General features: G+C 73.1%; 199 protein-coding genes, 1 pseudogene and 1 riboswitch. Of the genes and pseudogenes, 95 read left to right on the forward strand and 105 right to left on the reverse strand.

Going from position 1 to position 222,972, the window contains the following annotated elements:
- Window positions 1-90: 90 nt before the first annotated feature.
- Complete coding sequence (locus tag ACFWJB_RS10060; RefSeq protein WP_385472395.1) at window positions 91-774, reverse strand: pyridoxamine 5'-phosphate oxidase family protein; 684 nt, start codon at window positions 772-774, stop codon at window positions 91-93.
- 35 nt (window positions 775-809) lie between these two features.
- Here ACFWJB_RS10060 and ACFWJB_RS10065 point away from each other — a divergent pair, with 35 nt between their 5' ends.
- Window positions 810-2,141 carry an aminotransferase class I/II-fold pyridoxal phosphate-dependent enzyme gene (locus ACFWJB_RS10065; RefSeq protein ID WP_386921484.1) on the forward strand — a complete coding sequence of 444 codons (1,332 nt, stop codon included), beginning with the start codon at window positions 810-812 and terminating at the stop codon, window positions 2,139-2,141.
- Between the two features lie 25 nt (window positions 2,142-2,166).
- On the opposite strand, the gene ACFWJB_RS10070 is transcribed toward ACFWJB_RS10065, so the two are convergent.
- The gene (locus ACFWJB_RS10070) at window positions 2,167-3,141 is read right to left on the reverse strand and encodes a DMT family transporter (protein ID WP_386921486.1); all 975 of its coding nucleotides are present in this window, start codon (window positions 3,139-3,141) and stop codon (window positions 2,167-2,169) included.
- A 74-nt stretch (window positions 3,142-3,215) separates the two neighbouring features.
- On the opposite strand from ACFWJB_RS10070, the gene ACFWJB_RS10075 reads away from it, so the two are divergent.
- The gene (locus tag ACFWJB_RS10075; protein ID WP_385472404.1) at window positions 3,216-4,118 is read left to right on the forward strand and encodes a LysR family transcriptional regulator; all 903 of its coding nucleotides are present in this window, start codon (window positions 3,216-3,218) and stop codon (window positions 4,116-4,118) included.
- Between the two features lie 10 nt (window positions 4,119-4,128).
- On the opposite strand, the gene ACFWJB_RS10080 is transcribed toward ACFWJB_RS10075, so the two are convergent.
- The 3 genes from ACFWJB_RS10080 to ACFWJB_RS10090 all read right to left on the reverse strand — a co-directional run bounded on the left by ACFWJB_RS10080 (window position 4,129) and on the right by ACFWJB_RS10090 (window position 6,824).
- Window positions 4,129-4,596 (reverse strand): pyridoxamine 5'-phosphate oxidase family protein, encoded by a 468-nt coding sequence (locus ACFWJB_RS10080; RefSeq protein WP_386921488.1) that lies wholly within the window; start codon window positions 4,594-4,596, stop codon window positions 4,129-4,131.
- A gap of 57 nt (window positions 4,597-4,653) precedes the next feature.
- On the reverse strand, window positions 4,654-5,103 hold the full coding sequence (locus ACFWJB_RS10085) for a Rieske (2Fe-2S) protein (RefSeq protein WP_386921490.1): 450 nt from the start codon (window positions 5,101-5,103) through the stop codon (window positions 4,654-4,656).
- A 101-nt stretch (window positions 5,104-5,204) separates the two neighbouring features.
- Window positions 5,205-6,824 (reverse strand): amidase family protein, encoded by a 1,620-nt coding sequence (locus ACFWJB_RS10090; RefSeq protein ID WP_386921492.1) that lies wholly within the window; start codon window positions 6,822-6,824, stop codon window positions 5,205-5,207.
- A gap of 125 nt (window positions 6,825-6,949) precedes the next feature.
- Between ACFWJB_RS10090 and ACFWJB_RS10095 the strand changes: the two genes are divergently transcribed.
- The 8 genes from ACFWJB_RS10095 (at window position 6,950) to ACFWJB_RS10130 (ending at window position 14,857) form a co-directional block, all read left to right on the forward strand.
- Complete coding sequence (locus tag ACFWJB_RS10095; protein ID WP_386921493.1) at window positions 6,950-8,494, forward strand: MFS transporter; 1,545 nt, start codon at window positions 6,950-6,952, stop codon at window positions 8,492-8,494.
- A 138-nt stretch (window positions 8,495-8,632) separates the two neighbouring features.
- Entirely contained in the window at window positions 8,633-9,388 is a 756-nt protein-coding gene (locus tag ACFWJB_RS10100) for a HipA family kinase (RefSeq protein WP_386921494.1), read from the forward strand.
- Window positions 9,385-9,768, forward strand: coding sequence for a DUF3037 domain-containing protein (locus tag ACFWJB_RS10105; RefSeq protein ID WP_385472421.1), 384 nt, complete (start codon window positions 9,385-9,387; stop codon window positions 9,766-9,768). Before ACFWJB_RS10100 ends, ACFWJB_RS10105 begins: the two co-directional genes overlap by 4 nt.
- Before the next feature lie 332 nt (window positions 9,769-10,100).
- A complete protein-coding gene (fabG, locus tag ACFWJB_RS10110) occupies window positions 10,101-10,862 on the forward strand; it encodes a 3-oxoacyl-ACP reductase FabG (protein ID WP_100044501.1) in 762 nt (253 codons plus the stop codon).
- A gap of 11 nt (window positions 10,863-10,873) precedes the next feature.
- Window positions 10,874-11,635: an SDR family oxidoreductase gene (locus tag ACFWJB_RS10115; protein WP_385460502.1), complete on the forward strand. Its 762-nt coding sequence runs from the start codon at window positions 10,874-10,876 to the stop codon at window positions 11,633-11,635.
- A 202-nt stretch (window positions 11,636-11,837) separates the two neighbouring features.
- Entirely contained in the window at window positions 11,838-13,424 is a 1,587-nt protein-coding gene (locus ACFWJB_RS10120; RefSeq protein WP_386921497.1) for an ABC transporter substrate-binding protein, read from the forward strand.
- A gap of 104 nt (window positions 13,425-13,528) precedes the next feature.
- On the forward strand, window positions 13,529-14,212 hold the full coding sequence (ung, locus tag ACFWJB_RS10125; protein ID WP_385460496.1) for a uracil-DNA glycosylase: 684 nt from the start codon (window positions 13,529-13,531) through the stop codon (window positions 14,210-14,212).
- A 120-nt stretch (window positions 14,213-14,332) separates the two neighbouring features.
- Window positions 14,333-14,857 carry a hypothetical protein gene (locus ACFWJB_RS10130; RefSeq protein WP_385460493.1) on the forward strand — a complete coding sequence of 175 codons (525 nt, stop codon included), beginning with the start codon at window positions 14,333-14,335 and terminating at the stop codon, window positions 14,855-14,857.
- Between the two features lie 54 nt (window positions 14,858-14,911).
- Here ACFWJB_RS10130 and ACFWJB_RS10135 read toward each other — a convergent pair whose 3' ends face one another.
- From ACFWJB_RS10135 to ACFWJB_RS10145, 3 genes are all read right to left on the reverse strand, one after another.
- The gene (locus ACFWJB_RS10135) at window positions 14,912-15,403 is read right to left on the reverse strand and encodes a hypothetical protein (protein WP_385460490.1); all 492 of its coding nucleotides are present in this window, start codon (window positions 15,401-15,403) and stop codon (window positions 14,912-14,914) included.
- Window positions 15,404-15,516: 113 nt separating this feature from the next.
- Window positions 15,517-16,029, reverse strand: coding sequence for a DinB family protein (locus ACFWJB_RS10140; RefSeq protein ID WP_385460487.1), 513 nt, complete (start codon window positions 16,027-16,029; stop codon window positions 15,517-15,519).
- Between the two features lie 47 nt (window positions 16,030-16,076).
- Window positions 16,077-16,676: a TetR/AcrR family transcriptional regulator gene (locus ACFWJB_RS10145; RefSeq protein ID WP_386921500.1), complete on the reverse strand. Its 600-nt coding sequence runs from the start codon at window positions 16,674-16,676 to the stop codon at window positions 16,077-16,079.
- 93 nt (window positions 16,677-16,769) lie between these two features.
- On the opposite strand from ACFWJB_RS10145, the gene ACFWJB_RS10150 reads away from it, so the two are divergent.
- Together ACFWJB_RS10150 and ACFWJB_RS10155 are read left to right on the forward strand one after the other, a co-directional pair.
- Window positions 16,770-17,993, forward strand: coding sequence for an FAD-dependent monooxygenase (locus ACFWJB_RS10150; protein ID WP_386921502.1), 1,224 nt, complete (start codon window positions 16,770-16,772; stop codon window positions 17,991-17,993).
- A complete protein-coding gene (locus tag ACFWJB_RS10155; RefSeq protein ID WP_385460478.1) occupies window positions 17,965-18,870 on the forward strand; it encodes a Gfo/Idh/MocA family protein in 906 nt (301 codons plus the stop codon). Before ACFWJB_RS10150 ends, ACFWJB_RS10155 begins: the two co-directional genes overlap by 29 nt.
- On the opposite strand, the gene lnt is transcribed toward ACFWJB_RS10155, so the two are convergent.
- On the reverse strand, window positions 18,794-20,368 hold the full coding sequence (lnt, locus tag ACFWJB_RS10160; RefSeq protein ID WP_386921504.1) for an apolipoprotein N-acyltransferase: 1,575 nt from the start codon (window positions 20,366-20,368) through the stop codon (window positions 18,794-18,796). The two genes, ACFWJB_RS10155 and lnt, sit on opposite strands and share 77 nt — an antisense overlap.
- A gap of 216 nt (window positions 20,369-20,584) precedes the next feature.
- On the opposite strand from lnt, the gene ACFWJB_RS10165 reads away from it, so the two are divergent.
- From ACFWJB_RS10165 to ACFWJB_RS10175, 3 genes are all read left to right on the forward strand, one after another.
- On the forward strand, window positions 20,585-20,869 hold the full coding sequence (locus ACFWJB_RS10165; protein ID WP_385460472.1) for a hypothetical protein: 285 nt from the start codon (window positions 20,585-20,587) through the stop codon (window positions 20,867-20,869).
- 187 nt (window positions 20,870-21,056) lie between these two features.
- The gene (locus tag ACFWJB_RS10170) at window positions 21,057-21,635 is read left to right on the forward strand and encodes a hypothetical protein (RefSeq protein WP_385460514.1); all 579 of its coding nucleotides are present in this window, start codon (window positions 21,057-21,059) and stop codon (window positions 21,633-21,635) included.
- 149 nt (window positions 21,636-21,784) lie between these two features.
- Window positions 21,785-22,525, forward strand: coding sequence for an SDR family oxidoreductase (locus ACFWJB_RS10175; RefSeq protein WP_385460469.1), 741 nt, complete (start codon window positions 21,785-21,787; stop codon window positions 22,523-22,525).
- A gap of 35 nt (window positions 22,526-22,560) precedes the next feature.
- Here ACFWJB_RS10175 and ACFWJB_RS10180 read toward each other — a convergent pair whose 3' ends face one another.
- From ACFWJB_RS10180 to ACFWJB_RS10190, 3 genes are all read right to left on the reverse strand, one after another.
- Window positions 22,561-22,740, reverse strand: coding sequence for a hypothetical protein (locus ACFWJB_RS10180; protein ID WP_385460465.1), 180 nt, complete (start codon window positions 22,738-22,740; stop codon window positions 22,561-22,563).
- Between the two features lie 64 nt (window positions 22,741-22,804).
- Window positions 22,805-23,680 carry an undecaprenyl-diphosphate phosphatase gene (locus ACFWJB_RS10185; RefSeq protein WP_385460462.1) on the reverse strand — a complete coding sequence of 292 codons (876 nt, stop codon included), beginning with the start codon at window positions 23,678-23,680 and terminating at the stop codon, window positions 22,805-22,807.
- A 189-nt stretch (window positions 23,681-23,869) separates the two neighbouring features.
- Window positions 23,870-24,649 (reverse strand): TVP38/TMEM64 family protein, encoded by a 780-nt coding sequence (locus tag ACFWJB_RS10190; RefSeq protein ID WP_385460459.1) that lies wholly within the window; start codon window positions 24,647-24,649, stop codon window positions 23,870-23,872.
- A gap of 49 nt (window positions 24,650-24,698) precedes the next feature.
- Between ACFWJB_RS10190 and ACFWJB_RS10195 the strand changes: the two genes are divergently transcribed.
- From ACFWJB_RS10195 to ACFWJB_RS10205, 3 genes are all read left to right on the forward strand, one after another.
- Window positions 24,699-25,421: a DNA alkylation repair protein gene (locus ACFWJB_RS10195; protein WP_385460456.1), complete on the forward strand. Its 723-nt coding sequence runs from the start codon at window positions 24,699-24,701 to the stop codon at window positions 25,419-25,421.
- A gap of 280 nt (window positions 25,422-25,701) precedes the next feature.
- A complete protein-coding gene (tuf, locus tag ACFWJB_RS10200) occupies window positions 25,702-26,871 on the forward strand; it encodes an elongation factor Tu (protein ID WP_385460454.1) in 1,170 nt (389 codons plus the stop codon).
- Between the two features lie 89 nt (window positions 26,872-26,960).
- Entirely contained in the window at window positions 26,961-27,806 is an 846-nt protein-coding gene (locus tag ACFWJB_RS10205) for a spermidine synthase (RefSeq protein WP_385460451.1), read from the forward strand.
- A 108-nt stretch (window positions 27,807-27,914) separates the two neighbouring features.
- Here ACFWJB_RS10205 and ACFWJB_RS10210 read toward each other — a convergent pair whose 3' ends face one another.
- Both ACFWJB_RS10210 and ACFWJB_RS10215 read right to left on the reverse strand, forming a co-directional pair.
- Complete coding sequence (locus tag ACFWJB_RS10210) at window positions 27,915-28,946, reverse strand: hypothetical protein (RefSeq protein ID WP_385460449.1); 1,032 nt, start codon at window positions 28,944-28,946, stop codon at window positions 27,915-27,917.
- A gap of 99 nt (window positions 28,947-29,045) precedes the next feature.
- Window positions 29,046-29,999, reverse strand: a complete 954-nt coding sequence (locus tag ACFWJB_RS10215) for a hypothetical protein (protein WP_386921509.1) — start codon at window positions 29,997-29,999, stop codon at window positions 29,046-29,048.
- A gap of 85 nt (window positions 30,000-30,084) precedes the next feature.
- On the opposite strand from ACFWJB_RS10215, the gene ACFWJB_RS10220 reads away from it, so the two are divergent.
- Window positions 30,085-30,522: a DUF4442 domain-containing protein gene (locus tag ACFWJB_RS10220; protein WP_386921696.1), complete on the forward strand. Its 438-nt coding sequence runs from the start codon at window positions 30,085-30,087 to the stop codon at window positions 30,520-30,522.
- A gap of 147 nt (window positions 30,523-30,669) precedes the next feature.
- Window positions 30,670-31,293 carry a DedA family protein gene (locus tag ACFWJB_RS10225; protein ID WP_385460444.1) on the forward strand — a complete coding sequence of 208 codons (624 nt, stop codon included), beginning with the start codon at window positions 30,670-30,672 and terminating at the stop codon, window positions 31,291-31,293.
- A gap of 47 nt (window positions 31,294-31,340) precedes the next feature.
- Here ACFWJB_RS10225 and ACFWJB_RS10230 read toward each other — a convergent pair whose 3' ends face one another.
- Window positions 31,341-31,877 (reverse strand): gamma carbonic anhydrase family protein, encoded by a 537-nt coding sequence (locus ACFWJB_RS10230; protein WP_385460442.1) that lies wholly within the window; start codon window positions 31,875-31,877, stop codon window positions 31,341-31,343.
- A 107-nt stretch (window positions 31,878-31,984) separates the two neighbouring features.
- Here ACFWJB_RS10230 and ACFWJB_RS10235 point away from each other — a divergent pair, with 107 nt between their 5' ends.
- The 3 genes from ACFWJB_RS10235 to ACFWJB_RS10245 all read left to right on the forward strand — a co-directional run bounded on the left by ACFWJB_RS10235 (window position 31,985) and on the right by ACFWJB_RS10245 (window position 34,067).
- Window positions 31,985-32,782, forward strand: coding sequence for a DapH/DapD/GlmU-related protein (locus ACFWJB_RS10235; RefSeq protein WP_385460439.1), 798 nt, complete (start codon window positions 31,985-31,987; stop codon window positions 32,780-32,782).
- A gap of 111 nt (window positions 32,783-32,893) precedes the next feature.
- Window positions 32,894-33,466: a helix-turn-helix domain-containing protein gene (locus ACFWJB_RS10240; protein ID WP_386921512.1), complete on the forward strand. Its 573-nt coding sequence runs from the start codon at window positions 32,894-32,896 to the stop codon at window positions 33,464-33,466.
- Window positions 33,467-33,509: 43 nt separating this feature from the next.
- Window positions 33,510-34,067, forward strand: a complete 558-nt coding sequence (locus tag ACFWJB_RS10245) for a YbaK/EbsC family protein (protein WP_385460433.1) — start codon at window positions 33,510-33,512, stop codon at window positions 34,065-34,067.
- A gap of 24 nt (window positions 34,068-34,091) precedes the next feature.
- Here the strand turns inward: ACFWJB_RS10245 and ACFWJB_RS10250 are convergent, their stop codons facing one another.
- Window positions 34,092-34,499, reverse strand: a complete 408-nt coding sequence (locus tag ACFWJB_RS10250) for a CoA-binding protein (protein WP_385460430.1) — start codon at window positions 34,497-34,499, stop codon at window positions 34,092-34,094.
- Window positions 34,500-34,632: 133 nt separating this feature from the next.
- Between ACFWJB_RS10250 and ACFWJB_RS10255 the strand changes: the two are divergent.
- The 5 genes and pseudogenes from ACFWJB_RS10255 (at window position 34,633) to ACFWJB_RS10275 (ending at window position 40,922) form a co-directional block, all read left to right on the forward strand.
- Window positions 34,633-35,314 (forward strand): annotated as a pseudogene (locus ACFWJB_RS10255) (hypothetical protein).
- 52 nt (window positions 35,315-35,366) lie between these two features.
- The gene (locus ACFWJB_RS10260) at window positions 35,367-35,993 is read left to right on the forward strand and encodes a YigZ family protein (RefSeq protein WP_385460424.1); all 627 of its coding nucleotides are present in this window, start codon (window positions 35,367-35,369) and stop codon (window positions 35,991-35,993) included.
- A 202-nt stretch (window positions 35,994-36,195) separates the two neighbouring features.
- A complete protein-coding gene (locus tag ACFWJB_RS10265; protein WP_385460421.1) occupies window positions 36,196-37,359 on the forward strand; it encodes an exonuclease SbcCD subunit D in 1,164 nt (387 codons plus the stop codon).
- A complete protein-coding gene (locus ACFWJB_RS10270; protein ID WP_386921515.1) occupies window positions 37,356-40,349 on the forward strand; it encodes an AAA family ATPase in 2,994 nt (997 codons plus the stop codon). Before ACFWJB_RS10265 ends, ACFWJB_RS10270 begins: the two co-directional genes overlap by 4 nt.
- A 54-nt stretch (window positions 40,350-40,403) precedes the next feature.
- The gene (locus ACFWJB_RS10275) at window positions 40,404-40,922 is read left to right on the forward strand and encodes an immunity 21 family protein (protein WP_386921517.1); all 519 of its coding nucleotides are present in this window, start codon (window positions 40,404-40,406) and stop codon (window positions 40,920-40,922) included.
- Between the two features lie 19 nt (window positions 40,923-40,941).
- Here ACFWJB_RS10275 and ACFWJB_RS10280 read toward each other — a convergent pair whose 3' ends face one another.
- Together ACFWJB_RS10280 and ACFWJB_RS10285 are read right to left on the reverse strand one after the other, a co-directional pair.
- A complete protein-coding gene (locus ACFWJB_RS10280) occupies window positions 40,942-42,630 on the reverse strand; it encodes a DUF885 domain-containing protein (protein WP_385460413.1) in 1,689 nt (562 codons plus the stop codon).
- Between the two features lie 77 nt (window positions 42,631-42,707).
- A complete protein-coding gene (locus ACFWJB_RS10285) occupies window positions 42,708-43,199 on the reverse strand; it encodes an Lrp/AsnC family transcriptional regulator (protein WP_385460410.1) in 492 nt (163 codons plus the stop codon).
- A 59-nt stretch (window positions 43,200-43,258) separates the two neighbouring features.
- On the opposite strand from ACFWJB_RS10285, the gene ACFWJB_RS10290 reads away from it, so the two are divergent.
- Entirely contained in the window at window positions 43,259-44,479 is a 1,221-nt protein-coding gene (locus ACFWJB_RS10290) for a trans-sulfuration enzyme family protein (protein WP_385460407.1), read from the forward strand.
- Window positions 44,480-44,503: 24 nt separating this feature from the next.
- Here the strand turns inward: ACFWJB_RS10290 and ACFWJB_RS10295 are convergent, their stop codons facing one another.
- The 4 genes from ACFWJB_RS10295 to ACFWJB_RS10310 form a co-directional block, all read right to left on the reverse strand.
- Window positions 44,504-45,832, reverse strand: a complete 1,329-nt coding sequence (locus tag ACFWJB_RS10295) for a GNAT family N-acetyltransferase (RefSeq protein WP_386921698.1) — start codon at window positions 45,830-45,832, stop codon at window positions 44,504-44,506.
- 184 nt (window positions 45,833-46,016) lie between these two features.
- Window positions 46,017-47,603: an alkaline phosphatase D family protein gene (locus ACFWJB_RS10300; protein ID WP_386921522.1), complete on the reverse strand. Its 1,587-nt coding sequence runs from the start codon at window positions 47,601-47,603 to the stop codon at window positions 46,017-46,019.
- 126 nt (window positions 47,604-47,729) lie between these two features.
- Window positions 47,730-49,184: a PLP-dependent aminotransferase family protein gene (locus ACFWJB_RS10305; protein WP_386921524.1), complete on the reverse strand. Its 1,455-nt coding sequence runs from the start codon at window positions 49,182-49,184 to the stop codon at window positions 47,730-47,732.
- Between the two features lie 116 nt (window positions 49,185-49,300).
- The gene (locus ACFWJB_RS10310) at window positions 49,301-50,179 is read right to left on the reverse strand and encodes an alpha/beta fold hydrolase (RefSeq protein WP_386921526.1); all 879 of its coding nucleotides are present in this window, start codon (window positions 50,177-50,179) and stop codon (window positions 49,301-49,303) included.
- Between the two features lie 179 nt (window positions 50,180-50,358).
- On the opposite strand from ACFWJB_RS10310, the gene sigJ reads away from it, so the two are divergent.
- Together sigJ and ACFWJB_RS10320 are read left to right on the forward strand one after the other, a co-directional pair.
- Window positions 50,359-51,243, forward strand: a complete 885-nt coding sequence (gene sigJ, locus ACFWJB_RS10315; RefSeq protein WP_386921528.1) for an RNA polymerase sigma factor SigJ — start codon at window positions 50,359-50,361, stop codon at window positions 51,241-51,243.
- A gap of 253 nt (window positions 51,244-51,496) precedes the next feature.
- Window positions 51,497-52,258, forward strand: a complete 762-nt coding sequence (locus tag ACFWJB_RS10320) for a GntR family transcriptional regulator (RefSeq protein WP_385460392.1) — start codon at window positions 51,497-51,499, stop codon at window positions 52,256-52,258.
- A 150-nt stretch (window positions 52,259-52,408) separates the two neighbouring features.
- On the opposite strand, the gene ACFWJB_RS10325 is transcribed toward ACFWJB_RS10320, so the two are convergent.
- The 3 genes from ACFWJB_RS10325 to ACFWJB_RS10335 form a co-directional block, all read right to left on the reverse strand.
- Complete coding sequence (locus ACFWJB_RS10325) at window positions 52,409-53,563, reverse strand: ROK family transcriptional regulator (RefSeq protein WP_386921530.1); 1,155 nt, start codon at window positions 53,561-53,563, stop codon at window positions 52,409-52,411.
- Window positions 53,564-53,663: 100 nt separating this feature from the next.
- On the reverse strand, window positions 53,664-54,326 hold the full coding sequence (locus ACFWJB_RS10330; RefSeq protein WP_385460386.1) for a response regulator: 663 nt from the start codon (window positions 54,324-54,326) through the stop codon (window positions 53,664-53,666).
- A 14-nt stretch (window positions 54,327-54,340) separates the two neighbouring features.
- The gene (locus ACFWJB_RS10335) at window positions 54,341-55,498 is read right to left on the reverse strand and encodes a sensor histidine kinase (protein WP_386921533.1); all 1,158 of its coding nucleotides are present in this window, start codon (window positions 55,496-55,498) and stop codon (window positions 54,341-54,343) included.
- Between the two features lie 107 nt (window positions 55,499-55,605).
- Here ACFWJB_RS10335 and ACFWJB_RS10340 point away from each other — a divergent pair, with 107 nt between their 5' ends.
- From ACFWJB_RS10340 to ACFWJB_RS10350, 3 genes are read left to right on the forward strand one after another with little or no spacing between them, the layout of a single operon-like run.
- On the forward strand, window positions 55,606-56,526 hold the full coding sequence (locus tag ACFWJB_RS10340) for an ABC transporter ATP-binding protein (protein WP_386921535.1): 921 nt from the start codon (window positions 55,606-55,608) through the stop codon (window positions 56,524-56,526).
- A 2-nt stretch (window positions 56,527-56,528) separates the two neighbouring features.
- Complete coding sequence (locus tag ACFWJB_RS10345) at window positions 56,529-57,251, forward strand: ABC transporter permease (protein ID WP_386921537.1); 723 nt, start codon at window positions 56,529-56,531, stop codon at window positions 57,249-57,251.
- 56 nt (window positions 57,252-57,307) lie between these two features.
- Window positions 57,308-57,748, forward strand: coding sequence for a hypothetical protein (locus ACFWJB_RS10350; protein WP_386921539.1), 441 nt, complete (start codon window positions 57,308-57,310; stop codon window positions 57,746-57,748).
- 7 nt (window positions 57,749-57,755) lie between these two features.
- Here the strand turns inward: ACFWJB_RS10350 and mug are convergent, their stop codons facing one another.
- The 11 genes from mug to bioB all read right to left on the reverse strand — a co-directional run bounded on the left by mug (window position 57,756) and on the right by bioB (window position 68,914).
- The gene (gene mug / locus ACFWJB_RS10355) at window positions 57,756-58,262 is read right to left on the reverse strand and encodes a G/U mismatch-specific DNA glycosylase (RefSeq protein ID WP_386921700.1); all 507 of its coding nucleotides are present in this window, start codon (window positions 58,260-58,262) and stop codon (window positions 57,756-57,758) included.
- 44 nt (window positions 58,263-58,306) lie between these two features.
- Complete coding sequence (gene purB, locus ACFWJB_RS10360; RefSeq protein ID WP_386921541.1) at window positions 58,307-59,749, reverse strand: adenylosuccinate lyase; 1,443 nt, start codon at window positions 59,747-59,749, stop codon at window positions 58,307-58,309.
- A gap of 88 nt (window positions 59,750-59,837) precedes the next feature.
- Complete coding sequence (locus ACFWJB_RS10365; RefSeq protein ID WP_385460368.1) at window positions 59,838-60,617, reverse strand: SGNH/GDSL hydrolase family protein; 780 nt, start codon at window positions 60,615-60,617, stop codon at window positions 59,838-59,840.
- Window positions 60,618-60,682: 65 nt separating this feature from the next.
- Window positions 60,683-61,705, reverse strand: a complete 1,023-nt coding sequence (locus tag ACFWJB_RS10370) for a hemolysin family protein (protein ID WP_386921543.1) — start codon at window positions 61,703-61,705, stop codon at window positions 60,683-60,685.
- On the reverse strand, window positions 61,702-63,051 hold the full coding sequence (locus ACFWJB_RS10375; protein ID WP_385460363.1) for a hemolysin family protein: 1,350 nt from the start codon (window positions 63,049-63,051) through the stop codon (window positions 61,702-61,704). The genes ACFWJB_RS10370 and ACFWJB_RS10375 overlap by 4 nt, the downstream gene beginning before the upstream one ends.
- Before the next feature lie 94 nt (window positions 63,052-63,145).
- The gene (locus ACFWJB_RS10380) at window positions 63,146-63,571 is read right to left on the reverse strand and encodes a GNAT family N-acetyltransferase (protein WP_386921545.1); all 426 of its coding nucleotides are present in this window, start codon (window positions 63,569-63,571) and stop codon (window positions 63,146-63,148) included.
- A gap of 68 nt (window positions 63,572-63,639) precedes the next feature.
- Window positions 63,640-64,527, reverse strand: coding sequence for an LLM class F420-dependent oxidoreductase (locus ACFWJB_RS10385; RefSeq protein ID WP_386921547.1), 888 nt, complete (start codon window positions 64,525-64,527; stop codon window positions 63,640-63,642).
- A gap of 122 nt (window positions 64,528-64,649) precedes the next feature.
- Window positions 64,650-65,339, reverse strand: a complete 690-nt coding sequence (locus tag ACFWJB_RS10390; RefSeq protein ID WP_386921549.1) for a class I SAM-dependent methyltransferase — start codon at window positions 65,337-65,339, stop codon at window positions 64,650-64,652.
- A 396-nt stretch (window positions 65,340-65,735) separates the two neighbouring features.
- Window positions 65,736-66,452, reverse strand: coding sequence for a dethiobiotin synthase (gene bioD / locus ACFWJB_RS10395; protein WP_386921551.1), 717 nt, complete (start codon window positions 66,450-66,452; stop codon window positions 65,736-65,738).
- Between the two features lies 1 nt (window position 66,453).
- A complete protein-coding gene (locus ACFWJB_RS10400) occupies window positions 66,454-67,740 on the reverse strand; it encodes an adenosylmethionine--8-amino-7-oxononanoate transaminase (protein ID WP_386921553.1) in 1,287 nt (428 codons plus the stop codon).
- A complete protein-coding gene (gene bioB / locus ACFWJB_RS10405; RefSeq protein WP_386921555.1) occupies window positions 67,733-68,914 on the reverse strand; it encodes a biotin synthase BioB in 1,182 nt (393 codons plus the stop codon). Before bioB ends, ACFWJB_RS10400 begins: the two co-directional genes overlap by 8 nt.
- Before the next feature lie 150 nt (window positions 68,915-69,064).
- Between bioB and ACFWJB_RS10410 the strand changes: the two genes are divergently transcribed.
- Window positions 69,065-70,192 carry an 8-amino-7-oxononanoate synthase gene (locus tag ACFWJB_RS10410; protein ID WP_386921557.1) on the forward strand — a complete coding sequence of 376 codons (1,128 nt, stop codon included), beginning with the start codon at window positions 69,065-69,067 and terminating at the stop codon, window positions 70,190-70,192.
- 42 nt (window positions 70,193-70,234) lie between these two features.
- On the opposite strand, the gene ACFWJB_RS10415 is transcribed toward ACFWJB_RS10410, so the two are convergent.
- Window positions 70,235-70,474 (reverse strand): DUF397 domain-containing protein, encoded by a 240-nt coding sequence (locus ACFWJB_RS10415; RefSeq protein ID WP_386921559.1) that lies wholly within the window; start codon window positions 70,472-70,474, stop codon window positions 70,235-70,237.
- A 9-nt stretch (window positions 70,475-70,483) separates the two neighbouring features.
- Window positions 70,484-71,344, reverse strand: coding sequence for a helix-turn-helix domain-containing protein (locus ACFWJB_RS10420; protein WP_386921561.1), 861 nt, complete (start codon window positions 71,342-71,344; stop codon window positions 70,484-70,486).
- A 213-nt stretch (window positions 71,345-71,557) separates the two neighbouring features.
- Here ACFWJB_RS10420 and ACFWJB_RS10425 point away from each other — a divergent pair, with 213 nt between their 5' ends.
- Window positions 71,558-72,061: an ATP-binding protein gene (locus tag ACFWJB_RS10425; protein WP_385459406.1), complete on the forward strand. Its 504-nt coding sequence runs from the start codon at window positions 71,558-71,560 to the stop codon at window positions 72,059-72,061.
- Between the two features lie 233 nt (window positions 72,062-72,294).
- Here ACFWJB_RS10425 and ACFWJB_RS10430 read toward each other — a convergent pair whose 3' ends face one another.
- Window positions 72,295-72,768 carry a C40 family peptidase gene (locus ACFWJB_RS10430; protein WP_385459408.1) on the reverse strand — a complete coding sequence of 158 codons (474 nt, stop codon included), beginning with the start codon at window positions 72,766-72,768 and terminating at the stop codon, window positions 72,295-72,297.
- Window positions 72,769-72,803: 35 nt separating this feature from the next.
- Window positions 72,804-72,865, reverse strand: a riboswitch (cyclic di-AMP (ydaO/yuaA leader).
- 725 nt (window positions 72,866-73,590) lie between these two features.
- Here ACFWJB_RS10430 and ACFWJB_RS10435 point away from each other — a divergent pair.
- The 7 genes from ACFWJB_RS10435 (at window position 73,591) to ACFWJB_RS10465 (ending at window position 79,931) form a co-directional block, all read left to right on the forward strand.
- Window positions 73,591-73,893 carry an urease subunit gamma gene (locus ACFWJB_RS10435; RefSeq protein WP_385459410.1) on the forward strand — a complete coding sequence of 101 codons (303 nt, stop codon included), beginning with the start codon at window positions 73,591-73,593 and terminating at the stop codon, window positions 73,891-73,893.
- 13 nt (window positions 73,894-73,906) lie between these two features.
- Window positions 73,907-74,218: an urease subunit beta gene (locus ACFWJB_RS10440; protein ID WP_386921564.1), complete on the forward strand. Its 312-nt coding sequence runs from the start codon at window positions 73,907-73,909 to the stop codon at window positions 74,216-74,218.
- Window positions 74,211-75,932, forward strand: coding sequence for an urease subunit alpha (locus ACFWJB_RS10445; RefSeq protein ID WP_385459414.1), 1,722 nt, complete (start codon window positions 74,211-74,213; stop codon window positions 75,930-75,932). Before ACFWJB_RS10440 ends, ACFWJB_RS10445 begins: the two co-directional genes overlap by 8 nt.
- Before the next feature lie 8 nt (window positions 75,933-75,940).
- Window positions 75,941-76,615 (forward strand): urease accessory protein UreF, encoded by a 675-nt coding sequence (locus ACFWJB_RS10450; RefSeq protein WP_386921566.1) that lies wholly within the window; start codon window positions 75,941-75,943, stop codon window positions 76,613-76,615.
- 135 nt (window positions 76,616-76,750) lie between these two features.
- Complete coding sequence (ureG, locus tag ACFWJB_RS10455; protein WP_385459418.1) at window positions 76,751-77,428, forward strand: urease accessory protein UreG; 678 nt, start codon at window positions 76,751-76,753, stop codon at window positions 77,426-77,428.
- Window positions 77,425-78,186 carry an urease accessory protein UreD gene (locus ACFWJB_RS10460; protein WP_386921702.1) on the forward strand — a complete coding sequence of 254 codons (762 nt, stop codon included), beginning with the start codon at window positions 77,425-77,427 and terminating at the stop codon, window positions 78,184-78,186. The genes ureG and ACFWJB_RS10460 overlap by 4 nt, the downstream gene beginning before the upstream one ends.
- Before the next feature lie 131 nt (window positions 78,187-78,317).
- Window positions 78,318-79,931, forward strand: coding sequence for an alpha/beta hydrolase (locus ACFWJB_RS10465; RefSeq protein WP_386921569.1), 1,614 nt, complete (start codon window positions 78,318-78,320; stop codon window positions 79,929-79,931).
- Window positions 79,932-80,001: 70 nt separating this feature from the next.
- On the opposite strand, the gene ACFWJB_RS10470 is transcribed toward ACFWJB_RS10465, so the two are convergent.
- Together ACFWJB_RS10470 and ACFWJB_RS10475 are read right to left on the reverse strand one after the other, a co-directional pair.
- Window positions 80,002-81,036: an NAD-dependent epimerase/dehydratase family protein gene (locus tag ACFWJB_RS10470; protein ID WP_386921571.1), complete on the reverse strand. Its 1,035-nt coding sequence runs from the start codon at window positions 81,034-81,036 to the stop codon at window positions 80,002-80,004.
- A gap of 67 nt (window positions 81,037-81,103) precedes the next feature.
- Window positions 81,104-81,826: a lysophospholipid acyltransferase family protein gene (locus ACFWJB_RS10475; protein WP_385459426.1), complete on the reverse strand. Its 723-nt coding sequence runs from the start codon at window positions 81,824-81,826 to the stop codon at window positions 81,104-81,106.
- A 284-nt stretch (window positions 81,827-82,110) separates the two neighbouring features.
- Between ACFWJB_RS10475 and ACFWJB_RS10480 the strand changes: the two genes are divergently transcribed.
- Window positions 82,111-84,231, forward strand: a complete 2,121-nt coding sequence (locus tag ACFWJB_RS10480) for a PQQ-dependent sugar dehydrogenase (RefSeq protein ID WP_386921574.1) — start codon at window positions 82,111-82,113, stop codon at window positions 84,229-84,231.
- Window positions 84,232-84,319: 88 nt separating this feature from the next.
- Here ACFWJB_RS10480 and ACFWJB_RS10485 read toward each other — a convergent pair whose 3' ends face one another.
- Window positions 84,320-85,834, reverse strand: coding sequence for an MFS transporter (locus ACFWJB_RS10485; protein WP_385466295.1), 1,515 nt, complete (start codon window positions 85,832-85,834; stop codon window positions 84,320-84,322).
- A gap of 142 nt (window positions 85,835-85,976) precedes the next feature.
- Here ACFWJB_RS10485 and ACFWJB_RS10490 point away from each other — a divergent pair, with 142 nt between their 5' ends.
- Window positions 85,977-86,432: an RpiB/LacA/LacB family sugar-phosphate isomerase gene (locus tag ACFWJB_RS10490; protein WP_386921576.1), complete on the forward strand. Its 456-nt coding sequence runs from the start codon at window positions 85,977-85,979 to the stop codon at window positions 86,430-86,432.
- A gap of 9 nt (window positions 86,433-86,441) precedes the next feature.
- Here the strand turns inward: ACFWJB_RS10490 and rocD are convergent, their stop codons facing one another.
- From rocD to ACFWJB_RS10505, 3 genes are all read right to left on the reverse strand, one after another.
- Window positions 86,442-87,662 carry an ornithine--oxo-acid transaminase gene (gene rocD / locus ACFWJB_RS10495; protein ID WP_386921578.1) on the reverse strand — a complete coding sequence of 407 codons (1,221 nt, stop codon included), beginning with the start codon at window positions 87,660-87,662 and terminating at the stop codon, window positions 86,442-86,444.
- On the reverse strand, window positions 87,659-88,498 hold the full coding sequence (gene ddaH, locus ACFWJB_RS10500) for a dimethylargininase (protein WP_385466204.1): 840 nt from the start codon (window positions 88,496-88,498) through the stop codon (window positions 87,659-87,661). The genes rocD and ddaH overlap by 4 nt, the downstream gene beginning before the upstream one ends.
- A 126-nt stretch (window positions 88,499-88,624) precedes the next feature.
- Window positions 88,625-89,128: an Lrp/AsnC family transcriptional regulator gene (locus ACFWJB_RS10505; RefSeq protein WP_385466207.1), complete on the reverse strand. Its 504-nt coding sequence runs from the start codon at window positions 89,126-89,128 to the stop codon at window positions 88,625-88,627.
- A 57-nt stretch (window positions 89,129-89,185) separates the two neighbouring features.
- Between ACFWJB_RS10505 and ACFWJB_RS10510 the strand changes: the two genes are divergently transcribed.
- The 4 genes from ACFWJB_RS10510 to ACFWJB_RS10525 are packed head-to-tail and all read left to right on the forward strand — an operon-like array spanning window position 89,186 to window position 93,286.
- Window positions 89,186-89,944 (forward strand): LytR/AlgR family response regulator transcription factor, encoded by a 759-nt coding sequence (locus ACFWJB_RS10510; RefSeq protein ID WP_385466210.1) that lies wholly within the window; start codon window positions 89,186-89,188, stop codon window positions 89,942-89,944.
- A 3-nt stretch (window positions 89,945-89,947) separates the two neighbouring features.
- A complete protein-coding gene (locus ACFWJB_RS10515) occupies window positions 89,948-90,307 on the forward strand; it encodes a hypothetical protein (RefSeq protein ID WP_385466213.1) in 360 nt (119 codons plus the stop codon).
- A gap of 7 nt (window positions 90,308-90,314) precedes the next feature.
- Window positions 90,315-92,075, forward strand: coding sequence for a cation acetate symporter (locus tag ACFWJB_RS10520; protein ID WP_386921581.1), 1,761 nt, complete (start codon window positions 90,315-90,317; stop codon window positions 92,073-92,075).
- On the forward strand, window positions 92,072-93,286 hold the full coding sequence (locus ACFWJB_RS10525) for a sensor histidine kinase (protein ID WP_385466219.1): 1,215 nt from the start codon (window positions 92,072-92,074) through the stop codon (window positions 93,284-93,286). Before ACFWJB_RS10520 ends, ACFWJB_RS10525 begins: the two co-directional genes overlap by 4 nt.
- Window positions 93,287-93,302: 16 nt before the next feature.
- Here ACFWJB_RS10525 and ACFWJB_RS10530 read toward each other — a convergent pair whose 3' ends face one another.
- From ACFWJB_RS10530 to ACFWJB_RS10550, 5 genes are all read right to left on the reverse strand, one after another.
- Entirely contained in the window at window positions 93,303-93,473 is a 171-nt protein-coding gene (locus ACFWJB_RS10530; RefSeq protein ID WP_386921584.1) for a hypothetical protein, read from the reverse strand.
- 135 nt (window positions 93,474-93,608) lie between these two features.
- Complete coding sequence (locus ACFWJB_RS10535) at window positions 93,609-94,556, reverse strand: cytochrome c oxidase assembly protein (RefSeq protein WP_386921586.1); 948 nt, start codon at window positions 94,554-94,556, stop codon at window positions 93,609-93,611.
- A 196-nt stretch (window positions 94,557-94,752) separates the two neighbouring features.
- The gene (locus ACFWJB_RS10540) at window positions 94,753-95,778 is read right to left on the reverse strand and encodes a 6-phosphofructokinase (RefSeq protein ID WP_385466228.1); all 1,026 of its coding nucleotides are present in this window, start codon (window positions 95,776-95,778) and stop codon (window positions 94,753-94,755) included.
- Between the two features lie 166 nt (window positions 95,779-95,944).
- Window positions 95,945-96,673: a type 1 glutamine amidotransferase gene (locus tag ACFWJB_RS10545; protein ID WP_385466231.1), complete on the reverse strand. Its 729-nt coding sequence runs from the start codon at window positions 96,671-96,673 to the stop codon at window positions 95,945-95,947.
- Window positions 96,674-96,696: 23 nt separating this feature from the next.
- Window positions 96,697-97,935 carry a MurT ligase domain-containing protein gene (locus ACFWJB_RS10550; RefSeq protein WP_385466234.1) on the reverse strand — a complete coding sequence of 413 codons (1,239 nt, stop codon included), beginning with the start codon at window positions 97,933-97,935 and terminating at the stop codon, window positions 96,697-96,699.
- Between the two features lie 179 nt (window positions 97,936-98,114).
- Here ACFWJB_RS10550 and def point away from each other — a divergent pair, with 179 nt between their 5' ends.
- A complete protein-coding gene (gene def / locus ACFWJB_RS10555) occupies window positions 98,115-98,654 on the forward strand; it encodes a peptide deformylase (RefSeq protein WP_386921589.1) in 540 nt (179 codons plus the stop codon).
- 38 nt (window positions 98,655-98,692) lie between these two features.
- Here the strand turns inward: def and ACFWJB_RS10560 are convergent, their stop codons facing one another.
- Complete coding sequence (locus tag ACFWJB_RS10560) at window positions 98,693-99,349, reverse strand: TetR family transcriptional regulator (protein WP_385466240.1); 657 nt, start codon at window positions 99,347-99,349, stop codon at window positions 98,693-98,695.
- A gap of 168 nt (window positions 99,350-99,517) precedes the next feature.
- On the opposite strand from ACFWJB_RS10560, the gene ACFWJB_RS10565 reads away from it, so the two are divergent.
- Window positions 99,518-100,744, forward strand: a complete 1,227-nt coding sequence (locus ACFWJB_RS10565; protein ID WP_386921591.1) for an acyl-CoA dehydrogenase family protein — start codon at window positions 99,518-99,520, stop codon at window positions 100,742-100,744.
- A gap of 10 nt (window positions 100,745-100,754) precedes the next feature.
- On the opposite strand, the gene ACFWJB_RS10570 is transcribed toward ACFWJB_RS10565, so the two are convergent.
- From ACFWJB_RS10570 to ACFWJB_RS10590, 5 genes are all read right to left on the reverse strand, one after another.
- On the reverse strand, window positions 100,755-100,991 hold the full coding sequence (locus ACFWJB_RS10570) for a DUF6213 family protein (protein ID WP_386921593.1): 237 nt from the start codon (window positions 100,989-100,991) through the stop codon (window positions 100,755-100,757).
- A 26-nt stretch (window positions 100,992-101,017) separates the two neighbouring features.
- Window positions 101,018-102,403, reverse strand: a complete 1,386-nt coding sequence (locus tag ACFWJB_RS10575; RefSeq protein WP_385466249.1) for an NADP-dependent succinic semialdehyde dehydrogenase — start codon at window positions 102,401-102,403, stop codon at window positions 101,018-101,020.
- 96 nt (window positions 102,404-102,499) lie between these two features.
- Entirely contained in the window at window positions 102,500-102,958 is a 459-nt protein-coding gene (locus ACFWJB_RS10580) for an NUDIX domain-containing protein (RefSeq protein ID WP_386921596.1), read from the reverse strand.
- Window positions 102,955-104,493: an ATP-dependent DNA ligase gene (locus ACFWJB_RS10585; protein WP_385466255.1), complete on the reverse strand. Its 1,539-nt coding sequence runs from the start codon at window positions 104,491-104,493 to the stop codon at window positions 102,955-102,957. Before ACFWJB_RS10585 ends, ACFWJB_RS10580 begins: the two co-directional genes overlap by 4 nt.
- Window positions 104,494-104,704: 211 nt before the next feature.
- A complete protein-coding gene (locus ACFWJB_RS10590; protein WP_385466258.1) occupies window positions 104,705-105,670 on the reverse strand; it encodes an NAD(P)/FAD-dependent oxidoreductase in 966 nt (321 codons plus the stop codon).
- An 80-nt stretch (window positions 105,671-105,750) separates the two neighbouring features.
- Between ACFWJB_RS10590 and ACFWJB_RS10595 the strand changes: the two genes are divergently transcribed.
- The 6 genes from ACFWJB_RS10595 (at window position 105,751) to ACFWJB_RS10620 (ending at window position 110,996) form a co-directional block, all read left to right on the forward strand.
- On the forward strand, window positions 105,751-106,323 hold the full coding sequence (locus ACFWJB_RS10595; RefSeq protein WP_385466261.1) for a helix-turn-helix domain-containing protein: 573 nt from the start codon (window positions 105,751-105,753) through the stop codon (window positions 106,321-106,323).
- Window positions 106,324-106,413: 90 nt separating this feature from the next.
- Window positions 106,414-107,385, forward strand: a complete 972-nt coding sequence (locus ACFWJB_RS10600) for an NADPH:quinone oxidoreductase family protein (protein ID WP_386921599.1) — start codon at window positions 106,414-106,416, stop codon at window positions 107,383-107,385.
- A complete protein-coding gene (locus ACFWJB_RS10605) occupies window positions 107,382-108,563 on the forward strand; it encodes an acyl-CoA dehydrogenase family protein (protein WP_385466267.1) in 1,182 nt (393 codons plus the stop codon). The genes ACFWJB_RS10600 and ACFWJB_RS10605 overlap by 4 nt, the downstream gene beginning before the upstream one ends.
- Entirely contained in the window at window positions 108,560-109,639 is a 1,080-nt protein-coding gene (locus ACFWJB_RS10610; RefSeq protein WP_386921601.1) for an acyl-CoA dehydrogenase family protein, read from the forward strand. Before ACFWJB_RS10605 ends, ACFWJB_RS10610 begins: the two co-directional genes overlap by 4 nt.
- A 184-nt stretch (window positions 109,640-109,823) precedes the next feature.
- On the forward strand, window positions 109,824-110,687 hold the full coding sequence (locus tag ACFWJB_RS10615; RefSeq protein ID WP_386921603.1) for a phosphatidylinositol-specific phospholipase C/glycerophosphodiester phosphodiesterase family protein: 864 nt from the start codon (window positions 109,824-109,826) through the stop codon (window positions 110,685-110,687).
- A 114-nt stretch (window positions 110,688-110,801) separates the two neighbouring features.
- A complete protein-coding gene (locus ACFWJB_RS10620) occupies window positions 110,802-110,996 on the forward strand; it encodes a hypothetical protein (RefSeq protein ID WP_385466275.1) in 195 nt (64 codons plus the stop codon).
- Window positions 110,997-111,047: 51 nt separating this feature from the next.
- On the opposite strand, the gene ACFWJB_RS10625 is transcribed toward ACFWJB_RS10620, so the two are convergent.
- The 11 genes from ACFWJB_RS10625 to ACFWJB_RS10675 all read right to left on the reverse strand — a co-directional run bounded on the left by ACFWJB_RS10625 (window position 111,048) and on the right by ACFWJB_RS10675 (window position 130,059).
- Window positions 111,048-111,416, reverse strand: a complete 369-nt coding sequence (locus ACFWJB_RS10625; RefSeq protein ID WP_385466278.1) for a DUF779 domain-containing protein — start codon at window positions 111,414-111,416, stop codon at window positions 111,048-111,050.
- Window positions 111,417-111,504: 88 nt separating this feature from the next.
- Entirely contained in the window at window positions 111,505-111,894 is a 390-nt protein-coding gene (locus ACFWJB_RS10630) for a luciferase family protein (RefSeq protein ID WP_386921606.1), read from the reverse strand.
- A 133-nt stretch (window positions 111,895-112,027) separates the two neighbouring features.
- Window positions 112,028-113,107: a lytic polysaccharide monooxygenase gene (locus ACFWJB_RS10635; RefSeq protein ID WP_386921608.1), complete on the reverse strand. Its 1,080-nt coding sequence runs from the start codon at window positions 113,105-113,107 to the stop codon at window positions 112,028-112,030.
- A 180-nt stretch (window positions 113,108-113,287) separates the two neighbouring features.
- Window positions 113,288-114,421, reverse strand: coding sequence for a cellulose binding domain-containing protein (locus ACFWJB_RS10640; RefSeq protein ID WP_386921610.1), 1,134 nt, complete (start codon window positions 114,419-114,421; stop codon window positions 113,288-113,290).
- Window positions 114,422-114,598: 177 nt separating this feature from the next.
- Complete coding sequence (locus tag ACFWJB_RS10645; RefSeq protein WP_386921612.1) at window positions 114,599-116,515, reverse strand: hypothetical protein; 1,917 nt, start codon at window positions 116,513-116,515, stop codon at window positions 114,599-114,601.
- Window positions 116,512-120,333, reverse strand: coding sequence for a DUF5682 family protein (locus ACFWJB_RS10650; protein ID WP_386921614.1), 3,822 nt, complete (start codon window positions 120,331-120,333; stop codon window positions 116,512-116,514). The genes ACFWJB_RS10645 and ACFWJB_RS10650 overlap by 4 nt, the downstream gene beginning before the upstream one ends.
- A gap of 5 nt (window positions 120,334-120,338) precedes the next feature.
- Complete coding sequence (locus ACFWJB_RS10655) at window positions 120,339-121,508, reverse strand: AAA family ATPase (protein ID WP_385470696.1); 1,170 nt, start codon at window positions 121,506-121,508, stop codon at window positions 120,339-120,341.
- Between the two features lie 32 nt (window positions 121,509-121,540).
- Window positions 121,541-126,757: a hypothetical protein gene (locus ACFWJB_RS10660; RefSeq protein WP_386921616.1), complete on the reverse strand. Its 5,217-nt coding sequence runs from the start codon at window positions 126,755-126,757 to the stop codon at window positions 121,541-121,543.
- Entirely contained in the window at window positions 126,754-127,608 is an 855-nt protein-coding gene (locus ACFWJB_RS10665; protein WP_386921618.1) for a DUF4132 domain-containing protein, read from the reverse strand. The genes ACFWJB_RS10660 and ACFWJB_RS10665 overlap by 4 nt, the downstream gene beginning before the upstream one ends.
- Window positions 127,609-127,682: 74 nt before the next feature.
- The gene (locus tag ACFWJB_RS10670) at window positions 127,683-128,765 is read right to left on the reverse strand and encodes a MerR family transcriptional regulator (protein ID WP_386921620.1); all 1,083 of its coding nucleotides are present in this window, start codon (window positions 128,763-128,765) and stop codon (window positions 127,683-127,685) included.
- Window positions 128,766-128,841: 76 nt separating this feature from the next.
- On the reverse strand, window positions 128,842-130,059 hold the full coding sequence (locus tag ACFWJB_RS10675; RefSeq protein WP_385470704.1) for a phosphatidylserine/phosphatidylglycerophosphate/cardiolipin synthase family protein: 1,218 nt from the start codon (window positions 130,057-130,059) through the stop codon (window positions 128,842-128,844).
- Between the two features lie 178 nt (window positions 130,060-130,237).
- Between ACFWJB_RS10675 and ACFWJB_RS10680 the strand changes: the two genes are divergently transcribed.
- On the forward strand, window positions 130,238-130,768 hold the full coding sequence (locus ACFWJB_RS10680; protein WP_386921622.1) for an SRPBCC family protein: 531 nt from the start codon (window positions 130,238-130,240) through the stop codon (window positions 130,766-130,768).
- Window positions 130,769-130,804: 36 nt separating this feature from the next.
- Here the strand turns inward: ACFWJB_RS10680 and ACFWJB_RS10685 are convergent, their stop codons facing one another.
- Together ACFWJB_RS10685 and ACFWJB_RS10690 are read right to left on the reverse strand one after the other, a co-directional pair.
- The gene (locus tag ACFWJB_RS10685; protein ID WP_386921624.1) at window positions 130,805-130,939 is read right to left on the reverse strand and encodes a hypothetical protein; all 135 of its coding nucleotides are present in this window, start codon (window positions 130,937-130,939) and stop codon (window positions 130,805-130,807) included.
- 340 nt (window positions 130,940-131,279) lie between these two features.
- The gene (locus tag ACFWJB_RS10690) at window positions 131,280-131,714 is read right to left on the reverse strand and encodes a MarR family transcriptional regulator (protein ID WP_386921704.1); all 435 of its coding nucleotides are present in this window, start codon (window positions 131,712-131,714) and stop codon (window positions 131,280-131,282) included.
- 184 nt (window positions 131,715-131,898) lie between these two features.
- Here ACFWJB_RS10690 and ACFWJB_RS10695 point away from each other — a divergent pair, with 184 nt between their 5' ends.
- The 4 genes from ACFWJB_RS10695 (at window position 131,899) to ACFWJB_RS10710 (ending at window position 134,932) form a co-directional block, all read left to right on the forward strand.
- Entirely contained in the window at window positions 131,899-133,062 is a 1,164-nt protein-coding gene (locus tag ACFWJB_RS10695; RefSeq protein ID WP_386921626.1) for a PP2C family protein-serine/threonine phosphatase, read from the forward strand.
- A gap of 138 nt (window positions 133,063-133,200) precedes the next feature.
- Entirely contained in the window at window positions 133,201-134,097 is an 897-nt protein-coding gene (locus ACFWJB_RS10700) for an STAS domain-containing protein (protein ID WP_386921628.1), read from the forward strand.
- On the forward strand, window positions 134,094-134,501 hold the full coding sequence (locus tag ACFWJB_RS10705; protein ID WP_385470711.1) for an STAS domain-containing protein: 408 nt from the start codon (window positions 134,094-134,096) through the stop codon (window positions 134,499-134,501). Before ACFWJB_RS10700 ends, ACFWJB_RS10705 begins: the two co-directional genes overlap by 4 nt.
- Window positions 134,501-134,932: an ATP-binding protein gene (locus ACFWJB_RS10710; protein ID WP_385470717.1), complete on the forward strand. Its 432-nt coding sequence runs from the start codon at window positions 134,501-134,503 to the stop codon at window positions 134,930-134,932. The genes ACFWJB_RS10705 and ACFWJB_RS10710 overlap by 1 nt, the downstream gene beginning before the upstream one ends.
- Before the next feature lie 70 nt (window positions 134,933-135,002).
- Here the strand turns inward: ACFWJB_RS10710 and ACFWJB_RS10715 are convergent, their stop codons facing one another.
- The 5 genes from ACFWJB_RS10715 to ACFWJB_RS10735 form a co-directional block, all read right to left on the reverse strand.
- Window positions 135,003-135,506 carry a MarR family winged helix-turn-helix transcriptional regulator gene (locus tag ACFWJB_RS10715; RefSeq protein WP_386921631.1) on the reverse strand — a complete coding sequence of 168 codons (504 nt, stop codon included), beginning with the start codon at window positions 135,504-135,506 and terminating at the stop codon, window positions 135,003-135,005.
- 207 nt (window positions 135,507-135,713) lie between these two features.
- On the reverse strand, window positions 135,714-136,922 hold the full coding sequence (locus tag ACFWJB_RS10720; protein ID WP_386921633.1) for a helix-turn-helix domain-containing protein: 1,209 nt from the start codon (window positions 136,920-136,922) through the stop codon (window positions 135,714-135,716).
- Between the two features lie 212 nt (window positions 136,923-137,134).
- Entirely contained in the window at window positions 137,135-138,085 is a 951-nt protein-coding gene (locus tag ACFWJB_RS10725; RefSeq protein WP_386921635.1) for a hypothetical protein, read from the reverse strand.
- A 44-nt stretch (window positions 138,086-138,129) separates the two neighbouring features.
- The gene (locus ACFWJB_RS10730; RefSeq protein ID WP_386921637.1) at window positions 138,130-139,716 is read right to left on the reverse strand and encodes a DUF6801 domain-containing protein; all 1,587 of its coding nucleotides are present in this window, start codon (window positions 139,714-139,716) and stop codon (window positions 138,130-138,132) included.
- A 116-nt stretch (window positions 139,717-139,832) separates the two neighbouring features.
- Window positions 139,833-140,465 (reverse strand): hypothetical protein, encoded by a 633-nt coding sequence (locus ACFWJB_RS10735; RefSeq protein WP_385466109.1) that lies wholly within the window; start codon window positions 140,463-140,465, stop codon window positions 139,833-139,835.
- Between the two features lie 737 nt (window positions 140,466-141,202).
- Here ACFWJB_RS10735 and ACFWJB_RS10740 point away from each other — a divergent pair.
- The 14 genes from ACFWJB_RS10740 to ACFWJB_RS10805 all read left to right on the forward strand — a co-directional run bounded on the left by ACFWJB_RS10740 (window position 141,203) and on the right by ACFWJB_RS10805 (window position 154,785).
- Window positions 141,203-142,249, forward strand: a complete 1,047-nt coding sequence (locus ACFWJB_RS10740; RefSeq protein WP_386921639.1) for an ABC transporter ATP-binding protein — start codon at window positions 141,203-141,205, stop codon at window positions 142,247-142,249.
- A complete protein-coding gene (locus ACFWJB_RS10745; RefSeq protein ID WP_385466115.1) occupies window positions 142,246-143,010 on the forward strand; it encodes an MlaE family ABC transporter permease in 765 nt (254 codons plus the stop codon). Before ACFWJB_RS10740 ends, ACFWJB_RS10745 begins: the two co-directional genes overlap by 4 nt.
- Window positions 143,011-143,015: 5 nt before the next feature.
- Entirely contained in the window at window positions 143,016-143,822 is an 807-nt protein-coding gene (locus ACFWJB_RS10750; RefSeq protein WP_386921641.1) for an MlaE family ABC transporter permease, read from the forward strand.
- Window position 143,823: 1 nt separating this feature from the next.
- On the forward strand, window positions 143,824-145,077 hold the full coding sequence (locus ACFWJB_RS10755) for an MCE family protein (protein ID WP_386921643.1): 1,254 nt from the start codon (window positions 143,824-143,826) through the stop codon (window positions 145,075-145,077).
- Window positions 145,074-146,132 (forward strand): MCE family protein, encoded by a 1,059-nt coding sequence (locus tag ACFWJB_RS10760; RefSeq protein ID WP_386921645.1) that lies wholly within the window; start codon window positions 145,074-145,076, stop codon window positions 146,130-146,132. The genes ACFWJB_RS10755 and ACFWJB_RS10760 overlap by 4 nt, the downstream gene beginning before the upstream one ends.
- Window positions 146,129-147,229: an MCE family protein gene (locus tag ACFWJB_RS10765; RefSeq protein WP_386921647.1), complete on the forward strand. Its 1,101-nt coding sequence runs from the start codon at window positions 146,129-146,131 to the stop codon at window positions 147,227-147,229. The genes ACFWJB_RS10760 and ACFWJB_RS10765 overlap by 4 nt, the downstream gene beginning before the upstream one ends.
- The gene (locus ACFWJB_RS10770) at window positions 147,229-148,260 is read left to right on the forward strand and encodes an MCE family protein (protein WP_386921649.1); all 1,032 of its coding nucleotides are present in this window, start codon (window positions 147,229-147,231) and stop codon (window positions 148,258-148,260) included. The genes ACFWJB_RS10765 and ACFWJB_RS10770 overlap by 1 nt, the downstream gene beginning before the upstream one ends.
- A gap of 107 nt (window positions 148,261-148,367) precedes the next feature.
- Complete coding sequence (locus ACFWJB_RS10775; protein ID WP_386921707.1) at window positions 148,368-149,603, forward strand: MCE family protein; 1,236 nt, start codon at window positions 148,368-148,370, stop codon at window positions 149,601-149,603.
- Window positions 149,600-150,889, forward strand: a complete 1,290-nt coding sequence (locus tag ACFWJB_RS10780) for an MlaD family protein (protein ID WP_386921651.1) — start codon at window positions 149,600-149,602, stop codon at window positions 150,887-150,889. Before ACFWJB_RS10775 ends, ACFWJB_RS10780 begins: the two co-directional genes overlap by 4 nt.
- Entirely contained in the window at window positions 150,886-151,404 is a 519-nt protein-coding gene (locus tag ACFWJB_RS10785) for a hypothetical protein (protein WP_386921653.1), read from the forward strand. Before ACFWJB_RS10780 ends, ACFWJB_RS10785 begins: the two co-directional genes overlap by 4 nt.
- Window positions 151,401-152,165 carry a hypothetical protein gene (locus ACFWJB_RS10790; protein ID WP_386921655.1) on the forward strand — a complete coding sequence of 255 codons (765 nt, stop codon included), beginning with the start codon at window positions 151,401-151,403 and terminating at the stop codon, window positions 152,163-152,165. Before ACFWJB_RS10785 ends, ACFWJB_RS10790 begins: the two co-directional genes overlap by 4 nt.
- 26 nt (window positions 152,166-152,191) lie before the next feature.
- Complete coding sequence (locus ACFWJB_RS10795; protein ID WP_385466142.1) at window positions 152,192-152,734, forward strand: nuclear transport factor 2 family protein; 543 nt, start codon at window positions 152,192-152,194, stop codon at window positions 152,732-152,734.
- A gap of 26 nt (window positions 152,735-152,760) precedes the next feature.
- Window positions 152,761-153,516, forward strand: a complete 756-nt coding sequence (locus ACFWJB_RS10800; protein WP_385466145.1) for a hypothetical protein — start codon at window positions 152,761-152,763, stop codon at window positions 153,514-153,516.
- 36 nt (window positions 153,517-153,552) lie between these two features.
- Window positions 153,553-154,785 carry a lytic transglycosylase domain-containing protein gene (locus tag ACFWJB_RS10805; RefSeq protein WP_386921658.1) on the forward strand — a complete coding sequence of 411 codons (1,233 nt, stop codon included), beginning with the start codon at window positions 153,553-153,555 and terminating at the stop codon, window positions 154,783-154,785.
- 85 nt (window positions 154,786-154,870) lie between these two features.
- On the opposite strand, the gene ACFWJB_RS10810 is transcribed toward ACFWJB_RS10805, so the two are convergent.
- A complete protein-coding gene (locus tag ACFWJB_RS10810) occupies window positions 154,871-155,758 on the reverse strand; it encodes a helix-turn-helix transcriptional regulator (protein WP_386921660.1) in 888 nt (295 codons plus the stop codon).
- A gap of 235 nt (window positions 155,759-155,993) precedes the next feature.
- On the opposite strand from ACFWJB_RS10810, the gene ACFWJB_RS10815 reads away from it, so the two are divergent.
- The 4 genes from ACFWJB_RS10815 (at window position 155,994) to ACFWJB_RS10830 (ending at window position 158,927) form a co-directional block, all read left to right on the forward strand.
- Window positions 155,994-157,010, forward strand: a complete 1,017-nt coding sequence (locus tag ACFWJB_RS10815; RefSeq protein ID WP_386921662.1) for a zinc-dependent alcohol dehydrogenase family protein — start codon at window positions 155,994-155,996, stop codon at window positions 157,008-157,010.
- Window positions 157,011-157,069: 59 nt separating this feature from the next.
- Window positions 157,070-157,837 carry an SDR family NAD(P)-dependent oxidoreductase gene (locus ACFWJB_RS10820; protein WP_386921664.1) on the forward strand — a complete coding sequence of 256 codons (768 nt, stop codon included), beginning with the start codon at window positions 157,070-157,072 and terminating at the stop codon, window positions 157,835-157,837.
- A 53-nt stretch (window positions 157,838-157,890) separates the two neighbouring features.
- On the forward strand, window positions 157,891-158,298 hold the full coding sequence (locus tag ACFWJB_RS10825) for a cupin domain-containing protein (protein WP_386921666.1): 408 nt from the start codon (window positions 157,891-157,893) through the stop codon (window positions 158,296-158,298).
- 140 nt (window positions 158,299-158,438) lie between these two features.
- Window positions 158,439-158,927, forward strand: a complete 489-nt coding sequence (locus ACFWJB_RS10830) for a GNAT family N-acetyltransferase (RefSeq protein ID WP_385466163.1) — start codon at window positions 158,439-158,441, stop codon at window positions 158,925-158,927.
- Window positions 158,928-159,082: 155 nt separating this feature from the next.
- On the opposite strand, the gene ACFWJB_RS10835 is transcribed toward ACFWJB_RS10830, so the two are convergent.
- Window positions 159,083-160,768 carry a ribonuclease J gene (locus ACFWJB_RS10835; protein ID WP_385466166.1) on the reverse strand — a complete coding sequence of 562 codons (1,686 nt, stop codon included), beginning with the start codon at window positions 160,766-160,768 and terminating at the stop codon, window positions 159,083-159,085.
- Between the two features lie 604 nt (window positions 160,769-161,372).
- On the opposite strand from ACFWJB_RS10835, the gene ACFWJB_RS10840 reads away from it, so the two are divergent.
- On the forward strand, window positions 161,373-161,897 hold the full coding sequence (locus ACFWJB_RS10840) for a peptidylprolyl isomerase (protein ID WP_386921669.1): 525 nt from the start codon (window positions 161,373-161,375) through the stop codon (window positions 161,895-161,897).
- A gap of 88 nt (window positions 161,898-161,985) precedes the next feature.
- On the opposite strand, the gene ACFWJB_RS10845 is transcribed toward ACFWJB_RS10840, so the two are convergent.
- Window positions 161,986-163,107: a fatty acid desaturase family protein gene (locus tag ACFWJB_RS10845; protein ID WP_385466172.1), complete on the reverse strand. Its 1,122-nt coding sequence runs from the start codon at window positions 163,105-163,107 to the stop codon at window positions 161,986-161,988.
- A gap of 7 nt (window positions 163,108-163,114) precedes the next feature.
- Window positions 163,115-164,170, reverse strand: coding sequence for a ferredoxin reductase (locus tag ACFWJB_RS10850; RefSeq protein WP_386921671.1), 1,056 nt, complete (start codon window positions 164,168-164,170; stop codon window positions 163,115-163,117).
- An 86-nt stretch (window positions 164,171-164,256) separates the two neighbouring features.
- Between ACFWJB_RS10850 and ACFWJB_RS10855 the strand changes: the two genes are divergently transcribed.
- Window positions 164,257-165,396: a PucR family transcriptional regulator gene (locus ACFWJB_RS10855; RefSeq protein WP_386921673.1), complete on the forward strand. Its 1,140-nt coding sequence runs from the start codon at window positions 164,257-164,259 to the stop codon at window positions 165,394-165,396.
- A 91-nt stretch (window positions 165,397-165,487) separates the two neighbouring features.
- On the opposite strand, the gene ACFWJB_RS10860 is transcribed toward ACFWJB_RS10855, so the two are convergent.
- The 6 genes from ACFWJB_RS10860 to xylB form a co-directional block, all read right to left on the reverse strand.
- Window positions 165,488-165,763: a DUF3253 domain-containing protein gene (locus ACFWJB_RS10860; RefSeq protein WP_386921675.1), complete on the reverse strand. Its 276-nt coding sequence runs from the start codon at window positions 165,761-165,763 to the stop codon at window positions 165,488-165,490.
- 215 nt (window positions 165,764-165,978) lie between these two features.
- Window positions 165,979-167,502: an aldehyde dehydrogenase gene (adh, locus tag ACFWJB_RS10865; protein ID WP_385466184.1), complete on the reverse strand. Its 1,524-nt coding sequence runs from the start codon at window positions 167,500-167,502 to the stop codon at window positions 165,979-165,981.
- Between the two features lie 120 nt (window positions 167,503-167,622).
- Window positions 167,623-168,894: a GAF domain-containing protein gene (locus ACFWJB_RS10870; RefSeq protein WP_385466187.1), complete on the reverse strand. Its 1,272-nt coding sequence runs from the start codon at window positions 168,892-168,894 to the stop codon at window positions 167,623-167,625.
- A gap of 108 nt (window positions 168,895-169,002) precedes the next feature.
- Window positions 169,003-169,611, reverse strand: a complete 609-nt coding sequence (locus ACFWJB_RS10875) for an N-acetylmuramoyl-L-alanine amidase (RefSeq protein ID WP_385466190.1) — start codon at window positions 169,609-169,611, stop codon at window positions 169,003-169,005.
- Window positions 169,612-169,953: 342 nt separating this feature from the next.
- Window positions 169,954-171,165, reverse strand: a complete 1,212-nt coding sequence (locus ACFWJB_RS10880; protein ID WP_385466192.1) for an ROK family protein — start codon at window positions 171,163-171,165, stop codon at window positions 169,954-169,956.
- A gap of 292 nt (window positions 171,166-171,457) precedes the next feature.
- Complete coding sequence (xylB, locus tag ACFWJB_RS10885; protein WP_385473560.1) at window positions 171,458-172,903, reverse strand: xylulokinase; 1,446 nt, start codon at window positions 172,901-172,903, stop codon at window positions 171,458-171,460.
- Window positions 172,904-173,100: 197 nt separating this feature from the next.
- On the opposite strand from xylB, the gene xylA reads away from it, so the two are divergent.
- On the forward strand, window positions 173,101-174,264 hold the full coding sequence (gene xylA, locus ACFWJB_RS10890) for a xylose isomerase (RefSeq protein ID WP_385473556.1): 1,164 nt from the start codon (window positions 173,101-173,103) through the stop codon (window positions 174,262-174,264).
- A gap of 135 nt (window positions 174,265-174,399) precedes the next feature.
- Here the strand turns inward: xylA and ACFWJB_RS10895 are convergent, their stop codons facing one another.
- A complete protein-coding gene (locus ACFWJB_RS10895; RefSeq protein WP_385465906.1) occupies window positions 174,400-175,689 on the reverse strand; it encodes an SWF or SNF family helicase in 1,290 nt (429 codons plus the stop codon).
- Entirely contained in the window at window positions 175,686-178,559 is a 2,874-nt protein-coding gene (locus ACFWJB_RS10900) for a DEAD/DEAH box helicase (RefSeq protein ID WP_386921709.1), read from the reverse strand. Before ACFWJB_RS10900 ends, ACFWJB_RS10895 begins: the two co-directional genes overlap by 4 nt.
- A 257-nt stretch (window positions 178,560-178,816) precedes the next feature.
- Here ACFWJB_RS10900 and ACFWJB_RS10905 point away from each other — a divergent pair, with 257 nt between their 5' ends.
- Window positions 178,817-178,999 carry a hypothetical protein gene (locus ACFWJB_RS10905; RefSeq protein ID WP_385465909.1) on the forward strand — a complete coding sequence of 61 codons (183 nt, stop codon included), beginning with the start codon at window positions 178,817-178,819 and terminating at the stop codon, window positions 178,997-178,999.
- A 4-nt stretch (window positions 179,000-179,003) separates the two neighbouring features.
- Here the strand turns inward: ACFWJB_RS10905 and ACFWJB_RS10910 are convergent, their stop codons facing one another.
- The 3 genes from ACFWJB_RS10910 to ACFWJB_RS10920 all read right to left on the reverse strand — a co-directional run bounded on the left by ACFWJB_RS10910 (window position 179,004) and on the right by ACFWJB_RS10920 (window position 181,868).
- On the reverse strand, window positions 179,004-180,392 hold the full coding sequence (locus ACFWJB_RS10910) for a tannase/feruloyl esterase family alpha/beta hydrolase (protein WP_385465912.1): 1,389 nt from the start codon (window positions 180,390-180,392) through the stop codon (window positions 179,004-179,006).
- A gap of 146 nt (window positions 180,393-180,538) precedes the next feature.
- A complete protein-coding gene (locus ACFWJB_RS10915) occupies window positions 180,539-181,432 on the reverse strand; it encodes a hypothetical protein (protein ID WP_385465915.1) in 894 nt (297 codons plus the stop codon).
- Between the two features lie 139 nt (window positions 181,433-181,571).
- The gene (locus ACFWJB_RS10920) at window positions 181,572-181,868 is read right to left on the reverse strand and encodes a hypothetical protein (protein ID WP_385465918.1); all 297 of its coding nucleotides are present in this window, start codon (window positions 181,866-181,868) and stop codon (window positions 181,572-181,574) included.
- Window positions 181,869-181,965: 97 nt separating this feature from the next.
- Here ACFWJB_RS10920 and ACFWJB_RS10925 point away from each other — a divergent pair, with 97 nt between their 5' ends.
- A complete protein-coding gene (locus ACFWJB_RS10925) occupies window positions 181,966-182,862 on the forward strand; it encodes an oxygenase MpaB family protein (RefSeq protein WP_385465921.1) in 897 nt (298 codons plus the stop codon).
- On the opposite strand, the gene ACFWJB_RS10930 is transcribed toward ACFWJB_RS10925, so the two are convergent.
- Entirely contained in the window at window positions 182,848-183,372 is a 525-nt protein-coding gene (locus tag ACFWJB_RS10930; RefSeq protein ID WP_385465924.1) for a PadR family transcriptional regulator, read from the reverse strand. The genes ACFWJB_RS10925 and ACFWJB_RS10930 overlap by 15 nt on opposite strands.
- A 161-nt stretch (window positions 183,373-183,533) precedes the next feature.
- On the opposite strand from ACFWJB_RS10930, the gene ACFWJB_RS10935 reads away from it, so the two are divergent.
- Entirely contained in the window at window positions 183,534-184,346 is an 813-nt protein-coding gene (locus tag ACFWJB_RS10935; RefSeq protein WP_385465927.1) for an alpha/beta fold hydrolase, read from the forward strand.
- Here the strand turns inward: ACFWJB_RS10935 and ACFWJB_RS10940 are convergent.
- Window positions 184,295-184,894, reverse strand: a complete 600-nt coding sequence (locus ACFWJB_RS10940; protein ID WP_386921682.1) for a class I SAM-dependent methyltransferase — start codon at window positions 184,892-184,894, stop codon at window positions 184,295-184,297. The genes ACFWJB_RS10935 and ACFWJB_RS10940 overlap by 52 nt on opposite strands.
- Before the next feature lie 314 nt (window positions 184,895-185,208).
- On the opposite strand from ACFWJB_RS10940, the gene ACFWJB_RS10945 reads away from it, so the two are divergent.
- Window positions 185,209-185,814, forward strand: a complete 606-nt coding sequence (locus ACFWJB_RS10945; protein ID WP_385465933.1) for an ATP/GTP-binding protein — start codon at window positions 185,209-185,211, stop codon at window positions 185,812-185,814.
- Window positions 185,815-185,882: 68 nt separating this feature from the next.
- Here ACFWJB_RS10945 and ACFWJB_RS10950 read toward each other — a convergent pair whose 3' ends face one another.
- Window positions 185,883-186,311 (reverse strand): PPOX class F420-dependent oxidoreductase, encoded by a 429-nt coding sequence (locus tag ACFWJB_RS10950; RefSeq protein WP_385465936.1) that lies wholly within the window; start codon window positions 186,309-186,311, stop codon window positions 185,883-185,885.
- Window positions 186,312-186,417: 106 nt separating this feature from the next.
- Between ACFWJB_RS10950 and ACFWJB_RS10955 the strand changes: the two genes are divergently transcribed.
- On the forward strand, window positions 186,418-186,831 hold the full coding sequence (locus ACFWJB_RS10955) for a roadblock/LC7 domain-containing protein (RefSeq protein WP_385465939.1): 414 nt from the start codon (window positions 186,418-186,420) through the stop codon (window positions 186,829-186,831).
- Window positions 186,832-186,968: 137 nt separating this feature from the next.
- Complete coding sequence (locus ACFWJB_RS10960) at window positions 186,969-187,994, forward strand: DUF6397 family protein (protein WP_386921685.1); 1,026 nt, start codon at window positions 186,969-186,971, stop codon at window positions 187,992-187,994.
- Between the two features lies 1 nt (window position 187,995).
- Here the strand turns inward: ACFWJB_RS10960 and ACFWJB_RS10965 are convergent, their stop codons facing one another.
- Both ACFWJB_RS10965 and ACFWJB_RS10970 read right to left on the reverse strand, forming a co-directional pair.
- Window positions 187,996-188,862, reverse strand: a complete 867-nt coding sequence (locus tag ACFWJB_RS10965; protein ID WP_385465945.1) for an acyl-CoA thioesterase — start codon at window positions 188,860-188,862, stop codon at window positions 187,996-187,998.
- A 19-nt stretch (window positions 188,863-188,881) separates the two neighbouring features.
- A complete protein-coding gene (locus tag ACFWJB_RS10970; RefSeq protein ID WP_385465948.1) occupies window positions 188,882-191,395 on the reverse strand; it encodes a DEAD/DEAH box helicase in 2,514 nt (837 codons plus the stop codon).
- Window positions 191,396-191,552: 157 nt separating this feature from the next.
- Between ACFWJB_RS10970 and ACFWJB_RS10975 the strand changes: the two genes are divergently transcribed.
- On the forward strand, window positions 191,553-192,347 hold the full coding sequence (locus ACFWJB_RS10975; RefSeq protein WP_385465951.1) for a metal-dependent hydrolase: 795 nt from the start codon (window positions 191,553-191,555) through the stop codon (window positions 192,345-192,347).
- 71 nt (window positions 192,348-192,418) lie between these two features.
- On the opposite strand, the gene ACFWJB_RS10980 is transcribed toward ACFWJB_RS10975, so the two are convergent.
- The 4 genes from ACFWJB_RS10980 to ACFWJB_RS10995 form a co-directional block, all read right to left on the reverse strand.
- The gene (locus ACFWJB_RS10980; protein ID WP_385465954.1) at window positions 192,419-192,685 is read right to left on the reverse strand and encodes a type B 50S ribosomal protein L31; all 267 of its coding nucleotides are present in this window, start codon (window positions 192,683-192,685) and stop codon (window positions 192,419-192,421) included.
- A gap of 63 nt (window positions 192,686-192,748) precedes the next feature.
- Entirely contained in the window at window positions 192,749-193,219 is a 471-nt protein-coding gene (locus tag ACFWJB_RS10985; RefSeq protein ID WP_385465957.1) for a DUF5709 domain-containing protein, read from the reverse strand.
- Window positions 193,220-193,495: 276 nt separating this feature from the next.
- Complete coding sequence (locus ACFWJB_RS10990; RefSeq protein WP_385465960.1) at window positions 193,496-195,277, reverse strand: ABC transporter ATP-binding protein; 1,782 nt, start codon at window positions 195,275-195,277, stop codon at window positions 193,496-193,498.
- Window positions 195,274-197,115, reverse strand: a complete 1,842-nt coding sequence (locus ACFWJB_RS10995) for an ABC transporter ATP-binding protein (RefSeq protein ID WP_385465963.1) — start codon at window positions 197,113-197,115, stop codon at window positions 195,274-195,276. Before ACFWJB_RS10995 ends, ACFWJB_RS10990 begins: the two co-directional genes overlap by 4 nt.
- A gap of 215 nt (window positions 197,116-197,330) precedes the next feature.
- On the opposite strand from ACFWJB_RS10995, the gene ACFWJB_RS11000 reads away from it, so the two are divergent.
- The gene (locus ACFWJB_RS11000) at window positions 197,331-198,077 is read left to right on the forward strand and encodes a hypothetical protein (RefSeq protein ID WP_385465966.1); all 747 of its coding nucleotides are present in this window, start codon (window positions 197,331-197,333) and stop codon (window positions 198,075-198,077) included.
- Between the two features lie 22 nt (window positions 198,078-198,099).
- On the opposite strand, the gene ACFWJB_RS11005 is transcribed toward ACFWJB_RS11000, so the two are convergent.
- Window positions 198,100-198,573, reverse strand: coding sequence for a MarR family winged helix-turn-helix transcriptional regulator (locus ACFWJB_RS11005; protein ID WP_385465969.1), 474 nt, complete (start codon window positions 198,571-198,573; stop codon window positions 198,100-198,102).
- Between the two features lie 128 nt (window positions 198,574-198,701).
- Here ACFWJB_RS11005 and ACFWJB_RS11010 point away from each other — a divergent pair, with 128 nt between their 5' ends.
- Together ACFWJB_RS11010 and mltG are read left to right on the forward strand one after the other, a co-directional pair.
- Window positions 198,702-200,504: an ABC transporter ATP-binding protein gene (locus ACFWJB_RS11010; protein ID WP_385465972.1), complete on the forward strand. Its 1,803-nt coding sequence runs from the start codon at window positions 198,702-198,704 to the stop codon at window positions 200,502-200,504.
- Window positions 200,505-200,709: 205 nt separating this feature from the next.
- Window positions 200,710-201,525 carry an endolytic transglycosylase MltG gene (gene mltG / locus ACFWJB_RS11015; RefSeq protein ID WP_385465996.1) on the forward strand — a complete coding sequence of 272 codons (816 nt, stop codon included), beginning with the start codon at window positions 200,710-200,712 and terminating at the stop codon, window positions 201,523-201,525.
- A gap of 12 nt (window positions 201,526-201,537) precedes the next feature.
- Here mltG and ACFWJB_RS11020 read toward each other — a convergent pair whose 3' ends face one another.
- Window positions 201,538-202,617, reverse strand: coding sequence for an NAD(P)-binding domain-containing protein (locus ACFWJB_RS11020; RefSeq protein ID WP_385465975.1), 1,080 nt, complete (start codon window positions 202,615-202,617; stop codon window positions 201,538-201,540).
- A gap of 98 nt (window positions 202,618-202,715) precedes the next feature.
- Between ACFWJB_RS11020 and ACFWJB_RS11025 the strand changes: the two genes are divergently transcribed.
- The gene (locus ACFWJB_RS11025) at window positions 202,716-203,138 is read left to right on the forward strand and encodes a YjbQ family protein (RefSeq protein WP_385465978.1); all 423 of its coding nucleotides are present in this window, start codon (window positions 202,716-202,718) and stop codon (window positions 203,136-203,138) included.
- Between the two features lie 41 nt (window positions 203,139-203,179).
- On the opposite strand, the gene ACFWJB_RS11030 is transcribed toward ACFWJB_RS11025, so the two are convergent.
- The 5 genes from ACFWJB_RS11030 to ACFWJB_RS11050 all read right to left on the reverse strand — a co-directional run bounded on the left by ACFWJB_RS11030 (window position 203,180) and on the right by ACFWJB_RS11050 (window position 214,240).
- Window positions 203,180-203,767 carry an acireductone dioxygenase gene (locus ACFWJB_RS11030; protein ID WP_385465981.1) on the reverse strand — a complete coding sequence of 196 codons (588 nt, stop codon included), beginning with the start codon at window positions 203,765-203,767 and terminating at the stop codon, window positions 203,180-203,182.
- A 97-nt stretch (window positions 203,768-203,864) separates the two neighbouring features.
- Window positions 203,865-204,902, reverse strand: coding sequence for an HAD-IIIC family phosphatase (locus tag ACFWJB_RS11035; RefSeq protein ID WP_385465984.1), 1,038 nt, complete (start codon window positions 204,900-204,902; stop codon window positions 203,865-203,867).
- Window positions 204,892-206,082, reverse strand: coding sequence for an acyl-CoA dehydrogenase family protein (locus tag ACFWJB_RS11040; RefSeq protein ID WP_385465987.1), 1,191 nt, complete (start codon window positions 206,080-206,082; stop codon window positions 204,892-204,894). Before ACFWJB_RS11040 ends, ACFWJB_RS11035 begins: the two co-directional genes overlap by 11 nt.
- Window positions 206,079-206,333, reverse strand: coding sequence for an acyl carrier protein (locus ACFWJB_RS11045; protein ID WP_385465990.1), 255 nt, complete (start codon window positions 206,331-206,333; stop codon window positions 206,079-206,081). The genes ACFWJB_RS11040 and ACFWJB_RS11045 overlap by 4 nt, the downstream gene beginning before the upstream one ends.
- Before the next feature lie 62 nt (window positions 206,334-206,395).
- Window positions 206,396-214,240 (reverse strand): amino acid adenylation domain-containing protein, encoded by a 7,845-nt coding sequence (locus tag ACFWJB_RS11050; protein ID WP_386921692.1) that lies wholly within the window; start codon window positions 214,238-214,240, stop codon window positions 206,396-206,398.
- Between the two features lie 639 nt (window positions 214,241-214,879).
- Between ACFWJB_RS11050 and ACFWJB_RS11055 the strand changes: the two genes are divergently transcribed.
- Window positions 214,880-222,972: amino acid adenylation domain-containing protein (locus ACFWJB_RS11055; RefSeq protein WP_386921694.1), on the forward strand; the 8,093-nt coding region annotated here is incomplete at its 3' end.

The raw sequence follows: 222,972 nt of genomic DNA on the forward strand, positions 1-222,972 counted from the left end.
CGGCGCCCGCCGGCGGGGCGGGCCCGCCGCGGGGGGGGCCGCCGCGATCCGGCGTCCCCCCGCGCGGGGCCTCCCGCCGACGGGCCGGTGTCACAGGGTGGTCAGGTAGCCGGGCAGCGGGGTGCCCGCGTGCAGGCCCGGGTCCGCGACCGGGGCGTCGTAGCCCTTGCGCAGCGGGACCAGGCCGGCCCAGTGCGGGAGGGACAGGTCCTCGGGTTCGTCGTTCACGCCGCCGGTGCGGAGCTTGGCGGAGACCTCGTCCAGGTCGAGGCGGAGCACGGCGGTGGCGGCCAGCTCCTTCTTGTCGGCCGGCCGGGAGTCCTGCGAGCGGCCGGGGACGACGTGGTCGACCAGGGCGTCCAGGGCCGTGCGCTTCTCCTGGGGGTCCGTCACGTCGTACGCGGTGCCGTGCACCACGACCGACCGGTAGTTGATCGAGTGGTGGAAGGCCGAGCGGGCCAGCACCAGCGCGTCCACATGAGTCACCGTCAGGCACACCGGCAGCCCCGGGTCCGTCCGGCCGGCCATCCGCAGCGGGCGTGAGCCCGTGGAGCCGTGCACGTAGAGGCGCTCGCCGACCCGGCCGTAGAGCGTCGGCAGCACGACGGGGGCGCCGTCGCGGACGAAACCGAGGTGGCAGACGTAGCCCTCGTCGAGTATCGCGTGCACCAGCTCCTTGTCGTAGGACGCCCGGTCGGGGGAGCGGGTGGGGACGGTGCGGTCCGTGGGCGAGTAGGCGGCGGGCTGCGACGGTGTCTGCCTGGTCCCCTGCATGGCGATCTCCATTGCACTAGTGCATAATCATGTTTGTGCTAGGAGAGTATCGGATCACGGGACGTGGTGCCGCGGAGATTTCCGCGAGCGTCGAACGCGCGGTGGGCGCGGGCGAGCTGGAGCCGGGGCAGCCGCTGCCCCCGATGCGGGAGCTGGCCGAGCGGCTCGGGGTGAATCCCAACACCGTCGCCGCCGCCTACCGCACGCTGCGCGAGCGCGGGGTCATCGAGACCGCGGGGCGCCGGGGCAGCCGGGTGCGCGCGAAGCCGGCCACCACGGGGCGCGAGTTCATCCGCGTCGAGGTGCCCGAGGGTGTGCGCGACGTGTCCGGCGGCAATCCGGATCCTGCGCTGCTGCCGGCGCTCGGCCCGGTGTTCGCCGCCGCCGCCGGGCAGGGCGACCGGGAGCCGGTCCTGTACGGGCACGCGCCCGTGGAACCGGAGCTGGAGCGCCTGGCGCGGGCCGAACTGGACGCCGACGGAGTGCCGGCCGGCCCCGTGGCCGTCACCTCCGGCTCGCTGGACGCCATGGAGCGGGTGCTCGCGGCGCACCTGCGGCCCGGCGACGCCGTCGCCGTCGAGGATCCGGGCTGGGGCAGCCTGCTCGACCTCGTGCCCGCGCTGGGCCTGCGCACCACCGCCGTCCGCCTCGACGATGAGGGCCCGCTGCCCGACGACGTGCGCCGTGCCCTGGCCGCCGGCGCCCGCGCCCTGGTCGTCACGGACCGCGCGCAGAACCCGACGGGCGCGGCCCTGAGCGCCGCCCGCTCGCGCGCCCTGCGCTCCGTCCTGCGGGAGCACCCGGAGACGCTGCTGATCGAGGACGACCACGGCCACCGCATCGTCGACCTGCCCCTGCACCCGCTCGCCGGTACGACGCACAGCTGGGCCTTCGTCCGCTCGGCGGCCAAGGCCTACGGGCCCGACCTGCGGCTCGCCGTGCTCACCGGCGACGCCGTCACGCTCGACCGGGTGCGCGGCCGGCAGCGGCTCGGCCCCGGCTGGGTCAGCCGGATCACCCAGCGCGCCGTGGCGCGGCTGTGGGCCGAGGGCGCGGTGGACGCGCGGGCGGTGGCGGCGGTGTACGGCAGGCGCCGGGACGCCCTGCTCGGGGCGCTCGGACGGCGCGGTGTCGCGGCGCACGGGCGCAGCGGCATGAACGTGTGGATTCCCGTGCCGGACGAGACCGGCGCCGTCGCCCGGCTGCTGCACGCCGGCTGGGCCGTGGCCCCCGGGGCCCGCTTCCGGATCGGTGCCCCGCCGGGGATCCGGATCACCGTCTCGACCCTCGCCGACGGGGAGGAGGGGCCCCTGGCGGACGCGGTGGCGGCGGCGCTGGGACCGGGACCGGCGCGGAGCTACGTCTGACGCGTCCGCGGCGGCCGGCGCGCGGTCAGACCGTCGCCTCGCGGCGCTCCGGGGCCGGGCGCACCGGCTCGGCGGGACGGGGTGCCGCCGGCCGTGCCTGGGTCAGGGCCGCACCGGCGAGGACGACGGCCGCGCCGACGGGGGTCGACCAGGACAGCGACTCGCCCAGCAGGGCGACGCCGGCGGCGGTCGCGATGACCGGGGTGAAGTAGGTGACCATCTGGGCCGTCGTCGGACCCACCTCGGCGACCAGGTCGTACTGGATCAGGAAGGCGAGCCCGGTGCCGACCGCGCCCAGCGCCGCGACCGCCAACACGGGGAGTACCGGAAAGTGCGTCGGCACCGAGGTGAACAGCGGTGTGACGACGGCCAGTTGCAGCGTCGCGAGCAGCAGCTGCGCGCCGGTCAGGGACAGGTGCGAGTGGCTGGAGCCGGCCAGGGTGCGGCGGACGTAGATCCAGCCGACCGGATAGCTGAGCGAGGCGAGCAGAGCCAGCGCCGTGCCCGTGACGTCCATGCCCTGGAAGCCCTGCCAGACGCCCAGCACCGTCAGGACGCCCAGGAAGCCGATGCCGAGGCCGGCCACCCGCAGCCGGGTCGGCCGGTCCTCCGACAGGGCGACCAGGGACAGGGCCATGCCCCACAGCGGCGAGGTCGCGTTGCAGATGCCCGCCAGCGACGACGGGATCGTCAGCTCGGAGTAGGCGAAGAGGGAGAACGGCAGCGCGTTGAGCAGGAACGCGGCGACCGCCAGGTGCGCCCACGTCCGTGCCCCGCGCGGCAGCCGCTCCCGCTTCACCGCCATCACCACGGCGAGCACCGCCGTGCCGAACACCAGCCGGCCCAGCGTGACCTGGAACGGGGCGAAGCTCTCCGTTCCCACCTTCATGAAGAGGAAGCTGAAGCCCCAGACGAGGGCGAGGACCCCGAAGCGCAGCCTCCAGTCGAGGGCACGGCGGACGCGGCGGGACGCGGGGGAGGAGGAGGTGACACTGCTCATGACGCACACGATGCTGCACCTCTTCTCGTAGCACAATCGAGATTTCGCACCCGGTATCTCGTAGCATCGCTTACATGTTGAACCTGGAGCGCCTGCGCACCCTCGACGCCCTCGCCCGGCACGGATCGGTCAGCGGCGCCGCCGAGAGCCTGCACATCACCACCTCGGCCGTCTCCCAGCAGCTGTCCAAGCTCGAGCGCGAGGCCGGCCAGCGGCTCCTGGCCAAGAACGGCCGGGGCGTGCGGCTGACGGACGCGGGCCGGCTGCTCGCCGAGCACGCGGCGCGCATCCTCTCCCAGGTCGAGCTCGCGCAGTCCGACCTCGAGGCCCACCGCGGGCAGGTGGTGGGCGAGCTGCGGCTGTCGGCGTTCCCGACGGCCGCCCGGGGGCTGTTCCCCGCCGCGCTGTCCGCGCTGCGCGCCGAGCACCCCGCGCTGCGCGTCCGCTCCAGCGAACTGGAGCCGGAACGCGGCATCCGGGGGGTGGTGCGCGGCGACCTCGACCTGGCCGTCGTGCTCGACTGGTACAACAAGCCGATGCCGCTGCCCGACGGCCTGGTCAAGGCACCGCTCCTGGACGACCCCGCGGACGTGGCCATGCCCTCCGGTCACCGGCTCGCCGGCCGGGACGAGGTGGACCTCACCGAGTTCGCCGAGGACGAGTGGATCACGTGGGCCGAGGGCGAGTTCTGCCACGAGTGGCTGATGTTCACGCTGCGCTCGAAGGGCATCGAACCGATCATCGGCCACCGCGCCGCCGAGACCCACACCCAGCTCGGCCTGGTGGCCGCCGGGCTCGGTGTGTGCATCGCCCCGCTGCTCGGCCGCCATCCGATGCCCGCCGGCGTCGTCACCGTGCCGCTGCGGCAGAGGGCCTGCCGGCACGTGTACGTCGTCTGGCGTGCGGACGCCGACCGCCGCCCGTCGATCCGGGCGGCGGTGGAGGCGCTGCGGGCGACCGCGGGACGGCTCGGCTGACCGTGCCGTCCTACGGCGACGGCAGTTTGCGGAAGTCCCAGGAGACGATCTTCTCGGGCGTCAGCCGCAGCCAGGCATGGCGGCCGTCGTGCGGCATCTCGTCCAGGCCGAAGTTCTTCCGGGCGAACAGCGTCTCGGGCAGGTCCAGTTCGGCGCAGAGCTCGCCGGTGCGCGGTGTCTCGCCCACGAACTCGACGCGGCCGGACAGCTCCGCGCCCCGCAGCTCGCCGTACTCCTCCCCGGTGTCGACCACGATCGCCACCCGCGCGTCGCGCCGCAGGTCCGCCCAGCGCCTGCTGCGTACGACCGAGTACAGCCACATCGAGGAGCCGTCCCAGGCGAACCAGAGCGTGCTCACGTGCGGGGCGCCGTCCGCCGAGACCGTGGCGACCCGGCAGGTGCGCTGGGCGGTGAGGAACGCGTCCAGCTCGCCGGGCGTCATCATGATCTTCCGGCCCCTGCGTTGCGCGACGGTCATGCGGTCGGTCCCTTCCTCACACTTCGGGTCGGTCGATCCTGCACCCCCCGCCCGCCGTCACGCCAGCTCGATCGAGTCGCCGCTGACCGTGATCGGCACGGCGGGCAGCGGCTTGGTGGCCGGACCGCCCCGCACGCTGCCGTCGGTGATCGAGAAGGTGCTGTTGTGGCAGGGGCAGTGGATGACGCCGTCGGCGACGTCCTTCACGGCGCACCCCTGGTGCGTGCAGGTGGCCGAGAAGGCCTTGAACTCGCCCGCCGTGGGCTGGGTGACCACGATCTTCCGGTCGGCGAGGACCTTACCGCCCCCCTCGGGGATGTCCGCGGTCGCCGCGACCGCGGCCCCGGCCTTCTCGCCGCCGCCGGCCGCCGTGCCGGATGCGTCCGACGCGTCGTCGTCCGAACCTCCGCACGCGGTCAGGGCGACGGCGAGCCCGGCCGCTCCGGCCGCCGCCACGACCGTACGACGAGCCGGTCCCGACGCGGGGTGAAACGATGCGCTGGTCATGCTGATGACGTTCCCTTCCGGGGCTGGGTGCCTGGTCTGCCGAGAGGTACGTCCGCGGGGCGCGTGCCGTTCAGTCCGCTTCGTGTCGTCCCGGCCCGCCGTCACCGGCCGTTCGGCCGGGCACCGCCGGCCGGTGCCGAGGGCAGGTACCGGGGAGCCCGCCACGCGTCCAGCCGGTGCTCCACCGCCGCGCCCAGTGACAGCAGTTCGGCGTCCCGGTGGCCGCCGGCCATCAGCAGCAGCCCGACCGGCAGCTCGTTCACGAACCCGGCGGGCACGGACAGCGAGGGGTATCCGGCGACGGCCGCCGGGGTCGAGGACGGGATCACGTCGTTGTCGCCCCGCGCGCAGTCCGTCGTCCAGGCGGGCGGGTTCGCCGGGGACGCGATGGCGTCCAGGCGGTGAGCGGCCATCGTCTCGTCGATGGACCGGCGCGACAGGTCCCGCAGTTCGGCGCGCATGGCCCGGTACTCCGGGTCGGTGGTCGGCGGCGCGGCCAGGGCCTGCTCGAACAGTTCCTGCCCGGCGAAGCAGGTCCGCTCGGCCGGGTGCGCGCGGTTGAACTCGATCAGCCCGGCCAGGTCCCGGGGCCCGCCGCGGGTGGCGAGGTAGGCGTCGATGTCCCGGTGGAACTCGCTCAGCAGCGCCGGGAACTCGAGTTCGGCGAGTCTGTCCTGGTACGGCGGCGTCACCTCGACGACCCGGGCCCCGGCGGCACGCAGATCCGCCGCGGTACGGGTCATCAGGGCGTCCACCTCGGTGCCGAGGGACGGAAGCCGCCACAGGCCGATCCGCTTGCCGCGCAGGGCACCCGGGCGCGTGGCCGCCTCCGCGAAGCCGGTGCCGCCGGTGCCGCCCGTGACGCCTTGGCCGCTGAGCACCGAGAGGGTGAGCGCGGTGTCGACCACGTTGCGCGCCATCGGCCCCGCCGTGTCCTGCTCCGCGGAGATCGGGACGACTCCCGACCGGCTGACCAGCCCGAGGCTCGGCTTGTGACCGACCACTCCGTTCATCCCGGCCGGGCACACGATGGAGCCGTCCGTCTCGGTGCCGATCGCCACCTGCGCCAGCGACGCGGCCAGGGCGGCGGCCGAGCCGGAGGAGGAACCGCACGGATTCCGGTCCAGGACGTACGGGTTGTTCGTCTGGCCGCCCACCGCCGACCAGCCCGAGGTCGGCTTCGCCGCGCGGAAGTTGGCCCATTCGGACAGGTTGGTCTTGCCGAGGATCACCGCGCCCGCCGCCCGCAGCCTCCCGACCAGGTCCGCGTCCCGGTCCGGCGGGCTCCCGGCCAGCGCCGTCGACCCGGCCGTCGTCGGCATGTCGCGGGTGTCCACGTTGTCCTTCAGCAGCACGGGGATGCCGTCGAGCGGGCCACGGGTCCGCCCGAGCCGGTGCCGGACGTCGCTGGCGGCCGCTTGGCGCAGCGCCGTGGGGCTGGTGCGCAGCACCGCGTGGATCCTCGGGTCGACGGCCTCGATCCGCCGGAGGTACTCCAGGGTCAGGGCCGACGAGGTCAGCGAACCGCGCTTCATCCGCGCCTGTAACTCGGGGATGGTGACCGTGTCGAGGTCCACTCCCCGGACCAGGGCCGAGGGGGACGGGGCCGGGGAGCCGCCGGCCTCCGGTCCGGCTGCCTCGGCGCGGTGACCGGGCGCACCGGCCAGAAGAGTGGGCACCACCAGGGCGGCGGTCAGCACCGCGATGCGTCGTCTCGTCATGGGGGACAGCCCACCTGCACGGGCCCGTCCGGCGCAAGAGGGCCCCCGCCCGGCCCCCGTGGGCCCGGTGACGCCCCTGCCGCCTTCCGCGCGCGCCCGGTGGCCGTCACCGGCAGGCTGGAGGCGTGAGCGGAGACGGAGACGACGCGGACGGTCTGCGGCTGGCATCGGCGCGCGGGCGCTGGGTGCTGGCCTGTGTCGTGCTCGCGTCCGGCATGGCCATGCTGGACGGCACGGTCGTCAACGTGGCCCTGCCCAGGATGGGGCGCGACCTGGGCGCCTCCCTCTCGGTGCTCCAGTGGGTCGTCAACGCGTACATGCTGACGCTCTCCGCGCTGATCCTGTGGGGCGGCGCGCTCGGCGACCGGCTGGGCAGACGGCGCACGCTGGTGCTGGGCGTCGCCTGGTTCGCCGGTGCCTCGGCGCTGTGCGGCCTGGCACCGGACGAGTACGTGCTCATCGGCGCGCGTGCGCTCCAGGGCGTGGGCGGCGCGCTGCTCACCCCCGGCTCGCTGGCCCTGGTGCGGGCGTCCTTCCATCCGGACGACCAGTCGCGGGCGGTGGGGGCCTGGTCCGGCCTGACCGGTGTGGCCGGGGCCCTCGGTCCGTTCCTCGGGGGCTGGCTGATCGACGGTCCGGGATGGCGGTGGATCTTCCTCATCAACGTGCCCGTCGCGGTCGTCGTCCTGCTGCTGGCGGTCGCCTTCGTACCGGAGAGCCGTGACCCCGCCGCGGCCGGGCGCCCCTTCGACACGCTCGGCGCGTGTCTCGCGGCCGTGGCCCTGGGGGGCGTGAGCTACGCGCTGATCAGTGCCTCGTCGGGCGGCCCCGTCGCGCGCGTCGCGCTTCCCGCGGTGGTCGCCGTGGCCGCGGGGGCGGCCTTCCTCGGGGTCGAACGCCGGGCCCGGAACCCGATGATGCCGCTCTCCCTGTTCTCCTCCAGGCTGTTCTCGGCGACCAACGGGATGACGGTGTACCTGTACGCGGCCATCGGCGGCATCCTGTTCCTGCTGCCCGTCCAGCTGCAGACGGCACTCGGGTACGACGCGTTGCAGGCCGGGCTCGCGACGATGCCCATCACGGTGCTGATGCTCCTGCTCTCCGCCCGGGCGGGCGCGCTGGCCAAGCGCATCGGGCCCGCGGTGCCCCTGATCACCGGGCCCCTGGTGGCCGCGGCCGGAGCGCTGCTGCTGCTGAGGGTCGGGCCCGACTCCGCCTACGCACCGGACATCCTCCCTCCGGTACTGGTGATGGGCCTGGGCATGAGCCTGTTCGTGGCACCGCTCACGGCGACCGTCCTGGCCTCCGTCGACGCCGAGCACGCGGGACTGGCCAGCGGGGTGAACAACACCGCGGCACGGGTGGCCCAACTGCTGATCGTCGCCGCGCTGCCCCTCCTGGTGGGCCTCTCCGGCGACGCCTACACCTCCGGTGCCGCGGTGAACCGCGCCTTCCACCGCGCCGCCCTCGTGACCGTCGTGCTCTTCCTCGCGGCCTCGGCGACGGCCGCCCTGTTCGTCCGGCCGCGGCGTGTCCGCCGGCGGCTCCGGACGGCCCCGCGCCCCGTGTGCCGCTCCCACCTCTCCCTCAACTGCCCGCCGCTCGAACCCGGGCCGGACGCTCCCCGGCAGCGGGCGGACGGACGGCATGGGACGGAGGCGGGCCGGTGAGCCGGCCCGGCGCCCCCGGGACGCCGTCCGCGTCGGCGATCACCCCCGGTTACTATGCTCACTTCATGCCCGGGGCCGGAAGCGAGGGGCCGACGGCCTGGACGGGTGCACGGCTGAAGAGACGGATGGCCCGGGGAAATGCTGAAAGAGGTCGCCGCGACCCGCTACATCACGCCCTTGCGTGAGGGGGGTTCGCTTCCGGGACTCGTCGAGGCCGACGACCTCGGGACGTACGTCCTGAAGTTCACCGGCGCGGGCCAGGGCCGCAAGACGCTCGTCGCCGAGGTGGTCTGCGGCGAACTCGCCCGCCGGCTCGGCTTCCGGGTGCCGCGGCTGGTGACGGTCGATCTCGATCCGGTGCTGGGGCTCGGCGAGCCGGACCAACAGGTGCAGGAACTCCTCAAGTCCAGTGGCGGCACCAACCTCGGCATGGAGTTCCTCTCCGGCGCGCTCGGGTTCGACCCGCTGGCCTTCGAGGTGAGCCGCGAGGAGGCCGGGCGGATCGTCTGGTTCGACGCGCTGGTGAACAACGTCGACCGGTCCTGGCGCAACCCGAACCTGCTGCGGTGGCGGGGCGACGTGTGGCTGGTCGACCACGGAGCCACCATGATCTGGCACCACAACTGGCCCGGCGCCGAGACCTCGGCCGCCCGCCCGTACGACGCCCGCGACCACGCCCTCGCGCCGTTCGCGCCCGACGTCCGCTCGGCCGCCGCGGCGCTCGCGCCCCTCGTCACCGAGGAACTCCTCGCCGAGGTCACGGCCGGGATCCCGGACGTCTGGCTGGCGGACGAGCCCGGCTTCGCGACGCCCGACGACCTGAGGCGGGCCTACGCCCGGCCGCTGCTCGCGCGGGCCGCGACCGTCCACGACCGCGTCGAGGGGGCCCGGTGAACGACCGTCACGTCTACGAGTACGCCCTGCTGCGCGTCGTGCCGCGCGTCGAGCGCGGGGAGTGCGTCAACGCGGGGGTGCTCGTGTACTGCAGGGGCGCCTCATACGTCGGTGCCCGCACCCACCTCGACGAGGCACGGCTGCTGGCCCTCGACCCGGAGGTGGACCTGCCCGGGGTGCGTGCCGCGCTGCGCGCCGTCGAGGGCGTGTGCACCGGCGGGAACGCGGCGGGGCAAGCCGCGTCCGACGACCCCGGCCGCCGGTTCCGCTGGCTGATCGCCCCCCGCTCCACGATCGTCCAGCCGGGCCCGGTGCACACCGGCCTCACGACCGACCCGGCCGCCGAGACGGAACGGCTCCTCGACCTGCTGGTGCGGTAGGACGACCTCGCCGGCGGAGGCCCGGAGCGGGACGCGTGGACGCGCGCCCCGCTCCGGGCCTCCGCCCATGTGTGGGCGGAGCCGCGCGCTCCGGGCCCTCGCCGCGGGCCCCGGTGCCGCGCCGGCCCGTGGCGCTGGGCCGTCCGGGGGAGCCGGCGTGGCCCGCCCGCCCGCTGTGCCAGGTAATGGATCACACCGGCCCGGTGTCCCGTTGACACCGGGTGCCAGGGCTTCTAGCGTCACGTCTGCGGAAGGTACTAAGCGGTCGCTCACCCATGGGCGTGCCGAGGGGCCCCGCACGGGCCGCATCCCCAGGACGAGGAGAAGCAGCAATGTCCACCAATGAGCAGCGGGTCGCCGTCGTCACCGGAGCCGCGCGCGGCATCGGTGCCGCCACCGCCGTACGACTGGCCGCCGAAGGCCGCGCCGTCGCCGTGATCGACCTCGACGAGGCCGCCTGCAAGGACACCGTGGAGAAGATCACCGCGGCCGGCGGCAAGGCGATCGCGGTCGGCTGCGACGTCTCCGACGAGGCGCAGGTCGAGGCGGCCGTGGCGCGGATCGCCGAGGAGCTGGGCGCACCCACGATCCTGGTCAACAACGCGGGCGTGCTGCGTGACAACCTGCTGTTCAAGATGAGCGTCTCCGACTGGGACACCGTCATGAACGTGCACCTGCGCGGCGCCTTCCTGATGTCGAAGGCCTGCCAGAAGCACATGGTGGACGCCGGCTTCGGCCGCATCGTCAACCTGTCCTCCTCCTCCGCCCTCGGCAACCGCGGTCAGGTCAACTACTCCGCCGCCAAGGCCGGTCTGCAGGGCTTCACCAAGACCCTCGCCAAGGAACTGGGCAAGTTCGGTGTCACCGCCAACGCCGTCGCCCCCGGCTTCATCGCCACCGAGATGACCAAGGCCACCGCCGACCGCGTCGGCATGGGCTTCGACGACTTCAAGGCCGCCGCCGCCACGCAGATCCCGGTCGCGCGCGTCGGCGAGCCCGACGACATCGCCAACGCCATCGCCTTCTTCACCGGCGAGGCCGCCGGCTTCGTCTCCGGCCAGGTGCTGTACGTGGCCGGCGGACCGCTCGACTAGGGAACACGGACATGACTGAACGCCCCGCACTCTCCGGCAAGGTCGCGCTCGTCACGGGCGCCAGCCGCGGCATCGGCTACGGCGTCGCCGAGGCGCTCGTCGCGCGCGGCGACCGCGTCTGCATCACCGGCCGCAACGAGGACGCCCTGAAGGAGGCCGTCGAGAAGCTCGGCGCCGACCGGGTCATCGGCGTCGCCGGCAAGGCGCACGACGAGGCTCACCAGGCCGTCGCCGTCGAGCGCACGATGGAGGCCTTCGGCCGGGTCGACCACCTGGTCAACAACGCCGGTACCAACCCGGTGTTCGGGCCGATCGCCGACCTCGACCTCAACGTGGCACGCAAGGTCTTCGAGACCAACGTGCTCTCGGCACTCGGCTTCGCCCAGCGCACCTGGCACGCCTGGCAGAAGGACAACGGCGGCACGATCGTCAACATCGCCTCCGTCGCGGGCCTGTCGCCCTCGCCCTTCATCGCCGCCTACGGCGTCAGCAAGGCCGCGCTGATCAACCTCACCGTCCAGCTGGCGCACGAGTTCGCGCCGGTGGTTCGGGTCAACGCGATCGCCCCGGCCGTCGTGAAGACGAAGTTCGCCGCGGCGCTGTACGAGGGCCGCGAGGAGGAGGCGGCCGCGGCCTACCCGCTGGGTCGGCTCGGGGTGCCCTCCGACATCGGCGGCGCCACCGCGTTCCTCACCTCGGAGCAGTCCGCCTGGGTCACCGGCCAGACCCTCGTGGTCGACGGCGGCGTCTTCCTGAACGCCGGCGTGGGCTGACGCACCGCCTTTCGCACGCCCCCTCGGCACGGGCGCCCTCGGACGACGAGGGCGCCCGTGCCCGTCCGCCAAGATCATCCGGGTCATGACAACGTAGTCATCGCGAAAATGATCAAAAGCCCTGCTCACAAGGGAGTTCAGGGGGCCCGGTGCTGCGGTATGGTCTGCCGACCCTTGGTACGGCGGATCGAGGAGCGTGCGCGTGTTCAACCGGTACCGGTGCCTGCGGAGTGTCGCGGCCATCGCGTCCATATCTTCACTGGCCACCGGATGCGGCATCCTGTCGTCCGACAGCTCGGAGGACAAGGGACCGATCGTCGTGGGGACCACCAGCGCGCCCAGCACGCTGGATCCGGCGGCCTCCTGGGACGGCTCCTGGGAGTTGTTCCGCAACGTCTACCAGACGCTGCTCAGCTACCCCAACGGCGCGACCGCGCCCCAGCCCGACGCGGCCAAGAACTGCGCGTTCACCGACGCGGCGAACCAGGTGTACCGCTGCGAGCTGCGCGACGGCCTCACCTTCTCCGACGGGCACCCGCTGGACGCCCAGGCGGTCAAGCACTCCATCGACCGGATCAAGCAGATCAACGTCAACGGCGGTCCCGCCGGTCTGCTGGGCAGCCTCGACCGGGTCCAGGCCCCCACCGGGCACGAGGTGGTCTTCCACCTCAACAAGCCGGACGCCACCTTCCCGTTCGTGCTCGCCACGCCGGCGATGTCCATCGTCGACCCCGCCGAGTACCCGGCGGACGCGCTGCGCAAGGGCGACGGCATCGTCGGCTCGGGTCCGTACGCGCTCCAGTCGTACCGGGACGGGGAGCGGGCCGAACTCGTCCGCAACGACCGCTACAAGGGTTTCGCGGAGCGCCACAACGACGCCGTGACCATCCGGTACTTCAAGGACTCCGCCGGCATGGTGAAGGCACTGCGCGACCACCAGATCCAGGCCACCTACCGGGGTCTCGCGGCCGACGACATCGTCACGCTCCAGGGCAAGGCCGCCAAGGAGGAGGAGCTCCAGCTGGTCGAGGGCACCGGAGCGGAGATCAGCTACCTGGTGTTCAACCCGAAGGACCCGTGGGCGAGCCGCAAGGCCGTGCGCCAGGCGGTCGCCCAGGTGGTCGACCGGGCGGCGATCGCGCACGAGGTCTACCAGGACACCGTCGACCCGCTGTACTCGATGGTCCCCAAGGGGCTCACGGGCCACACCACGGGCTTCTTCGACGACTACGGCGACCCCAGCGTCTCCAAGGCACGCGAGATCCTCACCGACGCGGGCATCACCGAGCCAGTCCCGCTCACCTTCTGGTACACCACCGACCGCTACGGCTCGGAGACCGAGGCGGAGTTCAAGGCGCTCAAGGGGCAGCTCGACGAGTCCGGCCTGTTCACGGTGACCCTCAAGAGCCGGCCCTGGAAGACCTACGTCGAGGGGTACCAGAAGGGCGAGTACCCGGTGTTCGGCCGCGGCTGGTCCCCGGACTTCCCGGACGCGGAGAACTTCATCGCCCCCTTCGTCGGCGAGCAGAACGCGCTCGGCACGCCGTACCCGGCCCCCGAGATCACCGGCAAGCTGCTGCCCCGGTCCCGGCGCGAGAGCGACCGCGCCAACGTGGAGAAGGACTTCGAGCGCGCCCAGCAGATCCTCGTGAACGACGCCCGGCTGCTGCCGCTGTGGCAGGGCAAGCAGTACGTGGCCGCGAGCAACGAGATCTCGGGCGCGGAGCGGGCGCTGGACCCCTCGACGATCATGATGATGTGGCAGCTGTCCCGGAAGACCAGCTGGTAGGCGGCCCGCTCCCGGCCCGGCCGGACGCCCCCGGGAGCGGACTGTCAGTGGTCGCCGGTAGGTTCTGAGGACTGCAAGCGACCGCACACCGTAAGGAAGTTGACGTGACCGACATCGCCGTGCTGCCCGAGTCCTGGCGCGAGGTGCTGGGCGAAGAACTGCAGAAGCCCTACTTCAAGGAGCTGATGGAGTTCGTCGAGGAGGAGCGGGCGAACGGCCCCGTCTACCCGCCGCGCGAGGAGGTCTTCGCCGCGCTGGAGGCCACGCCGTACGACCAGGTGAAGGTGCTGGTCCTCGGGCAGGACCCGTACCACGGCGAGGGTCAGGGCCACGGGCTGTGCTTCTCGGTCCGGCCGGGGGTGAAGGTCCCGCCGTCCCTGCGCAACATCTACAAGGAGATGCACGCGGAGCTGGACGTCCCGATCCCGGACAACGGCTACCTCATGCCCTGGGCGAAGCAGGGCGTCCTGCTGCTCAACGCGGTGCTCACGGTCCGGGCCGGCGAGGCGAACTCGCACAAGTCCCGCGGCTGGGAGCTGTTCACCGACGCGGTGATCCGCGCGGTGGCCGGCCGGCCCGACCCGGCGGTGTTCGTGCTGTGGGGCAACTACGCGCAGAAGAAGCTGCCGCTGATCGACGAGACGCGGCACGCGGTGGTCAAGGGTGCGCACCCCTCGCCGCTGTCGGCGAAGAAGTTCTTCGGGTCCCGCCCGTTCACGCAGATCAACGAGGCGGTCGCCGAGCAGGGCCACGAGCCGATCGACTGGACGATCCCCGACCTGGGCTGACCCGGCGGACGGGGCCGGCCGTCCGCCGGCCGGCCCGCGCGTCACGGGCCGCCTGACCTGGAAGACAGGCGCCTGCCGTTAGCGTCGTCGGGGACAGCGGACGAGGGCACGGAGGACGTGGTGGCCAAGGGACATGAGCGGACCGCGCCGGACGCCGTGCCGACGCGGATCGGGCAGGTCGTCATGCTCCACCACGCCGGCGACCGCGAGGAGGCCCGGCACCGGTTCCTCGTCCTGTGGGCGGAGCTCGGCGAGCACGGCGACCCGCTGCTCCGCTGCACCCTGGCCCACTACCTGGCCGACACCCAGGACGACCCGGGGGACGAACTGGCATGGGACCTCAGGGCCTTGTCCGCCGCCGAGGAACTCACCCGGGACCGTGCCGCCGGGCCGCACGAGGACACGCTCGCCGCACGTGCCCTGTATCCCTCGCTCCACCTGAACCTGGCCGCCGACTACGACAGGCTCGGCCAACACGAGGCCGCCCGGTTGCATCTGCGGCGGGCCCGCGGCGCGGCCGAGGCGCTGGCCCACGACCGCTACGGCGAGGGCGTGCGTGCGGCGATCCGCCGGCTGGAGTCGCGGCTCGGCGACGGCGGACCCGCTCCGGACGGACCGTGGGGGCCGCCGCGGCGGCGGCCGTAGACGGCCCGGGCGCCGTACGTCCGTCGTGGCCGTGCGGCCGGGGGCGGTACCGGCTCAGCGGCCGTACGTCTGCTCGCAGATGACCGCCTCCGGGCTGCCCGGCCGCCAGCCGCCGTACTGGCTGCCCAGGGAGCACACGCCCGTGCCCGTGCCGGTGCCTCCGCCGCCCGTCCCCGGCAGGTCGGGTACGGCGACGCGTGGCTCCCGACCGGTCCCGCCGGGCAGCCGGGGCGCCGCGGGGCGTGCGGGCCGAGGCTGCGGCTCCGTGCGGGCGACCGGAGCCTCGCGCCGCGCCGGTGCCGTCGGGCGAGCCGTGCGGCGCGGCGCGTCCGAGGCGCGGCCGGGGGACGGGGAGGGGCCGGTCTTCTCCAGCGCCTCACGGGCGGGGCCCTGCACCGCCCGGGGCGCGGCCGGCCCGTCCGGGCGGAGTGCGGACGGATGGGCGCCGGTCGCCGGGCCGGACACGGGCCGGACCGTCGTACAGCCGGACAGGGCCGTGACAGCCACGGTCACCAGAAGCGCTGCGGTGGTCGTCGTTCGATGCACCGCGCCACTCTGGCGGGTCGGGCCCCGCCTTGGCGACGGCGGAGCGGCGGAGATTGACCCGCACGGGTGATCTCCGGCCCCGTACGGAGGCCCCGGGGCCGCGCCGGGTGACGTCAGTCGCCGGTGACGCCGTCCAGGCACTCTCGGATCAGGTCGGCATGGCCGTTGTGCCGCGCGTACTCCTCGATCAGGTGCGTGTGGATCCAGCGCAGGCTGTACCGCTCGCCGGTGCGCCGGTGCTTGCCCCGGGACATCTCGTCGAGGCGGAAGGCGGCCGCGTGGCGCCGGGCGGCGTCCATCTCCGCCTGCCAGGTGGCGTACGCCTCCTGCCAGGTGTCCGCCTCGGTCAGGTGGAACTCCCCGTCCGGGTCCTCGTCGCTGTAGTAGATCGGCTCGGCCTCCTCGCCCGCCAGCACCCTGCGGTACCAGCTCCGCTCCACCTCGGCCATGTGCCGCACCAGTCCCATCAGGGACAGCGCGGAGGGGGGCACGGCGGCGGTCCTGAGCTGAGCGTCGGTCAGACCCTCGCACTTCCAGGCGAGGGTCTGCCGGTGGTAGTCCAGCCACCCCTCCGTCATGGCGCGTTCGCCGGCGTCGGTCGCGGGTTCACTGCGGTCGGTACTCATGTCCGCATCCTGGCCCACGCCCGGGTGATCCACCAGGGAATTGCGCGTCAGCGGCCCAGCATCCCGTGGATCAGCTCCCGCAGACCCGCCCGCACCTCGTCCGGCCCGGGCACCTCGGCACCGAACGACCCGGCCACGCAGGAGAACATCAGCCCGTCCGCCCAGGCGACGAGCGACAGCACGTGACGGGCCGGATCGGCCGAGCCCATCGCCGTGACGAGGGTGCCGAGCTGCTCGCGGAAGCGGGCGCCGGTGGCGTCGAAGTAGGCCCGCAGCTCCGGCCGGCGCGTGGCCTCCAGGGCCAGTTCGTAGCGCGCCAGGGTGAGTTCGCGGTTGCGGGTCAGGGCACGGTGCGTCGCCAGCGCCAGCGCGTCCACCAGGGCGTCGAGGCCGCCGCGCGGGTCCGGCATCTCGTGCAGGGCCAGCACCCGGGCCTCCCGCTCGGCCAGCCGGCGCACCGCCAGCTCCAGCAGGGCCTGCCGGGTCCGCGCGAGGTTCGAGGTGGAGCCCTGGGGGAGTCCCGCCGCCTCGTCCACCGCGCGGTGCGTGAGCCCGCGCATCCCGCGCTCGGCGAGCAGGGCGAGCGCGGTGTCGGCGACGAGTCCGGCGCGGGCGGCGCCGGTGGCGGGTGCGGTTCGGGCGGGCATGCGGCCAACCTACCCGGGTCACTACGGGTGTAGTACAGTCGAGGCAGCGGCTCACTACATCTGTAGTGAGCGAGGTGGACGCGAGGAGGAGCCATGGCGGGCATCGAGCGGGCCGTCGTGATCGGCGGCGGAATCGGCGGGCTCACCGCGGCGGCGGCCCTGCACGGCGCCGGCGTCCGGGTCACCGTGCTGGAGCGCTCCCCGGCACTGGAGCCCGTCGGCGCGGCCATCTCCCTGTCGCCCAACGCCCTGCGCGCCCTGGACGTCATCGGTCTCGGCGACGAGATCCGCGCCGTCGCCGCCTGGCAGGGCGACGGCGGACTGCGCACCCCGGGCGGGCGCTGGCTCTCCCGGTCCAGCGCCGAGGCCGCCGCCGCCCGCTTCGGCGGCCCGCTCGTGCTGCTGCACCGGGCCACCCTCGTCGGCCTCCTCGCCGCCCGGCTCCCGCCGGGCGCCGTCCGCACCGGCGCCGCCGCGACCCTCGTCGACCCCGGCGGCGGCGACCGGCCGGCCCGCGTGCTCGCACCCGACGGCGAACTGGAGGCCGACCTGGTCGTGGCCGCCGACGGCATCCGCTCCGCCGTGCGCCGCACGCTGTTCCCGGACCACCCCGGGCCCGTCTACTCCGGCTTCACCACCTGGCGGATCGTCGTGCCGCTGCCCGGTGTCGGGTTCGCCTCGCACGAGACCTGGGGCCGGGGCCGTATCTGGGGCACGCACCCCCTCAAGGACGGCCGGGTCTACGCCTACGCCGCCGCCGTCACCGCGGCGGGCGGACGCGCCGCGGACGAGAGGGCGGAACTGCTGCGCCGGTACGGCGACTGGCACGACCCGATCCCCGCCGTCCTCGCCGCCGCCCGCCCCGAGGACGTCCTGCGCCACGACGTGCACCACATCGCCGAGCCGCTGCCCGCGTACCACCGCGGCCGGGTCGCCCTCCTCGGGGACGCGGCCCACGCCATGCCGCCGACCCTCGGCCAGGGCGGCAACCAGGCCGTCGAGGACGCGATCGTGCTCGCCCACCACCGGGACGACCTCACCGCCTACACGGCGGCCCGGCTGCCCCGTACGACCGCCGTCGCCCGGCAGGCCGTCCGGGTCGCCCGGCTCAACATGGCGAACCACCGCGCCGTGACCGCCGCACGCGACGCCGCGATCGCCGCGCTGTCGAGGACCGGCCCCGCGCTGCTCCTGCGGAGCTTCGACGGCATCGCCGACTGGCGGCCTCCGCAGGCGCCGTATGCTTCGCAGCGGACCCGGGCCGGCGAGCGACAGAGGAGTACACCCCGTGAAGGTCGGTTGCATCGGACTCGGTGACATCGCACAGAAGGCATACCTGCCGGTGCTCGCCGTCCTGCCCGGTGCCGAGCTGCACCTGCAGACGCGTACCCCCGCGACCCTCGAGCGCGTCGCCGACGGACTGCGCGTCCCGACGCGGCAGCGCCACACCGACCTCGACTCCCTCCTCGCCGCGGACCTCGACGCCGCCTTCGTGCACGCGCCGACGGCGGTCCACCCCGAGATCGTGACGAGGCTGCTCGAAGCGGGCGTGCCGACCTACGTCGACAAGCCGCTCGCCTATGAACTCGCCGACTCCCAGCGGCTGGTGGAGCTCGCCGAGCAGCGCGGCACCAGCCTCGCCGTCGGCTTCAACCGGCGCCACGCCCCCGGGTACGCGCAGTGCGCCGAGCATCCGCGCGAGCTCATCCTCATGCAGAAGAACCGCACGGGGCTCCCGGAGGAGCCGCGCACGATGATCCTCGACGACTTCATCCACGTCGTCGACACCCTGCGGTTCCTGGTGCCCGGCCCGGTCGACGACGTCACCGTGCGCTTCCGTGCCGAGAACGGCCTGCTCCACCACGTGGTGCTCCAGCTCGCCGGGAACGGCTTCACCGCGCTCGGCGTCATGAACCGGCTCAGCGGCTCGGCCGAGGAGATCCTGGAGGTCTCCGGCCAGGACACCAAGCGCCAGGTGATCAACCTGGCCGAGGTGATCGACCACAAGGGCCAGCCGACCGTGCGGCGGCGCGGCGACTGGGTGCCGGTGGCCCGGCAGCGCGGCATCGAGCAGGCGGTGCTCGGCTTCCTCGACGCCGTGCGGTCGGGAACGGTGCTCAGTGCCCGGGACGCGCTGGAGACCCATGAGCTGTGCGAGCGGGTGGTACGCGCGGTGCTGGATCCCGCCGCCTGAGCCGCAGCGTCCGCACCCCGTCGGTGGCGGCCCAGGCCGCGAGGACCAGCAGGGCCGCGTGCACCGTCCAGTCGCCGAAGCGGACGTACGGGGTGGTGCCGTGCGCGAGCGGCACGTCGTACACCCGCGCCTCGCTCGCGCCGGTGCCGAGCCAGGGGCCGATGCGCGCGCCCGTCGCGCCGTACACCGCGGAGACACCGGTCAGCGTCGCGTGGACCATCGGGCGGCCGGTCTCGGCGGCGCGCAGCGCGGCGAGCGAGGCGTGCTGCGCGGGTGCCCAGGTGTCCTGGAACGTCGACGTCGACGACTGGGCGAGCAGCACCTCGGCGCCGTCGGCGGCCAGATGCCGGCTCATGTCGGGGAAGGCGCTCTCGAAGCACACCATCGGGCCGATCCGCAGCCCGTGCCCCACGTCCATGACGACCTGCCCCGAACCACGCCTGCGGTCCTCGCCCGCCGCCTTGCCGACCGAGGTGGCCCAGCCGAGCAGCGAGCGTGCCGGCACGTACTCCCCGAAGGGAACCAGCCGCATCTTGTCGTACCGGTCGCCGGTCGGGCCGTCCGCGCCGACGAGCACCGAGCTCTTGTAGATGCCGGGCTTGTCCGAGCGCCGCGCGTCCACGTTGACCAGGATGTCCGCACCGGTCTCCCGGGACAGCGCCGCCAGCCGCCGCGCCAGGTCGGGCCGGTCGTCCAGGTCGAAGCCGACGCTGCTCTCGCCCCAGACGACGAGGTCGACGCCCCGGCCGGCCAGCCCGCGGGTCAGCTGTTCCTCCCGGTCGAAGCGCCGGTCGGCACTGTCACGGCCGGCGACGACACCGGGCTGCACTACGGCGACGGCGACCCGCTCCCCGGTGCCGGGGCGCGGCGACCACACCCAGGCGGCCGAGGTGGCGGCGGCGGTGGCGACGAGCCCGGCCAGGGCGGCCACCCGGGCCCGGCGCACGGCGACCAGGACGGCGACGGCCACGTTGACGGTCACCACCAGGAAGCTGAGCAGCCACACCCCGCCGACCGAGGCGAGCCGCAGCGCCGGGGCGACCTGCCACTGACTCGAGCCGATCATGCCCCAGGGTCCGCCGAGACCCTGCCAGGACCGGACCAGCTCGACCGCCAGCCAGCCCGACGGCAGCACCAGGAGCGCCGCCGCGGCCCGGCGGACCGAAGGGGACCCGCCCAGCAGCCGCCGCACCAGCCATCCCCAGGGCGCCCACAGCGCGCCGAGCAGCGCGGCGATGACGAACGTGAACACGTGCAGGCTGGGCAGCAGCCAGTGGTGCATGGCCAGCATGAACCCGAACCCGGCGCACCAGCCGTCGTACGCGGCCCGCCTGCCGGTCGGCGCGCTCCGGGCCAGCAGCAGCCACGGGACCAATGCCGCCCAGGCCCACCACCACAGCGCGGGGGCGGGGAAGGCGAGGACGGGCAGCGCGCCGGCGAGCACGGCGACGGCCGAGCGCCGCCAGGGAGAGATGAGCCAGTGGCCGTACGTCGTCATGGGCGGCTCCCTACCCCGTGGTTCCTTCAGTGTGCGCTCCCGGTACGCATCCGTTCAGTTGATCACACCGGCGGCGCGCCGACCCGTCGGCCGCCGTTCGGATCACCCGGGGTGGCCCTTCAGGTGATCGCCGGACGCCGCACGAGCCGGACGGGCGTCGCAGGGGTACGACGGCTCAGCGAAGGACGAACCCGGAACGCGGTGAGGAGCCCGGAGATGTACGCAGCAGTGCGGCGGTACGAAGGAGTGACCGACACGGCCGAGGCGGCGCGTCTCGTGAACGAGGGGTTCCTGCCGCTCCTGCGCCAGGTCTCGGGCTTCGTGGCCTACTACTGGATCGACGCCGGGAACGGGGTGATGGTCTCGACCAGCGTCTTCCAGGACCGGGCGGGTGCCGACGAATCGGTCTCGAAGGCCGCGGACTTCGTGCGGGACAACCTCGTGTCGGTGCTGCCCCACCCTCCGGAGGTCCTGGCCGGCGAGGTGGTGGCCTCCGTGTGACGGCGTCCGGACCGGCCAGGTGGGAGGTCACCGGGGCCGCCCGGCCCGGTGGTCCGGTCCGGGACGATTCGATTCCGTGGGGCGGCCCGCCGAAGCGTGGATCATGGGGGACGTGAAGCAGCGGACGAAGAACGTGGCCCCCGGGCCGTCGGAGCACGAGCCGGAACTCTCGGCGTACCAGAAGGAGATGCGGGACCGGCTCCTCGCGGCGCCGGTGGTACCCGCGCCCGAGCCCTGGCGGCCCGTCTTCCCGTACACGTACGGCGTTCCGGTCGGCGGGCTGCTCGGGATCGGCTTCGCGTCGGATCCCGGTACCGGGCACGACCTGGTCATGGTCGTGTCGCACGACGGGCACGGGCTCTTCGACGCCGTCACCGGCGAGAAGATCGCCCGGGACCGCGACCCCGAGGGCAGCACGCCCGACGAGGCACCCGACCTGTCCTGCCCCGGACTGGGACCGGTCGCCGGGAGCCGCGTGCACATCGCCGGGCTCTTCGGCGGAGGGCTGCACAGCACCACCGGGGACGGCTGGTGCCTGGAGGTCGTCACCCCGGCCTGGCCGAACGAGCGTGTCCTGCTGTCCCGCGGCGGCCGGGTGCCCCACGCGGGTCCGCACGGGGAGCGGTGGTGGCACATCGTCCACGCCAACTACTCCACGTTCCGCGCCGCGGGTTTCTCCCCCTCGGGTCGCACCCTCGCCGTCGCGACGAGCAGCGACCTCGCCCTGTGGACCCGGTCGGCGCCGCCCCCCGCCCGCTCCCGGTGACCGGCACAGCGGTAGGGACACGGCGGCCCGCCTTTGCCGGGCGCCGGCTGCCGCGCACCCTGGTCCACGCGTCCGCGCACCTGGGCAGGGGGACGCTCCGCGTCTAGCATGATCGATGATCGATCAAAACGCGTCCGCTGGAGGTTCTCATGAAGCGTCCCGTCACCGTGGTCACCGGAGGCAGCCGGGGCATCGGCGCGGCGACCTGTCTGCGGCTCGCCTCCGACGGGCACGACGTCGTCGTCGGCTACGTCCGCGACCAGGCGGCCGCCGGATCGGTCGCCGCCGGGGTGCGGGAGGCGGGCGGCCGTGCCCTCACCGTACGGGCGGACACGTCGGTCGAGGCCGACGTCGATCACCTCTTCGAGGCGGCGGAGCGGGAGTTCGGCCCGGTGACGGGCCTGGTGAACAACGCGGCGGTGACCGGCCCGCTGGGACGCCTCGCCGACACCGCCACCGCGGACCTGCGCCGGGTCCTCGACGTCAACCTGCTCGGCCCCCTGCTGTGCGCACGCCGCGCCGCGCAGCTGATGACCGCGCGGGGGAGCGGCGTGATCGTCAACGTGTCGTCGGGTGCCGCGACCCTCGGCAGCCCGGGGGAGTACGTCCACTACGCGGCCACCAAGGCGGGCGTCGACACCCTGACCGTGGGTCTGGCCAAGGAGCTCGGCCCGGCCGGCATCCGCGTCAACGCCGTCGCGCCGGGCGTCACCGACACCGACATGCACGCCGCCATGGGCGACCCCGGCCGGGCCCGGCGGATGGGGGCGGCCGTCCCGCTGGGGCGCGCGGGCCGGGCCGAGGAGGTCGCCGCGGCCATCGCCTGGCTGATGTCGCCGGACGCTTCCTACACGACGGGGACGGTGCTGCGGGTGGCGGGCGGACGCTGAGGCGCCCACGCGGCGCGGCGTCGTCCACGGGCCGCTCAGGCGGCCTCGATGATCTCGCAGCGGATCGCGGCGGCCCACTCGACCACCAGCAACTCGTACTCCACACGATCCTGAGCCGACAGGGACCCGCCCGCGCGCCGCCACAGGGCGCGGATCCGGTCGTTCAGCTCCGCGGCGGAACGCACGGAACCAGGGGTCACGTATTCGGGGGACATGCGGACAAGCCTAGGGGCAAGCACTGACACTGCGCTACCGGACGGCTACGCAGGCATATGCCCGTCAGCCGGAGGACTCGGCGGCGTGCGGGCTGAGCACACCGGCGGCGACCAGGGCGATGATGAGGACGCCCAGCGCGATGCGGTACCAGACGAACGGCATGAAGCTCTTGGTCGAGATGAACTTCATGAACCAGGCGATGACCACGTAGCCGCTGCCGAAGGCGATCACCGTCGCGAACAGCGTCGGGCCCCAGGAGACGTGGTCGCTCTCCATCGCGTCCTTGAGCTCGAACAGGCCGGAGGCGAGCACGGCGGGGATCGCGAGCAGGAACGAGTACCGGGCCGCGGCCTCGCGCCGGTACCCCATGAAGAGGCCGCCGCTGATGGTCGCGCCGGAGCGGGAGACACCGGGGATGAGCGCCATGGCCTGGCACAGCCCGTAGATCAGGCCGTCCCGGACGCCCAGGTCGTCCAGTTCCTTGCGCCGCCTCGGCGCGCGGTGCCGGCCGCCCTTCTCGTCGCGCGCCGCCAGCCGGTCCGCGATGCCTATGACCACGCCGACGACGATCAGCATGGTCGCGGTGATGCGCAGGTCGCGGAAGGGGCCCTCGATCTGGTCCTTCAGCGTCAGGCCGAGCACGCCGATCGGGACCGAGCCGATGATCACCAGCCAGCCCATGCGGGCGTCCGGGTCGCGGCGCATCTCCTTGCTGGTGAGCGAGCGGGTCCACGCCGCGAGGATCCGCCCGATGTCCTTGCGGAAGTAGATGAGGACGGCTGCCTCCGTGCCGATCTGGGTGATCGCGGTGAAGGCCGCGCCCGGGTCGTGCCAGCCGGAGAAGGCCGCGGTCAGCCGCAGGTGCGCGCTGGAGGACACGGGGAGGAACTCGGTCAGCCCCTGGACGAGTCCGAGGATGAGGGATTCAAACCAAGACATGAAGTTACGGAGTCCAAGTGCCGATCGAGGAACGGTCATGGACACACCGAGCCACCGTCCGCGGTGAGCAGGATCAGGCGTGTCGAGGGGCAGCGTAGCGCCCCGAAATGAAGGCCCGGCGCCAGGGGTGACGGGGCCCGCGACCAGGCAGGCCCCGTCGCGCCCCGGCACCCGGGCGGCGGGAGGCCGTCAGCGCCCGCGCAACTGGTGGCGCTTGCGCCAGGCCACCACCGCGCCCGCCAGCCCCGGCAGGGCGATGCAGGCCAGGGCGATCAGGAAGGCCGGTGACGTCGGCGTCGAGGCGCGGGCGCCGGCGACGACGTAGGCGGCGGTGTTCGGGATCGAGCCGAGCGCCGTCGCCAGCAGGAACGGCAGCAGGCCCATGCGGGAGACGGCCGCGCAGTAGTTGGCGGCGGCGAACGGCACCCCCGGGAACAGCCGCGCCGCCAGCATCGAGCGGAAGCCGTGCCGGCTGAGCTGCCCGTCCGCCGCCTTCAGCCACTTGCCGCGCAGCAGCGGGCGCAGCGCCTCCTGGCCCAGCACCCGGCCCAGGCAGAAGGCCACCCCGGCACCCAGCACCGTTCCGGCCAGGGCGGCGGCGAGGCCCAGCTGCGAACCGAACAGGGCGCCCGCGGCCAGATTCAGCAGCGGTCGCGGTACGAAGGCGACGGTGCACAGTCCGTACGCCACGGCGTAGGCCAGCGCCGCCGCGGCGCCGCCGAGCTGTGGCGGCCAGCCGTTCGTCAGCAACCGCTGCGGCTGGAACAGCACCACCGCCGTCCCGGCCGACGCGAGCAGGGCGACGAGCAGGGAGAAGCGGGACCACGGGGAGAGCAGGGCTCTCGTCACGCGGGCGGTGAGACGGGTCGGTGCGACGGGCCCGGCGGCCGCGGCGACGGCGAGCTCCGTCGCGGCGGCCCGGGGAGAGGCCGTGATGGTGCCCCCAGAGCGGGTGGTGGCATCGAGCATCCGGTGACACTAACCGACATATGTGTGTGATCGCCGTAGGGTGCGTCTCATGAGCGTCACAGACACGGGACTTCCGGACGTGCCGCACAGCCCGCCGGCCGACACCGTGATGGAGCGGCTCACCGCCGTGTACCCCGCCGCCGCCGACCCCGCGCGGGCCGTGGCGATGCGCGCGTACATGAGGGACGTCGCCCCTTTCCTGGGCCTGACCTCGCCTGTTCGCCGTGCCCTGTCCCGTACGGTCCTCGACGGCCTGCCCCGCCCCGGCGAACCGGACTGCGCCGCCGTCGCGTTGCGCTGCTGGCGGCTGCCCGAGCGCGAGTACCACTACTTCGCCGTCGACCTCCTGCGCCGTCATGTGACGCATTGCTCCTCGGACCTGCTGCCCGTGGTCCGGCATCTGCTCACCACCGTGCCCTGGTGGGACACCGTCGACCCGCTCGCCGCGCACGTCGTCGGAGGGCTGGTCGCGGCCGACCGCCGTCTCGCGGCCGACATGGACGCCTGGATCGCCGACGAGAACCTCTGGCTGGTCCGCACCGCCCTGCTCCACCAACTGCGCTACAAGGAACGCACCGACACCGACCGCCTCTTCGGCTACTGCCTGCGCCGGTCGGACCACCCCGACTTCTTCGTCCGCAAGGCCGTCGGCTGGTGCCTGCGCGAGTACGCGAAGACCGATCCCGACGCCGTACGCGCCTTCGTGTCCGCGAACGGGCGGGCCCTCGCCCCGCTGTCGGTGCGGGAGGCGCTGCGGAACATCGGTCCGTAGCGCCGGGACGGGACGCACGTCACTCGAACTCCCGTGCCACTGAAAAGCATTCGACGTGGGACAAAGCGTCGGCGATGATCGGCGTCATGTTCCGGTACGCCTTCCCTCTCGCAGCATCCGCGGTCGCGGTTGCCCTGAAGGCTGCCGTCCCCTTCTTCTTCTCCGCCGCCGACGGCGCCCGAAGCTGACCCTCCCCGGATCGTCCGGCGGACCCCGCAGGGGGAGGGTCGGCCGGGCCGCCGGGGTCCCCACCACCGCCACGAGGCTTCGAGGTACCGCCATGCCCAAGACGGCGTACGTCCGCACCAAACCGCATCTGAACATCGGCACGATGGGCCACGTCGACCACGGCAAGACCACCCTGACCGCCGCCATCACCAAGGTCCTCGCCCGGCGCGGGGCCGGCACGTTCGTGCCGTTGGACCGCATCGACCGCACCCCGGAGGAGGCGGCCCGCGGCATCACCATCGACATCGCGCACGTCGAGTACGAGACGGACACCCGGCACTACGCGCACGTCGACATGCCGGGGCACGCCGACTACGTCAAGAACATGGTCACCGGCGCCGCCCAGCTCGACGGGGCGATCCTCGTCGTCTCCGCGCCGGACGGGATCATGCCGCAGACCGCCGAACACGTCCTGCTCGCCCGCCAGGTGGGCGTCGACCACATCGTGGTCGCGCTCAACAAGGCCGACGCGGGCGACGACGAGCTGACCGACCTCGTCGAGCTCGAGGTCCGCGAACTGCTCACCGCGCACGGGTACGGCGGGGACGCCGTGCCCGTCGTACGGGTCTCGGGGCTGCGGGCCCTGGAGGGCGACCCGCGCTGGACGGCGTCCGTCGAGGCGCTGCTCGACGCGGTGGACACCTACGTGCCCGTGCCCGAGCGGTATCTGGACGCGCCGTTCCTGCTGTCCGTGGAGAACGTGCTCACCATCACGGGCCGCGGCACGGTCGTCACCGGCGCGGTCGAGCGAGGGACCGTCCGCGTCGGCGACCGGGTCCAGGTGCTCGGGGCGTCGGCCGACACGGTCGTCACCGGCCTGGAGACCTTCGGCAGGCCGATGGCGGAGGCACAGGCCGGGGACAGCGTGGCGCTGCTGCTGCGCGGAGTCGCGCGGGACACGGTGCGCCGCGGCCACGTGGTCGCCGCGCCCGGCAGCGTCGTGCCCGCCCGGCGCTTCTCGGCGCGGGTGTACGTGCTGTCGGCGCGCGAGGGCGGGCGCTCGACACCGCTCACCACCGGGTACCGGCCGCAGTTCCACATCCGGACCGCGGACGTCGTGGGCGACGTGGACCTGGGGGAGACCGCCGTCGCACGCCCCGGTGACACGGTCACGATGACGGTCGAACTCGGACGCGAGGTGCCGTTGGAGCCGGGGCTCGGCTTCGCCGTCCGCGAGGGCGGGCGGACCGTGGGCGCGGGGACCGTGACGTCCGTGGGATGAGCGTGCCCGGCCGCGCGCGGGGGCCGCGGGACCGTGACGGCGAAGCGGTCCCGCGGCCTCCGGGCGCCGTCGCCCGGCACAATGGGCAGGTGAACGAAGCCATACCCGTCACCCGGGTCACCGACCACGGCACCGTCAAGCTCATGCCCGACGTCGACCGGCGGCGGGCCTGGCTGCTCACCGTCGACGGGGCGCCGCAGTCGTACGTCGACCTGGACGAGCCCGCGCACCTGGAGTTCGAGTACGCACGCCGGCTCGGGCACGCCCTGGACACCGTGGCGGAGCCGGGCCGTCCGCTGGACGTGCTGCACCTGGGCGGGGGCGCGTTCACCCTGCCCCGGTACGTCGCCGCGACCCGGCCCGGCTCGAGGCAGGACGTCGTGGAGGCCGACCTCGGTCTGCTGGACCTGGTCGCCGAGCACCTGCCGCTGCCGGAGGACGCCGGCATCACCGCGCACGGCGCGGACGCCCGTGCCTGGCTCGAGGCGGCGCCCGCGGACTCGTTCGACGTCCTGGTCGCCGACGTCTTCGGCGGCTCACGCGTGCCCGCGCACCTGACGTCCCTCACCTGGGCCCGCGAGGCGGAGCGGGTCCTGCGCGGCGACGGCGTCTACCTGGCGAACCTCGCCGACGCCGCGCCCTTCGCGTTCCTGCGCTCGCAACTCGCCGCCTTCGCCGCGCTCTTCGGGGAGCTGGCGCTCGTCGCCGAACCGGGAGTGCTGCGCGGGCGCCGCTTCGGCAACGCCGTTCTCCTCGCCGCCCACCGGCCCCTCGACACGGCGGCGCTGGCCCGGCGCACCGCCGCCGACGCCTTCCCGGCCCGCGTCGAACACGGTCCCGCCCTGCGGGACTTCATCGGCGACGCGCGGCCGGTGCGGGACGAGGACGCCCTGCCGTCGCCCGAGCCTCCCGCCGGAGCGTTCGGCATCGGCTGACCGGCGGGCGGGAGGCGCCGGGCGCCCTAGGGGGTGTCGTTTGGATCAGGCCGATTCCAGGCAATGGTGCCGTGCAGACCGACCCCGGCAAGATCCAAACGACACCCCTTAGCTCTCCGTCGGCGGGGCGTCGGTCAGGCGGACGGTGCTGAGGATCTTCTGGATCGTCGCCTCCGGGATCTCGTCCTTGACGCCCTTGGCGCCGTAGAGGTTCCAGGTGACGAAGTTGCCCGCGCCGTTCTTGAACGCGAAGGTGATCGCCTTGCCCTCGCTGTCGCACTTGCCCTTCTGCGGAGTGCCCTCCGAGTGGGCGGTGGCGACGCTGCCCTTGATGCCGGAGGCCGTGGTGTAGTCCTTCGGCTTGTCGTACTTGACGCTCTTGCGGTCCGGCTCGGTGTAGCCGCCGTAGATCCACCACGGCACCCGGGTCTCGGCCGCCATGGCGGTGTCCTTGGCGCCGTCCTCACCGCGGGTGCCGGCGGTGGCGAGGGCGGTGCTCTCCTTGCGGCCGTCCTTGTTGGAGTCCTCGGTGCACCATTCGGACTTGAGGTAGGCGGGAGCGGTGACCGTGGTGCGGTCCGTCTTCCCGTCCTCCTCCCACTCGAAGCCGACGCTCGTGTCGGTGCTGTCGATCTCCCAGTCGGCGGGCACGTCGAACATGGTGCCGAAGCGCGGGTTGGCGACGACCTTCCAGCCCTCGACGGTCGGCTTCAGCTCGCCGCCGCCGCGCTGATCCTCGTCGCCGGACGCGCTCGGATCGGCCGTCGGCGTCCCGGACTTGGACGCGGACGCGCTCGCGGACGGCTTCTTGTCCTTGCCGTCGTCCGCCGTGTCGTCCTTGTCGCCGCCCAGCACCAGGAACCCGGTCACGCCGGCGGCCACCACCACGGCGAGCGCCGCGACGATCGCGACGACCTTCGTCCGGTTGCCGCCGCCACCGCCGCCGCCCCCGCCGACGACGGTCGCGGGCTGAGGCCCGCCGGGGGCCTGGCTGGCGCCCCACTGCGGCTGCTGCCCGTACGGTCCGGGCTGCTGGTAGCCGGGCTGCTGGTACGGATTCGGCTGCTGGTACCCCGGCTGCTGGTACGGGTTGTTCTGCGGATTCTGCTCGCCCCCGGGCGGCTGCTGTCCTGGCCACATGTGCAGTCACCCTAGTGCGGTGCAGGACACGATTCGGTCACTGCCCCTTGTCAGGGACGTACCGAAGCGGGTGCGGCACGGACGCCGGGCCGCGGTCCCTCAGGAGTCCGAGGGCGTGAACTCCCGTACGGTGCCCGCGATCCGGCGGACCACGGCGTCCGGCACCTCGTCCCCGACCCCCGCGGGGCCGACGAACGACCAGGACACGAGGTCGCCGTCGGCGGACTTGAAGGCGAACGTCGTGGCCTTGCCGTCCACGTCGCACCTGCCCTTCTTCACCACCCCGGCCGACCGGGAGGTGGTCAGGCTGCCCGTGATGCCGGAGGCGGTGGTGAAGGAGACCACCGGCTCCGTCGTGATCTTCTTCCGGTCGGGCTGGGTGAACGCCCCGTAGACCCACTCCGCCGAGTCGGACCGGGCGATCTCCTCGGTGTTCCGTGCGCCGTTGTTCCCCCGGGTCCCGGCGGAGGCCAGGGGGGTGTGGTCGGCCGAGCCGTCCCGGTCGTCGTCCGAGGTGCACCACCGCTCCTGGAGAACGGCCGGGGCCTTCATGCCGATCAGCGGCTTGTCGTCGGGGTCCCGGTCGTCCGTGACGAAGCTGACCCAGTCGGCCGACTGCCGCTGCCAGGAGGCCGGTACGTCGAAGGCGACACCGAGGTCCGGGTTGACCACGGCGTTCCAGCCGGAGACGGTCGGCAGGGGGCCGCCGTCCGCGTTCCGCGCGTCGCCGGAGGCCGGTGAGGCGGAGACGGAGGCGGACGAGTCGGCCGGATCCGGCCGCGCCCCGTCGTCCTCGCCGCCGCCCAGGAGGACGGCCCCGGTCACGGCGGCGGCCACCACGACGGCCGCGGCGGCGACGACCGCCACCGTCTTCGTGCGGCGTCCGCCCGGCCCGCCGCCGGGCGGCGGGCCCGCCGTGACCGTGGGGGCGTTCCACGGAGCGGGCGGCTGATGACCGGCATGGGGGGTGTGCTGCCGGTGGCCCGGCTGCTGGTACGGGTTCGGCTGCCCGGAGTGCGGGCTCCCGGTGGGCGACTGCTCTCCTGGCCACATGGGCGGCAAGCATACGGCGATCACCGGAAGCGTCTGGCCCACGGATGCTACTCGTGGGTAACCTGCTGCCATGAGCGCAGATCAGATGTCGATCGGCGAGTTGCTCGCCGCCACGGTGCCGATGGTCCGGACCCTGAACCTCGAGTACCTGGAGACCACCCCCGAGAAAGCGGTCCTGGCCCTGCCGGACCAGAGTGAGTACCGCAACCACGTCGGCGGACCGCACGCCGGAGCCATGTTCACGCTGGCCGAGTCCGCCAGCGGGGCGATCGTCCTGGCCGCCTTCGGCGACCAGCTCTCCCGCGCCGTGCCGCTGCCGGTCACCGCCGAGATCGCGTTCAAGAAGATCGCCCTGGGCCCGGTGACCGCCACCGCGACCCTCGGCCGCCCGATCGCCGAGGTCGTCGCGGAGCTGGACGAGGGCAAGCGCCCCGAGTTCCCGGTGACCGTCGCCATCCAGCGCGCGGACGGGGCGGTGACCGGAGAGGTGACCGTGGTGTGGACCCTGCGGCCCAACGGCTAGCCGCGGGCCGGCGGTGAGGACCCGGACCGGGCACCGCCGCGCGGACCGGTAGGCTTCCCGGGTGCGCCTCGGGCGAGGCGCACCCGGGAAGCGGCGGGCGCACACACACCCGCGCACGGCAGGGACGCGAATCGGGAGGATGTGGCGTTGCACGTCACGGAGTGGCTCGACACGGTGCCCGCGGCGGCGGTCTACGCGGTCGTCGGACTGGTCATCGGTCTGGAGAGCCTCGGCATCCCGTTGCCCGGCGAGATCATCCTCGTCTCGGCGGCTCTGCTCTCCTCCCAGCACGGCGGCGTCGACCCGGTGATCCTCGGTGCCTGCGCCAGCGCGGGCGCGGTGATCGGCGACTCCATCGGGTACGCCATCGGCCGCAGGGGCGGCCGGCCCCTGCTGGCCTGGCTGGGCAAGAAGTTCCCGAAGCACTTCGGCGAGGGGCACATCGCCACCGCCGAGCGGTCCTTCCAGAAGTGGGGCATGTGGGCCGTGTTCTTCGGCCGCTTCGTCGCCCTGCTGCGCATCTTCGCCGGCCCGCTGGCCGGCGTGCTGCGGATGCCCTACTGGAAGTTCCTGATCGCCAACGTCCTGGGCGGCATCGTCTGGGCGGGCGGCACCACCGCCGTCATCTACTACGTCGGTGTCGTCGCCGAGTCCTGGCTCAAGCGCTTCTCGTGGCTGGGCCTGGTGATCGCGGTCCTGATCGGCGTGACCTCGATGCTGGTGCTCAAGCGCAAGGCGAAGAAGGCCCAGGCCGTCCCCGCCGCCGAGTAGCGGCGCGCCCCGGAGGGGTACGGGGCGCTGCGCCCGCGGACGGTCTCCTACCGGGGTTCGGCCAGCGCCTCCCGGTGCCGCGAGGCCAGTGCGGCGTACATCGTCCCGTTCAGCGTGACGCCCTGCCGCTCCTCCTCCGTCAGCTCACGCTTCACCTTCGCCGGCACCCCGGCGACCAGGGAGCCCGGCGGCACCCGCATGCCCTGCGGGACGAGCGCCTGCGCGGCCACCAGTGAACCGGCGCCGATCACCGCGCCGTTGAGGACGGTGGCGCCCATGCCGATCAGGCAGTCGTCCTCGACCGTCGCCCCGTGGACGACCGCGTTGTGCCCGATGGAGACGCGCTCGCCGACCGTGACGGGGAAGCCGGGATCGGCGTGGAGCGTGCAGTTGTCCTGGACGTTGCTGTCGGCTCCGACGGTGATCCGCTCGACGTCGCCGCGCAGCACCGCGCCGTACCAGACGCTCGCCCCCGCGTGCAGCGTCACCTCGCCGACGACCGAGGACGTCGGCGCCACGAAGGCCTCCGCGTCCACCTTCGGGTCCTTGCCGCCGATGCCCGTGATCAGCGCCTTCTGCGTCATCTCCGCCTCCTGGTCGGGTGCTGCAGTGCACCGTACGCCACCCGGTGGGGTGAAGATCACAGGCCTCCGGCGGCTTCCCCGCGCCGCGTGCTGAGTACCGTGAGCGGGTGCCGAAGCGCAAGAACACGTTCTCGTCCTGGTCCAGCCGGCTCGCGCAGCGCGCCGTCCACGCGGGCTGGGCCTGGGTGCAGCGCACCGGCTCCGTCACCGCCGCGCACCCCGGGCGCTTCCGCTTCGGCGCGCTGGGCACGGGCACCCGGCTCGCCTTCCCGCTCGGCACGGTCTTCGGCGAGCCCTGGATACACGTCGGCGCCCACTGCATCATCGGTGAGCAGGTCACGCTGACCGCCGGGCTGATGCCCGACCTCGACCTGGGCCCCGAGCCGATCCTGCGCATCGGCGACGGAGTGGTCCTCGGCCGCGGCAGCCACGTCATCGCGGACACCACCGTCACCATCGGCAGCGACTGCTACTTCGGCCCGTACGTCTACGTCACCTCCACCAACCACTCCTACGACGACCCGCACCAGCCCATCGGCAAGCAGTGGCCCCGGATGGAGACGGTGGAGATCGGTTCCGGCTGCTGGGTCGGCACCGGCGCGGTGATCCTGCCCGGTGCGCGGATCGGACGGAACGTGGTGGTCGCCGCAGGCGCCGTGGTCCGGGGCACCGTTCCCGACCACGCCGTGGTGGCGGGCGCGCCCGCCCGGGTCGTACGACGCTGGACGCCCGCGGAGGGCTGGCAGCCGCCGATGCGGACCCCGGCCCCCGTGCCGGTGCCCGAGGGGGTCACGCCGGAGCAGCTGCGGGCCCTGGCCCGGCTGGACGAGGAGGCCGTGGCCCGGCTGGCGGAGCTGGACGAGGCGCCCGCGGGCAAGCTGGCGGAGCCGGCCGCCGAGGGCTGAACGCGGGCGCGGCCCCGCGTCGCCTCGAAGTACAGTGAAGTGAACGATCGGGTGCAATGCGCCGCAGTTCACTGCACTGAACCGCGCATAAATCAAAATGATGGACGGAATGTGTCGGACCTCGACCTGCTGACCCAGTCCCTGGCGCGGAACGTCAAACGCTGGCGCACCGAGCGCGGTTTCACGCTGGACGCGCTGGCCGCGCGGGCCGGCGTCAGCCGCGGCATGCTCATCCAGATCGAACAGGCGCGGACCAACCCCAGCCTCGGCACGGTCGTCAAGATCGGCGACGCACTGGGCGTCAGCATCACCACCCTGCTCGACTACGAACAGGGCCCGGCGGTCCGCGTCGTCCCCGCCGAGCAGGCCGTGCGGCTCTGGCACACCGACGCCGGCAGCTACAACCGGCTCCTCGCCGGCACCGAGGCCCCGGGCCCGCTGGAGATGTGGGACTGGCGGCTGATGCCGGGCGAGAGCAGCCCCTCCGACCCGCACCCCGCCGGCACGGTGGAGCTGGTGCACGTCACGTCCGGGGAACTCACCCTCACCGTGGACGGCGTGGCCCATCGCGTGCCCCGGGGCGCGAGCGCCTCCTTCGAGGCCGCCACGCCCCACACGTACGCCAACGAGGGCGCGGAACCGATGGAGATGATCATGGCGGTGTCGGTGCCGCCCGTCCGCTGAGACGGCCGGCCACGGGTTGGGACAACCTTGTTAGCGTGCGGCCATGCACGCACCCATCGGACACTTCGACAGCGCCGCTCCCGCTCCGGACCGCCTCGACCAGCTGACCGCCCCGGTCGCCGACGCCGTGCGCCACTGGCGCGGCAGCGTCCCCGCCGAGCAGATCGTCTACGTCGACACCGATCCGGAATGGGCCGACACCGCCGTCTTCGTCGAGCACTACGGCCGCGAGCTGCTGGAGCGGTCCGCGAACTGCGTGGTGGTCTCCGGCAAGCGGGGCGGCGAGAGCACGCTCGCCGCGTGCGTGGTGCTCTCCACGACCCGGGTCGACGTCAACGGGGCCGTGCGCCGTCATCTCGGAGCCCGCAAGGCGTCGTTCGCCCCGATGGACACGGCCACGGGCGAGAGCGGCATGGAGTACGGCGGGATCACACCGCTCGGCCTGCCCGCCGACTGGCCGGTCCTGGTCGACCCGGCCGTCGTCGACCTGCCCTACGTCCTCGTCGGCAGCGGACGCCGGCGCGGGAAACTGCTCGTCCCCGGCAAGGCACTCGCGGAGCTGCCCGGTGCCGTGGTGCTGGAGGGGCTGGGCATCGCCTGAGGCCCGCCGGCCGGGAGCGCCCGGCTAGCCGAGCCGCGGGATCTCGATCGCCGGGCAGCGGTCCATCACCATCTCGGTGCCCGCCGCCCGGGTCCGCTCGTACGCGGCCTCGTCCACCACCCCGAGCTGGAACCAGACCGCCGCGGCCCCCTTGGCGACCGCCTCGTCGGCCACCGCCCCCGCGAGGTCGCTGTTGACGAACACGTCGACCACGTCCACGTCGAACGGAATGTCCTCGAGGGAGGCGTACCCCCGCTCGCCGTGCACCGTCTCCGCCTTGGGGTGCACCGGCACAACCCGCTTGCCGAATCGCCGGAGGACCTCGGCGACGCCGTACGCGGCGCGCCGCCGGTTCGACGACAGGCCCACCACGGCCCAGGTGTCACCCAGCTCGGTGAGAATCTTGCGGACGGTTGCGTCGTCGCCGTACACCGGCGGCCTCCTCGGCTTGTCGAACGGACGGTCGTCACCGACAACCGGGGACGGCGGGCGGAGATTCCCCCGAGGCACCCTCTCGGCGCGCGCCCACGGTGCGCCGGGGGCACGGCCCGCCTACGCTCGGCCCGTGCTGCGCATCATCGACGCCCGGACCGGCGAACCGGTCCCCGCCGCCCCCGTCCGGCGGGGCTTCACCCGTGTAGAGGCGCACGCGACGGGCCGGGACACCACCGGCCTGCGCGTGCTGCTCGTCACCGACGTCCTCGTCCGTGCCCTGGAGATCGGCGGCACGCCCGTGTGGGCCGTGCTGGACGGCGGGGAGGAAGGGGACGGACTGCGGCGGGACGCCGCCGCCCTCGGTGTCCGGCCCTTCGAGAACGGCCCGTACGGGCCGGACGCCTCCCAGGCCCTCCACGTCGTGCACGAGGGGGCGGCGTACCCCGGCGCGGCCGGACGCCCTGGCCGGCGCCGACCCCTACGCGCTGCGCCTGGCGCTGCTGGAACGGCACCGGAGCACGTCCGTGCGGCTCGACGCGGCCGTGCTGGACGAGGCCGGCGCCACCCTCGCGCGCCTGCGCCGTGCGGTCGCCGGCTGGGCCCGGCAGCCCTCCCGACCCGTCCCCGGCGAGGTGCGCGACCGGCTCCGCGCGGCCTGGGAGGACGACCTGGACACCCCCGCGCTGCTCCGGGTGCTGCGCGAGGCGGAGACCGACCCGGCCGTCCCCGACGGTGCCCGCTTCGAGACCTTCGCCTACGCGGACCGTCTGCTCGGCCTCGACCTGACCCGTGACGTGGGATCCCCGGACTGAGCTCGCGCCGGGCGGCTCCGGAACGCTCCCGGCCACGGATTAGGCTGGCCGGATGCAGGACGAGTACCGCACGGTGCCCCGCGCGGGCGTGCACGAGACCGAGATCAACCGCTCGCGCTTCCTGTGCGCCCTCGCCCCGGCGGCCACCGAGGAGGAGGCCCAGGCGTTCGTCGCGTCCGTGCGCAGGGAGCACGCCGACGCCAACCACAACTGCTGGGCCTACGTCATCGGCGCCGACGCCGCCGTGCAGAAGGCCAGTGACGACGGGGAGCCCGGCGGCACCGCGGGCGTTCCGATGCTCCAGATGCTGCTGCGCCGCGACATGCGGTACGTCGTCGCCGTCGTCACCCGCTACTTCGGCGGCGTCAAGCTCGGTGCGGGCGGACTCATCCGCGCCTACGGCGGAGCGGTGGGCGAGGCCCTGGACGACCTCGGTACGCTCACCCGCCGCCGGTTCCGCCTGGCCACGGTGACCGTCGACCACCAGCGGGCCGGCAAGCTCCAGAACGAGCTGCGCGCGACCGGGCGGGAGGTGCGCGACGTGCGGTACGCCGAAGCGGTCACCATCGAGATCGGCCTGCCGGACGCCGAGGTGGACGCCTTCCGGGGCTGGCTGGCGGACGCGACGGCGGGAACGGCCGGCTTCGAGCTGGGCGGAGAGGCGTACGGGGACGCGTGAGCCGGACATCACCCGGCCCGCACACCGGAGGAAAAGGTTCGTTCCGGGGCAATCCGGGCGCCGCTGCGCGGGATGCGAGGCCATTCGCGGGAGGAGTGGTGCGCCGACGTACTAGCGTGGTCCGGGCCGACCACGCTCAGGTGGTCGTGGGTACCGGCTGTGAGTTTGCGGTGGGAGTGGGCGTGCGGGGCGGAGCGGACCGGTGAGACTGCTGCACACGTCCGACTGGCATCTGGGCCGGGCGTTCCACCGGGTGAACATGCTCGACGCCCAGTCCGCGTTCATCGGCCACCTCGTCGAGACCGTCCGCGAGCACCACGTCGACGCCGTGGTCGTGTCGGGGGACGTGTACGACCGGGCGGTGCCGCCGCTCGCCGCGGTCGAGCTGTTCGACGACGCCCTCCACCGCCTCGCCCGCCTCGGGGTGCCGACGGTGATGATCTCCGGCAACCACGACTCGGCCCGCCGCCTCGGCGTCGGCGCCGGACTCATCGACCGCGCCGGCATCCACCTGCGCACCGACCCGGCGGGATGCGGCACCCCGGTGGTGCTGCCCGACGCGCACGGGGACGTGGCCTTCTACGGGCTTCCCTACCTCGAACCCGCCCTGGTGAGGACCGAGTTCGCGGTGGAGAAGGCCGGACACGAGAGCGTGCTCGCCGCCGCCATGGACCGGGTCCGCGCCGACCTCGCCACGCGCGCGCGGGGCACCCGCTCCGTCGTCCTCGCGCACGCCTTCGTCACCGGCGGCGAGCCGAGCGACAGCGAGCGGGACATCACCGTCGGCGGAGTCGCCGCCGTGCCCAGCGGTGTCTTCGACGGCGTGGACTACGTGGCGCTGGGGCACCTGCACGGCTGCCAGACCATCACCGGGCGCGTCCGCTACTCGGGCTCCCCGCTGCCGTACTCCTTCTCCGAGGCCGCCCACCGCAAGAGCATGTGGCTCGTCGACCTGGACGCCGGCGGCACGGTCACGGCCGAACGCGTCGACTGCCCGGTGCCGCGTCCGCTGGCCCGCCTGCGGGGCACCCTGGAGGAACTGCTCGCCGACCCCCGGCTGGCCCGGCACGAGGACGCCTGGGTCGAGGCGACCCTCACCGACCCGGTGCGGCCGGCCGACCCCATGGCCCGGCTCACCGAGCGCTTCCCGCACACCCTCAGCCTCGTCTTCGACCCCGACCGCGCCCCGGACGACCCGGCGGTGTCCTACGCCCGGCGCCTCGCGGGCCGCGGTGACCAGCAGATCGCCGAGGACTTCGTGGCCCACGTGCGCGGCGTCGGCCCCGACGGCCGCGAACAGGCCGTACTGCGGGACGCCTTCGACGCCGTGCGCACGGACGAGACCGTCCGGGAGGTGGCCCGGTGAGGCTGCACCGGCTCGACATCACGGCCTTCGGGCCCTTCGGCGGAGCGCAGAGCGTCGACTTCGACGACCTGTCGGCCGCCGGGCTGTTCCTGCTGCACGGACCGACGGGCGCCGGAAAGACGTCCGTCCTCGACGCCGTCTGCTACGCGCTGTACGGCTCCGTCCCCGGCGCCCGGCAGAGCGGCCAGGGCATGACCCTGCGCAGCGACCACGCCGCCGCCGGCACCCGCACCGAGGTGTGCCTCGAACTCACCGTCGCCGGACGGCGGCTGGAGGTCACCCGGCAGCCGCCCTGGGAACGCCCCAAGAAGAGGGGCGTCGGCACCACCGTCGACAAGGCCCAGACCTGGCTGCGCGAGTACGACGCCACCGCCGGGGCCTGGAAGGACCTCAGCCGCTCCCACCAGGAGATCGGCGAGGAGATCACCCAGCTGCTCGGCATGAGCCGCGAGCAGTTCTGCCAGGTCGTGCTGCTGCCCCAGGGCGACTTCGCCCGCTTCCTGCGCGCCGACGCCGAGGCACGCGGCAAGCTGCTCGGCCGGCTCTTCGACACCCGCCGCTTCGCCGAGGTCGAGAAGCGCCTCGCCGAGCGGCGCCGCACGACCGAGGCCCAGGTGCGGGAGGGGGACGCCTCGCTGCTCGCGGACGCCCACCGGATGCAGCAGGCCGCCGGCGACGCCATGGTCCTGCCGGAGCTGGCGCCGGGCGATCCGGGCCTCGCCGAGGCCGTGCTGAGCGCCGCCGCCGTCGCCCGCAGCACCGCCCAGGAGCTGCTCACCGTGGCCGACTGCCGGCTCACCGCCGCCGAGTCCGCCCAGGCCGCCGCCGAGCGCGGCCTCGCCGCCGCGCGCGAACGGCACCGGCTGCAACAGCGCTACACCGAGGCACGGGAACGGGCCGCGCGGCTGGAGGAACGCGCCGGAGCCCACCGGGCCGCCCGGCAGCGCATGGAGCGGGCCCGGAAGGCCGGGACCGTCGCCCCCGCCCTGGAGCTGCGCGACGCGGCCGACGCCGAGCACCGGCGGGCGGCCGACGCGGAGACGCGGGCGCGTGCCCTGCTCCCCGAGGCCCTCGTCGACGCCGGTGCCGCCGGACTGGCCGCCGCCGCCCGCCGGGCCGCCGAGGAGCTCGGCTCGCTGGAGTCGGCCCGGCGGGCGGAGGGACGCCTCGCCGGACTCGCCGCGGAACGCGCGGGCCTCGACCGGCAGGAACGGGCCGACGAGGACGTCCTGCACGAGGCGGAGACCTGGCTGGCCGACTGGGCGGAACGCCGGGGCACGCTCCAGGCCCGTGTCGACTCCGCCCAGGAGGCCGCGACCCACGCCGAACAGCTCGCCGTGCAGCGCGATCCGGCGCACCGGCGCCTCACCGCCGCCCGGGAACGGGACCGGCTCGCCGCCGCGGCGGAGGCCGCCCACCGACAGGCACTGGCCTCGGCCGAGGAGGCGGTCGAGGCCCGCGCCCACTGGCTCGACCTCAAGGAACAGCGGCTGAACGGCATCGCCGCCGAACTCGCCGCGCACCTCACCGACGGCGAACCCTGCGCCGTCTGCGGGGCCACCGAACACCCCGCCCCCGCACGCCGGATCGCCGGGCACGTCGACCGGGAGGCCGAGGAGCGGGCCCTCGCCGGACACCAGCGGGCGGAGGAGAGGCGCGCCGCCGCCGAACGGCACTCCGGCTCCGTACGGGAGGCGCTCGCCGCCGCCACGGCCGAGGCCGGCGACACACCAGCGGAGCAACTGGCCGCGGAGGCCGGGGAACTGGAGTCCCGGTACGCGCGGGCACGGGCCCTCGCCTCCGGACTCCACGCCGCCCAGGAGGAGCTGCGCAGGGCGGAGCACGAGCGGGAGCGGCGCGTCACGGCCCAGCAGGAGGCCGCCGTCCGGGCCGCCTCCCGCGTCGCCCACCGGGAACGGCTGCAACGCGAACAGGCCGCCCTGGAGGGGGAGCTGGCCCAGGCGCGCGGCACGGCCGGCAGCGTCGCCGAACGGTCGGCCCAGCTGGAACGGCGGGCCGCCCTGCTCACCGAGGCCGCCGAGGCCGTACGCGTCGCCGAGGACACCGCCCAGCGGCTCAAGGACGCCGACGCACGCCTCGCGGACGCCGCCTTCCGGGCCGGGTTCGACACCCCTCGGGAGGCTGCCGACGCACTCCTCGACGACGCCGCCCACCGCGACCTCCAGCGACGGCTCGACGCCTGGCAGACCGAGGAGACCGCCGTCCGCGCGGTCCTGGCCGAGGCCGACACCGCCGACGCCGCCCGGCAGCCGCCCGCCGACCTCGCCGCCGCGGAACGCGACGCGGCCGACGCGGGCCGACGGCTGCGCGACGCCTCCTCCGCGCGCGACGCCGCCGCCCGGCGCTGCGCCGAGCTCGCCCGGCTGTCGCAGCACGCCACCACCTCGGTGCGCCGGCTCGCCCCCCTGCGCGACGAGTACGAGCGCGTCGCCCGCCTCGCGTCCCTCGCCGCGGGCACCTCCGCGGACAACGAACGCCGGATGCGCCTGGAGTCGTACGTGCTGGCGGCGCGACTGGAACAGGTCGCCGCCGCCGCGACCGCGCGCCTGCAGCGGATGTCCTCGGGCCGCTACACCCTCGTCCACTCCGACGACCGCACCGGGCGCGGACGCAGCGGCCTCGGACTGCACGTCGTCGACGCCTGGACCGGCCGGGAGCGGGACACGGCGACGCTGTCCGGCGGCGAGACCTTCTTCGCCTCCCTCGCCCTGGCGCTGGGGCTCGCCGACGTCGTCACCGACGAGGCCGGCGGGGTCCGCCTGGACACCCTCTTCATCGACGAGGGGTTCGGCAGCCTCGACGACCAGACCCTCGACGAGGTCCTCGACGTCCTCGACTCACTGCGCGAGCGGGACCGCAGCGTCGGCATCGTCAGCCACGTCGCCGACCTGCGCCGCCGGGTCCACGCCCAACTGGAGGTCGTCAAGGGCCGGTCGGGCTCCGCGGTGCGGCAGCGGAGCCTGGGCTGAACAGCCCCGTGGGCGGCCGACAGCGGCTGTCGGCGGACGTGTAGGTTCTGCCGCATGGTGCGATACGCGGAGCCGGGCGCGGTGGAGTGGGTGGAGTCGGGCGGCGGTCCGCTCATAGCGGTGCCGGAGACGGTCCTGCCGTTCTGGACCGGCGCCGACGGCGAGGAGACGGCCTCCGACTACGACCGGGCCTGCGAGGTCGACGGCCAGGTCGGCCTCCTGCCGGTCGGCGACTCGGCGGCCCTGGTCCTCGGCGACGAACCCGCCTCCACCGCCTACCTGCCGGGCCACCGGGCCTTCGTCCGCTGGTGTGCGGCCGACTCCGAGGACGAGGTGCTGGCCGGGCTGCCCGCCGCCCTCGACACGGCCGACTGGGAGCCCGAGGTGACCTGGCGGGTGCCCGGCCCGGTGTTCCTCTTCGACGCGGCCTGGCCCGGCGCCGCCTGCGACCGGGCCGACCACGTGCGAGTGGCCCTGGAACCGGGCCGGTACGCGGTACGCGCGGCCGCCGTCCGGCCCGGTCCGGAGACATGGCTGAACGTCGTGCAACTGCGGCCGCTCACCGACCGGTAGACCCGGCGCCGGACCCTTCTCAGAGCCGGGACAGCTCGTCCACCAGGTCGTCCAGACCCAGCGAGCCCTGGGAGAGCGCCGCCATGTGCCACGCCTTCGCGTCGAAGGCGTCGCCGTGCCGCTCACGGGCCTTCTCCCGGCCCAGCAGCCACGCCCGCTCACCGAGCTTGTAGCCGATCGCCTGGCCCGGGATCGTCAGGTACCGGGTGAGCTCGCTCTCCACGAAGTCCGCCGGGCGGCTGCTGTGCGCACCGAAGAACTCCTGCGCCAGCTCCGGCGTCCACCGCTCGCCCGGGTGGAAGGGCGAGTCCGCCGGGATCTCCAGCTCCAGGTGCATGCCGATGTCCACGATGACCCGGGCGGCCCGCATCATCTGCGCGTCCAGATAGCCGAGCCGCTGCTCCGCGTCCGTCAGGAAGCCCAGCTCGTCCATCAACCGCTCCGCGTACAGCGCCCAGCCCTCGGCGTTGGCGCTGACCATGCCGACCGAGGCCTGGTAGCGGGAGAGGTTCTCGGCGACGTGCGCCCACTGGGCGAGCTGGAGGTGGTGACCCGGGACGCCCTCGTGGTACCAGGTGGAGACCAGGTCGTAGACCGGGAAACGGGTCATGCCCATGGTCGGCAGCCAGGTCCGCCCGGGGCGCGAGAAGTCCTCCGACGGGGGCGTGTAGTAGGGGGCCGCCGCGCTGCCGGGCGGGGCGATGCGCGACTCCACCCTCCGCACCCGCTCGGCGAGTTCGAAGTGGGTGCCGTCCAGCGCCTCGATCGCCCGGTCCATCAGGCCCTGGAGCCAGTCGCGGACCTCGTCCACGCCCTCGATGTGCCGGCCGTGCTCGTCCAGGTGGGCCAGCGCCACCCAGGGCGTCCCGGCGCCCGGCAGGATCTTCTCCGCCTCGCGCTTCATCTCGGCGAGCAGCCGGTGGTACTCGGCCCAGCCGTACGCGTACGCCTCGTCCAGGTCGAGGTCGGTGCCGTTGTAGTAGCGCGACCAGCGGGCGTAGCGCTCGCGGCCCACCGTGTTCGGGGCGCCCTCGATCGCCGGCGCGTACACGTCGCGCATCCAGTCCCGCAGCTCCGTCACGGCGGCGGTCGCGGCCCGCGCGGCCTCGTCCAGCTCCGTGCGCAGCGCCTCGGGGCCGGCGGCGGCGAAGTCCTCGAACCAGCCGCGTCCCTCGCCCGTGTCCGCCCACTCGCCGAGCTGCTCGACGAAGGTCGCGGTCGGGCGCGGAGCGGCGTACAGCTTGCGTTCGAGACCCTGCGCGAGGGACTCGCGGTAACCCGCCAGCGCGGCCGGCACCGCGCGCAGCCGCTCGGCGATCCGCGACCAGTCCTCGTCGGTCTCCGTGGGCGTCACGGTGAAGACCTCGCGCACCGAGTGCGCGGCCGTGCCCATGTTGCCCACCGAGCGCAGGCCCTCGTCGGCCTCGTGCACCGCGAGTTCGGCGGTGAGACGCTCCCGCAGCAGCCGGGCGCAGCGCCGCTCCACGTCGCTGTCACCGCCGGGCCGGCGCTCCGCCTCGTCCAGCCGGGCGAGCGTCGTCCGCGCCAGCTCCGCCAGGGCCTCCTGCCCCGCCGGGGAGAAGTCGGGCAGGCGGCTGGAACTCTCGGCGACACCGAGGTACGTACCGGTGACCGGGTCGAGGGCGATGAGCTCGTCGACGTAGGCGTCGGCGACCTCGCGGGGCAGCGGGCTCTTGGTCTCTGACATGCGGACATCCTCGTACGGATACCGGTGCCGCGTCAGCCCGCTGCGCCCGGCCGGTGCCGCCGGCGGCCGGATTTCGCTCAGGGCGTGGTCCCCGGGGCGGCGGGCGGCAGCAGAGGTCCGCAGTCCCACTGCTGGAAGATCAGCCGCGTCTCGACGCGGGCCACCTCCTTGCGGGAGGTGAACCCGTCCAGGACCAGCCGCTGCAGGTCCGCCATGTCCGCGACCGCGACGTGCACGAGGTAGTCGTCGGGGCCGGTCAGGTGGAAGACGGTGCGCGACTCCGGCAGTGCCCGGATCCGCTCCACGAACGGCCCGACCAGTTCCCGCCGGTGCGGCCGCACCTGCACCGACAGCAGCGCCTGGAGACCCCGTCCCAGCTTCGCCGGGTCCAGCTCCAGCCGGTGGCCGAGGATCACCCCGGCCCGTCGCAGCCGGGTCACCCGGTCCAGGCAGGTCGACGGTGCGACCCCGACCTGGGCGGCGAGGTCGCGGTAGGTGGTCCGGGCGTCGTTCTGCAGCAGCCGCAGCAGATGGAGATCCACCGGATCGAGTACGACGGAGTCGGCCATGTGCCGAACGTAGCACGGCATCCGGCGCCGATCTTCCGTGCGGTGTTCAGTCTTCGCCCATGGACTCTGCGCGCATGCACACGTCACCCTCCGACGACGTACGCCCCACCGCATCCCGGAGCAGGGCACTGGCTACCGAGGCCGTGCACGCCGGCCGCGACGACCTCGCCCGCCAGGGACTGCACGCCCCGCCCATCGACCTGTCCACGACCTACCCGTCGTACGACAGCCGCGGCGAGGCCGCCCGCATCGACGCCTTCGCCGCCACCGGCGCCGAACCGGACGGCCCGCCGGTCTACGGCCGCCTCGGCAACCCGACCGTGGCCCGCTTCGAGACCGCGCTGGCCCGGCTGGAGGGGACCGGGGCCGCGGTCGCCTTCGCCAGCGGCATGGCCGCGCTGAGTGCCGTCCTGCTGGTGCGGGCATCCATGGGACTGCGGCACGTCGTCGCCGTACGGCCCCTGTACGGGTGCAGCGACCACCTCCTGACCGCCGGACTGCTCGGCTCGGAGGTCACCTGGACCGACCCGGCGGGCATCGCGGACGCCCTGCGCCCGGACACCGGCCTGGTGATCGTGGAGACCCCCGCCAACCCCACGCTCGCCGAGGTCGACCTGCGGGCCGTCGCCCACGCCTGCGGGTCCGTCCCGCTGCTCGTGGACAACACCTTCGCCACCCCCGTGCTCCAGCGGCCCGCCGAGCACGGCGCCCGGCTGGTGCTGCACAGCGCCACCAAGTACCTCGGCGGCCACGGGGACGTACTGGCCGGTGTGGTGGCCTGTGACGAGGAGTTCGCGGGACGGCTGCGCCAGGTCCGCTTCGCCACCGGCGGCGTCCTGCACCCGCTGGCCGGCTATCTGCTGCTGCGCGGCCTGTCCACCCTGCCGGTGCGGGTGCGGGCCGCTTCCGCCAACGCCGCCGAACTCGCCGGGCGCCTCGCCGCCGACCCGCGCGTGGCCCGCGTCCACTACCCGAGCATCGGCGGCGCGATGGTCTCCTTCGAGGTGCACGGCGACCCGCACGACGTCATCGCACGCGTCCGCCTGGTCACCCCGGCGGTGAGCCTCGGCAGCGTCGACACGCTCATCCAGCACCCGGCGTCCATCAGCCACCGCATCGTGGACGCCGACGACCGCCGCGGCGCCGGGGTGAGCGACCGGCTGCTGCGGCTGTCGGCCGGCCTGGAGGACGTCGAGGACCTGTGGGCCGACCTGGACGCGGCGCTGGGGGAGCGGGTGGAGGCGGTCCCGCTGCGGGAGGCGCTGTCGCGGACCGAGTGACGGCGCCCCGCGCGGCCCGTACGGCTACTCCGTGCCGATCCGCTCCCCGTGCGGCCACCGCACCGCCGCACGGGCCGCGGTGTCCAGGCGGGCGGTGACGACCAGGGTCCCCTCCTCGATCTGGTAGTCGAGGGGGAGGCCCAGGCCGCGCATCGCGGCGACCATGCCGGTGTTCGACGCCTGCGTGACGGCGTACACGCTCGCGCAGCCCGTCTCCGCCGCCATCGCCACGAGCCGCCCGAGCAGTTCGCCGCCGATGCCCCGGCGCTGCCAGGCGTCCTCGACGATCAGGGCGACCTCCGTCTCGTCCCCGTCCCACAGCAGATGACCGAGCGCGACGATCCGGCCCGAGGCGCTCTGCACGGCGAGGGTCCGGCCGTAGCGCGGGCTGAGCAGGTGGTTCAGATAGCGGTCGGTGTCCCCGACCGGGCCGTGGTACCGCATCCGCAGGGTCCCGTCCGAGCACCGCTCGTGCATCTCCCTCGCCGCCCGCAGGTCACGGACGTCGGCGCGGCGGACCGTGATGTCGTGGCCCTCGGGCAGCGTCAGCACGTCCCGGCCGCGCGGAAGGCGCGGGCCGAGCCGGGCGTCCAGCTCGACCAGCGCCCGCGCCCGGGCGAACTCGGCGGGTGTGAACGGCAGGTACGGCCGCTCCACGCTGATCACGCCGCCCTCCGGGGCGCGCAGCCGCAGCACGGTGTCCTCCAGGGCGCCCTCCGCCGGCACCCCGGCGTCCGCGCGCGCTCCGGCGGGCAGCGACCGGATCGTGCACCGGCCCAGCAGCTGACGCAGCGCCAGGGGCAGTTCCGCCGCGTCCAGGGCCGTGCGGGCGGCCAGCCCGAGGACCCGGGTCGGCGCGTCGACCAGGTCGTGGGCGTCGGCCCGCTCCGTCCAGGTGTCGGCGCCGCCCGCCGCGGACACCACCGAGGCCAGCCCGGAACCGCTCAGCCCGCCGGGGGCGCGGAGCAGGAACTCGTCCACCGTGCCGTCGGCCAGCGGATGCGTCTGGAGACTCAGGATGTCCACCTTCCGTTCGGCGAGGGCAGCGCACAGGGCGGCCAGCGACCCCGGCGCGTCCCGCACCGTCGTCCGCATCCGCCACAGCGCGCTGTCCCCGGAGCCGGCCTCCGCCGCCCCTTCCCGCCCGGACGCGGCCGCGGCCCGGCCGGAGGGCCCGGCGGACGGCGGCCGGGCGCCGGTATCCTCCGCCGGCGGGGCGTGCCCGTGACGCCGTACCCACCAGGTGTGGAAGCCCGCCGTGGCGAGCAGGGCGGCCATCGAGGCCAGAACCATGAGGCCCGGTGTTCCGAGGTCGTGCCCCGCCTGCGTCAGGGCTCCGGTCAGTTCGGACATGTCTCGACTCATGCGACCACTGTGGAGGAAGTGTGTTGCGTGATCACGAACGCCCTGTGACCGATGGGTAAAGAGCGCTTCCGGGACATTCGGGGCCCGGGGGCGGAGTGCCGCCGCGGCCCAACACCGGGCCGCGCACCGGGGGATGACGCCGGTGCGCGGCACATCGGACAGGTTACGTGAGCTACTGGCCGACCAGTCCGGGCCGGAGCACCTTGGTGAACAGCACCGTGCCGTCCTGCTCGCGCAGCCGCACCGTCAGCTCGGCGCTGTCACCGTCGATGTCGACCTCGCCGAAGAACTGGTAGCCGCCCGCGGGCGAGACGTTCGAGGCGGTCGGCGCCTTCACGAACACCCGCTCCGGGCCGAAGGTGCCGTCGAGGGCACTGGCCGGGAACGCGCCCGCGTTGAGCGGCCCGGACACGAACTCCCAGAACGGCTCGAAGTCGGTGAACGCGGCCCGCGAGGGCTGGTAATGCTGGGCCGAGGTGTGGTGCACGTCGGCCGTCAGCCACACCGTGCCGGTGATCCGCCGGTGCTTGACGAAGCGCAGCAGCTCGGCGATCTGCAGTTCGCGGCCCAGCGGCGCGCCGGGGTCGCCCTGCGCCACCGCCTCGATGTTCGCCTTCCCCTCGGTGGCGTCGGGCACGACCAGGCCGATCGGCATGTCGGCGGCGATCACCTTCCACACCGCACGCGAGCGCGACAGCTCCCGCTTGAGCCACTCCAGCTGTTCGCGGCCCAGGATGCCCTGCGGGTCCACGGCCTGGTCGTCGGGCGAGTTGGCGTTGCGGTACGTGCACATGTCCAGCACGAACACGTCCAGCAGCGGTCCCTGGCGCAGCACGCGGTGCACACGCCCCTCGCGCGCGCCGGGTCGCAGGGTGGAGACCGGGAAGTACTCGGCGAACGCGCGCCGGGCCCGGGCGGCCAGCACGTCCACGCTCTTCTCGGTGTAGCGGCTGTCGGTGTCCGCGACGACCTGACCGGGGTACCAGTTGTTGCGGACCTCGTGGTCGTCCCACTGGACGATCGACGGCACCCGGGCGTTGAAGCGCCGCAGGTTCTCGTCGAGCAGGTTGTAGCGGAAGTTGCCGCGGAACTCGGCGAGGGTCTCGGCGACCTTCGACTTCTCCTCGGTGGTGACGTTGCGCCAGGTCGTGCCGTCGGGCAGGGCGGCCGTCGCCGGGATGGGACCGTCGGCGTAGATGTTGTCGCCGCTGCACAGGAAGAAGTCCGGGTCCAGGGCGCCCATCGCGTCGTAGATGCGGTAGCCGCCGAGGTCCGGATTGATGCCCCAGCCCTGGCCCGCCAGGTCGCCGGACCACACGAAGCGGACGCCGTCGCGGCGCCGGACCGGCACGGTGCGGAAGGTGCCGGTGACCGGTTCGCCGGTGCGGCGGGGGTCGTCCGGGTCGGCGAGCAGCACGCGGTAGTGGATCTGCTCGCCCGGCGGCAGTCCACGCAGCCGGGTGGTGCCGGTGAAGTCGGTGTCCTGGCCGAGCAACGGCCCCTGCCACCGGTGCGGGTTGCGGAACGACTCGGTGGCGGACGTCTCGACGATCATCCGGGCCGGCCGGTCGGAGCGCACCCACACCAGCCCGGAGTGCGCGCTCACGTCACCCGTCTGCACGCCCCACCCGGCGGCCGGCCGGCCGGAGCGGGCGAAGGCCGGTGCCGCCCCGAGGACGGTGGGGAGGGTCAGGGCCGCCGACGCGGCGAGGGAGCCGCGCAGCACGCTGCGGCGCCCGGGGAACGGACGGTGGGACATGGATGCGCCTCCAGGGACGAGATCCGGCCGGTGTGCGCAGCAAGACCTACTGGGCCGGCGCGGCGCGCACGCGAACCCCGGGTGAACAGCCGGCCGCGGGGGCCGCGGTGGCGGCGTCCCGCGGCGTCATCTGCCGGACCGCACCGCCCGGGCCATCAGCCGCACGCCCTCGCGGATCCGGGCCGGCGGCAGATGCGCGTACCCCAGCACCAGACGCACCCCCGGCTCCGTCACGTCACCGCCGTCCGCGTGCCCGTACGCCGACAGGGGCCGCACCGCGACGCCGGCCGCGGCGACGGCCGCGAGGAAGCGCTCCCGCGGGCCGTGCCGGCCGGGCAGCGCGGCGATGGCGTGGAGTCCGGCGGCGATCCCGGAGACCCGTGTGCCGGGGAAGTGCTCCTCCAGCGCGGTCACCAGCGCGTCGCGCCGCTCACGGTAGGCGCGCTGGCACAGGCGCAGCTGACGGTCGTAGTCGCCGCGCTCCAGGAACCGGGCGAACACCGCCTGGTCGAGGGCCGGATGCCCGAGGTCGGTGGTGCGCTTGCGCTCGGTCACCTCGTCCGCCAGCGACCGGGGCACCAGCAGCCAGCCCAGCCGCAGCCCCGGGGCCAGCGACTTGCTCACCGAGCCCGTGTAGGCGACGTGCTCCGGGTCGAGCCCCTGGAGCGCGCCGACGGGGGCGCGGTCGTAGCGGAAGTCGCCGTCGTAGTCGTCCTCCAGGACGAGCCCGTCCACGGACCGTGCCCAGTCCAGCAGTTCGGCCCGCCGCCGCGCCGAGTAGGCGATCCCGGTGGGGAACTGGTGGGCCGGCGTCGTCACGACCGCGCGGACGCCGGAGCCGCGCAGCGGGCCGACGGCGAGCCCCTCCTCGTCCAGGGGCAGCGGCACGGTCCGTACGCCCGCCGACGCGTACAGGGCGGAGTGCTGGGGGCTGCCGGGGTCCTCCACGCCGACGGTGCGCGTCCCGCGCGCGTGGAGCACGCCGCCGAGCAGGGCCGACGCCTGCGCCACCCCGGAGACCACCACGATCCGCTCCGGGTCGGCCACCACGCCGCGGCGCCGCGTGAGCAGTTCGGCCAGCGCGGTCCGCAGCCGCGGCAGTCCGCGCGGGTCCGGGTAGCCGAGGCCCTCGTGCGGCAGCTCCGTCAGCGCGCTGCGCTGCGCGGCCGCCCATGCCGAGCGCGGGAAGAGCGACAGGTCCGGCGTCCCCGCCACGAAGTCGACCCGGGCGCCGGGGGAGCGCGGGGCGAGGTCGCGCGCGCTCGGGCGGGCGGCCCGTACGGCGTCGCCCACCCAGGTCCCCGCGCCCCGCCCGCTGCGCAGGTAGCCCTCGGCGGTGAGCTGCTCGTACGCCTCCGTGACCAGTCCCCGCGACACCCCGAGGTCGGACGCGAGGTCACGGCTCGACGGGAGGCGGGTGCCCTGGGCGAGCCGGCCGGAGCGCACCGCGTCCCGCAGGGCCGCCTGGAGGGCGCGGCCACGCGCGCGTGCCGGTGCGGAGGCGGCGGGCAGCAGCAGCTCCCAGGCGGCGCTGCGGTCGGCGGAACCGGGCCGGCCGCCCGGGCCGGTCGACGGCGTCATGGAAGCGGCCCCCCGAACATCGCGTCCCCCTCGATCGCCCCCACTGTACGAGGGGCCGGACGCATGCCGGCGCCGGACGCCGACCCGGACGGGCGTGCGCCGCACCGGGACGACGGCTACGCCCCGACCGTGCCGGACGAGGTCCGCGGGGCGCTCGCCTCCCGGGCGCGGCTGCCGTCCAGGATCACCCGGGCGACCAGCGCCGGGTCGTCGTTCATCGGGACGTGACCGCAGCCGGGCAGCCGCACCAGCCGGGCCCGGGGCATGGTGTGCTTGGCGCGCACGCCCTGCCGGGGCAGCAGCAGCCGGTCGCGGGTGCCCCACGCCACGGTGACGGGGATGCCGGGGACGTCGTCGGTGAAGCGGACGCTCCGTCCGGCCCGGAGCGTCTCGGCGAACCCCTCGGCGCCGGCGAGCGCCAGCGTCTCGGCGACCACGGCCTCGGGGGAGCGGCGAGCGGGCCGGGCGTAGATCGTGCTGGTCAGGACGGTGCGTCCGGCCGCCGTGCGGGACAGCCGTTCGACCAGGGGGAGGGGCAGACTCCGGGCGGTCCGGCGCATCCCCGTCAGCACGGTGAAGGCGTAGCGCCGCTCGGCCCCCGACCAGAAGCCGGCCGGGGACAGGGCCGTCACCGACCGCACCAGGTTCCGCCGCCCGAGCTCCAGGGCCAGCAGACCGCCCAGGGAGTTGCCCGCCACGTGCGGCCGGTCGAGCCCCAGGGCCGCGCAGAAGGCGCCGAGCACCGCGTTCGTCGTCGCCAGGTCGTGCGGCACCCCGTGCGGCAGTGCGGGCGACTGCCCGAACCCCGGCAGGTCCACGGCTGTCACCTCGCGCTCGGTCGCGAGGATGTCGACCACCGGGTCCCAGGCCTGCCGGTGGTGGCCGATGCCGTGCAGCAGGAGCAGCGGCTCGCCCGCACCCACGCGCGCGTAGGCGAGGGTGACGTCCTGGGGACCGTGCTCGGTGGGGGCCGTGAGGGAGAGCGTTGCGGACATGGGGCTCCTTGTCGGGAACACGTGGTGCCGGGAACGCGCGAACGGTGCCGGCGTTGCGTAGACAGCGTGTCAGTAAGGGCTACCGACGGGTAGCCCCCGGCCGTCGCCGTTTCCGCGCGCGCCCGTGACGCCGGCGGTTCCGCCTGGACACGGCCGGACGCGTCCGCTGGGATGGGACGGTGACCACCGACACCGCGACCGACGTCTTCGAAGAGCACCGCCCCGTCCTGCTGGGCGTCGCCTACCGCATGCTGGGCCGCCTCGCCGACGCGGAGGACGTGGTCCAGGAGGCATGGCTGCGCTGGTCCCGGGCCGACCGGACCGCCGTCCGCGAGCCGCGCGGCTACCTGGTGCGCATCACCACCCGCCTCGCCATCGACCGGCTGCGCCAGATCACGTCGCGGGGCGAGACGTACGTGGGCCCCTGGCTGCCCGAACCCTGCGTCACCGACTTCGGCGACGTGGTGCCGGACACCGCCGAACGGGCCGTGCTCGCCGACTCCGTCTCGCTGGCCGTCCTCGTCGTCCTGGAGTCGCTGTCACCGCTGGAACGGGCGGTGTTCGTGCTGCGCGAGGCGTTCGGCTACCCGTACGCCGAGATCGCCGCCGTGCTGGAGCGCGAGGAGGCCGCCGTGCGCCAGCTCGCCGGACGGGCCCGCCGGCACGTCGACGAACGCCGGCCCCGCTACGACGTCGACCCCGCGCAGCGCCGCGACCTCACCGAGCGGTTCCTCGCCGCGGCGGCCGAGGGCGACCTCGAAGGGCTGATGGCGATGCTCGCCCCCGGCGTCCGGCTGGTGGGCGACAGCGGCGGCAAGTCGCGAGCACCGCTGCGCGTGCTGGAGAGCGCCGACAAGGTGGGGCGCTTCCTCGTCGGCGCCGCCCGCAAGACCGCCCCGGACGCCACCCTGCGCTTCCTGGAGCTCAACGGGGGCCCGGCCGCGCTGCTGCTGGCGGGCGGCAAGCCCGACTTCGTCCTCCAGTTGGACATCGCCGACGGGCGCGTCCAGTGCGTCTACGTCGTCCGCAACCCCGACAAGCTGCGGTCCCTGCCCACCGACTGACGGCGGCCCCGCCGACCGCCCGGGCCGAAGCCCTCGTCCGCGCGACGGGGGCTTCGCCGTCGTGTCACCCGTGCGACTCCGTACGAACACCCCGTGAACACGGTCCCGCTCCGTGCCCCCGTCCCCCGCACGGGACCGAGGATTGGTCTTGACCAAGGAGGTGGGCCGTCCTATCGTCGCAGAGAACTTCAACAACCTTTAATAAACAAGGGCGCCGAAACGCCGCCGGACCACGGCGATTGCGGAGGACAGGGTGGGGACCACGCAGTTGGAATCGGTACCGGAACCGAAGTACTGGCACCTGAGGACCAAGCTCACCGAGGCCCTGGACTCGGAGTTCTCCGTGGGGGAGGTCCTGCCCAACGAGCGCGACCTCGCCGCACGCTTCGGCGTCGCCCGCGCCACGCTCCGGCAGGCTTTGGAGCAGCTCGAACTGGAGGGCAGGCTCCAGCGCCGCCGCGGCGTGGGCACCACCGTCGCGCCGCCGCGCGTGGGCGTGGCCGTCGGGCCCCGGCAGCACGCCTGGCCCGGCGCGGCCGACGACGGCTGGCAGCCGGCCGACTGCGTGGCCGCGGCACCCCCCGCGGCCGTCGCCGACGCCCTCGGAACCGGCCGCGACGAGCCTGTGCACACCGTCCGCCGCTCGCGCGTGACGCACGGCCGGCCCGTCGCGGCGGAGCTGCTGTACATCCCGTCGGCATCGGTGCCCGACCTCTCCGCCATCGACGCCCCGTCCGGCGCCGCACGCGCGCGTGCCGTGCTGCGCGAGCTGCAGCGGCTGGAGCTGAACAGCCGGGAGAACGCCGTCGAGCTGGGCTCGGCCGGTGCGGAGGACGCCAAGGAGCTGGACCGTCTGCCCGGGGCGCCGGTCCTGGTCGTCACCACCCGCTACCTCGCCGGCGGCCGCACCGCGGCGCTCTCCGTCGCCACCTACCGAGCGGACACCTGCCGGCTGACCTTCGGCGACTCGGGCGACATGGAGATCCACCACGGCCCGCACACCCGGGCCTCCTGACCGTACGAGAACGGGCCCGTGCCGGGAGGCGGACGCTCCGCACGACGGCGGCCCGCCGGCCACCGGACCGGGACGGGCGGGCCGCCGGACGGCACACCGGCGGACGGCAGCGGCCGGCGGAGCGACGTGGACGGCCCCGCCGCGGGCGGATTAGCGGCGGGCCGTCGCACCCTCCACGGCGAACAGCTGCTCCTCCACGTGGTCGAGGGCCAGCCGCAGCGCGCCGGTCGCCACGGCGGCCTCGCCGAGCAACGACAGGGTCACCCGCGGCGGCCGCAGGCAGTAGCGCGCCAGTTCCCGCCGCAGCGGCTCCAGCACGCCGTCCAGTCCGGCCGCCCAGCCGCCGATGACGACCAGCTCCGGGTCCAGGGCCAGCACCAGCGCCGCCACGTCGTGCACCAGCCGCTGGATGAAACGCTCGACGGCGGCCCGGGCCCGCTGGTCGCCGTCCCGCGCCTCGGCGAAGACCTTGGCGACCGCCTGCTCGTCCAGCGGATGCAGCGGCTGGTCCGTCGTGGACAGCAGAGTCTCCGGCGTCACGTCCCGGCCCAGCAGGTGCAGCGCGCCGATCTCGCCCGCCGCCCCGCCGTACCCCCGGTGCAGCCGCCCGCCGATCAGCGCCCCGGCCCCGGGGCTCAGCCCGGCCAGCACGAACACCACGTCGTCGGACTCGGTGGCGGCACCCTTCCAGTGCTCGGCGACCGCCGCCGCGTTCGCGTCGTTCTCCACCAGCACCGGGCACTTGAAGCTGCGCCGCAGCCGCTCGCCCAGGGGCAGCCCCGTCCACCCGGGCAGCGCCGTGCCCAGCCGCACCGTGCCGTCCGCCTCGACGATCCCCGGCGTGGCCGCACCCACGGCCCGCAGCGAACCGCGCGCTACACCGGCCCGGCGCAGCAGCTCGGCGACCGCGGTGCGCAGCCGCTCCAGACGCTCGTCGGCCGGCGCCGTCTCCTCCACGTCCTTAGCCTGCGCCCCGATCACCCGCCCGTCCAGGTCGGCGAGGAGCGCGGCGACGCGGTGCGGCCCGATCTCGAGCCCCAGCAGATGCCCCGCCTCCGCCCTGAACCGGAACCGCCGCGCGGGCCGCCCCTGCCGCCGGGCCGCCCCGTCGTCGGCGGCCGTCTCGACGACCAGACCGGCCTCTATGAGCCCCTCGACGACGCCCTCGACGGTCGGCCGGGACAGCCCCGTGACCCGGGTGATCTCCGTCAGCGTCGCGCAGTCCGTGGCACGCAGCGCGTGCAGCACCACCGCGGAGTTGATCCTCCGCAGCAGCGACGGATCCCCGCCGGTCAGCCTGCCCAACGTCCGTCCTCCCAGCTCGTGCGCGTGTTGGCCGGATCGTACTCGGCCCGCTCCCCCCGGGCGAGCGCCGGTCCGCCCGGCCCCGGCCCGCGGGTGTCCCTCAACCCGGGGCGACGAACCCGGACTCGTAGGCCGTGATCACCGCCTGCGTGCGGTCCCGGGCACCCAGCTTGGCGAGCACCGCGCTCACGTGCGACTTGACCGTCTCCGTGCCGACGATCAGCCGGGCGGCGATCTCCGCGTTCGACAGCCCGCGCGCCATCAGCCGCAGCACCTCGCCCTCCCGCTCGGTCAGCCGCGCCCGCTCCAGCTCGGCGCGGGCGGCGCGGTTCCCGCCGCCGTCGCCGTACTCGGCGGCCAGTTGGCGCACCGAGGCGGGGAAGAGCAGGGAATCGCCCTCGGCGACGAGCCGCACCGCGTGCACGATCTCGGCCGGCCGGGCCCGCTTCAGCAGGAACCCGTCGGCGCCCGCGCGCAGCGCCTCGTACACGTACTCGTCGTTCTCGAAGGTCGTCACCACGAGGATCTTGGGCGGTTCGGGCACCGTCCGCAGCAGGGCGCGCGTGGCCTCGATGCCGTCCATCAGTGGCATGCGGACGTCCATGGCGACCACGTCCGGCCGCAGTTGCCGCACGAGCGGGACGACGGCGGCCCCGTCGGCCGCCTCCCCGGCCACCTCGATGTCGGGCTGCGCCTCCAACACGGCGCGCAGACCCGCGCGTACGAGGGGCTCGTCGTCGACGAGGAGGACTCTGACCGGCATCCGCCCAGCGTAGATCAGCCCAGGGGCAGCTCGACGTGCACCTGCCAGTCACCGGCGTCGTCGGGACCCGTGTGCGCCCGCCCGCCCAGCAGCGCGGCACGCTCGTGTATGCCGCGCAGGCCGCTGCCGCGACCCGGTGCCGCCCTCCCGTCCGGCAGCGGGTTGCGCACGTCCAGACCGAGGCCGCCGGCCGCCGCCCGGACCTGGACCCTGACGGGGACCGCCCCGGCGTGCCGCAGCACGTTGGTCAGCGCCTCCTGCAGGATGCGGTAGCCCTCGCGCGAGACCGGACCGGGCAGGGCCTCCAGCGGGCCCGTCAGTTCGGCGTCGACCTTCGCCCCGGAGGCCCGGGCGGACTCCAGCAGCCGGTCGGCGTCCACGAGCGTCGGACGGCCGCCCACCGGCCGTCCCGTCTCCCGCAGGACGCCGAGCACCCGCTCCAGGTCCTCCAGGGCCGCCCGGCCGGTCTCCTCGATCGCGGTCAGGGCCCGGTCGGTGAACTCGGGACTGTTCGCCGCGCGGGCGGCCCCGGCCTGCACGACGGCGATGGTCAGGGCGTGGCCGATGGAGTCGTGCAGCTCGCGGGCGATGCGGGTGCGTTCCAGGAGCTGGTCGGTGCGCTCCTCGAGCGCCTCGAGACGCTCGGCGGCGGACGGGCCGAGCAGCCGCCGGGCGAGGATGGTGGCCAGCTCACCGAGACCGACCACCGTCGCGTACAGCAGCAGCAACGGGACGGGGACCAACAGGGCGTAGGCCCAGTGGGGTTCCGTGCCGGCCACCAGGGGAACGTCCCCGGGCACCGGGCCGACGACGCACGCGGCGGCCGTGTACGACAGGATCGGCAGCCAGACCGTGGCGACGGCCGTCACGGCCGCCAGTGCCACCCGCGCCTCCAGCCACAGCACGGTCCGCAGCCGGTCCCGCCAGGTCGTGGCGGGCCCCACGGAGAAGTCCGGTTCCGCCTCGCCCGGCGTCAGCATGTACCGCGCCTGCACGCCCTCGCCCACCCGCACGGCCGGGATCAGACCGACCGGGACCAGCACCAGCGCCGGCACCCACGGCATCCGGGGCTCCACCCACATCCACACGCTGAAGGCCGCCACCGGCACCCACAGGTGCAGCAGCCGTGTGTACGTCGCCCCGCGCAGCAGCGGGCGCAGGAAGCGTGCCATGGCGCCATCGTGCCAGCGTGCCGCCGCGACGGGCTCCCCCGCACGGGGGAGACGCCGCCCACCCGCGGGGGAGGCACCGGCCCGTCCGGACCGGCCACGCTGTCCCCATGACCAGCATCGACATCCGGAACCTCACCAAGGAGTACGGCACCCGACGAGCCGTCGACGACCTCACCTTCACCGTGCGCCCCGGCCGCGTCACCGGCTTCCTCGGCCCCAACGGCGCCGGGAAGTCCACCACCATGCGGCTCGTGCTGGGCCTCGACCGGCCCACGTCCGGGACGGCGGCCCTGGGCGGACGGCCCTACGCCACGCTCCAGGAGCCGCTGCGGCACGTCGGTGCCCTGCTCGACGCGGACGCCGCGCACGGCTCGCGCACCGCCCGGGACCACCTGCGCGTCCTGGCGGCGAGCAACCGGATCCCGTCGCGCCGGGTGGACGAGGTGCTGGAGGAGACGGGCCTCGCGCCGGTGGCCCGGCGCCGGGTGCGGACCTACTCCCTGGGCATGCGCCAGCGGCTGGGCATTGCCGCCGCCCTGCTGGGCGACCCCGGGGTCGTGATGCTGGACGAACCCTCCAACGGGCTGGACCCCGAGGGCATCATCTGGATCCGCCGGCTGCTGCGCCGGCTCGCCGCCGAGGGACGCACGGTGCTGGTCTCCAGCCACCTGATGAACGAGACGGCCTCCTTCGCCGACCACCTGGTCGTCCTCGGCCGGGGTCGCCTGCTCGCCGACACCCCGATGCGGGAGTTCATCGACGCCCGCGTCCGCCCGCGGGTCCGCATCCGCACCCCGGACGCCACCGCCCTCAGGACCGCCCTCGCCCGGCACGGTCACGACGCCGTGGAACACGACGACGGGCACTGGACCGTGCACGACGTGCGCGTGGACGACATCGGCCGCGTCGTGTCCGGCGAGGGCGTCCCGATCCTCGAACTGTCCGCCGACGAAGGCACGCTGGAACAGGCCTATCTCGATCTCACGGCCACGGAGACCGAGTTCGCCGCCCGGACGCAGGGAGTCTGACCATGCACGTCACGCCCGTCCTCCGCGCCGAGGCGCTCAAGATCCGCACCCTGCCCTCGCTGTACGGCACGCTGCTGGCCGTGTTCGCGGTCACCACGGCCTTCTCCGCGCTGGCCGGCTCCGGCGGCCCGGACCCGGACTCCGACCCGCTGTTCACGGCGCTGTCCGGCGTCTGGCCGGGCCAGATCGCCGCGATCGCCTTCGGGGCCACGGCCGTCTCGTCGGAGTACCACGGGAACGGGATCCGGCTCTCCCTGGCCGCGGTCCCGCGGCGCGGCCGGTGGTTCGCGGCGAAGCTCGTCGCCGTCGCGGTACCGGTCCTCGCGGTGGGGCTGCCCACCGCCTGCGCCGCCCTCGTAGCGGCCCGGGCGGGCCTCGGCCCGGCGGCGGACGGGCTCACCACCGGCGAACAGGCACGCGGCGTCGTGGGCTGCGCGATCTACCTCATGCTGATGGCCCTGCTCGCGGCCGGCCTCACCGCCCTGTTCCGCAGCGGCACGGCCACCCTGTCCACCGTCATCCCGTTCATCCTGATCGTCTCGTTCGTGATCGGGGACGCGGCGGGCGGCGCCGTCGACTTCCTGCCGGACCAGGCCGGCCAGGTGGTCCTGTACCGGACCCACGACGGAACTCCGGGCCCCTGGACGGGACTCGCGGTGACCGCGGTGTGGACGGCGGCCGCCGTCCTCGCGGGTGCCTGGCGGCTGCGTCGACGGGACGCCTGACCGGCGGTCGGCTGACGCCCCGCCAGTTGTCAGTGGCGGCCGGTTTACTGGACGGCATGGACATCGCGCAGCACATCGCCCTCATCGACGAGCTGTGCCTCCGGCCCTTCCCGGCGGAGCACGGCCCGTCGGACGGGTGCACCGGAGCGCCCGGCCACTTCGTGGCGGTGCTGAGGAGCAGCCACGGCCTGCGCGCGGACGGTCCGGCGGAGCGCGCGGTCACGGTGGAGCGGTACGAGGAGTACCGCGACGCCCTCTACGAGCGCCTCGCCCCGCGCTGGGGGGAGACGGACCCGTGGAACCTCCAGACGGTCCTGCTGCGGACCGAACGGGAGGAGATACCGGAGCCGTGGGCCGGTCTCAGCGCCCGCGCGCGCGTGGCCTGCCTCTGGGAAGTGGAGGGGACGGGCCGCTGGGTCGCGTTGGCCGTCACGGACCGGGACGGGACGGACGAGGTGCGGCTGCTGGCCGTGGTCACGCGGGAGGCACCCCCGTGACCGCCGCCTACGTCCGCTCCGCCTCCGCCGCGACCCGCAGCCGCGCGAACTCCTCCGCCATCGTCTGCGCGGTCCAGTGGGCGTTCAGCCCGCTGGGGTTGGGCAGCACCCACACCCGGGTGCCCCCGATCGTCCGTTCCTGCGGGCCCACCTGCGCCTTGCGCGCGTCGAAGGCCACCCGGTAGGCGGTGACGCCGACGACGGCCAGCCGGCGGGGCCGCAGCCGCGCCACCTTCAGCGCCAGCTGCCGGCCGCCCTCCCGGTACTCCTCGGCGGTCAGCTCGTCCGCCCGCGCACTCGCCCGGGCCACGACGTTGGTGACGCCGAGGCCGTACGAGAGCAGTTCCCGCTGCTCCGACGGCTTCAGCTGCCGCGGCGTGAAGCCGGACAGGTGCAGCACCGGCCAGAACCGGTTGCCCGGCCGGGCGAAGTGGTGCCCCGAAGCCGCCGACAGCAGGCCCGGGTTGATGCCGCAGAAGAGCACGCGGAGGCCGTCCGCGACGACGTCCGGCAGCAGACGGTCGCGGGCGGCCTCCAGTTCGGCCCGGGTGAAGCGGGTCAGAGGATCGCTCCGGGGGTGTAGCCCGCGGCCGCCGGGTGCTCCTTGACGATCTCCTCGATCCGGCCGACGACGACGCCGACCTGACCGGCGGCGGCGCCGGTGAAGGAGAGCTTGTCGGCCATCAGGGCGTCCAGTCCCGCGCGGTCCAGCGGGATGCGCTCGTCGGCGGCCAGCTTGTCGAGGAGCTCGTTGCGCTCGGCGCCCTGCTCACGCATCGCCAGCGCGGAGGCCACCGCGTTCTCCTTGATCGCCTCGTGCGCGACCTCCCGGCCGACGCCGGCCCGCACCGCGCCCATCAGCACCTTGGTGGTGGCGAGGAACGGCAGGTAGCGGTCCAGCTCGCGGGCCACGACGGCGGGGAAGGCGCCGAACTCGTCGAGCACGGTCAGGAACGTCTCCAGCAGCCCGTCCAGCGCGAAGAACGCGTCCGGCAGCGCGACGCGGCGCACCACCGAGCAGGACACGTCGCCCTCGTTCCACTGGTCGCCCGCCAGCTCGCCGGTCATCGAGGCGTAGCCGCGAAGGATCACCATCAGGCCGTTGACGCGCTCGCAGGAGCGGGTGTTCATCTTGTGCGGCATCGCGGAGGAGCCGACCTGGCCGGGCTTGAAGCCCTCCGTGACCAGCTCGTGCCCGGCCATCAGCCGGATCGTCTTCGCCAGCGACGAGGGCGCGGCGGCCAGCTGCACCAGCGCGGTGACGACCTCGTAGTCCAGCGAGCGCGGGTAGACCTGGCCGACCGAGGTGAACGCCTGCGAGAAGCCGAGGTGGCCGGCGATCCGCCGCTCCAGCTCCGCGAGCCTGCCGGCGTCCCCGCCGAGCAGGTCCAGCATGTCCTGGGCCGTGCCGACCGGGCCCTTGATGCCGCGCAGCGGGTAGCGGCCGAGCAGCTCCTCCACCCGTCCGTACGCGACGAGCAGCTCGTCGGCGGCGGTGGCGAAGCGCTTGCCCAGCGTCGTGGCCTGCGCGGCCACGTTGTGCGAGCGGCCGGCCATGACCAGCTCGGCGTACTCGCCGGCCAGCTTGCCCAGGCGGGCCAGGACGGCCACGGAACGGTCGCGGACCAGCTCCAGCGACAGCCGGATCTGGAGCTGCTCGACGTTCTCCGTCAGGTCGCGGGAGGTCATGCCCTTGTGCACGTGCTCGTGCCCGGCGAGGTCGTTGAACTCCTCGATCCGCGCCTTCACGTCGTGCCGCGTGACCTTCTCGCGCTCGGCGATGGAGGCCAGGTCGACCTGGTCGAGGACGCGCTCGTAGTCGGCGATCGCGGCGTCGGGCACCTCGATGCCCAGGTCCTTCTGGGCGCGCAGCACGGCGAGCCAGAGCTGCCGCTCCAGCTTCACCTTCTGCTCGGGCGACCAGAGCGTGGCGAGCTCGGCGGAGGCGTAGCGTCCGGCGAGGACGTTCGGGATGCGGGGCTTGGCGGGAGCGGCAGTCACGTAAACGGATTCTACTGGCGATTCGTGCAGGCCAGCGCCGCGGGGTTGTTCGTCGGAAGCTACGAACGCCGCACCGGCCGGGAAAGGATCACGTCACGTCCTCGTACGGCAGCAGCTCCGGGCGCTTGGGCGGCAGGCCGTCGCCGGACGAGCGGCCCGTCAGCCTGCGGCCTATCCAGGGCAGCAGGTGCTGCCGGGCGAACCGGACGTCGGCGGTGCGGCGCAGCACCCAGCCCGGCGGCGGCGTCGCCGGGATCGGCGCGTGCCACTGCGGGTCCTCGGGTTCGTAGCCGAGCGTCTGCCACACGGCCTCCGCGACCCGGCGGTGGCCGTCGGCGGTCAGGTGCAGCCGGTCCACGTCCCACAGGCGCGGGTCGGCCAGCGAGTCGGCCCCGTACAGGTCGACCACCACGGCACCGTGCCGCGCGGACAGGTCGTCGATGATCGCGAACAGCGCCTCCATGCGTGGCCGGAACCGCTCCAGCACCGGGCCCTGGCGGCCGGGGCTGCGCATCAGCACCAGCTGCTTGCAGTTCGGGGCCAGCCGCTCCACGGCCTGCGTCAGCAGGTCCCGCACCCGGGCCATGTCGCACTTGGGCCGCAGGGTGTCGTTGAGGCCGCCGACCAGCGTGATCACGTCGGCCCCCATGGCCGCCGCGACGTCCACCTGCTCGTCGACGATCTGGCCGATCAGCTTCCCGCGCACGGCGAGGTTCGCGTAGCGGAAACCGGGGGAGCGGGCGGCCATCCGCGCCGCCAGGACGTCGGCCCAGCCCCGGTAGGAACCGTCGGGCATCAGGTCGGACATGCCCTCGGTGAAGGAGTCGCCGACGGCGACGAGGCTGGTGTGGGTGGGGTTCGTCTGCATGGCGACGACGATGGTAACCCGACTCCATACCCGCCGGTCGGTCGCCCTCCGGCGGCACGACGGGGTCAGGTCCGCCGGCCGAACAGCTCCCGCAGCACGTCCTCCATGGTCACCAGTCCCGCCAGCCGCCCGTCGGAGCCGAGGACGGCCGCCAGGTGCGTACGGCTGCCGCGCATCGCCGTGAGGACGTCGTCCAGCGGCGTGCTCTCCCGTACCCGGGCGATGGCCCGCATGTCCCGCGGCCGGAACGGCACGTCCCGGGGGGAGGCGTCCAGGGCGTCCTTGACGTGCAGGTAGCCGACGATCCGCCGCCCGTCGTCCACCACCGGGAAGCGGGAGAACCCGGACTCGGCCGACAGCCGCTCCAACTGCTCCGGCGTGATGCCCACGCGCGCGTGCACGACGCGTTCCAGCGGCAGCACCACGTCGCGCACCGGCCGGCGGCCCAGCTCCAGGGCGTCGTGCAGCCGCTCCTGGGCGCGGTCGTCGATCAGCCCGGCCTCGCCGGCGTCCTTGACGATCTCGGCCAGCTCCGTGTCCGTGAAGGTCGCCGAGACCTCGTTCTTCGCCTCCACCCTGAGCAGCTTGAGCAGTCCGTTCGCGAAGGCGTTCACCGTGAAGATCACCGGGCGCAGCGCGCGGGACAGCCCCACCAGCGGCGGCCCGAGCAGCAGCGCGCTGCGCACCGGCTCGGCCAGCGCGATGTTCTTGGGGACCATCTCGCCGAGCAGCATGTGCAGATACGTCGCCAGGACCAGCGCGATCACGAAGGACACCGCGTGTCCCGCCCCGGACGGCACGCCCGCCGCGTGGAACACCGGCTCCAGCAGATGCGCGATCGCCGGCTCCGCGACGATGCCCAGGACCAGGGTGCACAGCGTGATGCCGAGCTGGGCCGCCGCCAGCAGCGCGGACACGTGCTCCAGACCCCACAGCACGTTCCTCGCCCGCCGGTCGCCCTCCGCCCCTTCTTCGACGTACTGCTCCACCTGGCTGCGGCGCACGGAGATCAGCGCGAACTCGGCGCCGACGAAGAAGGCGTTGACGACGAGCGTCGCCAGGCCGATCAGCAGCTGTACGGCGGTCACCGTCCGGCCTCCCCGTCCTCGTCGTCGCCGGCCGGGTCGTCGTCGAGTGGCGCGTGCAGCAGCACCCGCGCCGCCCGGCGCCCCGTCGCGTCCACCACGTCCAGCCGCCAGCCCCCGAGGTCCACGCTGTCACCGACGTCGGGGATCCGGCCGAGGCGGGCCGCGACCAGCCCGGCGACCGTCTCGTACGGGCCCTCCGGGACCCGCAGTCCGAGGCGGGCGAGCCGGTCCACCCGGGCCGAGCCGTCGGCCCGGTACAGCGCGTGGCCCTGCTCGTCGGTGCCGGCCGGGTCCAGCTCGGGGATCTCGTGCGGATCGTGCTCGTCGCGCACCTCGCCGACGACCTCCTCGACGATGTCCTCCAGCGTGGCCACGCCCGCCGTCCCGCCGTACTCGTCGATGACGACGGCCATCGTGCGCCGCCCGGACAGCCGGTCCAGGAGCCGGTCGACGGTCAGCGTCTCCGGGACGAGCAGCGGCTCGCGCATCAGCTCGGCGACCGGCACCCGGAGCCGGCGCTCGGCGGGCACCGCCAGCACGTCCTTCACATGTGCGGTCCCCACCACCGTGTCGAGGCTGTCCCGGTAGACGGGGAACCGGGACAGCCCGGTCGCCCGCGTCGCGTTCGCCACGTCCTCGCAGGTGGCCCGCCAGTCCAGGGCGACCACCTGGACGCGCGGGGTCATCACGTTCTCCGCCGTCAGGTCGGCGAGGTTCAGGGTCCGCACGAACAGTTCGGCGGTGTCGGGCTCCAGCGCGCCCTCCTTGGCGGAGTGCCGGGCGAGCGCCGCCAGCTCCTGCGGCCCGCGCGCGGACGCGAGCTCCTCCGCGGGCTCCACGCCGAGGCGGCGCACGACACGGTTGGCCGAGTTGTTCAGATGGGTGATGAAGGGCCGGAAGGCCGAGCTGAACCAGCGCTGCGGACCGCCCACCCGCTTGGCGACGGCCAGCGGCGAGGAGATCGCCCAGTTCTTCGGCACCAGCTCGCCGACGATCATCAGGAAGACCGTGGACAGGGCCGTGCCCAGCACCAGCGCCAGCGACGAGGCCGTCGAGGGGGACATCCCGGCGTCCTCCAGCGGCCCCGCGATGAGGGCCGCGACCGACGGCTCGGCGAGCATGCCGACCACCAGGTTGGTGACCGTGATGCCGAGCTGCGCCCCGGACAGCTGGAACGTCAGGTTGCGCACGCCCTTCAACGCGCTCGCCGCGCCCCGCTCGCCGCGCGCGGCGGCGCGCTCCAGCTCGCCGCGCTCGACGGTGGTCAACGAGAACTCGGCCGCGACGAAGGCGCCGCACGCGAGCGAGAGCAGGATCGCCACCAGCAGCAGGAGCACTTCGGTCATCGGGTCACCTCGGTCTCATGATCGGTCAGGACGTGGAGGTTCGCGCGATGTCGTGCGCCGGGACACTCGCTCATGCGCCGGTGCTCACTGCCTTTCAGTCGGTGAGGGGCTTGACCCAGCGTCGCCACTGCTCCTGGGGCGCGTACCCGGCCGCTCGCCACGCATGCTGCGCCCGCTCGTTGCGCACCAGCACCATCGCGTCGGCGCGCCGCCCGCCGAGCCGCGCGAACCGCTCCTCGGCGGCGTCGAGCAGGGCCGAGCCGATTCCCCGGCGACGGTGGCCCGGGTGCACGGCCAGCCGGTACAGATGACAGCGCCAGCCGTCGAAGCCGGCGATCACCGTGCCCACCAGGGCGCCGTCGCGCTCGGCCAGGACCAGCGCCCCCGGGTCGCGGGCGACCAGACGCTCCACGCTCTCCCGGTCGTCGCTGATGCTCGTCCCTTCCGCCGCCGCCTTCCAGAAGGCCAGCACGGTGTCCAGGTCCTCGGGCCCGGCGGCCCGTATCCGCAGATCGGTCATGCGGTGATCCCACCACGCGCGAGGCGGGGCGAGACGCATATTCCGGCATGCGGACGGGCCGCGCGGCGTCAGCCCTCGCGCAGCGCCCGCATCACCGGGGCGAAGGCCTCCATGTACGGCTCCAGGACGGTCAGGTACGTGAACCCGTAGCGCTCGCGCTGCGCGCGCACCTGGGCGGTGATCTCCTCGAGCGTCCCCGTCAGGAAGATGGGCAGGTCCAGAGCCTGGCCGGGGGTCAGGTGCGGGACGTGCTCCAGGAGAGGACGGACGGCGGCCTCGCGGTCCCCGGTGACGGCCACCAGCTGGATGAGCAGGTTCCGCTCCGCCGGTTCCCCGCGGCCCGCGGCCAGCACCTCGTACCGTGCCACGCGTTCGTCGAGCTCCTCGGCGGTGATGGGCGCCAGCTGTCCCGTCGCGCTCCCCTGCACCGTACGGCCGCCCGTGAACGCGGCGATGTCGGCGTGCCGGGCGGTCAGTTCCAGCATCCGGTCGCCGTTGGCGCCGATGAGCAGCGGCACGGGCCGCTGCGCCGGCCCCGGCCGGTACTCCTCGTCGTCGAGCAGCCGCCGGAGTTCCTCCAGCGTGTGCCGCAGATGGTCCACACGCTCGCCCGGCGAGCCGAACGGCAGCCCCGCCGCGTCGTGCTCCGCCCGCACGTAGCCGGTCCCGAGCCCCAGCTCCAGCCGCCCGCCCGTCAGGGCGTCCGTGGTCGCCACCTCCCGCGCCAGCAGCGCCGGGTTCCAGAAGCCGGTGTTGAGCACGAACGTGCCCACCCGGGGCCGCTCGGTGGCCCGGGCGGCCGCGACCAGCGCCGGGAAGGGGGCCACCATTCCGAGGTGGTCCGGCACCAGGATCACGTCGTACCCGAGCTGCTCGGCCCGCCGGCACTTCGCACTCCACTCCCCGGCGGGGGCGGAGGCCAGCAGATTGACGCCGAAACGGAACGGGCGTGACATGAACTCTCCTCGCGCGCGGGTGACTTGGGGCCGTGGACAGTCAATCACCGGTTCACGGCGGTCGCCGGCACACAAGGTGTCGCCGCCCTCCGCGACGCGTGGGTCCCGGACGACGACACCCCCTAGGCGTCGTCCCCGGGCGGACGCCAGGCCGTGCCGAGGACGCAGTACGACATCGGCAGCACCGGCCCCTTCTCCGGCATCAGCATCCGCCGGTACGGGCCCAGGACGAAGCCGGCGTCCCGCAGCGCGGCGACCGGGTCGCGGGACACGTGGCAGCCGCCGGCCAGCGACGGCCACACCGTCCGGTCCAGGGCCCGCTGGGTGAAGGTCATCATCCGCCCGCCGCCCCGGCCGTGCTCGAAGAAGCGCAGCTCGCCGCCGGGCCGCAGCACCCGGCGCAGCTCCCCGAGCGCCCGCGGCACGTCCCGGACACTGCACAGCACCAGCGACACGACGACCGCGTCGAAGGCCTCGCTCTTGACCGGCAGCGCCTCCGCCACGCCCGGCGCCACGTCGACCGGCACCTGGGCGCGCAGCGCCGCGTCCATGGCCAGTTGCCGCAGCGAGCGCTCCGGTTCGATGGCGACGACCTCCGAGACGGCGCCCGGATAGTGCGCGAAGTTCAGGCCGTTGCCCGCGCCGACCTCGATCACCCGCCCGGACAGTCCGGCGAGCAGTCGCCGGCGCACCCGCGCCACGCCCATCCGCGTCTCGGCGCCCACGCTGGCCCGGGCGTAGTAGCGGGCGAAGAGCGGATGGTGCACGGCGTCCGGGGGCACGGGGCGGGAACGGACGGATCGCAGCGGCATGGGACCTCCCTCACGAGGTGGTGCCTCACCGCGATTGTCCCCCGCACGGGCACCGCGCACCCGCCCACCGAGGGCCCACTTGCCCACTGCGGCCGTCACATCCGCCCCGGCCGCCCCCACGGCCCGTGTACGGCGGCTCCGTCACGCTCCCTCCGACGGACCGCGTCCACCGGCGTACCCGTCACCGGCCGCGGCGGTGCGCCGTCGGCCCGCGGCGCGCGGGCGCGCTCGTCCGTGCGGGCGACCGCGCCACCGGCGCGCCCCCGGCGCCGCTCGGGCCCGCCCGGCCGTCCTCGCCGCCCGCGTCACCGGAGTGCCCGGCACCCGTCCGGGTGGCGCCGGGCGAACGGCGTACCCGTCACGGCGTCCCGCGCCGCGGCTCGGATCACCGGGCGTTCAGGGCGCCTCCCGGAGCCGGAAGGCGTCCGCGTCCCATGTGCCCTCCAGGCGGGGGGCCAGCCAGTGCGGTGCCGCCGACCGGAAGGCGGCCGGTCCCAGGGCGCCCGCCCCGGCCGGCAGGGCACCGAGCAGCGGCGCCCCGGACACGACCGGCAGATCGGCGAGGTTGCAGCGCGAGGCGAGGTCCGCGTCCGCGGGCCAGCTGCCGATCACCACGCCCGGCAACTCGAGGCCCCGCGCGGTGAGCTCGCGGGCCGTCAGCTCGGTCGTGTTCAACGTGCCCAGCCCCGCCGACGCCACCACGAGCACCGGCGCGCCCAGCAGCGCCGCGACGTCCGCCAGGGTGCCGCCCGCCTCGTCGAACCGGACGAGCAGCCCGCCCGCCCCCTCGACCAGCACCAGGTCGTGCTCGGTGGCCAGCTTGGCCGCCGCCTCGGCCACCTCCTCGGGACGGACCGGTGCCCGTCCGGCCCGCCGCGCGGCCGTGCCCGGCGCCAACGGCTCCGGGTAACGGGCGACCTCGGCCGCCGTCACGCCGCCCGCGAGGCGCGCGACCTCCTGTGCGTCCCCGGGTTCGTCCGGTCCCACGCCCGTCTGGGCGGCCTTCAGCACGGCCACCGACCGGCCGGCCGCCAGCGCCGCCGCGGCCACGGCGGCGGTCGCGACCGTCTTGCCGACCTCCGTGCCCGTCCCCGTGATCACCAGTACCGGCATGTCATCCCTCCCGTGCCGCCGCGCGCACCGCGCGGGCGATGCGGGCCACGTCCGCGTCGCCCGTGACGTACGGCGGCATCGTGTAGATCAGGTCGCGGAACGGCCGCAGCCACACGCCCTCGCGCACGGCCGCCTCCGTCGCCGCCCGCACGTCGACCTCGTGGTCGAGCTGCACCACGCCGATCGCGCCGAGCACCCGTACGTCGGTCACGCCCGGCAGCCCGGCGGCGGGCGCGAGCCCCTCCTTCAGGCCCGCCTCGATGCGCTTGACCTCCGCGCGCCAGTCCTGGCCCAGCAGCAGCCCGATCGACGCGCACGCCACCGCCGCCGCGAGCGGATTGCCCATGAAGGTCGGCCCGTGCGCGAGCACCGGCACCTCGCCCCGTGAGATGCCGTCCGCCACCCGCGAGGTGCACAGCGTCGCCGCCAGCGTCAGATAGCCGCCGGTCAGGGCCTTGCCGACGCACATCACGTCCGGTGCCACCGCCGCGTGCTCCGCCGCGAACAGCGCGCCCGTACGCCCGAACCCGGTGGCGATCTCGTCGAACACCAGCAGCACGTCGTGCGCGTCGCACACCTCGCGCAGCACCCGCAGATAGGCGGGGGAGTGGAACCGCATCCCGCCCGCGCCCTGCACCACCGGTTCGACGATCACCGCGGCCAGCTCGTCGGCGTGCCGCTCCACGGTGGCGCGCAGATGGTCCGCGTACGACTCCTCGTACGCGGCGGGCGGGGCGTCCGCGAACACCTGGCGCGGCAGCACCCCGCTCCACAGTTCGTGCATCCCGCCCTCGGGGTCGCACACCGACATCGGCTGCCAGGTGTCGCCGTGGTAGCCCCCGCGCCAGGTCAGCAGGCGCCGCTTCGCGGGGCGGCCCAGCGAACGCCAGTACTGGAGGCACATCTTGACGGCCACCTCGACCGACACCGAGCCCGAGTCGGCGAGGAACACGTGCTCCAGGCCCTCGGGCGACATGTCGACAAGGAGCTTCGCCAGCCGCACGGCGGGCTCGTGGGTGAGCCCGCCGAACATGACGTGACTCATCCGGTCCAGCTGGTCGCGCGCGGCCTCGTTCAGCACCGGGTGGTTGTAGCCGTGGATGGCCGACCACCAGGACGACATCCCGTCGACCAGCTCGCCCGAGCCGTCGGCCGGCCGCAGCCGCACCCCGCTCGCCGACTCCACGACGAGCGGGTCCTGCCGGCCGGGCATGGGCCCGTACGGGTGCCAGACGTGCCGCCGGTCGAGGGCCAGCAGCTCGTCCACGGTCAGGGCGGGCTCAGGCATTGGGAGCGAGGTCCGTGCCGGCACCGCGGCGGCGCACGGCGACCAGGTCGGTCCGCGCCTCGTTCGCCGCCGGTGCCTCCTCTGCCGTGGTGGAGCCGCACCCGCCCTCGCCGCCGGCGGAACCGCAGACCCCGCCGCCGCCGTGCGAGCCGCAGCCGCCCCGGTCCGCGGCCCGGTGTTCGGGCAGGGTCACCTCGCCGGTGCCCTCCACCTCGAAACCGGCGTCCGCGATCATCTCGAGGTCGGCCTTCCCCGCCTGGCCCTCGCTGGTGAGGTAGTCGCCGAGGAAGATGGAGTTGGCCAGGTGCAGGGCGAGCGGCTGCATCGTCCGCAGATGCACCTCGCGACCGCCGGCGATGCGCACCTCGACGTCCGGGCAGACGAACCGCGTCATCGCCAGGATCCGCAGGCACCGCTGCGGGGTGAGGTTCCACTCCTTGGCCAGCGGCGTGCCCTCGAACGGGATCAGGAAGTTGACCGGCACCGAGTCGGGGTCCAGCTCGCGCAGCGAGAAGACCACGTCGACCAGGTCCTCGTCGCTCTCGCCCATACCGGCGATCAGCCCCGAACAGGCGGACAGCCCGGCCGCGTGCGCCTTGTTGACCGTGTCCACCCGGTCGGCGTACGTGTGCGTGGTCGTGATGTCCCCGTACGTCGACTCGGACGTGTTGAGGTTGTGGTTGTAGGCGTCGGCGCCCGCCTCGCGCAGCCGTTCCGCCTGGCCGTCGGAGAGCAGGCCCAGGCAGGCGCACACCTCGACGCCCTCGTTCTGCTCCTTGATGGTCCGGATCGTCTCGGAGACCCGGTCCACGTCCCGCTCCGTCGGACCGCGGCCGCTGGCCACCAGGCACACCCGCTTGGCGCCGCCGGCCACGCCCGCGGCGGCGGCCTCCGAGGCCTGGCCGGGCTTGAGCCAGGTGTACTTGAGGATCTCCGCCTTGGAACCGAGCCGCTGCGAGCAGTACGAGCAGTCCTCGGGGCACAGGCCCGACTTCAGGTTGACGAGGTAGTTGAGTTTCACCCGCCGGCCGAACCAGTGGCGGCGCACCCTGCCGGCCGCGGCCACCACGTCGAGCAGGTCGTCGTCGGAAGTGGCGAGGACGGCCAGCGCTTCCTCGCGGGTCGGCGTCTCGCGCCGAAGCCCCTTGTCCACCAGCGTGTTCAGCAGGTCCATGAGAGCCGATCCTGTCCTAAGGGGCCGCCCGGGGCCAAGGAGACTTCGCACAACAGTGACAGATCAGCGTGTGGGTATCGCCACACCTCGGGCAGCCCGTCGTGCCGCTAGTGTCTGTCCACTGCCTACAAAACCCCGGAGGGCCCACCCATGGCGTTCGGCTGGATCGACGAGCAGGCCGGGGCGCGCCGCAGGGCCGGGCTCGTACGGACACTGCGGCCCCGCCCGGCCGACTCGCCGCTGCTGGACCTGGCGAGCAACGACTACCTCGGTCTGGCCCGGCACCCGGAGGTCGCCGAGGGCGCGGCGGAGGCCGCGCTGGCCTGGGGCGGTGGTGCGACCGGCTCCCGGCTCGTCACCGGGACGACCGAGCTGCACGCCGAACTCGAGCGCGAACTGGCCGCCTTCTGCGGCTTCGAGGCCGCGCTCGTCTTCTCCTCCGGCTACGCGGCCAACCTCGCCGCGGTGACCGCGCTGGCGCCGCACGGCTCCCTCGTCGTCTCGGACGCGGGCAACCACGCCTCGCTGATCGACGGCTGCCGGCTGGCCCGGGGCACGACCCACGTCGTGGCGCACGCCGGTCCGGACGCGGTGCGCAAGGCGCTGGCGACGCACGACGGGCCCGCCGTCGCCGTCTCCGACACGGTCTTCTCGGTGGACGGCGACGCGGCGCCGCTGGCCGCCCTCGCCGAGGCGTGCCGCGAGCACGGCGCCGGGCTGGTCCTCGACGACGCCCACGGCCTGGGCGTCCTCGGCGACGGCGGCCGGGGCGCCCCGCACGCGGCGGGACTCGCGGGCGCCGACGACGTCGTCGCGACGGTCACGCTGTCCAAGTCGCTCGGCAGTCAGGGCGGTGCCGTGCTCGGCCCCGCGCGGGTGATCGACCATCTGGTGAACGCCGCCCGGACGTTCATCTTCGACACGGGGCTCGCCCCCGCATCGACGGGCGCGGCCCTCGCGGCACTGCGGCTGCTGCGCCGTGAGCCCGGGCGGGCGGCACGGGCGCGCGCGGTGGCGGCCGAGCTGCACGCACGCCTCACCGCCGCGGGCCTGGAGGCGGTACCCCCGGACGCCGCGGTGGTGTCGGTGCGCGCTCCCTCCCCGGAGGGGGCCGTGCGATGGGCGGCCGACTGCCGTGCGGCCGGCCTGTCCGTGGGCTGCTTCCGCCCTCCGTCCGTGCCCGACGGCATCTCACGGCTCAGGCTGACCGCTCGTGCGGACCTCTCCGGGGAACAGATCGAACGCGCTGTGCGGGTGATCGGCGACACGCGGCCATGAGTCGGCGTGGCACGGCCGTGCGTCGCGCGGGATCCGGCCGGATCAGTCCGGCCGGCCGCGGTGGACCGCGGCCGTGAACGACGCCCAGCTCCCGGGGGAGAAGAGCAGCGCGGGCCCGGCCGGGTCCTTGGAGTCGCGCACGGCGAGCAGTCCGGCCCAGGGGCCGGCCGACGGCCGTGCCGCCTCCACGCAGTTGTTGGCTCCGGTGCTGTAGCTGCTGCGCAGCCATCGCACACCGGTCAGATCGGTACTCGTGGGGGTGTTCCGAGGAAGTGCGGACATGGTGCCTCCTTACGCGCCGGCCGCTGTCGCGGCGATGTAGTCCAACGAGTCCTCGGGCGAAAGGGCATGGATCAGAAGGGCGTTGAAGGCCTCGGTGTAGGCCTCTAGGTCTTCTTTCCGTTCGAGGTGGAGGCTACTCGTCAAGTGGTCGAGAACCACCACGTCGAGATCAGAAGTGCTCGGAAATGAGAAAATAACGAAAGGACCGGTGACACCGATGTGCGCCCCGGCGGAGAACGGGAGCACCTGGAGCCGGACATGGGGCAGTCGCGCGGCCTCCACCAGACGGATCAGCTGCCGGGCCATCACGCCCGGCCCTCCCACCTCCCGGCGCAGCACCGCCTCGTCGAGGACCGCGTTCAGTTCGAGCGGCGGGTCGGCGCGCAGCACGTCCTGCCGGGCGAGACGGACCTCCACCAGCGTGTTCAGCCGGTTCTCCGGCTGCCCGTCCACCGCGGCCCGCGTCACCGCGCGGGCGTACTCCGGTGTCTGCAGCAGCCCGGGCACGACGGTCGTCTCCAGCGTCCGCATCGCGCTCGCCTGCGACTCCAGGCTGATGAAGTCCCGGTACGTCGGCGGCAGTACCCCGCGGTAGGCGTGCCACCAGTGGTGCCGCCCGCTCGCGTCCTCGGAACCCGCCAGCACCACCAGCAACTCCCGCAGTTCCCCGTCGGCCACGCCGTAGGCGTCCAGGAGTAACCGCACGTCGGCGGGCTTGGCGCCGCTCGTCCCGGTCTCGATCCGGCTGACCTTCGACTGGTGCCAGCCCACCAGCCGGGCCGCCTCGCCGCTGGTGATCCCCGCCGACGTGCGCAGGGCACGCAGTTCCGCGCCCAGCTTTCGGCGACGCACCACCGGGCCGTGCTGCATGGGCCACTCCTTTACTCCTCACGCGCCCTCCACATACGTTCTGCCGTCGCAGAGTTCACCGCTTCGAGCGACAGATATATGCATATCTCCGGGGTTCGCCGCTCTCCACCGGGTGGTGATGGCAGTCTGGCGGCGAAGCACCAGTCCGGGACCGTACTCGAACCATCCGCTCCGTGTCGGACCTCGGTCCCGCGGGAAAGGGACGGCGTCGCCATGGCAGACCATCTGGAAGCATCCGTCACTCTGCCCAGCGATCCGGCCTCGGTGGCCGCCGCGCGCACCTATGCGGTGGGCACACTGGCGGAGTGGGGGCTGCCCGCGGAGGCGGAGATGTCCGAGACCGTCCGCCTCATCGTCTCCGAACTGGCCACCAACGCGGTCCAGCACACGCTCGGGCAGTCGCCGACCTTCACGGTGGACCTCGTCCTCGACCGCGACGAACGGCTGTGCGTCGGCGTCACCGACAGCCACCCGCGCTTTCCCAAGCGGCTGCCGGCCGCCGTGCAGCAGGACAACGGCCGGGGCATGGTGATCATCCGGTGGCTGACGGCGGAGTGCGGCGGCAGGCTGAGGGTGCGGCCCACGCGCCAGGGCGGCAAGACCGTCTCCATCGAACTGCCCTGGACGGCACCGGAACCTGCGGCGCCTGCCGATCCCGTCACGGTCGTGAGTCAACCCCGGGGCGAGGCCCTGGGCCGGCCTGGGCCACAGCGGTGAGGAGCCGACCGCACCCGGCGTGCGACGGAACGCGTGCGACGGAACGCGTGCGGCGGAACGCGTGCGGCGGAACGGTGCGCCGGTCCGTGCGGGACCGTGTCTCGTCACGGCGGTAGGGCGGCTGTGAACGGCCCGGCGTGGCGGGTGACCGCCGAGGGCCCCTGTCATGCGCCGCGGCACGCACCCGGGGGCGGTCACGGCGCGTCAGGGACGCCGCCACCGCCCCCGGGGGATCACTTCACCCGGCCGTACCAGACGTTGCTCGTCCAGATCTTCTGCAGCCGCACCACGTCCCCGGTCTTCGGGGCGTGCCAGATCTTGCCCTTCCCGGCGTAGATGCCGACGTGGTACACGTACCGGCCCGAGTGGAAGAACACGAGGTCTCCGGCCCTGCGGCTGCCGGCGGAGATGTGCCGGGTCTTGTTGTACTGCTGCGCGGCCGTCCGCGGCAGCTTCTTGCCGGCCTTCTTGAACGAGTACAGCGTCAGTCCGGAGCAGTCGAACCTGCGCGGACCGGTCGCTCCCCACGCGTAGGGGGCGCCCTTCTTGGAGGCCGCTATCCGCAAGGCCTTCGTGGCGTGGCCGGCCGCCGCGGCGTCGGAGGCGACGCCGGGAACCACGATGGAGCCGCCCACGGCGGCGATGGTCAGGGCCGAGGCCGTACCGGCACGGGCCATCATCGACGGGACACGATTGAGCGCAGTCATGCGCAACCCTTCGTCAGCCGCCTGTGAAGGATGACCTGTCGGATTCGGGCTGGCGAAGTTGCCCGGCCGCACGGGTGCGGCTTCACCCCAAGGGCTGCTCGGCCCGGCGCCTTCCTCGCGGAGGCGGCCGTTCCGGCGACCCGTCGTGCTCGGGTCCTCCACTCCTGCCGATGCACTCCTGTCGACCGGTCGTCCGGGCGGCGGCAGGACTCGGCGTCCGCCCGGACCGCCCCGCCGCTGTGGCGGGGGCTTGTCGTCAGTCATGGATCTTGTCGCATCGAAGTGGGAAAATCCCAACGGAACCGGGCCCTTGTGTGGTTACTCACCACTCACCCGTTCTGGTGGACATAAGAGTGTTCGATCCTCTTTCGAGCGTCATGACGACCCCGTGACCAGCGGCGGAATGACATGTTCCGCCATCCGGGAGGGCACATGGCGCAAGCCAGGCGGGCCGGGAATCCGGGGTGTTCCTACGCCGTAAGGGGGTACGCCGTTCGGCCGGTTTGGGCTCCGGTCCGGCGGAGGGCGCGCCGGACCCGGCTTCCGGGCCGTGGGGAACGGCCGTGCGCCGAGCGTGCCTTCGGGTGCGCGGAGTGCCAGCGGCGGCACGGGTAATCGGCCGGTCAAACCGGTAATCAGTCAGTCAAAACCGCGTGACGTGGCAGAAACACTCCGGCCGTACTCTGCACCCCGATCCACCTGCGGTTTTGTGATACCGGAAGCCCCGATCGGGTCAATTCCTGTGTGTTACATCTAGGACCGCCGCGGTGGACGCGGCAGCCGGACCGCCCGGTCCCGGCGTGATGTCCAGTGAGGTGGTACGTGCAACTGACCCCGCACGAGCAGGAGAGACTGCTCATCCATGTGGCCGCGGACGTGGCCGCGAAGCGCCGGGCACGAGGCGTGCGACTCAACCACCCCGAGGTCGTCGCGCTCATCACCTCGCACATCCTCGAAGGCGCCCGCGACGGCCGCACGGTCAGTGAGCTCATGGCGTCGGGACGCCAACTGATCCAGCGTCACGAGGTCATGGAGGGTGTCCCCGAGATGATCCACGACGTGCAGGTCGAGGCGACCTTCCCCGACGGCACCAAGCTCGTCACCGTCCACGAACCGATCGTCTGACGGGACCGCCGCCATGATTCCCGGAGAGATCCTCTTCGCCGACGAGCCGGTCACCTTCAACGAGGGCCGCCCGAGCGTCCGCCTGACCGTGCTCAACACCGCCGACCGGCCCGTCCAGGTCGGCTCCCACTACCACTTCGCCGAGGCCAACCCCGGTCTCGACTTCGACCGCGCCGCGGCGCACGGCACGCGGCTGAACATCGCCGCCGGCACCGCCGTCCGGTTCGAGCCCGGCATCCCGGTCGACGTGGAGCTGATCCCCCTCGCGGGCGCTCGCGTCGTCCCGGGCCTGCGCGGCGCGACCGGAGGTGCCCTCGATGCCTGAACTGTCCCGGCCCGCCTACGCCGACCTGTTCGGACCGACCACGGGCGACCGCATCCGCCTGGCCGACACCGACCTCTTCGTCGAGATCGAGGAGGACCGCTCGGGCGGCCCCGGCCGCTCCGGCGACGAGTCGGTCTTCGGGGGCGGCAAGGTGCTGCGCGAGTCCATGGGCCAGTCGCGCGCCACCCGCGCCGAGGGCGCCCCCGACACCGTCATCACCGGCGCCGTGATCATCGACCACTGGGGCGTCGTCAAGGCCGACATCGGCATCCGAGACGGCCGCATCACCGGCATCGGCAAGTCCGGCAACCCCGACACCATGGACGGCGTCCACCCGGATCTCGTCATCGGGCCCGAGACGGAGATCATCGCGGGCAACGGCAGGATCGTCACCGCCGGCGGCATCGACACGCACGTCCACTTCATCGCGCCGGGCGTCGTCGACGAGGCCCTCGCCTCCGGCATCACCACCCTCATCGGCGGCGGCACCGGCCCCGCCGAGGGCAGCAAGGCGACCACGGTCACCCCCGGTTCGTGGCACCTCGCGCGGATGTACGCGGCCCTGGAGTCGAGCCCCGTCAACATCGGCTTCCTCGGCAAGGGCAGCACCATGTCCAAGGAGTCGATGCGCGACCAACTGCGCGCCGGCATCCTCGGCTTCAAGATCCACGAGGACTGGGGCGCGACCCCCGCCGTGATCTCCGCCTGTCTCGACGTGTGCGAGGAGTCCGGCGTCCAGCTCGCCGTCCACACGGACACCCTGAACGAGGCCGGGTTCGTCGGCGACACCTTCGACGCGGTCGCGGGGCGCACCCTGCACGCCTTCCACGTCGAGGGCGCCGGCGGCGGCCACGCGCCCGACATGATCACGGCGGTGTCGCTGCCGAACATGCTGCCCGCGTCCACCAACCCGACCCGGCCGCACACCGTCAACACCGTCGAGGAACACCTCGACATGCTGATGGTCTGCCACCATCTCAACCCCGCGGTCCCCGAGGACCTGGCCTTCGCCGAGTCCCGCATCCGGCCGAGCACCATCGCGGCCGAGGACATCCTGCACGACATGGGGGCCATCTCCATCATGTCGTCGGACGCCCAGGCCATGGGCCGCGTCGGAGAGGTGATCCTGCGGACCTGGCAGACCGCGCACGTGATGAAGCGGCGCCGCGGCTCCCTGCCCGGCGACACCCGCGCCGACAACCGGCGCGCCCGCCGCTACGTCGCCAAGTACACCGTCAACCCGGCCGTCGCCCAGGGCATCGAGCACCAGGTCGGCTCAGTCGAGTCCGGCAAGCTCGCCGACCTGGTCGTCTGGGAGCCCCGCTTCTTCGGTGTGAGACCGCAGCTCGTGCTCAAGGGCGGACAGATCGCCTACGCGCAGATGGGCGACGCCAACGCCTCCATCCCCACCCCGCAGCCCGTGCTGCCGCGGCCGATGTACGGAGCCCTCGGCAGGGCACCCGCCCTCAACTCGCTGAACTTCGTGGCCGAGGCCGCGATCGAGGACGGACTGCCCGAACGCCTCGGCCTGGGCAAGGAGTTCGTGCCCATCCGCTCGACCCGCGGTCGCACCAAGGCCGACATGCGCGAGAACGACGCGCTGCCGCGCGTCGAGGTCGCCGCGGACTCCTTCGCGGTGACCATCGACGGCGAGCTCGTCGAACCCGCACCGGCCGTCGAACTGCCGCTCGCGCAGCGGTACTTCCTCTTCTGAGCGCCGTCATGAGCCGTGCCGCGCTGCTCGTCCTGTCGGACGGCCGCTTCCCCGCCGGAGGACACGCCCACTCCGGCGGGGCGGAGGCCGCCGTCAGGGCCGGACGCATCACCGACGCCACCGGCCTGGAGGAGTTCTGCCGGGGGCGGCTGCACACGAGCGGAGCCGTGGCGGCCTCCCTCGCGGCAGCCGCGGCCCTCGGTGTCGATCCCGGGGAACTCGACCGGGCCGCGGACGCCCGCACGCCGTCCCCCGCCCTGCGGGCGGTGGCGCGCCGACTCGGCCGGCAGCTGATGCGGGCCGCCCGCGCCGCCTGGCCGGACCCCGGACTCGACGCGCTGGCCGGGCGCTTCCCCAAGGGCGCCCACCAGCCCGTCGTCCTCGGGCTCGCGGCCCGCGCGGCCGGGCTCGGTGCCTCGGACGCGGCCTACTGCTCCGCCTACGAGGGGGTGAGCGGACCGGCCGGCGCGGTCGTGCGGCTGCTCGGCCTCGACCCGTTCGACGCCACCGCCGTCCTGGCCCGGCTGGCGCCCGAGGTGGACCGGGTGGCCGAGGACGCCGTCGAGGCGGCGCACCTGGCGGCGCGCGAGGGGGTGGACGCGCTGCCGTCACGGTCCGCACCGCTGCTCGAGATCGGGGCGGAGGCGCATGCCGCCTGGCCGGTGCGGTTGTTCGCCTCGTAGGAGGGTGCGCCCCCGCCGCACCTTCCCTCCCCGGTCCCGGGGCTTCGACCCCCGGAGCCCCGTCGCGGCCCGTACGGCCCCGTTTCCGCCCGCCGGGCGGGCCGTGCGCGCCGATCCCAGTCCTCAGGAGTCACCTTGCACCTCGACCATCACCACGACGCTCCCGCCGCCGTGTCCGCCGACGCCCGCCGGCCCGACGGTAGCCGCCGCGCCCTGCGCGTCGGCCTCGGCGGGCCCGTCGGGTCCGGCAAGACCGCGACCGTCGCCGCGCTCTGCCGCGCCCTGCGCGCGGAACTGTCCCTCGCCGTCGTCACCAACGACATCTACACCCGCGAGGACGCCGAGTTCCTGCTCCGCGAGGCGGTGCTGCCGCCGGAGCGGATCACCGCCGTCGAGACCGGGGCCTGCCCGCACACCGCGATCCGGGACGACATCTCCGCCAACCTCGAGGCCGTCGAGGACCTGGAGGACGAGGCCGGCCCCCTCGACCTGGTGCTCGTGGAGTCCGGCGGCGACAACCTCACCGCCACCTTCTCCCGGGGACTCGTCGACGCCCAGATCTTCGTGATCGACGTGGCGGGCGGCGACGACATCCCCCGCAAGGGCGGCCCCGGTGTCACCACCGCCGACCTGCTGGTCGTCAACAAGACCGACCTCGCCCCGTACGTCGGCTCCGACCTCGCCCGGATGGCCGCCGACGCCAAGGCGCAGCGCGGCGAACTGCCCGTCGTCCTGCAGTCGCTCAGGAGCGAGGCAGGCGTGCGGGAGGTCGCCGACTGGGTGCGCGCTCGGCTCGCCGCGTGGGCGGCATGACGGCGCCGGGCGGCGTCCGGGCCAGGGCCCGGATCCTCGCCCGCGGCGACGGACGCGGCGGCACCAGTCTGCCCGTACTGGAGGGCGAGGGCCCGCTCGCGGTGCGCCGCACCCGGGGGAGCGGGTCCGAGGCCCGGGTGCTGCTGGTCGGCGCGATGAGCGGGCCGCTCGGCGGTGACCTCTTCACGGTGTCGGCCGAGGCGGTGCGGGGCGCCCGGCTGCGGGTCGGCTCCGCGGCCGCCACCCTCGCGCTGCCGGGCCAGGACAAGGCGGAGGCCCGCTACGACGTCCGGCTCACCGTCGCCGACGATGCGGAACTGCACTGGCTGCCCGAGCAGTTGATCTCGGCGAACGGCAGCGACCTGCGTGTGACCACGTGCGCCGACGTCGCGCCCACGGCCCGGCTCGTGCTGCGCGAGGAACAGGTGCTCGGGCGGTCCGGTGAGGAACCGGGGCGGCTCACCAGCCGTCTTGCCGTACGGATCGCGGGCCGTCCGGTCCTCGACCAGGAGCTGTCCTGCGGTCCGGGTGCCCCGGGCGGCTGGGACGGACCCGCGGGACTGGCGGGTCACCGGGCCGTGGGTCAGGTCGTCGTCGTCCGGCCCTCGTTCGCGACCGAGCCACCGGCCGCCCGCCCGGCCGGAGAGGGCGCGGCCGTCATGCCGCTCGCCGGACCGGCGGTGCTGGTGACCGCCGTGGCACCGGACGCGCTGCGGCTGCGGCGGCTGCTGGACGAGGCGCTGGCCTCGCTGGACTGAGCCGGCACCGGCCCTCGGACACACTTCTCCGTTTATCGGATTGGCAAAGAAGTGGCGTCACCCCTGTTCTCAGGGAACGCACAGCCGCGAGGATCCCCGTACTTGTCGACATCATGTACGGGGAGGGCCACTTGAGGAAGAGCAGGCTGCACCGGAGAGCCGCGGCGATCGGCTCGGCCGGAGCACTCGTCACCGCCACGCTGATAGCCGGCGCCGTCACGGCACCGGTGGCCAGCGCCAGTCCGGCCACCGGCCGGGGGCACGAGCAGGGCGGGGACCGCGAAGCCCGCGGTGCCGCCGTCGCCGCGGCCCGCGCCGCGCAGGCCGGCATCGACTGGCAGGACTGCCCCGCCGACTGGAACCTGCCGAAGCCGATCCAGTGCGGTTACGTCACCGTGCCGGTCGACTACGCCAAGCCGTACGGCAAGCAGATCAAGCTCGCCGTCGACCGCATCGGCAACACCGGCACCGCGTCCGAGCGTCAGGGCGCGCTCATCTACAACCCGGGCGGCCCCGGCGGCTCCGGCCTGCGCTTCCCGGCCCGCGTCACCAGCAAGAACGCGGTGTGGGCCAACACCGCCAAGGCCTACGACTTCGTCGGCTTCGACCCGCGCGGCGTCGGCAGGTCCGCACCCATCTCCTGCGTCGACCCGCAGGAGTTCGTCAAGGCGCCCAAGCTGGACCCGGTGCCGCGCTCCGAGGCCGACAAGCGCGTCCAGCGCAAGCTCGCCGCCGAGTACGCCGAGGGCTGCTTCGAGCGCAGCGGCGACATGCTGCCGCACATGACCACTCCGAACACCGCGCGCGACCTGGACGTCATCCGCGCCGCGCTCGGCGAGAAGAAGCTCAACTACCTGGGCGTCTCCTACGGCACCTACCTCGGTGCGGTCTACGGCACCCTCTTCCCGGGCCACGTGCGCCGGATGGTCGTCGACAGCGTCGTCAACCCCTCCCGCGACAAGATCTGGTACCAGGCCAACCTGGACCAGGACGTCGCCTTCGAGGGCCGCTGGAAGGACTGGCAGGACTGGGTCGCCAAGAACGACGCGACCTACCACCTCGGGGACACCCGCGCCGAGGTCCAGGAGCAGTGGCTCAAGGTGCGTGCCACCGCCGAGAAGGCTCCCCTCGGTGGCGTCGTCGGCCCGGCCGAGCTGATCTCCTTCTTCCAGAGCGCCCCGTACTACGACTCCGCGTGGGCCCCCACGGCGGCGATCTTCAGCAAGTACGTCGCCGGCGACACCCAGGCCCTCGTCGACGCCGCCGCCCCGGACCTGTCCGACACCGTGGGCAACGCGTCCTCGGAGAACGGCAACGCCGTCTACACGGCGGTGGAGTGCACGGACGCCAAGTGGCCCACCAACTGGCGCACCTGGGACCGGGACAACACCCGGCTGCACCGCGACCACCCGTTCATGACCTGGGCCAACGCGTGGATGAACCTGCCGTGCGCCACCTGGCCGGTCAAGCAGCAGACCCCGCTGAACGTGAAGACCGGCAAGGGCCTTCCGCCCGTGCTGATCGTCCAGTCCGAGCGTGACGCGGCCACCCCGTACGAGGGCGCCGTCGAACTGCACCAGCGGTTCAAGGGCTCCCGCCTGATCACCGAGCGGGACGCCGGCTCCCACGGCGTCACCGGCCTGGTCAACTCCTGCATCAACGACCGGGTGGACGCCTACCTGCTCACCGGCAAGCTCGACGGCCGGGACGTGACCTGCGCCCCGCACGCCACGCCCAAGGCGTAACCGGCGCGGAAGGAACACAGGGGGCGGCCGGTTCCGACCGGCCGCCCCCTTCCCGTTCCCGGGGGCGTCGTCAGCGCTGCCGCGCCGCCAGCCAGGCGTCCTCGGCCGCGTAGTCGAAGAGCTCACCGTAGTTCCGGGCCATCTTCGGGAAGGCATCCCGCCAGTCCCGCCCGGCGAGCCGCTCCTCGAGCCAGGCGACCGTGTCCGGGAGGGTCTCGGCGTAGCGGACCACCGGCCGGTAGCCCAACTGCCGCTCCGCCGCCGTCATGCCGCACACGACCGGCGCGGGCACGGACCACGGCGTGTCGCCCAGACCCTCCACGGGCGGCGGACCGTCCACCAGGACGTCGTCGGTCCGCACACCCATCACCGTGTCGATCGCCGCCGCGATCTCCGCCACCGTGGGCGCGTCCGGATCCACGGCGTTGAGCACACGCGTGCCCGGCCGCGCGGCGGCCAGCCGGACCAGCTCGGCGACGTTGTGCACGCTCGCCGGATGGAAACGGCTCGTGCCGCCGTACGCGAGCACGCGCCGGCGCCTGCCGTCGAGGTTGCGTTTGACGAAGTACAGCTCGCGCGGGGTCCGGCAGTGCGGTCCGTGGATCGCGCCCGCCCGCAGCAGCGTGGCCGGCAACAGGTCACCGGCGGCGAGGAGTTCACGCTCCAGTGCCGCCTTGCGGGTGGAGTACGAGGTGTCGCCCGGCCGGACCGTGCGCTGCTCCTCGGTGACCGGGACCGGGTACTCCGGGAAGCCGCCGGGCTCCGCCTGCGTGTCGAAGTTGCGGCCCTTCGCGTCCTCGTAGACCGACACGCTGGAGATCACCACCGCCGAGCCGACGCGCCCGGCGAGCGAGACCAGCTGCCGGGCGTGCCCGGCCCCGAAGGCCACCATGTCCACCAGGACGTCACAGCCGTCACCGACGGCCGCGGACAGCGCCGCGTTGTCCTCCCGGTCGGCCCGCACGGCCCGTACGTCCCCGGGCCAGTCCGCGTCCCGGCCGCCGCCGCGCGAGACGGCCGTCACCTCCCAGCCGTCGCGGGCCAGCGCCCCCACGGCCACCCGGCCGATCTGGCCCGTCGCTCCGATCACCACAGCTCGTGTCATACGAGGACCGTAGGCGCCCGCCCGTCCGCCGGGCCATGTCCCTCTGCCCAGGGCAGACGGCGAGCGCCTAGCGGTGCGGACGCCGGGGGAACCGCCGGGCCTTCGCCGCCCTCTCCGCCTCCTCGGCCTTGACGTCGGCCGCGTAGCGGTCGACGTACTCCTGCTCGGACAGCGACAGGATGGCGTGCATGATCTCGTCGGTCACCGCGCGCAGCACGGCCTTCTCCCGCTCCAGGCCCGCATAGCGGGAGAAGTCCAGCGGCTCGCCGAAACGGATCACCACGGGGTGCAGCCTCGGGATCTTCCGGCCGGGCGGCTGCGCCTCGAAGGTGCCGATCATCGCGCACGGCACGACCGGCACCCCGGCCCTGAGCGCCATCACCGCGACACCGACCTTGCCCTTGTAGAGCCGGCCGTCGTGCGAGCGGGTGCCCTCCGGGTAGATGCCCAGCAGCTCACCCCTGGACAGCACGCCGAGCCCCTCGCGGATCGCGGCCTGGCCCGCCTCCTTGCCGGAGCGGTCCACCGGGATCTGCCCCGCGCTGCGGAAGAAGAACGCGGTCAGCCGGCCCTTGACGCCGGGGCCGGTGAAGTACTCGGCCTTGGCCAGGAAGGTGATGCGGCGCCGGAGCACGGCGGGCATCAGGAAATGGTCGGAGAACGACAGGTGGTTGCCGGCGACGATGGCCGCGCCCGAGTCCGGCACATGGTCCAGCCCCTCGATCCGGGGGCGGAAGAGCAGCCTCAGCAGCGGGCCGAGCAGTACGTACTTGAGCACGTAGTAGAACATGGTTCGCCCTCTCACCCGGATCGACGCTGACCCCATGCTGGGTCACCTGACTGCCCATCACCAAGAGGCATCCCCCGAAAACCCGGGGAGACGGCCGACCGGGCAGGACGTCGGCGCGCCCGGCGACAGTACAGGCCCCTCTCCTCGTTGATCCGCCGGAACCCGTGCAGTCTTTCCCCGAGAAAGTTCAGTCTTTGTCCTTGACGAGTCGAAAGTAGGAGCCCTAGCGTCCAACCGACTCACTCCGCACGGGTCTTCACCCGTACACCTCAAAGGAGTTCCGAGTGCGCAACAGACGGATCGTCACCCTGATGGGGGCAGCGGTGCTGGCCGGGACCGCCGGGCTCCTGACCGTCCCCACGGTGCAAGCCGCCCCGTCGGACCCGGCGCCGCCGGCGGCGTCGGCCTTCCAGAAGGTCACCCTCAACGACCGTCCGGGCGAGCCCATGGCCCTCGCCGTCCTGCCCGACCGGCGGGTGCTGCACACCGCGCGCACGGGCGAGGTGCGGATCAACGACCCCGAGAGCGGCGTCAACTTCCTCGCCGCCGACATGAAGAAGAGCCCCGCCGGGCTCTACCAGCACGACGAGGAGGGCGTGCAGGGCATCGCGATCGACCCCGACTTCGCCAAGAACAAGTGGGTCTACCTGTACTACTCGCCCCGCCTGGACACCCCCATGGACGACCCGGCCACACCGGGCGTCAACGAGGGCGACGCGCCGGAGTACGGCACGGCCGCCGACTTCGCCAAGTACAAGGGCGTCACGCGGCTGTCCCGGTTCAAGCTCGAGGGCAACAAGCTCGACTTCGCCACCGAGCAGAAGATCCTCGACGTGCCTGCCGACCGCGGCATCTGCTGCCACGTCGGCGGCAAGATCGACTTCGACGGCAAGGGCAACCTGTTCCTGTCGACCGGCGACGACTCCAACCCGTTCGCCTCGGACGGCTACGCCCCGCTCGACGACCGCCCCGACCGCAACCCGGTCTACGACGCGCGGCGCACCGCGGGCAACACCAACGACCTGCGCGGCAAGGTCCTGCGCATCAAGGTCAAGAAGAACGGCGGGTACACGGTCCCGGGCGGCAACCTCTTCAGGCCCGGCACGCCCAAGACCCGCCCCGAGATCTACGCCATGGGCCTGCGCAACCCGTTCCGGTTCGCGGTGGACGACAGGACCGGCGAGGTCTACGTCGGCGACTACTCGCCCGACGCCAACACGGCCAACCCCGACCGCGGCCCCGCCGGCCACGGCCGCTGGACGGTCATCGACCGCCCCGCCAACTACGGCTGGCCGTTCTGCGTGACCCAGGACATGCCGTACCAGGACTACGACTTCGCCACAAAGAAGTCGAGCGGCGCCTTCGACTGCGCCAAGCCGGTCAACGACTCCCGCCACAACACCGGCCGCACCGAACTGCCGCCGGTCACCGACGCGGAGATCGTCTACGGCTACGGCGCCTCCGAGGACTTCCCGGAGCTCGGCACGGGCGGCATCGCCCCCATGGGCGGCCCGGTGTACCGCTACGACAAGCGGAACAAGGCCGAGAACCGCTGGCCCGCGTACTTCGACGGCAAGCCGCTCTTCTACGAGTGGACCCGCGACCAGATGCTCGCCCTCACCCTCGGCAGGAAGAACGAGGTCACCAGGATCGAGAACGCGCTTCCGTCGATCACGACGGACGGCCCGATCGACGCCGAGTTCGGCCCGGACGGCGCGCTGTACGTCCTGGAGTACGGCACCGGGTACTTCGCGGAGCTGCCCGAGGCCCAGCTCTCCCGCATCGACTTCACGCGGGGCAACCGCACCCCGGAGCCCAAGGCCGCCGCGGACGTGGCCAACGGCACCAGCCCGCTGACGGTCCGGTTCTCCAGCGCCGGCACCAAGGACGCCGACGGTGACGCCCTCAGCTACGCCTGGGACTTCGACGCCGACGGCGTCGTGGACTCCAGGGAGGCGAACCCGACGCACACCTTCACCGAGAACGCCGTCTTCGACGCCACGCTGAAGGTCACCGACAGCACCGGCCGCTCGGCCGCCGCCTCGGTCCCGGTCGTCGTCGGCAACAAGGCGCCGGTCGTCTCCCTCACCACCGACCCCGCGCCGCACGGCGGCACGGCGTTCCACTGGGGTGACACGGTCACCTGGGAGGTCACCGTCACCGACGACCAGCCGGTGGACTGCTCGCGGGTCAGCGTCTCGTTCATCCTCGGCCACGACACGCACGGCCACCCGCTGTCCTCGAGCACCGGCTGCTCCGGATCGTTCACCACGTTCGTGGACGGCGGTCACGCCGGAGCGGACAACCTGAAGGCGGTGTTCAACGCCACCTACACGGACTCTCCCCCGGAGGGCCTGCCGCCCCTGTCGGGCAGCGCCGAGGTCGCGCTGACACCGGCCGGCTGACCGGCCCGGAGACACGGTGACGGGGCGCCACCCCCGAGGGTGGCGCCCCGTCACCGTACCCGTGGCCCCGCCGGGGCCGCCGGGTCGCTCAGAACTTCGGCGTCGGCGCCTGCGCCTCCACCATCTCCGCCGCTTCCTCCTCGGTCTGCACCGAGGGCGGCGAACCGGCGAGCGGCTGCTGCGCCGTCTCCTTCATGCAGGCCACCGCCACCACACCGACCAGCGCCGCGGCCATCGCGTAGTAGGCGGGCATCATGTCGGACCCGGTCACGCTGATCAGAGCGGTGATGACCAGCGGCGTCGTGCCGCCGAACAGGGACGTCGACAGGTTGTAGCCGACCGACAGGGAACCGTAGCGGACATCGGTGGGGAACATCGCCGGGAGCGCCGCCGACATCGTGCCGAGCAGACAGACCAGGGACAGGCCGAGCAGCAGCATGCCGCCCGAGACGGCGAGCAGACTGCCGTCGCGCACCAGCACGAAGGACGGGACGGACAGCACGAAGAACCCCGTCATGCCCGCCATGAGCACGGGCTTGCGGCCGAAGCGGTCGGAGAGCCGGCCCACCTGGTTGATGATCAGCATCAGCACCACCATCGTGGCCACCAGGATCAGCAGACCGTGGCTCTCGCTGTAGTCCAGCTCGTCCGACAGGTACGTCGGCATGTACGACAGCAGCATGTAGTCGGTGATGTTGTACGCGCCGACCAGGGCGATGCACAGCACCAGCGGACGCCAGTGCGTACGGAAGATCCTGGCGAGGTCGCCCCGGGCGGTGGTCTCCACCGCGTTCGCCGCCTCGGAGATGTGGACGTTGGAGTCCTCCAGCTTGAGGAAGGCGGGCGTGTCGTCCAGCCTCATCCGCAGGTAGATGCCGACGATGCCGAGCGGGGCGGCCAGCAGGAACGGGATGCGCCAGGCCCAGGCGTCCATGGCGTCGCTGCCGAGCCAGGCGGTGAGGGCGGTGACGAGACCGGCGGCGCCGGTGTACCCGGCGAGCGTGCCCAGCTCCAGGAAGCTGCCGAAGAAACCGCGCCGCTTGTCGGGCGCGTACTCGGCGATGAAGGTGGACGCGCCGCCGTACTCGCCGCCGGTCGAGAAGCCCTGGAGCAGGCGGAACAGGATCAGCAGGAGCGGCGACCAGAAGCCGATCGCGTCGTAGCTGGGGATGAGCCCGATGGCGGCGGTGCCGATCGCCATGAGGATCATCGTCAGCGCGAGCACCTTCTTGCGGCCGATCTTGTCACCCATCGGGCCGAAGACCATGCCGCCGAGCGGGCGCACCAGGAACGCCACCGCGAAGGTGGCGAACGAGGACAGCAGCTGTGCGGTGTCGCTCCCGGACGGGAAGAACACCCGGCCGATGGTGCCCGCCAGATAGGCGTAGATGCCGAAGTCGAACCACTCCATGGCGTTGCCCAGCGAGGCCGCCTTCACGGCTCTCTTGACCGCGGCCTCGTCCGTGACGGTGATGTCCGACCGGCGCAGCCGCGGGTTCTGCCTGCGTCTGATGGCCCGGAACAGCGCCGGATGCCGGCGGATCGCCGCGACGTCGGGTTCCTGGCCGTTCTCGTTGGGGGACGTGGCGGCCTCCCTTTCCACGCGCAGCCACTCCGGGGGAGCGCTGCTCGGTCGTACGTTTCTCGGGTCGTACCGTTCCCCCGATCATGCTGGGTATGGTCGTGACTTCGGTCATGCGGTTGCGCCGATGAGGTGAGCGGCCGCGACGACTACCCTTCGCACCATGCGGATCTCCGTCTCCTCCGACATGGACGAACCCGTGGCCGGCCTCCTGGTCGAGGAGCTGCGCGGACGCGGTCACGAGGTGCTCACGTACGGCGCGCTGCGCCCCGGGGAGGACCCGCGGTGGGCGGTGTGCTCGAAGCGTGCCGCGCGCGACGTCGCCGCCGGCACGGCCGACCAGGCGGTGGTGTGCTGCTGGACCGGCACGGGCGCCTCGATCGCGGCGAACAAGGTCCCCGGCGTACGGGCGGCCCTGTGCACCGACGCGTACACGGCGGACGGGGCACGCCGCTGGAACGACGCCAACGTGCTCGCCCTCAGCCTGCGGCTCACCTCCGCGCCGCTGCTGAAGGAGATCCTCGACGCCTGGTTCGCGGCCGCGGCGAGCGCCGACACCGAGGACCTGGAGAACGTGCAACGGGTGGAGCGGCTCGACCGGGGCCGGGCCGCTCCCTGACGGACGTCCTCAGGAGGTCAGGACCTTCTCCAGCGTCCCGAGCGCGCCGCGCAGCTCCTCGGCGGTGACGGTCAGCGGCGGCGCCAGGCGGATCGTGGAGCCGTGGGTGTCCTTGACCAGGACGCCCTCGCGCATCAGCCGCTCACTGATCTCGCGGCCGGTGCCGAGCGCCGGGTCCACGTCGACGCCCGCCCACAGTCCCCGCGCCCGGAAACCGACGACGCCCCTGCCGACCAGCGCCTCCAGCCCCGAGCGCAGCACCGTGCCCAGCTCGGCCGCCCGGCGCTGGAACTCGCCGGTCTCCAGCAGCTCCACCACCGCCGTGCCGACCGCGGCGGCCAGCGGGTTGCCGCCGAAGGTCGAACCGTGCTCGCCCGGGTGCAGCACACCGAGCACCTCCCGGCGGCCGACCACCGCCGACACCGGCACGATGCCGCCGCCCAGCGCCTTGCCCAGCAGCACCACGTCCGGGACGACCGACTCGTGCTCGACGGCGAGGGTGTGCCCGGTACGGCCCAGGCCGGACTGGATCTCGTCCGCGACGAACAGGCAGCCCGCCCGCCGGGTCAGCTCCCGCACCCCCGCCAGATAGCCGTCGTCCGGGATGTTGACGCCGGCCTCGCCCTGGATCGGCTCGATCAGCACGGCCGCCGTCGTCCCGTCGACCGCCGCCTCCAGGGCCGCCAGGTCGTTGTACGGCACGATCCGGAAGCCGGGCGTGAAGGGACCGAAGCCCGAGCGTGCCGTCTCGTCCGTCGAGAAGCTGACGATCGTCGTCGTACGGCCGTGGAAGTTGTCCGCCGCGACCACGATCGTCGCCCGGTCGGCCGGGACGCCCTTCACGTCGTACGCCCACTTGCGGGCCACCTTGATGCCGCTCTCCACCGCCTCCGCGCCGGTGTTCATCGGCAGCACCATGTCCGTGCCGGTCAGGGCGGCCAGCCTCTCGGCGAACCCGGCGAGCCGGTCGTTGTGGAAGGCGCGCGAGGTCAGCGTCAGCCGGTCGAGCTGGCGGTGCGCGGCCTCGATCAGCGCCGGGTGGCGGTGACCGAAGTTGAGCGCCGAGTAGCCGGCCAGCATGTCCAGGTAGCGGCGGCCCTCCACGTCCTCCACCCAGGCACCCTCGGCGCGGGCCACGACCACGGGCAGCGGGTGGTAGTTGTGGGCGAGGACGGGCTCCTCCGCGCGGATGAGCTCCTCCGAGCCGCGGGTACGGGCGGGTGCGGTCATGAACGGGTCTCCCGGATCTCCTGGGTGCAGCACTTGATGCCGCCACCGGCCTTGTGGAACTCGGACAGGTCTACGGGGACGGGGACGTAACCGAGGTCCGCCAGCCGCTCGGCGAGTTCCCGCGCCCCCGGCGAGACGAACACGTGCCGCCCGTCGGACACGGAGTTGAGCCCGAACGCCATGGCGTCCGCACGGGTGGCGAGGACCGCGTCCGGATAGAGCCGCTCCAGCACCTCACGGCTGCCGGGCGAGAACGCCCCGGGGTAGTAGACGATGTTCCCGTCACCTCCCTCGTGGCCGTCGTCGAGGACGAACAGGGCCGTGTCCAGATGGTAGAAGTACGGGTCCACCAGCGTCAGCGACACCACCGGCCGCCCGAAGTACTCCTGCACCTCGCGGTGGGCCTCGGGGGTGGTGCGGAAGCCGGTGCCGGCCAGGATCCAGCGGCCCACCGGCACGAGGTCGCCCTCGCCCTCGCAGACCGCCTCGGGGAGGTGGACGTCGAAGCCGGCGCCCTTGAACCACGTCTCGTAGGGCACGGACTCGGGGCGGCGTTCCGGCGCGTGGAACAGCGAGCCGAAGACCCGGCCCCCCACCACGAGGGCGGCGTTCGCCGCGAACACCATGTCGGGCAGCCCGGGGACCGGTGCCACGGTGTCCACGGTGTGCCCGTGGCGCCGGTAGGAGTCGACCAGCGCACGCCACTGGGTCAGCGCACGGCCCACGTGGACGGGCTCCCCGGAGCACATCCACGGGTTGATCGCGTACTGCACGGCGAAGTGTCTGGGTTCGCAGACGAGGAAGCGCCGCCGGCGCGGCACACGGGAGTCGGACACAGAGGGGTTCCTCCGCTTCCTAACTGATGGTGACTGCGGGATGACTCCACGGTAGGAAGCGATGCCGACGGGCGACAAGCGACGAGAGCTGCGTGTCCGCGCACGAACGCTGCGTCCTCGGGCCGGTCAGCGCACGTCTGCTGCGCCCTGCGGCGCGGGATGGTTGGCCCCGGCCTCCGGACTGTCCGGCAGCAGGTGCGACAGCACCATCACGCTGATCGTCTTGCGGATGAACGGCTCCGCCCGGATCCGCTCCAGCACCTCCTCGAAGTGCTCCACGTCCCGCGCCCGCACGTGCAGCAGCGCGTCCGCCCCGCCGGTCACCGTCATCGCCGCCGTGATCTCCGGATAGCCCCGCACGACCTCCGCCAGCCGCCTCGGCGGGGCCGCCCCCTCGCAGTACACCTCCACGTACGCCTCGGTGCGCCAGCCCAGCGCGGACGGCCGCACCGTCGCAGTGAACCCCGTGATCACACCGGTCTCACGCAGCCGGTCCACCCGGCGCTTGACCGCCGTCGCGGACAGCCCGACCCCCGCGCCGATCTCCGCGAAGGACGTCCTGGCGTTCGCCATCAGGGCGGTGACGATCTTCCGGTCGAGCTCGTCGAAGGGCGAGGGCCTGCTGTTCATGCCCGCACTGTAGCCAGCCATGTCCAGGCGTCCGGATAACACCTACACTCCACCTTCATGCTGCGCGCCCTCGCCGTCGACGACGAACGCCCCTCGCTGGAGGAACTGCTCTACCTGCTCAACGCCGATCCGCGGATCGGCAGCGTGGAGGGCGCCGGCGACGCCACCGAGGCGCTGCGCCGCATCAACCGGGCCCTGGAGTCCGGCCCGCACGGTCCCGAGGCCGTCGACGTCGTCTTCCTCGACATCCAGATGCCCGGCCTCGACGGACTGGACCTCGCCCGGCTGCTGACCGGCTTCGCCCGGCCGCCGCTGGTCGTGTTCGTCACCGCGCACGAGGACTTCGCCGTGCAGGCCTTCGACCTCAAGGCCGTCGACTACGTCCTCAAACCCGTCCGCACGGAACGGCTGGCCGAGGCGGTCCGCCGCGTCGTCGAGCAGCGCGCCAACGCCACCGCCGCCCCCCGCATACCCGTGCACGAGCCGGACCCCGGCCACATCCCCGTCGAGCTCGGCGGCGTCACCCGGTTCGTGGCCGTCGACGACATCACCCACGTGGAGGCCCAGGGCGACTACGCCCGCCTGCACACCGACAAGGGCAGCCACCTCGTCCGCATCCCCCTGTCCACCCTGGAGGAGCGCTGGCGCGCCCGCGGCTTCGTCCGCATCCACCGCCGCCACCTGGTCGCCCTGCGCCACATCGGCGAGCTCCGCCTGGACGCCGGAACCGTGAGCGTCCTGGTCGGTGCCGAGGAACTCCAGGTCAGCCGGCGGCACGCCCGCGAACTGCGGGACCTGCTCATGCGGAGGCCGTGAGACGTGCCCCAGGACCCCGCCGAGCGCCGCGTCACCGTCACCGGCCCGCCCCGGCGCACCCTCCGGGCCTCCGGCTACTACCGCCCGCGCACCGAGATCGACGAGCAGACCACCCTCGGCCACACCTACGTCCGCTCCCTCATGCGCAGCCAGCTGCGGGCCGGCCTCACCGCGTTCGCCGTGCTCGGTCTGCTCGTCGGCCCGCTGCCGCTGCTGTTCGCGGTGATGCCCGCCGCCCGCCGCCTCGAATGGGCCGTCCTCGGCTTCGGGCTGTACGCCCCGCTCGTCCTCCTCGCCCGCTGGTACGTCCGCCGCGCCGAGCGCAACGAGCGCGACTTCGTCCGCCTCGTCGAGGACCGATGACCCACCGATGAACCCGAACTACGCGATACCCGCCGTCGCCCTCGTCGCCGTCGCCACCGTCCTGGTCGGCGCGTTCGGCCTGCGCATCTCCCGCACCACCTCCGACTTCTACGTCGCCTCCCGCACCGTCGGCCCCCGCCTGAACGCCGCCGCCATCAGCGGCGAGTACCTCTCCGCCGCGTCCTTCCTCGGCATCGCCGGCCTGGTCCTCGTCCAGGGCTCCGACATGCTCTGGTACCCGGTCGGCTACACCGCCGGGTACCTGGTCCTGCTGCTGTTCGTGGCCGCCCCGCTGCGCCGCTCCGGCGCCTACACCCTGCCCGACTTCGCCGAGGCCCGGCTCGCCTCCCAGGCGGTACGACGGCTGGCGGGCGCCTTCGTCGTCGGCGTCGGCTGGCTGTACCTGCTGCCCCAGCTCCAGGGCGCCGGACTGACACTGACCGTGCTGACCGGCGCGCCCGACTGGCTCGGCGGAGTCGTCGTCGCGGTCGTCGTCATCGCCATCGTCGCCGCCGGCGGCATGCGCAGCATCACCTTCGTGCAGGCCTTCCAGTACTGGCTGAAGCTCACCGCCCTGCTCGTCCCCGCGCTCTTCCTGGTCCTGGCCTGGCAGGGCGACGGCGCGCCCGGCCGGGCCTTCGAGGAACCGGCCGCCTTCCGCGAGCAGCGGTCCGTGCGGGTCGGCGACACCCTCACCCTCGACCTCGACCGGCCGCTCGCCGTCACCGTCGACGGCACCGTGGACGGCCGCGCCCTCGACGGCGTCCCGGTCGAGCTCCCCGCCGGCACCCACCGCGTCGGGGCCGGCACCCGCCTCACCTTCGCCGAGGGCACCCCGGTCCCCGCCGCCGGACGCGGCGCCGACGACGCCCTGTCCCCGTCACGGGCCGAGAGCCGCACGGAGCGCCCGCTGTACGCGACGTACGGGCTGATCCTCGCCACCTTCCTGGGCACCATGGGCCTGCCGCACGTCGTGGTCCGCTTCTACACCAGCCCGCACGGCGTCGCCGCCCGCCGCACCACCGTCGCCGTCCTCGGCCTGATCGGCGCCTTCTACCTGCTGCCGCCCGTCTACGGCGCCCTCGGCCGCCTCTACGCCCCCGAGCTGACCCTCACCGGCGACGCCGACGCCGCCGTCCTGCTGCTGCCGGACCGGGTGATCGGGGGAGTGGGCGGCGACCTGCTCGGCGCCCTGGTCGCGGGCGGCGCGTTCGCCGCGTTCCTCTCCACGGCGTCCGGGCTCACCATGGCCGTCGCGGGCGTCCTCACCCAGGACGTGCTCCCGTCCCGGGGCGTACCGCACTTCCGGCTCGGCACGGTCCTCGCGATGGCCGTCCCGCTGGCGGCGAGCGCCCTGGTCGGCGGGCTCCCGGTCGCCGACGCCGTCGGCCTCGCCTTCGCGGTGTCCGCCTCCTCGTTCTGCCCGCTGCTGGTCCTCGGCATCTGGTGGCGGCGGCTGACCCCGCCCGGCGCGGCGGCCGGGATGCTGGTGGGCGGCGGCTCCGCGCTGCTCGCCGTCGCCGCGACCATGGGCGGCTTCCCGGGCGGCGGCGGTGCCCTGCACGCGCTGCTGGCCTGGCCCGCCCTGTGGTCGGTGCCGCTGGGCTTCCTCACCATGGTCCTGGTCTCCCTGGCCACCCCGGGCCGGGTGCCGGCCGGGACCGCGGCGATCCTGGCCCGCTTCCACCTGCCGGAGGAGCTGGGCACCGAGGAACTGCGCACCGAGGAACGGCGCGCGGACGAGCTGCGCAGGGAGGTGACGTCGTGAGCGGCTTCCTGGCGGGCCTGGTCGTCGCCGTGCTGCCGCTGCTGGCCGCGGGCTTCTGGCTGGGGCGGCGCACGGCCCGGCCGCAGAACCTCGACGGACTCGGCACCCCGGTCGAGCACGCCACCTTCCAGACCCTGCACACCGCCTCCCTCGCGACGCCGCCCCTGCGCGCCGGACTCACCGAGGAGACCGCCCGCAAGTCGGCCCGCAAGCTGCGCGCCCTGCTCGGCACCGACGCGCTGTGCCTGGCGGACCACAAGGAGGTCCTGGTCTGGGACGGCGTGGGCGCCCACCACCGCGCCGAGATCATGGAGCGCCTGGCCGGCCCCCTGGAGACCGGCCGGGGCGAGGCCTTCCCCCTCACCTGCGACACCCCCGACTGCGCGGTGCGCTGGGCGGTCGTCGCGCCGCTCACCGTCGACGACCGGGTGCACGGCGCCCTCGTCGCCTGCGCGCCCCGCGAGTCCGCCGTCCTGGTCCGGGCGGCGGGTGAGGTGGCGCGCTGGGTGTCGGTCCAGCTGGAGCTGGCCGACCTCGACCAGTCCCGCACCCGACTCATCGAGGCCGAGATCAAGGCGCTGCGGGCCCAGATCTCGCCGCACTTCATCTTCAACTCGCTCGCGGTGATCGCGTCCTTCGTGCGCACAGACCCCGAGCGCGCCCGCGAGCTGCTCCTCGAGTTCGCCGACTTCACCCGCTACTCGTTCCGCCGGCACGGCGACTTCACCACCCTCGCCGACGAGCTGCACGCCATCGACCACTACCTGGCGCTCGTGCGGGCGCGTTTCGGCGACCGCCTCGCCGTCACCCTCCAGGTGGCCCCCGAGGTGCTGCCGGTGGCCCTGCCCTTCCTCTGCCTCCAGCCGCTTGTCGAGAACGCCGTCAAGCACGGCCTGGAGGGCCAGGCCGTGTCCTCGGGCACGTGCCACATCCAGATCACCGCGCAGGACGCGGGCGCCGAGGCCCTGGTCGTCATCGAGGACGACGGCGCCGGAATGGACCCCGGTCTGCTGCGCCGCATCCTCGCGCGCGAGGTGAGCCCGTCGGGCGGCATCGGCCTGTCCAACGTCGACGACCGGCTCCGGCAGGTCTACGGGGACGACCACGGCCTCGTCATCGAGACCGCCGTCGGGGCCGGCATGAAGATCACCGCCCGGCTGCCCAAGTACCAGCCGGGCGTCCACTCGGCCCGCCGGCTCGGCCGCGAATGAGGGCGGCCGGCGCGGCTCAGGTGCTGCGCGTGGCGACCATCCCGATGGTGATCAGGCCCAGGACGACCCAGCCGAACCACAGCCAGCCGTTGCTGCCGAGCGCCACCGTGTAGGCCGTCACCGCGACCAGGCCTCCGATGGTGAGCGCACCCATCGTCTTCGTGGAACTGTCCGTGGAACCGGGCATCGCGACACCCTCCTCGTGGTCCGTTCCCTCCATGGTGCCCCGGTTCCGCCGCCGCACGGCGCGTACGGCGATATGCGCACCTTTTCCAGGCCGCCGCGGAAGGGGGGAGGGGGCCGGCTCCGTAGGAGGTGCCGGTCAGCCGCGTGCGTTGAGGGAGGCCAGGTAGGCGTTGTACGCCTCGAGCTCCTTGTCGCCGTCGCGATCGGCGGCCCGGTCGGTGCGCCGGGCCTGCCGCTGGTCCGACGCGTACCACTGGGCCACCAGGGCGAGCAGCACCAGGACCGAGGGGACCTCGCTGAACGCCCAGGCGATGCCGCCCGCCGCGTTCTGGTCGGAGAGCGCGTCGATGCCCAGCGACGCGGACGGGTTGCGGAACGTCTCGACCATGGGGGAGGACGCCATCATCAGCGCGATGCCGAAGAACGCGTGGAACGGCATGCCCGCGAACAGCTCCAGCATCCGCATCAGGTAACCGGGCCGGTGGGGACCCGGGTCCACGCCCATGATCGGCCAGAAGAAGACCAGGCCGACGGCGAGGAAGTGCACCATCATCCCGACGTGCCCGACCTTGGAGCCCATCAGGAAGTCGAAGATCGGGGTGAAGTACAGCGCGTACAGGCTCGCGATGAACAGCGGGATGGTGAACACGGGGTGGGTGACGATCCGCATGTAGCGGCTGTGCAGCAGCATCAGCAGCAGCTCGCGCGGCCCCTTGCGCCCCCGGCCCGCCGTGGGCAGCGCCCGCAGCGCCAGGGTGATCGGGGCGCCCAGCAGCAGCAGGATCGGCGAGACCATGCTGATCACCATGTGCTGCACCATGTGCACGCTGAACATGACCATGCCGTAGTCGTTCAGCCTGGTGCACATCATCAGCGCGATGCTCAGCACACCGGTGACGAAGCCGACGGTCCGTCCCACCGGCCACTTGTCACCGCGCCGCGCCAGACGGACGACACCCCAGCCGTACAGCGCCAGACCCAGCAGGCAGGCGATCAGGAAGAAGAGGTCCGGCGACCAGCCGAGCCCACGCCCCAGCGTGAACGGCGGCAGATCCGTCGTCATGCCGTGCCCGCTGTGATCCATCCGCCGGCTCCTGTTTCGTGGGGGTTGAGCGCGTTTGCACGCTGTCTGTCCGAAGGCAAGCGTAGAACCGCCCCCGGCGACCATCCTCACCGGGGGCGGCGAAGCGCCCCGAAGGGGCGCGGGGAACCGTGCGGTCAACCAGCCCCGGCCCGCGGACCGCGACGGACCGGTGGGCCCCAGCTTTCGGCGGCACCGCTCAGAGCACGCACTCCGCCTCGTCGTAGCGCGCGTCCGGGACCGTCTTCAGCGTCTCGACGGCGTCGGCCAGCGACACCATCGCGATGTCCGTCCCGCGCAGCGCGGTCATCATCCCGAACTCCCCGCGGTGCACGGCCTCCACCGCGTGCCACCCGAACCGGGTCGCCAGCACCCGGTCGTACGCCGTGGGCGTCCCGCCCCGCTGGACGTGTCCGAGGATCACCGGCCGGGCCTCCTTGCCGAGCCGGTGCTCCAGCTCGTCCGAGAGCTGGCGGGCGATCCCGGCGAAGCGCTCGTGGCCGTAGACGTCCTTGCCGCCCTCGTCGAAGTCCATGGTGCCCGCCTTCGGCTTGGCACCCTCCGCGGCCACCACTATGGCGAACCGCTTGCCCGCCGAGAACCGCTCGCCGACCTTGGCGGCCAGCTCGTCGATGTCGAAGGGCCGCTCCGGGACGACGACGGCGTGGGCGCCGGCCGCCATGCCCGAGTGCAGGGCGATCCATCCGGTGTGACGGCCCATGACCTCCACGATGAGCACCCGCTGGTGGGACTCGGCGGTGGTCTTCAGCCGGTCCAGGGCCTCGGTGGCGACGGTGACGGCCGTGTCGAAGCCGAAGGTGACGTCGGTGACCGCGATGTCGTTGTCGATGGTCTTCGGCACGCCCACGATCGGCAGGCCGTTGTCGGACAGCAGCCGGGCGGCCTTCAGCGTGCCCTCGCCGCCGATCGGGATGATCGCGTCGAGTCCGAGTTCCGCGACGTGGCCGCGGGCGCGCTCCACGCCGTCCCGCAGATGTTCGGGACGGACCCGGGAGGAGCCGAGGATGGTGCCGCCGCGGGCCAGGATGCCGCCGACCGCGTCGAGGTCGAGCTTGAGGTAGTCGCACTCCAGGAGGCCCTTCCAGCCGTCCCGGAAGCCGATGACCTCGTCGCCGTGGTCGACGACGGCGCGGTGCACGACGGACCGGATGACGGCATTCAGGCCGGGGCAGTCACCGCCGGACGTGAGGACACCAATGCGCATAGCCCCAGTTACCTTCTCAACGTGGCACGGGTCCGGACCGCGCTGTCCGGTTCGATTCCCCGCCACCCTAGCGGTACCGGGGGGCGGGGCCGAACCGTGCGTCCGCCTACTGGACGTACCCGCTCACCTGTGCGGATGCATCATCAGACGGGCTGCCGCTGGGGCGTCAGGCGGGCTGCTGCGCCGCCGCGATGCGCTCGTTGCGCAGCGCCTCGTACCACCGGTCGTCGGTCGGCGGCAGCGCGTTCACGTCGAGGGCCAGCTTGAGCAGCAGGTCCGCGATCTGCGGGTTGCGGGCGAGCACGGGCCCGTGCATGTACGTGCCGAAGACCGTGTCGTTGTACGCGCCCTCCGTGCCGTCGCCCGTGCCGTTGCCGTTGCCGAAGCGCACCTGGGCGAGCGGACGGGCGGTGGAGCCGAGGTGGGTGACGCCCTGGTGGTTCTCGAACCCGGTCAGCGGGGGCAGGCCGAGGCGCGGGTCGATGTCGCCGAGGACGTCGCCGACGCACCGGGCTCCCTCGCCGCGGGTGGAGACCACGTCGAGCAGGCCGAGGCCCGGCTCGCGCTGGCCGAGGTCGTTGATGAACTCGTGGCCGAGGATCTGGTAGCCGGCGCAGACGGAGAAGACGATCGCGCCGTTCTCCACCGCCCGGTGCAAACCCCCGTCGCGGCGCAGCCGCTCGGCCGCGAGCCGCTGCGGACGGTCCTCGCCGCCGCCGATCAGATAGATGTCGCCGGAGGTCGGGATCGGCTGGTCGCTGCGCACGTCGAGCCGGGCCACGTCGAGGCCGCGCTGCCGGGCCCGGCGCTCCACGACGAGGGCGTTGCCCTGGTCGCCGTACGTGCTGAGCAGGTCCGGGTAGATCCAGACGATCCGCAGTTGGTTGTCGCTCACGAAAATCCCCTGAAGTCTCGCGGTCAGTTGCCGACGCGGCGGCGCAGGTCCTGGAAGGCGGTGTAGTTCGCGATGACCTCGATCCGGCCGGGCGGGCACAGCTGCACCGCCTGGTCGAGGTTCTCGCACACCTGGAACTGCTGGTTCGCGACCTCCAGGCGCACCGCGAGGTCCAGCTTGCGGTCGCCGATCACGCAGATCGGGTGACCGGTCAGCCGGGTGTAGTCCACGTCCCACAGCCAGGAGGTGTCGGTGCCGTCGGCACCGCGCGCGTTCACCGACAGGATCACCGGGGTCGGCGGCGGGTCGATCAGGGAGAAGGTCTCCAGCCAGCCCGCGGGGTTCTTGGCGAGCAGCAGACGCAGGTCGCGCCCCTGGAACTGGACCACGTCGTAGCGCCCGGCGACCGCCTGCACCTGGTACATCCGCTCCAGGGCGACCTGCGGCGGCACCCCGAAGACGGCGCAGACGGCGGCCGAGGAGGCGGCGTTCGCCTTGTTGGCGCGGCCCGGCAGCTGGAGGTGGATGGGCCAGGCGGAGCCGTGCGGGTCGAGGACGTGGTCGCCGGACAGCGCCCAGCTCGGCGTGGGCCGGCGGAAGCCGCACTCGCCGCAGAACCAGTCGTCGCCCGGACGCTGCATCACACCGCCGCAGGACGGGCAGGACCAGGCGTCGTCCTTCCACATCTGCCCGGCGGCGACCCAGATCACGTTGGGGGAGGAGGAGGCGGCCCACACGACCAGCGGGTCGTCGGCGTTCGCGACGATCACGGCCTTCGAACCGGCCAGGCCCTCACGCCAGTTCTCCGCGAGCATCCGGGTCTCGGCGGCGCGGTCGAGCTGGTCGCGGGAGAGGTTGAGCAGCGCGATGCACTTCGGGTCGGTGGCCTGGGCGACGCCGACGAGGTACTTCTCGTCGACCTCGAGGACGCCGTACCGGGCGTCCGCGCCGCCGGCGAGCGCCGAGGTGATGCCGGCGGGCATGTTGGCGCCGAGCGCGTTGGACACGACCGGGCCGGCCGCCTTGAGCGCCTCTGCGATGAGCCGGGTGGTGGTGGTCTTGCCGTTGGTCGCCGAGACGAGGGTCACGTCCAGGTGCTGGGCGAGCCGGGCGAGGAGGTCGGGGTCGAGTTTCAGCGCGACCCGGCCGCCGATCACCGAACCGCTGCCTCGTCCGGCGGCGCGGGACGCCGCCGCGACCGCCTTGCCCGCGGTCACGGCGATCTTGGCCCGCGGCGTGAGCGGGTCCGAGTTGCCTGCCATCAGTTCTCGATCCTCCTTGCCGTACGCGCCGCGCCTGAAGCCTGGGAAGCCTGACGGCCACGTGGTGTGGACCTCAGCCTATCGAGATCCGTTCACACTCCCGAATCGCGGCACCGGCCACGCGGCCCCGACGGTGGGCGCGCGCCGCCGGGGAACACAGGGACCTTACTCTGAGCGTCATGCGACACGGCTCCATCCCGGGCGTCCACGGGCGCGTACGGCCCCTCAGTCTCCTCGGCGACCCCGTCCTGCACGCCCCGTGCGAGGAGGTGACGGACTTCGGTCCGGAACTCGCCGCGCTCGTGGAGGACTTGTTCGCCACGATGTACGCCGCGCACGGCGTCGGCCTGGCCGCCAACCAGATCGGTGAGCCGCTGCGCGTCTTCGTGTACGACTGCCCGGACGACGAGGACGTGCGCCATCTCGGTCACGTGGTGAACCCGCGGCTCGTCGAGGCGGACGGGGTGGTGGTGCGCGGCCCGGAGGGCTGCCTGTCGCTGCCCGGCCTGGAGGCGGGCACCGAGCGCCACGACCACGCGGTCGTCGAGGGTTTCACGGCGACAGGGGAGCCGGTCACGGTGCACGGGACGGGCTTCTTCGCCAGGTGCCTCCAGCACGAGTGCGACCACCTCCAGGGGCGGATCTACGCCGACCGGTTGTCGGGCCGGCGCCACCGGAAGCTGATGAGGCAGGTCGCGCGGGCGTCGTGGAGCCGCTGAACGCGCCCGCCGCGGCGCCGGGCCGGAGATCTTGGGGGTCAGAAGCCCGGGCCGCCCACCCTGTCCCCGGCCGCGGACAGCCGGCCCCAGAGCAGGTCCGCCAGACTCGTCACCAACTCCGCACGGGAGCAGGGGCGTTCGCCGAGCCACCAGTCGCCGGCGGCGTGCATCATGCCGACGATGCCGTGCCCCCAGACCCGGGCCAGCCGCTCGCTGCCGGGACCCATGTCGAGGCGTTCCTCGATGACCTTGCCCAGCTCCTCGCCCATGCGGCGCAGCAGGGGTGCGGAGTGCCTGCCCACGTCGAAGCCCTGCTCGGTCTGGTCGCCGGGTCCGGTGCTGCCCTCCGCCGGGTGCATCAGGAAGCGGTACACCTGAGGGGCCGCCTCGATGGCCGCCAGATAGGTGTCCAGCGTGGCCTCGACGCGCTCGCGCCGGTCGGCCGGGGCGTCCAGGGCGGCCCGCAGCGAGGCGAGGAGGGCGTCCGTGTGCCGCTGGGCCAGGGCGGCGTACAGGCCGCCCTTGTCGCCGAAGTGCCGGTAGAGGATCGGCTTGGTGATGCCCGCCTCGGCGGCGATGGCGTTCATCGAGGCCTGCGGGCCGTCGCGCAGCACCACCCGGTCGGCGGCCTCCAGCAGCTCGCGCCGTCGACGGTCGGCGGACCGCTGCTGCTCGGTCCGCTGCGTGGTGTTCATGTGCTCTCCCCACCCGTGCTGATTCGGTGACGCCTGCGCAAACTAACACCCGGCGGCCCGTGCCCATCGAACGGGAGGCCGGGGGTCCTCGGGAGTTGACTTTCACTACCCGTCGGTAACAGACTCGGGTTACCGCAAGTAACACGCAGGTGCGTCACTGGAGGGGACATGGCCGAGTTCACCATGGAGCTCAACGACGAACAGAAGGAGGTCCGGGACTGGCTGCACGGCTTCGCCGCCGACGTCATCCGCCCCGCGGCCGCCGAATGGGACGAGCGTGAGGAGACTCCCTGGCCGGTCATCCAGGAGGCCGCCAAGGTCGGCATCTACTCCCTCGACTTCTACGCCCAGCAGTACTTCGACTCCACCGGCCTCGGCATCCCGATGGCGATGGAGGAGCTCTTCTGGGGCGACGCCGGCATCGCGCTGTCCATCGTCGGCACCGGCCTCGCCGCCGTCGGCGTCCTCGCCAACGGCACCGAGGAGCAGATCGGCACCTGGATCCCCCAGATGTACGGCGACGCCAACGACGTCAAGGTCGCCGCCTTCTGCTCCTCCGAGCCCGACGCGGGCTCCGACGTGGCCTCCATGCGCACGCGCGCCGTGTACGACGAGGCCAAGGACGAGTGGGTGCTCGACGGCACCAAGACCTGGGCCACCAACGGCGGCATCGCCAACGTCCACGTGGTCGTCGCCGTCGTCGACCCGGAGCTGGGCTCCAAGGGTCACGCCTCCTTCATCGTGCCGCCGAACACCCCGGGGCTGTCCCAGGGGCAGAAGTTCAAGAAGCACGGCATCCGCGCCTCGCACACCGCCGAGGTCGTCCTCGACAACGTGCGCGTCCCCGGCTCCTGCCTGCTCGGCGGCAAGGAGAAGCTGGACGCGCGCCTGGCCCGCGCCCGCGAGAAGGCCAAGGCCGGCGGCGAGCGCGTGAAGAACGCGGCGATGGCCACCTTCGAGGCGTCCCGCCCGGCCGTCGGCGCCATGGCGGTCGGCACCGCCCGCGCCGCGTACGAGGTCGCCCTCGACTACGCGAGGACCCGCGAGCAGTTCGGCCGCCCGATCATCGACAACCAGGGCGTCGCCTTCCAGCTCGCCGACATGCGCACGTCGATCGACGCGGCCCGGCTGCTGGTGTGGCGGGCCTCCTGGATGGCGGTCAACGGCAAGCCGTTCACGGCCGCCGAGGGCTCGATGTCCAAGCTGTTCGCGAGTGAGACGGCGAAGAAGGTGACCGCCCAGGCGGTCCAGATCCTGGGCGGCAACGGCTACACCCGGGAGTACCCGGTGGAGCGGATGCACCGCGACGCGGCCATCTACACGATCTTCGAGGGCACCAGCGAGATCCAGCGGCTGGTGATCGCGCGGACCCTGGCGGGCATGCCGATCCGCTAGCGGCCCGGGGTCAGGTGGGCCGGCCGCTGGAGTGGGCGATGCACGCCACGTCGATGCGGTCGGCCAGCTTGGCGAGTTCGATGGTGAGGGCCGCCACGGTGTCCTCGTCCAGACCCTCCTCGCCGGCCTCCACCAGCCGCAGCCACCGACCGCCCACCGTGCGCAGCAGCTTGCTCACGTCGGCCGCGGACACCTGCAGGGTGCCGCGGTCGTCGACGATCAGAGGCAGGGTCACTTCGCGGGTCACGAAAAGGGATCGTAGCCCCGGAACCCTCACGCCCCGTGCCATACGGTGGTGATGTTGCAGAACTCGCGGATTCCGTGCCCGGACAGCTCACGCCCGTAGCCCGACCGCTTCACCCCGCCGAAGGGGAACGCCGGGTGGGACGCCGTCATCCCGTTGACGTAGACCCCGCCCGCCTCCAGGTCCCGGACGAAGCGGTCCACGTCGGCGTCGTCGCGGGTCCACACGTTGGAACTGAGCCCGAAGTCCGTGTCGTTGGCGATCAGCACGGCCTCGTCCAGGTCGGCCGCCCGGTACACCGTGGCGACCGGACCGAAGGCCTCCTCGCGGTGGATGCGCATCTCGCGGGTGATGTCGGCCAGCACGGTCGGCGGGTAGTACCAGCCGGGGCCGTCGGGGCGTTCGCCGCCGCACAGCACCCGCGCGCCGCCGCGTACCGCGTCCTCGACCAGTTCCACCACGTCGGTCACGCCCTGCTCGCTGGAGAGCGGTCCGACCTCGGTCTCCTCGTCCATCGGGTCGCCGACCCGCAGCGCCCTCATGCCCTCGGTGAAGCGCTCGACGAAGGCGTCGTACACGTCCGTGTGCACGATGAACCGCTTGGCGGCGATGCAGGACTGCCCGGCGTTCTGCGTGCGTGCGGTCACCGCGACCCGCGCGGCCCGGTCGATGTCGGCGGACGGCATGACGACGAAGGGGTCGCTGCCGCCCAGCTCCAGCACCGTCTTCTTGATCATCTCCCCGGCGGTGGAGGCGACCGCGCGGCCGGCGGGCTCGCTGCCGGTGAGGGTGGCGGCCCGCACGCGCTCGTCGCGCAGGATGTCGTCGACCGCGGCGGAGCCGATCAGCAGGGTCTGGAAACAGCCCTCGGGGAAGCCCGCGCGGTGGAACAGGTCCTCCAGGTACAGGGCGGTCTGCGGGACGTTCGAGGCGTGCTTGAGCAGGCCCACGTTGCCCGCCATCAGCGCGGGCGCCGCGAAGCGGATCACCTGCCACAGCGGGAAGTTCCACGGCATCACCGCGAGCACCGGTCCGAGCGGCCGGTAGCGCACCAGGGCCCGGGAGGCGCCGGAGTCCTTGACGTCCGCCTCGGCGGGCTCCTCGTCGGCGAGCAGGTCCGCGGCGTGGTCGGCGTACCAGCGCATCGCCTTGGCGCACTTGGCGGCCTCCGCGCGGGCCTGCTTGACCGGCTTGCCCATCTCGGTGGTGATGACCCTGCCGATCTCGTCCTGGTCCGCCTCCAGGAGGTCGGCCGCCCGGTGCATGAGCCGGGCCCGCTCCTCGAACGGCGTGGTCCGGTACGTGCGGAAGGTGGCCTCCGCGAGCTGGAGCCGGCGCTCGATCTCCTCCTCGCCCATGGCCTCGTACGTCCTGAGCGTCTCGCCGTTCGCCGGGTTCACCGTCGCGATGGGCATGGCCGACCTCCCTGGGTGCAGACTCGTGCTTCGACCTTGGCGCGCGGCGGGGGGTGCCGCAACGCGGAGGGGCCGGTGGGCCCCTCGTCGCCTCTCTCAGTGCGAGTGCTCAGCCAGCCGGTCGAGAAACGCGGCCTGCGCCTTCACGATCACCTCGCGCGCCCGGTCCACCGTGAACCACGCCACCCGGTCCAGCTCGGGGAACTCCTCGATCCGGCCCGACCTCGGCGGCCACTCCATGCGGAAGGTGCCGGGGATGACGGTCGCCGGGTCGAGGTCGGCCCCGACGGCCCAGGCCGTGACGACCTTCCCGCCGGACTGGCGGACCTCGCCGAGCGGTACGGCCTCGCCGTCGGGCGGCGGCAGCCCGAGTTCCTCCCGGAACTCGCGCCGGGCCGCCTCCCAGGCGGGCTCCGCCGGCTCGTACTCGCCCTTGGGGATCGTCCACGACCCGGCGTCGCGGCGGGCGTGGAAGGGGCCGCCCATGTGGCCGAGCAGCACCTCGGTCCCCCCGGCGCCGGGGCGGTGGAGCAGCAGGCCGGCGCTGCGCCTCACGGGGCCACCCCCGGGTGGGCGGCGAGGAGCGTGCCGACCGTGTCCGCGTCCTCGGGGCGCTTGTCGTCGCGGTAGCGCAGGACGCGGGCGAAGCGGAGGGTGACGCCGGCCGGGTAGCGGGTGGAGCGCTGGAGGCCGTCGTAGGCGATCTCGACGACGAGTTCGGGGCGTACGGTCACGCCCCAGCCGTGCTCCTCGACGGCCAGCTCCCGAAGGCGTTCGGTCTGCCAGGTCAGCAGCGCGTCGGTGAGGCCCTTGAAGGTCTTGCCGAGCATCACGAACGAGCCGTCCGCGGCGCGGGCTCCCAGATGGAGGTTGGACAGCTTGCCGGTGCGGCGTCCGTGCCCCCACTCGGCGGCCAGGACGACCAGGTCGAGGGTGTGCACGGGTTTGACCTTCAGCCAGGACGCGCCGCGGCGGCCCGCGCTGTAGGGCGCGTCGAGCCCTTTGACGACGACACCCTCGTGGCCGCGCTCGAGCGTCTCGGCGAGGAACTTCTCGGCCGCGGGCGTGTCGTCGGGCCCCGCCACCAGGGTGCGGCGGACCCGCATCGGCTCGGGGACCAGCCGGGCCAGTTCCGCGTGCCGCTCGGTCAGCGGCAGGTCGAGCAGGTCGCGGCCGTCGACGGACAGCGCGTCGAAGAACACGACGGAGACGGGGACGGCCCGCGCGGCCGTGGTCACGTCCGTGCGGGAGCCGACTCGTCCGGCGGTCTCCTGGAAGGAGCGGGGGCGCCCGGCCTCGTCGAAGGAGATCACCTCGCCGTCCAGGACGAACCGCTCGCCGGGCAGCCCGAGCGCGGCCGCGGTGACCTCCGGGAGCCGGCCGGTGATGTCGTCCAGGGTGCGGGTGCAGACCAGTACGGTGCCGCCGTCCCGGTGCACCTGGACGCGGATGCCGTCCAGCTTCTCCTCGACGGCGCAGCCGCCCAGCCTGCCGACCGCCTCGGCGACCGAGGACGCGCTGTGGGCCAGCATCGGCAGCACCGGGCGGCCGACGGTGAGCCGGAACCGGGCCAGCGCCCCGGGACCCTCGGCGAGCAGGGCCTCGGCCACGGCCCGCAACGAGCCCGCGAGCATCACCGCACGCCGAACGTCGGCCGCCGGCGCGCCGGTCGCCAGGGCCAGGCCCTCCACGGCGACGGCGTCCAGGGCGCCCTGGCGCACCTCACCGGTGAGCAGCCCGAGCAGGAAGCGCTGCTCGTCCTCGGTGGCCGCGCCCATCAGGCCGCCGACCAGCCGCGACCGCTCGGCCTGCGAGCCGGCCCCGGAGACCGCGCCGAGTTCCGTCAGTTGGGCGTCCACGTCGCGCACGGTGAGGCCGGGTTCGGCGGCCGGGGCGACCCGCTCGCCCAGCACCTTCCAGCCGACGCCGATCCGGCCCTGGGGGAGACGCCCCGCCAGATAGGGGATGACGATCGGTACGTCCTCCGCCTCCGCCTCCCGGAACAGCTCCGCGAGCAGGGCGGTCTTCCGGGACCGCGCCGACGTGGCCGCGACCTCCCGGGACACCTGGGCCAGCCGGGCAAGCAGCATGCAGTCATGGTGCACCGAAGAGGCGTGGCCTACACCCGCACGGGCGCACGGACCTGCCTGCCGCCCCGCCGCGGTCCCCTCCGGGCGCCCTGACCGCTCCGGGCCGGGGCGCGTCCTCCGGTGCCCCCGTCCCCGGGGGCACCGACCCGCCGTACCGGTGACCGCCGACCGGGGGAGCATCCGGCAACCGCCGCCGCGCCGGGCCCCGGCGCTACGCGCCGAGGCGTGCGTCCAGGTCCGACATGATCAGGTCGCCGACGATCGCGGCGGCGGCGCGGTAGCCGCCGCTCGCCGCGTGGACGACCTGCTCGGCGAAGCCCATCGCGTTGCCCGCGGTCCACACGCCCGGCACGGTGGTCCGGCCCGTCGGGTCCACCACGGGGTAGGCGCCGAACGGGGTCTCCCGGAGCTCCGCGCCCAGCCGCTCCATCAGGCCGGTCCGCGGCACGGCGCGCGGGGCGACGAAGAGCACCGAGCACTCGTGGACGGACCCCTCCCCGGAGGGAGCGTCCCCGGCCGGCCGGACGCCGGTGAGCCGGTCGTCCTCGACCCGCAGCCCCGCGACCCGGCCGGGCACCACCTTCACCCCGGCCGCGGAGAGCCGGCGCAGGTCGTCGTCGGACAGCTCCTCCTCGGCGACCGTGTGCAGGAACAGGGTCACGTCGTCCGACCACCCGGACACCATCAGCGCCTGGTGGACGGAGAGCGGGCTGGTGGCGAGGACGCCGAAGCGCTCGCCGCGGACCTCCCAGCCGTGGCAGAACGGGCAGTGCAGCACGTCCCGCCCGAAGCGTTCGGCGACCCCGGCGACGTCCGGCAGCTCGTCCTTCAGGCCGGTGGCGACGATCAGCCGCCGCGCCCGCACGGTCGGCCCGCCGGCCAGCTCCACGGCGAAGTCATCGCCCCGGGTCACCCCCACCACGCGGTCCCGGACGAATCCGACGCCGTAGCGGGCGATCTCCTCCCGGCCGAGCGCCAGGAACTCGGCGGGCGGCATGCCGTCCCGGGTCAGGTACCCCTGCATGTGGTCCGAGGGCGCGTTGCGCGGCTCACCGGCGTCGACGACCAGGGCGCGCCGCCGCGCCCGGCCGAGGACGAGGGCGGCGGAGAGCCCGGCCGCGCCGCCGCCGACGACGATCACTTCGTACGTTCCCGACAGGTCCTGCTTCTCGGTCATGGTGACCACCTCCGGTCAGAAGGTCGCCCCGGAAGCACCGGATTGACAAACACATTTGCCGGTTCTGCAACAATGGACGCATGACTGCAGACGACGTACTCGCGGGAGTCGGACCGCGGCTGAGGCAGATCCGCAAGGAGCGCGAGGTCACGCTCGCCGCCCTGTCGGAGTCGACCGGCATCTCGGTCAGCACCCTGTCGCGGCTGGAGTCCGGCCTGCGCAAGCCGAGCCTCGAGCTGCTGCTGCCGATCGCCCAGGCCCATCAGGTCGCGCTGGACGAACTGGTCGGCGCCCCGCCCGTCGGTGACCCCCGGGTGCGCGCCCGGCCCATCGTGCGCCACGGCCGCACCCACTGGCCGCTCACCCGCCAGCCGGGCGGTCTCCAGGCGTTCAAGGTGCTCGAGCCGCAGCGCAAGGAGGAGCCGGACCCGCGGACGCACGAGGGCTACGAGTGGCTCTACGTACTGTCCGGCCGGCTGCGCCTGGTGCTCGGCGAGCACGACGTGGTGCTCGGCGCGGGCGAGGCGGCCGAGTTCGACACCCGTGTGCCGCACTGGTTCGGCTCGACGGGGGAGGGGCCGGTCGAGTTCCTCAGCCTGTTCGGCCCGCAGGGGGAGCGCATGCACGTGCGCGCCCGGCCCGCCCAGGCGTGACGGACGACCTGCCGCCACCTGTTCCCTGATCGGCAAGCGACCGCTTAGTATGCGGGAGAACCCGGACCGACAGTCGCGTGGAGGCCCCGCATGCAGGCATGGCAGGTGCACGAGAACGGCGAGCCGAGCGAGGTGATGCGCCTCGGCGAGGTCCCGCCCCCGACGCCGGGCGACGGCCAGGTCCTGATCAGGGTCCGGGCAGCCAACATCAACTTCCCGGACGCCCTGCTGTGCCGGGGCCAGTACCAGGTCAGGCCGCCCCTGCCGTTCACGCCCGGAGTGGAGGTCTGCGGCGAGACCGAGGACGGGCGCCGCGTGATCGCCAACCCGGTGCTCCCGCACGGCGGCTTCGCCGAGTACGCCGTCGCCGACGCCCGCGCCCTGCTGCCCGCGCCGGACACCCTGGACGACGCCGAGGCCGCCGCCCTGCACATCGGCTACCAGACGGGCTGGTTCGGCCTGCACCGCCGGGCCCGGCTGGAGGCCGGTGAGACCCTGCTCGTCCACGCCGCCGCCGGCGGGGTCGGCAGCGCGGCCGTGCAGCTCGGCAAGGCGGCCGGGGCGAAGGTCATCGGGGTCGTCGGCGGCGCCGGAAAGGCCGCCGTCGCCCGCGAACTGGGCTGCGACGTCGTGATCGACCGGCGGAGCGAGGACGTCGTCGCCGCCGTCAAGGAGGCCACCGGCGGCCGGGGCGCCGACGTGATCTACGACCCGGTGGGCGGCCAGGCCTACGCCCAGTCCGCCAAGACCGTCGCCTTCGAGGGCCGGATCGTGGTCGTCGGCTTCGCGAGCGGCACCATCCCCAGCCCCGCGCTGAACCACGCCCTGGTGAAGAACTACGCCGTCCTCGGCCTGCACTGGGGCCTGTACAACACCAAGAACCCCGAGCTGGTCCGGCACTGCCACGAGCAGCTCACCGAGCTGGCCGCGCGGGGCGCCGTAAGGCCGCTGGTGAGCGAGCGGGTGCCGCTCGACGGGGCCGCGGACGCCGTGCAGCGGGTGGCCGACGGCCGGACGACCGGCCGCGTCGCCGTCGTCCTCGAGAAGGGAGCCGCCGCATGACCGACGCCGACGAACTGCGCCGCCGCACACAGGAGTTGCTGGCCGCCCATCCGCCGGCCGCCACCGGCCGCCTCGACTTCCTCCGGGCCCGCTTCGACGCCGGCCTCGCCTGGGTGCACTACCCGGAGGGCCTCGGCGGACTCGACGCCCCCCGTTCCCTCCAGACCGTGGTCGACGCCGAGCTCGCCGCCGCGGGCGCCCCCGACAACGACCCCCGGCGCATCGGCATCGGCCTCGGAATGGCGGCGCCGACGATCCTCCACTACGGCACCGACGAGCAGAAGCGCCGGCTGCTGCGCCCGCTGTGGACGGGCGAGGAGGTCTGGTGCCAGCTGTTCAGCGAGCCGGGTGCCGGCTCCGACCTCGCCGCGCTCGGCACGCGGGCCGTGCGGGAGGGCGACGAGTGGATCGTCGACGGGCAGAAGGTGTGGACCTCCAGCGCGCACCTCGCCCGCTGGGCCATCCTCATCGCCCGCACCGACCCCGACGTGCCCAAGCACCGGGGCATCACCTACTTCCTCTGCGACATGACCGACCCCGGCGTGGAGGTCCGTCCGCTGCGGCAGATCACCGGCGAGGCCGAGTTCAACGAGGTCTTCCTCACCGGCGTCCGCATCCCCGACGCCATGCGCCTGGGCGCGACGGGGGACGGCTGGCGGGTCGCGCAGACCACGCTGAACAACGAACGCGTCGCCATCGGCGGAACGCCGATCCCCCGCGAGGGCGGCATGATCGGCAAGGTCGCGAAGACCTGGCGGGACCGCCCCGACCTGCGCACCCACGACCTGCACCAGCGGCTGCTCGGCCTGTGGGTCGAGGCCGAGGTCGCCCGGCTCACCGGCGTACGGCTGCGCCAGCAGCTGGCGGCCGGCCAGCCCGGCCCCGAGGGCGCCGGCATGAAGCTGAACTTCGCCCGCCTCAACCAGGAGATCAGCGGCCTCGAGGTCGAACTCCTCGGCGAGGAAGGCCTGCTGTACGACGACTGGACCATGCGCCGCCCCGAGCTGGTGGACTTCACCGGCCGAGACGCCGGGTACCGCTACCTGCGGTCCAAGGGCAACAGCATCGAGGGCGGGACCAGCGAGGTCCTGCTGAACATCGTCGCCGAGCGCGTCCTCGGCCTGCCCGCCGAACCGCGCACCGACAAGGACGTCGCCTGGAAGGACCTGGCCCGATGAGCGAGCCCGATCTGCTGTACTCGGAGGAGGAAGAGGCGCTGCGCGCCGCCGTCCGTGACCTGCTCACCGGCCACTGCGACCCGGCGGGCGTCATCGCGCGCACCGAGTCCGACGCGCCCCACGACCTCGCCCTGTGGAAGTCGCTGGCCGAGGGCATGGGCCTGGCCGGGCTCCTGGTGCCCGAGGCGCAGGGCGGCCAGGGCGCCACGTACCGCGAGGCCGCGGTCGCCCTGGAGGAGCTGGGCCGGTCCGTCGCACCCGTGCCGTACCTGACGAGTGCCGTCGTCGCCACCGAGGCCCTGCTGGCCTGCGGCGCCGAGGACCTGCTCGGCGAGCTGGCCGCCGGACGCCGCATCGGCGCCCTCGCCGTCGGCCTGCACACCGCACCGGGCGCCGCCTACGCGACCGTACGGATCCAGGACGGCACGCTGCACGGGGAGCTGACCGGCATCGCCGACGCCGCCGTGGCCGACGTGCTGCTCGTCCCGGCCGACGACGGCGCCCTGTACGCGGTGGACGCCGGCGCGGCGGCCGTCACCCCGCGCTCCTCCCTGGACCTGACCCGGCCGGTGGCGGCGGTCGTCCTCGACGGGGCGCCGGGACGCCGGCTCGGCGACGCGGAGCCCGCCGTACGGCGCGCCCTGCGAGCCGGTGCCGGACTGCTGGCCTCCGAGCAACTGGGCCTCGCCGACTGGTTGCTGACCGAGACTGTGCGCTATCTCGGGGAGCGCAGGCAGTTCAACCGCCAGGTCGGCGGCTTCCAGGCGATCAAGCACCGGCTCGCCCGGCTGTGGCTGGAGGTCGCGGGTCTGCGCGCCGCCGCCCGCAACGCGGCCGACGCGCTGGCGAGCGGCCAGGACGCCGACGTGGCCGTCGCCGTGGCCCAGGCGTACGCGGCCCAGGTCGCCGTCCACGTCGCCGAGGAGGCGCTGCAACTGCACGGCGGCATCGGCATGACGTGGGAGCACCCGGTCCACCTCTACCTGAAGCGGGCCAAGGCCGACGCGATCGCCCACGGCACGGCGGGCGCCCACCGGGAGGCGCTGGCCGAACTGGCCGACCTGCGCGCCCCCTGACGGCGCCCGTCCGGCGGAAGCGATGCCCGTCCCCCTCGGGGGGCGGGCATCGCCCGTGCGTGCCGTTCCCGCGACATGAACGACCGGCGGACGTCCGGACAACTCCCTGCACACCTCTGCTCCTTGAGCGCCCGGGCCCCCATACTCACAGGCGTCCCGTACGGCACCTCCAGGGAGGCAGAGCATGGCCCTCACCACCCGACGCAGAGCCCTCACCACCCTCGGCGCCGCCCTCGCGGGCGCGGTCGCCCTGCCCGCCGGCACCGCGTCGGCGGGCGAGGGCAGGCGCGGTCCCCGCCCGCTGTGGCGTGCGCACGCCCACAACGACTACGAGCACCCCCGCCCCCTCCTCGACGCCCTCGACCACCGCTTCGGCAGCGTCGAGGCCGACATCTACCTCGTCGACGGGCGGCTCCTGGTCGCCCACGACCCCGAGGACCTCGACCCCGCCCGCACCCTGGAGTCCCTCTACCTCGACCCGCTCGCCGCCCGCGTCCGCGCCCGGCACGGCCGCGTCTACCGGGGCGACCGGCGCTCCCTGCAGCTCCTCGTCGACATCAAGACCGAGGGGGCGTCGGCGTACCTGGAGCTCGACCGTCTCCTGCGCCGCTACACGCACCTGTTCACCGGTTACGCCCACGGCCGGGTCCACCCCGGCGCGGTCACCGTGGTGGTCTCCGGAGACCGCGCCGCCCGCGCGCCGATGGCCGCCCAGCGCACGCGCCTGGCCTTCTACGACGGCCGTCTCGCCGACCTCGGCACCACGGCCCCGGCCTCCTTCGTGCCGCTGATCAGCGACAACTGGACGCTCAACTTCACCTGGCAGGGCGTCGGCGCCTTCCCCGAGGCGGAGCGGGGCAAGCTGCGCGACCTCGTCGGCGCGGCGCACCGGCGCGGGCAGCGGGTGCGCTTCTGGGCCACCCCCGACCAGCCGGGTGCCGCCCGGGACGCGGTGTGGGGCGAACTGCTCGCCGCGGGCGTCGACCACCTCAACACCGACGACCTCGCGGGGCTCGAGGCGTTCCTCGACGCCCGCCGCGGCGCGTAGCCGCCGCCGGAACTTCACTCGTCCGGAGGACAGGTCAGCCGCCCGGATAAACCCTCCGTTGCGCCACACTTGCGGCCGAACGCCGCGAAGTGGACGTGGCGGAGGAGGTTGACGATGGCCATTTCCATCTCTGTGGTGCTGCTCCTGACGATCCTGGCGGTGCTCTTCCTGCGGAACGGGGGGCTGAAGATCTCCCACGCGCTGGTCTGCCTGCTGCTCGGCTTCTACCTGGCGAGCACGAGCATCGCCCCGACCATCAACAGCGGTCTCATGGCCACGGCGGACATCGTCGGCAGCCTCAGACCCTGACCGGGGCGGGGCGGTGCGCCGGGCCCCACGGTCCCGGCGGCGCCCCGGCGGCTACGCGTCGAGGACGCGGGAGCGGATGAGGAAGCGCACCCCCTCGGGCGCCTCCAGCGAGAAACCGCTGCCCCGTCCCTCGACGACGTCGACGATCAGCCGGGTGTGGCTCCACACCGCGAACTGGCTGCGTGACATCCAGAACGCCACCGGTTCCTCGACGCCCTCCACGACCAGCTCCGCGAGCAGGACGTCCGCCGCGCCGGTGCGGAACTCGCCGGCCGGGTAGCACATGGGCGCGCTGCCGTCGCAGCAGCCGCCGGACTGGTGGAACATCAGGGGCCCGTGCGCTGCCCGCAGGCGCCGCAGCAGGCCGGCCGCCGAGGCGGTGAGTTCGACGCGCGGGATCTCCTCGTATGTGTCGCCCATGCCCCGCATGCCAGCACGGGGAAGGTTGCGAGTGCGTTGCGGCGCCCGGGCCGCGGGGCGGGAACCCGGGCGCCGCCGTGGGCGGGTCTCAGATCCCCCCGGCGGCCGAGCGGGGAAGCACCGTGACGCGGTGGAAGTTGCACCCCGAGGGCGGGTCCGCGGCCTGCTGCGTCTGATGGGCCTTCAGGGCGATGCTCACCAGGCTCAGCAGCAGGTCGACGTCCGCGTCGCAGTCCAGGTGCACGGTCACCCAGCGGGAGCCGGGGACGAGGTGTATCGCACTGGAACCGCCGAGGTCGTACTGGAAGCGCTGGATGGCCCGGTGGGTCAGGTGGAGGTCCACGTCCCGGTCCGAGTGGAAGTGGACGATCTCGTCATCGGCGGAGCGCAGTGCCCGCCCGGTTCCGCAACTGGCCGGACCCGTGGTGAGGTCGGGCCAGGCGTGCAGCCGCTCGAAGGCGCGCTGGGCCAGAGTCATGCCCCCATCGTCGCCGGATCACCGCGTCGCAACCAGGGGTTGAGCGATTTGTAACCGGCACGTGAGGTCGGGGAGGGCGCCCAATACCCGGGCGGGCGCCGCGCGGGGTCGCGCGGCGCCCGCCTTCGCCGTACTACGGCGCCACGCAGCCGATCGTCCCCGCGGGGAAGTTGTTGCCGGTGGAGGTGGCGGTGAAGCCGAAGGACACGCTGCCGTCCGGCGGGACGACACGGTTGTGGTCCACGTTGCGCACCGTGACCGTACCGCCGTCACCGCTCGACAGGGAGCCGTTCCACACCCCGCCCAGCGTGGTCCCCGCCCCGGGCCGCCACTGCACGGCCCAGCCGTTCAGCGGCTGGGTGCCGTGGTTCATCACCTCGACGGAGCCCTGGAAGCCGCCGCTCCAGGAGTTCACCACGGAGTAGACGGCCATGCAGTCGCCGGAGTGCGTGGGCGGCGGCGTGGTCGGGGGCGGCGTGGTCGGCGTGCCGCCCGAACCGCGGATGCCGGTCACCTCGCCGTTGCCGCCGTCGAAGACGACGTCGGAGCAGGAGAAGAAGTTCTCCTGACTGTCCGAACGCACCCACTGCATGAAGATCAGCGCATCGCCCGAACGGCCCGAGGGCAGCGCCAGGTCCCAGTAGTAGTGGCCCCCCGACGTGCCGGGCGAGCCCTGCTGGGGCGGGTTGGTCACGGTCTGGATCAGCTGGAGGTCGTCCCAGCCCAGCTCGGAGGCGGGCGACCAGCCAGGCTTGGTCAGGTAGACGCGGAAGTCGCCGGGATGGGCCGCCCAGTTGCTGTACTGCACCTTCATCGTCGCGCCCGACGTCAGATGCGTGCGGGGCCAGTCCGAGCGGGCGGCGTTGTAGGCGGAGAAGGCGTACGGGGAACGGTCGCCGGCGCTGCACAGCGTGCCGTCCGGGACGTAACCGGCCCCGCGGCCGCCCGCGTTGGAGTCGAGCACGGCGAACCAGTTGTACAGCGCCGTCGCCCCGCTGCGGTCGAGTGCGTCCCGGCACGCCGGGTTGGTCGGGTCCAGGGCACCGGTGCCTGTGACGGCGTCCAGTTGGCACAGGTACGTGCGCGAGCCGGGCATCATCGCCACGCCGTGCGCCTCGGCGCGGCCCTGCCCGAACAGGACGGTCACGCCGAGCGCGCCGAGCAGGGTGGCGAGCACCGCCGCCAGGGACAGGTATCTGTTCCGTCGAACCATGGGGGTCTCCTGTTTCGCTCAGTGGACGATGTCGACGATCCGTTCGTGACCATCAGGAGGTGGGTGTTCTGCCCTGTGCTGGAGCCCCCGCCCGTCCGGGGGAGGAACCGACCGGACGGGCGGGGGAGTGGGGGGGGAGGGGATGACACCGCCGTACGGCCGGTAGACGGCCGTCCGGCGTCACGCGGTCGCGCAGGCGGTGCCGTTGAGGCGGTAGGCGTCCGGCTCGGAGAAGGAGCCGCCGTAGGTCCCCTGGAAGCCGAACGTCAGGCTGCCGCCGGGGGCGATCCGGGAGTTGTGGCCCAGGCCGGTCGCCGTGACGGCGCCCGTTGAGGGGGTCACCGAGGCGTTCCAGGCGTTCGTGACGCGCTGCCCGGAGGGCAGCGTGAAGGCGAGCCGCCAGCCGTCGACGGGGGAGGCGGAGGTGTTGGTGACGGTGACGTTCGCGGTGAAGCCGCCCGGCCAGACGTTCGTGGCGTACGCGACCTCGCACGTCGCGGGACCGCCCGGCTCGCCGGGCCCGGAGGGGCCGCCGTCCGTGTCAGTCTCCGAGGAGAAGGAGGTCACCGCCAGCCCCGCGCCGCCCTGCCACGGCTCGAAGCCCGCCTGGACGCTCGTCAGGTACCAGTCGTTCGCGGCGAGTCCGCGCGAGACGGCCTGCCGGGCGAAGTCCATGACGTCGAAGCTCCAGCTGGTGATCGCCGAGGGGGCGACGAAGGACAGCACGTCGTTGGAGCCGTTGCTGCCCGACCACACCTCCCACGAGCGTCCCGCCACGGTGGCCGTGCCCACCTTGGCGCCCACCGGCTGGACCGGGCCCGTGTGATGGAACCAGACCATGATCTCGGTCCGGTTCACCCCGTCGGTCCGGGGCGCCGGGTCGAGCCAGATGTCGTAGGCGGCGTCGTAGACCGCGTTGTCGACGTAGCCGAAGGACACGCTGGTGGGCGCCTCGGCGATGTCGCTCAGCCGGGCCGGAAGGCGCGTGCCCGGCGCGCAGACGGTGTAGTGGCAGCCGTCGAAGACGGACGGGTACGACTTCGGGGCGCCGTTGGTGGGCACGGAGCCGTCGGCCCGGTCGACCCGGAAGCCCGAGTCGGTGACGGTGACGCACTGCGTCGCGCCGGTGCCCCAGCGGTTGTTCTGGACGACGTAGCGGCCCTGGATCGTCGCCGTGCCGAACGCCTCGCAGATCGCGGTGTCCGCCTGGGCCGGCGCGGCCGTGGTGACGAGGGACACCACGACGGCGAAAGCCGCGAGAAGGGCGCCCGACAAGCGTCGGAAGGGGCGGACCTGATGCCATGACGGTCGCATGTGGGGGCCTCTCCGGGAGGGTGCGGGGACGTGGGGGGAGCCGGCGCGGGAGCGCTCCCACCTCCCCACGGGTGGGAGCGCTCCCACTTACCGGTGTGCTCAGGACTGTAGGAGTAGCTCATGTCCCTGACAAGGCTGTGCGCACCGATGCCGTCGAACGAATCTCGAAGACCCAGGTCAGCGGGTGGCGGGTCCCTGGGCCCGGGCACCCCACGCGGCGGCGCAGAGGGCCCGGTCGATCTCCTCCGTGTAGACGGCGGCGGCGAGCCAGGCGCGGGCGAAGCGGCCGGCGTCCGCCGGGAGGAGCCGGCCGAAGGGGTCCCGGCCGCGGTCGGTGGCGGCGGCGTGCAGCGCGTCCAGGAGTTCACCGGCCGTCGCCAGGCCCTGCCGGCGCAGCCGCGGGCCGTCGGCGGCACCGCCGCCGGGGAACGCCAGCACGCGGCGCCCGCCGGAGGCGGCCTGGTGGACCCGCCTGCGCAGCAGATGCACCGGGGCCTCGTCGATGTCGGGCGCCGGCACGGCGGCCGGCGGTACGGGCGCGGGCAGGTCCGCGCGGCGGAGCCGGTCCAGTCCCAGGTCGACCCGGGCGCCGGGGTCGGTGGGATGGCTGACGGCCAGGAGCAGGGCGCGCGGGAACGGGGCCGGCGTGAGACGGGCGACGAGACGCAGCCGCGCCCCCGGGGCGTCCGCCAGGAGGCGGAGGTTGTCGCGGTGGGGCAGGGCGGGGTCGTCATGGGCGGCGGCGAGACGCAGCGTCAGCCCGGCGCAGTCGGCGAGCAGGCACTCGCCCGCCGCCTCGCGCACCGTGCCGGTGAGCGTGACGTCGAGGAACAGCAGGTCCTGGTCGGTCGTCAGCGCACGGGACACCTGCTCGGCCACCGGAACCGCCCACAGACGGTCGAGCGGCTCGGCGTGCCACGCGGCACCGGAGGCGCGCACCGCCCGGACGCCCGCCCCCGCGCCCAGGCGGCCCGTCGGGGAGACCGTCGCGCCGGACACGACGAGCCCGGCGCGCGACAGTTCACGGTGGGTCAGGGTCGTGTCGCCGATGCGTACACCGCGGTCGGCGGCGCCCGTGGCCCGGCCGGCACCGCCCGGCGCGACGTCGGAGACGGTGTACAGCGTGCCCGTCGCGTCGGCGGTCCAGGTGACGGCGCCCGCGTACCCGGTCGCCGTGAGGACGGGCTCCGAGAACAGCCCGTACAGACGCAACGAACCGTTCGGGGTGTACGGCTGCCGCACGCTGCCGCGCAACGCGGAGAGCTCCTGCCCGACGGCGTCCGGGAGGCGGTGGGCGGTCGCCAGGACGTCGCGGAGGGCGGCGGCGAGGTCGGTGAGGCGGTAGGCGGGGTCGGCGCTCCGGGCGGCGCGCAACGCCGTGACGACGGAGACCGCGCGGCCCGCCGCCCGGGGGAGACCCGCGAGCCGCGCGGTGTGCGCCGCGCGCAGCAGCTCGGCCTGGACCACGGCGCCGGCGCCGTCCGTCCCGGCCTCCAGCACCGCGGCGGCGGCGTCCCGCAGGTCGACCGCGGCGGCGCGCTGCTCGGGGGTGGCCGTGCCGGGGGCCGGCTGCGGAACGGCGGAGGACGGTGGCGGAGCGGTGGGGGAGGGGCGCGGGGCGGCCGGTGGCGGCTGCGCCGGGTCCGTGTCCGAGGGCTCCGCCGGGCCCTGGGCACGTGGTGCGGCCGTGGCGGCGGGTGGCTGTGCCGGGTCCGTGGTGGGTGGTGCGGTCGTATCGGCGTTGGGTGGCTGTGCCGGGTCCGTGGTGGGTGGTTCGGCCGGGGCGGCGGGCGCCGACTGTGCCGGGTCGGCGACCGGTGCGGCCGAGGCCGCGGCGGCGCGGTGCAGGCAGTCGGGCGCGAGCAGGCACCCGCAGCGGATCGCGTCCGCACTGGCCACCACGCCCGCGGGGGCGTGCAGTTCGAGGTCGGTGTCGTCGTCCACGGCGACGCGCACGACGTCGCCGTCGCGGACCGCCGGCCGGCCCGCCACCTTGGCGACCCCCGCGTCCAGCCGCTTGCGCAGCCGGGGCGTCAGCGCCGCGACGAGCTCGGCGGTCACCGCCGTGTCGACCGGCGGAAGGTGCGCGTTCACGAGATCTTCTCCCCTACCCAGCGGGCGAGTTCGAGCGGACTGAGGGCGGCGACCGGCATGCCCGCCGCGACGAGCCGGCCCGCGACACCGGTGGAGTACCGGGGCCGCCCCGCGTCGTCGAGGCTCGCGCAGCCCAGGACGTGGCAGCCGGCTCCGACCAGGGCGCGCACCTCGGCGAGCAGGCCGCCCACCGGGTAGCCCTCCTCGAAGTCGCTGACGACCACGACGAGGGTGCGCGACGGCACGGTGACGAGCTCGCGGGCGTGCCGCAGACCCGCCGCGATGTGGGTGCCACCGCCCACGCTGACCTCGAGCAGCAGGGACAGCGGGTCGTCCACGTGGTCCGTGAGGTCGATGACCTCCGTGGAGAAGGCCAGGAAGTGCGTCGACAGGGTGGGCACCCCCGCCAGCACCGAGGCCGTGAGCGCGGACCAGATCGTGGACGCCTCCATGGACCCCGACACGTCTGTCACCAGGATCAGCCGCCAGTCGGCGGCGCGCCGGGCACGGGTGCGGAAGACGGGCCGCTCGGGGACGACCCGGACGGTGCCGTCCGGGCCGCGGCGGGCGGACGCCAGGTTGGCCCGCAGCGTACGGGCCAGGTCCAGGCCGCCGCCCGGCCGGCGGCTCGGGCGGGGCAGGACCGTGCCGTGCAGCGCGGGACGCAGCCGGGTGGCCAGCTGCAGGGTCAGTGCGTCGACCAGCCGCCGGACGAGCGGCCGCAGCGCGGCCAGGCGCGCCTCGGGCAGGCCGCCCGCGTGGCGCAGCACGGTCCGCAGCAGGTCGACGGAGGGCCGTGCGCTGTCCGGGTGCAGCTCGGACAGGACGTCCGGCCGGCCCGACGCGGCCGCGGCCGCCAGCACCTCTTCGCGGATGCCCGGACCGAAGAGCGCCTCCAGGTCCTCCGACCACTCCCGCACGCCGGGGTAGGGAGCCTCCCGGCCCCCCTTGCCGCGGCCGGCTCCGCCCGGGCCACCGCGGCTGCCCTCGCCCCGCCCGCTGCCGTACAGCTCGTCCAGGGCCGTGGCCAGGGCGGCCGCCGACGGGGACAGCCGGTCGGTCCGGCGGCCCAGCACGAGCCGCCAGCGGTCGGCCGGGGCCGGCCGGCGCTCCTCGGCCGGGGTGGCGGGCGTCGCGTGCCCGTGCGCGGCGGCGGACCCGGACGCTCCGGCCTCGCCGGCCGGTGGCGGGGGCAGCAGACCGAGTGCGCCGAGAGCGGCTCGGGCGGCGAGGTCCGCGCCCGTCCACCGGGCGAGGGCGACGGAATCGACGGCGCCCGTGTCACCCAGGTGACCGACGGCCAGCCGCTCCTCGACGGTGGTGAGCAGCCGGTCGCGGGCCGCCGGACTGAGGGCGTCGAAGCCGCCGCGCAGCGCGGGCAGGCGGTCGAGGAAATCCCGGTCGGGCAGTTCGGACACCCGGTTCAGGAGTGGTTCCAGCGCCGGGGCCGCCGACTCCAGCAGCGGGCCGGCGGCCGTCAGCAGGCCGGTCAGCCGCGCGGTGAGCGCGGACCGGGATGCCGGGTCGTTCGCCGTGTCGACCCATGCGGCGACACGCTCGCCGAACGAGTGCGGGTCCTCGTGTCCGAGGAGCACCCGGACGGCTCCGGCGGCGCCGAGCATCAGGGGCGAGCCGTCCCGGGCCAGCCGGGCCAGGGCGTCGGTCAGCCGGACGCCGCCGAGGAGGTCCGCGCGGTGGGCGAGCTCCAGCAGGGCGTGCGCGTCCGCCGGGTCCTCGCAGCCGGCCATGCCGTCCACCTGCCGCACCGCCGCGGCGGTCAGCAGCCCGGCCACGGCGGCGGCCCGGGCGGTACGGTCCTCGTCGGCGCCGAGCCCGGCGAAGTGGCCGGCGCGCAACCGGTCGAGCAGTCCCAGACCGGTCAGGAGTTCGGACAGTTTCGCGGCGCCGGGCAGCACCTCGGCGGCCTCCGCGAGCCGTGCGTCCGCCAGCTCCGGCAGTCCGCACTCCGCCGCCTGCCGCAGTCCCTCCAGCGTCTGCGCGGGCGTGGGCCCGCCCTCGTCCCGCTCCGCCCGCCACCGTTCCCGCAGTACCCCTTCGGCGGCCTGCGCGGGCGTGACACCGCGTACACCGGCCGCGGACAGCATGGCCTCGGTCGCCGGTGTCCAGCGCACCTCCCACCGGGTCGTCAGGGCCTCGGCACCGCCCGCGCCGGCCACTTCCCGCGGCTCGGCGTACGGCACACCGCACACGGTCAGCCGGCGCAGCAGCAGGTCCCGCCGCCGGTCGAGGTCGGACCGCAGCGGATCGAGGCGCAGGTCCCGGGCGTTCGCGCCGCCCGGGACGCCGGACCCGGGGCCCGGCAGGCCCAGGGCCGACACCTCCGCCTCGACCGCCGGGGCGAGGCCGCTGCGCGGCGCCCCCGGCGCGGGACGGCCCTCGCGCGTGCCGACGAGCACCTGTTCCATCGCCCGCGCGACGGCCCGCCCCCTGCCGTACGGCTCGCCCTGCGCGAGGACCGACTGCACCGCCTCGACCAGTTCCCCCCGGCCCGCCGCCGGCAGCCCCCGCAGCCGTGCGAGGTCCGAGGCGAACCGGGTGATCTCACGCGCGTCGGCGGGCCCCGACGGGTGCCCCAGGGCGCGCAGGCCCGCGCACACCCGCACGGCCGTCCGGGTCAGTGCCTCCTCCAGGGCGGCCGGATCGCCCGCCGCGCCCAGGACCTGGTGCTGCCACTCCGGGTCCCGGATACCGGCCGGATAGCCCGACCGCTCGTCCAGGAGTGCGTAGGTGTACGGGATGAGCGAGGTCGTCCACACCGGCCGCCCGGTGCCGGCGCCCGCTTCCCGTCCGGTCCCGGCCTCCGGTTCCTGTCCTGTTCCGGCGCCCGACTCCCGCGGGGCGTCGGCCTCCGTTGCCGCTCCGCGCCCGGCCCTCGCCTTGGCTCCGGCGGGGGCGTCCGTCCCGGCTCCGGGGCCGGCGGTCGTGTCGGTCCCGATCCCCGTCTCCCGCGGGGCGTCGGCCTCCGTGTCGGCTCCGCGCCCGGCCCCCGCCTTGGCTCCGGTCCGGGTGTCCGTCGCGGCTGCCGTCCCGACGGCCGCGACGGTCCCGCTCGCCGTCTCCCCGGCGGGGAACGCCAAGGCCGGGGCGTGGAACGCGCCGACGACCACGGCGGCCCGCTCGCCGTGCGCGGTGGCGGCGGCCAGCCGGTCCCGCATCCACTGCTCGCGGCGCAGATCCAGCTCGGGCACCCCGCCCGAGGCGGCCGCCTCCTCGCGCAGGGCCCACCCGGTCAGCAGCGCGGCACGGCGCAGCGCCTCGGGTGCGGAGCCGGGAGCCGTCGCCTCGACCAGACGGTCCCAGAGGTCCTCACCGGGACGGCCGGTGAGCCGGGCCCGCAGCGCGGTGGTGAGATCCCGCCGGCCGGACTCCGGGCCGGTGCGCGTCGGGCCGGGGCCCCGGCCCGCACCCCACGCCCGGTCCGCCAGCGGCAGATCGCACGCGACGACCGGGACCCCGCGCCGGGCCGCCCAGCGCACGGCGGCGAGTTCGGGCGAGAAGTCGGCGAAGGGATAGAACGCCGGCCCCCCGCCCCCCTCGGTGGGCGCCGCGGCCAGCGCGACCGGCGCCCGGGTCTCCTCGTGGCCGAGCCAGGGCAGCCACTCCTGCATCTCGGCGGGGAGTTCGACCAGCAGGACGTCCGGAGCGGCTCCGTCCAGCAGCGCCGGCACGGCCGCGGCCAGGGACGGCGCGTGGTGCCGGACGCCGATGAGATACGGCACCGCCGGGTCCGTGAGGGCGTCGGCCGCCTCGCCGGGCGACAGGGACGGTGAGGGCGAGGAGGGCGGGGAGAGGGACACGGCGGTCAGGCCTCCAGGACCGTGCGCAGGTCCCACAGGGTGCGCCAGGTGGCCGACCCCTGCTCCGCGCGGCGCCGCACCGGACCGTCCCAGTAACCGCGCAGCCGGGCCGCGTCGGCGGGGTCGTCCTTGCGCACGACGCCGAGGAGATGGCCGGGCAGCAGCCCCAGCACGTCGCGGTCGCCGGGGAAGTAGGCCGCGGCCAGCCCCAGCGCGCCCGCGACGGACACGGCTTCCGCGGTGCTCATCACGGTGGACGGCCGCTCGACCTCCCAGCCCTCCGCCGACCGTCCCTCGCGCAGGTCGCGGAACGCGGTGACCAGCGCCTCCAGTACCGCGTCGTCGACCCGGAACGGCGCCCCGGCCCGCTCGACCGAGGCCCGCGCCTGGCTGCGGACCAGGGCCGTCTCCGCATCGAGGTCGGGGATCGGGCCGACCGTCTCGAAGTTGAAGCGGCGCTTGAGCGCGGCGGACATCTCGGAGACGCCCTTGTCACGCAGGTTCGCGGTGGCGATCAGGTTGAACCCCGGGGCCGCGTGCGCCAGGGAGCCGTCGGTGCCCGCCAGCTCGGGCACGGCGATGCGCCGCTCGGAGAGCAGGGAGACCAGGGAGTCCTGCACCTCCGGCAGACAGCGGGTGACCTCCTCCACCCGGGCGATGCCGCCGCGGCGCATCGCCGTCAGGACGGGCGAGGGCACGAGGGCCTGCGGGCTGGGCCCCTGGGCCAGCAGCAGCGAGTAGTTCCAGCCGTACTTCAGCTGGTCCTCGGTCGTGCCCGCCGTGCCCTGCACCACCAGGCCGCTGGTGCCGCAGACGGCGGCGGACAGCAGCTCGGACAGCATGGACTTGGCGGTGCCCGGCTCGCCCACCAGCAGCAGGCCCCGCTCCCCGGCCAGGGTGACGACACACCGCTCGACCAGCGCCCGGTCGCCGACGAACTTGCCCGCCACCTCCAGCCGGCGCGGCACGCCCTCGGGCGCCTCGGCGTCGTCGGGCAGGCGCAGGGCGAGGCCGTCGCTGCCCATGACGAAGGTGACGACCGCCCGGGGCGTGAGCCGCCAGGCGGGCGGACGCGGTCCCGCGTCGTACGCGGCGAGGAAGGCCAGTTCGGTGGCGTACCGGTCCTCCGGCGGCACGATCTGGCGGGTTGTGTCGGGGGACAGGGTGGTGGTCATCGACGGATCTTCCGTTGGGCTCGGGACGGCGGTCATCGGCGGCGGCCCCTGCGCGGGGCACGGGTGACGAGTTCCTCGTAGGCGGGCGCGTCGCCGGCGCGGACCCGCTCCCACGCACGGGCGAACAGCTCGGGCACCGGCAGCAGCGGCACGGCCCGCAGTCCTTCGCGCACCGGGTAGAGGCCCTCCTTCCACGTCTCCACCGGCAGGGCGGGGGACCTGAGGTCGAGCCAGCCGCAGGGCAGGAAGAGCGAGCGCCCGGCCCGGGACCGCTTGGCCTCCACGACCAGCTCCGTAGCGGCGAGTTCGGCGCGGGCCTTCTTCAGCCGGGCGGGCTTCCAGCCGGTCCAGCGGGCCACGTTGCGGTCCGTCGGATCGGGCAGGGCGAGCAGCTGGAGGTAGAGCACCGCGGCGTCCTCGCCCAAGCCGTGGGCCGCGGCGACCTCGGCGACGAGCTCCGGCGCGCCGACCGTGGGGTCCTGGGCGAAGCCGACGGGGCCCGCGGCGTCCGAGCCGGCGGCGACGACCCGGGCCGGTTCGTCGCCGAGCAGGGTCCGCAGGGTCCGCAGGGCCCTGCCGCGCCCGGGGCCCACGAGTCCTTCGAGAAGTCCGAAGACGGCGTCGTCCGGACCGGTGAGGCCGGCCGGGCGGACCAGCACGGTCTCCATGTCGCCGTGCGAGGGACGCAGCGCCAGCGCCTCGCCGAGCCAGGTCGTGCCGTCCGCGTCGGCCCCGCCGGCCGCGGGCAGCCCGTACGCCTTGCGCAGCTCGACGGCGGTGGACGCGCCCTTCTCCGTCCAATCCACGTCCAGGCCCAGCAGCAGCCCGGGATCGGCGACGCGGCGACGCAGGGCGGCCAGGCCGTCCGGCAGCGCGGCCCGCAGCGGGTGGCCGTAGGGCAGGGCGTAGGCGAGCGCGCCGAGCGCGGCCAGGGCGCCGGTCAGGTCGCGGCCGCCGGGCAGCGCGGAGGGGTCCTCCGCGACCAGCCGGCCGTCCTTGTCGGGCCGTTGGACGGTGGTGCGGCCGAGCCACGGCGTGCGGGCCGGGTTGAGGACCTCCTCGGCGTGGCCGGCCGGCAGCCCGCCGAGGCAGTCGGCCGTGTCCTCGGGCACCCGCACCAGGGAGGCGAGGCGCTCGGCCCACACCCGGCCGGCCGCCTCCGTGTCGGGCCCGCGGGTCCACAGGTCGGAGGGGTCCTCGGGCAGCAGCGCACCGGTGAGCGCGGCGCGGTCCTCGGCATCCAGGGAGTTCAGCATGCCCCGGGCCGCCTCGAACTGGCGGGGCTTCAGTCCGGTCGTGGCGAGTGCGTCGGCGGTGAGTTCCGTCGGCTGCCCGGCGAGGAGCACCGTGGCCTGGAGGGGCCCCACGCCTCCGCGCGTCGCCGCGGCGAGCGCGGCGGGTGCCTCGGGCTGCCAGGGAGCGGCGCCCTTCTCCCGGACCAGCCGGGCGATCGAGGCGAGTCCGTCGGCCGTGAACGGCGACGCGTACCGGGTCTCACGCTGCAGGACGAAGTGGGCGACGGCGCCGAACGCGCCCGTGGGATCGTGGTCGAGGGCGAGCCAGTTGACAAGCCCCCGGTGGTAGTCGACGTTCTGGCAACCGAGGATCACCACGGTCCGGCCGTCCCGGCGCAGCACCTGCCCCACCCGTTTGCGGTCGTCGCCCGGCTCGCTCAGCACGGTCTCGCGCAGGACGCCGCCGGGCACGGCGAGGGGTCCTTCGGCGAGCGCCTCGAACAGCAGCGCCAGCGCTTCCCGTCCGGCTTCCGGCAGGGTCGGTGAGGCGGCACGGTAGGCGAGCGGCCGCAGTACGCCCAGCAGCGGCGGCCAGACCATGCCGATGCCGGGGATCGTGTGCTCGTCGCTGTCCCATCCGTCACCGGAGGTCGCGAGGCGGGCGCTGTCGGGTAGCTTCCTCCCGCCGGCGGGCTTCCCGGACAGCACGTGGTTCACCGCCCGGATCTGACGGAGCGTGTTCCACTCGTCCTTGCCGCGCCAGCCTCCCCACAGACCGGCGAGGCCGGCGGTGGCCTCGCGCACCGTCTGGTCGTCGCCGTGCTCGGGGCGGTAGTCCGGGAACATGCCCTCGGTCGCCGCGAGGTCCCGCTTCGGCTGTTCGACGGGCGGTGTCACGAACGTGGTCGCGGTGTCGGCGAGCTGGAGCGCCGCGCGCACCAGGGACGCCACGCCGGTCAGGAGCCGCTCGTCGGTCACGCCGGGCAGCGACCGGGACACCGCGCGCCGGACGACCTCGTCCGCGGTCGGCACGGCGGGCTTGCCGTCGCCGTCCACCGCCGCGCCGGTGCCACCGGATGCGCCGACGCCCGTGCGGGGGCGGCCCATGCGGCCGGGACGGCGGGCCGACCCCCTCGCGCCACCCGCCTGCCCGGTGGAGCCGCCGGCATCTCCGCCGGCGGCGGCCGCGGCCACCTGGGCCTGACGTTCGGCCAGAGCCCGGGCCGCGTCGCGCAGTATCCCGGCCGCCTGCTCGTCGGTGAGGGCGCGCAGCACCGCCGAGGCGGCCTCGTCCCGGGGACGCAGGGCGTGCCAGAAGGCGAGCGGCGGCACGAGCCGGGTGCCCGCGGCGTACGTCCCGCCCCGCTCGTTCGGCGTCACCCCGCCGAGTTCGCCGGCCGCGGTGCCGTCGTCCGGCGAGAACAGGTCGATCCGGCGGTGCCGGCGGGCGACGACCGGCTCGGCACCGCCGGGCAGCCGCAGCGCACCGAGCGGAACGGCCCGTGCCGCGCCCCGCGGCGTCCGCAGCGTGACGGTGCGCCCGTCGGGCGTCCCGGTGGTCGTGCGGGCCTCGTCGGCCTCGTCCTCGGCGCGCACCCAGCGGCCGAGGACGGCTCCGTCGGTGCCGAACGGGCTTCCTTCCAGGCCCGGTCGCAGGGGCAGGGTCTCGCACTGGTCCTGCAAGAGCGTCGCGTCGTCCCGGATGCCGGAGCGCAGGAAGGCGGGCAGGGAGGCGCGTCCGTGCGTGTCCGTCTCCGGGTCGTACTCCAGCCACACCCGCTGCCGTCCCTGTCTGCCCTGGCGCCACAGCAGCGTGCCGTCGCCGAGGAGGGGGCGGCCGGCGGGCAGGACCGTGTCGCCGGCGTGCAGGGTGCGACCGCCGGTGGCCCGGCCGCCTCCGGGCAGCGGGATGGACGGAGCGCCGGTGCTGTCGCTGTGCCACGCGTGGACCACCTGCTCACCGGTGAGCGTGATCACCTCGGCCGGCCGGGCCGACCAGTAGCCGCGCTGCTTGCCGTCGTGCCACCACACCACCAGCAGTTCACCGTCGGTGTAGCGGAACTGCGGGCGCTGCCAGCGGCCCAGGTCGACCGGTAGCCGCAGTTCGTGCTGCAGCACGATGCCGTCCGGGCCGACGACGACCGCCCTCTTCCCCCGGCTCAGGATGAGGCAGGGCCAGGCCTCGTTCACGATCAGCGTGTTGTCGCGGTCCTGGTACGTCTCGGCGTCCAGCAGCCGCAGCGCCTCGTCGAGCGCGGGCCAGCCCAGCTCGTCCAGGATGCCGGCCCGCAGGGTGCGCCCGAGCAGGGGAGCGGTCTCGTACCGGGCGACGCGGGCGACGGCCTCGGGATGGACGCGGGGGGCCACGGGACGGTAGGGGGTCAGCCGGTGCAGCGCCTCGCGGGCCCCGGGCAGGCCCACCGCGCCCTCGAGTTCCGCGACCGCGCCGTCCAGCCACTCGTGCAGCACGCCGCCGAGAACGGGGTGCCCGGCGAGGTGCTCCAGCACCTTGGCCGTGTGGCGCTCGCGGCCCACGGAACCGACGGCGCGCAGCAGCAGGGGACGCAGCCGCGGGTCCGCCGCGACGGCGGCCAGGTCCCGCCGCCCGGGCCGGGTGTCGAGCACCCAGCGGTCCAGGCCCAGGTGGACCTCGGTGCCGGGGTCCGGGAGGGAGAGGGGTATGCCCTCCGCCACGCACAGGTCGAGCAGGTCGAGGTCGGCGCCCGCGTGCCGACGGCCCGTGAACAGGTCGACCGGCCGTCCGCCGGCGCGCAGGCGCGGGGCCATGCGGGCGACGAGGTCGAGGGTGGCCTGGGAGCGGTCGCACACCGCGGCGCCGTGCTTGCGGTGCGCGGCCCACCGGCCGAGCCAGTCCGCGGCGCCGCCGCCGTCCGACGCACCGGGACCCTCCGGCGCATCGCCGTCCTTGCCGTCGCCGTCCGCCGCGCGGTCCCCGCCGGAGCCGTCGGTCTCGCCGGTGAGCAGCCGGTCGGCGCCGCACTCGGCCAGCAGGGTCAGCCAGAACTCGTCGTCCTCGGGAGCGTGGCCCAGTCCGGCCGGCATGATCTCCAGCAGCCGGGCCCGTGCCCCGGGGTGCCGTCCGGCGAGGACGGGCAGGGTGGCCCGGTAGGCGGTCCAGAAGGAGGCGGGCGCCCGCACGGCGGCGGGCGAGGCGATCAGGTCGGCGACCAGGGCGCACTCCGCCTCGACCCGGGGCAGCCCCGCGGCCTTGATGAGGGACCGCGCGTCCTGCGGCAGTGACGCGTACGGCGGCATGCCGGCCGCGCAGCGCTCCACGGTCAGCTGCCGGAACTGGTCCCACGCCCGGGCGCCGTCGAGCCGCGCGGCGAGGTCCTTCACGTGCTCCTTGAGCGCCTTGACCGTCAGTGCCCCGGCGAAGGCGAACTCCAGGAAGACGGCGCGCTGCCGCTCCTCGTCGACGGTGAGCGCGTGCACCCGCTCGGCCTGCCGCGCCTTGCCGAAGAAGGCGGCCGCGTAGGTGGTGTTGTCGTGCTGGAGGAAGACGCGGGCGGCCTGCTCGTAGAAGGTGGGCAGGAAGTGCGGCACGGCCCGGCCGAGCCGTTCGCCGAGCTCCTCGAAGCCCTCCTTGGCGGTGCCGGGACGGGACTTGGCCTGCCGGGCGAGCCGCTCGACGTCCTTGACGAGGGCCAGGGCGTGGTGCCCGTTGGCCGGGTCGTTGACCAGGGCCCAGGCGGGGAAACCCAGGGTCTCCCGCCGGACCTGGCCGACCTCGGGCGTCTCCGGCTCCCGGGCCAGTCCGAGGAAGTCCAGCGCGAGGTCCTCGGCCTCGCCGAGGGTGCCCGGCACGAGCCGGACGACACTGCGGCCGTCGAGGGCGGGGTGCGTGTAGGTGCGGACGGTGAGGGTGTCGGCGTCCTCGCGGACGGTGCTCCCCGCCGGCAGCACGGCGCCGGCCTCGAGCAGGGCGGCGGCGGTGGCGTCGTCGCGGGAGTGCCTGCCGCCGGCGGTGTTCGTCCTGTGCGTGCTGCTCATGCCGCCCGCTCCTCGTCCTCGATGTCGCGTCCGGCGTACAGTGCCGCGGCCATGCGCATGCCCTCCGACCAGGCCACGGGCCCGACCCGGCCGAGCTTCAGCACCTGCCCGGCGGCGTCGGTCCACATCAGGGGACCGGTCTCCGTCTCCTCGTAGCCCTCGTAGTCGCCGACCCAGACGCGGGCCTCGACGCCGTGCCCCTCCTCGCGTACGGAGCAGACGGCGTATCCGCCGCGCACGCGGTAGCCGAGCTGGGTGACCCGCCCGTGCAGGAAACGCAGTTCCCTGAAGGCGCCACCCGCGTACTCCTCGACGGAGGTGGCCTCGGCGTCCGGCGCCGCGGGCCGGTGCCAGACCTCGCGGAAGAGCTGCTGGGCCCGCTGCTCGACGCCGAGTTCGACGGCGAACTCCCGCAGCTCCTCCAGGTCCTCCAGAAGCACCGGGTGGGGAAGGCGGACGAGGGCGGGGGCGATGCGCACGGTGTCCCCGTCGAGGTCCACGAGACCGAGCCCGCGCTCGGGGTCGGCGTCCCGCAGGAACCCCGCGACCTCGCCGTCCGCCCCGGTGACCACGAGGTCGCGCAGGGCGGCCCGCCAGGCGGGATCGGGCCACACCCGGGTGAGGACGTCGAGGGGCACGGGCAGTGACCGGACCATCCACCGCTCCACGTCGGTCAGGCACTGGCGTTCGTGCCGCTCCAGCCACTCGGCGAGCTGCCGCAGCCCGACCACGGCCGGATCGTCCGCGAGCTTGGCGGGCACCGACTTCAGCCGCCGTCCGGCCGCGTTGCGGCACACCACCTTCCCGCCGTCCAGGGCGACCTCGTAGTCCCCGGCCGTCACCCACCCCATACGTGCCTCCCCGCACCCGCAGTGATCAAGTGCAGGGAACTCTAGGACAGGCCACTGACACTGCCGCGGGGCGGTCAGCTGTCCAGGCGGACCGGCATCAGCAGCGAGAACGTGTCCTCGTCGTCGGGCCGGCGGATCACGAGCGGCGCGGTAGGTGCGCCGAACTCCAGGACCAGCCGGTCCCGGGCGCCGGCGTCGAGCGCGTGCAGCAGGTACGCGCGGTTCACGGCCGTGCGGTCCGGGGCCTCGTCGCCGTCGTCGCAGACCGTCACCGTGCCGTCGTCCGCGACGCGCAGCACGCTGAGGACGCTCCCGGTGCCGTCCTGCCCGCCGGCCTCGTCCGGGCGGAAGGGACGGGTCTCGAGGGACCGCCGGAAGGCCGGCACGTCGACGTCGGCCCGGCACCCGGACGGCAGGTGGACGAGACGGCGGTAGTCGGGGAAGTCGTGCGCGAGACACTGACCGGCCGTCTGCCGGTCCCCGCTCTCGAGCGTCACCCGGCCGCCGTCCACGGTCAGCCGGACGTCCTCCCGGCCGGTCAGCAGCGCCCGCATCGCGTCGACGAGCGGGGTGGGCACGACGGCCTGCACACGGGGTCCGGAGTACCCGGCGGCGTCGAGGCGTCCCACGGCGAGCCGGTACCGGTCGGTGGCCACCACGCGCAGTGCGCCGTCCTCCAGGTCGAACAGGACCCCGCCGAGCATCGGCAGCGCGGGGTCGGTGCCGGCCGCGAAGCGGACGGCGTCCAAGGCGGCGGCCAGTTCGGGCGCGGGGACGGAAAGCCGGACGGTACCGGTACGCAGCGACGTCATGGGGTTCTCCCTGTGGTCGAGTAGGGCTCGGAGCGTGGAGAACTCGTCGCGGGCCTCGGACAGGCCCTGTTCCAGACGGCGCAGATGCGCCTCGAGCAGCGTGCGCACCAGGTCCCGGTCCGCGCCGGACCAGCCGGCCAGGACCAGCCGGACGTCCGCCAGCGGCATGCCCGCCCGCCGCAGCCGGACCAGCACCCGTGCCTCTTCCACCTGCTCCGGCGCGTACCAGCGGTAGCCGCTCACCGGGTCCACCCGGGCCGGGACCAGCACACCGGCACGGTCGTAGAACCGCAGGGCGCTCACGCCCAGGCCGCTGTCGCGGGCCGTCTCACCAATGCTGCGCATCTCGCTCTCCACGCCGACGACTCTGGGCCCTTGACCAGGTCGAGGGTCAAACCCGGGCCCGCGCGGGCCGGCCGGTCTACAGGAAGCGGCGGACGGGCAGGACCGCGGCCTCCCTCACCCTCTGCAGCGCGGCGCGGCGCTTCCAGCGGGCCCGGTCGATCGCGACGCTGCGCTCCAGGTCCGCGTCGAAGTCCCGGTCCAGTCCGGCGGTGAACTCCTCGTCGAGGACGGCGAGCATGACCTCCTCGTCGTGGTCCATGGAACGCCGGTTGAAGTTGGTGGAGCCGATCAGCGACGCCACCCCGTCGACCGTGATGATCTTGGCGTGCATCATGGTCGGCTGGTACTGGCGGATCGACACGCCCGCGTCGAGCAGCCGGGCGTAGTGGTACTGGCCGGCCAGCTGGCAGGCCCGCTGGTCGGTGTGCGGGCCGGGCAGGAGTATCTCGACGGTCACCCCGCGCCGTGCGGTGGCGCACAGCAGGTCGATGAAGTAGGTGTCGGGCGCGAAGTAGGCGGTGGCCAGGCGGAACCGGTGCTCGGCGGAGGTGAGCATGACCCGGATCAGGGTCTGCATGTCCTGCCAGCCGAAGCTGGCCGAGCCGCGCACCACCTGGACCACCGAGGTGCCGGGCTGCGTGTGCTCGGTGAACCGGTCGCGGTCGTCGTAGAGGTCGTCGTGGCACTCGGCCCAGTTCTGGGCGAACGCCGCGGCGATGCCGTCCACTGCCGGGCCCCGCACCTTGACGTGGGTGTCGCGCCACTCGTCCGGGGTGCGGGCGTCGCCGCACCACTCCTGCGCTATGCCGACCCCGCCGGTGAACGCCGTGTCCTCGTCGATCACCAGCGCCTTGCGGTGGCAGCGGTGGTTCTGCTTGAACGGGGACAGCCACAGCGGCTTGCGGAACCAGGCCACCTGCACACCGGCGGTGTCCATGCTGTCGAGCAGCTCCGGCTCGATCTCCTTGGCGCCGAACCCGTCCAGCAGCAGCCGCACCCGGACCCCGGCCCGGGCCCGCTCCGCGAGGGCGGCGGCGAAGTCGTGGGCGATGCTGCCCCGCCAGTACACGAACGTCATCATGTCGACCGTGTGCCGGGCCGACCGGATCGCCTCCAGCATGGCAGGGAAGATCTCGTCGCCGTTGCGCAGCGCGGTGAGTTCGTTCCCCTCGGTGGCGGCCACGCCGATGAGCCGCTCCAGCCGGCGCCGGAGGCGCTGGACTCCGTCCGTACCGGCACCGGGCCGGGGGTCTGTCGTGGTCGCGCGCCCGGGCGCTGAAACCTGCTCTGGCATCGGTTCTTCACCTTCTGTTTCGTGGCCGTCCCTGCGCTGCCGGGGCCACGGAGGCTAAAACCGCCCGCGTACCCCTGGTCACCGGCATCACGCAGGGCGGCCTCCACTAGTCTGCGAACTCGGATCGGTAGGGGCGCCATCCGTCGCGGGCGGTGCCCGACGACACGGAGGGGACGGCATGGGCGCTGCGGAGCTTCCTCGGGTGCGGTGCGACGTACGGGTGCGGGCGGCCGTGCCGCGCGTCTGGGACCTGGTGACCGACATCCACCTGCCGGCCCGGCTCAGCCCGGAGCTTGGGCGGGTGGCCTGGCTCGACGGCGCTCTGGCTCCCGCGGTCGGCGCGCGCTTCGAGGGACACAACCGGCATCCCCTGCTGGGCGAGTGGCGCACCGTCTCCCACGTGGTGCGGCTGGACGAGCACCGGGTGTTCGCCTGGGCCGTCCTGGACGAGGACGGCCGTTTCGGGGAGCCGGTCCGGGACCCCGGGAAGGCGCTGGCCTCCTGGGCTTACGAACTCGACGCCGACGGCGACGGCACCCGGCTGCGCCAGACGGCCGTCCTCGGTCCCGGACGCAACGGCGTCACGCTCGCCGTCGAGCACCGGCCGGAGCGTAAGGAGGAGATCGTGGCCCGGCGCCTTGACGAGCTCCGTACCGGCATCGAGAGCACACTGCGCGGCATCAGGGAGCTCGCCGAGCGGTCCGCCTAGGACAAGTTCGCGGCAGCCTGCCCGGTACCCCGTCGGTCATGCCCGCACCCGGTCGCCCCGCGCCACCCGGTGCGTCTCCGCTTCGCCGTCGCCACCGCGGCCCGTGAGGGCGGCGCTCCCCGTGACGACGGCCGGCGCGACCACGCCCGCCTTCATCCCCCTGCTTCCCATCGATGTCCCTCTCTCCTCACGACGGCCGACGCTCCCGGACGTCCGGTCGGCCATCGCCCGCATTCCCCGGCGGCCTCCGCCTACACCCGGCGAGCAGGTGCCCGTCGTTTCGAAATCTCCACACAACCGGTGCAAAATCTGCCCCTCAGCGGGTAATGGAGCGACGGAAAGGGTTGCCGAGCAGCATTGTTGTCGTTTGACAACAATGGCCGTGAGGCAACAGAGTAGCCGTGTCGGACTGCTGGGAAGGACCTGGAATGCTCCGGTGGACGGAGATCTGTCCGTGCGCTGGTCACGCTCGCCCGAGGGCGGCAGTGACTCCGGCGGGGCGGGCGGTGGTTCAGGCGGTCCGGCTGTCGGAGCGTGAGGCGTCGTCGTGCGTCTGCGCCGCCGCGGTGGCGCAGAACGCCTCCAGTCCCTCCAGCAGGGCGACCCGCTTGGCCGCGGGCATGTCCGCCAGCACCTTCCGCAGCTCCCGCTCCCTGCGTGTCCGCAGGTCGGCGAGGAACGCGCGGCCCCGGCTGCTGAGGTGCAGGCGCACCTCGCGCCTGTCCTGCGGCCCCGGCACCCGCTCGACGAATCCGGCCGCGTGCAGCCGGTCGCACAGCCGGCTGGTGGAGGGTGGCGTGGAGGCCAGGGACTCGGCGAGGGTGCGCAGGTTGATGCCGTCGTGGTGCTCGAGGATGTGCAGCACGCGCAGCTGGGAGGCTGACGTGGGCGCCGTGGAAGCCCGGCCCCACACGACTTCCAGCAGCTCAACGGCCGTCGTGGTCACACGCGCGACCTCGTCGGGCTCCGGGCGGCGGCGGAAGGCAGTCACGGTCACACTTTCGCAGGCACTGGGGTGCCTGCCAGCGTACTAGGCGCGCGTGCTGGTCACAGATGACTCGGGGCGACCGATGTGGCTCCGCCAGCGGACCGCGCCCGTTGTCCGGCGAAAGAATGGTGTATTTCCCGTCATGAACAGATTCGAGGTCGCTGCGCGCGCTCTGCGCACAGCGGCTCCCCACGAGTTGCTCGACGCCGTCCGTGCCGTACTGACGGACCATTACGGCGCGGAGGACGTCGAGCTCTTCATGGCCGACTACGGTCTGACCGTGCTCCAGCCGGTCTCCGTGCTGCCGCACACCCTCGAGCCGGTGTCGGTGCACAGCAGCCCGGCGGGCCGGGCCTTCGGCTCGCAGAAGCCGTACTGCGAGGAGGTGCGGGACGGACGGGCGCGCCTGCACCTGCCGGTCAGTGTGCGCGGCGACCGGCTCGGTGTGCTGTCCCTCACCCTGCCGGGAGTCGCTGACGCGCAGGAGTGGGAGTCCGAACTCGCCGAGATCGCCGACGTGCTGGGGCGCGAGGTGGTGGTGGCGGAGCGTGACACGGACCTGTATCTGCAGACGCGCCGCAAGGACCGGCTGACCCTGGCCGCCGAGATGCAGTGGCAGCTCCTGCCCGGCCGTTCCTGCGCCCGCCCGGAGTACGAGCTGGGCGCTCAGCTGGAGCCCGCCTACGCCATCTTCGGCGACAACTTCGACTGGTCCGCCTCCGCCGACCACCTGATGTTGTACGTAACCAACGGCATGGGCGAGGGCATAGAGGCGTCCCTGCTCACGAACCTCGCCATCAACGCCCTGCGCAACGCCCGCCGCGCCGGCATCCCCCTGGCCGACCAGGCCGCCCTGGCGGACCAGGCCGTCTACGCCCACTACCAGGGGCGCTGCTACCTGTCCGTGCTCATGTTCGACTTCGACCTGGCCGCGGGCCGGGCGAGCGTCGTGGACGCGGGCTCCCCGCAGCTCTTCCGCCTGCGTGGCGGCAGCGTGGAGCATGTCTCCTTCGACGCCCAGCTGCCACTGGGCATGTTCGAGGAGACCGACTACGTGGTGCAGGACTTCGACGTCGAGCCCGGTGACCGGCTCGTCTTCGTCAGTGACGGCGTGCACGCCGTGGCCTCCCCGAAGGGCGAGAGGTACGGGGAGGCGGCCCTGGTCCGGGCCATCCACGCGACCCGCCTGCTGCCCGCCGCCGAGGTGCCCGGCGCGATCCTGCGGGAGCTCACCGGTCACCGGGGCGAGGCCGCGCCGGAGGACGACGCCCTGGTCATGTGCCTGGACTGGCGCGGGAGGCCGTAGGGCGGCGGCGGCCGGGAGGTGCCCGATCGTGACGATCGCGTGTAGTTCGCCTCACTCCGGCGCGTTGATGTTTGTCATTCGGCAATAATTGCCGCATGGTCCGCCGTCCGGCCGGCCAGGACGCACAGCAGGGAGACGATGCAGGTGGCGGAGCACGACACGGCCCCCGACGTGGCGCAGGAGCTCGCGGATTTCTTCCAGGAGCGCCGGGAACAGATTGCCCAGCGATGGGCGGACGCCGCGCTGTTCCGCACGGTCTTCACCGTTTCGAGGGAAGAGGCGGTCGAGGCGTGCAAGGCCGTGGTCGACGCCCTGACCGACGTGGCCCGCACCGGGCGGCTCGAGGACGTCGGGGCTCCCGGGTTCGCCGCCGTGCGGGACCAGCTCGGCCGGATGTCCGCCTCCCGGAGCCGCGCCGGGATCGCCCCGTCGCAGATCGCCGACGAGGTCGCCGGCCTGCGCGAGCCGGTCGGCGTGCTGCTGCGGGCCGAGTACGAGGAGCCGGCCGGCGAGCGGGCGCACGCGTGCCTGCTGGCGCTGACGGTACTGATGGGAACGCTCCGTCTGGTGGTCATGCAGACGACGGTCAGCGCCGGGGAGGAACTGATCGCGCGCCAGCGCGAACAACTGCTCGAGGTGGCCACCCCGGTCATCAAGCTGTGGGAAGGCATCGTCGCCGTGCCGCTGATCGGCACGCTGGACAGCGCCCGCAGTCAGATCGTCATGGAGAACCTGCTGGAGGCGATCGTGGCCGAGCGGGCCAGGTACGCCATCCTCGACATCACCGGCGTGCCGACCGTCGACTCGCTCGTCGCGCAGCACCTGATGAAGACGGTCGCCGCGGCCCGCCTGATGGGCGCGGAGTGCATAGTCTCCGGCATCCGGCCGGCCATCGCCCAGACCATCGTCCACCTCGGCATCGACCTGGGGACCATCCTCACGCGGGCCACCCTGGCCGACGCCCTGGCCCACGCGCTCAATCAGCAGGGCATCGTCGTCTCGCCGCGCCCGGTCGTGGGAGCGAGTCAGCGGTGACCAGTGCCTTCGCCACCCACCCGGTGCCGGTGCTCGTGCTGGGGGACGTCCTGCTGGTCACCCTCCAGGGAGAACTGCACGACGGGGCGGCAGAGCGACTGCGGCACGACGTCGCCCACCGCATCGCGACCGGTCCCGCACCGGCGGGCGGTGTCGTGATCGACATCTCCGGCGTGGAGGTCGTCGACTCCTTTCTCGGTCGCGTCCTGGCCGAGATCGCGGCGAGCGCGCGGCTGCTGGCCACCCGTACCGTGCTGGCCGGCATGCGCCCCGCGGTGGCCATCACCCTCGTCGAGCTGGGCCTCGCCCTGCCCGGCCTGGTGACGGCCCTGGACGTGGACGGGGCGCTGTCCCTGCTGGGCCGAATCCCGGCCCCGCCCGCTCACCCGGAAGAGGGTGCGTGATGCATGCTCCGCTCGCCGCGACCGCCCGCCTGCTCATCGGCTCGGACGTGGATCTGGGCCGGGTGCGCCAGCAGGTGCGCCAGGCCGCCGCGGATCTCGGCTTCGGCCTGGTGCAGCAGACGAAGCTGGTGACCGCGGCCAGTGAACTGGCCCGGAACACCCTGGTGCACGGCGGGGGCGGTCACGTGGACATGACGCGGCTCGAGGACGGCGCGGCCCGCGGGCTGCGGCTGTCCTTCGTCGACGCGGGTCCGGGTATCCGGGACGTCGAGCTGGCCATGACCGACGGCTACACCTCCGGGGGCGGCCTCGGGCTCGGCCTGAGCGGGGCCGAGCGGCTCGTCCAGGACTTCACCCTGGAGAGCAGTCCGGGACAGGGCACCACCGTCACCATCACCGACTGGGTGGCCGGTTTCCCGTCGCCCCGCTAGGCCGCGTCGTGGGCCGGGTCCGACCGGCGCGGCACGGAAGACCGCCGGCCGCGCGGCTGGCACGCTGCGGTCAGGACCGGGGGGCGCCCGGGCCGAGGACGCCGCGGTTGCGTGCGGCCAGGAACCCGGGCAGGCCGTGGTGCAGCGCCTCCCGGGCGGCCGGTTCCATGGCCGCGAGCACGGCGGCCAGGGCCTGCGACCGGCGTGCGGCCACCTCGTCCAGCACCTGCCGGCCGTGCCCGGTGAGACGCAGTTCCAGCTCGCGCCGCTTGCGCGGATGCAGGACGCGCTCCAGAAGACCGGCCGCCTCGAGCCGGTCGCACAGCCGGCTGCCGGTCGGCAGTCCCATCTCCATGCGGTGCGCCAGCGCGGTCAGATTGAGCCCCGGCTCCGACTCCAGGATCCGCAGGGCGCGCAACTGGTGCGGGGACAGGCGCAGGCTCGCCCCCTGGGCGGCCACGGTCCACAGATGTGTCAGGGACTCGACGGCATCGGCGATCTCCAGTGCAAGAGCCAGGGGGCCGTCGCCCGATCCGCCGGCCGATTCGTCCCGGGGGCCACTGAGGCGAGTCACGAACGCATCACTTTCAGTCATCACTCGTCGGTACGGATACCGTGTTCACCCCCACGCGGTACCCGAAGAGCCGCCGGGCACGCCCCGCCGGCCCCGCCGTGTGCACGACGGGGCAGTGCGAGGGCGCGGCCGGGTCGGGGCAGCACGCGACAGGTGACATGAGTGACCGGGCTCGCCGACCGCGACGCCATCTGTTCCGTGCCGCTCCTACTCCCCGGCGTCGCGGGAGAGCAGGTGCAGGGCCCGCAGCGACGCCTCCAGGGCGAACCGGTGGTCGGGGTGGGCGAGACGGTCGCCCAGCAGGGCGTCCAGGTTCCGCAGACGGTAGCGGACGGTCTGGGCGTGCACGCCCAGCAGCGCGCCGACCTGCTCCGCCGACGCCCGGGTGGAGACGTGCACCCGCAGCGTCTCCACGAGCCGGTCGCGGCGGCCGGCAGGCAGGTGGTCGATCGGGGCCAGCTCCCCGGCCGCGAGATGGGTCACGAGAGCCGGGTCCGAGAGCAGCCACAGCGTCACCAGGTGGTCCTCGCAGCGGACCACGGGAGCGTCGGCGACCACACCCTCGTCGATCAGCTGGAGCACACGGCGCGCCCAGCGGACGGAGTCGGCCGCCTGGGCCAGGGGCACGGTGAGCCCGACCACGGCGTGCGAGCCCGCCAGGGCCGAGTCGAGCATCGCCAGGCGCTCCGGGGTGAGGGCCCCGGGCACCAGCAGGTGCGGCTGGGGGACGTCCAGGTCGAAGAGGACGTCGTCGGCCAGCCCCGCCTCCAGGTGCTCGGGCACCGGTGAGCGCAGGGCGACCATGGTGACGTCGGTGGGCAGGCGCCAGGCGGCGGCGTCGCAGAGCCCGGGGAGCGCCTGGGGCAGCGGGGGAGCGGCCAGGACGAGGTGGAGCAGCCGTCTGCGCCGCGCCGGGACCTCGGAGAAGGCCCGCGACTGCACCTCGGCGTAGCCCTCACGGGAGATCTGCTCCAGTTCGTCGACGTAGGCGAACAGCGCGTCGGCGAAGGCGAGGATCAGGGTGGGGGAGAGGCGGTACTGCCGGCCGAGGGCCTTGGCGCGGCGCAGCGCGATGCGGGCGCCGAGCCGGTACGCCCCCTGGAGGGTGTCCAGTTCGCGGCCCTCGTAGGCTTCGACGCGGCCGAACCTGCGGAGCAGTTCGTCGCGGAGCACCGCGTTCTTGCCGGGGTCGGCGACGCGGTCCACGAAGGCGTACAGGGCCTGCTCCACGCCCTGCCGGATGGCGTCGGCGTTGGGACCGTTGAGCAGCCGCCCGTAGACGGGATAGGCCCGGGTGACCTCGGCGCCGATCTCCTTCATGAGGCCGGGTAACTCCGGCCGCATGAAGGCGGCGAACTCCTTGGGTAGTGGTTCGAGCGGTTCACCGACCTCCGGCGGCCGCGTGGTTGAAGGCATGAGTGCCGTCCCTTGCTCTCCGGTGCCCACGGTGTGCCGGTCGTGTGCCCGGGTCCTTCACAGGGAGGCACACGACCGGACATGAGGTGATGCGTGTCTGGGCTGCTGAAGCTAAATCAAGTTCGATGGGACGTACACAGTCCGTGCACATTTCGGTGCTGCGGGACGGGACAGGACTGCCGGGACGGCTGAGAATCGCCGTCGTGCGGCCATTAGTTGACGGCCGAGTGCCAGTTCTGCGAGAGGCGCTTGCCCGCGTCGGGAGCGACGGTGCCGGGAGCGTTCAGACCGGCGAGGAAGGTCTGGGTGTTGTTGAGCGTCACGCTGTTCTTCCCGGCGGCGGAGGGCAGCCCGGTCTTGGCGTTGACCGCCGCGTCGATCAGGCCGAACAGGCCCAGGCCGCAACCGCTGGCGCCGGGCACGGCGAAGGTGCTGTCGTTCTGCGTCGCCCCGGTGAGGTTGATGCGGCTCATCTCGCCGTCGTCGGCGACCGTTCCGTCACCCTGGAAGAACGACATGCCGAACTCGGGGAACTCCAGGTTCCTCGGGCGCAGCACGATGGGGTTGGCGGCGGTGCCGATGTAGCACTTGCTGCCGAGGAACGGGTTCTCCAGGTGGATGCGGACCGGTATGGCGACGATCGGCAGGTCGGTGAGGATGCCGGCGGTCTGGTCGAAGTCGTAGGGCGCGCCGACGGACTCCACCGTCGCCGTGATCTTGTTGAGGGAGCTGTTGTTGAGCTGCTCGCAGATCGCCGTGATGCCGGGGATGCTGCTCGGGCACATCAGCCCCAGCAGTCCGCCCGGGACGGTCGCGGAGTCGGCGACGAGGGCGCCGCCGGCCGGGGCCACCACGGAGCTGCTCCCGTCGGAGTTCTGGACGACCCCGATCTGGAGGTTGGTCCGGCCCGTGGTCACGGTGGTGTTGCCGAGCCTGATGGAGCCGCTCGCCGAGGTGGAGACCACGCACTGCGGGGTGCGGGTCAGGCCGTCGGCGGCCAGCATCGCCGGGGCGTCCACGGGACAGCGGGTGAAGGGCGCCCACTCGCCGTTAGGGACGGCGGTCGCCGCGGTCGCGGTGCCCATGGAGGCGAAGGCGCCCAGCGCGGTGCCGAGGGCGGTGGCGGTGGTGGCGACTCTGGCGCCGAGGGAGAACCGCATCATGTGGCCTTCCGGTCAGGGGTGGGAGAGGAACGGACGGAGAGGGATCAGCGTTCGGCTACGGGGATCTTGAGGGGTTGCAGGTCGGGGGTGCACTCGTCCGGGTTGGGCACCTCGGCCGAGACGAAGCAGGCCTGGCCCTGGATCTGCTTGACGTAGTTGCCGGGGCCGGAGACAGAGGCCGTGAGCAGGCGGTCGAGGTTCTCGCCGGCGGCGGTGCCGCAGCCCGTGAAGGCGGGGATGCTCACCTCGCCGGTCAGCGGGCCGCCGGACAGCAGCAGGTAGCCGGTGGCGGGCTCGCCGGTGACCTGTTCGCCCCGGCCGTGCAGGACCAGGTGGTCGCCGGGATACTTCGCCGGCTCGGGGTCCGGGGAGGCGAGGGACGTCTTCGTCCGGCACGTCGTCCCCACGTCCAGCGGAGTGCCGTTGACCTTGAGGGAGGTCACCCGGAGCACGACCGGTGCCCGGACGTAGGTGTCCGTGCTGGTGAAAACGAAGTCGGTGGTGCCGTGCGAGTCGATGGTCATCGGCCCCGTCTGCTCCAGCACCATCGTGGCCGTCGTCGGGGTGAAGTCGAAGGTCAGGAAGGTCGCCTGGAAGGGCGGGGTCTGCTTGCGCTGCTGGTAGTACAGGTCCGCGGTGGAGTGCTGGGTGATGGTGGCGCCGCTGAAGTCCGGGAAGAACTCGAACTGGGGCTCGCCCTGGGTGATCAGCGTGCAGAACGGTGGCACCAGTGCGGCGCCGTCGAGCTTGTTCACGTTGGCGTAGCCGGTGAGGTACGCGTTCAGCGACATCGGTCCGGCCGGGTACTTCTCGTCGTACTTGCAGGTCGGCGCGTTCCGCCCGGCGGCGGCACCGCCCGGCACGGGATCCGCGACCTTCGGGGCCCGCTCGTCCTGCCGGTTCGCCGGGTCCTTCTCGGGCTGCCGCGGCGTGCCGGAGGCGGAGGGCGTTCCGGAGGGCGATCCGCTCGGCGTGTCCGTGCCGCTTCCCCCGCCCGGCTCGTCCGTCCCGACCAGGACGCCGGCCAGCCGGCCCCCGTCCGGGGCGCCTTCGGCGAGGGTGCAGTCGACGGTCACCGCGGCGGGGTCGGTGGCGCCGCCCTCCGCGGTGGTCGGACTCAGGTCCAGGGCGAAGTCCCCGGCGGTCATGGTCAGTCGGCCCCCGCTCTGCCCGGTCACCGAGGGGACGTCCCCCGTGGCGGTCAGTGTCAGCGACCCGGTCGCGGGCAGGGCCGTGGGTTCCGTGCCGCCGCGCCAGGTCGCTTCGGCGGTGGCCTCGCCCTGGGTGACGCCGACCGCAAGCCGGGTCGCCGCCCGGACGCCGGACGCACCCAGTGCCGCCAGGTCCGCCACCGCCGGCTCCGGCAGCTCGACGGTCGTGGTCACGTCCGCCGGCTCGATCGGCTCACCGATCGCCACGCGCTCCGGAAGGGCAGCCTCGACCTTCACCGTCGCGGCCTGTTCGCCGGAGGGGAACAGGCACACATAGGGCAGCGCGGCGACGACCTCGTGCGTACCGGCCGCCCCGGCCGCCGCGGGCACGGTGGCGCCCAGCACGACGAACGCGGCGATCGCCGCGCTCCGGGCGCGGCTGCGGGCCGTCCGCCGGACGGCGGTACGGGGGGCTTTCATCTCTCACTCCGCTCGGGTCGGTCCACGGTCCGGACGGCCGACGGCGGCCGCCGCGTGCGGGCGGCCCGCCACGCCCGGCCGGGATCACCGGCCGGGCGGCGGCGAGCCGCGCCCTGTTACGGGTTGGAGCCGACGATCTTCGGGATGGTGGTGGTGCCCGTGACCTTGACCGCGTAGTTGCCCTTGAAGGTGGGCTTGGTGGCGGTGGTGACCACGGTGCCGCAGCCGGAGGCCGAGGTGACGCTCAGGTCACCGCTGACGCTGGCGACCGCGAGGATGCCGGTCGAGTTGGTGTAGGTGGCGGTTGCCTTGCCCTGCACGTTGAACACGCAGGCGCCCGCGGTCACCTTCGCCTTGACGTTGCCGACGTAGCCCTTGGTCACACCGGTGGCGGCGGTGTAGTCCTGGGCGACGACGGTCCAGGGCGTGGTCGCGATGGTGGTGACGTTGCCCAGGACGCTGGTGCACGGCGACGTGCTGGTACCGAAGTTGATGGCGTTGATGCTGGCCACCGTCGCCGGGTTGCCGGTGGCGCTGGCCATCGTGCCCGACGCGCTGGACGTCGTGCACGTCATCGGGATGTTGGCGGTCAGCACGATGTTCCCGCTGTTGGTCGCCGAGAAGTTGGCCGGCGACGGGGTGACGGTCCAGACCGTGGAGGGGACGGCCGAGGCGGGGGCGACGGCCATGGCGAAGGCGGCGGCGCCCGCGCCCGCCACGACGGCAATTCTTGTCAGAGGCTTCTTCATGACTTGGGGACTCCCTTGTGGATTGACCGGCAGAGGGGGATCGCGCCCGTACCTGTGGAGTGGGTGAACGGACGGTCCGCGGCTCGGAAATCCTCGACCGCGAGCCACGACGTTACTCGCGGGAAACTTAGGCGAACAATGGCGCCGACCATGATTCTTTGGAGAAGTGGAAATACCTGTTCTCCAGGTGAGCAGTCCGCTGTCCGGCTTAGTCATCCGCTGCTAAGGGCGCATCCGTGCCGGGGCCGGCGCCGGACCGCTCCGGGCAGGTGGGAGGCGTTCCCCGGCTCCGGTCGGGCGGGGTATTGCTCACTTGATGACAAGAACGACGCGGATACTTGTCGCCGCGCTGACAAAGTCGGGATGGCCGAACCGAATCCCTCGGGAAAGTCGGATCCTTCTCTTGCCCCCTCAGGTTACTCAGCCGTAGCGTGCCGGACACGGCGCTGATCTCCTGGTGGGGCCCCCTGCCGCGGAGGCGCGACGGATGACTTCCGGCCTTGCCCTCCTTCAGGTACGGACATCCGTCGGCAGGACCGTGCGGAGCCCGTCCCCCCGGGAGCCGCGCGGACCTGCCCCGCACCCGGCAGACAAAGGCGACGGCGTGATCTGTCTCCGCGGTGACAAAGAACGGAGAGGCCGGCCGAGTCCGGCGCACCAGTTGTTGTCAGTGAACCGTGCACCGGCTTAACGTGCGCTCCCCGGTGCGCACCGGCCTCACCCACTTTGGAGGTGATATGGGAATCGAAGTGGTGGTCGAGGGTCTCACCAAGTCCTTCGGCAGGCAGAAGATCTGGCAGGACGTGAGCCTCACGCTCCCTGCGGGAGAGGTCAGTGTCATGCTCGGTCCGTCCGGAACCGGAAAGACCGTTTTCCTCAAGTCGCTCATCGGACTGCTGAAGCCGGAGCGCGGCCGTGTCCTCATCGACGGCGTCGACATGGTGAACAGCCCCGAACGGGATATATACGAGACCCGTAAGAAATTCGGCCTCATGTTCCAGGACGGCGCCCTTTTCGGTTCCATGTCCCTCTTCGACAACATCGCTTTTCCGTTGCGTGAACACACCCGGAAGAAGGAGTCGGAGATCCGCCGCATCGTCATGGAGCGGATCGACGTCGTCGGACTGCTGGGCGCCGAGGGCAAGCTGCCGGGGGAGATCAGCGGCGGCATGCGCAAGCGGGCCGGACTCGCCCGCGCGCTCGTGCTCGACCCGCAGATCATCCTGTGCGACGAACCCGACTCGGGGCTCGACCCCGTCCGCACCGCCTACCTCTCCCAACTGCTGATCGACCTGAACGCGCAGATCGACGCGACGATGCTGATCGTCACCCACAACCTCGACATCGCCGCCACGGTCCCCGACAACATGGGCATGCTCTTCCGGCGCGAACTGGTCACCTTCGGTCCGCGCGAGGTGCTCCTCACCAGCGAGGAGCCGGTCGTGGCGCAGTTCCTGGCCGGCCGCCGCGAGGGGCCGATCGGGATGTCGGAGGAGAAGGACGCCGCCACCCTCGCCGCCGAGGCCGCGGAACCGCGGGGCGCGGACGGTCCGCGCGAGATCATCCCCCAACTGGAACCGTCCCCCGGCCTGCCGCCCCGCCGCGCCGTCACCCGGCGCCGTGAGCGGGTCCTGGGCATGCTCGACCGGCTGCCGCCCGCCGCCCGCGCCGCCATCGAGCGCACCTACGCCGCCGGCCCCGCCGGAGGCGCAGCCGGAGCTCCCGGCGCTCACGGCACCACGGCCACGACGCTGCCGATGCCGGCCGCCGGGAGCGGCACATGATCACCGGTGCCCTGCGGCAGACCGGCCGGCTCTTCGCGCTCGCCGCCGAGGTGGCCCGCGCGATCTTCCGACGGCCCTTCCAGTTCCGGGAGTTCGTGGAGCAGTTCTGGTTCATCGCCGGCGTCACGATCCTGCCCGCGGCCCTCGTCTCCATCCCGTTCGGCGCCGTGATCGCCCTCCAGGTCGGCTCGCTCACCCAGCAGCTCGGCGCCCAGTCCTTCACCGGCGGCGCCAGCGTGCTGGCCGTCGTGCAGCAGGCCAGCCCGCTGATCGTCGCCCTGCTGATCGCGGGCGCGGCCGGCTCCGCGATCTGCGCCGACCTCGGCTCGCGCACCATCCGCGAGGAGCTGGACGCCATGGAGGTCATGGGCGTCTCGCCCGTGCAGCGCCTGGTGGTGCCCCGCGTCCTGGCCACCATGGGCGTCGCGGTCCTGCTCAACGGCCTGGTCTCCGCGGTCGGCATCCTCGGCGGCTACGTCTTCAACGTCTTCCTCCAGGACGGCACCCCCGGCGCCTACCTCTCCAGCTTCTCCGCGCTCGCCCAGCTGCCCGACCTCTACATCAGCGAACTCAAGGCCCTGGTCTTCGGGTTCATCGCGGGCATCGTCGCCGCCTACCGCGGTCTGAACCCGCGCGGCGGCCCCAAGGGCGTCGGCGACGCCGTCAACCAGTCCGTCGTCATCACCTTCCTGCTGCTCTTCTTCGTCAACATGGTGATGACGGGCGTCTACCTCCAACTCGTTCCGCCGAAGGGAGGCTGAGGTCCGTGGCCTCCCCGCTCGTCTGGCTCGACCGCTCCGGCGACCAACTCCTTTTCTACGTGCGCTCCCTGCTCTGGATCCCGCGCACCCTGCACCGCTACCTCAGAGAGGTGCAGCGGCTGCTCGCCGAGGTCGCCTTCGGCACCGGCGGCCTCGGGGTCGTCGGGGGCACCATCGGCGTGATGATCGCGATGACCCTGTTCACGGGGACGGTCGTGGGCCTCCAGGGATACGCGGCCCTCGACCAGATCGGCACCGCCGCCTTCACCGGCTTCGTCTCCGCCTACTTCAACACCCGCGAGATCGCCCCGCTCGTCGCCGGCCTCGCCCTCTCCGCGACCGTCGGCGCCGGCTTCACCGCCCAGCTCGGCGCCATGCGCATCAACGAGGAGGTCGACGCCCTCGAAGGCATGGGCATCCGCTCCCTGCCCTACCTGGTCACCACCCGCATCATCGCCGGCGTCGTCGCCATCATCCCCCTCTACGCGATCGGGCTGCTCTCCTCCTACCTGGCCTCCCGCTACGTCACGGTCCTCTTCAACGGCCAGTCGCGGGGCACGTACGACCACTACTTCAACCTGTTCCTCTCACCCACGGACGTGCTGCTCTCCGTCCTGAAGGTGCTGATCTTCAGCGTGATGGTGATCGTCGCCCACTGCTACTACGGCTACCGCGCCTCCGGCGGCCCGGCGGGGGTCGGCGTGGCCGTCGGCCGGTCGGTGCGCAACGCCATCGTGCTGATCAGCGTCACCGACTTCTTCCTGTCCCTGGCCCTGTGGGGCGCCACCACGACCGTGAAGGTGGCGGGCTGACATGAACGGAGCAGAAGGCGCGACGGTGCGCCGCCGGCTCGCCGGAGTGGCCTTCCTGGTGGTCCCGGTCCTGCTGGTGTGGCTCGCGGTCGCCGTCTACGACAAGCAGTTCACCGACTCCGCCCCCGTGGTCGTGGAGACCGGCAGCGTCGGCAACGAGATGCACCTGGGCGCCGAGGTGAAGCTGCGCGGCGTCGTCGTCGGCGAGGTGCGCGAGATCGACACCACCGCCGACGGCGCCCGGCTCACCCTCGCCCTGCGGCCCGGTGCCCTCGACCGCATACCGGCCGACGTGCGCGCCCAGATGCTGCCCACCACCCTGTTCGGCGAACGCTTCGTCGCCCTGGTCCCGCCCGCGTCGCCCTCCGCCCGGCCGCTGGCCGCCGGTGCCGTCATCCCGCAGGACCGCTCCGCGAGCGCCGTCGAACTCCAGCAGGTACTGGACAACGTGCTGCCCATGCTCACCGCCGTCCAGCCGCAGAAGCTCTCCGCCACGCTCTCCGCCGTCTCCCAGGCCCTGGAGGGACGCGGTGACCGGCTCGGCGAGACCCTCACGCTCCTCGACTCCCACCTGCGCGAGTTCAACCCCCAACTGCCCACTCTCAACCGCGACCTGAAAGAGCTCGTGAAGGTCAGCCACGTCTACGCCGACGCCGCCCCCGACATCCTCACGGCCCTCACCGACTTCACCACCACCAGCGGCACCCTGGCCGAGAAGGAGAGCGAGCTGGCCGGCACCCTCGGCGCCACCACCGCGACGGCCGAGGACATGACCGCCTTCCTGAGGCAGAACAAGGACAACATCATCCGCCTCTCCGCCTCCTCCAGGCCCACCCTGGAACTGCTCGCCGAGTACTCCTCGGCCTTCCCCTGCACCCTGCGGACCCTCGCCGACTTCGTCCCGGCCATGGACAAGGCCCTCGGCAAGGGCACCGACCGGCCCGGCCTGCGCGTCGACGTCACCACCGTGCCCTCCCGCGGCGCCTACCGCCCCGGCAGCGACACCCCCTCCTACGGCGCCGGCGGCGGCCCCCGCTGCTACCCCGTGCCCTACCTCGGCGTCTCCGCGAAACCGGCCGTACAGGTGCCCGCGACGGCCGGGCAGGACCTCGGCCCGGCCAACTCCCCGCAGGAGAACGACCTCGTCAACGAACTCCTCGCGCCCGCCACCGGCAAGGCCCCCGCCGACCTCCCCGAGTGGAGCAGCCTCCTCGCGGGACCGGCACTGCGCGGCACGGAGGTGACCCTGCGATGACACCCCGGAACACCAGCCACACCCGGCGCCGTCCGCTGACCGGCCCGGTGCTGAAGTCCCTCGCCTTCCTGGTGGTCACCGTGCTGGCCACGACCGTCCTCGGGCTGAGCGTCTCCGGCACCGGCGTCGGCGACCACAGCCTCTCCTACAAGGCACTGTTCACCGACGCCACCGGAGTCACCGACGGCGACAGCGTACGTATCTCCGGGGTCGAGGTCGGCGAGGTCACCGACGTCCGCGTCGTCGACCGCCGCACCGCCCAGGTCACCTTCAGCGTCCGCGGCGACCGCACCCTGCCCGCGTCGACCACCGCCGCCGTGAAGTACCTCAACATGGTCGGGCAGCGCTACATCGCCCTGGACCGGGGCAGCGGCGACCTCACCGGCACCCTCGACGCCGGCGAGACCATCCCGCTCGAACGCACCGCCCCCGCACTCGACCTGACCCTGCTCTTCAACGGCTTCAAGCCGCTCTTCGAGGGCCTCTCCCCGAAGGACGTCAACGAACTCGCCGGCTCCATCGTGCAGGTCCTCCAGGGCGAGGGCGGCACCGTCGACAGCCTCGTCCGGCACATCGGCTCCGTCAGCACGACGGTCGCCGCCAAGGACAAGGTCATCGGCGAGGTGGTGAAGAACCTCAACACGGTCCTGACCACCCTCAACGACCGCGAGGCCGACTTCGACGACCTCGTGGACACCCTCCAGAAACTCGTCACCGGCTTCAACGACGACCGCAAGCCCCTGGGCAAGGCCGTCGCCGCCATGGGCGACCTGACCACCGTGACCGCCGACCTCCTCGAAGAGGGCCGCGCCCCCCTGAAGCAGGACGTCCGCGAACTGGGCCGGCTCTCCGGGAACCTCGGCGACGCCACCCCGCAGATCGAGGACTTCCTCGACCGCACCCCCGCCAAGCTGACCGCCCTGGGCCGCCTGTCCTCCTACGGCTCCTGGTTCAACCTCTACCTCTGCGAGGCCCGCGTGGGCGGCGTGACGACCTCCACCGGCGCGAAGCCGCCGACCGGTATCGCGGTCACCGAAGCGAGGTGCGGCGCATGACCCTGCTGCTGCGGCCCGGGCACCGCGACACCCCCGCTCCCGCACGCCGCCGCCTCCGCCCGCCGCGCCTGAAGCCGGTCAAGGACCGCGACCCGGTCGCCGTGGCCCTGGTCGGCCTGCTCCTGCTGGCCCTGCTCACCGTCCTCGCATACAACGCCGACCGCATCTCCCTCACCGGCGGCGGCACCACCTACAACGCCGACTTCACCGAGGCGGCGGGACTGGACGAGGGCGACGAGGTGCGCGTGGCCGGCGTCAAGGTCGGCGAGGTCACCTCGGTCCGGCTCGACGGCGACCGGGTGAAAGTCACCTTCGAGGTCGAGGACGTCTGGATCGGCGACCGGACCACCGCCGCCATCGCCATCAAGACCCTGCTCGGCGACAAGTACCTGGCCCTCGACCCGCTCGGCGCCGCGGAACAGGACCCCGGCGACCGCATCCCGCGGACCCGGACCACCTCGCCGTACGACGTCACCCAGGCGTTCCAGGACCTCGGTTCCACCGTCGACGCCATCGACACCCGGCAGCTCGCCGAGAGCTTCGAGACGATCTCGGAGACCTTCGAGAACTCGCCGCCGCACGTCCGCAAAGCCGCCACCGGGCTGTCAGACCTGTCGCGCTCCGTCTCCAAGCGCGACCGTGAACTGTCCGAACTCCTAGGTGGCAGCGCCCAGTTCACCAAGACGCTGAAGGACAAGAAGTCCAGCTTCGAGACCCTCATCGAGGACGCCGGGCCGCTGCTCGGCGAACTCCAGGACCGGCGGGACGCCATCACCGCCCTGCTGAAGGGCAGCCGCGACCTCGGCACCGAACTGACCGGCCTGGTGGACGACAACGAGAAGCAGCTCGGCCCCACGCTGAAGGCGCTCGGCCGGGTCACCACCGTCCTGGAGGAGAACAGCACCCAACTGGACCGGACGCTCGCCCTGGTCGGCCCCTACTACCGGCTCGTCGGCAACACCCTCGGCAACGGCCGCTGGTTCGACAGCTATCTGTGCGGGGTGGTGCCTCGCGACTACCTGCCCGCCCAGTCCCAGCCCAAGACGTCGTGCATGCCGCCCAAGCAGCCGGCGGCGGCCGAGGGGAGCGGTGAGTGATGAGCAGACGCAGAAGACTCCTCGCGGCCGCGATCGCGCTCGCCGTGGTCGCCGCAGGACTCGCCACGGTGCGCGCCCTGGGCTCCGACGGCACCCGCATCACGGCCTACTTCGACCGCGCCGTCGGCATCTACGCCGGCTCCGACCTGCGCATCCTCGGCGTCCGGGTCGGCGAGGTCGAGTCGGTCCACCCCCAGGGCACCCGGGTGCGGGTCGAGCTGGCGCTGGACGAGGGCGTACGCGTCCCCGCGTCGGCGCGGGCCCTGGTGGTCGCGCCCAGCGTCGTCGCCGACCGCTACGTCCAGCTCACCCCGGCCTACACCTCCGGGGCCGCCCTCGCCGACGGAGCCGTGCTGCCCGCATCCCGCAACCGCACCCCGGTCGAGATCGACCAGCTCTACGCCTCGATCACCGACCTCGGCGAGGCACTGGGGCCGGACGGGGCCAACGCGGACGGGGCCCTGTCCGACCTGCTGAGAACCGGCGCCGCCAACCTCGACGGCAACGGCGAGGCCATCGGCGAGGGCATCGAGGAGTTCGGCAAGGCAACCAAGACCCTAGACGGGTCGAGCGACGACCTGTTCGCCACCCTCAGCAGCCTCCAGACCTTCACCACGATGCTCAAGGACAAGGACACCGGCGTACGCACCGCCCAGGAGCGACTGGACACGGTCGTCGGCTACTTCGCCGACAACAAGGACGACCTCGCGGGCGCGCTGGAGGAACTCGGCACCGCACTCGGCCAGGTGAAGACCTTCATCAAGGACAACCGGGGCGAATTGAAGAAGAACGTCGAACGGCTCGTCCCGATCACCCAGACCCTCGTCCGACAGCGCACCTCGCTGGCCGAGGCCCTGGACGTCGCACCGCTCGCCGCGGACAACCTCGTCGGCGCCTACGACCCCGGCACCGGCATGATCGACGGCCGCGCGAACCTCAACGAGATCAGCACGGGCGGCCCGCTGCTGCCCCTGCCGGCGACCGGCGGCTCCGCGTCGTCGGCCTCGGCCCCGCGAAAGGGGGAGCGGTGAAGCGCGTCGTACGGCGCCGGGGAAGGGCGTCCGACCCGGTGGACGCCACGGCCGCGGACCAGGTGGAGACCGCCGAGGCCCCCCGCGTCGAGGTCCCGCACGGCACGGTGCGACGGCGGGTGCTCGCCACCGGCGCCGTCACCGGCGTCGGGATCGGCGGACTCCTCGCCCTCGGCGTCGGCTTCGCGCTGGCCCTCGGCGCGTTCTCCGTCACCGCCCCGCGCTTCGACGGCATCGAGGACCTGCCCCTGCCGGGCGGCGCCGACCTCGGCTCCCACCCCTACACCGTGACCGCCGAACTGGACGACGCCCTCAGCCTGGTGCCGCAGGCCGCGGTCAAGGTGAACGACGTCGCCGTCGGCCGGGTCACCGGCATCCGCCTGGACGGCGACGCGTGGTCCGCCCGCGTCACCATGAAGATCAACGGAGACGTCCGGCTGCCCCGCGACGCCGGCGCCCGCCTGGAGCAGTCCGGCCTGCTCGGCGAGAAGTACGTCCAGCTCGTCGCGCCCGCCGAGTCCGCCGGCACGGAACGGCTCGGTGACGGCGGTGTCATCCCGCTTGCCCGCACCGGCCGCAACACCGAGGTCGAGGAGGTGTTCGGCGCCCTGTCCCTGCTGCTCAACGGCGGCGGCGTCAACCAGCTCAAGACCATCACGCAGGAACTCAACAAGGCCCTCGGCGGACGCGAACCCGAGGTCCGCTCCATGCTGACACGGGTCGAGGAACTCGTGGCGAACCTCGACGACCACCGCGGCGACATCACCGACGCCCTCGACGGCGTCAACCGGCTCGCCGCGACCCTCGCCGGCCGCAAGGACGACGTCCGCACCGTCCTGACCGACCTCTCGCCCGGCCTGAAGACCCTGCACGAACAGCGTGGCTCACTGCTGACCATGCTGCGCTCCCTGGACACGCTGTCCGGGGTCGCCGTCTCCACCGTCGAAGCCAGCAAGGACGACATGGTCGCCGACCTCAAGGCCATCGCCCCCACCCTCAAGGCCCTCGCCGACGCGGGGACCGACCTGCCCGACTCCCTCCAGGTCCTGCTCACCTACCCGTTCACCGACGAGGTGCTCAACGGCGTCAAGGGCGACTACCTCAACGTGTACCTGAACATGACCGCCACCCCCGGCACCCAGGTCATCCCGCCCCTGGTGCCCCGGAGCACCACCCCCTCGCCCACCGCCACGGCACAGAGCGAGCGGGGCGCCGCACCCGGGAAGCGGGCGGGCACCCCGCCGGGCGGCACCGGCGCCGCGCCCTCCTCGTCGGCACCGCTGCCCCTGCCCTCGGTATCGGCACCCACCGGCAACCCCGGGGACGGAGGCACGCAGGGATGATCACCCTCGCCGTACGCCTGAAGAACCTCGCCTTCCTTGTCATCGCCGTACTCGTCCTCGCCTTCCTCGGCATCCGGTACGCCGACCTCGGCCGGTACGTCGGCATCGCCGACTACTACACCGTGAAGGTCGAACTTCCGCGTACCGGTGGCCTGTTCACCCACTCCGACGTCACCTACCGCGGCGTGTCGGTGGGCCGGGTCGGCCCGATCGGGCTCACCGCGGACGGAGTCGTGGCGGAGCTGCGCATCAAGAAGTCCGCCCCCCGCATCCCCGCCGACACGCGGGCCGTGGTGGCCGGACTCTCCGCGGTCGGCGAGCAGTACATCGACCTGCGGCCCGATAGCGACGACGGTCCCTACCTCGCCGAGGGCGCCCGGATCGAAGAGCCGGACACCGAAGTGCCCGCGCCCGTCACCGACGTCCTCACCAGCGTCGACAACCTCACCCGGTCCGTGCCGCTGGACGACCTGCGCACGGTCGTCGACGAGTTCGGCAAGGCCTTCGAGGGGCACGGCGACGACCTCGAGGTGCTGCTCGACAATGGCAGCGCCTTCATCGAGGCCGCCGACCGGAACCTGCCCTCAACCACCCGCCTGCTCACCGACGGAGAGACCGTGCTGCGCACCCAGGCCGAGGAGGGGGAGGCCATCCGCGGCTTCGCCGACGGCGCCACGGAACTCGCCCGCTCCCTCAAGGGCTCCGACGCCGACCTGCGCCGGCTCCTCGCCGTCACGCCGGACGCCGCCACCCAGGTCAGTGGGCTGCTGCGGGACCTCGACCCCAGCCTGGGCGTGGTCCTCGCCAACCTGCTCACCACCTCCGAGGTCGCCGTCACCCGGCAGCGCGGCATCGAGGAACTGCTCGTGAGGTACCCGGCGGCCGTCTCGGCCGGTGCCACCGCCGTCGACGGGGGGACGATGAGACTCGGCCTGGCCGTCACCTTCTTCCAGCCCCTGCCCTGCACCGACGGCTACGGCGGCACCCGTTACCGAACCGGCCTGGACCTCGGTACCGCCCCCGCCCTCAACACCGGCGCCTCCTGCACGGCACCGGCCGCGAGCGGTGTCAACGTACGAGGCTCCGCCCACGCGCCCCGGGGCGGCGCGGTGCCCGACCCGGCCAGGCCCGGCTCCCTGCCCTCGGGCGGCACGGGCGCCGCCGGCCCGGTCCCGTCGAAGTCCGCCGCCGCCCTGCCGGGCGCGCTGGCCCTGCCGGACACGGGCGGCACCGCGGTGAACGGCCTGCCGGGGCTGCTCGGCGCGGACCCGGAGGCGGGCCGATGAGCCGCGCGCGCGTCCTCACCGGGGCGGGACTGGCGCTGGCGCTGGCGTTCTGCGGCACCGGGGCGTGGACGTACGCCCAGGCACGGGGCGACGACTCGCTCGCCTACGGCCGTGAACGCGACGAGGCGCTGGCCGACGGGCGCGAGCGGCTCGCCGTCCTCAACACCCTCGACGCCTCGACCCGGGAACGGGCGCGGGCGGGCATCGAGGACTGGCGTGCCGCCTCGACCGGGCCGCTGCGGGACGAACTGGGCGGCACCACGCCCGAACAGGGCGCTTCGGCACGGGGCACGGTCACGGAGGCCGCGCTCACCGCCCTCGACACGCGCGCGGGCACCGCCAAGCTCGTCGCCACCGTGCGCGTCGACGTCACGCCCGCCGGATCGAAGTCGCCGACCACCGACCGCAAGCGCCTGGAGGCGGTCCTGGCCCGCACGGACGCGGGGGAGTGGAAGGTCAAGGCACTGAGCGCGGTACCGCTCGCGCGGACGGCGGAGGAGGACGAGAGCCGATGACACGGCTGCTGCACCTCGGACGGTCCCGGAACACCACCGGCCCGGGCGACGGGACGGAGAGCGCGACCGCCGCCGAGGGGAACGCCGACGACGCCCCGGGCGCGGACGCGGAGCACGACAGCGTGGATGTGGAGTCCGGGAGCGCGGACGCGGAGTCCGGCACCGGTACCGACGCCGACGCCGAGGCGGATGCCGACGCCGGGCCGGGCGGGGAGACCGCGCGGGAGGAGCCGTCGCCGGCCCGCGGAGGCCGCCGCCCGCGTGCCCTCGTCAGACGCCTCGCCCCCGCGGCGGGGGCCGCGCTGCTCGTCCTCGCCGGCAGCCTCTTCTTCTACGGCGCCCACCAGCTGAGCTCGACCCCGTCCGCCGGGAACCACGCGCTGACCGACGCCGAGGCCACCACCCGCGTCGCCGGTGACGTCGGCAACGCCCTCGCGCGGATCTTCTCGTACACGCCGGACGGCCTGGAATCCACCGAGCGGGCGGCGCGGTCCGTCCTCGCGGGGCGGGCGGAACGCCAGTACACGGAACTCATGGGCCGGATCCGCGCGGACCTCGCCGAACAGCGCGTCACCCTGAGCACCCAGGCCGTGCGCACCGGAGTGATCGAACTCGACGGCGACAACGCGCGGTTGCTGGTCTTCCTCGACCAGATCTCGCACCGCGGCAAGGGCGGCACCACCTCCGCCGCGGCCCAGCTCACGGTGACCGCGCGATGGGAGAAGGACCAGTGGCGGATCGTCGACATCAAGACCCGCTGAGCGGGCGCGGGGGAGAGGCGGACATCATGAAACGCGGGACCAGCAAACCGGCCCGGCTCCGCGCGCTGACGGCCACGGCCCTCGCCCTCGCCCTGTCGGCGGGCGGCTTCGCCGCCTGGGCGGGCTGGGACTGGTACGACGCGGCCCACGACGACTCCGTGGGCTACGCCGAGCAGCGCGACGCGGCCCTCGCCGCCGGTGAACAGGCCGTCCAGAACCTCAACACGCTCGACCACCGCAGCATCGACCGCGGCCTGGACCTCTGGGAGTCCTCCACCACCGGCGAGCTGCACGAGCAACTGGTCTCAGGGCGGGACGAGTTCGCCGCCCAGGTGAAGACCGCCAGGACCGTGACCACGGCCAAGGTGCTCTCCGGCGCGCTCACCGAACTCGACGACCGGGCCGGCCGCGCCCGGGTGCTGGTGGCCCTGCGGGTGACGGTGAAGGCGCCCGGCGACGCGAGCACCGACAAGGACAGCCGCATGCTCGGCGAACTGACCCGCACCGACGGCCACTGGAAGCTCAGCGCCCTGGGCCAGGCCCCGGTCGGCGGCACACCGGCCGGCTGACCGGCCGCAGGAGAGGACGACACACCATGCCGACGACCCGCCACCACCTGAACAACGCACGCCGCCGCCAGGCCCGCGAGGCCCTCCGTCCCCCGGCCGGCACGGACGCCGTCCAGGGACCGGGGGAACCGCGCGACCGGCCACGGCCGGCCCGCATCCGGACCGCGCCCCCCGGCGAACGGGCGGTCGCCCGGAACGGCCCGCCCCCGGGAGGCGAGGACGCGGACCGGCCGGACGGCGCGACCCCGTACCCGTCCGGCGCCCGCCGCACCCTCGTGGCCCTCTTCCTGCTGACCCTGGTCCTCGGCGGCTTCGCCGGCTGGGCGCACGCCCGCGCCGAGGCCCTCCGCGACACCCCGGCGGCACGCAACACCGCCCTCGCCGACACCGCCCGCACCAGCGAGATCAAGGGCCAGTCCACCAGGGCCGTCGCCGCGCTCTTCTCGTACGACCACGCCCACCCCGACGCCTTCGACAAGGCCGCCGGGCAATGGCTGACGGGACGCGCGGTCGCCCAGCACCGGGACCTGTTCGGCGACATCCGCAAGCAGGCCGACCAGCAGAAGGCGGTGATCACCACCACGGTCACCGACAGCGCGGTCGAGCGCGTCGACGGCGACCTGGCCCGGGTCCTGGTCTACGCCGACCAGAGCAGCGTCAGCACCTCCGGCGACAAGAAGGCCGAGGACGAGGGCGCCTACGCCGGGGCGATGTTCGCCGTCGACGTCGAGCGGCACGACGGCCGTTGGCTCGTCTCGGGCATCGACACCTTCGGCCGCTGAACCCGTACGAGTCTCACCACCAGGGAGTGACAGACCATGCCCCAACGCCGCGCCCGTCGCGTGCCCGTCCGGACCCGGCAGGGTCTGCGCGCCACCGCCATCGCCGTGACCGCGGTGGCGGCGCTCACCGCCTCCCAGGGTCCCGGACTCCCGCACAAAGAGGGCGCCCGGCCGGCCGCAGACGACCGCCCGGCCCCGGCCCCGGCGCCGGACCCCCCGTACGCCGAACTCGCCCCGCCCGACGACGGCTCGTACCACACCGAACTCCCGCCGCTGGTCAGCCCCGACATCCCGCCCCGCGCCGGGCAGGTCGTCCGGGCCCGGGCCGAGTCCGGCATCCCGGGCACCGTGCTGCGCGCCTACCGCGCCGCGGAGACGTCCGTCGGCCGCACGGACCCGGGGTGCGCGCTGCCCTGGCAACTGCTCGCCGCCATCGGCAAGGTGGAATCCGGACAGGCGCGCGGCGGTGCGGTCGACCGGCACGGCACCACGCTCGGCCGGATCACGGGACCGGCGCTCGACGGCCGGAACTTCGCCCTGATCCTGGACTCCGACGGCGGCGTCCACGACGGCGACACCGTGTACGACCGGGCGGTGGGGCCGATGCAGTTCCTGCCGTCGACGTGGGCGCGGTGGGGCGCGGACGGCAACGGCGACGGCCGCAGCGACCCCAACAACGTCTTCGACGCGGCCCTCGCCGCCGGGCACTACCTGTGCGCCGGAGACCGTGACCTGCGCCGGGCCGCCGACCTCGACCGGGCGATCCTCAGCTACAACCACTCGCGGTCCTACCTCGAACTGGTCCGGCACTGGATGGACTTCTACCGCAGCGGCGTGCACACCGTGCCCGACGGCAAGGGCGTCATCCCCCGGTCGCCCGGAGCGGGCGGCGACACCCCCGCGACGAAACCGGCCGACCAGGGCGGCCGCGGGGGCGGCGGCGGTCAGGGAGGCGGCATCGTCATCGGTCCCGACCCCGGCACGCCCGCCCCGTCCCCCTCGCACCCGGTGCCGGCCTCGCCGTCGCCCCGGCCGTCCCCGTCCACGACGGGCCCCGTCCCCTCCCCGTCACCGGATCCCTCCCCGTCCGGCTCCACGTCACCGGACCCCTCGCCCACACCGACCTCCACCGCCCCGCCCACGCCGACCGCCGAACCCTCCACCCCGGAGGACTGCCCCTCCGACTCGGCGAGCCCGTCCCCGGACCCCGGCGCGTCGCCCACCGCCGGCCCGTCCGCTCCGGGGACGGAACCGGCCTGCCCGGCCTGAGCCGGCCGGTCGCCGCGGCCGGCGAGCCGTGCGACCCCGGCGATCACCGGCCCGCGCACCGGGGTGAGGCGTTCCCGGAGGGAGCTCAGTGCTCGCCCGGTCGTCCGGCGGGGGCTTCCCGTGTCGCGGCCCAGGAGGCGAGCAGGCGCAGCGCCTCTTCGGAGGGTGAGCCGGGTTCGGCCGTGTAGATGGTGACGGTGAGGCCGGGCTCGGCCGCCATCTCCAGCCCCTCGTAGGCGAGGGTGATACGTCCGACCGCCTCGTGGTGGAAGTGCTTGGTGCCGGTGCCGTGGTGGCGGACGTTGTGGGCGCCCCAGCGAGTGCGGAAGTCGTCGCTGCGGGTGGAGAGCTCGCCGACGAGGTCGTGCAGCTCCTTGTCGTGCGGGTTGCGGCCGGCCTCGGTGCGCAGGATCGCGACGGTGACGTCGGCGGCCGGGCCCCACTCGGGGTAGAAGCGGCGCGACGCGGGGTCCAGGAAGGTGAAGCGCGCCAGGTTCGCCTGGTTGTGCGGGTTCGCGTGGACGTCGCTGTAGAAGGCGCGGGCGAGGGCGTTGGTGCCCAGGATGTCCATGCGGCCGTTGCGGACGAAGGCGGGGCCCGCGGTGATCGCGTCGAGCGTCCACTGCAGGCTGCGGTGCGGGGCCCACTGCCGGGCGGGGCGCCGGGGCCGGGGCCGGACGAGGGCGTCGGAGCCGTCGGCGGCCTGGGCCAGATGGAGGAGGTGGGCACGTTCGGCGTCGTCGAGCCGCAGGGCACGGGCGACGGACTCGAGGACGGCGGGGGAGGCACCGGCGAGGTTGCCGCGTTCGAGCTTGGCGTAGTACTCCACGCTCATGTCGGCCAGGGCGGCGACCTCGCTGCGGCGCAGCCCGGGGACGCGACGCCGGGTCCCGGCGGGCAGCCCGGCCTGCTCGGGGGTGATCTTGGCTCGCCGCGAGGTGAGGAACTCGCGGACCTCCTGTTGGTTGTCCACCCTTCGACCGTACGTGCGGCGGGCCGCATGAGGGGTGTACTGCCGGTACACCCATCGACGGTGACTGGCCGGCCGCCGCCACGGGCGGTTACCTGGAGGACGAGGCGCTGTCCCCGGCCGTCCGCCGGCCGGGGACGGGGCCGCCCGACCCCGGCGCGCGGTCGTCCCGCGCCCGGGGACGGTCGTACGCGGACCGTTTCAGCGGTCCGACTTCATGTGAGCAAAGGAACCCCCCATGCGCGGCGCAGTGATTTACGCCCCCGGTGACATCCGCTTCGAGACGCTGGACGACCCGAAGATCCTCCACCCCACCGACGCGATCATCCGCACGGCCGTCACCTGCGTGTGCGGCTCCGACCTGTGGCCCTGGCGCGGCCTGGAGCCGATCGGCGACGCCCATCCGATGGGGCACGAGTACGTCGGCTTCGTCGAGGAGGTCGGCTCCGAGGTCACGGCGGTGAAGCCGGGCCAGTTCGTCGTCGGCTCGTTCGCGACCTCGGACAACACCTGCGCCAACTGCCGCAACGGCTTCCCGTCGAACTGCCTGCACCGCGAGTTCATGAGCACCTGCCAGGCCGACTACGTTCGCATCCCCAACGCCCAGGGCACCCTGGTCGCCACGGAGGAGGTGCCGGGCGAGGAGCTGTGGCCCGGTCTGCTGGCCGTCTCCGACGTCATGGGCACCGGCTGGTGGGCCGCCGACGCCGCCGAGGTGAAGCCCGGATCCACCGCCGTGGTCGTGGGCGACGGGGCGGTCGGCCTGTGCGCGGTGATCGCCGCCAAGGAGCGGGGCGCGGAGCGGATCATCGCCATGAGCCGCCATGAGTCCCGGCAGAAACTGGCCCGCGAGTTCGGCGCCACCCACATCGTCACCGAGCGCGGCGACGAGGGCATCGCCCGGATCAAGGACCTCACCGACGGCATCGGCGCCGACAGCGTGCTGGAGTGCGTGGGCACCGCGCAGGCCATGCGGCAGGCGCTGCACTCCGCCCGCCCCGGCGGCAGCGTCGGCTTCGTCGGCGTCCCGCACGGCGTCGCCGTCGACGGGCAGGAACTGTTCTTCTCCCACGTCGGCCTGCGCGGCGGCCCCGCCCCCGTGCGCCGCTACCTGCCCGACCTCGTCGAACGCGTCGTGACCGGCCGGATCGACCCCGGCAAGGTCTTCGACCTCACCCTGCCCCTCGACCAGGTCGCCGAGGGCTACCGGGCCATGGACGAGCGCCGGGCCGTCAAGGCACTGCTCAGGCCCTGACCGACGCACACCCCCGGCATACCACCGCCCCACGCACCGCACGGAAAGAACGAAACCCGTTGAACCCCACGTACGACTTCACCGGCCGGGTCGCCTTCGTCACCGGAGCCTCGTCCGGCATGGGACTGGCCACGGCGCGCGCCTTCGCCGAAGCGGGCGCCGCCGTCGGCCTCGCCGACATCGACGAGGCCGCCCTCGACACGGTGGCACGGCAGCTCACCGGCGAAGGCCGCAGGGTGCTCGCCCTCACCTGCGACGTCAGCGACGAGTCACAGGTCGCCGCCGCCGTCGACCGCACGGTGGAGACCTTCGGACGCCTGGACATGGCCTACAACAACGCAGGCATCCAGATCCCGCCGGCCGACGCCGCCGAGGAGGCGGCCGAGATCTTCGACCGCGTCCACGCCGTCAACCTGCGCGGCGTCTGGGCGAGCATGAAGCACGAGCTGCGTCACATGCGGGCCCAGGGCAGCGGAGCGATCGTCAACTGCTCCTCCCTGGGCGGCCTGGTCGGCATCCCCGGCCGCGCCTCGTACCACGCCGGCAAGCACGGCGTCATCGGTCTGACCGGCAGCGCCGCCCTGGAGTACGCCCCGCAGGGCATCCGGATCAACGCGATCTGCCCCGGCACCATCGACACCCCCATGGTGAGCGACATGATCGCCAAGGGAGAGCTCGACCGGGCCGAGGCCGAGGCGAACCAGCCCGTCGGCCGTCTCGGCACCGCCGACGAGATCGCGCAGGCCGTCCTGTGGCTGTGCAGCCCCGGCGCCGGCTTCGTCGTCGGCGTCGCGCTGCCCGTCGACGGCGGCTATGTCGCCCAGTGACACCCGACCCCGCACACCACTTCCCCCCAGCCCCACGACAAGGAGCGACGTCCGTGGAACTCGTCCCGCAGACCCCGACCGTCAAGGCCCCCGCCGAGCGCTTCACCGGCGACGTCTACCTCAACATGATCGAGACCCCCGCCGAGCCGGCCCGGCTGGCGACCGCCCTGGTCCGCTTCACCCACGGTGCCCGCACCAACTGGCACTCCCACGTCAACGGCCAGATCCTCCACATCACCGACGGTGTCGGCCTCGTCGGCACCCGTGACGGCGACGTCGTCCGCGTCAGCGCCGGCCAGACCGTCAGGTGCCCGCCCGGTGAGGAGCACTGGCACGGCGGCACCGACACCACCCTGATGGCGCACATCGCCATGGTCGTCGGTGACGCCGACGGCGACGGCACCACCTGGCTGGAGCCGGTGACCGACGAGCAGTACGCCGAGGCGCTCGCCACCGTCTGAGCCCGGCGGGCGACGCGGCAGTGACTGGCCGGCCGTGGCCCGGGCAGGTGGTTGCCGGGAGCGGTGCGGGACGCCCGCCCGGGCCGCCGTCCCGCCGACCCGCCGCACGAAGGCACCTCCCCGTGCGCGATACTCCCCCGATGGGTGCACGCACTTCCCCGATCAGCCGGCCGGTCACCATACGGAGGGCCGTCGCGCGGGATGCCAAACGGCTCACGCGGCTCGTGCGCGGCTCAGGCGCCTACGAGGGCAAGTACGCGGCCGCGGTCGAGGGCTACCGGGTCGGTCCCGACTACATCGAGGCCCATCGCGTCTTCGTAGCCGTCGGCTCCGACGAGCCCGGAGGCAGGGTCCTCGGGTTCTACTCGCTCGTCCTCGCTCCACCGGAGCTCGACCTGCTGTTCGTCGCCGACGAAGCGCAGGGACGGGGCATCGGACGACTGCTCGTCGCGCACATGCTGTCCGAGGCCCGTGCCGCCGGGCTCGACCGTGTCAGGGTCGTGTCACATCTGCCCGCCGAGGGCTTCTACCACCGCGTCGGTGCGGTGCGGATCGGGACCGTGCTCGCGAACCCGCCCGCCGTGCCGTGGGACCGCCCCGAATTCGAGTTCCGCATTCCCTCGGAATGACACGGGGGGTGCCGGTTCGCAGGGCACCGGCTCCGCGCGCATGGTGGTGTGGTGGCCGGCGCCCGCCGAGTGCGGCCGCGGCGCAGCCGGCGACGTCACACGGGTAATCCCTTCGGGGCCCTGGTGCCGGTAAGGCGCCAGGGCCCCGATGCGCCTCAGGCGTCGATGATGACGGGGATGATGAGGGGCCGGCGGCGGTGGGTGCGGAACGCCCAGTTCGCCACGGCGCGGGCGACGAGTTGTTCGAGTTGGCGCGCGTCCCCGACACCTTCCTCGGCCGCGGTGGCCAGGGTCTTCTCGATGACGGGGATGACCGGCTCGAAGGTGGCGTCGTCGTGCACGAAGCCCCGGGCCAGGAAGTCGGGGGGCTCGGCGAGGGCGCCGGTGTCCGCGTCGACGATCGCCACCACCGTGACCACGCCTTCGGCAGCGAGGGTGAGGCGGTCCTTGAGGGACGCCTCGGTCGCGCCGCCGACTTCCATGCCGTCCACGTAGACGTTGCCGGCGGGGACCTTGCCGGTGATGGACGCACGCCCGTCGACCAGGTCGACGACGACGCCGTCCTCGGCGATGACGACCCGCTCGGGGTCGACCCCCGTACGGATGGCGAGGTCGCCGTTGGCCCGCAGGTGGCGCCACTCGCCGTGCACGGGCATGACGTTGCGGGGCTTGACGATGTTGTAGCAGTAGACCAGTTCGCCGGCGCTGGCGTGCCCGGAGACGTGCACCTTGGCATTGCCCTTGTGGACCACGTGGGCGCCCCACCGGGTGAGTCCGTTGATCACCCGGTAGATGGCGTTCTCGTTGCCGGGGATGAGGGAACTGGCGAGCAGGACGGTGTCGCCCTTGCCGATGCGGATCATGTGGTCGCGGTTGGCGATCCGTGAGAGCGCGGCCATCGGCTCGCCCTGGGAGCCCGTGCACACCAGGGTGATCTTGTGGTCCGGGAGCTTCTCCAGCTCCTTCGTGCTCACGACCAGACCGGAGGGGACCTTCAGATAGCCCAGGTCACGGGCGATGCCCATGTTGCGGACCATCGACCTGCCGACGAAGGCGACCTTGCGGCCGTGCTGGTGGGCGGCGTCCAGGACCTGCTGGATGCGATGCACGTGGCTGGCGAAGCTGGAGACGATGACCCGGCGCGGCGCGGTGCGCATCACCTGCTCGATCGCCGGATTCAGCTCACGCTCGGAAGTCGTGAAGCCGGGCACCTCGGCGTTGGTGGAGTCGGTGAGGAACAGGTCCACGCCCTCCTCGCCGAGGCGGGCGAAGGCGCGCAGATCGGTGATGCGGTCGTCGAGAGGGAACTGGTCCATCTTGAAGTCACCGGTGTGCAGCACCATCCCCGCCCGGGTGCGGATGGCGACCGCGAGGCTGTCGGGGATGGAGTGGTTGACCGCCACGAATTCGCAGTCGAAGGGCCCGAAGCCGCGCCGGTCGCCCTCCCGTACCCGCACCGTGCGCGGGCGGATGCCGTGCTCCTTGAGCTTGGCCTCCAGGAAGGCCAGCGTCAGCTTGGAGCCGACGACGGGGATGTCTCGCCGTTCGCGCAGGAGGTACGGCACGCCGCCGATGTGGTCCTCGTGGCCGTGGGTGAGGACGATGCCCACGATGTCGTCCAGCCGGTCCCGGATCGAGGTGAAGTCCGGCAGGATCACGTCCACGCCGGGCTGGGTCTCCTCGGGGAACAGCACGCCGCAGTCGACGATGAGCAGCTTGCCCGCGTGCTCGAAGACGGTCATGTTGCGGCCGATCTCCCCGAGGCCGCCCAGGGCGACGACCCGCAGACCTCCTTCGGGAAGGGGCGGTGCGGCTTTCAACTCGGGATGCGGATGACTCATACCCTGACGGTACCCGGAGACCGGGGCAGGGTGATCCTCCGCATCGTCTCGGATCCCCGCCGTCCCGGCTTCACGCGACGCCGCCTCCGGGCAAGCGGCCTCAGGCCCTGGAAGCGGCCCAGCTTCTTCGGGGAGTACGACACCAGCGGATTCTTCGTCTGCTGGTGGTACACGCTCACCGTCGCCTCTGGCCTGCGGCAGAGGGTGGGATCGTCTGCCGTTGAGCCGAGCGGGTCCGGTTGCAGGGACCGTCTTCGCACGTCAGTCCAGGGCGGGCGTGGCCTGCGGCGCGGGCGGAAGGTTGGGAGGCGGATGTGGCCGGCGGACGGGTTCTCGCCCGCCGGGCCACGCCTTAGACTCCGACCGCTCCGAGATCTGGCGACCTTTCTGGAGGGTGTGCAGGATGAACCTAGCTCTCGTGACCGCGTTGGCGGCGGCAGCGTTGGTCGTGTCCGGGGGCAGCACCACCGCCTCCGCTTCCGATGCCCCGCCGCGAACCACGCACGGTCCTTGCCAGTACACCCAGACCCCGGACGAGCCGGCGGCGCGGCCGGTCCCCCTGCCGCCCGACCCGCGGCACACCCCCAGTCACGGCACGGTCGACATGGCTGTCCCGACCAGCCAGGGCCCGCTCCCGCTGCGCCTGGACCGGGCGAAGGCGCCGTGCACGGTCCAGAGCTTCGTGCACCTGGCGCGGCACCGGTTCTACGACCGTACGGTCTGCCATCGACTGACGGCGTATCCGACGCTGAAGGTCCTGCAGTGCGGCGACCCGACCGGCACCGGCGAGGGTGGGCCGGGCTACGCGTACAGGGACGAGCTGCCGGTGGACCTGCCGCCGGCACCGAGCGATCCGACCGGCGTCCGTCGCCTTTACGGGCGCGGTCTGCTGGCGATGGCCAACGCCGGTCCGAACACGAACGGTTCGCAGTTCTTCGTCGTCTACGGCGACTCCGCGCTGCGACCGAACTACACGGTGTTCGGCACGGTCGGTGACGCCGGCCTGAAGACGCTCGACAAGATCGCTGCCGGCGGAATCGAACCAACTACGCAGGACCCGGCGCCTGTCGACGGCACGCCCGTGCTGAGGACCGAACTGCTCGGCGTCCGGCCGGCCTGCCGGCCCTGATGAACCGCGGTGCGGTCACCATGGGGCCGGCCAGCTGCATGCGTCGGCGCGACGTCTCCTGGCGAGGCGGCCCCGCCGCGCCGGGGCATCAGGCCGCGACGAGCTCCTGCTCGCGGGCCGGCGTCTGGACCGCGGGCTTCCTCTTGTTCGGCAGCGAGAGCCGGAAGACCTTGCGCCACGCGGAGAACACCTGCTGGGGCAGCGGTCCCGTGACGTACTCCAGCTCGTACTTCTCGAACAGCGCGCGCACCTTCACCGCGACCTCGGCGTAGCGGTTGCTCGGCAGGTCCGGGAACAGGTGGTGCTCGATCTGGTGGGACAGGTTGCCGGTCATGAAGTGCATGGCCTTGCTGCCGCTGATGTTCGCCGAGCCCATCATCTGGCGCAGGTACCACTGGCCGCGCGTCTCGCCCTTGATCGACCGGCGCTCGAAGACCTGCACGCCCTCGGGGAAGTGCCCGCACATGATCACCGAGTGGGACCAGAGGTTGCGGACCAGGTTGGCGGTGAACGTGGCGGCGAGTGTGGGGAGGAACGACGGGCCCGACAGCAGCGGGTGGATCACGTAGTCCTTGAGCACCTGCTTGCGGATCTTGCGGCCCACCGCCTTGGCCCGCGCGCGGAACTCCGGGTTCTTGCGGCGGCGCCTGCTCAGGTTCTTGCCGAGCTCCAGGTCGTACGCTGCGATGCCGTACTCGAAGAAGCAGGCGTTGATGAAGTTCCACAGCGGCTGGCCGAGGTGGAAGGGATGCCACTTCTGGTCCTCGTCGACGCGCATGATGCCGTAGCCGAGGTCGTTGTCCTTGCCGATCACGTTGGTGTACGTGTGGTGCAGCTCGTTGTGCGAGTGCTTCCACTGGTCCGCCGGCGAGACGTGATCCCATTCCCAGGTGGTGGAGTGGATCTTCGGGTCCCGCATCCAGTCCCACTGGCCGTGCAGGATGTTGTGCCCGATCTCCATGTTGTCCATGATCTTCGCCACGGAGAGCCCGGCGGTGCCGACCAGCCACGCGGGCGGGAACATCGAGAACAGCAGCACGCCCCTGCTGACCAGCTCCAGCTTGCGCTGGGCGGAGATGACCTTCCGGATGTAGGCGGCGTCCTTCTCGCCGCGGCCGGCGATCACCTCGTCGCGGATCGCGTCCAGCTCGCGGCCGAGCTCCTCGATCTGCTCCGCGGTCAGGTGGGCGGTGGGGTCGATGGCGGTCAAGGTGCTCCTACCGTTCGATGCTGCAGGGGCCCGCCGCGGCGGACACACAGGTCTGGATGAGGACGCCCGGCTCGGCCTCGGTGATCTCGCCGGTGCGCAGGTCGCGTACGGCACCCGCCTTGAGCGGTGTGACGCAGCCGAAGCAGATGCCCATACGGCAACCGGAGGGCATGAGCACCCCGGATTCCTCGCCGACGTCCAGCAACGGCGTGGCGCCGTCCGCGGCGACGGTCTTGCCGGTCGTGCTGAAGGTGACCTCGCCGCCGTCACCGGCGACGACGATGCCGGGTCGGAAGCGTTCGGTGTGCAGGCGCTCCGGTACGCCGTGCTCGCTCCAGTGCTTCTCGGCGGCGTCGAGCAGGCCCGCGGGCCCGCAGGCCCAGGTCTCGCGCTCGGCCCAGTCGGGCACGAGTTCGTCGAGACGGGCGATGTCCAGTATGCCGTCGGTGTCGGTGTGCACCTCGGTGAGCCGCAGCTTCCTGTCCGCGACCAGGCCGTGCAGTTCGTTGCGGAAGATCACGTCCTGCGGCCGTGGCGCGCAGTGGACCATGACGACGTCGTCGAACTCGGTGTCGCGCAGCATGCCCACGACCGGCGTGATGCCGCTTCCGGCCGTCAGGTACAGCACCTTGGCGGGCCTGGTCTTCGGCAGCACGAAGTCACCGGTCGCCTGGTCGAGCTGGATCAGCGTGCCCGGCTTCGCCCTGCGGACGAGGTGGTTGCTGACCTTGCCGTCCGGGATCGCCTTCACGGTGATCGTGACGCGCCCGTCGCGCCGGTCCGTCGGGGAGGTGACCGAGTAGGCACGCCACAGGCGCACACCGTCGACGTCGACGCCGATCCGAACGTACTGGCCGGCGGTGTGTCCACGCCAGCCCCGTCCCGGCCTGATCACGATGGTCGCGGCGTCATCCGTCTCGGGATGCACGGCCTCGATGCGCCCACGCAGGTCGGCGCCCGCTCGCAGCGGGCTGACCAGGTCGAGGTAGTCCGACGGCAGCAGCGGCGTCGTGACCATCTCCAGTAGTTTCCACGCCCTGCTGCGGAGGGCTGTACTCGTCATGACCCCAGCTTGGTGTGCCCAAAGGCGTAAAGTCCTGACCGCAGGACGTGAATCTGGTCGCCCGAATTGTTCGCAGGGAACAAGAAATGAGCTATGCAGTCCAGAGGGCCAGCGAACTGGCCCTGGACGAGAGAACGGTCACCGCACTGCGGGCCGCGCTGAGGACCACCGCCGACGAGGTCGTCCAGGCGATCATCGACGAGGTCCCTCCCTACGCCAATGCCCTTTCGGGCAGCATGGGCGGCACCATCCGCCGAGCCGTCCGCACCGCGCTGGGGCACTACCTGGACCTCGCGAGCGGGAACGCCACCGGCGGCGACGCCGGTGACGCCGCCTACGAGCTGGGCCGGGGCGAGGTGCGCGACGGCCGTTCGATGGACGCTCTGCTCAGCGCCTACCGCGTCGGTGCCCGCGTGGCCTGGCGATGCCTGGCAGCAGGTGCCGTACCCGCAGGTCTGCCCGCCGCCGAGGTCGCCAAGTTCGCCGAGCTGACCTTCGCCTACATCGACGAGCTCTCCGCCGCGAGCGCCGCGGGCCATGCCGACGAACTGGCTGCCCAGGGCCGGGCCCAGGAGCGCCACCTGGAACAACTGGCCCGCGACCTCCTCGCCGGCGCGAGCCCGGACGTACTGCTTGTGTCAGCTCAACGGGCCGGGTGGCAGCCTCCGGTTTCGCTGACCGCGGTCCTGCTGCCCGCCGCCCAGGCCCGGCCTGCCTACCGCGTGCTCGACCCGAGCGCCCTCGTCCTAGACGATCTGCCGGACGCCACGGGTGTGCTGCTCGTCCCCGATGCCGACCGATCACGTCTCATGCGACAGCTGGCTGACCGCACCGCCGTGGTGGGCCCGGCCCGGCCGTGGACGCGTGTGTCGGCCTCGTACGCACGAGCCGTACGCGCGCGCTCCCTCTCCTCCGGCATTCGCGACACCGAGGAGCACCTGTCCGAGCTGGTGCTGAGCGCCGACATGGACGCTTTCGTGGACCTGCGTGCCCGAGCCCTCGCACCGTTGCGGACCTTGCCCGAGGCGACCGCACGGCGGCTGGAGGAGACGTTGCGGGCGTGGCTGCTGCACCAGGGCAGGCGGGACGAGGTGGCGGCGGCGTTGTTCGTCCATCCCCAGACCGTCCGGTACCGGATGTCGCAGGTGCGGGAGCTGTTCCCGGATCTCGCATCACCGCACCGGGTCCTTGAACTGACGCTGGCGGTAGGTCTTCGGGGCAGGTGACGCGTTCCTCGACCGTCCACGGCCACATCCGGGGGCGGTCCAGGAATCGTGCGCCTCAGCCGTGTCCGCCCCTGGAGGTGCCCAGCTGTCACTACCGACGCGCGCGCCGAATACGTACGGGTCCGCGCGTCTCCGTCTCCACGACGGGCCGGCCGCCCTGCGTCACCTCGACCTCGCCGTCGTTCACCAGACGCCATGCCGCGCGGCGGGCCGGTTCCATCAGGGCCCGCCAGCCGTCGTCGTCACCCTCGTAGACCGCGCGCGCCGCGTCGGACGGACAGATCGACGAGGTGTCGGCACGGCGCTCCAGCAGGCTCATGATGGCCTTCTCCAGCCGTTGACCGAGCTGCCGGTCCGTCTCCTCCATGCGATCCAGTGTGCCGGAGCCGTCGACCGACGTCCGCCAGGCGGGCGCAGCTCCCGCCACGGGCACGTCGGGTTGACGAGGTGCGACGGCCGGCGGCGTCGGTGGTCCGACCGCGACCGCGACGGCGCGAGCACGGGCGACTCGCTTGCACTTGGTGCCTGCGAGCTTGGTTGCCCGGAGCGCAAGACCGCCTCCGGGCAACCCGACTCCAGGCTCTAGAAGAAGCCCAGCCTCTTCGGCGAGTACGACACCAGAAGATTCTTCGTCTGCTGGTAGTGATCCAGCATCATCCGGTGGTTCTCCCGGCCGATCCCCGACTGCTTGTAGCCGCCGAACGCGGCGTGTGCCGGGTAGGCGTGGTAGCAGTTCGTCCAGACGCGTCCCGCCTGGATCGCCCGGCCCGCGCGGTAGGCGGTGTTCATGTCGCGGGTCCACACTCCGGCGCCGAGGCCGTACAGCGTGTCGTTGGCGGTCCTGATCGCGTCGTCGAAGTCGTCGAACGACGTGACGGACACGACCGGGCCGAAGATCTCCTCCTGGAAGATCCGCATGCGGTTGTGGCCCTCGAAGATCGTGGGCTGGACGTAGTAGCCGCCCTTCAGCTCGCCCTCGTGCTCGAAGCGCTCGCCGCCGGTGAGCACCTTGGCGCCCTCCTGTCGGCCGATGTCCAGGTAGGAGAGGATCTTCTCCAGCTGGTCGTTGGACGCCTGGGCGCCGATCATCGTGTCGGTGTCCAGGGGGTGGCCCGGGGTGATCAGCTCGGTGCGGGCGACCGCGGCCTCCATGAACTCGGCGTAGTGGCCGCGCTGGATCAGGGCCCGGGACGGGCAGGTGCACACCTCGCCCTGGTTGAGCGCGAACATCGTGAAGCCCTCGAGCGCCTTGTCGCGGAAGTCGTCGTCCCGCGCCCAGACGTCGTCGAAGAAGATGTTCGGCGACTTGCCGCCGAGCTCCAGGGTGACCGGTTTGATGTTCTCCGAGGCGTACTGCATGATCAGCCGCCCGGTGGTGGTCTCTCCGGTGAACGCCACCTTCGCCACCCGGGGGCTGGACGCCAGCGGCTTGCCCGCCTCCGCCCCGAAGCCGTTGACGACGTTGACGACACCCGGCGGCAGCAGGTCCGCGACCAGGCTCAGCCAGTAGTGGATCGAGGCCGGGGTCTGCTCGGCGGGCTTCAGGACCACCGCGTTGCCGGCGGCGAGAGCGGGGGCGAGCTTCCAGGTGGCCATCAGGATCGGGAAGTTCCACGGGATGATCTGCGCGACCACGCCCAGCGGCTCGTGGAAGTGGTAGGCGACGGTGTCGTCGTCGACCTCGCCGATCGAGCCCTCCTGCGCGCGGATCGCGCCCGCGAAGTAGCGGAAGTGGTCGATGGCCAGCGGGATGTCGGCCGCCAGCGTCTCGCGTACCGGCTTGCCGTTCTCCCAGCTCTCGGCGACCGCCAGGCGTTCGAGGTTCGCCTCCATGCGGTCGGCGATCTTCAGCAGGATCCCGGACCGTTCGGTCACCGACGTGCGGCCCCAGCCCGGGGCGGCGTCGTGCGCCGCGTCGAGCGCCCGCTCCACGTCCTCCGCCGTACCGCGCGCGATCTCCGTGAACGGCTGCCCGTTCACCGGGGACGGGTTCTCGAAGTACTGCCCGCGTACAGGCGGCACGTACTCCCCGCCGATGAAGTGGTCGTAGCGCGACTCGTAGGAGACGATCGCGCCCTCGGTGCCGGGCGCCGCGTAACGGGTCATCGTGGTCTGCCTCCCTCAGCGTGCGCTGCCCGCCGTTGGACAGCTCCCCAGGACGCTAGGGAGCGCGACGTTGCGGGGACGTTGCGTGCGGGGCGGCCGCCCCGCACGCGCGCCGGCCGTTCACCGGCGGGACGTCACCGCGTGCGGCGCCGCCAGCTCGGACTCCAGCGCGGCGAGCCGGGACACCACCGCCGCGGTGGGCCGGACCGATGCCAGCGCACGCCAGACGTCCAGGTCGTCCTCGCCCCACGGCGCGTGCGCCCAGTCGGCCAGGAGGTCGGGGTCACGGCAGGCGATCAGCGCGGTGCGCAGGCCGTCGGCGAGCCGGCGCCGGTGCCGTGCCACCGCCGGGGCCTGCGAACCGGGCAGCAGCGGACCGGCGTACGCCGCCGCGGCCGCCGTCACGCCCCCCGCCCGCAGCCGGCGCTCGACCACGGCGACGTCGGACTCGACGGGCAGCGTCAGCCGGTAGGGGCGGGACGCCAGCACCCCGGGCCCCAGAACCCCGCGCAGCCGCGCCAGCTCGGCACGCAGGGTCACAGGTGGCACCGTCTCGTCCTCGTACAGCGCGCACAGCAGCTCGTCGCCGGTCAGGCCCTCCGGGTGCTGTGCCAGCAGCACCACGATCTCGCTGTGCCGTCGGCTGAGCCGGATCCTTTCGCCGCCGCGGCCGAGCAGCGCCTCGTCACGGCCCAGCGCGGTCAGCTCGGCGGTGCCTGCGGCGGGCCGCTCCGGCGTCAGCAGCGCCAGCTGGGACTCCGCGGCACGGGCCACCGCCTGGACGAAGCCCAGGCTGTGCGGATGCGCGAGCCCGTTCCCGCCCGTGATGTCCACGGCGCCCAGCACCCGCCCGGTGCGCGGATCGTGCACCGGAGCCGCGGCGCACGTCCACGGCTGCACCCGCCGGATGAAGTGCTCGGCCGCGAAGACCTGGACCGGCCGGCCGACGGCCACCGCCGTGCCCGGCGCGTTCGTCCCCACCGCGGACTCCGCCCACCGGGCTCCGGGCACGAAGTTCATCCGCCCCGCCCGGCGCCGGGTGGCCGGATCACCCTCGACCCACAGCAGCCTGCCGTGCGCGTCGCACACCGCCAGCAGATGCTCGCCGTCGGCCGCGAACGCGCCCAGGAGCTCTCGGAACAGCGGCATCACCCGTGCCAGCGGGTGCTCGGCGCGGTAGGAGCCGAGGTCACCGTCCATGAGCTCCACGCTCGCGGTGCCGTCCGGGCCGACACCCGCCCGGACGGACCGTCGCCACGACTCGGCCACCACGGCGCGCACGGGCCGCGGCACCGTGCCCGCCTCGGTGAACGTCGCGTGCGCGCGGCGCAGCGTCCGCGCGCGTTCGACGGGATCGGCCCCAGGTTCCAGAGCCAGCCATGAATCGGTCAACTCGGCCTCCCCGGAGAGCGATACGACGGGGACATCGTCACTCCGCGGATGGGCTCGGACAACCACTTCGACCGGCCCGATCACCCGAACGTGGCCGTCCGCCACGCGTCAGGCGAAATTGACCAGCCTGATGTACCGGGTCCAGTCCCACAGCGGACCCGGATCGGTGTGGTCGCTGCCCGGGACCTCGTAGTGCCCGATGATGTGCGCCCGGTCCATGGGGATGCCGTACGTGGCGCAGATCGCCGCGGTGAGCCGCGCCGACTGCTCGTACAGCGCGTCGGTGAGGTACTCCGGCCGGTCCACCCAGGCCTCGTGCTCGATGCCGATGCTGCGGGTGTTGTAGTCCCAGTTCCCGGCGTGCCAGGCGATGTCGGCCTCCCGGACGCACTGCGCGACGTGTCCGTCGGCGGACCGGACGACGTAGTGGGCGGACACCTGCCTGTCGGGGTTGCCGAAGATGGAGAGCGTGTCGGCGTACGTCTCCTGCGTGACGTGGACGACCACGTAGTCGACGGGGTAGGTGGCGGGGCGGCTGGACCGGCTGTAGTTGGACGTGCTCGCCGGCTGCCACTCGGCCGACGGGTAGTCGACGGCGGCCAGGGGCCGTGCGGCGGCCCGGGTGCCGGACAGCAGCGCGGAGGAGACGGTGGCGAGTGCGGCGCCCTGGAGGAGGCGTCGTCTGGTCGGTGAAGGTGTTGCCCTTTCCGTTTCCACGGGAGGACCGCCTTTCGTGGGTGGGGGTGGTGCGCGGGTGGGGGTGCGCGGTTCCACGGCGCGGCGCGGTGCCGCACACGGTGGCCAACGGTGCTGCGACGGCTTGGTTGCGAGGAGCGGGGCCGAACGCCGAGGAGCGGTCTGGACGTCACGAGGCCCCTGCGCCGCGGTCACGCGGGGCTCCGCGTGAACCACCGTACGAGGGACGGGGGTTGGGCATAAGAGTGCGTCGTGGTCCGGTGGACCACGGCGGTGTTGTGGATACCGCCCTCACTCGTTCGAGTGAGGGCGGTGGGATGCCGGGTGCTGCTTCCGGACTTCGGGCCGGCCGGCCCGCCGGTCTCAGACCCGGTCGGCCACCGCGGCCGCGGGATCGTCCAGCACGCCCCGGATCACCGAGTGTGCCGCGCCGAGCAGCGGTCCCTGGGGGCCGAGCTCCGACACGGACACGGGACAGGCAGGGCCGGCCGTGCGCCGGGCCAGCTCCTCCCGCAGGGACGGCAGCAGCCAGGGGGCGAGCCCGGCCAGGGCCCCGCCCAGCACCACGCTCTCGGGGTCCAGCAGGTTGACGGCCCCGGTCAGCGCGATGCCCAGCGCGGTCCCCGCCTCGCGCAGGGCGCGTCGTACGCCCTCGTCCCCGTCGGCGGCGCGCCCCGCGAGCAGCCCGACCCGGTCCTCGCCCGGTTCCACACCGGCCGCGCGCAGCACCGCCTTCTCACCGGCGTACTGCTCCAGGCAGCCGCGGCCCCCGCAGGCGCACTCCGGCCCGTCCGGATGCACCGGCATGTGTCCCAGCTCGCCCGCGAAGCCCCGGGTCCCGCGCAGCAGGCGCCCGTCGACGACCACGGCCGCGCCGATGCCGATCTCGGCGGAGACGTGGAGGAAGTCCCTCGGGGTGCCGTCCCCGAGCCAGAGCTCGGCGAGCGCGCCGAAGTTGGCCTCGTTGTCCACGGCCAGCGGCACGTCGGAGGGCAGCAGCGCGCCGAGGTCGGCGTCGTGCCAGTCGAGGTTCGGGGCGCGTACGACGGTCCGCCCGTCCCGCGCCACGAGACCAGGCACGGCCACGGCCAGCCCGGCCGGCCACAGGCCCTCGGCCTCCGCCTCCGCGGCGACCGTCCGCACCAGGCCGGTGAGCTGCTCGACGACCGGCTCGAGCGAGCGGCCGCGATTGCTGCCGTAGCGCACGGCCCGCGCCCGTACTTGGCCGCGCAGGTCGACCGCGCAGACCGCGAGGTGGTCGACGCCGACCTCCGCGCCGATCCCGGCCGGGCCCTTCGCGCTGAGGGCGAGCGCGGACCCGGGCCTGCCCACCCGGCCGGGACGTTCGGGGCCCAGCTCCTCCAGCAGGCCCGAGCGGATCAGCTCGTCCACGAGGGTCGATACGGCGGCGCGGGTCAGCCCGATCCGGGAGGCGACGGCCGCCCGGGACAGCGGCCCCTCGGCGCCGACGGTGTGCATCACCCGCGAGAGGTTGCGGCGGCGCATGCCCTGCTGGGTGTCCGGCAGCGCACGGCCGCGGCGGGCCGGTCGCGCTTCGTGCGGGGGTGCGGTCATGCCTCCGTCAGTCCTCGGTCGGTACGTATGCGCTGCTCGGTCGGTGCTCGTCGGTGCTCGTCGGTGCTCGTCGGTCCTCGTCGGTCCTCGGGGCGGCCTCACCGCCCCCCGGCCACGCGTCCGCCCCCGGCCACGCACCTGCCCGGGGCCGGGCGGGGCCGGCGGTCTCGGCCGGTGGCCGGGGCAGTCCCCGCGTCCCACCGGCTCCGTCGGTGGGACGCCCGGAGGCGACCGGCGGGGGCGGCGCGTGACCGTGTCCGGCGGTGGCGCCGCCGCCCGCGCGGGCACGTCGTCAGCGGGTGCCCCCGTCCCGCCCCAGGAGCGGCGCCGCGTCGGAGACTACCCCGGCGATCCGGGCCAGCGTCGCCTCGTCCCGTTCCACGGCATCGAGCACCGGCCCGGCCGCCGTGTCCCAGCGCCGGGCGACGGCCGCCGGATCCTCGCCGGTGAGCAGGCCGGCCGCCTGGGCCGCGGCTCCGAGCGCCACCAGCTCCCTGGCCTCGGGGATCTGGACGGGACGCCCGGAGAGGCGCCGCACGGTCTGCTGCCACGCCGTTCCGCGCGCACCGCCGCCGATCAGCAGCAGCGGCGAGGAGGGGTCCGCGTCCGCGTCGAGGACCAGGTCGAGCGCGCCGAGCAGCGAGTGGACGGCGCCGTCGTACGCGGCCTGGAGCAGCTGCCCGGCGGTCGTGTCGTGGCGCAGTCCGTACAGCAGGCCGGAGGAGTGCGGCAGGTTCGGGGTGCGCTCGCCGTCCAGGTAGGGCAGGAGCGTGACGTCCGTGCCGCGTTCGACGGCCTCCCGGTCCACGCCCAGCAGGGCCGCCACGCGGTCGACGGCGAGCGTGCAGTTCAGGGTGCAGGCCAGCGGCAGCCAGTCGCCGCGGGCGTCGGCGAAGCCCGCCACGGTGCCGGTCGGGTCGGCCGGCCGCCGCCGCGACACGGCGTACACCGTGCCGGAGGTGCCGAGGCTCATCACCGGCACTCCGGGGCGCACCCCGAGGCCGAGCGCGGCGGCCGCGTTGTCGCCGGTGCCCGCGGCGACCAGGGTGCCCTTGCTGAACGGCAGGTCGTGGCTGTCGCGCACGGTGCCGGCGACCTCACCGGGCCCGACCGGCCGGGGCAGCAGCGCCGGATCGAGCCCCACGTGCGCGAGGGTCTCCTCGTCGTACGACTCGGTCCCGGACGCCCACCAGCCGGTGCCGGAGGCGTCACCGCGGTCGGTGGTCCCCTCGCCGGTGAGCCGCTCGGTGAGGTAGTCGTGGGGGAGGCGCACGGCCTTGACGGCGCGGACGGCCTCCGGCTCGTTCTCGGCCAGCCAGGCCCACTTGGTGACGGTGAAGGAGGCGCTGGGCACGCTGCCGGTGCGCTCCGCCCAGGCCTTGGCGCCGCCCAGCTCCTCGATCAGCCGGCGGGCCTGCGGCGCCGAGCGCACGTCGTTCCACAGCAGGGCCGGGCGCACCGGTTCGCCGTCGGCGTCGAGCGTGACGAGTCCGTGCTGCTGGCCCCCGATCGAGACGGCGGCGGCCTCGCGGGCCGCGTCGCCGCACTGGTCCAGGGCCGTGCGCAGGGCGTCCCACCACTGCCGCGGGTCGCTCTCGCGGCCGGCCCCGGACGACACCGTGTGGGGTGCCTGGCCGCTCGCGACGACCCGGCCGGTGGCCGCGTCGACGACCAGCGCCTTCGTGGACTGGGTGGACGTGTCCACGCCGACGACGAGCGGACCCTCGGCTGCTGACATCGGGCTACTCCCTCTTCCGGGGCTTGCGGCTCTGTTGGCTCAGGGCGGCCTGAGCTGGGGTTCTGTGGCGGGACCGGGTCGCGGGGACCCGGACACGATCCGTAGGGGGCACCTGGTTCCCTTCCCCGGACCGCGTGTGCATACTAATTTGTAAACCGCCATGACGAAATAGTCGCCAGCGAGCAAGGAGCCGTGGAATGAACTACCAGCCCACTCCCGAGGACAAGTTCACCTTCGGTCTGTGGACGGTCGGCTGGCAGGGCCGGGACCCGTTCGGTGACGCCACCCGTCCGGCCCTCGACCCGGTCGAGTCGGTGCAGCGGCTGGCCGAGCTGGGCGCGTACGGGGTCACGTTCCACGACGACGACCTGATCCCGTTCGGCTCGAGCGACACGGAGCGGCAGGCCACGGTCAAGCGGTTCCGCCAGGCGCTGGACGCGACCGGCATGAAGGTGCCGATGGCGACGACGAACCTGTTCACGCACCCGGTGTTCAAGGACGGCGCCTTCACGGCGAACGACCGCGACGTGCGCCGCTACGCGCTGCGCAAGACGATCCGCAACATCGACCTCGCGGTGGAGCTGGGCGCGTCGGTGTACGTGGCCTGGGGCGGCCGCGAGGGCGCCGAGTCCGGGGCCGCCAAGGACGTGCGGGACGCGCTCGACCGCATGAAGGAGGCCTTCGACCTGCTGGGTGAGTACGTCACCGGTCAGGGTTACGACATCAGGTTCGCCATCGAGCCGAAGCCGAACGAGCCGCGCGGCGACATCCTGCTGCCCACCGTCGGTCACGCGCTCGCGTTCATCGAGCGGCTGGAGCGCCCCGAGCTGTACGGCGTGAACCCCGAGGTCGGCCACGAGCAGATGGCCGGACTGAACTTCCCGCACGGCATCGCGCAGGCCCTCTGGGCGGGCAAGCTGTTCCACATCGACCTCAACGGCCAGTCCGGCATCAAGTACGACCAGGACCTCCGCTTCGGCGCCGGTGACCTGCGCGCCGCGTTCTGGCTCGTCGACCTGCTGGAGCGCGCCGGGTACGCGGGACCGCGGCACTTCGACTTCAAGCCGCCGCGGACCGAGGACTTCGACGGTGTGTGGGCGTCGGCGGCCGGGTGCATGCGCAACTACCTCATCCTCAAGGACCGGGCCGCCGCCTTCCGCGCCGATCCCGCCGTGCAGGAGGCGCTCGCCGCGGCCCGCCTGGACGAACTCGCCCAGCCGACCGCCCCCGACGGGCTCAAGGGCCTCCTCGGGGACACCACGGCCTTCGACACGTTCGACGTCGACGCCGCCGCCGCCCGCGGCATGGCCTTCGAGCACCTCGACCAGCTCGCCATGGACCACCTCCTCGGCGCCCGCTGAGTGCTCCGCCCGAAGGGACCGCTCCGGCCTCGTCCGTCTCCACCGGACGAGGCCGGAGCGGCCGTCGTGGGGCACCCGCCCCCCGACGCGCGGGTGCCGGATCCGACGCCCCTGCCGCCGCTGGTGGTCACGGCGTCACGGCTCGTCCCCGGCCGCCGCCGAGGCCAGGGCCGTCGCAGGGTCCTGCGCCGGACCGCCCACCGGAACCCAGCGGCCGCCTTCCTCGCGGAACGGCCACCAGCGGCCGGCGCGGTCCAGGCGGAGCTGGTGCGGAGAACCGACGGCGGTCCACCGGTTCGCCCGCGCCCGCAGGGCCGGCCGTTCCTCCCCGTCCCACGCCGAGTCCAGTGCCGCACGCGCGCGTGCCAGCGCGTCGCCCCGCACCGTCCACTCCTCCTCGAGCACCGACAGCGCCGCCCCGCCCCCCAGCCGCCACGCGCGCACGGCGGCGGCCAGCGCCTCGGGGCCGCGCCCCGAGCCGTCGCCGAGACGGTCCCGCACGGCCGCCCCGGGGTCGCCCGCGGCGAGCCGGACCGCGTCCTGCGCGGCCGTCGGCTCCGGGCAGGCCGGCTGCCGGTCGTGCCCGGGGCGCAGGGCGTCGCCGAGCAGACGGTGCGCCTCCGCCGCGGTACGGGAGGCCAGGAAGACCAGCGCCGCCGGGTCGACGCCGGACGGGGACGCCGTCTCGGTGTCCAGGGCGGGCGGCTCTCCCGGTCCGTCCGGCAGAAGGGGCGGCGGTGGCAGCGGGGGCAGTATCTGTCCGGCCGCGTACGCCTCGGCGGCGTCCACTCCCTCCGGCCGCGCGGTCGGCGCTTCGGCGGGCGTGCCGTCGTGCGCCTGCAGGGCGGACAGCACGGCGCTCTCGCCGCGCCCGCGCATCAGCAGCAGGACGAGGGGATCCTGGTCCAGCAGCCGCGCCACCTGGTAGCAGAGCGCCGCGGTGTGCCCGCAGTGGTCCCAGGCACCGCAGTCGCACTCCGGTTCCAGGTCACCCAGTCCCGGCAGCAGGTCGATGCCGGCCGACGCCGCGTCCTCGACGAGATGCGGGGGCATCTCCCCGTCCAGCAACGCCGCGACATGCCCGGACCGCTCGACCGTCATGTCGACAAAGCGATCCCACTGCTCGGGTGACAGCTCCTCCAGCAGGACGTCGGCGCGGTGTGCCGTACGGTCCCGGTCCTGGACCACCGCCGTGATGCGGCCCGGCCGCACCGAGACCGCTCCCACCGCGCCCGCGCGCGCGAGACGTCGCCCCGCCTTCACCTGCGACCCGTCCAGGGCCGCGTCCTCCAGGGCCTTCAGCCAGGCCTGTCCCCACCAGGTCTGCGCGAACCCCCTGCCGTGCGCGGGGGGCAGCGGGGCGAAGGTCCGCTCCTCGTCGCCGTTCCCGCCCTCGAACGCGCCGTCACCGTCGTGCCGGGTCATCGGACACCCCCTCGCAGGTCGACCAGATCGGACAGTTCGGCGTCCGTCAGCTCCGTGAGCGCCGCCTCGCCCGCACCGAGCACGGCGTCGGCCAGCGCGCTCTTGCGGCTCAGCAGGGCCGCGATGCGGTCCTCCACGGTTCCCTCGGCGATCAGCCGGTGCACCTGCACCGGCCGGGTCTGGCCGATGCGGTGGGCACGGTCGGTGGCCTGGGCCTCGACGGCCGGATTCCACCAGCGGTCGTAGTGCACGACGTGCTCCGCGCGCGTGAGGTTCAGTCCGGTGCCCGCGGCCTTCAGGGACAGCAGGAAGACGGGGGCCTCGCCGTCCTGGAACCGCCGTACCAGCGACTCCCGTCCGGCGACGGACGTACCGCCGTGCAGGAGGAGCGCCGGCACGCCGCGGGCCGCCAGATGCTGCTCGAGCAACCGCGCCATCCGCACGTACTGGGTGAACACGAGCACACTCGCCTCCTCGGCGAGGATCGTGTCGAGCAGCTCGTCCAGGAGCTCCAGCTTCCCGGAGCGGCCCGCGACCACCGGCCCGCCGGGGCGCTCCTCCTTGAGGTACTGCGCCGGGTGGTTGCAGATCTGCTTCAGACTCGTCAGCAGTTTCACGATCAGTCCCCGCCGCGCCATGCTGTCGGCCCCGGCGATCTCCGCCAGCGCCTCGCGCACCACCGCCTCGTACAGGCCCGTCTGCTCCGCGGTCAGCGACACGGGATGGTCCGTCTCGGTCTTCGGAGGCAGTTCGGGCGCGATGCCCGGGTCCGACTTGCGGCGCCGGAGCAGGAAGGGGCGCACGAGCCGGGCCAGCCGCTCCGCCGCGGCCGGGTCCTGGCCGCTCTCGACGGCCTCCGCGTAACGCCTGCGGAAGGTGCCGAGCCGGCCCAGCAGCCCCGGGGTGGCCCAGTCCAGGACGGCCCACAGCTCCGAGAGGTTGTTCTCCACCGGCGTGCCCGTGAGCGCCACGCGCGCGCGTGCGCCGATGGAACGCAGCTGCCGCGCGGTGTCCGAGTAGGGGTTCTTCACGTGCTGGGCCTCGTCCGCCACGACCATGCCCCACTCCGCCGCGGCCAGCCGTTCCGCGTCCAGACGCATGGTGCCGTAGGTGGTGAGCACGAACTCGCCGTCGGCCAGGTCCGCGAGGTCGCGCCGGGGGCCGTGGAAGCGCCGCACGGGCGTGCCGGGCGCGAAACGCTCGATCTCGCGCTGCCAGTTGCCCATGAGGGACGTCGGGCAGACGACCAGGGTGGGACCGGCGGCCGAGGCGTCGGTCTGCCGGTGCAGGTGCAGAGCGATCAGCGTGATCGTCTTGCCCAGGCCCATGTCGTCGGCGAGGCAGCAGCCCAGGCCCAGGGACGTCATGCGGGCCAGCCAGTTCAGGCCCCGCCGCTGGTAGTCGCGCAGGGTGGCGGCGAGGGCGGCCGGCTGGGCGACGGCGTCCTGTCCCTCGGGATCGGCGATCCGCTCCCGCAGGGCCGCGAGCCATCCGGTGGGCCGCACCTCGACGCGGCGTCCGTCGACCTCCGTGGAGCCCGTCAGGGCCGCGGCGAGCGCGTCGACGGGCGTGACCTTGCGGTCCTGTCGCGTGCGGGCCCGGCGGACCTCCTCGGGGTCCACGAGGACCCACCGGTCGCGCAGCCGCACCACGGGCCGTCCGGCCTCGGCGAGCCGGTCGAGCTCCTCGCGCGTGAGCCGCTCGTCGCCCAGGGCGAACCACCAGTCGAAGGCGAGCAGCGCGTCGGCGGACAGGAACGACGGCCCGCCGTCCCCGGACGCGCCGCCCGGCACCGGTTCGCCGTCGGACGGCCCCACCTCCACCCGGGTGGTCAGGTCGCGGGACAGTTCCCGTGGCCAGTGCACGTCGACGCCGGCGCCGGACAGGGCGCGGGCGCCCGCCCCGAGGAGCTCGGTGACCTCCTCGTCGGCCAGTTCGACGGCCTCCGGCACGGCGGCCGACAGCAGCGGGGCGAGCGGCGGCCAGGCCCGTGCCGCACGGCGCAGCGCGAGCAGGGTGTCCGTCCGCGCGCGCGTGCCGAACGCGTCGCCCACGGCGTTCGACCACACCTCGGCGGCATCCGCGACGAGCGCGGGGTCGCTCACGCTGTGCACCTGCGGCACGGCCCGGAACAGCGGCGACGTGTCCTCGGAGGCGGCCGGCAGGTCCCGTACCTCGACGCGTAGCGACAGGCGTAGGCCCATGTCGTGCCCCGCGGCGACGTCGGCGGCCCAGCCGCGCAGCTCGGGCAGTCTCCGGGGCTCCACCGCCGCGTATGCGGGCCCGCCCGTGACCAGCGCGGCGGCGGGGGAGCGGGGCAGGGCGTCGGCGACGGCGTCCAGGAAGGCGCGCACCAGCCGTTCCGGGTCGGGGAGCCGCAGCGGTCCGGTGCCGTCCACCGGTACCGCGTGCGCCTCGGGGGGCATGGCGGCCGCGAGGTGGCGGATCCGCTCGGTCTCCCGTGCGTCCAGCGGCCCCGCACGCCATGTGTCGTGGTCGGTTCCCGACAGGCCGGGCAGCAGCAGCCCCCGCGCCACCAGGTGCAGGGCCTCCAGTGCGACGGCGCCCCAGAACACCGCCGCCCGGTGCCCGTCCGGGTGGGCACGCGCGCGCGTGAGGACCGGCAGCGCCTCCCGAACCGGCAGCAGGACGGCCGGTACGCGGGCCGGCTCCACTCCGTCGCCGTCCGGGACCGCGACCGTCAGGTCCACGGCCGACGCCGACGGGACCGGCGGCGGGTCCTCGCCGACGGGGCGCCAGAAGGCGACCGCGCCGGCACGGGCGGGATCGCCGGGCAGGAACACGGCGCGGCACCGGGCGAGTTCAAGCAGGGGGAGGGCGGTTGCCGGAAGGGTCGTCTGCGCAGCGATGGCGAAGTCCTCAAATTTGACTAGTGCGGGATGCGGTCGCCGATTTTACAGGAATGGGGACATCGTGAGGTGCGGCAATGTTGTGCGATGGGTCACTGTCCGGCCGAGGGTGCTCCGGGCACCGTCACCCGCGGCGTCTCGGGGTCGTGCCGGGGTCGGATCTCGGGGTTCTCTCAGGGGCGGGGTGCGGAACTGCGGGAAGCGCGGGCCCGTTCCCAGGACAGAGAGCGGCAGTGGCCGCGAAGTGGAGGCGCATCATGTCGAAGAACGCCAAGATCGCCGCGGGGGGTGTGGCGGCCGGACTCGTCCTGCTCATCTGGCTGCCCTGGTGGGCCGCCCTGCTGATCGTCCTCGGAGTCCCAGCCGCCGCGTACCTCACGCTGGACCCCTCGCAGCGGCGCAGGCTGCGCCGCGCCACGCGCAAGGAGCTCGGTCGCTGACCCGCTAACGCCGCGCCGAGGTGCGCTCGGCCAGGGCGCAGGAGTTGACCACGTCGCCGTCCGCCGGCCTGCCGATCGCGTGGTCGGCGGGCGGCGTGGCGCCCCGCTCCACCCATCCGGTCAGAGCGTCGAACGCGGACCGGAAGCAGGGCAGGATCGGGCGCAGCCTCGTCGGATGGGTGTCGTGGAGCCCGTCGACGTGAGTGCCGCCCTCGACCGTGTAGTAACGGTGCAGCCGGCCCCGTCCGCTCGCGTCGATCATGCGCGCGTACACGTCGGAGTCGGCCGTTCGGGGCAGCAGCGCGTCGAGGTCGCCGTGCAGGGTGATCATCGGCTTCCCGATGCGCCCCGTCAGGGCCACCCGGGCCACGGCGCGGTGGACGGACGCGGGACGTGCCGCGTAGTCGTAGGCCGCGTCGGAGGAGCACGGCGCCAGGATCTCCTCCAGCGAGGATCCGGCGGACGGGCCGGGGCAGGCGGGATCGTAGGCCGGGTCGAACTCGGCGCGGTAGACCTTCTGGGTCAGCCCCCAGTAGGCCTTCTCGTGGTACGGCCACAGGAACTCGGAGCCGCGGGCGAACCCCGCCGCGTACATGTCCTCGTCCCGTGCCGCGCCGAGGCTGTGGGCCACCGCCGTGGGCAGCGACGTGAGCAGGCTGGGGCCGTCCGCCGTCCACAGCGCGCCCTCCCAGTCCACGCCGCCGTCGTACAGCTCCGGGTGGTTCTCCAGCTGCCAGCGGGTGAGGTAGCCGCCGTTGGAGATGCCGGCGATGTACGTGCGGCGCGGCGCGTGTCCGTAGCGCTGCGCCACCACGCGCCGTGCGGCCCGGGTGAGCTGGGTGGTCCGGGTGTTCCACTCGGCGACCGCGTCCCCGGGCCGCTTGCCGTCCCGGTAGAAGTCCGGCCCGCTGTTGCCCTTGTCGGTCGCCGCGTAGGCGTATCCCTGGGCGAGGGCCCGGTCGGAGATCGCCGTGTCCGTCGCGTACTGCTTGCGGGTGCCCGGCGCGCCCGTCACGACGAGGCCGCCGTTCCAGTGGTCGGGCAGCCGGATCACGAACTGGGCGTCGTGCTGCCAGCCGTGCGTGGTGTTGAAGCGGGAGGAGTCCGGGAAGTAGCCGTCGATCTGGATGCCCGGGACCCCGGACGGCGTGCGGGTACCCGCGGCCGTCAGGCCGGCCTGGTCGGCCATGTCCGTGTACACGGTGCCGGCCAGTCCGGTGGTCGTCAGGTCGGCCAGGCAGGCGCTTCGCTCCAGGGCGGCGCCCGGCACCCGCACGCGCTCCTGGCGGCCGCAGTGCCCGCCGCCCTCGGCGGCGGTGGCGGGCGACGGCCCGGTGAGCGCCGCCGCCGTCATCGCGGCGGCGAGCAACGGGACGGAACGGGACAGACGCATGGAAGACCTCCAGGGGCGCGACGGGGGAGTGAAGCCGATGGCCGCCCCATCGTGATGGCCCACCCCACCCTCCTCCATGGGTTGGAGCCACATGGAAGGAGAGCTGCGCATAGAGGTTGAATACAGCGGGGACGTCGGCCCCCGGGTCAGCTGGGCCGGACGGCCATCTTGTCGAGGGCGTCCAGAAGGCCCGGCAGCTCGGTCCCCCGGCCCACCGGCAGCACCTCGCCGGGTTCGTCGTCGAGCAGTACGAAGGCGATGTCGTCGGTTCTGGCCACCAGGGACCAGCCGGGGCCGTCGGCGCGCAGGGTCCGCGCGTCGCCGGGCGCGAACGACGACCGGACCCGGCCGAGCGGCGGTGGCGTGTCGACGTAGGCGCGGGCTTCCGCGAGCACCCTCCGGACACCACCGTGTCCAGGGACCCCGGCCGCGGCGGTCGCGCTGGCGGCCACCGGGGAGGCGTCCGCGTCCGCGGAGCCCGTCCCGCCTTCCCGTTTCGCGTCGTCCTCCGGGCCGGACTCACCGGCCGGCGCCGGGAAGTCGGCGTCGTCGACCTGTTCCCGCCACTGCGTCCACTGGAGCGCGATCTCGTCGGCCCCCAGACGCCGCTGGGCGGGCCCCCACACCGAGGTGTCCGGCGGCGCCAGCGGGGGCCGGTCGGCGGACTCGGGGCCGGGGTCGTGCGGCGCGGGCACGTCCGGGGCCGCCACGGCGACGGCGAGGGGCCAGCCGGGCAGGGCGGTGACGACCGTGCGCTCGTCCGGCGACAGGTCGTACTCCATCCCGCAGTCCCAGGAGGCCACGGCGACGGCGACCAGCGAGACGTCGTCGATGACGACGGTCCACCGGGCGCCGTCCCCGTCCTGACCGAGCACCAGGCCGTAGCCCTCGGCCAGCGGGGGGAGACCGAGCGCGGCGCACGCCTCCGGATAGTCGTCGCCCAGCACACTCGGGAACTTCGCCGGTGTCAGCAGCACCGCCGTGAGCACGTAGAGCGCATCGTCCGCGGCGGCGACGGTGTCCTCTTCCGTCCCTGCCATCCCAGCCTCCCCATCGGTTCGTCCAACGGCGCGCACCCTAGTGCGACCAGGAGGCCCTTGTCACGAGCCCCGGACCCGGCCGAGCTGCAGTTTTCCGGCTGGACGGGGGCGAATCGACCACCTCGGAGGGCCGTGCGGGTCACCCCGTCGGAAGCCCGAGCAGCGCACGTGCCACCTCCCGCGGCGACGTGCCGCGTTCCCGTGCGAGCGCGACGACCGCCCGGCACGCCAGCTCGTTCACCCCGAAGGAAAGGGCCTCCGGCGACACCCAGCCCGCAGCCTCGTCGATGCCCTCCCGGTCGTCGTCAGCGCATGCCGAGACGTACGCGGCGGCGGCCTCGAAGAGATTGTGCGAGCGTGTGTCCCGCTCCGCTCCCCCCTCCGTGCGCCGGGTGCCGCCCCGTCCGCCCCGTGCCTTGCGGATCCTGTCGAACATGCTGACCGCCCTCCCCCTGCAGACGTCATGGCTGATCGTGCATCTCCCGCTACTCAAAGTAGAGTTGAAGTCTCGACGGCAGAAGGGGACACCCACGGTGAAGCGCTTCGAACGGCTCGAGGAGATCCGGCGGATGGACCCGTACCGGGACGCATCGGTTATTTATCGGCTGTCCTCCGCCTACGAGTTCCCGTGGGACTACACCCGCGCGCTGGAACTCGCCCTGTACCGCACCTACGCCGTGCCGAGCATCGGCCGGCTGCTGGCGGAGACGGCGGAGCTCACGGACCGTCCCCAGAAGCGGTACGACGACACCGTGCTGCTCCTCGACGCCGTCGTCGAGCACGGCTTCACCGGCGAGGAGGGGCGCACGGCGATCCGCCGCATCAACCGGATGCACCGCAGTTACGACATCAGTGACGACGACATGCGATACGTCCTGTGCACCTTCGTCGTGATGCCCAAGCGCTGGATCGACGCCTACGGATGGCGCCGGATGTCCGGCCACGAGACCGTCGCCTGCGCCGTCCACTACCGCACCCTCGGGCGGTACATGGGCATCAAGGACATCCCGGAGTCCTACGAGGAGTTCGAGGCCTGCCTCGACGCCTACGAGCAGGCGCACTTCGCGTGGGACGAGGGCGCGCGCCGCGTCTCCGACGCCACGCTCGACCTCATGGCCTCCTGGTACCCGCGCCCCCTCGCGCCCCTGCTGCGAACCGGCACGCTGGCCCTGCTCGACGAGCCCCTCCTGCGGGCCTTCCGCTACGCCCCGCCGGGCCCCGCCGCCCGTGCGGCCGTGCGCCGTGCGCTACGGCTGCGGGGGCGCGCGGTCCGCCTGATGCCACCGCGGCGCACACCGCACCACGCCCGGCAGAACCGGGAGGTCAAGGGCTACCCCGACGGCTACCGGCTGGCGGACCTGGGCACGCGCCCGGTCCCCGGTGTGGCGGGTTGCCCCGTACACCACATCGGCACGTCAGCCGTCGAGTGAGCCGAGCGTCTCCCGCAGCCAGGCGAGTTCGGCACGCGAGGTCGCCCGCGCGATGGTCAGCACGCCGCGCCGGAACGGATCGTCCAGCTCCTCCGCGCGCAGCGGCCGGTCGCCGTCGTAGAAGAAGCTGGCAGGCTCCTCCAGGAAGGCCAGCCTGCGGCGCAGGACGGCCGCCTGGGCGGCGGCGTCGTCCAGGTGCCTGAGGAAGGCGAGCACCGTGAACCAGCGGTTCTCGTCGGTGATGTCCCGCCGCTCGGGGTCGGCGAGCCGGCGGCGCAGTTCACGTCCGCCCTCCTCGGTGAGCGTCAGGACGTGCCGTGGGGCGGCGACCGAGCCGGGCTGCGTGGTGCGCGCGAGCAGCCCCGCCTTCTCCAGCCGCTTGATCGCCGGATAGAGCGTGCTCTCGGCGACGGGGCGCACGTGCCCGGTCAGTGCGCTGATGCGCTTGCGCAGCTCGTAGCCGTGCAGCGGGGAGTCGCGGAGGAAACCGAGGATGGCGAGCTCGAGCATGTCCGCATTCTCGCGCACGTCCGCTGTACATCGGCCGACTCCTGCCTCGGCCCACGCGTACCCCCACTCGCGGATACCTCGACTGACGCATACATCGGTAACGATGTATTGTCCCTCGGTAGGCGGGAACGCCGGGGAACGCCGGACGAAGGGGAGACGGGATGAGAGAGACCGAGTTCGACGGCAGGGGAAGCCGCATCCGCTGGACGGAGACACCGGGGACGGATCCGGCGCGGGTGTACGTGCACGGGCTCGGGTCGATGTCGGCCGTCTACCACGCGCACATCGCGGCGCGCCCCGAACTCGCCGGCCGGCGCAGCCTCTTCGTCGACCTGCCCGGCCACGGCATCAGCGACCGGCCGCAGGACTTCGGGTACACCCTCGACGACCACGCCGGAGCGCTTGCCACGGCGCTGGACGCAGCCGGTGCGGCCGGCGCCGAACTCGTCGCGCACAGCATGGGCGGAGCCGTCGCCGTCGTCCTGGCGCACCGGCGGCCGGAACTGGTCTCCCGCCTCGTCCTCACGGAGGCCAACCTCGACGCCTGCCCGCCGCCGGGCGCCGGCAGCAGCGGCATCGCCGCCCACGACGAGGACGACTTCGTGAACGGCGCCCACGCGCGCGTGCTGGAGCGCGTCGGCCCCCAGTGGGCGGCGACGATGAGGCTGGCCGACCCGCGCGCCCTGCACCGCTCCGCCGTCGGCCTGCGACGCGGATCGGACCCCGTGATGCGCACCCTGCTCGAGGGACTGGACATCGACCGTGTGTACCTGCAGGGCGAGTTGAGCGGGGAGCTGCCCGGGCGGCGGGCCCTGGAGGCCGCGGGCGTCCGTGTGGTGACCGTGCCGGGCGCCGGACACAACGTGATGCTCGACAACCCCGACGCCTTCGCGGCGGCCGTCGCGGACCGGGGCCGAGCAGGTCAGCCCTCGCGGACCGCCAGGGCGAGGAACCGGGCGTCCTCGTCGGCGTAGGACGTCATGCGCCACCCGGAACCCGCCAGCAGGGGCCGGAGGCTGGGCTCGGCCCGCAGGTCGTCCGGGGTGATCCGCCGCCCCTGCCGGGCCACCAGCGCCGCCCTGCCGATCGGGTGGAACAGCGCCAGCACCCCGCCCGGACGCACGACCCGCGCCAGTTCCCCCAGGTCGCCCGCCGGATCGGGCAGATGGGCGATCAGCCCCGCCGCGAACACGGCGTCGAGCGAGCCGGACCGCAGCGGCAGCGCGGCCACGTCGGCCAGCAGCAGTCGCCCGTCCCGGTCCCTCCCGGCCCGTACGGCGGCCTCGAGCATGGCCGGGGTCAGATCGGCTCCCACCACCACTCCCGACGGCCCCACGGCCGCCCGCAGCGGCGGCAGGGCACGTCCGGTGCCACAGCCCGCGTCGAGCACCCGGTCCCCCGCGCGCAGACCCAGCTCGGCGACGGCGGCCGCGTAGGCGGGGCCGTCGTCGGGGAACCGGCGGTCCCAGCCGGCGGCGCGCGCCGCGAAGAACTCCTGCACGTGCGTGTGGTCGTCGCTCATGTTCCGCATGATCCCCCAACCGGCACCGGGGATGCCGCGGCGCACACGTTCGAGCGTGACGCGATCGTTCCAGCGCCTCTCCGTGTCAGATCCCGGCAGCTTTCGGACGCGCCCCCGTTGTGCGCCCCCGGCAGGACTAGCGTCCCGGGGCCATGGGACACCTGGACCCCGCCGCCCGCGGCCGACGGACACCCGCCCTGCCGTACGCGAGGGCCCGCACCCGTGCCGCCCGCCCGGCCCGCCCGCGCACACCGAGGCCGCCGCACGCACCCACGGCCGCCGGTCACCGCCCGCACCCCCGAGAGAAGTGATCGATGGTCTCCGAGCACCCCGACGCCGCCGGCGGCGACACGACCGCCCTGGTGTTGAAGATCCTCGTCGCCGGAGGCTTCGGGGCGGGCAAGACCACCTTGGTGGGCGCGGTCAGCGAGATCGGACCGCTGCGCACGGAGGAACCGCTCGGCGAGCCCGGCCGGCGAGCGGACGACACCGGCGGCGACGAACGGAAGGTCACCACGACCGTCGCCATGGACTTCGGACGCATCACCCTCCGGTCCGGGCTCTCCCTCCACCTCTTCGGGACCCCCGGCCGGGACCGCTTCCGGTTCCTGTGGGACGAACTCGCGCGGGGCGCCCTCGGCGCGGTCGTCCTCGCGGACACCCGTCGCCTGGAGGACTGCTTCCCGGCGGTGGACTACCTCGAACACCGGCACCTCCCGTTCGTGGTGGCCGTCAACCGCTTCCCGGGGGCTCGGCACCACGCCGACGGCGACGTCCTGCGCGCCCTCGACCTCGACGCCGCGACGCCCGTGGTGCCGTGCGACGCGCGGGAACGCGACTCGGGGAAGGAGGTGCTGGTCCGGCTGGTCGAGTACGCCGGGCGGGTGCACGCCGCCCGGCTGCTCGACTCCGTGCGGTGACCGGTCCTCCGCACGTGGCGGCGACCGGCCCGCGGACGCCGCCGACTGCCCCCGCCGGGGAGGGGGACTCAGTCGGCCACGTCCTTCAGCGCCATGACCTTGTCGACGGTGACGCGGACCAGGAGCTCACCCGGGACGCCGTTGCGGGCCCCGAACTCCTCGGCGCGCTCCTCGCCCATGTACCGTGCCGCGATCCGCGTGGCCCAGTGCCGGAGTTCCCCGAGGTCCTCCGAGATCCTCGCGCGGCCCTGGAGCACCACGAAGCCGAAGGGGGGCCGGTCGTCGTCCACACACAGCGCCACCCGGCCGTCCCGGGTCAGATTGCGTCCCTTCACGGTGTCCCTGCCGGTGTTGAACACCACCTCGTCCCCGTCCAGCAGGAACCAGACCGGCGCCACATGCGGACTGCCGTCCGCGCGGACGGTGGAGAGCTTCGCCGTGCGGGTGCCGTGGGAGGCGAACGCCTGCCACTCGTCATCGGTCATCTTCTGTGCCATGCACCCATCCTCCTTGCCCGCGGCACGGGTGTGGGGAAGGCTTGCGGGCAGATCCCCCGGGCAGGGGGAGACGACGCATACGGGGAAAACACGGGGAGACCGGATCATGGGGCAGAAGCAGGGACTCGGCTGGCTGCTGGACGACCTGACCGAGCGGGTGGAACACGTACGGCATGCGCTGGTCCTGTCCAACGACGGGCTGGTGACCGGAGCGAGCACCGGACTGCGGCGGGAGGACGCCGAGCACCTCGCCGCCGTCTCGTCCGGCCTGCACAGCCTGGCCAAGGGCTCGGGCCGGCACTTCGGGGCCGGCGGAGTACGGCAGACGATGGTCGAGTTCGACGACGCGGTGCTGTTCGTCACGGCGGCGGGCTCCGGAAGCTGCCTGTGCGTGCTCAGCGGGGCGGAGTCCGACATCGGGCAGATCGCCTACGAGATGACGCTGCTCGTCAACCGGGTCGGCGAACACCTCGACGTCGACGCGCGACAGCCTGACCGGCATCCGCCCATAGACCTCTGACCAGGTCTTTCCACAGCCCGCTGGAGTGCGTGCGGAGTTGTCCACAGGCTCCCCACGGAGTGCGCGGCAGCGTCTACGGTTCTGAGTCCGGCGGCCGGGGACGGCGCCGGCCGACACACTCCACGGGGGAGACGACCATGTCCGCGAAGACCATCGGGTACGACAGCACGGCGACCGCCGAGCCGATCACCACCGCTCGGGAGGGCGCCGTCGCGCCGAGCCGGGCGGCACGGGAACTCGGCCTGCGGCGCGGTGATTTCGACATCGCAGTGCAGCTCGGACGCATCCGCACCCTGCCCGACGACGGGGGAGGCGGACGGCGGGTGCCCCGTGCCGAGATCCGGCGGATCCGCGCGGATCCGGGCTTCCCCGACGCCCTGCGCCGCGCGGTCCGCACGGTGGGTACGACGGACGGCGCGGCGCTCCTGGAGGTCACCAAGGCGCGGTTCACCCGCCTCGCCCGGCTGGGGCTGCTGGTGCCCACGACGTTCTCCCTCAACCGCTACCGGGCCGTCGTCTGGAGGTATCTCGCCGACGACCTCATGGCCTTCGCGACCGACGGGCGGAACGCGGCGCTGCTGACGGGGCGCATGCCGGAAGGCCTGCGGGACCAGCTGGCGGAGGGGCTGGACCTGCGCCCCCGCAACTGGCGGGGCCGGCACCTCGAGTGTCTGCTCCGCCGCACGGACGACCCGTGGGCCCGGGCGGCCGCGGTGGCCTCGCTCCTCGACCCCGTCGACGTCGCGGAGGTCGTCGGGGACCCCTACGAACGCTCCCGGCTGAGCCGGTTCCGCCCCTCCCGCCCGGCCCACGGCTCACCGGGCTCCCCGGCAGCGCAACTCGCCGAGGAGCTCATGACGGCGGCCGATCCCGACGAGATCGACCGGCTCCGGGCCGACCTGGCGAGTGCCGTGAGCCACGCGTGCGCACTCCGCCCGGCACCGCGCCCGGCCCCGCGGGGGCACCGGCACCGACCGGCGCCGGCGCCGGCGTCCGCACCGCACGGGCATCGCCGGGTGCCGACGGCGCACGGCCCCCGGGCCGCCCACCCCGCCCTCCAGCCCGTGCCGGACCCGCCCGCTCCGGCGCCCGCGCGGCACCGGGCCGCCGAGCCCGGACGGCTGCGCGGCCTGCTCGGCCGGCTCCGGCGCGGCGGTACCTGACCTACAGGGACCGGAACAGGCCCTCCTGGACGACGGACACCAGCAGGCGTCCCTCCACGTCGTAGATCCGCCCACGGGCCAGTCCCCGCCCGCCGGTCGCGATCGGGGACTCCTGGTCGTACAGGAACCACTCGTCGGCGCGGAACGGCCGGTGGAACCACATGGCGTGGTCCAGCGACGCCATGTCGAACCCGCGTGGCCCCCACAGGGGTTCCACTGGGATGCGCACGGCGTCCAGCAGGGTCATGTCGCTGGCGTAGGTGAGGGCGCAGGTGTGGACGAGCGGGTCGTCGCCGAGCGGCCCGACCGCGCGCATCCACACGGCGCTGCGCGGTTCGGCGTCCGCCACCTCGTCGGCGTTCCAGCGCAGCCGGTCGACGTAGCGGATGTCGAACGGCTGACGGCGGGCCATCCGCTCCAACTGCTCGGGCAGCGCGCCCAGATGCGCCCGGATCTCGTCGGCGAGCGTCGGCAGGGACTCGGGGTCCGGGACCTTGCGGGCCGGCGGCAGCTGGTGCTCGAAACTTCCCTGTTCAGGCTTGTGGAAGGAGGCGGTGAGGGTGAAGATCGTGCGGCCCTGCTGCACGGCGGTGACCCGGCGGGTCGTGAACGACCTTCCGTCGCGGTCCCGTTCGACCTGGTACACGATCGGCACGCCCGGGCGCCCGGGGCGCAGGAAGTACGCGTGCAGCGAGTGCACCGGGCGGTCGCCCTCCGTGGTGCGGCCGGCGGCGACCAGCGCCTGGCCGGCCACCTGGCCGCCGAAGACGCGTTGCAGCGACTCCTCGGGGCTGCGGCCGCGGAAGATGTTGACCTCGATCTGCTCCAGGTCGAGCAGTGCGACGAGGCTCTCTGCCGGGTTCGTCATCGGTGGAACTCTCCTGTGCTCACAACTGGCCGACATCGGTGACGCGGACGACCGCCCGGCCCTCGGCGTCCGAGGCCGCGAGATCGACCTCGGCGCTGATGCCCCAGTCGTGGTCGTCGTCGGGGTCGTCGAAGATCTGCCGCACGCGCCACAGGCCGTTCCTCGGCTCCTCCTCGATCACCAGCAGCTTCGGGCCGCGGGCGTCGGGACCGGTGCCGAGGTCGTCGTACTCGTCCCAGTACTTGTCCATGGCCTCGCCCCACGCGTCGGCGTCCCAGCCGGCGTCGCCGTCCATCTCGCCGAGCTCCTCCACCTGGTCGAGAGCGGCGAGCTCGACCCGGCGGAACATGGCGTTGCGGACGAGGACGCGGAAGGCGCGCGCGTTGGCGGTGACCGGCCGTACCTGGTCGGCCTTCTCCTGGGCCTCCTCGGCGGTCATGACCTCGGGGTTGGCGAGCTGCTCCCACTCGTCCAGCAGGCTGGAGTCGACCTGGCGCACCATCTCGCCGAGCCACTCGATCAGGTCCTGGAGGTCGTCGGACTTCAGGTCGTCGGGGACGGTGTGGTCGAGCGCCTTGTAGGCGCTGGCGAGGTAGCGCAGCACGATGCCCTCGGTGCGGGCCAGCTCGTAGTGGGAGACCAGCTCGGTGAAGGTCAGCGCCCGCTCGTACATGTCGCGGATGACCGACTTCGGCGACAGCGGATGGTCACCGACCCACGGGTGGCTCCTGCGGTACGTGTCGTACGCGTGGAAGAGCAGTTCCTCGAGCGGCTTCGGGTAGGTGATGTCCTGGAGGCGCTCCATGCGCTCCTCGTACTCGACGCCGTCCGCCTTCATCGCGGCGACGGCCTCGCCGCGCGCCTTGTTCTGCTGGGCGGCGAGGATCTGCCGGGGATCGTCCAGCGTGGACTCCACGACCGACACCATGTCCAGGGCGTACGACGGCGACTCGGGGTCCAGCAGCTCGAACGCGGCCAGGGCGAAGGTGGACAGGGGCTGGTTCAGCGCGAAGTCCTGCTGCAGGTCCACGGTCAGGCGGACGATGCGGCCCTCGGCGTCCGGCTGGTCGAGCTTCTCGACGATGCCGCCGTCCAGCAGCGAGCGGTAGATGGCGATCGCCCGCCGGATGTGCCGCAGCTGCTGCCTGCGCGGCTCGTGGTTGTCCTCCAGCAGGTGCCGCATCGCCGCGAAGGCGTTGCCGGGCCGGGCGATCACCGACAGCAGCATCGTGTGCGTCACCCGGAAACGAGAGGTCAGCGGCTCAGGCTCGGAGGCGATGAGCTTCTCGAACGTGCTCTCCGACCAGGCCACGAAGCCCTCGGGGGCCTTCTTGCGGACGACCTTGCGCCGCTTCTTCGGATCGTCGCCGGCCTTGGCGAGTGCCTTCTCGTTCTCGATGACGTGCTCGGGCGCCTGGGCGACGACGAAGCCCTCGGTGTCGAATCCCGCGCGCCCGGCCCGCCCGGCGATCTGGTGGAACTCCCGGGCCCGCAGGGTGCGCACCCGGGTGCCGTCGTACTTGGTCAGGGCCGTGAACAGCACCGTGCGGATCGGCACGTTGACGCCCACGCCGAGCGTGTCGGTCCCGCAGATCACCTTCAGCAGACCGGCCTGCGCCAGCTTCTCCACCAGTCGCCGGTACTTGGGCAGCATGCCGGCGTGGTGCACACCGATGCCGTGCCGGACGTAACGGGAGAGGTTGCGGCCGAACTTCGTGGTGAAGCGGAAGGCGCCGATCAGCTCGGCGATCTTCTCCTTCTCCTCGCGCGTGCACATGTTGATGCTCATCAGCGCCTGCGCCCGCTCCACGGCCTGCGCCTGGGTGAAGTGGACGATGTAGACGGGCGCCTGCCGGGCCTCGAGCAGGTCGGTGAGCGTCTCGGTGAGCGGCGTGTAGCGGTACTCGTAGGAGAGCGGCACCGGGCGGGTGGCCGAGCGGACCACCGAGGTGGGGCGGCCGGTGCGGCGCGCCAGGTCCTTCTCGAAGAACGAGACGTCACCGAGCGTGGCCGACATCAGGACGAACTGTGCCTGCGGCAGCTCCAGCAGCGGGATCTGCCAGGCCCAGCCGCGGTCGGGCTCCGCGTAGAAGTGGAACTCGTCCATGACGACCTGGCCGATGTCGGCGTGCTTGCCGTCGCGCAGCGCGATCGAGGCCAGTACCTCGGCGGTGCAGCAGATGACGGGGGCGTCGGCGTTCACCGAGGCGTCGCCGGTGAGCATGCCGACGTTCTCGGTGCCGAAGAGCTTGCACAGCTCGAAGAACTTCTCCGACACCAGCGCCTTGATGGGGGCCGTGTAGAAGGTGACCTCGTCCCGGGCTAGGGCGGCGAAGTGGGCACCCGCGGCGATCATGCTCTTGCCCGAGCCGGTGGGCGTCGACACGATCACGTTGGCGCCGGAGACCACCTCGATCAGCGCCTCCTCCTGATGGGGGTAGAGCGTGAGACCGCGCTCCTGCGCCCACGACTCGAAGGCTTCGTACAGGGCATCGGGGTCGGCGGTCGGCGGGAGCTGGTCGATGAGGGTCACGCCCCCATCTTGCCTGGCCCGGCCCGGGATGCGGGAATCGGTTGCCGGAACGAAGATCACGACCGCTACGCTGGGTCGCCGACGGCGCGTCACCGGACCCGGTATCGGACCCGGACAACTGGACAGCGGCAGACGAGGAATGGGGCGGGCAACGGCGATGATGGGACCAGCGCACTCACTGTCGGGCGCCGCTGCCTGGCTCGGCGTCGGAGCGGCGACCGCCGCGGCCGGACACGCGATGCCGTGGCCGGTCCTGCTCGTCGGGGCCCTGATCTGCGCGGGCGCCGCGCTCGCCCCGGATCTCGATCACAAGGCGGCCACCATCTCGAGGGCCTTCGGGCCGGTCTCCCGGTGGCTGTGCGAGATCGTCGACAAGCTGTCGTACGCCGTCTACAAGGCCACGAAGAAGCGGGGCGACCCGCGCCGCTCCGGTGGTCACCGGACGCTGACCCACACCTGGCTGTGGGCCGTCCTGATCGGGGCGGGCGCCTCGGCCCTGGCCCTCACCGGCGGACGCTGGGCGGTGCTCGCGATCCTCTTCGTGCACATGGTGCTCGCCATCGAGGGCCTGCTGTGGCGGGCGACCCGCGGCTCCAGCGCCGACGTGCTGGTCTGGCTGCTCGCCGCGACCAGCGCCTGGATCCTCGCCGGGACACTGGACCGGCCGGACGGCGGCTCGGACTGGCTGTTCACCGCGCCCGGCCAGGAGTACCTGTGGCTGGGGCTGCCGATCGTGCTGGGCGCGCTGGTGCACGACATCGGGGACGCGCTGACCGTCTCGGGCTGCCCGATCCTGTGGCCCATACCCGTGGGCCGCAAGCGCTGGTATCCCATCGGTCCGCCGAAGGCCATGCGGTTCCGGGCGGGAAGCTGGGTGGAGCTGAAGGTCCTGATGCCGGCCTTCATGGTGCTCGGCGGAGTGGGCTGCGCGGCGGCGCTCAACTTCATCTGAGGCGCCCGCCGGGTCCCGGCCGTGTCCGGCCCGGACCGGCTCCCGGCCCCCTGGCCGCGCGCCCCGGCGGCTCAGCCGGTGCCGCCCTGTCCCTCGCCGCTCCCGTAGCGCCGCTCGAAGCGGGCGACGCGCCCCTCCGAGTCGACCGTCCGCGCCTTGCCCGTGTAGAAGGGGTGGCTCTCCGAGGAGATCTCCACGTCCACCACCGGGTAGGTCTCCCCGTCGTCCCACGCGATCGTTTCCTCGCTGGTGGCGGTGGACCGGGTGAGGAAGGCGTATCCGGCGGCGCGGTCGCGGAAGACGACGGGCCGGTAGTCGGGGTGCTTGTCCTGCTGCATGGCTGCTCCTCCTGCGGCGCGGATCTTCGGGGCGGCGGGGCGGGGACGCCGCGGCGAGCGGTGTCAGCCGGGCAGGGTGTCCTCGTCGACGACGTGCATCGCGGCCTCCTCGGCGGACGCCGCCGCGCCGTCGATGCCCACGTCCGTGGCGACCAGCGCCGGCTCCTCGTCCTCGTGCGCCCCCTCGTCGGGTGCCACGAGCCGGCCGGAGCGGTCCGCGCCGACCTCGTCGTCCAGCAGTTCGCCGTCGGTGCCCTCGGAGTCGCCGAGGCCGTCGCCGTCGGGGGCGCGCGGATCCGGCCGCTCCTCGGCGAGCCGCTGCTCCAGCGTCTCGCCCCGGTGGCGTTCGGCGGCGGTCACACCGGTGTGCTCGACCGCCCAGGGGCGCTCGGGCGGGGACCAGCCCCGGTCGAGGGGATCGTCGACACCGTCGTACTCGAGGGTGTCCTCGCTGTCGAGTACCCCGGTGTCCTCCCTCTGCTCGGAGGCGTCGGGCTGGTAGACGTCATCTCCCCATCCGTCGGCGCTGTTCACGGGTACCTCCAGGGGGTGGGGGGCGTCCCCTTCTCACCGTGGACCGCGGCGGGCCGCCGCTGCACGGGGGCACTGGCGTCACCCGTCGCCGGATCACGCGGTTACCGGGCGTTCCCCGAGCCGGTGCCTTCTTCCAGCCTTCCACTCCCGTTCGGGACCGCGCAACGGCACGGGCCCGGCGGGGGGCCGGGCGGCCTCCCGCCGGTGACGCGGGCGTTCCCGTCCGTCACGTACGCGGGCCCGTGGGCCTTCGCCGTGGCCCCTGCCGGGCCCCGGTCAGCCGTGCCACGACCGCCAGAGCGCCGCGTAGGCGCCGTCCGCCGCGACCAGCTCGTCGTGACTGCCCAGCTCGCTGATCCGGCCGTTCTCCACGACGGCGATGACGTCCGCGTCGTGGGCGGTGTGCAGGCGGTGTGCGATCGCGACCACCGTGCGGCCGTCCAGGACACGGGCCAGGGACCGTTCGAGGTGCCGCGCGGCCCGCGGGTCGAGCAGGGACGTCGCCTCGTCCAGCACGAGGGTGTGCGGGTCGGCCAGCACCAGCCGGGCGAGCGCGATCTGCTGGGCCTGCGCCGGCGTGAGCGCGTACCCGCCGGAGCCGACCTCGGTGTCCAGGCCCTCGTCGAGCGCACGGGTCCAGTCGTCCGCGTCGACCGCTCCCAGCGCCGCCCACAGCTCGGCGTCGCCGGCGCCGGTGCGGGCGAGGCGGAGGTTGTCGCGCAGGGAGCCCACGAAGACGTGGTGCTCCTGGTTGACGAGCGCGACGTGCGAGCGGACCCGCTCGGCGGACATCCGGGACAGTTCCGCGCCGCCCAGCGTGATGCTGCCCTCACGGGGGCCGTAGATGCCGGCGAGCAGCCTGCCCAGCGTCGACTTGCCCGCGCCCGAGGGACCCACCAGGGCCACCCGTGTCCCCGGCGCGACCTCCAGGGACACCTTGCGCAGGACGTCCACGCCCTCCAGGTAACCGAAGTGGACCCGGTCCGCGCGCACGTGCCGTCCGTCGGGCGCCAGGGAGGCGTCGCCGGCATCCGGCTCGATGTCCCGCACGCCCACCAGCCGGGCCAGCGACACCTGGGCCACCTGGAGCTCGTCGTACCAGCGCAGGATCAGCCCGACCGGGTCGACGAGCATCTGCGCGATCAGCGCGGCCGTGGTCAGCTGGCCGACCCCGATCCACCCCTGCAGGACGAACACGCCCCCGATCAGCAGGACGGAGGCGAGCACGGTGACATGGGTGACGTTGATGACGGGGAAGAGCACCGACCGCAGCCAGAGCGTGTACCGCTCCCAGGCGGTCCACTCCTTGATCCTGCGCTCCGACAGCTCGATGCGGCGGGCGCCGAGGCGGTGGGCCTCGACGGTGCGTCCGGCGTCCACGGTCTCGGCGAGCGCGGCGGCCACGGCGGCGTACCCGGCGGCCTCCGAGCGGTAGGCGGCGGGCGCCCGGCGGAAGTACCAGCGACAGCCGATCACCAGCAGCGGCACGGCGAGCAGTACCACCGGCGCGAGCGGCGGCGCGGTGACCACGAGCCCGCCGAGCAGCAGCACCACCCACACCACGCCGATGGACAGCTGGGGCACGGCCTCACGCATGGCGTTGGCGAGCCGGTCGACGTCCGTCGTGATCCGGGAGAGCAGGTCGCCGGTGCCGGCCCGCTCCAGTACGCCGGGCGGCAGGCCGACCGACCGCACGAGGAAGTCCTCGCGCAGGTCGGCCAGCATGCGCTCGCCGAGCACGGCACCGCGCAGCCGCACCTCCCGCACGAACGCGGCCTGGACGACGAGCGCCAGCACGAACAGCGTGGCCGTGAGCCCGAGGTGCAGCTCGCGGGTGTCGTCCGAGACGCGTTCCACGAGCCCGCCCAGCAGGGCGGGACCCGCCATGGAGGCGATCACCGCGACGGTGTTCACGGTCACGAGCAGGAGGAACGCACGGCGGTGCCGGCGCAGCAGCTCGCCCGCGTAGGCGCGTACGGTCGCGGGAGCTCCGACGGGCAGGGTGTTCGCCGTCGTCGGGGCCGCCGGGTCGTACGACGGTGGCGCCACGCCGATCATGCCGTCTCCTCGATCTCTTCCAGTCGGTGCAGTACGTCGTCCAGCGGCTCGGCCGGACGGGAGCCGCCGCGGTGCGGCACGTCCCCGGTGTGCCGCGCCGCGGTCTCCTCGTCGGTCTCGCGGGTGACGACCGCCCGGTACCGGGGTTCGGCGCGCAGCAGGTCCCGGTGGGCGCCCACGGACACCACCCGGTCCTCGTGCAGGAAGACCACGCGCTCCGCACGGTCCAGCAGCAGCGGCGACGAGGTGAACACCACCGTCGTGCGCCCCGCGCGCAGGCCCCGCACGCCTTCCGCGATCCGTGCCTCGGTGTGCGAGTCCACCGCGGAGGTCGGCTCGTCCAGGACCAGCACCTCCGGGTCCGTGATCAGGGACCGGGCGAGGGCGAGCCGCTGCCGCTGCCCGCCCGAGAGCGAGCGGCCGCGCTCGGTGATGCGGGCGTCCAGCGGATCGCCGGCGCCCGACGACGCCTGGGCGAGCGCAGCCAGTACGTCCCCGCACTGGGCCGCGTCCAGCGCGTCCTCGGCGGCGACGGCGCCGGACGCGGGTACGCCGAGCAGGTCCCGCAGCGTGCCGGAGAGCAGCACCGGGTCCTTGTCCTGGACCAGGACGGCGGTGCGCGCGGAGTCCAGCGGCAGGTCGTCGAGCGGCACCCCGCCCAGCAGGGCCGAGGTGCCCTCCTCCGCGGGGTGTCCGCCGAGGCGTTCCGCCAGGCGGCCGGCCGCGTCGGGGTCGCCGCACACCACGGCGGTGAGCCGGCCCGCCGGCGCGAGCAGACCGGTGGCCGGATCGTACAGGTCCCCGGCCGGCACCTCGGCGGGGCGGGAGCCGGCGGTGTCCGTGGCCCGCTCCAGCGCCAGTACGCGTGCGGCCCGCTTGGCCGAGGGCCGGGAGAAGGAGTACGCCATGGCGATCTCCTCGAAGTGCCGCAGAGGATAGGTGAGGATCATGACGGAGCTGTAGACGGTGACGAGTTCGCCGACGCCGATGCGGCCCTCGCGGGCCAGGTGCACGCCGTGCCAGACCACCGCGACCAGCAGCAGCCCCGGCAGCAGCACCTGGATGGCGGCGATCAGGGACCACATCCGGGCGCTGCGGACGGCCGCGTGGCGCACTTCCTGGGAGGCGCCGCGGTAGCGGTCGAGGAAGAGTTCCTCGCCGCCGATGCCGCGCAGCACCCGCAGTCCCGCGACGGTGTCCGAGGCCAGTTCGGTGGCGCGTCCGGCCTTCTCGCGCTGGACGTCGGCCCGCCGGGTGGCGCGGGGGAGCAGGGGCAGCACCGCCAGCGCCAGCACCGGCAGTCCCACCGCGACGACGATCCCGAGCGACGGCTCGTAGAGGACGAGGCCGACGCAGACCAGCACGATGGTCACCGCCGCCGCGGTGAACCGGGACAGGGCCTCCACGAACCAGCCGATCTTCTCGACGTCGCCCGTGGAGACGGCGACGACCTCGCCGGCCGCGACGCGGCGCGTCAGGGCCGAGCCCAGCAACGCGGTCCTACGGGCCAGCAGCTGCTGGACGCGGGCGGCGGCGGTGATCCAGTTGGTGACCGCGGAACGGTGCAGGAAGGTGTCGCCGAGCGCGTTGCCGGCGCAGCACAGCGCCATCAGCCCACCCGCGGCGGCCAGTCGGGCACCGGACCGGTCGACGACGGCCTGGACGGCCAGGCCGACGCAGAACGGCAGGGCGGAGACGGAGGCGAAGTGCAGCAGCCCCCAGGCCAGCGACTTGAGTTGGCCACCCAGCTGGTTGCGGAACAGCCACCACAGGAATCGGGGACCCGAACGCGCGTCGGGCACGCCCGAGTCGGGATACGGAAGGTCTTGGATCTGCATGGCGTCCCAGAGGCTCGTGTCAGGGGGTGCCGCGCAACACGGCATCAAGAGGCTGCAAACCGTGAAAGGTTCGCGTCGCGGCATGCCCAAAATCAAGCGGTTTTCCGCGATGGGGAACGAATCCGGCTGCTGTGCGCGGGGCGCGCGGCGACGGGGCCCGCACAACGTCCGGGGCGGCCGGGGGTGTTCCGGGCGGCGAGTGCGACCATGGACCGATGCGAAGTGGTGGAGCACGGCGTACGGCGGTCGCGGCGGTGGCCCTGGGTTCTCTTCTGACGGTGCTGTCAGGCTGCGGCGGAGGGCCGTCCGGGCACGATACGAGCCGGCCCGCCGGCGGCGCGGCCGGCACGAGCGGCGCCCCGGCCGATCCCACCCGCATCCCGGGCGTCGGCGACCGGTTGCAGCAGCGCATCCCCGCCGAGTCGCGTCAGGTCGTCGCGGTGTACGGCGAGGGCAGGGACTCCGCCGCGTCCACGGTCGTGCTGTACACGAAGGAGGGTTCCGCCTGGCACCGGACCCGGAGCTGGGCGGCGCACAACGGCCGTAAGGGGTGGACGACCGACCACCACGAGGACGACAAGCGCAGCCCGGTGGGTGTCTTCACGCTCAGCGACGCGGGCGGCGTGCTCCCCGACCCGGACCCGGCTCCCGGCGCGGGACTGCCCTACACCCGGTCCGCCGCCTTCGCGGCGCCGCGCTCGTGGGGCAGGTCGTACTGGCACGACTTCGACTACGTCATCGCCATCGACTACAACCGGGTCAGGGGCACGTCGCCGAACGACCCGACGCGCCCCGAGGGGACGGCCAAGGGCGGTTCGATCTGGCTGCACATGGACCACGGCAGCGGCACGTCCGCCTGCGTCAGCCTCCCCAAGGAGGGGATGGAGTACCTGCTGCGCACGCTCGACCCGGACCGGCACCCCGTGGTGGTGATGGGGGACAAGGCGGACCTGGAGGCCTGACCGGCGCGCGGGGCGCCCCCGGCTAGGCCGGACCGGCCCCGCGTCCGTTCCCGGGTTCCGCCCCGGGCCCGTCCACCAGCGTGTCCAGCAGGCCGCCGAGCGCCGTGCGCTGCTCGTCCGTGAGCGGGGCGAGGATCTCCTCCGCCGCCTGCCGGCGTGCGCCGTGCACCTCCCGCAGCGCCGCGCGACCGTCGTCCGTGAGCTCGATCCGGATCACCCGGCGATTGGCCGGATCGGGGACCCGGCGCACCTTCCCGGCCGCCTCCAGCCCGTCGACCAGCGTCGTGACCGCCCGCGGCACGACCTCCAGCCGTTCGGCCAGATCGGCCATGCGGGGCGGGGAGCCGTAGTGCGCCAGGGTGCGCAGCAGCCGGGACTGGGCCGGTGTGATGCCGAGGTCGCGCCGTTCGAGGTGGCGTTTCTGGATGCGGTGCACCCTGCGGGTGAGCCGCAGCAACTGCTCGGCGAGCAGGCCGTCGGGGTCGGGGGCGGTCATGCGGGAACAATAACAGGACGGCGTTCATTGTGAGTATAGGTAACAATGAGCTATGGTCCGTCCTCGTCCGTCGGACCCATGACCCGCGAGGTCCCGACGGTCCTCCCACTCGCCCCCCGTAGGAGCCCATGCATCCCGATCGTGAAACCGCCTGGACGCCACCCGCCGACGCGAAGGAACAGCCCCGGCAGGTGCGCCGCATCCTGAAGCTCTTCCGCCCCTACCGGGGCCGTCTCGCGATCGTCGGACTGCTCGTCGGCGCCGCGTCACTGGTCTCGGTCGCCACGCCCTTCCTGCTCAGGGAGATCCTCGACGTCGCGATCCCCCAGGGGCGCACCGGACTGCTGAGCCTGCTCGCCCTCGGCATGATCCTGGGTGCCGTCCTCACCAGCGTCTTCGGCGTGCTGCAGACCCTGATCTCCACGACCGTCGGCCAGCGCGTCATGCACGACCTGCGCACCGCCGTCTACGGCCGGCTCCAGCGCATGTCCCTCGCCTTCTTCACCCGCACGCGCACCGGCGAGGTCCAGTCCCGCATCGCCAACGACATCGGCGGCATGCAGGCCACCGTCACCTCCACGGCGACGTCCCTCGTCTCCAACCTCACCAGCGTGGTGGCCACGATCGTGGCCATGGTCGTCCTGGACTGGCGCCTGACCGTCGTCTCCCTGCTGCTCCTGCCGGTCTTCGTGTGGATCAGCCGCCGGGTCGGCAGGGAACGCCGGAAGATCACCACCAGGCGTCAGAAGCAGATGGCGGCGATGGCCGCCACGGTCACCGAGTCGCTCTCCGTCAGCGGCATCCTGCTGGGCCGCACCATGGGCCGCTCCGACTCGCTCACCCGCGCCTTCTCCGACGAGTCCGAGAGCCTGGTCGACCTCGAAGTGCGGTCGAACATGGCCGGCCGCTGGCGCATGGCCGTCATCACGATCGTCATGGCCGCCATGCCGGCCGTCATCTACTGGACGGCCGGCATCGCCCTCCGGCTCGGCGGCCCGGACGTCTCCCTCGGCACCATCGTCGCCTTCGTCTCGCTCCAGCAGGGGCTGTTCCGCCCGACCGTGAGCCTGCTGTCGACCGGCGTCCAGATCCAGACCTCCCTCGCCCTCTTCCAGCGCATCTTCGAGTACCTCGACCTGCCGGTCGACATCACCGAACGGGACGAGCCCGTCCACCTCGACCGCGTCAAGGGCGAGGTCCGCTTCGAGAACGTCGAGTTCCGCTACGACGCGAAGAGCGGCCCGGTCCTCGACGGCATCGACGTCACCGTTCCCGCGGGCAGCGGGCTCGCCGTCGTCGGACCGACGGGCGCGGGCAAGTCCACGCTCGGCTACCTGGTGCCGCGGCTGTACGACGTGACGGGCGGCCGGGTCACCCTCGACGGGATCGACGTGCGCGACCTCGACTTCGACACCCTCGCCCGGGCGGTCGGCGTCGTCTCGCAGGAGACGTACCTCTTCCACGCCTCGGTCGCCGAGAACCTGCGCTTCGCCAAGCCGGACGCCACCGACGAGGAACTCGAGGCGGCGGCGCGGGCGGCCCAGATCCACGACCACATCGCCGCCCTGCCCGACGGCTACGACACGGTCGTCGGTGAACGCGGCCACCGCTTCTCCGGCGGGGAGAAGCAGCGCCTCGCCATCGCCCGCACCATCCTGCGCGACCCGCCCGTCCTCGTTCTCGACGAGGCGACCAGCGCCCTGGACACCCGCACCGAGGCCGCCGTGCAGGACGCCATCGACGCCCTGTCCGCCAACCGCACCACCATCACCATCGCCCACCGCCTGTCCACCGTCCGGGGCGCCGACCGGATCGTGGTCCTCGACGCGGGCCGCCTGGCCGAGCAGGGCACGCACGAGGAGCTGCTGGCGCTGAACGGGCGTTACGCGGCCCTGGTGCGGCGAGACGCCCGACTGGAGCCGACAGGATGACGATATGCCGGGTTTGTGGTGACTGGGGGGTTACCGTGCCCGCATGCAGATGAACACTCCGCGACGGAGCGCGAGGAGTCCGAGGAGTCCGCGAACCCCGGGATTCCCGAACACCCCGGGACCCCCGGGACCCCCGGGACCCCCGGGACCTCCGGGACCCCCGCGTCCCCCGAGGTTCCCGGGTCCGCCGAGGGGCACGGTCCGGCTGACGCGGCGGGGCCGGATCGCCCTGATCGCGACCGGTGCGCTCGTGGTGGGAGCCGCCGTGGCGGTGCCGCTGCTGCTGACGGACGACGCGGGCGAGTCGCGGCCCACGTCCCTGGTGATCCCCGAGGGCCGGCGCGCGACCCAGGTCTACGAGGCCGTCGACAAGGCCCTGGACCTGCCCGCCGGCACCGCAAGGAAGTCCCTGGCCAGGGCCGATCTGAAGCTGCCGGACGACGCCGAGGGCAACCCCGAGGGCTACCTCTTCCCGGCGACCTACCCGCTCGGTGGGCAGCCGACCCCGGAGAAACTGCTGGCGTCCATGGTCGACACGGCGAAGAAGAAGTTCCACGGCGCCCCGGTCGCCGCGGGCGCCCAGCGCAACGCGCTGAACGTCTACCAGGCGGTCACCGTCGCCAGCATCGTCCAGGCGGAGGCCGCGACCAAGGACGACATGGGCAAGGTGGCCCGGGTGATCTTCAACCGGCTGGAGCGCGGCATGCCGCTGCAGATGGACTCCACCATCAACTACGCCCTGGGCCGTTCCACGCTCACGACGACCGAGCAGGACACCCGGATCGACAGCCCGTACAACTCGTATCAGCGGATGGGCCTGCCGCCCACGCCCATCGGAAACCCGGGCGACGACGCGATGCGCGCCGCGATCGACCCGACCCCGGGCGACTGGCTGTACTTCGTCACGGTCAAGCCCGGCGACACCCGCTTCACCGCCGACTACGCCGAGCACCGGCGCAATGTCGCAGAGTCCGACCGCGACCCGCGGAACGCCTCGTCCCGGGCCGGTGGCGGCCGGTGATCCGGTGGAGCGTCACGCGGCGACGGCCTGCTCCCCGGCCAGCAGCCGCCTGATGTCCCGTACGGCCGCGCGTCCCGCCCGGTTGGCGCCGACGGTGCTGGCCGACGGCCCGTAACCGACGAGGTGGACCCGCGGATCCGCGACCGCGCGCGTCCCCTCGACGCGGATGCCGCCGCCCGCCTCCCGCAGCCGCAGCGGCCTCAGGTGCTCGATGGCGGCCCGGAACCCGGTGGCCCACAGGATGGCGTCGGCGGCCACCCGCCGGCCGTCGCTCCACTCGGCCCCGTCGGGCGTGATCCGGTCGAACATGGGCCGGCGGTCCAGCACGCCGGACTCCAGGCCCGCGCGGACGGCGTCGTTGAGCGGCAGTCCCGTCACCGAGACCACGCTCCTCGGGGGCAGGCCCATCCGCACCCGCTCCTCCACGAGCGCCACGGCCGCCCGGCCCGCGTCCTCGTCGAACGGTCCCTCCCGGAACACGGGGGGCCGCCGGGTCACCCAGGTGGTGGCCGCGGCGTGCGGGGCGATCTCCAGCAGGTGCTGCGTGCCCGACGCGCCGCCGCCCACCACGATCACCCGCTGCCCGGCGAACTCCTCGGGGCCGGCGTACTGGGCGGTGTGCAACTGCCGTCCCCGGAAGGTCTCCTGGCCCGGGTAACGCGGCCAGAAGGGACGGTCCCAGGTGCCGGTGGCGTTGATCAGCGCCCGTGTCGACCAGGTGCCGTCCGAGGTCTCCACGAGCAGCCGCCCGCCTTCTCCCTCGCGCACCGCGCGGACGTCGACGGGGCGCCTCACCCGCAGGTCGAAGGCGCGCTCGTACGCCGCGAAGTACTCGGCGACGACCGCGGAGGACGGCCGCGCCGGATCGGCGCCGGTCAGCTCCATGCCGGGCAGGGAGTGCATGCCGTGCACCTTGCCGTACGTCAGCGACGGCCAGCGGAACTGCCAGGCGCCGCCGGCGCCGGGGGAGTGGTCGAGCACCACGAAGTCGCGCTCGGGCTCGAACCCGGTGCGCCGCAGGTGGTACGCGCCGGCCAGCCCCGCCTGACCGGCCCCGACGACCACGACCTCGACCTCGCGTATGTTGTTCACGCTTCTACCAACGGTGTGCCCGCTCCCGATCTTCCCGGGACCGTGTCCCCGGCCCGACGTTCCCGCCCGCCACGCGCCGCGTGCGTCAGGATGGAGGCATGTCGAATGCCTTCACCACCCGAGTCATCAACCTCGCCACCGGCTCCACGGAGCGGGTCGCCGACATCACCGGTGACTGCGAGTCCTTCCTCCGCGAGGTGGCGGCCGGCCGGGACGGCCTGCTCAACGTCTTCGTCCCCCACGCCACCGCCGGGATCGCGGTCATCGAGACGGGCGCGGGCAGCGACGACGACCTGCTCGCCGCCCTGCACTCCCTGCTTCCGGCCGACGACCGCTGGCAGCACCGCCACGGCAGCCCCGGCCACGGCCGCGACCACGTCCTGCCCGCCTTCGTCCCCCCGCACGCCACCCTGCCGGTGATCGACGGCCGCCTGGAACTCGGCACCTGGCAGTCGGTCTGCCTGGTGGACACGAACAAGGACAATCCCAACCGTCAGGTGCGGCTGAGCTTCCTGGGCTGACCCGGAGCGTCATCGGGGGCCGTGGCGCTGATCCTCCGGGATCAGACGGCCGTGCGCGCCGCTACGAGGGCGTCGAAATCAGGGAATTTCGAAGCGATGTCGCTACCGGTGAAGTTGCCGATCCACCCGTCCTCTTCGTGAAAGAAGCGAATGACGGTGAATGACGGCGAAGCCCCCATGTCGAACCAGTGCTTCGTCCCACGCGGCACCCTCAGCAGATCCCCGGCCTCGCACAGCACGGCATGCACTTCACGATCGACGTGCAGATAGAAGGCCCCGGCCCCCGCCACGAAGAACCGCACCTCGTCGTCGTCATCGTGCGTGTGCTCACTGAGGAACTTCTTCCGCTCGGCCTTGGCGGTCAGCCGCCACCCCAGATCCTTCCGCGGGCGCAGCCCCACGACGTCAACGCTGGCGAACCCCTCGGCGGCGACCAGGGCGCCCACCTGTTCCCGATAGGCATGCAGCACGGCCGCGGGCTCGCAGTTGTCGGGCAGGCCGGCACGCAATGCCCACTGCTCGTAGCGGACCCCGGCAGGCGCCAGGGCGGCGGCGATCTCACCGGGATCGATGGTACGGCGTACGACGGTGCCGGGGTCGGAATCCGACCACGTGGTCAGCAGGGTCATGGCACTCTCCTCAACGGAATGTCTCGAGATCGAGCCGGTGCCGTACCGGTTCGACAGCACGGCGATTCACACCAAGGACGCTCCGAGCCCGTAGCTCTCAGTCGGTGGTGTCGGGCAGTGACAGGTCGAGGTAGTCGGGATAGGTGTGCTGTAGGCCGGGTGCCATTTCCAGCACCTGCACAGGGCCCTCGACGGCAGTCTTCTTGAACCCCGCCAAGCGGTAGACGGTGTACATCGACTTGTTGACATCGGTCGGTTTGAAGTCTGCTGTCAGGCGTACCTGTTCGGCCTCGGCCGACTGGGCCAGATACCGTAGGATCGCGCCTCCGACGTTGCGGCCCATCACACGGCAGGACATCAGGAAAAGGCGGATCCGCCATTCTTCCGCCGTCTTGCCGACCAGGGCGAGGCCGATGGTGCCGTAAGTGCCGAAGCGGTCCGTGAGCCGGGCGACCAGGAGTGTGTGGTCCGACTGCCCCATCAGTTCACGCAGCTCCGCTTTCGAGAACGTCAGGCCGGTGGTGTTGAGCTGGTGTGTGCGCTCGGTGAGTTCGGCAGCGCGTTCCAGGTCCTCGGGGGTGGCCACCGCGACCGTGAGGCTCATCCGCAGCGACCGGAGGAACTCGACCTGCGGGCCGGCATAGGACTTCTCGTACTCGTTGCGCTCCTCCGCCTGCAGATACATCGTTCGGCGGGCGCGCCCGTCCTCGGTCACCGGCCTGGACAGCTCCGGGCGGTCGAGCAGGTCCGCGGTCGCGGCCGGATCCACGCACCGCACCTGCGGGTGCGCGAACTCGACCTCGGCCCGCTCGAAGGCGGAGTCGTCTATGAACATCACTGATTCGAGGCCGATGTTGAGCCTCTGCGCGATGCTGTGGATCAGTCCCGACTTCGGCTGCCACGAGACGTGCGGGACGAGGAAGTAATGGCGAATGCCCAGTCGTTCGAGTTCGGTGAGCGCGGCCTTTTCGTCGTTCTTGCTGACGATCGACTGCAGGATGCCGCGCTGGTCGAGCGTGTCGATCAGCTCACGGACGCCGGGGCGCAACCTCACTCCGGACCCTTCGGACAGTATGCCGTCCCACACGGTGTCGTCCAGGTCCCAGACGACACACTTGACCAGCTCACTCGGCACAGTCAGCTCCTGCTTCGAACGGAAATTGCGGGTGGCGGCTGCGTACCCGGAAACGCTGAAGGCTCTGCTCGGCCAGAAGATCCTGCAGCAGCTGTGTGTTGCCCTCGATGATCTGCATCACCCGTGCGTCCCGCACCCAGCGGTCCACCGGGCCCCCGTCCACCAAGCCCGCCGCGCCGTGCAGTTGGGCCGCAGCGCCCGCCGCCGTCTCCGCCGCGCGGGAGGCTGCCAGTTTGGCGGCCAGTACGTGCTGGATCAGCCAGTCGTCCTGCGCGTCCATGGACCGCGCCGCACGCTCGCACAGGAGCCGCGCCGCCTCGGTGCCGAGGACGGCGTCGCCGACCAGACCGCGGACAAGCTGCAGATCGATCAGCCGTCCGCCGAACTGCTTGCGGCTGCTGGTGTGGCCGAGGATCGCGTCGCAGCATGCCTCGGCGAGCCCGAGGGAACCGTATGCGACGCAGAGCCTTCCCAGCGACAGTGCGTCACCCGCCACTTGTGACACACCGAAGCCGGGGCGGCCCACCATGCGGTCGGCCGGGACGCGGCAGCCTTCCAGGTGCAGATCGGCCAGCATGGCGCTGCGGAAGCCACTGGTGGGCCGGCTGGGGACCACCGTGACGCCTGGGTCGTCCCGCTGGACGAGGAAGCCCACGCTTCGGTCGCCGTGCATGGCGAAGACCAGGAAGCAATCGGCGAGTTGACCGAAGGACAGCCAGCGCTTCGTGCCGTCCAGGCGCCACACGGAGGCCGCCGCACCGGCGCCGTCCGGTCCTGCTTCCGGTGTCGCCGTCGTCTCGATGGACCGGGCGTCGCTGCCCGCACCGTCCTCGGTGAGGCCGAATGCCCCGACGAGTTCCCCGGAGGCAAGGCGTGGCAGCACCCGCTGCCGAGTGGCCTGCGACGCCCAGCGACTCAGGCTCGCGCACACCATTCCGTGCACGGTCAAGAGGCTCTGCAACGACGCCGAGGTACGGGCCACCGCCCGGTTCAGCTCCCCGTACGCCTGGTGGCTGAGTGGCCGCCCCCCGTACTCCGCGGGCACCATCGCGGCCATCGCACCGGACCGGACGATCGTCGCGATGACGGCCGGAGGCACCGTCTTGGCCGCCTCTATCTCGTCGGCCAGCGGCAGCAGCAGTCGTCCCAGCTCGTCCGCGGTCAGCGGCGGCTGCCTCATGTCTGCTTCCCCCGCACGAACCGCACGATGCTGTCCAGGGTGTCGAAGTTCTCGATCTCCAGGTCGTCGTCATCGATGCCGATGCCGAACTCCTTCTCGAGGTGACTGACGAGCGAGACGGTCGCCAGCGAGGTGAGCACCCCACCGGTGATCAGTTGTATGCCTTCCAGTTCCGCCGGGTCGTCCACGTACCGCGACAGGAAATCGAGAACACGGGATCGGACGGCTTCGTCCTCATAGACGGCAGTCACTGCGACATCACACTCCTACTCGCATGATCAAAACAGGGCGGCGGCCGTGACCCGTGAGGGCGTCACCGTCTTCCACGCCACTTCTTCTCAAGTCGGTCGATCTGGCTCTGGCTGAGGCTGACGAGGGAGAGGTCCGAGGGCGTCCGGCCGACCGAGTCGGGTCCGTCGGCGTGCGCGGTCAACGCCTGGAGATACGTGACCCAGCCCTTGCTGAGCTGCTCCACATCCGCGAGCGCCAGGACATCGCGCGGCCATGACCACGTCGCGGACAGTTCCAGGCCGGACGGGCCCTCCATTGCTGCCGCGTTCACCATGAGCGCGTGCGTGAGACGCATCCGGGGGTCGAGTCCACCGGTGGCCGCATGGCCGCTCACCTGTTGCCAGTCACCCTGATGGTGGGGACGACGCAGGCCGACCCGCCCGAAGTAGTTGAACGCCACCTGTGCTTCGGGAAGCGCGGAGAGTACCGGCGCCGTCTCAGGGTTGAGATAGCGCAAGAGGCCGTAGTTGATCCGCAGCTCCGACGCGGCACGAAGCTGCTCCTTGACCCGCTGCAGAGCCCGCCCGGCGGCCGGCCCGCCGCGTTGGACCTCGCCCCAGGACACCCTGCCCGGATCGAGCCGTACCGGGGCGACCGCGGTGAACCAGCCCACCGTCCGTGAGGTGTCGGCGCCCGCGAACAGTTCCTCCCGCCCATGCCCCTCGACATCGACCAGGACGGACGTCGCACCGGAGGCACTCGGCACACCGCGCCCGGTCCGCCACTGGGCCAGCGCGAGTGAGAACGCCGTCAGGAGCACGTCTTCGACGCCGGCGTGCAGCGTGGTGGGCACCCGTGTGAGCAGCGCTTCCGACAATCCCACCGGAACTGTCACGCGCAGCGTGTCGAGCCGCGCCGCCGTGTCGTCGCCTGAGCCCACCCTCCGGCTACCGACAGGAGGCTCGGGGACAGACAGGATGTCGGTCCAGTGCCGCAGGGAGGCGGTGCTCTGTGGCTCAGTCGCGCGTGCCTGGAGCTGCTCCGCCCAGCGCTTGAAGGAGGTGGGAACCGTCGCCGGCTCCGGCGTGCGGCCGGCGAGTACCGATGCGCCTGCGGCGGCGAGGTCGGGCAGGAGTATGCGCCACGACACGCCGTCCACGACGAGGTGGTGGATCGTCAGCAGCAGTCGGCCCGGTTCCTGGGGGCCGTGATCGAACCAGACGGCCTGCAGCATGACCCCGTCGCGCGGTGCCAGACGGCTCTGTGCCTGCGTGGCGTGTTCGGCCAGCAGCTGCTCGCGCTCGGCCGCGGTCCCGCCGGCACAGTCCACTCGGGTCAGAGCCGCGTCGGCCGTCAGCGCATGTGGGCTTCGCGGCGGAGGAATGTGCAGGGCCCAGTCGCCCTGGCCTTCGTCCCGCACCAGGCGGGCCCTCAGGACGTCGTGACGGTCGATGAGGGACTGCAGGGCGTGCGCCAGTCGGTCGCGTCCGACATCCGCGGGGACCTGGACCAGCCGCGATTGGAAGAACGCCTCGTACGAGTGATCGGGCTCGACGAGCCACCGCATGATGGGCGTCAGTGGCACCGAGCCGGTTCCGTCGTCCACCTTCGACGCACTGTCCGGCTCCGCCAGGATCTCTGTTCTCGCGGCGAGTTGTCCGGCCGTGTGATGCTGGAAGATGTCGCGGGGGGTGAGGTCGAGGCCGTGTTCGCGGGCGCGGCTGACGAGGACGATCGAGCTGATGCTGTCGCCGCCCAGGGCGAAGAAGCCGTCGTCGACGCCGACTCGGTCGGGGTCGAGGCCGAGGACGTCGGCGAAGAGGGCCGTGAAGGTCTTCTCCTTCGGGGTGCTCGGGGCGCGTGTGCGGGTGGCCGGCGCATAGTCGGGTGCGGGCAGTGCCTTGCGATCCAGCTTCCCGTTCGGCATCAGGGGCAGCTCGTCGAGGGCGATCACGGCTGCGGGCACCATGTACTCCGGCAGCCGTGCGCCAACGGCCTTCCTCACCTGCGCAACGTCGACGCCCTCACCGGCCACGACATAGCCGACCAGGCGCCGGTCGCCGGGCCGGTCCTCACGGATGACGGCGACAGCGCCGGCGACACCGGGACATGCTCTCAACGCGGCGCCAACTTCACCGAGTTCGATGCGGAAGCCGCGCAGTTTCACTTGGTCGTCGGTGCGGCCGAGGTAGCGCAGGGTTCCGTCGTTGTTCCAGGAGGCGAGGTCGCCGGTGCGGTACATGCGGGACCCGGCGGGGCCGTAGGGGTCGGCGACGAACCGCTCCGCGGTCAGTCCGGGCCGGTTCAGATAGCCGCGCGCGACACCGGTCCCGGCCACGTACAACTCACCGGGCACCCCGGGCGGCACGGGAGACAGGCCCTCGTCCAGGACGTAGGTGCGCACGTTTGCGATCGGCCGGCCGATGGGCGGCACCACCGCACCCGACAAGGCATCACTCACGGTTGCGCAGACCGTGGTCTCCGTAGGACCGTAGGCGTTGACCATCCGCCGGCCCTCGGACCAGCGTCCGACCGTGTCAGGGTCGCAGGCCTCGCCTGCCACGATCAGCGTCATCGCTGCCGGAACACTCGCCGGGTCCAGGACGCTCAGCGCGGATGGCGGGAGATTGCAGTGCGTGACGCTCGCGCCGGACAGCACACTCGTCAATGCGTCCCCGGGAGTCAGTTCTTCCCGGCCTGCCAGGACCAGCGCGCCGCCGGTCAGCAGGGTTGTGAGTATCTCCCACGCGGCGGCGTCGAAGCTGGGCGACGCGAACTGCAGCACACGGCTACCCGCACCGATTCCCCACCGCGCGCTCTGTCCGAGAGAAAGATTCACCACGCCCGTGTGGTGCGTCACCACACCCTTGGGGGTGCCGGTCGAGCCCGAGGTGTAGATGACGTACGCGGGCTGGGCGGAATCCAGTGGCGCTACGCGGTCCGTGTCGGTCGGGTCGGTGCCCACGCGGGTGGCCAACCGGGTCTGGACAGCGGGGTCGTCGAGGAGGACGGTGGGAGTGTTCTCGGTCCAGAGGCCGCTGGTGGCGGCATGGGTGAGAACCAGGGTGGGCCGGGCGTCCTCCAGCATGAAGTGGATGCGGTCGACCGGGTAGGCCGTGTCGATGGGCAGGTAGGCGGCGCCCGTCTTGAGTACCGCGAGCAGGGCGGTGATCAGTTCCGGCGAGCGGGGGAGGGCGAGGGCGACGATGTGTTCGGGGCCGGCGCCCCGCTCGATCAGGAGCCGCGCCAGACGGTTGGCGCGGGTGTTGAGCTGGTCGTAGGTGATGTGGATGCCGTCGCAGATCAGGGCGACGGCGTCCGGATTGGTCTCGGCCTGGTCCTGGAACAGCTCCGGAAGTGTGCCCGTAGGGAGGGGAGCGGCAGCGGCGTTCCACTCCTCCAGCAGGCGGTGCCGCTCGTCGTCGGACAGCAGCTCGATCGAGCCCACGCGCCGCTCCACGTCCGTGGCGACGCTCTTGAGCACGCGGATGAGCCGCTCGGCCATGGCTGTGACCGTGCCGTGGTCGAACAGGTCGGTGCGGTAGGAGATCACGCCACTGATCCCGGCGCCGTCGTCGTCGTCGTGATGTTCGGCGAGACTGACGGACAGGTCCATCCGGGCGGACTGGGAGCGGACGGTCTGGGGAGTGGCCGTGACGCCGTCGAAGGCCGGCTCGCCAGGCGGGTTGTTGTTGAGGGCGAGCATGACCTGGAAGAGGGGGTGGTGGGCCAGGGACCGTGTCGGGTTGACCGCTTCGACCAGACCCTCGAAGGGCACGTCCTGATGGGAGTACGCGCTCAGATTCGTTTCGCGGACGCGGTCCAGGAGTTCGGCGAAGGTGGGGTCGCCGGACAGGTCGGTGCGCAGCACCAGCGTGTTGACGAAGAAGCCGACCAGGTCGTCCAGTTCCTCCTCGCCACGGCCGGCGACCGGCGTGCCGACGGGGATGTCCGTGCCCGCGCCGAGGCGGTGCAGTAGCACGCCCACAGCGGCCTGCAGCACCATGAACACCGTCGTCTGCCGCGACCGCGCAAGACGGATCAACGCCCGGTGTACCTCGGCGTCCACCCACACCGGCGCCAACGCTCCCTCGTATCCGGCCTGTTCCGGATACGGGCGGTCGGTCGGCAGCTCGATGCGCTCAGGCAACCCGGCCAGAGTCTGCTTCCAGTGGTTGAGTTGGGTGGAGAGCAGGCTGTCGGGGTCGTGTTCGTCGCCGAGGAGTTCGTGTTGCCACAGGGTGTAGTCGGCGTACTGCACGGGCAGCGGCGTCCAGGCCGGAGCACGGCCCGTGCGCCGAGCCGCGTATGCCGTGCTCAGATCGCGGGCCAGGGGGCCCATCGACCAGCCGTCACCGGCGATGTGGTGGATCACCAGGACCAGTACGTGCTCGTCGGCGGCGTCGTCAACGGTGAACAGGGTTGCGCGAAGCGGAAGGTCGGTCGCGAGGTCGAAGGGATGACGCACGGCGCGGTCCACCGCAGCGGCCAGTTCCGTCTCGGTGACCGACTCGACGTCCATCACCGGCCGGGCTTCGGCGACCGGGCGGATGTCCTGGTACGGCTGGCCGTCGCTGTCCGGGAAGACGGTGCGCAACGCCTCATGGCGTGCCACGACATCCTGGAGGGCGGCTCGCAGAGCATCGACGTCCAGGGCGCCGGACAGGCGCAGGACGACGGGTACGTTGTAGGTGGCGCTGGGTCCTTCGAGCCGGTGCAGGAACCACAGGCGGCGCTGCGCGAACGACAACGGCATCCGCTGCGGACGCGTCCGGGGCGTGAGCGCGGGACGCTCGACCGGGTTCGTGGACGTTTCGACCGTGCGTGCCAGGGCCGCGACGGTCGGGGCCGCGAACAGGTCGCGGATGACGAGATCCGCCCCGATCACGGCCCGGATACGGCCGATCAGACGCATCGCGAGAAGGGAATGCCCGCCCAGGTCGAAGAAACTGTCGTCCACACCGATCCGGTCGACGCCCAGAACCTCGGTGAACAGCCCGGCCAGGATCTCCTCACGCGCATCACGCGGAGCCCGCGACGGTCCCGCCGCACCGCTGTACTCGGGTGCCGGCAGAGCCTTGCGGTCCAGCTTCCCGTTCGGCATCAACGGCAGCTCATCGAGGGCGACCACGACCGCGGGCACCATGTACTCCGGCAGCCGCGCGCCAACGGCCTTCCTCACCTGCGCCACGTCGACAGGCCCGTCGGCCACGACATAGCCGACCAGACGCCGGTCACCGGGCCGGTCCTCACGGATCACGGCAACAGCACCCGCGACACCCGGGCACGCCGCCAACGCGGCCTCAACCTCACCCAGTTCAATGCGGAAGCCGCGCAGCTTCACCTGGTCGTCCGCGCGGCCCAGGAACTGCAGCGTGCCGTCGTTGTTCCAGGAGGCGAGGTCCCCGGTGCGGTACATCCGCGACCCGGCGGGCCCGTAGGGATCGGCGACGAACCGCTCCGCAGTCAGCCCCGGCCGGTTCAGATAACCACGCGCGACACCCGCCCCCGCCACATACAACTCACCCGGCACCCCCGCCGGAACCGGAGACAACGACTTGTCCAGGACATAGGTGCGCACATTCGCGATCGGCCGGCCGATCGGCGGCACCACCACACCCGACAACGCATCACTCAACGTCGCACAGACCGTCGTCTCGGTCGGCCCGTACGCGTTGACCATCCGCCGGCCAACCGACCAACGCCCGACCGTATCCGGGTCACAGGCCTCGCCGGCCACGATCAGCGTCATCGCTGCCGGGACGCTCGCCGGGTCCAGGAGCCTCAGTGCGGATGGCGGGAGAGTGCAGTGCGTCACGCCCGCGCCGGACAGCACACTCGTCAATGCGTCCCCGGGAGTCAGTTCTTCCCGGCCTGCCAGAACCAGCGCACCGCCCGTCAGCAGGGCCGTGAAGATCTCCGACGCGGCGGCGTCGAAGCTGGGTGACGCGAACTGCAGCACACGGCTACCCGCATCGATCCCCCACTGCTCGCTCTGCCCGAGAGCGAGATTCACCAGGCCCGTATGGTGTGTCACCACACCCTTGGGGGTGCCGGTCGAGCCCGAGGTGTAGATGACGTACGCCGGATGCTCCGGCGCTGACACACCCAGCCGGTCCGCGTTCGCCAGATCAGCCGCCGACAAGCTTGCCAGGCGATCTTCAACCATCGGATCGCTCACGCAGACTACGTCGCACCCATGGGCAAGCTCCGGCAGTGTGGAGGCGGAGTCCACCAGCACCACGCTAGGACGGGAGTCCTCCAGCATGAAGCGAACTCGCTCCACCGGATACTCCACGTCCACCGGCAGGTACGCCGCGCCCGCTTTGAGTACGGCCAACATGCCGACTACCAGCTCCGGCGACCGCGGCAGCGCGAGCGCCACCAACTGCTCCGGTCCCACGCCCCGTTCGACCAGCAATCGCGCAAGCCGGTTCGCCCGCGCGTTCAACTCGCCGTACGAACAGATCGTGCCGCCATCCGGCGCCATCAGCGCCGCAGCCGCCGGAGCCTGAGCAGCCTGTGCCTCGAACAAGGCCGACGCCGTCGCCGCAGGCACGGGGACCGCCGGACCGTTACCCCACACCCCCACCACACGCTCACGCTCACCAGCGCTGAGCAAGCTGACCGAGCCGATCGGCTGGTCAGGGAGAGCTCCCGTCATGCGTTCCAGGTAGAGCAGGAATCGCGCTACGTGGGCGTCCATCTCCGTCCCACTGTACATACGGTCGTTCGCGTCGAAGTACACCTCGATTCGACCTTCATGGGAGCCTTCGAAGAAGGTGAAGGAGAAGTCTTCGGTGTAACGCTGCGAGAGGCTGCTGGCTTCCACCGGCTGATCGCCGAAGCGGATGGCGTAGTCGAATGTCATGGCATTGACCACGGGCCCGTAAGGAAGGATGTCGCCCGACATTCGGAGGAGTTCGTGACGCAGATCCTCCATGCGGTATCGGCCGTGACGTGACGCTCGGGTCGTCTGGGTCCAGACGTGTCTGGCCAGTTTTCTCACGGATAGTTCAGGGCTCACCGTGATGCGTAGTGGGACGACATTGACCGTCATTCCCGGTGTGTTGCGTTCGACCTCGTCCAGGCGGCCGGCCAGGGGAAGTCCGACGGATATGGCGCTTTCTCCGGTGACAGCGCTGACGTATGCGGCGGTCGCCGTGACCGCCAATACCGACAGGCTTACGCCGAGTCCAGCAGCGGCGAGACGCAGCTGATCCGACAGGTCTGTACTGAGCGTGGTCCGCCTACGGAGAATCCTCTGGGGTCGGCGGTATGGTCGGTTGGAAAGCCTTACCGGGTCAGGTGCATCCTGCAGACGTTTGAGCCAGTATTGGCGGTCGGCTTCGCACTCTTCCGAAGCCCGATAGGACTGCTCGCGTTCCAGCAGATTACGGAACGAACAGAACGGGGTGCCGCTGTCCGGACGACCCGCCACCATGTCCGAGTAGAGTTGGGCCGTGCGCCGAGTGATCAGCGCGGAACTCCAGGCATCCATGATGACGTGGTGGTAACGGCTGTACAGAATATGGAGGTCCGGGCCGACCGTGAGCAGCGCGGGCGCGTACAGAGGTCCCTGCGCGAGATCGAACGCGGTCTCCACGTCCGACGCCATCCATGCTTCGGCTGCCGCGCTCGGATCTTCCTGTCCGGTGAAGTCCAACCGTCGCACGGCGACTTGAACGGTGCGGTCAGGAATTTGAATCGGACCGTCCGGCCCCTCTGCAATGACGAGCCGCAGCGTTTCGGCTTCTGCGAGGACCGCCTGGTACGCCTTCTCGAGAATTCCCAGATCAACGGGTCCGTGGATCTCGACGCGCTCGCCGACATTGTAGACCGAGGAGCCGGGCCCGAAAGAGGTGGCAAACCATACCCCTGACTGGGCAGCTGTTAAGGGCCATTGCTCATTTATCGGACCAGACATCCAAGTCCTCCGCAGCGACGCGCGTCCCCCCGGCGCTCGCCGGGCGTCTATGTAATCACACAGAGCGTCGAGCCGGCTCTGGCGTTTTCGAATGCACCGCAGATCCGGCGTGCGCCCTCTACGGCAGGTCTGAGTGGCACCGTCCCGCTCTGCGTGTCTGTGTCCCTGTGTAGTAGCAAAATCCAACTCCGGCCTGAGTCGCAAGACGTTGTGACGGGCGTCACATGTACAGGGTGCAGTCGACGGTTGTAGTCTCCCCGTAACTCATGGCTGCGTTACGGGGGTATCGCTTTGAATGCACAGGGGGCGTGGAGGGATTCCACGTAGAGGCACCGCAGACATGTAAGGGCCGGCGAGTTGCGCTCTGAAAACTCGGGTCGGCCGGCAGTCGAACCGACATCCTTCCCGAAATTCCTGGGCCATACCGATGGCAGGCGCCTTTTCTTCCTCGTACGCGACTGCTCAAGATAATGATGACCGGTGTGTACGACACACCGCCGCTCAGTCTTCCCGCCGCCTCCAGTCGGCACGGAAGTCGGTAGGCGGACGGCTGCGGCCCAGCTCGGGTGAAGTGGTCGCGTGCACTGCAATGGGGTTCCTCGACACGTTATAGCGCCCGATACGGAGAGTGGATCGACCTTGTCGCATGAGCTTGAGGACATCTGGCCGCTGTCGCCGCTTCAGGAAGGGCTCGTTTACCACGCCCTTGCCGACCGTGAGGGACCGGATGCCTATGTCGTGCAGTTGATCCTGAACTTCGAGGGCGCCCTGGACGCCGTGGCCCTGCGCGCGGCCGGTCAGGCCCTACTCGACCGGCACGCGAACCTGCGAGCCGCGTTCTGGGTCGACGACCTCGAGGAACCGGTGCAAGTCATCGCGCGCGAGGTCGAGTTGCCGTGGGTCGAGGTCGACCTCACCCATCTGTCGCCCGTGGAGACCGAAACCGAGCTGCGGTCGTTCGCCGATGCCGAGCGGGCCCGTCGCTTCGACCTTGACCGTCCCCCTCTGCTGCGCATGGCGCTCATCAGACACCTCGACGGCGAAGCCGCGGCCGACCGTAGTCGAGTGGTCATCACCCAGCATCACGTGCTGGTCGACGGCTGGTCGTCGTCGCTGATGGTGCGTGAACTGCTCGCCCTGTACGAAGCAAAGGGCGATGACAGCGACCTCCCTCCTGTCATGCCCTACCGGGAATACCTGGTCTGGCTCTCCGAGCAGGACCGCGACGGTGCCCGCGAAGCCTGGACCGCCGCGCTGACCGGTGCGGAACCCACCCTGTTGACCACGCCGGCCGCCGCCGCGGCATCCGACGAGGCAACAGCGGCCTTCCCGGAACGCTTCGTCACGCATCTTCCGCAGGAGACCACGGCCACGCTGCAAGCCCAGGCCCGTCGCCTGGGCGTCACTTTGAGCACGTTGGTGCAGTGCGCGTGGGGTGTGCTCCTCGGCCGGATGACCGGTCAGGACGATGTGGTCTTCGGTGCCGTGGTGTCGGGGCGGTCGCCCGAGATTCCGGGTGTCGAGAGCATGATCGGCCTGTTCATCAACACGGTGCCGGTCCGGGTGCGGTTGGGGGCGGAGGACACGTGGGCCGATCTGGCTGTGCGTGTCCAGTCCGAACAGGGTGCGTTGCTGCCGCACCAGCACCTGTCCCTGACGGAGATCCAGCGGGCCGCCGGACTCGATGGCGCGTTCGACACGGTCATGGCTGTGGAGAACTTCCCCGCTGACCGCGACACCTCCGCCGATCGCCGGTCAGCCCACCTCAAGGTCACGGCTACGCAAGGTCGCGACGCCACTCACTATCCGTTGAGCCTCGCCGTGGTTCCGGGTGACGCACTCAGACTGCGGTTGGACTTCCGAGCTGACCGCATCGATCGCGAAGCGGTCACTGTCGTTGCCGAATCCCTTGTGCGGATCCTGACGGCGGTGGCTGGGGATGCGGGGGAGCGGGTCGGGTCGGTGGAGTTGCTCTCGGCTGGTGAGCGGGAGCGGGTGATCGGTGTGTGGGGTGCCGGTCCGGTGGGGGAGGTGCGGGCGGGTACGGCGCCGGCCGTGTTTGCGGGCAGGGTTGCGGAGGCGCCGGATGCGGTGGCGGTGGTGTCGGGGGACGGCAGCACCGTGTTTTCTTACGGTGAGTTGGATGCGCGGGCGAACCGGCTGGCGCGGTTGTTGGTGGACCGGGGTGTGGGGCCGGAGCAGTTGGTGGCGCTTGCGTTGCCGCGGTCGCCGGAGCTGGTGGTGGCGGTTCTCGCGGTGTGGAAGGCGGGGGCGGCGTATCTGCCCGTCGATACTGGTTATCCGGTGGACCGGATCCGTTTCATGGTCCGGGACGCGCGCCCGGCGCTGGTGGTGACGGACGCGTCGACGACGCATCTGTGGGAGCACGGCACACCTGTGGTGCGGCTCGACGACCCGGCTGTTCAGGCCGAGTTGGCTGGCGTAGATCCAACGGTTCTGGCTGCGGACGGGCCTGAGCCGGCGCATCCTGCCTATGTCATCTATACCTCGGGGTCGACGGGTGTGCCCAAGGGTGTGGTGGTGACGCATGCCGGTCTGGTGAGTCTGGTGCAGGCTTCGGGGCCTCGTCTTGGTGTGGGTCCGGGTAGTCGTGTGTTGCAGTTCGCCTCTCCGAGTTTCGATGCGGCCACGTGGGACTGGAGTCTGGCGTTGCTGTCGGGGGCGGCGCTGGTGGTGGCGGGTGTGCAGGAGCTGGTTCCGGGTGCCGCTCTTGCGCGTGTGCTGTCCGAGGCGGGTGTGACGTATTGCATGGTGCCGCCTTCGGCGCTGGGTGTGCTGGATGTGGCACGGGTCCCGGAGTCGGTGACGGTTGTGGTGGGTGGTGAGGCCTGTGACCCGGATACGGTCGGGCGTTGGTCGGTTGGCCGGCGGATGGTCAACGCGTATGGGCCGACGGAGACGACGGTCTGTGCGACGTTGAGTGATGCGTTGTCGGGTGTGGTGGTGCCGCCGATCGGCCGGCCGATCGCGAATGTGCGCACCTATGTCCTGGACAAGTCGTTGTCTCCGGTTCCGCCCGGGGTGCCGGGTGAGTTGTATGTGGCGGGGGCGGGTGTCGCGCGTGGTTATCTGAACCGGCCGGGGCTGACCGCGGAGCGGTTCGTCGCCGACCCCTACGGGCCCGCCGGGTCGCGGATGTACCGCACCGGGGACCTCGCCTCCTGGAACAACGACGGCACGCTGCAGTTCCTGGGGCGCGCGGACGATCAGGTGAAGCTGCGCGGCTTCCGCATCGAACTGGGTGAGGTTGAGGCTGCGTTGGCGGCGTGTCCGGGTGTCGCGGGTGCTGTTGCCGTGATCCGTGAGGACCGGCCCGGTGACCGGCGTCTGGTCGGCTATGTCGTGGCCGACGGGCCTGTGGACGTGGCGCAGGTGAGGAAGGCCGTTGGCGCGCGGTTGCCGGAGTACATGGTGCCCGCAGCCGTGGTGCTCCTGGAGACGCTGCCGTTGATGCCGAACGGGAAGCTGGACCGCAAGGCTCTGCCGGCACCCGAGTACAGCGGTGCGGCGGGACCGTCGCGGGCGCCGCGTGATGCGCGTGAGGAGATCCTGGCCGGGCTGTTCACCGAGGTTCTGGGCGTCGACCGGATCGGTGTGGACGACAGTTTCTTCGACCTGGGCGGGCATTCCCTTCTCGCGATGCGTCTGATCGGCCGTATCCGGGCCGTGATCGGGGCGGATCTCGTCATCCGCGACCTGTTCGCGGCACCGACCGTCGCGGCCCTGGCACGCGCGGTCGAAACGTCCACGAACCCGGTCGAGCGTCCCGCGCTCACGCCCCGGACGCGTCCGCGGCGGATGCCGTTGTCGTTCGCGCAGCGCCGCCTGTGGTTCCTGCACCGGCTCGAAGGACCCAGCGCCACCTACAACGTTCCCGTCGTCCTGCGCCTGTCCGGCGCCCTGGACACGAAGGCGTTACTTGCAGCGCTGACTGACGTGGTCGCACGCCACGAAGCCCTGCGCACCGTCTTTCCGGAGACGGACGGCCAGCCGTACCAGGACATCCGCCCGGCTGCCGAGGCGCAGCCCGAGGTGAGTGCCGAAACGGTCACCGAGGCGGAACTGGCCGGTGCGGTGGACCGCGCCGTGCGTCATCCCTTCGACCTCGCGACTGAACTGCCGATCCGCGTATCCCTGTTCACCGTTGACGATGCCGCCGACGAGCACGTACTGGTCCTGGTGATCCACCACATCGCCGGTGACGGATGGTCGATGGGCCCCTTGGCCCGCGATCTGAGCACGGCATACGCGGCTCGGCGCACGGGCCGAGTTCCGGCCTGGACGCCGTTGCCCGTGCAGTACGCCGACTACGCCCTGTGGCAACACGAACTCCTCGGCGACGAGACCGACCCCGACAGCCTGCTGTCCACCCAGCTTGCCTACTGGAAGCAGGCTCTGGCCGGGTTGCCTGAGCGCATCAACCTGCCGACCGACCTCGCCGAGCAGCCATCGGGCGATCGGCGGGGGGAAGTGGCGGAGCTGTCCTTCACCGAGGATCTGCACGCGGAACTCGTCCGGGTCGCGAAGGGCCACCGCAGCACCGTGTTCATGGTGCTGCAGGCCGCTCTGAGCGTGCTCCTGCACCGCCTCGGCGCCGGGACCGACATCCCCATCGGCACACCGACGGCCGGTCGGGCCCAGCAGGAGCTGGACACCCTCATCGGCAACTTCGTCAACACGCTGGTGCTGCGCACCGACCTGTCCGGCGACCCCACCTTCGCCGAACTCCTCGACCGCGTCCGCGAGACGGACCTCAACGCCTACGCCCACCAGGACGTACCCTTCGAAAGCCTGGTGGAGGCACTCAATCCCACCCGTTCCACGGACCACCAGCCGCTGCATCAGGTGATGCTGACGCTGCAGAACCACGAGGCGCAGCAACTCGACATCCCCGGGCTGGACCTCACGGCATCCTCCTGGAACACGCAGGCGGTGCGCCGGGACCTGACCCTGACCCTGCGGGAGCGGTTCGGTCCGGACGGTAAGCCGCAAGGGATCGACGGGGCCCTGCAGTTCGACGGGGCCCGCTTCTCCTGGGAACGCATCGAGGCCATAGGCCGGTGGTTCCGCCAGGTCCTCGCGAGCCTCCTCGAGGACCCCGAGCAGTGCGTGGGGGCGGTGGACCTGCTGTCGGCCGCGGAGCAGGAGGAGATCCTCCGTACGTGGAACGATACCGCTGTGTCCGCTGGTTCCGGCACGCTTGTGGAGCTGTTCCAGGCTCAGGCCGAGGCCACTCCGGACGCCGTCGCCCTGATCTGCGACGGCATCCACATCACCTACGACGAACTCAACACCCGCGCCAACCGTCTGGCGCGGCTCCTGGTCGAGCGGGGCGTCGGCCCCGAGCACATCGTCGCCCTTGCCCTTCCCCGCTCACCCGAGATGATCACCGCCCTCCTGGCGGTCCTCAAGGCGGGAGCGGCCTACCTTCCCATCGACACCGGCTATCCCGTGGAGCGCATCCGCTTCATGGTCCGGGACGCCCACCCCACCCTCGTCCTCACCCACATCACCACCGCCGACATCTGGGGTCAGGGCACCCCGACCGTCTACCTCGACGACCCCGCCCTCCAGGCCCGCACAGCCACACTGGACCCCACCAACCCGCACACCACACCCGACCCCGCCCACCCCGCCTACGTCATCTACACATCCGGCTCCACCGGCACACCCAAGGGCGTCACCGTCCCCCACGTGGCCGTTGTCGACTATCTGCGCGACACGAGCCGGCGTTACCCGGCGGCCCAGGGCGTGGCACTGCTGCACACGTCCCTCTCCTTCGACCTCTCGATCACCGCGCTCTTCACGCCGCTCGTCTCGGGTGGCCGCGTCGTGCTCGCGGAGCTGCGGGACGGCCTCGGGGAGACCGCGGAGATACGTGCACTCGGCTGCGACTTCCTCAAAACCACGCCCAGCCATCTGGCGATGCTCGAAGGCCTCCCGGAGGAGCTTTCCCCGCGCCAGGAGCTGCTGATCGGCGGCGAGGCGCTGTACGGCGAGACGCTGCGCAAGTGGCGCGACAAGCACCCGGACGTGACCGTCATGAACGTGTACGGTCCGACCGAGGCCTCGGTGAACTGCACCGAGTACAGGATCGAGCCGGGCGACGAGGTGCCGGACGGGCCGATCCCGATCGGACGCCCGATGGCCAACACCCGGGTGTACGTCCTGGACGCCGGCCTGCGTCCGGTACCGCCCGGTGTGCCGGGTGAGCTGTACGTGGCGGGCGTGTGCCTGGCCCGGGGCTATCTGCGGCGACCCGGCCTCACCGCGGAGCGGTTCGTCGCCGACCCCTACGGCCCCGCCGGATCACGGATGTACCGCACCGGCGACCTGGCACGCTGGAACAGCGACGGCACCCTCGTCTTCCTCGGCCGCGCCGACGATCAGGTGAAGCTGCGCGGCTTCCGCATCGAACTTGGGGAAGTCGAAGTCGAGTTGACTCGGCATCCCCAGGTGGCTCGGGCGGCCGTGGTGGTGCGCGAGGAACGGGAGGGGGACCGGCGCCTGGTCGGCTACGTCGTCCCGGAAACCGGTGGAAGCGTCGACCCCGCCGAGCTGCGGGACCACCTCGCGGCGCGGCTGCCGGAGTACATGGTGCCGGCCGTGGTCGTCGTCCTCGACGCTCTGCCGCTGACCGTCAACGAGAAGCTCGACCGCAAGGCGCTGCCCGACCCCGACTACGTCGCCGACACCCGAGGGCGTCCGGACAAGCCGCCGCGCAGTCCGCGCGAGGAGATCCTCACCAACCTGTTCGCCGAGGTCCTCGGTGTCGACCCCGAGCGCGTCGGTGTCGACGACGACTTCTTCCATCTCGGTGGGCATTCTCTGCTGGCCGCCCGCGCCATCGGCCGCATCCGCAGCGCCATGGGCGCGCAGCTCGGCATCAAGACTTTCTTCGAGTCCCCGACGGTGGCGGGCCTGGCCCGGCAACTCGGCGGCAGCACCGAGGCGCGCCCACCGATCGTGCCCGTGGCGCGTCCGCAGCGGATGCCGTTGTCGTTCGCGCAGCGCCGCCTGTGGTTCCTGCACCGGCTCGAAGGACCCAGCGCGACGTACAACGGCGCCGCGGCGCTCCGCATCTCCGGTGCCCTGGACGTCGATGCTCTGCGAGCCGCCCTCCAGGATGTCGTGGCACGCCATGAGGCGTTGCGCACCGTCTTCCCGGACAACGACGGCCAGCCGTACCAGGACATCCGCCCGGTCGCCCAGGTGCGGCCGGTGATGGACGTCGAGTCGGTCACCGAGACGGATCTGGCCGCTGCGGTGGACCGCGCCGTGCGCCACCCCTTCGACCTCGCGACCGAACTGCCGATCCGCGTATCCCTGTTCACCGTTGACGATGCCGCCGACGAGCACGTACTGGTCCTGGTGATCCACCACATCGCCGGAGACGGATGGTCGATGGGCCCCTTGGCCCGCGATCTGAGCACGGCATACGCGGCTCGGCGCGCGGGTCGTGCTCCGGCCTGGACGCCGCTGCCCGTGCAGTACGCCGACTACACCCTGTGGCAACACGAACTCCTCGGCGACGAGAACGACCCCAAGAGCCTCCTTTCCGAGCAGGTCGGATACTGGCGTGATGCCTTGGCCGGAATCCCGGAGCGTCTGGAGCTGCCGACGGACCGTCCGTATCCGGAACAGGCCGGGTACGACGGTGGTTCGGTGCCGGTGCGGATCGATGCCGAGCTGCACCAGGCCCTGAGCGGTCTGGCGCGGTCGCGGCAGACGACGGTGTTCATGGTGCTGCAGGCCGCTGTGGGCGTGCTCCTGCACCGTCTCGGCGCGGGCACGGACATTCCCATCGGCACGCCGGTCGCCGGTCGTGGCGAGGAGGAACTGGACGACCTGGTCGGCTTCTTCGTCAACACCCTCGTCCTGCGCACCGACCTGTCCGGCGACCCCACCTTCGCCGAACTCCTGGACCGCGTCCGCGAGACGGACCTCAACGCCTACGCCCACCAGGACGTGCCCTTCGAGGGTCTGGTCGAAGCGGTCAACCCGACACGGTCCCTGGCCCACCACCCGCTCTTCCAGGTCATGCTCGCCCTCAACAACAACCCGTCTGGCGAGCCGGCCTTCGCCGGGGCGAGTACGACCCCACTGAAGGCGCGCGTCGGGGCTGCGCGGATGGACCTGACGGTGCACCTGGCCGAGCGGCAGGGCGGGGACGGCTCCCCGGACGGGGTCGTCGGCTCCCTCGCCTACCGTACCGACCTGTTCGAGCAGGCCACGATGACGGCTCTGGTGGAGCGGTTGCTGCGGGTGCTGCGCGCCGTCACGGACGATCCCACTCAGCGCGTCGCCGCGGTCGACGTGCTGTCCGAGGAGGAGCGGCACCGCCTGCTGGAGGAGTGGAACGACACCGCCACTGCCCTTCCTTCGGGCACGCTTGTGGAGCTGTTCCAGGCTCAGGTCGAGGCCACTCCGGACGCCGTCGCGCTGATCTTTGACGGCGTCCACATCACCTACGACGAGCTCAACACCCGCGCCAACCGTCTGGCGCGGCTCCTGGTCGAGCGGGGCGCCGGCCCCGAGCACATCGTCGCCCTTGCCCTTCCCCGCTCACCCGAGATGATCACCGCCCTCCTGGCGGTCCTCAAGGCGGGAGCGGCCTACCTTCCCATCGACACCGGCTATCCCGTGGAGCGCATCCGCTTCATGGTCCAGGACGCCCACCCCACCCTCGTCCTCACCCACACCACCACCGC

The organism is Streptomyces sp. NPDC127100 (genome assembly GCF_042724095.1).
In the GTDB taxonomy this organism is placed as follows: Bacteria; Actinomycetota; Actinomycetes; order Streptomycetales; family Streptomycetaceae; genus Streptomyces.

Bases quoted from the DNA above. Each gene is read 5' to 3' on its own strand.
- ACFWJB_RS10060 (WP_385472395.1), bottom strand. From the start codon at position 774: ATGCAGGGGACCAGGCAGACACCGTCGCAGCCCGCCGCCTACTCGCCC.
- ACFWJB_RS10070 (WP_386921486.1), bottom strand. From the start codon at position 3,141: ATGAGCAGTGTCACCTCCTCCTCCCCCGCGTCCCGCCGCGTCCGCCGT.
- ACFWJB_RS10075 (WP_385472404.1), top strand. From the start codon at position 3,216: ATGTTGAACCTGGAGCGCCTGCGCACCCTCGACGCCCTCGCCCGGCAC.
- ACFWJB_RS10080 (WP_386921488.1), bottom strand. From the start codon at position 4,596: ATGACCGTCGCGCAACGCAGGGGCCGGAAGATCATGATGACGCCCGGC.
- ACFWJB_RS10085 (WP_386921490.1), bottom strand. From the start codon at position 5,103: ATGACCAGCGCATCGTTTCACCCCGCGTCGGGACCGGCTCGTCGTACG.
- ACFWJB_RS10090 (WP_386921492.1), bottom strand. From the start codon at position 6,824: ATGACGAGACGACGCATCGCGGTGCTGACCGCCGCCCTGGTGGTGCCC.
- ACFWJB_RS10100 (WP_386921494.1), top strand. From the start codon at position 8,633: ATGCTGAAAGAGGTCGCCGCGACCCGCTACATCACGCCCTTGCGTGAG.
- fabG (WP_100044501.1), top strand. From the start codon at position 10,101: ATGTCCACCAATGAGCAGCGGGTCGCCGTCGTCACCGGAGCCGCGCGC.
- ACFWJB_RS10115 (WP_385460502.1), top strand. From the start codon at position 10,874: ATGACTGAACGCCCCGCACTCTCCGGCAAGGTCGCGCTCGTCACGGGC.
- ACFWJB_RS10140 (WP_385460487.1), bottom strand. From the start codon at position 16,029: ATGAGTACCGACCGCAGTGAACCCGCGACCGACGCCGGCGAACGCGCC.
- ACFWJB_RS10145 (WP_386921500.1), bottom strand. From the start codon at position 16,676: ATGCCCGCCCGAACCGCACCCGCCACCGGCGCCGCCCGCGCCGGACTC.
- ACFWJB_RS10150 (WP_386921502.1), top strand. From the start codon at position 16,770: ATGGCGGGCATCGAGCGGGCCGTCGTGATCGGCGGCGGAATCGGCGGG.
- lnt (WP_386921504.1), bottom strand. From the start codon at position 20,368: ATGACGACGTACGGCCACTGGCTCATCTCTCCCTGGCGGCGCTCGGCC.
- ACFWJB_RS10165 (WP_385460472.1), top strand. From the start codon at position 20,585: ATGTACGCAGCAGTGCGGCGGTACGAAGGAGTGACCGACACGGCCGAG.
- ACFWJB_RS10170 (WP_385460514.1), top strand. From the start codon at position 21,057: ATGCGGGACCGGCTCCTCGCGGCGCCGGTGGTACCCGCGCCCGAGCCC.
- ACFWJB_RS10175 (WP_385460469.1), top strand. From the start codon at position 21,785: ATGAAGCGTCCCGTCACCGTGGTCACCGGAGGCAGCCGGGGCATCGGC.
- ACFWJB_RS10180 (WP_385460465.1), bottom strand. From the start codon at position 22,740: ATGTCCCCCGAATACGTGACCCCTGGTTCCGTGCGTTCCGCCGCGGAG.
- ACFWJB_RS10185 (WP_385460462.1), bottom strand. From the start codon at position 23,680: ATGTCTTGGTTTGAATCCCTCATCCTCGGACTCGTCCAGGGGCTGACC.
- ACFWJB_RS10190 (WP_385460459.1), bottom strand. From the start codon at position 24,649: ATGCTCGATGCCACCACCCGCTCTGGGGGCACCATCACGGCCTCTCCC.
- ACFWJB_RS10195 (WP_385460456.1), top strand. From the start codon at position 24,699: ATGAGCGTCACAGACACGGGACTTCCGGACGTGCCGCACAGCCCGCCG.
- tuf (WP_385460454.1), top strand. From the start codon at position 25,702: ATGCCCAAGACGGCGTACGTCCGCACCAAACCGCATCTGAACATCGGC.
- ACFWJB_RS10210 (WP_385460449.1), bottom strand. From the start codon at position 28,946: ATGTGGCCAGGACAGCAGCCGCCCGGGGGCGAGCAGAATCCGCAGAAC.
- ACFWJB_RS10215 (WP_386921509.1), bottom strand. From the start codon at position 29,999: ATGTGGCCAGGAGAGCAGTCGCCCACCGGGAGCCCGCACTCCGGGCAG.
- ACFWJB_RS10220 (WP_386921696.1), top strand. From the start codon at position 30,085: ATGTCGATCGGCGAGTTGCTCGCCGCCACGGTGCCGATGGTCCGGACC.
- ACFWJB_RS10230 (WP_385460442.1), bottom strand. From the start codon at position 31,877: ATGACGCAGAAGGCGCTGATCACGGGCATCGGCGGCAAGGACCCGAAG.
- ACFWJB_RS10245 (WP_385460433.1), top strand. From the start codon at position 33,510: ATGCACGCACCCATCGGACACTTCGACAGCGCCGCTCCCGCTCCGGAC.
- ACFWJB_RS10260 (WP_385460424.1), top strand. From the start codon at position 35,367: ATGCAGGACGAGTACCGCACGGTGCCCCGCGCGGGCGTGCACGAGACC.
- ACFWJB_RS10275 (WP_386921517.1), top strand. From the start codon at position 40,404: ATGGTGCGATACGCGGAGCCGGGCGCGGTGGAGTGGGTGGAGTCGGGC.
- ACFWJB_RS10280 (WP_385460413.1), bottom strand. From the start codon at position 42,630: ATGTCAGAGACCAAGAGCCCGCTGCCCCGCGAGGTCGCCGACGCCTAC.
- ACFWJB_RS10285 (WP_385460410.1), bottom strand. From the start codon at position 43,199: ATGGCCGACTCCGTCGTACTCGATCCGGTGGATCTCCATCTGCTGCGG.
- ACFWJB_RS10290 (WP_385460407.1), top strand. From the start codon at position 43,259: ATGGACTCTGCGCGCATGCACACGTCACCCTCCGACGACGTACGCCCC.
- ACFWJB_RS10295 (WP_386921698.1), bottom strand. From the start codon at position 45,832: ATGTCCGAACTGACCGGAGCCCTGACGCAGGCGGGGCACGACCTCGGA.
- ACFWJB_RS10300 (WP_386921522.1), bottom strand. From the start codon at position 47,603: ATGTCCCACCGTCCGTTCCCCGGGCGCCGCAGCGTGCTGCGCGGCTCC.
- ACFWJB_RS10305 (WP_386921524.1), bottom strand. From the start codon at position 49,184: ATGACGCCGTCGACCGGCCCGGGCGGCCGGCCCGGTTCCGCCGACCGC.
- ACFWJB_RS10310 (WP_386921526.1), bottom strand. From the start codon at position 50,179: ATGTCCGCAACGCTCTCCCTCACGGCCCCCACCGAGCACGGTCCCCAG.
- ACFWJB_RS10330 (WP_385460386.1), bottom strand. From the start codon at position 54,326: ATGCCGGTCAGAGTCCTCCTCGTCGACGACGAGCCCCTCGTACGCGCG.
- ACFWJB_RS10335 (WP_386921533.1), bottom strand. From the start codon at position 55,498: ATGGCACGCTTCCTGCGCCCGCTGCTGCGCGGGGCGACGTACACACGG.
- ACFWJB_RS10340 (WP_386921535.1), top strand. From the start codon at position 55,606: ATGACCAGCATCGACATCCGGAACCTCACCAAGGAGTACGGCACCCGA.
- ACFWJB_RS10345 (WP_386921537.1), top strand. From the start codon at position 56,529: ATGCACGTCACGCCCGTCCTCCGCGCCGAGGCGCTCAAGATCCGCACC.
- ACFWJB_RS10350 (WP_386921539.1), top strand. From the start codon at position 57,308: ATGGACATCGCGCAGCACATCGCCCTCATCGACGAGCTGTGCCTCCGG.
- ACFWJB_RS10365 (WP_385460368.1), bottom strand. From the start codon at position 60,617: ATGCAGACGAACCCCACCCACACCAGCCTCGTCGCCGTCGGCGACTCC.
- ACFWJB_RS10375 (WP_385460363.1), bottom strand. From the start codon at position 63,051: ATGACCGAAGTGCTCCTGCTGCTGGTGGCGATCCTGCTCTCGCTCGCG.
- ACFWJB_RS10380 (WP_386921545.1), bottom strand. From the start codon at position 63,571: ATGACCGATCTGCGGATACGGGCCGCCGGGCCCGAGGACCTGGACACC.
- ACFWJB_RS10385 (WP_386921547.1), bottom strand. From the start codon at position 64,527: ATGTCACGCCCGTTCCGTTTCGGCGTCAATCTGCTGGCCTCCGCCCCC.
- ACFWJB_RS10390 (WP_386921549.1), bottom strand. From the start codon at position 65,339: ATGCCGCTGCGATCCGTCCGTTCCCGCCCCGTGCCCCCGGACGCCGTG.
- bioD (WP_386921551.1), bottom strand. From the start codon at position 66,452: ATGCCGGTACTGGTGATCACGGGGACGGGCACGGAGGTCGGCAAGACG.
- ACFWJB_RS10400 (WP_386921553.1), bottom strand. From the start codon at position 67,740: ATGCCTGAGCCCGCCCTGACCGTGGACGAGCTGCTGGCCCTCGACCGG.
- bioB (WP_386921555.1), bottom strand. From the start codon at position 68,914: ATGGACCTGCTGAACACGCTGGTGGACAAGGGGCTTCGGCGCGAGACG.
- ACFWJB_RS10410 (WP_386921557.1), top strand. From the start codon at position 69,065: ATGGCGTTCGGCTGGATCGACGAGCAGGCCGGGGCGCGCCGCAGGGCC.
- ACFWJB_RS10415 (WP_386921559.1), bottom strand. From the start codon at position 70,474: ATGTCCGCACTTCCTCGGAACACCCCCACGAGTACCGATCTGACCGGT.
- ACFWJB_RS10420 (WP_386921561.1), bottom strand. From the start codon at position 71,344: ATGCAGCACGGCCCGGTGGTGCGTCGCCGAAAGCTGGGCGCGGAACTG.
- ACFWJB_RS10425 (WP_385459406.1), top strand. From the start codon at position 71,558: ATGGCAGACCATCTGGAAGCATCCGTCACTCTGCCCAGCGATCCGGCC.
- ACFWJB_RS10430 (WP_385459408.1), bottom strand. From the start codon at position 72,768: ATGACTGCGCTCAATCGTGTCCCGTCGATGATGGCCCGTGCCGGTACG.
- ACFWJB_RS10440 (WP_386921564.1), top strand. From the start codon at position 73,907: ATGATTCCCGGAGAGATCCTCTTCGCCGACGAGCCGGTCACCTTCAAC.
- ACFWJB_RS10445 (WP_385459414.1), top strand. From the start codon at position 74,211: ATGCCTGAACTGTCCCGGCCCGCCTACGCCGACCTGTTCGGACCGACC.
- ACFWJB_RS10450 (WP_386921566.1), top strand. From the start codon at position 75,941: ATGAGCCGTGCCGCGCTGCTCGTCCTGTCGGACGGCCGCTTCCCCGCC.
- ACFWJB_RS10460 (WP_386921702.1), top strand. From the start codon at position 77,425: ATGACGGCGCCGGGCGGCGTCCGGGCCAGGGCCCGGATCCTCGCCCGC.
- ACFWJB_RS10470 (WP_386921571.1), bottom strand. From the start codon at position 81,036: ATGACACGAGCTGTGGTGATCGGAGCGACGGGCCAGATCGGCCGGGTG.
- ACFWJB_RS10475 (WP_385459426.1), bottom strand. From the start codon at position 81,826: ATGTTCTACTACGTGCTCAAGTACGTACTGCTCGGCCCGCTGCTGAGG.
- ACFWJB_RS10490 (WP_386921576.1), top strand. From the start codon at position 85,977: ATGCGGATCTCCGTCTCCTCCGACATGGACGAACCCGTGGCCGGCCTC.
- rocD (WP_386921578.1), bottom strand. From the start codon at position 87,662: ATGACCGCACCCGCCCGTACCCGCGGCTCGGAGGAGCTCATCCGCGCG.
- ACFWJB_RS10505 (WP_385466207.1), bottom strand. From the start codon at position 89,128: ATGAACAGCAGGCCCTCGCCCTTCGACGAGCTCGACCGGAAGATCGTC.
- ACFWJB_RS10510 (WP_385466210.1), top strand. From the start codon at position 89,186: ATGCTGCGCGCCCTCGCCGTCGACGACGAACGCCCCTCGCTGGAGGAA.
- ACFWJB_RS10520 (WP_386921581.1), top strand. From the start codon at position 90,315: ATGAACCCGAACTACGCGATACCCGCCGTCGCCCTCGTCGCCGTCGCC.
- ACFWJB_RS10530 (WP_386921584.1), bottom strand. From the start codon at position 93,473: ATGCCCGGTTCCACGGACAGTTCCACGAAGACGATGGGTGCGCTCACC.
- ACFWJB_RS10535 (WP_386921586.1), bottom strand. From the start codon at position 94,556: ATGGATCACAGCGGGCACGGCATGACGACGGATCTGCCGCCGTTCACG.
- ACFWJB_RS10540 (WP_385466228.1), bottom strand. From the start codon at position 95,778: ATGCGCATTGGTGTCCTCACGTCCGGCGGTGACTGCCCCGGCCTGAAT.
- ACFWJB_RS10550 (WP_385466234.1), bottom strand. From the start codon at position 97,935: ATGGCAGGCAACTCGGACCCGCTCACGCCGCGGGCCAAGATCGCCGTG.
- def (WP_386921589.1), top strand. From the start codon at position 98,115: ATGCGACACGGCTCCATCCCGGGCGTCCACGGGCGCGTACGGCCCCTC.
- ACFWJB_RS10560 (WP_385466240.1), bottom strand. From the start codon at position 99,349: ATGAACACCACGCAGCGGACCGAGCAGCAGCGGTCCGCCGACCGTCGA.
- ACFWJB_RS10565 (WP_386921591.1), top strand. From the start codon at position 99,518: ATGGCCGAGTTCACCATGGAGCTCAACGACGAACAGAAGGAGGTCCGG.
- ACFWJB_RS10575 (WP_385466249.1), bottom strand. From the start codon at position 102,403: ATGCCCATCGCGACGGTGAACCCGGCGAACGGCGAGACGCTCAGGACG.
- ACFWJB_RS10585 (WP_385466255.1), bottom strand. From the start codon at position 104,493: ATGCTGCTTGCCCGGCTGGCCCAGGTGTCCCGGGAGGTCGCGGCCACG.
- ACFWJB_RS10590 (WP_385466258.1), bottom strand. From the start codon at position 105,670: ATGACCGAGAAGCAGGACCTGTCGGGAACGTACGAAGTGATCGTCGTC.
- ACFWJB_RS10595 (WP_385466261.1), top strand. From the start codon at position 105,751: ATGACTGCAGACGACGTACTCGCGGGAGTCGGACCGCGGCTGAGGCAG.
- ACFWJB_RS10600 (WP_386921599.1), top strand. From the start codon at position 106,414: ATGCAGGCATGGCAGGTGCACGAGAACGGCGAGCCGAGCGAGGTGATG.
- ACFWJB_RS10605 (WP_385466267.1), top strand. From the start codon at position 107,382: ATGACCGACGCCGACGAACTGCGCCGCCGCACACAGGAGTTGCTGGCC.
- ACFWJB_RS10610 (WP_386921601.1), top strand. From the start codon at position 108,560: ATGAGCGAGCCCGATCTGCTGTACTCGGAGGAGGAAGAGGCGCTGCGC.
- ACFWJB_RS10615 (WP_386921603.1), top strand. From the start codon at position 109,824: ATGGCCCTCACCACCCGACGCAGAGCCCTCACCACCCTCGGCGCCGCC.
- ACFWJB_RS10620 (WP_385466275.1), top strand. From the start codon at position 110,802: ATGGCCATTTCCATCTCTGTGGTGCTGCTCCTGACGATCCTGGCGGTG.
- ACFWJB_RS10625 (WP_385466278.1), bottom strand. From the start codon at position 111,416: ATGGGCGACACATACGAGGAGATCCCGCGCGTCGAACTCACCGCCTCG.
- ACFWJB_RS10630 (WP_386921606.1), bottom strand. From the start codon at position 111,894: ATGACTCTGGCCCAGCGCGCCTTCGAGCGGCTGCACGCCTGGCCCGAC.
- ACFWJB_RS10635 (WP_386921608.1), bottom strand. From the start codon at position 113,107: ATGGTTCGACGGAACAGATACCTGTCCCTGGCGGCGGTGCTCGCCACC.
- ACFWJB_RS10640 (WP_386921610.1), bottom strand. From the start codon at position 114,421: ATGCGACCGTCATGGCATCAGGTCCGCCCCTTCCGACGCTTGTCGGGC.
- ACFWJB_RS10655 (WP_385470696.1), bottom strand. From the start codon at position 121,508: ATGACCACCACCCTGTCCCCCGACACAACCCGCCAGATCGTGCCGCCG.
- ACFWJB_RS10660 (WP_386921616.1), bottom strand. From the start codon at position 126,757: ATGAGCAGCACGCACAGGACGAACACCGCCGGCGGCAGGCACTCCCGC.
- ACFWJB_RS10665 (WP_386921618.1), bottom strand. From the start codon at position 127,608: ATGGGGTGGGTGACGGCCGGGGACTACGAGGTCGCCCTGGACGGCGGG.
- ACFWJB_RS10670 (WP_386921620.1), bottom strand. From the start codon at position 128,765: ATGCGCAGCATTGGTGAGACGGCCCGCGACAGCGGCCTGGGCGTGAGC.
- ACFWJB_RS10675 (WP_385470704.1), bottom strand. From the start codon at position 130,059: ATGCCAGAGCAGGTTTCAGCGCCCGGGCGCGCGACCACGACAGACCCC.
- ACFWJB_RS10680 (WP_386921622.1), top strand. From the start codon at position 130,238: ATGGGCGCTGCGGAGCTTCCTCGGGTGCGGTGCGACGTACGGGTGCGG.
- ACFWJB_RS10685 (WP_386921624.1), bottom strand. From the start codon at position 130,939: ATGGGAAGCAGGGGGATGAAGGCGGGCGTGGTCGCGCCGGCCGTCGTC.
- ACFWJB_RS10695 (WP_386921626.1), top strand. From the start codon at position 131,899: ATGAACAGATTCGAGGTCGCTGCGCGCGCTCTGCGCACAGCGGCTCCC.
- ACFWJB_RS10700 (WP_386921628.1), top strand. From the start codon at position 133,201: ATGCAGGTGGCGGAGCACGACACGGCCCCCGACGTGGCGCAGGAGCTC.
- ACFWJB_RS10710 (WP_385470717.1), top strand. From the start codon at position 134,501: ATGCATGCTCCGCTCGCCGCGACCGCCCGCCTGCTCATCGGCTCGGAC.
- ACFWJB_RS10720 (WP_386921633.1), bottom strand. From the start codon at position 136,922: ATGCCTTCAACCACGCGGCCGCCGGAGGTCGGTGAACCGCTCGAACCA.
- ACFWJB_RS10725 (WP_386921635.1), bottom strand. From the start codon at position 138,085: ATGATGCGGTTCTCCCTCGGCGCCAGAGTCGCCACCACCGCCACCGCC.
- ACFWJB_RS10730 (WP_386921637.1), bottom strand. From the start codon at position 139,716: ATGAAAGCCCCCCGTACCGCCGTCCGGCGGACGGCCCGCAGCCGCGCC.
- ACFWJB_RS10735 (WP_385466109.1), bottom strand. From the start codon at position 140,465: ATGAAGAAGCCTCTGACAAGAATTGCCGTCGTGGCGGGCGCGGGCGCC.
- ACFWJB_RS10740 (WP_386921639.1), top strand. From the start codon at position 141,203: ATGGGAATCGAAGTGGTGGTCGAGGGTCTCACCAAGTCCTTCGGCAGG.
- ACFWJB_RS10745 (WP_385466115.1), top strand. From the start codon at position 142,246: ATGATCACCGGTGCCCTGCGGCAGACCGGCCGGCTCTTCGCGCTCGCC.
- ACFWJB_RS10755 (WP_386921643.1), top strand. From the start codon at position 143,824: ATGAACGGAGCAGAAGGCGCGACGGTGCGCCGCCGGCTCGCCGGAGTG.
- ACFWJB_RS10760 (WP_386921645.1), top strand. From the start codon at position 145,074: ATGACACCCCGGAACACCAGCCACACCCGGCGCCGTCCGCTGACCGGC.
- ACFWJB_RS10765 (WP_386921647.1), top strand. From the start codon at position 146,129: ATGACCCTGCTGCTGCGGCCCGGGCACCGCGACACCCCCGCTCCCGCA.
- ACFWJB_RS10770 (WP_386921649.1), top strand. From the start codon at position 147,229: ATGAGCAGACGCAGAAGACTCCTCGCGGCCGCGATCGCGCTCGCCGTG.
- ACFWJB_RS10780 (WP_386921651.1), top strand. From the start codon at position 149,600: ATGATCACCCTCGCCGTACGCCTGAAGAACCTCGCCTTCCTTGTCATC.
- ACFWJB_RS10785 (WP_386921653.1), top strand. From the start codon at position 150,886: ATGAGCCGCGCGCGCGTCCTCACCGGGGCGGGACTGGCGCTGGCGCTG.
- ACFWJB_RS10790 (WP_386921655.1), top strand. From the start codon at position 151,401: ATGACACGGCTGCTGCACCTCGGACGGTCCCGGAACACCACCGGCCCG.
- ACFWJB_RS10795 (WP_385466142.1), top strand. From the start codon at position 152,192: ATGAAACGCGGGACCAGCAAACCGGCCCGGCTCCGCGCGCTGACGGCC.
- ACFWJB_RS10800 (WP_385466145.1), top strand. From the start codon at position 152,761: ATGCCGACGACCCGCCACCACCTGAACAACGCACGCCGCCGCCAGGCC.
- ACFWJB_RS10805 (WP_386921658.1), top strand. From the start codon at position 153,553: ATGCCCCAACGCCGCGCCCGTCGCGTGCCCGTCCGGACCCGGCAGGGT.
- ACFWJB_RS10815 (WP_386921662.1), top strand. From the start codon at position 155,994: ATGCGCGGCGCAGTGATTTACGCCCCCGGTGACATCCGCTTCGAGACG.
- ACFWJB_RS10830 (WP_385466163.1), top strand. From the start codon at position 158,439: ATGGGTGCACGCACTTCCCCGATCAGCCGGCCGGTCACCATACGGAGG.
- ACFWJB_RS10835 (WP_385466166.1), bottom strand. From the start codon at position 160,768: ATGAGTCATCCGCATCCCGAGTTGAAAGCCGCACCGCCCCTTCCCGAA.
- ACFWJB_RS10840 (WP_386921669.1), top strand. From the start codon at position 161,373: ATGGCTGTCCCGACCAGCCAGGGCCCGCTCCCGCTGCGCCTGGACCGG.
- ACFWJB_RS10850 (WP_386921671.1), bottom strand. From the start codon at position 164,170: ATGACGAGTACAGCCCTCCGCAGCAGGGCGTGGAAACTACTGGAGATG.
- ACFWJB_RS10855 (WP_386921673.1), top strand. From the start codon at position 164,257: ATGAGCTATGCAGTCCAGAGGGCCAGCGAACTGGCCCTGGACGAGAGA.
- ACFWJB_RS10860 (WP_386921675.1), bottom strand. From the start codon at position 165,763: ATGGAGGAGACGGACCGGCAGCTCGGTCAACGGCTGGAGAAGGCCATC.
- adh (WP_385466184.1), bottom strand. From the start codon at position 167,502: ATGACCCGTTACGCGGCGCCCGGCACCGAGGGCGCGATCGTCTCCTAC.
- ACFWJB_RS10880 (WP_385466192.1), bottom strand. From the start codon at position 171,165: ATGACCGCACCCCCGCACGAAGCGCGACCGGCCCGCCGCGGCCGTGCG.
- xylB (WP_385473560.1), bottom strand. From the start codon at position 172,903: ATGTCAGCAGCCGAGGGTCCGCTCGTCGTCGGCGTGGACACGTCCACC.
- xylA (WP_385473556.1), top strand. From the start codon at position 173,101: ATGAACTACCAGCCCACTCCCGAGGACAAGTTCACCTTCGGTCTGTGG.
- ACFWJB_RS10895 (WP_385465906.1), bottom strand. From the start codon at position 175,689: ATGACCCGGCACGACGGTGACGGCGCGTTCGAGGGCGGGAACGGCGAC.
- ACFWJB_RS10905 (WP_385465909.1), top strand. From the start codon at position 178,817: ATGTCGAAGAACGCCAAGATCGCCGCGGGGGGTGTGGCGGCCGGACTC.
- ACFWJB_RS10910 (WP_385465912.1), bottom strand. From the start codon at position 180,392: ATGCGTCTGTCCCGTTCCGTCCCGTTGCTCGCCGCCGCGATGACGGCG.
- ACFWJB_RS10915 (WP_385465915.1), bottom strand. From the start codon at position 181,432: ATGGCAGGGACGGAAGAGGACACCGTCGCCGCCGCGGACGATGCGCTC.
- ACFWJB_RS10920 (WP_385465918.1), bottom strand. From the start codon at position 181,868: ATGTTCGACAGGATCCGCAAGGCACGGGGCGGACGGGGCGGCACCCGG.
- ACFWJB_RS10930 (WP_385465924.1), bottom strand. From the start codon at position 183,372: ATGCTCGAGCTCGCCATCCTCGGTTTCCTCCGCGACTCCCCGCTGCAC.
- ACFWJB_RS10935 (WP_385465927.1), top strand. From the start codon at position 183,534: ATGAGAGAGACCGAGTTCGACGGCAGGGGAAGCCGCATCCGCTGGACG.
- ACFWJB_RS10940 (WP_386921682.1), bottom strand. From the start codon at position 184,894: ATGAGCGACGACCACACGCACGTGCAGGAGTTCTTCGCGGCGCGCGCC.
- ACFWJB_RS10945 (WP_385465933.1), top strand. From the start codon at position 185,209: ATGGTCTCCGAGCACCCCGACGCCGCCGGCGGCGACACGACCGCCCTG.
- ACFWJB_RS10950 (WP_385465936.1), bottom strand. From the start codon at position 186,311: ATGGCACAGAAGATGACCGATGACGAGTGGCAGGCGTTCGCCTCCCAC.
- ACFWJB_RS10955 (WP_385465939.1), top strand. From the start codon at position 186,418: ATGGGGCAGAAGCAGGGACTCGGCTGGCTGCTGGACGACCTGACCGAG.
- ACFWJB_RS10960 (WP_386921685.1), top strand. From the start codon at position 186,969: ATGTCCGCGAAGACCATCGGGTACGACAGCACGGCGACCGCCGAGCCG.
- ACFWJB_RS10965 (WP_385465945.1), bottom strand. From the start codon at position 188,862: ATGACGAACCCGGCAGAGAGCCTCGTCGCACTGCTCGACCTGGAGCAG.
- ACFWJB_RS10975 (WP_385465951.1), top strand. From the start codon at position 191,553: ATGATGGGACCAGCGCACTCACTGTCGGGCGCCGCTGCCTGGCTCGGC.
- ACFWJB_RS10980 (WP_385465954.1), bottom strand. From the start codon at position 192,685: ATGCAGCAGGACAAGCACCCCGACTACCGGCCCGTCGTCTTCCGCGAC.
- ACFWJB_RS10990 (WP_385465960.1), bottom strand. From the start codon at position 195,277: ATGATCGGCGTGGCGCCACCGTCGTACGACCCGGCGGCCCCGACGACG.
- ACFWJB_RS10995 (WP_385465963.1), bottom strand. From the start codon at position 197,115: ATGCAGATCCAAGACCTTCCGTATCCCGACTCGGGCGTGCCCGACGCG.
- ACFWJB_RS11000 (WP_385465966.1), top strand. From the start codon at position 197,331: ATGCGAAGTGGTGGAGCACGGCGTACGGCGGTCGCGGCGGTGGCCCTG.
- ACFWJB_RS11005 (WP_385465969.1), bottom strand. From the start codon at position 198,573: ATGACCGCCCCCGACCCCGACGGCCTGCTCGCCGAGCAGTTGCTGCGG.
- ACFWJB_RS11010 (WP_385465972.1), top strand. From the start codon at position 198,702: ATGCATCCCGATCGTGAAACCGCCTGGACGCCACCCGCCGACGCGAAG.
- ACFWJB_RS11025 (WP_385465978.1), top strand. From the start codon at position 202,716: ATGTCGAATGCCTTCACCACCCGAGTCATCAACCTCGCCACCGGCTCC.
- ACFWJB_RS11030 (WP_385465981.1), bottom strand. From the start codon at position 203,767: ATGACCCTGCTGACCACGTGGTCGGATTCCGACCCCGGCACCGTCGTA.
- ACFWJB_RS11040 (WP_385465987.1), bottom strand. From the start codon at position 206,082: ATGAGGCAGCCGCCGCTGACCGCGGACGAGCTGGGACGACTGCTGCTG.
- ACFWJB_RS11050 (WP_386921692.1), bottom strand. From the start codon at position 214,240: ATGTCTGGTCCGATAAATGAGCAATGGCCCTTAACAGCTGCCCAGTCA.